Origin of the sequence: Roseateles sp., from assembly GCF_047654785.1 — a bacterium.
In the GTDB taxonomy this organism is placed as follows: domain Bacteria; phylum Pseudomonadota; class Gammaproteobacteria; order Burkholderiales; family Burkholderiaceae_C; genus Pelomonas.
This window is the reverse complement of the sequence record NZ_JASGKQ010000003.1, coordinates 336,497-564,615: the sequence shown is the minus strand read 5'-3', so window position 1 is coordinate 564,615 and position 228,119 is coordinate 336,497. Positions and strand designations below refer to the sequence as shown.

Here is a 228,119-nt window from a genome sequence, read left to right as displayed (position 1 = left end):
CTGCTGCGCATCGAAACCGCCGTGGCCCGCCGCGCGGCGGCGCTGTGGACGCCCGGCGCCGACGCGCCCGGCCTGGCGGTCGAGACCAGCGGCGACCCGGCCGCGCTGCGCGACTGGGTCGCCCGCGTGCTCGGCTGGCGCGACCTGGACCTGCGGCGCTGGCCTGCGGCGTGACTTCCGCACTTCACTTCGCGCCGGCAACGCCCATCATGGCGGCATGGACATCGCACACACCACCCGCCTCACCGCCGCCGCCAGCAACGCCGCCGAAGCCCAGCCCGGCAGCGTGGCCGGCGCGGCCAGCCTGATGGTGCTCAGAAAGGCCATGGACGGCCAGGCCAGCAACGCCGCCGCGCTGCTGGGCGCGCTGCCGCAGCCGCCCGCGCTGGCCGCCGAGGGCAGCCTGGGGCGCAACGTCAACACCTTCGCCTGACGCGGGCGCCCCCAGGGCAGCAGGCCGACGGCCTGGCGGCACCCGGCCGCCGCCCTCCCGCCCACCGCGATCGCCGGGCCTCGCCCGCAGGCGCCGCGGCGCCGTCGCGCCCGGTCGGCACGGGCGATTGACATTGAAGTTAACTTCAAACTTATGCTTTGCGGCGATGTCACTCCCTCCGCAAGGCAAAGCATGAAAAGTACCTCCCCGGCCCCCGTCCTCGGCGCATGCCTGCTGGCCGCGGCCACGCTCGCGCAGGCGGGCGAAACCACCGTCATCCAGATCGGCGGCCACGACGTACCCGTGGTGAAAGGCGGCCTGTACGACCGCTTCCGCTCCAACCCTCCGCTGTCCGCCATCGCCGCCGAGGCGCCGGACGTGGATCTGGGCTGGTTCAAGGGGATCGCCAAGGAAAAGGTCGATATCGGCTTCGAAAGCCATTCGCCGAACTTCTATTACCGGAACAGCCGGGTGACGGCCGTCTTCACCGCCGACCTCGCGCGGCTGCGGGAGCTGATGCCGCCCCAGGTGCTGGAGCAGGTGCAGCCGCTGCAAGTGTGGCCAGGCAGGGGCGTTGTGGCCCTGACCGCCTATTCCTACCACTACTGCGACAACGACAGCTACAACGAGATCGGCCTGTCCGTCGTCACCAGCAAGCCGGGTTCGCCGAACTGGGGGCCTTTCTCTCTGCTCAGCCAATCCCTCTCCGATGACTTCTGGGGCTATGTGCTCAAGCTGCCCGTCGATACCGAACTGGCGCGGGTGCGCGGCGTGGTCGGCTACAACCTGCCCAAGTGGCTGACGCGCATCGGCTACCGCGAGGACGGGAACCACGTCGTCGTCGACATCTTCGACAGCGACACCGGGAAGCTGGACGTGACGATGGAGGCGCAGAAGCTCGACGTCTCCTCCAGCAAGGAAAGCCTGGTGACGAACAGCTTCACCAACCTGGGCCACCAGGGGCAACTGCAAACCGGCTACACCACCGCCCGCCAGTTGCGCCATGCCAGCACGTCCAGCGCGGATGCCGTGAAGCTGACGCTGACGGACGGCAGCCTCTCGCGCTTCATCGCATCGTTGGAGTTGGGGAAGATGGTCAAGTACGAGTACGTGCCCGACTTCCAGGCGGCGCTGTACGCGCCCAAGCCGCTCCAGCCGGCCGTCGCCAAATGACCGGGAGAAGCCACATGAACGAAGACAGCACCCGCACCATGGCCGACCTGCTGGGCCGGCAGCGCAGCGCATTCCTCCACGACGGCCCGCCGGGCCTGCCATTGCGCCAGGCCCGGCTCGCCCGGCTGCGTGCCGCCGTACTCGCGCACCGCGAAGCGCTCAAGGATGCGGTCAGCGCCGATTTCGGCAACCGCTCGCGCCATGAGACCGATCTCATGGAGTTGGCCGGTGTCATCCAGGCCATCGATTACCTCTCCAGCCGCTTGCGCCGCTTCATGAAGCGCGAGCGCCGCCACGTGCATTTCATCTACCGCTCCGCTCGCGCATACGTGGAATACCAGCCCCTGGGCGTCGTGGGCGTGATGTCGCCGTGGAACTATCCCCTCTCCCTCACGCTGGTGCCGCTGGCCACCGCGCTGGCCGCGGGCAACCGCGCGATGCTCAAGCCGTCGGAGCTGACCCCGCGCACCAGCGAGGCGATGCGGCGCATGCTGGCCGAGGCCTTCCCCGAGGAGGAAGTGGCCGTGGTGCTGGGCGGCCCCGAGGTGGGCGCCGCGTTCAGCGCGCTGCCGTTCGACCACCTGCTGTTCACGGGCAGCACGCAGGTGGGCCGCAAGGTGATGCGGGCCGCCAGCGACAACCTGGTGCCCGTGACCCTGGAGCTGGGCGGCAAGAGCCCCGCCATCGTGGCGCGAGGCCACGTCAACGACCGCACCGTGCGGAACCTGGTGTACGGCAAGCTGTCCAACGCTGGCCAGACCTGCGTGGCGCCGGACTACGCCCTGGTGCACGAGGACGACCTGGACGCCTTCATCGACCAGTACACCGCCACGGTGCGGCGCTTCTACCCGGACGGCCCCGCCAGCCGCGACTACACGACCATCGTCAGCGACCGCCACTACGACCGGCTGCGCGGGCTCGTCGATGACGCGCGCCGCAGCGGCGCCCGCGTGATCGAGGTGGGAGAACAGCCCGCCCACGTGGCCGGGCACGAGCGCACCCTGGTGCCGACGCTCGTCGTCAACGCGGGCGACGAAGCCCCCCTCATGCAGGAGGAAATCTTCGGCCCCGTCCTGCCGGTGCGCACCTACCGCACCATCGACGAGGCCATCGCCTATGTGAACGCGCGGCCCCGCCCGCTCGCGCTCTACTATTTCGGCGCCGAGGACAGCGACTGCGCCCGGCTGCTGGAGCGCACCACGTCGGGCAACGTGGGCATCAACAACACCCTGATGCACGTGGCGCAGGACGACCTGCCCTTTGGCGGCGTCGGCCCCAGCGGCATGGGCGCCTACCACGGTATCGAGGGTTTCCGCGCGATGAGCCATGCCAAGGGCGTCTTCGTGCAGGGGCGCTGGAACCTGCCCGGCCTGCTGCATGCGCCTTTCGGCAAGCTCGCCGACCTGGCGGTCTCGCTCACACTGGGAAAAACCAGGGCGCCGTCGCCTTTAATCAAGCGCTGATCCGGCCCTCCTGCCGGATCAGCTCCAAACCCTCCCGGTAGGTGGTCACATCGAACCTAGGGAAGCGGCGCTTGAACTTCGTGGAATCGAAAAGGTTGTCCTGCTCGTAGCGGGGCAGCAGTTCCCTGATCTCGCGCACCTGCTTCGAGACAAGCCCGGCAGCAGCCAGCGTCCACTTGCCAACGACTGAATAGGAAGGCTCCCGCCCGAACACCTCGCTGGCCATCGTGACGAATTCCCTGTACGTCAGCCGGTCATCGCAGCACGGCAGATGCCAGGTCTGGCCGAACGCATCGGGCGCATTGCCCAGCGCCGCCAGCGCACGGCTCGCGTCGGGCGTCCAGATCAGCGTGCGCCGCGTGTCATCACGCACCGGCACGCGCGGCTTCTCTCTGGCCTGGAGTTTCTCGATGACCAACGCGTTGGTGAAGCTCTGCGTCTTGCCCGGGCCATAGAACTCGGGCGCCCGGCCGACGAGCACCGGGATCTCCCCGCGCGCCATCTCTTCGAGCACCATGGACGCCATGGCCGCGCGCACCCTGCCCTTGCGGCCGACCGGCTCGAAGGGCGTTTCCTCCGTCTGCAGCCGCGCATCCTGCGGATACATGTAGGTGTTGTCGAAATACGCGAAGCTCGCGCCCGCCGCGCGGCAGGCGTCCAGGGCGTTTTTCAGCATCGTGGGGAACTGCGCTTCCCACAGTTCCGTGTCCGGCGGCAGGCCGGCGGTGAAATAGACGACGCTGCTGCCCTTGACCGCCTCCAGGGTCTGCCCCGCCTCGAGCAGATTGGCAGGCACCAGGCTGTCGGTGTCATTGACCTTGCGCGGATTGCGGCTCACCAGCCGCACCTCGTCCGTATAGCTGCGCCGCAGCTCCCGCGCCAGTTCCATCGCGATCTGGCCGTTGGCTCCCAAGATCGTCTGCATTGCGTCCGCCTTCGTGAAGTTACCCCCGAAAGATTAACTTTGAAGTAACCTTCAAGGTCAAGCCCACCGCCCCCCACCCGGAACCCCTCGCTCATGAAAATCGGCGAACTCGCGGAACGCACCGGCCTGGCACCGTCGCGCATCCGCTTCTACGAACGCATCGGCCTGCTCAAGGCGGTCGCGCGCCAGGACAACGGCTACCGCAGCTACCCCGACGACGCGGTGCTGGCGCTCAAGCTGATCGCGACCGGCCAGCGCGCCGGCTTCAGCCTGGACGAACTGCGCACGCTGCTGCCCGGCGACCTCGCCCAGTGGGACCACGGCAGCCTGCTCGACACGCTGCGCCGCAAGGTGCGGGACATCGAGGCGCTGCAGGCGCAGCTCGCGCAGAGCAAGGCCCAACTGGCCGGGCTGATGGCGCAGATCGAAGCCCGGCCGCAGGACATGGACTGCGCCGCCAACGCCCGGCGCGTGCTGTCGGGCATGCAGCTGGCGGAGCCCGGCGACGCCCCACCCCCCAAGGCGGGCCGGCGCCGCTAGCAAGGCGGGGCCGCCCGGGCGCTCAGCGCGCCGCCCGCCAGCGCAGCGCCTCGACCACCAGAGACAGCGCCGGCGCGATCTGCCTGCGGTTCGCGTAGTACAGGTGATAGCCGGGGAAGGTCGGCCACCAGTCGTCCAGCACCGGCACCAGCCGGCCGGCGTCAAGATGCGGCTGCAGGATGTCCAGCGGCACGAAGGTGAAGCCCAGGCCGTCCAGCGCCGCCTGCAGCATCAGGAAGGTGTTGTTGAACGTCGCCTGGCCGCCGACGCGCACATGGACCGCCTGCCCCTGCTTCTCGAAGTCCCAGGCATACAGGCCGCCCTGCGTGGGCAGCCTCAGGTTGATGCACCGGTGCGCCGTGAGGTCGTGGGGCGTCCGGGGCGGCGTCCGGCCCGCCAGGTAGCCGGGCGCCGCCGCGACGGCCATGCGCAGGTCGGGCGCGATGCGCACGGCGACCATGTCCTTGTCCACGCGGTCGCCCAGGCGCACGCCGGCATCGAAGCGGTGCGCCGCGATGTCGGTGAACGCATAGTCCACGCTGAACTCGACCTGGACGTCCGGGTAGGCCGCCAGCAGCGGCAGCAGCCGGGGCCACAGCACGGTGGAGATGGCATGGTCGTGCGCGGTGATGCGCACCATGCCGGCCGGCTTGTCGCGCAGCGCGCTGAGCGACCCCAGTTCCTGCTCGATCTCGTCGAGCCGGGGCGCCACCGCGTCCAGCAGCCGGGCCCCGGCCTCCGTGGTCGACACGCTGCGAGTGGTGCGCGCCAGCAGCCGCACCCCGAGCCGGGCCTCCAGGGCCAGCATCGCATGGCTCAGCGCCGAGCGCGACAGCCCCAGTTGCGCCGCGGCGCGGGTGAAGCTGCGCTCGCGGGCCACGGCCACGAAGGCCTGCAGGTCGTTGAGGTTGTCTTTCGCCATTGGTGACCATCCTTCACCACCGTATGCCGATATTGTGTACTTCCCCACCAATGCAGCGCACCCTACAGTGCCCCGGCGCCCTCCGCGGGCGGACTCAGCCCAGGACATCCATGAACCCCCTCCTCAAACTCGCCCCCTGCGCGATGGCCCTGAACGCCACCCTGGCGCCCGCCGCCGAGCCCCAGGCCGGCGGGGCCGCCGGCGCCCAGCAGATCACGCGCGCCGGAGAACAGCCCTCGGCGCCCGGCCCCGCCGGGTTCTTCACCGGCCGCGTGCGCATCGACCCGGTCTGGCCCGCCGACGCCCACATCAACGCCTCCGGCGGCCTGGTCACCTTCGAGCCCGGCGCGCGCTCCGCCTGGCACACGCACCCGGCAGGGCAGCGCCTGGTGGTGACGGCCGGCGTGGGGCTGACCCAGGAATGGGGCAGGCCGGTGCAAGTCCTCCGGCCCGGCGACGTGGTCTGGTGCCCGCCCGGCGTCAAGCACTGGCATGGCGCCGCGCCCGGCACCGCGATGACGCACCTGGCCGTGACCGGCACGGTGGACGGCAAGAACGTCGACTGGCTGGAGAAAGTCACCGATGAGCAATACCACGCGCGTTGAGCCCCTCGGCGCCGCCACGCTCGCGCTGGCGCTGGGGATGGGCGCCGCGCTGCCCCCGCCCGCCCACGCCCAGGAGACCCCGCCGATGCCCCCCGCCCCCAGCAGCGCGCCCCGCGCGTCCGACACCCTCACCGCCCGCCAGCAGGCCCTCGTGCCCATCGCCGCCCTCGCCGCCGCCGGCGACCTGGCCAGGCTCCCCGCCGCGCTGGACCGCGGGCTGGATGCCGGCATGACCGTCAGCGACGCCCGCGAGGTCCTGGTGCAGCTCTATGCCTACGCCGGCTTCCCGCGCAGCCTCAACGCGCTGGGCGAACTGATGCAGGTGCTGGCCGCGCGCCGGCAGCGCGGCCTCCAGGACGCGCCCGGCCGCGCGCCGGCAGCGCGGCCTCCAGGACGCGCCCGGCCGCGAACCCAGCCGCGCCGCGCCGCAGGGCGAGGCGCTGCTGGCCGCCGGCACGGCCAACCAGGCCCGGCTCGCCGGCGGGCCGGTCGAGGGGCCGCTGTTCGACTTCGCGCCCGCCGCGAACGAGTACCTGCGCACCCACCTGTTCGGCGACATCTTCGAGCGGGACAACCTCGACTGGCAGAGCCGCGAGCTGGCCACCCTGGGCATGCTGGCGGCGCTGCCCGGCGCCGAGCCGAAATTGCAGGCGCACATGAGGATGGGCATGAACGCGGGCCTGACGGCCGGCCAGCTGCACCAGCTCCCGGCCCTGCTGGCCGGCCAGGTGGACGCGGGCGCCGCCGGCCGCGCGCGCGACGCGCTGGCGCGGCACCTGGCCACGCAGGCGCGATAGCGCCGCGGCGGCCCGGCCAACGAAAAGCCGCCCCTGCGTGGACAGGGGCGGCTGCGGATTGGTGCCCGAGGCCGGAATCGAACCGGCACGCCTTGCGGCGAGGGATTTTCTTGCCACTTCGGCTTTCGCCGCCGCTGCGGCCCGCGCCGCGCGTTCGTGGTCTGGAGCACGCCTTCACCATGGCCTTGCGGCCGGCAGGTGCCCGCCGTCTGCTCTCTACACCTTCCCGGGCCGTCGCTCGGGCTTGGCTCGGCGTTGGCTCGGGTGCCGGGGCACCCAGGGCGTTCGCCGACTTTGACGGGCGTCACTTCGGGCGTTTCCCCCCGAAGGCTCAAATTGTTCAAGTCCCTTGTGTCTACCTGTTTCACCACTCGGGCGTGGCGCGCCCGGCATGCCGGGCTGCGGGCGGATTATCCAGCGGCGCGGCGCAGCAGGCGCCGCGCATGCCGAGCCGCCACCCATTCCTCGTTCGTGGGCTCGACGCCCACCCGCACGCGGCTGGCCGCCGAGGAGATCAGCGGGGCGTCCGCGGCGTTGGCGTCCGCGTCGAGGTCCACGCCCAGGAAGCCCAGGTCGCGGCAGACGCGCTCGCGCACGAAGGCGTTGTGCTCGCCGACGCCGGCGGTGAACACCAACAGGTCCAGCCCGCCCAGCACGGCCGCCAGCGCGCCGATCTCGCGCACGATGCGGCGCACGTACAGCGCCAGCGCCAGGCGCGCGCGCTCGCCGGCCTCGCCCGCGTCGGCCTCGTGCCGCACGATCACGCGCGGCTCGGACGAGAGGCCGGAGACGCCCAGCAGCCCGGAGCGGTGGTAGAGGAGGTCGGCCACCTCCGCCAGCGACAGCTTCTCGATCTCCATCAGGTAGAGCAGCGCGCCGGGGTCGAGCGCGCCGGTGCGCGTGCCCATCATCAGGCCGTCCAGCGCGGAGAAGCCCATCGTCGTCGCCACGCTTTCGAGGCCGCGCATCGCGCACAGGCTGGCGCCGCTGCCCAGGTGGGCGACGAGGGTGCGCCCCCGCGCCGCGTCGCCGTGGCGCTCGGCCAGCGCGGTCGCCATGAACTCGTAGGACAGGCCGTGGAAGCCGTAGCGCCGCAGGCCGCGCCGCCAGGCGTCGTAGGGCAGCGGCAGCAGTTGCTCGACCGGATCGGCCGTGTGGTGGAAGCCGGTGTCGAAGCAGGCGACCTGCGGCAGCTCCGGGTGTTCCGCCAGCAGGATCTCCATGGCCTCCAGCGCGAAGGGCTGGTGCAGCGGCGCCAGCGGGATGTAGCGCTTCAGGTCGGCGAGCACCTGCGCGTCGACGCGCGCCGGCTCGAAGTACTGGCTGCCGCCGTGCACCACCCGGTGCGCGACGGCGCCCAGCGGCCGCCCGCCCAGGCGCCGGGCCACGCTCGCCCGGATCTGCGCGAGCGCGCTGCGGTAGGGGTGGGCGGCGTCGAGCGGGATGCCGTGCGGCGCCACGCCGGTCTCGCCGAAGTCGGGCGCCGGCCCGCCGATGCCCTGGACCTTGCCGTTCCACAGCGGCGTGCGCGGCAGCGGCTCGGCGGCGGCGTCGAACACCGCGAACTTGATGCTGGACGAGCCGCAGTTCAGCACGAGGACGAGGCACTCGCCGGCAGGGTGGTGGGAGGTGTGGTTCATGGGGCCTTTCCAAACGCTCAGGCCATCCGGCCGATGGCGGTGCGGAAGCGCCGCAGCGACAGCGCGAACAGCACGGTGCCGATCAGCGCCAGCGCGGCGAACTGCGGCCACACCACGTCCAGCCCGGCGCCGCGGAACAGGATGGCCTGGCCCAGCTGCACGAAGTGCGTGGTGGGCGCCGCCAGCATGAGGTCCTGCACCGGCCCGGGCATGCTCTCGCGCGGCGTGCTGCCGCCGGAAAGCATCTGCAGCGGCATGATGGTCAGCATCATCAGCATGCCGAACTGCGGCATGTTGCGCGCCAGCGTCGCCAGGAAGATGCCCATCGACGTGGTGGCGAACAGGCACAGCGCCGCGCCCGCGAAGAACAGCGGCAGCGAGCCGGCCACCGGCACCCGCAGCGCGCCCTGCACGACGAAGGTGATCGACAGCCAGGCCGCCAGCAGCACCACGGCGCCCATGGACCAGACCTTGGCCAGCATGATCTCCGCCGGCGTGACCGGCATGACCAGCAGGTGCTCGAGGGTGCCGTGCTCCCGCTCGCGGATCAGCGCGGCGCCGGTCAGGATGATGGACAGCATGGTGATGTGGTTGATGACTTGCACCAGGCTGCCGAACCAGGCCGGCTGCAGCGCCGGGTTGAAGCGCGCGCGCAGCGCCAGGTCCACCGGCGGCACGGCGCTGGCGCGGTGGCGCTGCGCGAACTCGCCGATCTCGCCGGCCACGATCTGCTGCAGGTAGCCGCTGCCGACGAAGGCCTGGCTCATGCGCGTGGCGTCCACGTTGAGCTGGATCTGCGGCGCGCGGCCGGCCAGCACGTCGCGCTGGAAGTGGCGCGGGATGACCATGACGAAGGTGTAGCGGCCCGCGTCCATGCCGGGGTCCATCTGCGGCCAGTCGATCAGCTGCGGCGCGCTGAACTGCGGCGGGTACAGCGCCGAGGCGATGCGCTGCGACAGCGGCGAGCGGTCCTCGTCGACGATGGCGATGGGCGCGTTGTGCAGGGTCTCGGGCATGGCCGTGGCGGCCGTGTACACGCCCAGCGTGAACACGTAGGCGATCAGCACCAGCATCATCGGGTCGCGCCACAGGCTCCAGAGTTCCTTGACGCCCAGGCGCCAGGTGTTGGCGATGAAACGGCGCACCGGTCAGCGCTCCTGTTTGCGCAGCAGCGCGATCGCGGCGCCGAGGATGAGCGGGACCGCGGCCAGCATGGGCAGCAGCGACGGCGCCAGGTCGCCGAACCGCAGCGCCTTGTTGAACACGCCGCGGCTGATGTCGATCATGTGCGTGGCCGGGTAGATCTCGCCCAGCAGCCGCGCGCCGCCCTGCAGCGAGGAGACCGGGTCGGTCACCCCGGAGAACTGCACGGCCGGCAGCATCGTGCCGATCATCGCGAAGAACATCGCCGCGATCTGGCTCTTGGTGACGCTGGACGCGAGCAGCCCGAGGCCGGTGGCGCAGAAGCTGAAGACCAGCGCGGCCAGCGCCAGCGTCGCGAAGCTGCCCTTGACCGGCACGCCGAAGACGGTTACCGCCAGCAGCGTCATCAGCCCGAAGTTCAGCAGCGCGAGCGCCACGTAGGGCAGTTGCTTGCCGAGCAGGAACTCGGTGCGCGTGACCGGCGTGACGTAGAGGTTGATGATGGCGCCGGTCTCCTTCTCGCGCACGACGGCCAGCGCCGTCAGCATCGCCGGCAGCATCAGCAGCAGCATGGGCACGACGGCGGGCACCATCGCCGGCAGACTCTTGACGTCGGGGTTGTAGCGGAAGCGCGTCTCGATGCCGGCCGGCCCGGCCAGCGGCGCGGCGCCGCGCGCGGCGGCCTGCTCGGCCAGCCAGTGCTGGTGGATGCCCTGCACATAGCCCTTGACGGTCTCGGCGCGCTGCGGCATCGAGCCGTCGATCCACGCGCCGATGGCCACTTCGCGGCCGCGCATCAGGTCGCGGCCGAAGCCGGGCGGGATCTCCAGCGCCAGGTTCAGCTCGCCGCGGGTCATGCGCCGGTCCAGGTCGGCGTCGTCGGCGATCGGCGGGCGCTCCACGAAATAGCGCGAGCCGGCCAGGCTCAGCGCGTAGCTCTCGCTCAGCGTGGACCGGTCGCGGTCGAGCACCGCGTACCGCAGGTCGTTGACGTCCATGCTGATGCCGAAGCCCATGACGAACATCAGCAGCGCCGAGCCGGCCAGCGCCAGCGTCGCGCGCACCGGGTCGCGCTGCAGCTCCAGCGCCTCGCGCCACAGGTAGGCGAGCAGGCGCTGCAGGCTGAAGCGGCCGGGCCGGGCGCGGGCCTGGGCCCCGGCCCCGGCCGCCGCGGGGCTGCGCGGCGCCTCGGCCGGCGGCGCGCCGCCGCCGGCCTCCACCAGGTAGCCGATGAAGGCTTCCTCCAGCGTCCGCGCGCCGCGCTTGTCGACCAGCTTCGCGGGCGTGTCGCTGTCGAGCACCCGGCCGGCATGCATCATCGACATGCGGTCGCAGCGCTCGGCCTCGTTCATGAAGTGGGTGGAGATGAAGATGGTCACCCGGTCGCGGCGCGACAGCGCCACCAGCAGCCGCCAGAAGGCGTCGCGGGCGACCGGGTCCACGCCCGAGGTCGGCTCGTCCAGGATCAGCAGCTCGGGCCGGTGCACCATCGCCACGGCCAGCGACAGGCGCTGGCGCATGCCCAGCGGCATGCGGCCGGGCAGCATGTCCTGCACCTCGGCCAGGCCGAAGCGCTGGACCATCTCGGCCACGCGCGCGGGGATCTCGCCTTCGGGCACCTGGAACAGGCGCGCGTGCAGCACCAGGTTCTGCCGCACCGTCAGCTCGGCGTACAGCGAGAAGGCCTGCGACATGTAGCCGACGCGGCGGCGCGTGGCGATGTCCTTGGCATTGACCTCGTGGCCGAACAGCCAGGCCCGGCCCTCGCTGGCTTCGAGCAGGCCGGTGAGCATCTTCATCGTCGTGCTCTTGCCGCAGCCGTTGGAGCCGAGGAAGCCGAAGATCTCGCCGCGCCGGATGCGGAAGGACACCTGGTCCACCGCGACGAAATCGCCGAAGCGCATCGTCAGGCCCTGCGCCTCGATGGCGATGTCGTCCTCCGGCGCCTGCAGCGGCGGGATCGCCACCGCCGCGTGGCCGCGCTTCTTCGCCTCGGGCAGCAGCGCGATGAAGGCCGCCTCCAGCGAGCCGGCGCCGGTGCGCGCGAGCAGCTCCTGCGGCGTGCCGGTGGCGAGCACCTGGCCGTCGTCCATGGCGACCAGCCCGTCGAAGCGCTGGGCCTCGTCCATGTAGGCGGTGGCGACGATCACGCTCATGCCCGGCCGGCCCTGGCGGATGCGCGCGATCAGGTCCCAGAACTGCGCGCGCGCCAGCGGGTCCACGCCGGTCGTCGGCTCGTCCAGGATCAGCAGGTCGGGGTCGTGGATCAGCGCGCAGCACAGACCCAGCTTCTGCTTCATGCCGCCGGAGAGCTTGCCGGCGGGGCGGGCCAGGAAGGCGCGCAGCCCCGTGGCCTCGGTGAGCTCGTCGATGCGGCGCCGCCGCTCGGCCGCGTCGTGGCCGAACAGGCGCGCGAAGAACTGCAGGTTCTCCTCGACGGACAGCGTCGGGTACAGGTTCTTGCCCAGGCCCTGCGGCATGTAGGCGATGCGCGGGCAGACCGCGTCACGGTGGCGCCGGCCGGCCATGTCGCCGCCCAGCACCTGCACGCGCCCCTCCTGCACCGCGCGCGCGCCCGCCACCAGCGACAGCAGGCTGGACTTGCCCACGCCGTCCGGCCCGATCAGGCCGACCATGCGGCCCGCCGGGATCTCGAGCGTGATGCCGGCCAGCGCCTGCACCTTGCCGTAGCGCAGCCGCACCTGCTCCAGGCGCACGACGGCCGGCGCCGTCATCGGCGCGCCTTCAAGGCCAGCCGGGCCGGCCAGGGCCGCGCCGGGTCCAGCCGCACCCAGGCCTCGCCCGGCAGGCCGGTCTTGACGTACTGCAGGTGCTCGCGCAGCAGCCCGCGGTCGATCTGCGCGCGCACACGGAACATCAGCTTCTGGCGCTCGCTGGCGGTCTCCACCGTCTTGGGCGTGAACTGCGCGGCGCTGGCGATGAACGAGACCCTGGCCGGGATCACGAAGTCCGGCGCGGCGTCCAGCACGATGCGCACCTCCGAGCCCAGCGCCAGCCGGCCGGCCGCCTCGGTGGGCAGGAAGAAGGTCATGTAGACGTCCGACACGTCGATCAGATTCATCACCCGGCCGCCCGCGCCCAGCACCTCGCCGGGCTGGGCGACGCGGAACTGCACGCGGCCGTCGCGCGGCGCCTTGAGCTGGCTGTCGTCGATCTCGGCCTGGACACGCTGCAGCGTCGCATCGACCGCCTCGACCTGCGACTGCACGCTGACCACCTGCGCCCGCGCCGCCGCGATGGCGGCGTCCGCCGAGGCGGCCTGCGCCTGCGCCGCGGCGACGGCGGCCTCGGCGCTCTCGGTGCGGGCGCGGTCGTCGTCCAGCGTCTGCGTGGAGGTGGCCCCTTCCTTCACCAGCATCTCGGAGCGCGCCTGCCGGCGCCGCGCCGCGTTCAGCTCGGCCTCGGCCCGGCGCACCTGGGCCAGCAGTGCCGCCTTGTCGCTCTGGCGCATCGCCACCTGCGCCTGCGCGGTGGCCACCGCATGGACCGCCTGCTGGCGCTGCGCCCGGCCCTCGCGGAGCTGCGCCTCCAGCGTCTGCACCTGCATGGTGGCCAGCACCTGCCCGGCCTTGACGAAGGCGCCCTCCTCGACCCGGATCTCGCCGACGCGGCCGGCCAGCCGGGTGGCGATATCCACCTCGGTGGCCTCGATGCGGCCGTTGCCGGCGAGGAAGGCGCCGTCGTCCGCGTCGGCGTGGAAGCGCTGCCAGGCAAGGCCGCCCGCCACGGCCAGCGCGGCGGCGACGAGGGTGGGAACCAGCTTGTTCTTCAGGGGGAGGGCCATGGCGGTCAGCGGGAAGGAGGAACGGGGGATCGGGGCCGCGGCGGCGCGGCGGGCCGGCCGGGCGTCATGGCGCCGCCTGCCGGTAGTGGTGCGCCAGCAGCAGCGCCAGCGCGCACGAGGCGATGCGCGCCTGCCGGCTGTCGGCGCGGCTGGTCAGGATCACCGGCACCCGCGCGCCCATGACGATGCCGGCGCTGGCGGCCTGGCCGAGGTAGATGAGCTGCTTGGCCAGCATGTTGCCGCTCTCCAGGTCCGGGACGAGCAGGATGTCGGCCTGCCCGGCGACGGGCGAGACGATGCCCTTGGTGCGCGCCGCCGCGAGGGAGATCGCGTTGTCGAAGGCCAGCGGGCCGTCCAGCCGGCCGCCGGTGATCTGGCCGCGGTCGGCCATCTTGCACAGCGCCGCAGCGTCCAGCGTCGCGGGCATCGCCGGGTTGACGGTCTCCACCGCCGCCAGGATGGCGACCTTGGGTTCGGGCACGCCGATGACCTGGGCCAGCTCGATCGCGTTGCGCACGATGTCGGCCTTCTGCGCCAGGTCCGGCGCGAGGTTGATCGCCGCGTCGGTGACGATGACGGGCCGCGGGTAGCCGGGCGCCTGCAGCACGAAGCAATGGCTGATGCGGCGCTTGGTGCGCAGCCGGCTGGCCGGCGCGAGCACGGCCGACATCAGCTCGTCCGTGTGCAGGCTGCCCTTCATCAGCGCCTCGACCTCGCCCTGGCCGGCCAGCGCGACGGCCCGGTCGGCCGCCGCGTGGCTGTGCGCGGCGTCGATGACCTCGATGCCGGCCAGGTCCAGCCCGCATTGCGCGGCCACCGCGTCGAGCTTGGCGCGGGGCGCCACCAGCACCGGCTCGATCAGCCCGGCCCGGCGCGCGTCCAGCGCGGCCGACAGGCTGGCCTCGTCGCAGGGGTGGACCACCGCGACCCGGATGGGTGCCAGCGCGCCGGCCCGGGCCATCAGGCGCCGCCGGTCGCCGTCGGGGCCGATGTGGATGCCGGGCTCCGGCAGCGCATCGGCGCCGGGCACGTCGGCGGGCGCCACCTCGACCTCGCCGTCAATGACCGTCTCGCCCGCCTCGTTGACGCAGCTGCAGCGCAGCAGCAGGCTGCCCTCGGCGGCGCGGCGCTCGGCGACGGCCACCGTCACCCGCAGCCGGTCCCCGGCGCGGACCGGCGCCGGAAAGCGCAGGCGCTGGCCACGGCAGGCCAGCGCGACGCCGGGCAGGCAGTCGCCGATGGCGGCGGCGACCAGCCCGCCCACCCAGGCGCCGGCCCCGGCGAAGGCGCGGCCGGCGATGCCGGCGTCCACGGACGCGCCGCTCCCCGCCAGCGCGGCGAACAGCTGCAGGTTCTCGGGCGTCAGCAAGCGCTCGACGCTCTCCTGCTCGCCCACCGAGATGTCGTCGAAGCTGCGGCCCGGCGGGCGCGGCGCGGGGCTCGGGGAAGGGTCGGTCGTCGTCATGGGGGGTTCCGGAGGGAGGGTGGCGGGAGGGGCGGGCCCGGGCATCGTCGGCGGCCGCGTCGAAGCGGGCCCACATCTCGTCCAGGCGGCCGGCCTCCGTGGGCGGCAGCGCCTCGCCGAGGCCGACCATCGCAGCGATCACCCGCGGCGCACCGCGCAGCTCGTCCGCGGGCCCCTGCCCGAGCAACTGTGGCAGGGCTGTCGGCATGCAGCAACGCGCGCTGCCACGCATCGGCGGCATGCCCGGCCGTCGCGGCCGCGAGGCCGGACGGGCTCCCCATCCAGCGGCGCCAGCCCGGCACGGCGGCCCCGTCGACGGCCGAAGCGGGAGGGACGGCCGGGGCAGGAGGGTTCGGGCTCATCGTCGGACGGGCTTGCGGCACGCGTTAATACTAAATTGATTTTAAATTTAGCCTCAAAGAGAATGCAAGCCAGGAAACCTGCCCTGGAGAGAGTGACACGATGAACAGGTCCCCCCGCGGGCTGCGCGCGGACGGTGAAGCCACCCGCACCCGGATCCTGGAAGCCGCGGGTGAGCTGTTCGCCGGCACCGGCTACGCCGAAACCACCAACAAGGCCATCGCCGCCCGGGCCGGGGTGGACCTGGCGTCCATCAACTACCACTTCGGCAACCGCGGCGGCCTGTACCAGGCCGTGCTGGCCGAGGCGCACCGCCGGCTGGTGGACGTCGACGACCTGCGGCAGGTCGCCGACAGCGGGCTGCCGCCGACGGCTAAGCTGCGCCTGCTGATCGAGCAGCTGGTGGCGCGCGCGACGCAGGAGCCGCAGTCCTGGCATTTGCGCATGCTGGCCCGCGAGGTGCTGGCGCCGACCTCGCACCTGCAGACGCTCATCCAAGACGAGGCGCAGCCGAAGATGGCGATCGCCAAGCGCGTGCTGGGCGAGATCACGGCCATTGCCGAGGACGACCCGGCGCTGACCCGCTGCCTGCTCAGCGTGGCCGCCCCCGGCCTGATGCTGATGGTCGGCGGGCGCAACTTCCCCGGCCCCGCGCAGGAAGTCTTCCGGATGTCTCCGCAGACCATCGTGGACCACCTGTACCACTTCGCGCTGGGCGGGCTGGCGGCCATCGGCCGCGAACACGCCAGGCAGGCCGAAGCCATCCCGGCGGCCACGCCGGGATGCGCATGATGAACAAAAGGGGAATGGCGCCGGAACGAGAGAAGGGGCTTCCGCCCCTTGCTGCTTCCCTCGCGCGGCAGGCCCCAGAACGGGGCCTGCGTGTCGAATCACTGGAGCGGGTAACGAGGCTCGAACTCGTGACCTCGACCTTGGCAAGGTCGCGCTCTACCAACTGAGCTACACCCGCGCATTTCGCCCCGCCTTGCGGCTGGGCATCGGTGCGACCGATTTTCTGGAGCGGGTAACGAGGCTCGAACTCGTGACCTCAACCTTGGCAAGGTTGCGCTCTACCAACTGAGCTACACCCGCATGAATGCGTTTTTGGAGGCGCGATCCGGAGTCGAACCGGACTGACCGGATTTGCAATCCGGGGCATAACCGCTTTGCTATCGCGCCGCCGTAAACCCAAATCAAGGCCGTTGGTGCGGCCTTGATGCAAAAGGGAAGCCGGGGCTTCCCTTTTCTGGAACATCTGGAGCGGGATAAGAGGCTCGAACTCTCGACCTATACCTTGGCAAGGTATCGCTCTACCAACTGAGCTAATCCCGCTTTGTTTCGCCATCCCGTTGCCGGTCTAGCGAAGCTGGCATTGTAATCCAACTTTTGGCCGGCTGGCAAGCCGGCCGCGCACTCAATGCGGCACGGCCGTGCTCGCGGCCGCGCCCTCGTCCGGCTTGGCCGGCGCGACGGCCACGTCCTCGTCGGGCAGCGGCGTTGGCACGGCCTCCAGCGCCACCTCCAGCACGCGCTCGATCCAGCGCACCGGCACGATCTCCAGCTGGTTCTTCACGTTCTCGGGGATGTCCTGCAGGTCCTTGACGTTCTCCTCCGGGATCATCACGGTCTTGATGCCGCCGCGGTGGGCCGCGAGCAGCTTCTCCTTCAGGCCGCCGATGGCGGTGACCTCGCCGCGCAGCGTGATCTCGCCGGTCATCGCCACGTCGGCGCGCACCGGGATGCCGGTCAGCGCGGACACGAAGGCCGTGGTCATCGCCGCGCCGGCGCTGGGGCCGTCCTTGGGCGTCGCGCCATCGGGCACGTGGACGTGCACGTCGCGCTTCTCGAACACCTCGTCCTTGATGCCCAGGCGGCGGGCACGCGAGCGCACGACGGTGCGCGCGGCCTCGACGGACTCCTTCATCACGTCGCCCAGCGAGCCGGTGCGGATGATGTTGCCCTTGCCCGGCATCGCGGTCGCCTCGATGGTCAGCAGGTCGCCGCCCACCTCGGTCCATGCGAGGCCGACGACCTGGCCGACCTGGTTCTTCTTCTCGGCGCGGCCGAAGTCGTACTTGCGCACGCCGAGGAAGTCGTGGAGGTTGTCTTCCGTGACGACGACCTTGCCCTCATAGGCCTTGAGCTGGATGCCCTTGACGACCTTGCGGCAAATCTTGGACATCTCGCGTTCCAGCGAGCGCACGCCGGCTTCCCGCGTGTAGTAGCGGATCACGCCGCGGATCGCGGACTCGGTGACTTCCAGCTCCTCGTCCAGCACGCCGTTGTTCTTGCGCTGCTTGGGCAGCAGGTAGGTCTGCGCGATGTTGACCTTCTCGTCCTCGGTGTAGCCCGACAGGCGGATGACCTCCATCCGGTCCAGCAGCGCCGGCGGGATGTTCATCGAGTTGGACGTGGCGACGAACATCACGTCGGAGAGGTCGAAATCGACCTCGACGTAATGGTCACCGAAAGTGTGGTTCTGCTCGGGGTCGAGCACCTCCAGCAGCGCCGAGGACGGGTCGCCGCGGAAGTCCATGCCCAGCTTGTCGATCTCGTCGAGCAGGAACAGCGGGTTGCGCGTGCCGACCTTGGTCAGCGACTGCAGCACCTTGCCCGGCATGGAGCCGATGTAGGTGCGGCGGTGGCCACGGATCTCGGCCTCGTCGCGCACGCCGCCCAGCGCCATGCGGATGAACTTGCGGCCGGTGGCGCGCGCCACGCTCTGGCCCAGCGAGGTCTTGCCGACGCCCGGCGGGCCGACCAGGCACAGGATGGGCGCCTTGACCTTGTCCACGCGCTGCTGCACCGCGAGGTATTCGAGGATGCGGTCCTTGACCTTCTCCAGGCCGTAGTGGTCTTCGTTGAGCACGTCCTCGGCGTTCTTCAGGTCGTGCTTGATCTTGGTCTTCTTGCTCCAGGGCAGGTTGACCAGGGTGTCGATGTAGTTGCGCACCACGGTCGCCTCGGCGGACATCGGCGACATCAGCTTGAGCTTCTTCAGCTCGGCATCGGCCTTCTTGCGCGCCTCCTTGGGCATCTTGGCGGCGAGGATCTTCTTTTCCAGCTCCTCCATGTCGGCGCCGTCCTCGCCGTCGCCGAGTTCCTTCTGGATGGCCTTGACCTGCTCGTTCAGGTAGTACTCGCGCTGGCTCTTCTCCATCTGGCGCTTGACGCGGCCGCGGATGCGCTTTTCCACCTGCAGGATGTCGACCTCGTGCTCCAGCAGGGCGAGCAGCTTCTCCAGGCGCTTGGCGACGTCGGCCAGGTCCAGCACGGCCTGCTTGGCGTCGAGCTTGAGCGGCAGGTGGGCGGCGATGGTGTCGCCCAGGCGACCCGGGTCGTCGATGCCGCCGATGGAGGTCAGGATTTCGGGCGGGATCTTCTTGTTGAGCTTGACGTACTGGTCGAACTGCTGCGTCACCGCGCGGCGCAGCGCCTCGACCTCGGGCGCATGCTCGGCCTCGGGCGGGATGGGCGTGACTTCGGCGACGAAGTGCTCGCCGGGCTCGGTGATGGACTGCGTGGTGGCGCGCTGCAGGCCCTCGACGAGCACCTTCACGGTGCCGTCGGGCAGCTTCAGCATCTGCAGGATGCTGGAGACGCAGCCGACCTCGAACATGTCCTCGGCCTTGGGCTCGTCCTTGCCGGCGGCCTTCTGCGCGACCAACATGATCTGGCGGCCGGCTTCCATCGCGGCTTCCAGCGCCTTGATGGACTTGGGGCGCCCGACGAACAGCGGGATGACCATGTGCGGGAACACGACCACGTCACGCAGCGGCAGCAGCGGCAGCGTGATCGGGTCGGCGGGAAGGATGGGATGTCCGGACATGAAGACCTCTCTTTCTCAGGCCGATGTGCGGCCTGAGGGTGCGAATGCAAGGTGAGCCGGAAACGCCGTCAAGCGCTGGCCTTGGCCTGCTCGCGGTAAACCAGCAAGGGGCGCGCCGACGCGTCCTCGATGTTGTGCTCGTCCAGCACGACCTTCTCCACGCCGTCGAGCGTGGGCAGGTCGAACATGGTGTCGATCAGCGACTGCTCCATGATGGAGCGCAGGCCGCGCGCGCCGGTCTTGCGCGCCAGCGCCTTGCGGGCGATGGCCGCGAGCGCCGGCTTGCGGATCTCCAGCTCGACACCGTCCATCTCGAACAGCTGCTGGTACTGCTTGACGAGCGCGTTCTTGGGTTCGGTGAGGATCTGGATCAGCGCGTCCTCGGTCAGCTCGCCCAGCGTGGCAACGACCGGCAGGCGGCCCACCAGCTCGGGGATCAGGCCGAACTTGATGATGTCCTCGGGCTCGACCTCGCGGAACAGCTCGCCGACGCGCTTCTCACTCTTGCTCTTCACGGTCGCACCGAAGCCGATGCCGGACTTCTCGCTGCGGTTCTGGATGACCTTCTCCAGCCCGTCGAAGGCGCCGCCGCAGATGAACAGGATGTTGGTCGTGTCGATCTGCAGGAAGTCCTGGTTCGGGTGCTTGCGGCCGCCCTGCGGGGGCACGCTGGCCATCGTGCCTTCGACGAGCTTCAGCAGCGCCTGCTGCACGCCTTCGCCGGACACGTCGCGCGTGATGGACGGGTTGTCGGCCTTGCGGCTGATCTTGTCGATCTCGTCGATGTAGACGATGCCGCGCTGCGCCCGCTCGACGTCGTAATTGCAGTTCTGAAGCAGCTTCTGGATGATGTTCTCGACGTCCTCGCCGACGTAGCCGGCCTCGGTCAGCGTCGTCGCGTCGGCGATCACGAAGGGCACGTTCAGCAGCCGCGCCAGCGTCTGCGCCAGCAGCGTCTTGCCGGAGCCGGTCGGGCCGATCAGCAGGATGTTGCTCTTGGACAGCTCGACCGAGTCCTTGGTCGCCGCCATGTGGCGCAGGCGCTTGTAGTGGTTGTAGACGGCGACCGACAGCGTGCGCTTGGCGACGTCCTGGCCGATCACGTACTGGTCCAGGCTGGACTTGATTTCGCTGGGCGTGGGCAGGTCGGACTTGGCCGAGCGCGCGGCCGGCGCCGGCGCCGGCACCTCGTCACGGACGATGTCGTTGCACAGCTCGATGCACTCGTCGCAGATGAACACCGACGGGCCCGCGATCAGCTTCTTGACCTCGTGTTGACTCTTGCCGCAGAACGAGCAGTACAGAACTTTTTCGCTGGAGGTGCCTTTTTTGTCGGCCATGGAACTGCTCGGGAAGAAGGGGCGGAATGCCTCGGATGATGATAGTTCAGCGACCGGCTCAGGGCCGGTGCTCCAGCACCTGGTCGATCAGGCCGTAGCCCTGGGCCTCGGCGGCGGACATGAAGTAGTCGCGCTCGGTGTCCGACTGGATTTTCTCCAGCGTCTGGCCGGTGCGCTCGGCCAGGATGCGGTTCAAGGCCTCGCGCGTCCGCAGGATTTCACGCGCATGGATTTCGATGTCCGTCGCCTGGCCCTGCGCGCCGCCCAGCGGCTGGTGGATCATGACCTTGGCGTTGGGCAGCGAGAAGCGCTTGCCCTTGGCGCCGGCCGCCAGCAGGAAGGCGCCCATGCTGGCCGCCATGCCCATGCACAGCGTCGAGACCTCGGGCTTGATGAACTGCATGGTGTCGTAGATGGACATGCCGGCCGAGACGCTGCCGCCGGGGCTGTTGATGTAGAGCGAGATCTCCTTGTCGGGGTTCTCGCTTTCCAGGAACAGCAGCTGCGCGACGACGAGGTTGGCCACCGCGTCGTTGACGGGGCCGACCAGGAAGATGATGCGCTCGCGCAGCAGGCGCGAGTAGATGTCGTAGGCGCGCTCGCCGCGCCCCGACTGTTCGATGACCATGGGCACCATGCCCAGGTTGCTGGTTTCAAGCGCGCTCATTCAGATCCTTGGAAATCAATACGTCCGGTTGTGGGGGCGGATTATGGCCACGCAAGTAAAAAAGCGCCGGCCTCGCGGCGCGGCGCCTTCGTCAGGCCAAGGGCGCTCAGTTGCCGGCGGCGGCCATCAGCTCGTCGAACGGCAGGGCCTTGTCGGTCACCTTGGCGGTGGCCAGCACGAAGTCCGTGACGTTGTTCTCGACGACGACGGCCTCCACCCCGGCCATGCGCTCGCGGTCGCTCAGGTACCAGCGCATCACTTCGGCGGGCTTCTCGTAGCTCTGCGACAGCTCCTCGATGTGCGCCTGCAGCTGGGCCGGCTTGGCCTGCAGGTTGTTGGCGCGCACCAGCTCGGCGACGACCAGGCCCAGGCGCACGCGGCGCTCGGCCTGGGGCTTGAAGATGTCGGTGGGGATCTCGGCCTTGTCGGCATCCTTGACGCCGCGCTTCTTCAGGTCCTCGCGGGCGGCGGCGACCATGCGCTCGGCCTCGCCCTGCACCAGCGCGTTGGGCACGTCCAGCTCGGACACCGAGACCAGCGCGTCCATCACGGCGCCCTTGTTGCGGGCCAGCACGCGGAACTTCACCTCGCGCTCGAGGTTCTTCTTGATGTCGGCGCGCAGCGCCTCGACCGTCGCGTCCTTGATGCCCAGCGACTTGGCGAAGGCCTCGTTCACTTCGGGCAGGTGCTGGGCCTCGATCTTCTTGACGGTGACCAGGAAGTCGGCCTCCTTGCCGGCCACGTCCTTGCCGTGGTAGTCCTCCGGGAACTGCAGCGGGAAGGTCTTGCTCTCGCCGGCCTTCATGCCGCGCACGGCAGCGTCGAACTGCTCCAGCATCTGGCCTTCGCCGATCAGGAACTGGAAGCCCTCGGCCTTGCCGCCCTGGAAGGGCTCGCCGTCGATCTTGCCTTCGAAGTCGATGGTGACGCGGTCACCGGCCTGGGCCACGTCGGCGGCGGCGCGCTGCGCGAAGCTGCGGCGCTGCTTGCGCAGGATCTCGACGGTCTTGTCGATGGCTTCCTCGGTCACGTCGCTGGCGACGCGCTCGACTTCCGCCGCGGCCAGGTCGCCGATCTTGACCTCGGGGTAGACCTCGAAGGTCGCGTCGAAGGCCATCTGGCCCTCGGGGGCCTCGTTCTTCTGCTCGATGCGGGGCATGCCGGCGACGCGCAGCTGGGCTTCGTTGGCGGCGTCGTTGAAGGCCTGGCCGAGCTTGTCGTTGACGACCTCGTACTGCACCGAGTAGCCGTAGCGCTGCGCGACGACGTTCATCGGCACCTTGCCGGGGCGGAAGCCGTCGGCCTTGACGGTGCGGGCCAGCTTCTTCAGGCGGGCTTCGACTTCGCTGTTGATGTCAGCGGCCGCCACGTGCAGGGTGATGCGGCGTTCCAGCTTTTCGAGGGTTTCGACGGTGACGGCCATGATGGACTCGGGAACAGTTGAAGGACAGGGTGGTGCGCGGGGCCGGACTCGAACCGGCACGCCCGTGAAGGCGTCAGGACCTAAACCTGGTGCGTCTACCAATTTCGCCACCCGCGCGATTCTGGGTTGGGCTGCCGCTGGAGCAGCCCCGTAGGCGATTCAGGCGATTCGGCAAACCGGCGATTGTAGCGACCCCGCGCGCCCGGCCCGCCGCCCCGGGACGCGGGGCGGCAAAACCCTGGGGCCGGGGGCCGGGCCCAGGCTCAGGCCGGTTCGCCGGCCTCGGTGTCCCGGAAGCGGCTGGACAGGCGGCTGGGCGCCTCGGGCCGCTGCACGCGGAAGACGATGGAGTACATCGCCGGCAGCGCCAGCAGCGTCAGCGCGGTGGCGACGATCAGCCCGCCCATGATGGCCACGGCCATCGGCCCCCAGAACACGCTGCGCGACAGCGGGATCATGGCCAGCACGGCGGCCGCGGCCGTCAGCACGATGGGCCGGAAGCGCCGCACCGCGGACTCGACGACGGCCGACCAGTCCGGCACGCCGCGCGCGCGGTCCTGCTCGATCTGGTCGATCAGGATGACGGAGTTACGGATGATCATGCCGAACAGCGCGATGACGCCCAGCAGCGCCACGAAGCCGAACGGCCGGTCCAGCACCAGCAGCGCGAACGCCACGCCGGCGATGCCGAAGAAGCCGGTCAGGAAGGCCAGCGCCGCGCGCACGAAGCTGTGCAGCTGCAGCATCAGCAGCGTCAGCATGATGAACAGCGCGATGGGCACGCCCGCGCCGATGGAGCCCGTGCCCTTGTTGCTCTCCTCCACCGCGCCGGCGATCTCGATGCTGTAGCCGGTGGGCATGCGCTTCTGCAGCTCGTCCAGCCGCGGCCACACCTCCTTGGTGACGGTGGCGCCCTGCAGGCCCTCGGCCACGTCGCCCTGCACGGTGACGGCGTACAGCCTCCCCTCGCGCCACATGACGCCCGGCTCCCAGCCGAACTCGACCTGGGCGATCTGCGTCAGCGGGATCGCGCGGCCGGTGCTGGTGGGCAGGTAGGCGTTGCCGATGTCGGTGATGACGGCGCGCTCCTGCTGCGGCTGGCGCAGCACGATGTCGATGAGCTTGTCGGCCTCGCGGTACTGGCCGATGACGGTGCCCGACAGCAGCGTCCGCGCGGCCTGCGCCAGGCTCTGGCTGGAGACGCCCAGCGCCCGCGCCTTGTCCTGGTCGACCTTCAGGCGCAGCGTCTTGACGTTCTCGTTCCAGTTGTCGTTGACGCCGCGCATGTTGGGGCTGGCGCGCAGGATGTCCTTGGCCTTGTCGGCCCAGTCGCGCACCACCTGCGGGTCCGGCCCGGCGACGCGGAACTGCACCGGGTAGGGCACCGGCGGGCCGTTGGGCAGCAGCTTCACGCGGCCGCGCGCCTCGGGGAACTCCTCGGCCAGCACGGCCGGCAGCCGCGTGCGCAACGCCTCGCGGGCGGCCAGGTCCTTGGGCACCAGGATGGACTGGGTGACGTTGGCCTGCGGGAAGATCTGGTCCAGTGGCAGGTAGAAGCGCGGCACGCCGGAGCCGATCCAGGTCGTCACGGTGCCGATGCCGGGCTCCTTGAGCATGCGCGCCTCGAAGCGCCTGGCCAGCGCCTCGGTCTCCTGGATGGTCGCGCCTTCGGGCAGCCACAGGTCCACCAGCACCTCGGGGCGGCTGGAGTCGGGGAAGAACTGCTGCTGCACGCGGCCCATGCCCGCCAGGCCCAGCAGGAACACCGCCAGCGTGATGGCGACGGTCTTCCAGCGGTTCTCCACGCACCAGCGCACGACGCCGCGGAAGCGGTTGTAGAACGGCGTGTCGAACTGCTCGTGCACCTCGCCCTCGGTGGGCCGGGCCTTCAGCAGCAGCGCGCCCAGGTAGGGCACGAAGTAGACCGACACGCCCCACGAGATCACCAGCGACGCCGCCGTGACGGCGAAGATCGCGAACGTGTACTCGCCCACGGTGGACTTGGCCAGGCCGATGGGCAGGAAACCCACCGCCGTGATCAGCGTGCCGGTCAGCATGGGCATGGCCGTCACGTCGTAGGCGTAGGTGGCGGCGTGCATCTTGTCGTAGCCCTCTTCGAGCTTGCGCACCATCATCTCGACGGCAATGATCGCGTCGTCCACCAGCAGGCCCAGCGCGATGATGAGCGCCCCGAGCGAGATCTTGTGCAGGCCCACGCCCCAATAGAGCATGGTCACGAAGGTGATGGCCAGCACCAGCGGGATGGTGATGGCCACCACCAGGCCCGGCCAGACGTCGATCCGCAGCGGCCGGGTGTGCAGGCCCAGCGAGATGAAGCTGACCGCCAGCACGATGACCACGGCCTCGATCAGCACCTTGACGAACTCGCCGACCGACGTGGACACCGCCCTGGGCTGGTCCTGCACCTGCTCCAGGTGGATGCCGGCGGGCAGGTCGCGCTCGATGGCCTTCAGCGCCGCGCCCAGCGCCTTGCCCATGGCGATGATGTCGCCACCCTTGGCCATCGAGACGCCCAGCGCCAGCACCTCCTTGCCCTGGTGGCGCACCATCGTGGCCGGCGGGTCGACATAGCCGCGCGTGATCGTGGCGATGTCGCCCAGGCGGAACTGGCTGCCCTGCCCCGTGGCCGGGTTGATCGCGCGGATGGGCACCTCGGCCAGCGCCTGCGCCGACGTGAACTGCCCCTGCACGCGCACCTGGAAGCTGGCGCTGCCGGCGTTCAGCAGGCCGGCGCCCTCGACGGCGTTCTGCGCGCCGATCTGGTTGATGACCTGGGTGAAGTCCAGGCCCAGTTGGGCCAGGCGCTTCTGCGAGATCTCGATGTAGAGCTTCTCGGGCTGCACGCCGAAGACCTCCACCTTGGCCACGTCCTTGACCCGCAGCAGCGCCTGGCGCACGCGGTCGGCGTGCTCGCGCAGCTCCTCGCGGCTGAAGCCGTCGGCGGACAGCGCGTAGATCGAGCCGTAGACGTCGCCGAACTCGTCATTGAACACCGGCCCCAGCACGCCCTGCGGCAGCGTGGGGCGCATGTCGTTGATCTTCTTGCGCGTCTGGTACCAGAGGTCGGACACCTCGCCGGGCGGCGTGTTGTCCTTGACCTGGAAGATGGTCAGCGACTCGCCCGGCTTGGTGTACGAGCGGATCTTGTCCGCGTGGTTCACCTCCTGCAGCGTCTTCTCGATCTTGTCGGTGACCTGGTCGGCCATCTGCTGCGCCGTGGCGCCGGGCCAGAAGGCCTGGACGACCATCGCGCGGAAGGTGAACGGCGGGTCTTCGTCCTGGCCGAGCTGGAAGTAGGCGGCGAAGCCCATCAGCATCAGCACCACCATCAGGTAGCGCGTCAGCGCCGGGTGCTCCAGCGCCCAGCGCGAGACGTTGAAGCCGCCGACCGGGGGCTGCGGGTGCATCGGGGAGCTCATCGCTGCGCCCCCGTTCAGCGAGAAGCGGCGGGCGCCGCGGGGGTGGCCGGCGCCGCCGTGCGCGGCGGCACGTAGCGCTTCACCTTCTGCCCGGGGTTGAGCACATGCACGCCTGCGGTGACCACCTCCTGGCCCGGCGCCAGCCCGCCGGCGATGACCACCTCGTTGCCGTCCGCACCCGCCACCTGCACGGCGGCCGGCCTGACGGTCATGGACGCCCCGTCCAGCAGCCACACCGAGGTCTTGCCGCCCTGCTGCAGCACCGCCGACAGCGGCAGCTTGATCACGTCGGCCCGCTGCGGCAGGTCCAGCACGACGGTGGCGGACTGGCCCAGCCCCACGTCCAGCCGGCCGGCGTCGGCCTTGACGAGGAAGGTGCGCGTGACCGGGTCGGCCGCGGCGGCCACCTCGCGCAGCGTCAGCGGCCAGGTCTTGTCGCCGCCCCAGAGCCGCACCTTCAGCGCGCCCGGCCGGCCGGCCGCCGCGCGCACGCGGGCGGCCTGGTCCTCAGGCACCGAGAACACGATGTCGCGCGGGCCGTCCAGCGCCAGCGTCACCACCGGCGTGCCGGCGGCCAGCACCTGGCCGGGCTCGGCATGGACGCCCGTGATGACGCCCGCGCCGTCGGCCACCAGCTGCGCATAGCCGGCCTGGTTGCCCTGCGCGTCGGCCTGCGCCTTGGCCTGGTCCAGCTGCGCCTGCGCGGCCTTGAAGGCCGACTCGCGGCGCTCCAGCTCGGCCGCGCTGATGAAGCCCTGGCGCTGCAGGTCCACGAAGCGCTTGTAGTCGGCGCCCAGCTGGTCGCGGTTGGTGCGCGCGGCGGCCACGCCGGCCGCGGCGGCGGCCTCGGCCAGCTTCAGGTCCTGGCCGTCGATGCGGGCCAGCACCTGGCCACGCCGGACCGTGTCGCCCAGGTTCACCGCGCGGCTCTGCAGCTTGCCGCCGACGCGCAACGCCAGCCGCGACTCCACCCGCGCCTTCACCTCGGCCGCATACTCATGGCTCGCGCTCGCGGCGCCGGTGCGCACGACCTGGGTGCGCACCGCGCGCTCCGGCTCGGGGGCGGCGGCCTGCTTGCCGCAGCCCGACAGCAGGGCGGAAAGCAGGACCGCCGGCAGCAGGGGCGGCGCGAGACGCAGAAGATGGGGCATGCAGACCTCGGCAGGAGTGGACGGGCCGGCTCCTGATATTTAATGACCGGCGGGTCAATAATGTATGCAGCCGCAGTGACTGCTGTCAAACCTCATCCCCACACCGGCTCCCCGGGAACCCCAGCTTGAGCGTCGACCACTACGAAAACTTCCCCGTCGCCTCCTGGCTGTGCCCACCGGCGCTGCGGCCGGCGGTGGTGGCGCTGTACCACTTCGCCCGCACGGCGGACGACCTCGCCGACGAGGGCGACGCCACGCCCGCCGAACGCGCGCAGGCGCTGCGCGACTACCGCGCCGACCTGGCCGCCGTCAGCGCCGGCCGGGCGCCGTCGCCGCGCTGGGCGCGGGTCTTCACGCCGCTGGCGCGCGAGCTGCACCGCCTGCAGCCGGCGCTGCTGCACGACCTGCTCGACGCCTTCGAGCAGGACCTGGCCCCGCCGCGCTACCGCGACCGCGCCCAGTTGCTGGACTACTGCCGCCGCTCGGCCAACCCGGTGGGCCGGCTGCTGCTGGGCCTGTACGGCGTGGCCGACGCCGCGTCGCTGCGGCGCTCGGACGCGATCTGCTCCGCGCTGCAGCTCATCAACTTCTGGCAGGACTTCAGCCGCGACGGGCCGAACGGCCGGCTCTACGTGCCGCAGGCCGACCTGGACCGCCACGGCGTGCCCGCCGAGGACGTGCTGGCCTGCCGCGACGGCCCCGCCGCCCGCGCGCTGGTGGCCGACCTGTGCGCCTGGGCCCGCACGCTGATGCGCGACGGCGCGCCGCTGGCGCTGCACCTGCGGGGCCGCGCCGGCTGGGAGCTGCGCTTCGTCGTGCAGGGCGGCCTGCTCATCCTCGACAAGATCGCCGCCGGCGGCCACGACAGCCTGCGCCGGCGCCCGGCCGTGGGCGCGCGGGACTTCCCCCGCCTGCTGTGGCGCGCGTTGACAATGCGGGCCGCACCATGAGCCCCGAGCACTACGTCCAGCAGAAGGCCGCCGCGAGCGGCTCCAGCTTCTACTACGCCTTCCTGTTCCTGCCGCCGCCCCGGCGCGCCGCGATCACGGCCTTCTACGCCTTCTGCCGCGAGGTGGACGACGTGGTGGACGAGACCCAGGACGCCGGCGTCGCCGCCACCAAGCTCGCCTGGTGGCGCAAGGAAGCCGCCAGCGCCTTCGCCGGCCAGCCCACGCACCCGGCCATGAAGGCGCTGATGCCGCACGCCGCCGCCTACGACATCCGGCTGGAGCACCTGAACGCCGTCATCGAGGGCTGCGAGATGGACCTGCAGCAGACGCGCTACCTGGACTTCCCCGGCCTGGCGCGCTACTGCCACCTGGTGGCCGGCGTGGTGGGCGAGGTGGCCAGCGGCATCTTCGGCCGCACGCAGCCGCAGACCGTCGGCTACGCGCACAAGCTGGGCCTGGCGATGCAGCTGACCAACATCGTCCGCGACGTCGGCGACGACGCCCGGCGCGGCCGCATCTACCTGCCGGTGAACGAGCTGCAGCAGTTCGGCGTCAAGGCCAACGAGATCCTGCTGCGCAGCAAGCCCTGGGGCTACTCGGAGCGCTTCACCGCGCTGATGCGCTTCCAGGCCGAGCGCGCGCACCGGCTCTACGACGAGGCGCTGGCGCTGCTGCCCGCGGCCGACCGCGCCGCGCAGAAGCCGGGGCTGATGATGGCCAACATCTACCGCGCGCTGCTGGTCGAGATCGAGCGCGAGGACTTCCAGGTGCTGCACCAGCGCATCGCACTGACGCCGGTGCGCAAGCTCTGGATCGCGATGAAAACCAACTGGCGCGGACGTTGAAGGCAGCGATCGTAGGCGGCGGCTGGGCCGGCATCGCGGCGGCCGTCGCGCTGGCCGATGCGGGCCATGACATCACCGTCTTCGAGATGGCGCCGCAACTCGGCGGCCGGGCGCGCAGCGTCGCCGGCCAGGATGCCACCCGGCCCTACGACAACGGCCAGCACATCCTCATCGGCGCCTACCGCGACAGCCTGGCGCTGATGCGCCGCCTGGGCGTGGACCCGGACGCCGCGCTGATGCGCCTGCCGCTGGCCCTGCCCTACCCCGGCGAGCCGGGGCTGCGGCTGCCGCCCGGCGCGCCGCTGGCGAGCTTCACGCGCGGCGTGCTGGCGCAGCGCGGCTGGCCGCTGGGCGCCCGGCTGGGCCTGCTGGCGGCGGCGGCCGGCTGGCTGGCGCGCGGCTTCCGCTGCGACGCGGCGCACAGCGTCGCCGCGCTGTGCGCCGGGCTGCCGCCGGCCGTCAGGCGCGACCTGGTCGAGCCGCTGTGCGTCGCCGCGCTGAACACGCCGGCGCGCGACGCCAGCGCCCAGGTCTTCCTGCGCGTGCTGCGCGACGCCCTGTTCAGCGGCGCCGGCAGCGCCGACCTGCTGCTGCCGCGCCGGCCGCTGTCCGAGTTGCTCGCCACGCCGGCCGCGGCCTGGCTGGGCGGGCGGCTGCGGCTGGGCGCGCGCGTGCAGCGCCTCGAACCCGGCTGGCGCGTCGATGGCGAGGCCTTCGACGCCGTCGTGCTGGCCTGCACCAGCGTCGAGGCCGCGCGGCTGACGGCCGGGATCGCGCCCGGCTGGTCGGCCACGGCCGCCGCGCTGCGCTTCGAGCCCATCGTCACCGTCTACCTGCACAGCCCCGGCAGCACGCTGCCCGCGCCGATGCTGGCGCTGCGCGACGGGCCGGACGCGCCGGCGCAGTTCGTGTTCGACCACGGCCAGTTGGGCGGTACGCCGGGCCGCTTCGCCTTCGTCGTCAGCGGCGCGGCGCCGTGGGTGGCCCGCGGCGGCTGCGCCGAGGCGGTGCGGGCGCAGGCGCTGCGCGAGCTGCGCTGGGCGACGCCGCCGGTGGTGGCGCGCATGCTGACCGAGAAGCGCGCCACCTTCGCCTGCACGCCCGGCCTGGCCCGGCCGCCGGCCTGCATCGCGCCGGGCCTGTGGGCCGCGGGCGACTACGTCGCCGGCCCCTACCCGGCCACGCTGGAAGGCGCGGTGCGCGCGGGGCTGGCCGCCGCTCAGGGCGTGGGCACGGCGGCGAAGGGCGCCGCCAGCGGCTCGCCGACGAACACGCCCTGACCCGGCCACGCGACGCTGTGCCAGTAGGCCTCCAGCGCGCTGACGCCCTGCGCGTAGGCCTGGATCAGCGCCTGCGGATGCGGAAACTTCTGCAGGTGGTTGCAGGGCTCGCTGACGGTGCCGTAGCTGGCCGTCGCGCCGGCCTCGATCCAGTCCAGGACGGTCATCTGGCCCTCGCCCGCCGGCTTGTCCAGCAGGCCGCCGAACGAGGTCAGGTGATCGGCCAGCGCGCCCGGCAGCCACTCGCCGCCCAGCGGCGCCGGCACGCGCGCCAGGCCGGTCTGGTAGACCAGCGTGCGGCGCAGCGGCGGCAGCGCCTCGCTCTTCACGCGCACCACCTCCAGGCCCGCCGCGCCCGGCACCGGGCCGGCCGGCGGGAACAGCCGCTCGCGCACATTGCGGCTGGTGTCCGGCGTGGCGGCCAGGTAGGCCATGGCCGGCTCGGCGGGGCCGGCGGCCAGCGTGTGGTCGGACGCGATGCCGCGCTCGATCATGGCCATCGCCGCCGGCAGCGAGCGCGCCGCCAGCTGCATCGCCGGCCGCAGGCCCAGCACCACCCACGGCCGCGCGCCGAAATAGCTCACGTAGGGGCTGGCGCGCGTGGCCGCGCAGCTGTGCGCGCAGAGCTCGGGCTGCAGCCCGATGGCCAGCGCCGAGGTCAGCGAGTTGCAGGCCACCGCATAGGGCTGCACCCAGGCCAGCGCCAGGCCGTTGACGTGCTCCGGCATCTGGCTGCGCAGCGCCTCGTCCAGCGCCTGGAACTCCTCGCGCGACAGGCTGGCGCTCTGCGGCAGCTGCACGCGCACGACCTGCCCGGCCGGGATGCCGCGCCGCCGCGCGTAGTACTCGCCGACCGCCACCGAGTACGGGTCGGCCGTGTTGATGACCACGCCCAGCTCCTGCGCCGTGATGCGGCCGTACAGCCTGGGCATGCGGCTCCAGTGCGGCGGGTCCACGGGGTCCGAGGCCCAGGCGCACGTGGCCCCGGCCAGCGCCAGCAGCGCGCCTGCTTGCCACTTGCTGAACTTTGCTTTCGCCATACAAAACACCGGCAATCTCCCCCACAATGTGGCGCCATGAAACCCAAAGCGGCGCAAACCCCGGCGATCCAGGTGCTGGAGCGCATGTTCGCGCTGCTCGACGTGCTGGCCAGCCACCAGGACCCGGTGTCGCTGAAGGCACTGTCCGAGGCCACCGGCCTGCACCCCTCGACGGCGCACCGGATTCTCAATGACCTGACTCTGGGCCGCTTCGTCGACCGGCCCGAAGCCGGCAGTTATCGACTCGGCATGCGCATGCTGGAGCTGGGCAACCTCGTGAAGGCGCGGCTGGACGTGCGCGACGCCGCGCTGCCGGCGATGCGCGACCTGCACAAGTTCACCCACCAGCCGGTCAACCTGTCGGTGCGCCAGGGCGACGAGATCGTCTACATCGAGCGCACCTACTCCGAGCGCTCGGGCATGCAGGTCGTGCGCGCCGTGGGCGGCCGCGCGCCGCTGCACCTCACGTCGGTGGGCAAGCTGTTCCTGGCCGGCGACGACAGCTCGCGCGTGCGCGCCTACGCGACGCGCACCGGCCTGTCCGGCCACACGCGCAACAGCCTCACCGACGTCGCCGCGCTGGAGCGCGAGCTGGCCATGGTGCGCCAGCGCGGCATCGCGCGCGACGACGAGGAGCTGGAGCTGGGCGTGCGCTGCATGGCCGCCGGCATCTACGACGACCAGGCCAAGCTGGTGGCCGGCCTGTCCATCTCCGCCCCGGCCGACCGGCTGGAGGAAAGCTGGGTCGTGCGGCTGAAAGAGACCGCGGCACAGATCTCGGCGGCGCTGGGCTACCGGGGCTGAAGCAGGCGCCTCGCCCAGGCCGGCCCGCAGTCCAAAAATAAAAACGGCGCCATGGCGCCGTTCTGCTTTGATGCGCGGGACGCGCGGGCTCAGAGCTTGGTGGACACCGTGGCCGCGTCGCCCGGCTGCCTCGCCAGCCACTTGCGCATGCGCTCGGCATCGGCGATCCGCGACGCCTTGCCGCTGGAATCCAGGAACACCATGATCAGCTTGCGGCCGGCCATGCTGGCCTGCATGACCAGGCACTTGCCGGCCTCGTTGATGAAGCCGGTCTTCTGCAGGCCGATGTCCCACAGCGGGTTGGCGAGCAGGCCGTTGGTGGAGCGGAACTGCACCAGGCGCTTGCCCAGCGCGACGCGCGCCTCGCGCGAGGTGGACAGGTCGCGCAGCAGCGGCACCTGGCTGGTCACGTTGACGAGCTTGGCCAGGTCGGCGGCGCTGCTCTGGTTGCGGCTGGACAGGCCGGTGGGCTCGACGTAGTGCGTGTCCGTCATGCCCAGGCTGGCGGCGCGGGCGTTCATTGCGGCGACGAAGGCCGTCAGGCCGCCCGGGTAGTGCCGGCCGAGCGCGTGGGCGGCGCGGTTCTCGCTGGACATCAGCGCCAGGTGCAGCATCTCGCCGCGCGTCAGCGTGGTGCCGATGGCCAGGCGCGAGCCGGTGTTCTTCTCGGTGTCCTTGTCTTCCTCGGTCACCGTCAGCTTCTCGTCCAGCGACAGCCCGGCCTCGACGACGACCAGCGCCGTCATCAGCTTGGTGATGGACGCGATGGGCAGCACGGCCTGCGGGTTCTTGGAGAACAGCACTTCGTGGGTGTCCTGGTCCAGCACGTAGGCGACGCTGGACTTCAGCGACAGCGGATCCTCCACCGCATGCAGGCCGGCGACCTGGCCGAACGTCGGCGCGGCCCGGACCACCGGGGCCGCGACGGCCGCCCGGCGCAGCGCGACGGACTTGACCTTGCGCACCTGCTTGACGCCGGCCTTGGCCTTGCGGACCTGGGTGGCGCTGGATTTGGCTTTGGATTTGGTGGGAGCGGCGGCGTGGGCGGTTCCCACGAAGGCCAACAGGCTCAGGCTCAACAGGGCGGCGGCAAAAGTCTTCAACGGAGTCCCCAACAACAGGCCGGCAGTGTAATGGCCGCCCAAAACACCGGCAAGATCAGCAACTTAAGCGAATGTCCTCAAGTGAACTCTTGCTGGGTTCGGCCGGGCCGCCAGAGCTTGCGATTGTGCCGCCGGCACCGGCCGCCCGGCGCGGGAACAACGGGGTTTTCCGCGCCAGACTTCTCGCCCGGGCGCCCGTTCAGCACGGCGGCGCCGGGCTCGGCGGGCCGGGTGGCCGCCGGATGACTAGCCCTGCGCCGCCACCCGCTCCGCCTTGCTCTGCAGCTTGTTCAGCGCGCCGAGGTAGGCCTTCGCGGACGCCACCACGATGTCCGGGTCGGCGCCGACGCCGTTGACCACGCGGCCGGCGTGCTGCAGCCGCACCGTCACCTCGCCCTGCGACTCGGTGCTGCCGCCGGTGATCGCGTTGACCGAGTACAGCAGCATTTCCGCGCCGGACTGCACGACGGATTCGATGGCCTGCAGCGTCGCGTCCACCGGGCCGTTGCCGTCGCTCTCGGCGCGGTGCTCCTGCGCACCCACGGCGAAGACGACGGCCGCGTGCGGGCGCTCGCCGGTCTCGCTGCGCTGCGCCAGCGACAGCAGCCGGTAGTGCTCCTGTTCGGCGGTGACGGATTCGTCCATCACGAGGGCGATGATGTCCTCGTCGAAGATCTCGTTCTTGCGGTCGGCCAGGTCCTTGAAGCGCACGAAGGCCGCGTTGACCTCGGCCTCGCTGTCCAGCGCGATGCCCAGCTCCTGCAGCCGCTGCTTGAAGGCGTTGCGGCCCGAGAGCTTGCCCAGCACGATCTTGTTGGCGGCCCAGCCCACGTCCTCGGCGCGCATGATCTCGTAGGTGTCGCGCGCCTTCAGCACGCCGTCCTGGTGGATGCCGCTGGCATGCGCGAAGGCGTTGGCGCCGACGACCGCCTTGTTCGGCTGCACGACGAAGCCGGTGGTCTGCGACACCAGCTTGGAGGCCGGCACGATCTGCGAGGCGTCGATGCCGACCTGCAGCCCGAAGTGGTCGCGCCGCGTCTTGACGGCCATGACGACCTCTTCGAGCGAACAGTTGCCCGCCCGCTCGCCCAGGCCGTTGATCGTGCACTCGATCTGGCGCGCGCCGCCGATCTTGACGCCGGCCAGCGAGTTGGCGACGGCCATGCCGAGGTCGTTGTGGCAGTGGACGCTCCAGATGGCCTGGTCCGAGTTGGGCACCTTCTCGCGCAGGCGGCGCAGGAAGTCGCCGTACAGCTCGGGGATGGCGTAGCCGACGGTGTCGGGGATGTTGATGGTGCCGGCGCCCTCGTGGATGACGGCCTCGCAGACGCGGGCGAGGAAGTCGATGTCGGAGCGGTAGCCGTCCTCGGCGGAGAACTCGATGTCGCCGCACAGGTTGCGGCCGAAGCGCACCGCGAGCCGGGCCTGCTCCAGCACCTGCTCGCGGCTCATGCGCAGCTTCTTCTCCATGTGGAGCTCGCTGGTGGCGATGAAGGTGTGGATGCGCGCCCTGGACGCGGGCGCCAGGGCCTCGGCGGCGCGCGCGATGTCGCGGTCATTGGCGCGCGCCAGCGAGCAGACCACGCTGTCCTTGACCGCCGCCGCGATGGCCTTGACGGCCTCGAAGTCGCCGTTGCTGGACGCCGCGAAGCCGGCCTCGATGACGTCCACGCGCATGCGCTCCAGCTGGCGGGCGATGCGCAGCTTCTCTTCGCGCGTCATGGACGCGCCGGGGCTCTGCTCGCCGTCGCGCAGCGTCGTGTCGAAGATGATGAGTTGATCGCTCATGAGGCTTGTTCCTGCTGTTGGGGCAGCGCGAATGCGGCGCTGCGGCGCAGGCCGGAGAGGATGGCCTGCATGGACGCACGCACGATGCTGCCATCGATGCCGACGCCGTAGCGCGTCTCGTCGCCGACGCGCAACTCCAGATAGGCCACCGCGCGCGCGTCCGCGCCGCTGCCGATGGCGTGCTCGTGGTAGTCCAGCACGCGCACCGGCGTGCCGGCGCGCACGCCCAGCGCGTTGACGAAGGCGTCGATCGGGCCGTTGCCCTCGCCCTGCACGCGGCCCATCCAGCCGTTCAGCATCACCTCGGCCGACAGCTGCATCGCGCCGCCGGACTCGCTCATCTGCGGCTGCAGCACCGAGGTGCCGGCGTCGCCGATGGCGTACTCGCGCTCGAAGATCGCGTAGAGGTCGGCCGCGCTCAGCTCCTTGCCCATGTCGTCCATGACCGCCTGCACGACCTGGCTGAACTCGATCTGCAGCCGGCGCGGCAGCTCGAGCCCGTATTCGGTCTCGAGCAGGTAGGCGATGCCGCCCTTGCCGGACTGGCTGTTGACGCGGATCACGGCGTCGTAGCTGCGGCCCAGGTCCTTGGGATCGATAGGCAGATAGGGCATGTCCCAAATCTCACCGTCCTGGCGGGCGGCGAAGGCCTTCTTGATCGCGTCCTGGTGCGAGCCGGAGAAGGAGGTGTAGACCAGGTCGCCGACGTAGGGGTGGCGCGGGTGGACCGGGATCTGCGTGCAATGCTCGACGCAGCGGCGCACCTCGTCGATGTCGGAGAAGTCCAGCTGCGGGTCCACGCCCTGGGTGTAGAGGTTGAGCGCGATGTTGACGAGGTCCACGTTGCCGGTGCGCTCGCCGTTGCCAAACAAGCAGCCCTCCACGCGGTCGGCGCCGGCCATCAGCGCCAGCTCGCCGGCCGCCGTGCCGGTGCCGCGGTCGTTGTGCGGGTGGACCGACAGCACGATGCAGTCCCGCCGTTCGAGATGGCGGTGCATCCACTCGATCATGTCCGCGAAGATGTTGGGCGTGCTGTGTTCGACGGTGGACGGCAGGTTGACGATGCACTTGCGCTCGGGCGTGGGCGCCCACACGGCGGTCACCGCATCGACCACGCGCTTGCTGAACGCCAGCTCGGTGCCGGAGAACATCTCGGGCGAGTACTCGAAGCGCCAGTCCGTGCCGGGCCGCGCGGCGGCCAGTTCCTTGATCTGGCGGGCGTGCGACGCGGCCAGCTCGACGATGCCGTCCTCGTCCTGCCCCAGCACGACGCGGCGCATGATGGGCGCCACCGCGTTGTAGACGTGGACGATGACGCGCCTGGCGCCGTCGAGGGCCTCGAAGGTGCGCTCGATCAGGTGCGAACGCGCCTGCGTCAGCACCTGGATGCTCACGTCGTCCGGGATGTGGCCGCCGTCGATCAGCAGGCGCACGAAGTCGAACTCGGTCTGCGACGCCGACGGAAAGCCGACCTCGATCTCCTTGAAGCCGATCTTCACCAGCTGCTGGAACATGCGCAGCTTGCGCGCGATGTCCATCGGCTCGATCAGCGCCTGGTTGCCGTCGCGCAGATCGGTGCTCAGCCAGATCGGCGCGCGGGTCAGCACGGCGTCGGGCCAGCTGCGGTCCGGCAATGCGATCGGGGCGAAGGGGCGGTACTTGAGCTGCGGTTGCTTCAACATGGTTTCCATCCGGGGGTGGGGTGGCGCAACCGGCAGCCTTGGAAAACACGAACGGCCCGCTGCGGTTGCATACGGGCCGTTGGGGTCAGATGGGCGAAGGCGTGGCTGACTAGCGAACCCGTGGTTCCTCTAGGGCTAGTAGCAGCAGGCCGGTCGCGCGAATCATGGGAGCGGAATCTAGCACGAAAGGCCGGGGGTCACTGGTGCAGGCCGCGCTCGTCGGGCTCGTCGGTGCTCGTCGAGATCACGCTGGCCGGCCGGCCCTTGGCCTTGCGCCAGGCGTAGATGACGTAGCCCGACAGCCCGTAGGCGCAGAAGGCGCCGAAGAGCACGCGCGACGGGTCGAGCGCCGCCAGGCCGATGCCGAGCATGATCAGCACCAGCACGATGAAGGGCACGGAGCGCCGCCGGTCGAAGACTTTGAAGCTGTAGAACGGCGCGTTCGTCACCATCGAAAGCCCGGCGAACAGCGTCAGCGCATAGGCCGCCCAGGGGATCCAGCTGTCGGGTTGGATGCCGGTGTACTCGGCGCGGTCCACCACCGCCCAGATCAGGCCGATGACCAGCGCCGCGGCGGCCGGGCTGGGCAGGCCCTGGAAGAAGCGCTTGTCCACCACGCCGATGTTGACGTTGAAACGCGCCAGCCGCAGCGCCGCGCCGGCGATGTAGACGAAGGCCGGGATCCAGCCCGGCTTGCCCATGTCCTTGAGCGCCCACATGTAGACGATCAGCGCCGGCGCGGCGCCGAAGGCCACCATGTCGGACAGGCTGTCCATCTGCTCGCCGAAGGCGGACTGGGTGTGGGTCATGCGCGCGACGCGGCCGTCCAGGCTGTCCAGGATGGCCGCGGCGAAGATGGCCACGCAGGCGGCCTCGAAGCGGCCGTTCATCGCCATGACGATGGCGTAGAACGCGCTGAACAGCGCGCACAGCGTGATCGCGTTGGGCAGCGCGTAGATGCCCTTGCGGCGGGGGCGCACGGCGAGGCTGGGCTCGTCGTCGTCGAGGGGGTCAGGGGTCATAGCCCGTCAGGATAGCCGACGCATTCCGGCCGGCGCGCGCGCCGCGGCGGTGCGCGCCGGCCAGCAAAAAGGCCGGCGCCTCGCGGCACCGGCCCCGTCCATCGCGTTGCCGCGCGGGATCAGTTCTTGGCCTTGTCCACCAGCTTGTTGGCCTTGATCCACGGCATCATCTCGCGCAGCTTCTCGCCGACCTGCTCGATCGGGTGCTCGGCGGTCAGGCGGCGGCGGCTGATCAGCGTCGGCGCGCCGGCCTTGTTCTCGAGGATGAAGCTCTTCGCGTACTCGCCGGTCTGGATGTCCTTCAGGCACTGGCGCATCGCGTTCTTCGTGTCCTCGGTGACGACGCGCGGGCCGGTCACGTACTCGCCGTACTCGGCGTTGTTCGAGATCGAGTAGTTCATGTTGCCGATGCCGCCCTCGTAGATCAGGTCGACGATGAGCTTGAGCTCGTGCAGGCACTCGAAGTAGGCCATCTCGGGCGCGTAGCCGGCTTCCACCAGCGTCTCAAAGCCGGCCTTGATCAGTTCGACGGTGCCGCCGCACAGCACGGCCTGTTCGCCGAACAGGTCGGTCTCGGTTTCCTCGCGGAAACTGGTCTGGATGATGCCGGCCTTGCCGCCGCCGTTGGCCGCGGCGTAGGACAGCGCCAGGTCGCGCGCCTTGCCGGTCTTGTCCTGGTAAACGGCGATCAGGTGGGGCACGCCCCCGCCCTGGCGGTAGGTGTTGCGCACCGTGTGGCCGGGGGCCTTGGGGGCGACCATCCAGACGTCCAGGTCCGCGCGCGGCTGCACCTGGCCGTAGTGGACGTTGAAGCCGTGCGCGAAGGCCAGCGACGCGCCTTGCTTGATGTGGGGCTCGACTTCGTTCTTGTAGACCTCGGCGATCTGCTCGTCGGGCAGCAGGATCATCACCACGTCGGCGGCCTTCACGGCGTCGGCGATCTCGGCGACCTTCAGGCCCGCGCCCTCGGCCTTGGCCCAGGACGCGCCGCTCTTGCGCAGCGCGACGGTGACCTTGCAGCCGCTGTCGTTCAGGTTCTGCGCGTGGGCATGGCCTTGTGAGCCGTAGCCGATGATGGCGACGTTCTTGCCCTTGATGAGGCTGAGGTCGGCGTCTTTGTCGTAGTACACGTTCATGGTTCGCTCCAGGGAAAGATTCGGTCAGGTATTGGGTTAGACGCGCAGGATGCGCTCGCCGCGGCCGATGCCGCTGGCGCCGGTTCGGACGGTTTCTAGGATGGACGCGCGGTCGATCGCGTCGATGAAGGCGTCGAGCTTGCCCGCGTCGCCGGTCAGCTCGATGGTGTAGGTCTTCTCGGTCACGTCGATGACGCGGCCTCGGAAGATGTCGGCGGTGCGCTTGATCTCCTCGCGCTCCTTGCCGACGGCGCGCACCTTGATGAGCATCAGTTCGCGCTCGGTGTAGTGGCCCTCGGTCAGGTCCACGACCTTGACGACTTCGATCAGGCGGTTGAGGTGCTTGGTGATCTGCTCGATGACCTCGTCGGACCCGGTGGTCACGATGGTCATGCGCGACAGCGAGGCGTCCTCGGTCGGCGCGACGGTCAGGCTCTCGATGTTGTAGCCACGGGCCGAGAACAGCGCGACGACGCGCGACAGCGCGCCCGGCTCGTTCTCGATGAGCAAAGCAATGATGTGTTTCATGAGGGGATCGTCCTTCGCGCTCTTCAGTGGCCGGGGCGGTAACCCCGGTACCTTGGCGGCGGGTTCGAGTCGTTGAAGGGGTTGCCAGGGGTCGGCTGCGCGCGCCATCCGCCGCCGGCCCCGGGGCACGCGGTAACGCGCCCCGAAGCCCGCGGCTTCAGCCGCTCACAGGTCTTCCGAGCCCAGCAGCATTTCCGAGATGCCCTTGCCCGCCTTGACCATCGGCCAGACGTTCTCGGTCGGATCGGTGCGGATGTCGAGGAAGACGGTGCGGTCCTTCAGGCGCATCGCCTCCTTCAGCGCGCCTTCCACGTCCGCCGGCTTCTCGACCAGCAGGCCGACGTGGCCGTAGGCCTCGGCCAGCTTGACGAAGTTGGGCAGCGCGTCCATGTAGCTGTGCGAGTAGCGGCCCTCGTAGTCGAGTTGCTGCCACTGGCGCACCATGCCGAGGTAGCGGTTGTTCAGCGAGACGATCTTGACCGGGGTCTTGTACTGGAAGCAGGTGGACAGCTCCTGGATGCACATCTGGATGCTGCCCTCGCCGGTGATGCAGAACACGTCCGACTCGGGCCTCGCGAGCTTGATGCCCATCGCATACGGCAGGCCCACGCCCATCGTGCCCAGGCCGCCGGAGTTGATCCAGCGGCGCGGCTCGTCGAAGCGGTAGTACTGCGCCGCCCACATCTGGTGCTGGCCCACGTCCGACGTGATGTAGGTGTCGCGGTCGCGCGTGAGCTTCCACAGCGTGTCCACCACCATCTGCGGCTTGATGACCTCGTCGGACGCCTTGTAGGCCAGGCAGTCGCGGCGGCGCCAGTCCTTGATCTGGTTCCACCAGGCGTTGAGCGCGTCGGCGTCGGGGCGGTTCTGGGCGTCCCGGATCTGCACGATCAGCTCCTGCAGCACGTCCTTCACGTCGCCGACGATGGGGATGTCCACCCGCACCCGCTTGGAGATCGACGAGGGGTCGATGTCCACGTGGATGATCTTGCGCTCCACCGAGCCGAAGTGCTTGGGGTTGCCGATCACGCGGTCGTCGAAACGCGCGCCCACGGCCAGCAGCACGTCGCAGTGCTGCATCGTCATGTTGGCCTCGTAGGTGCCGTGCATGCCCAGCATGCCGAGGAAGCGCGGGTCGGTGCCGGGCATCGCGCCCAGGCCCATCAGCGTGTTCGTGCACGGGAAGCCGACCAGGTCCACCAGCTCGCGCAGCTCCGCCGTCGCCTCGCCGAGGATGACGCCGCCGCCCGTGTAGATGTAGGGCCGCTTGGCCTGCAGCAGCAGCTGCACGGCCTTGCGGATCTGGCCGCTGTGGCCCTTCTTGACCGGGTTGTAGGAGCGCATCTCGATGCGCTCGGGGTAGTGGAACGGCGCGCAGGCCAGCGACACGTCCTTGGGGATGTCCACCACCACCGGGCCGGGCCGGCCGGTGCGGGCGATGTGGAAGGCCTTCTTGATCGTCACCGCCAGGTCGCGCACGTCCTTGACGAGGAAGTTGTGCTTGACGATGGGACGGGTGATGCCCACCGTGTCGCACTCCTGGAACGCGTCCAGCCCGATGGCCGGCGTCGGCACCTGGCCCGTGATGATGACCATCGGGATCGAGTCCATGTAGGCCGTGGCGATGCCGGTGATGGCATTCGTCACGCCCGGGCCCGAGGTCACCAGCGCCACGCCGACCTCGCCCGTCGCGCGGGCGAAGCCGTCGGCGGCATGGACGGCGGCCTGCTCGTGGCGCACCAGCACATGCTGGATGCTGTCCTGCTTGTAGAGCGCGTCGTAGATGTAGAGCACCGCGCCGCCGGGGTAGCCCCAGAGGTGGCGCACCCCTTCGGCCTGCAGGCAGCGAACGAGGATCTCGGAGCCGTTGGGCTCCGCCGGTGTTTCGGAGGGGGGGGTTTGCGGCTGCGCCGTTGCGGCGCGCTTGATATCCGCGGCAGACATGTCCATTTCGAACCTCTGTGAATTTCTCTGACGAAAAACCATTGGTGCCCCTCTTCTCGCCCTCATGAGGCGGATTCGGAGCCTGCGCGGTCAACAGGTGGGCGCCCCAGTCGGGCGGCCACCGGAGAGACCATTGACTCTTTGTGCGAACCCGCATTATGCCGGGCAAAAGCCGGCCAGCCTTCGTATGAGACGAATGCCATAATCCGCGCCGCCCGCCCGGACCGCTTCCCGCCTTGGCCACCGACAAAGAACTCGACGACTTCCTGCGCACCGTGGACCGCCGCGCCTTCAAGCGCACGGCCTACCTGGTCCGAGACGACGATGCCGCGCTGGACATCGTGCAGGACGCCATGATCAAGCTGGCCGAGAACTACTTCGACCGCCCCGCCGCGGAGCTGCCGCTGCTGTTCCAGCGCATCCTGTCCAACGCGACGATGGACCATTTCCGTCGCCAGAAGACCCGCAACGCGGTCATGACCAACCTGTCCGACTTCGACGGCGGCGATGGCGACGGCGACTTCGACCTGCTGGAGATCCTGGAAACCCGCGACGGCGCGCTGGGCGCGCTGAGCGCCGCCGACGAGGTCAGCCGGGCGCAAATCCTGCAACGGATCGAAACCGAGGTGGCGCAGCTACCGGCCCGTCAACGGGAAGCCTTCCTGCTGCGTTACTGGGAGGAACTGGATGTCGCCGAGACTGCCTCCGTGATGGGCTGCTCCGAAGGCAGCGTGAAGACGCACTGCTCGCGGGCCACCCATGCACTGGCCAAGGCGCTCAAGGCCAAGGGGATCACGTTATGAAATCGTCACAATTTTCCGCCCCTGCCTCCGAGCTGGAAACCCGCTTCGGCCAGCGCGTGGCCGCCGGCCTGACCGAACGCGGCGCCGCGCTGCCGCACGACGTGGCGGAGCGCCTGCGCTTCGCGCGCGAGCAGGCGCTCGCGCGCGCCGCCCAGGCCCGCGCGAGCGCCGCGAGCCCGGCCCGCCCGGCCGCGGCCCACGTCGGCGGCGCGACGCTGGCGCTGAACGGCGGCTCCGGCAACCCGGTGGACCCTGGCAAGCGGGGTGGCCGCGGCGGCCTGTGGGCCATGCTGGTGTCCGCGCTGCCGCTGTTGCTGCTGGCGGCCGGCCTGCTGCTGGTGCAGCGCGGCCAGGCCAACGAGCAGATCGCCGCCGCCGCCGAGGTTGACACCGCGCTCCTCAGCGACGCGCTGCCGCCCGCCGCGTTCACCGATCCGGGCTTCGCGGAATTCCTGCGCGACGCGGAAGAATGACCGGATGCGCATGACCCGAGCGGCGCCGCTGCCCGTCCTGTTGTCCCGCCTTTCGATGGCCCTGCTGCTCGGCGCGGCGGGGTTTTCTGCGTTGGCGCAGGCCCCCGACGCCCCGGCCGCGCCGCCGCCTGCCGCCAGCGCCGCCAGCCTCCCCCAAACGACGACGCCGCGCGCCGGCCGGCTCCGGCCGCTGGCCAAGCCGGTGGCGCCCGCGGCGCTCAGCGTGCCGCCGGCCACCTGGGACGGCCTGACGCCCAAGCAGCAGGCGCTGCTTGCGCCGCTGCAGCGCGACTGGGCCGGCATCGCCGACGAACAGCGCAGCAAATGGCTCAGCGCCACGCCGACGCTGGCCACCATGTCGGGCGAGGAAATCAAGCGCGTGCACGACCGCATGCGCGACTGGAGCCAGCTCGACCCGGCCGCCCGCCTGAACGCCCGCATCGGCTTCCAGGTCGCCCGGCAGCTGACCGCCGAGCAGCGCCAGGCCCGCTGGGAGGCCTACCAGGCGCTGCCGGAGCAGGAGCGCCGGGCGCTGGCCGACAAGGCCCTGGCGCGCCGCCGGGCGCAGGCCGCCGCGCCCGCGCGCCCGGCCAGGGCGCTGATCGCTCCGCCCCCGTCCAGCCACCGGCCCGCGCCGGCCCGGCTCGCGGCGCCCAGGCTGGTGACCGGCAGCCTCATGCAGGCCCGGCCCGGCGCCACCACGGTGCTCATCACCCGCGACATCGCCCTGCCCCGCCACCAGGCGGCCGGCCAGCCCCGGATGGTGGCCGATCCCCGGCTGATCGACCCGCACACGCTGCTGCCGCTGACGCAGACGCCGCCCGCGTCCGCCCCGCACCGATGACCGCGCCGGCCCCCGACACCGGCGCCGTGCCGCCGGGCCTGGCGCGCCGCTTCGCCGCCTTCCTGTACGAAGGCGTGCTGCTGTTCGGCGTCGTCTTCTTCGCCGGCTTCCTGTACTCGGTGCTGACCCGCCAGCAGCACGCGCTGCAGGGCCGCGCCGGGCTGGGCGTGTTCCTGTTCGTCGTGCTGGGGCTGTACTTCGTCGGCTTCTGGACCCGCTCCGGCCAGACGCTGGCGATGAAGACCTGGCACCTGCGCGTCGTCGACGCCGCCGGCCGCCCGCTGGGCCGGGGCCGTGCGCTGCTGCGCTACCTGTTCGGCTGGCTGTGGTTCCTGCCCGCGCTGCTCAGCGTCTGGGCGCTGGGCCTGCACGGCGGCGGCGCCATCGCCGGCGCGCTGGTCGCCGGCATCGCCGGCTACCTGCTGATCGCCCGGCTGCACCCGCAGCGCCAGTTCCTGCACGACCTGATCTGCGGCACGCGCATCGTCACCCAGCTTCCCGTCCGCCGCCCATGAGCAACCCGCACAAAGGCCGCACCGGCCTGGACCGCATCCTGCACGCCGCCGGCTACTCCTGGGCCGGGCTCAAGGCCGCCTACACCGGCGAGAGCGCCTTCCGGCAGGAGACCTGGCTGGCGCTGGTCGCCGTGCCGCTGGCCTGCTGGCTGGGGCGGGACTGGGTGCAGGTCGCGCTGCTGCTGGGCTCGCTGCTGATCGTGCTGATCGTCGAACTGCTGAACTCGGCCATCGAGGCGGCCGTCGACCGCGTGTCCTTCGAGCTGCACGAGCTCTCCAAGCGCGCCAAGGACATCGCCAGCGCCGCCGTGCTGCTGTCGCTGCTGCTGGCCGGCGGCGTGTGGGCGGCCGCCGCCTGGCAGCACCTGCGCTAGTTAGCTCAGACCGCCGCCTCGTCGGTCTCGCCGGTACGGATGCGGACGACCTGCTCCACGGGCGTCACGAAGATCTTGCCGTCGCCGATCTTGCCGGTCTTGGCGGCCTTCAGGATGGCGTCGATGCAGCGCTCCACGTCCTCGTCCTTGACGACCACCTCGACCTTCACCTTGGGCAGGAAGTCCACCACGTACTCCGCGCCGCGGTACAGCTCGGTGTGGCCCTTCTGGCGGCCGAAGCCCTTGACCTCGGTGACCGTCAGGCCGGCCGCGCCCACCTCGGCCAGCGACTCGCGCACCTCGTCGAGCTTGAAGGGTTTGATGATGGCGGTGATCTGCTTCATGGCGGGCTCCTGATGACGGGAAAAGTTTAAGCGCGGAATTTCGAGGTGATCGGGTAGCGCCAGTCGCGCCCGAAGCCGCGGTGCGTGATGCGGATGCCCACCGGCGCCTGGCGGCGCTTGTACTCGTTGATCTTGATGAGCCGCGTCACGCGCTCCACGTCCTCGGGCTTGAAGCCGGCCGCGACGATCTCGGCGATGGACTGGTCCTGCTCCATGTAGCGCGCCAGGATCGCGTCCAGCACCTCGTAGGGCGGCAGGCTGTCCTCGTCCTTCTGGTCGGGGCGCAGCTCGGCCGAGGGCGGGCGGGTGATGATGCGCTCGGGGATGATTTCCCGCCCCTGCGCGTTGCGCCAGCGCGCGAGGCGGAAGACCAGCGTCTTGGCCACGTCCTTGATGACGGCGAAGCCGCCGGCCATGTCGCCGTAGAGCGTGCAGTAGCCGGTCGCCATCTCGCTCTTGTTGCCCGTCGTCAGCACGATGCTGCCGAACTTGTTGGACAGCGCCATCAGCAGCGTGCCGCGGATGCGCGCCTGGATGTTCTCCTCGGTCGCGTCCGGCGCCAGGCCCCGGAACTCCTCGGCCAGCGTCGCGTTGAAGGCGTCGAACATCGGCACGATGGAGTGCTCGTCGTAGCGCACGCCGAGGCGGGCGGCCATGTCGCGCGCGTCAATCCACGAGATGTCGGCCGTGTAGGGCGAGGGCATCATCACCGCGCGCACCTTGTCGGCGCCCAGCGCGTCCACCGCGATCGCCAGCACCAGCGCCGAGTCGATGCCGCCCGACAGGCCCAGGAGGGCGCCGGGGAAGCCGTTCTTGCCGAGGTAGTCGCGCACGCCGGTCACCAGCGCCTGCCAGACCTGGGCCTCCATCGCCGGCTCCGGCGCGACCGCGCCGTGCAGCCGGCCGGCCGCGTCCAGCGCGACGACGAGCTGCGACTCCTCGAACATCGCCGCGCGGGCGGCCAGCGCGCCGTCGGCCTGCACGGCGAAGGAGGCGCCGTCGAACACCATCTCGTCCTGCCCGCCCACCAGGTGCGCGTAGACCAGCGGCAGCCCGACGGCCCGCGCGCGCTCGGCCATGCGCGCCTCGCGCTCCGCGACCTTGCCGACGTGGAAGGGCGAGGCGTTGAGGACGCACAGCAGCTCGGCGCCCGCAGCCTGGGCGGTGGCGGCCGGCGCGTCGAACCAGGCGTCCTCGCAGATCAGCAGGCCGACGCGCGTGCCCTTCACGTCCACGACGACGGCCGCTTCGCCGGGGGCGAAATAGCGCCGCTCGTCGAACACCTGGTAGTTCGGCAGTTCGCGCTTCGCGTAGGTGGCCAGCACCCGCCCGCCCGCCAGCACCGAGGCCGCGTTCAGGCAGGGCGGCAGCGACCAGCTGCGCTCGCGCACGGCGCCCTGCTCGCGCGCCAGCGGGTGGCCGACGACGGCGTGCAGGCCCGGCAGCCCGGCGAGTTCGGCGGCGATGCGGCGCAGCTGCTCGTCGCAGGCGGCGAGGAAGGCCGGGCGCAGCAGCAGGTCCTCGGGCGGATAGCCGCACAGCGCCAGCTCGGGCGTGACGAGCAGATCGACCCCGGCCGCATGCGCCGCGCGCGCCTGGGCCATGATGCGGTCCGCATTGCCCGGCAGGTCGCCCACGACGACGTTGATCTGGGCCAGGGCGATCTTCAGGGGCGAGGGCATGGGTAGCAGCAGTTCAGACAACGAGACCGGCATTGTCGTCCGCGTGGACGACTCGCCCGACGCGCTGCCCGAGGGCCCGTGGGATGCGCTGCTCGCCGCCCAGGCGCGGCCGACGCCCTTCATGCGCCGGGCCTATCTGCATGCGCTGCACGCCAGCGGCAGCGCGACGGCGGCCACCGGCTGGCGGCCGCGGTTCGTGTCGCTGTGGCGCGGCGATGCGCTGGTCGCCGCCTGCCCGGCCTGGCTGAAGTCGCACAGCTACGGCGAATACGTGTTCGACTGGGCCTGGGCCGACGCCTACCAGCGCCACGGCCTGGCCTACTACCCCAAGCTGCTGGTCGCCGTGCCCTTCACGCCGGTGCCGGGCAGCCGGCTGCTGGCCGTGGACGACGCGGCGCGCGGGCGGCTCGCGCAGGCGCTGCTTGCGCTGGCGCGGGACGCCGGCGCGTCGTCGCTGCACGTGCTGTTCGGCGACGAGGCCGACCAGGCCGCGCTCGCCGCCGCCGGCTGCATGGCGCGCCACGGCGTGCAGTTCCACTGGACGGCGGCCGGTGACGCCGACTTCGCCGCCTTCCTCGCCCGGCTGCAGCGCGACAAGCGCAAGAAGATCCAGCAGGAGCAGCGCCGCGTGCGCGAGGCCGGCGTCGCGTTCGAGGCCCGCGAGGGCGCGGCCATCACCGGCGAGGACTGGGATTTCTTCTACCGCTGCTACCAGCAGACCTACCGCGAGCACCACAGCCGGCCCTACCTGACGCGCGATTTCTTCGCCCGCATGGCCGGCGACATGCCCGGGCACTGGCTGATGTTCACGGCCCGCCGCGAAGGCCGGCGCGTCGCCGCGTCGCTGGTCGCGCTCGACCCCGCGCGCCGCGCCGCCTTCGGCCGCTACTGGGGCGCGGCCGAGCCCATCCCCTGCCTGCACTTCGATGCCTGCTACTACCAGCCGCTGGCCTGGTGCATCGCCCACGGCTACCAGCGTTTCGAGGGCGGCGCGCAGGGCGAGCACAAGATCGCGCGCGGGCTGCTGCCCACGCCGACGGCGTCCAGCCACTGGCTGGCGCACCCGGCCTTCGCCGCGGCCGTCGACGACTTCCTGGCCCGCGAGGGCGCGGCGATGGACAGCTACCTGAGCGAACTGAACGAGCACGCGCCGTTCAAACTCAAAATGGGGTCAGAGTCAATTAAATAAATCGACTCTGACCCCATTTTCAGAAGCACCGACGCTCCGCCGGGCGGCCGTCCTTGCCCCGAATAGCGGCCGCGGCCGCCGCCTTTTCGGCGGCTTCGCGGGCTCAAGCCTCCGCAGAATCGGTCGAGTGAAGTCCCTGCCTGCCCTCCTCCTCTGCCTGGCCGTCGTGCTGGCGCCGCTCGCGCCGGCCCGGGCCGCCCGCATCAAGGAAGTCGCCGCCGTCGCGGGCGTGCGCTCCAACCCGCTGACCGGCTACGGCCTGGTCGTGGGCCTGGACGGCACCGGCGACCAGACCACGCAGGCGCCGTTCACCGGCCAGAGCCTGACGGCGATGCTGCAGCAGTTCGGCGTCATCCTGCCCCCGGGCGTGACCATGCAGCCGCGCAACATCGCCGCCGTCATGGTGACGGCCTCGCTGCCGCCGTTCGCGCAGCCCGGCCAGCCGCTGGACATCAATGTCTCCTCCATCGGCAACGCCAAGAGCCTGCGCGGCGGCACGCTGATCGCCACGCCGCTGCGCGGCACCGACGGGCAGATCTACGCCCTCGCCCAGGGCAACCTGGTGGTGGGCGGCGCGGGCGCGGCGGCCGGCGGCTCCAAGGTGCAGATCAACCACCTCAGCGCCGGCCGCATCCCCGCCGGGGCCCTGGTGGAGCGCGCCGTGCCCACGCCGCTGGCGGCGGGCGAGTTCCTCCAGTTCGACCTGAACAGCAGCGACTTCGCCACCGCCCGCGCCGTCGCGCAGGCCATCAACAAGGCCAAGGGCGCCGGCATCGCGCAAGCGCTGGACGGCCGCGTCGTGCGCGTGAAGGCGCCGGCCACGCCGGACGAGCGCGTCGCCTTCCTGGCCGACGTCGAGAACCTGGCGCTGGACCTGGCCGCGCCGGCCGCGCGCGTGGTCATCAACGCGCGCACCGGCTCCATCGTCATGAACCAGGCGGTCACGCTGTCGGCCTGCGCCGTGGCGCACGGCAGCCTGTCGGTCACCATCAGCGCCACACCGGTGATCAGCCAGCCCAACGCGCTGTCCAACGGCCAGACCGTGGTGGCCGAGAAGGCCGACATCGCCATCCGCCAGGAGCCCGGCAGCCTGATCCAGATGGCCGCGGGCGCGCGGCTGGCGGACGTCGTGAAGGCGCTGAACTCGCTGGGCGCCACGCCCCAGGACCTGCTCGCCATCCTGCAGGCGATGAAGAGCGCGGGCGCGCTGAACGCCGAGCTGGAGGTGATCTGATGGCCAGCTTCCAGTCGATCGCCGGCCAGGGCCTGGGCAGCAGCGGCCTCGACGGGCTGAACGGCCTGAAGGCCGCCGCCGCACGCGACCCCAAGGCCAGCATCCGCGAGACCGCCCGGCAGTTCGAGGCGCTCTTCATGCAGGAGGTGATGAAGAGCATGCGCGCGTCCACGCTGTCCAGCGGCATGCTGGACAACAGCGCCACCCAGCTCGGCACCGAGATGCTGGACACGCAGTTCGCCGGCAAGATGAGCGGCCTGCCGGGCGGCCTGTCCGAGGCCATCCAGAAGCAGCTGGCGCGCCAGATGGGCGCGCAGGACCTGACGCCCGAGAACGTCAGGAAGGCCAGCCAGACCACGCTGGCGCAGGCGCTGCCGGCGCTGGCCACCAAGGGCATCCCGAGCCACGTGCAGGGCTTCATCCAGCAGCACGACGCGGCGGCCAAGGCGGCGTCGGCGGCGTCGGGCATCCCGGCCAGCTTCATGGTCGCGCAGGCCGCGCACGAGAGCGGCTGGGGCCGGCGCGAGATCGTCGGCGCCGACGGCAGCAAGAGCCACAACGTGTTCGGCATCAAGGCCACGCCGGGCTGGACGGGCAAAACCGTGGACGTGCGCACCACCGAGGTCATCAACGGCCAGGCCGTCAAGGTGACGGCCAAGTTCCGCGCCTACGGCAGCTACGACGAGGCCTTCCGGGACTACGCCCGCCTGATCAGCGGCAACGCCCGCTACGCCAAGGTCGTGGCCCAGGCCCAGGACGGCAACGCCGCCGGCTTCGCGCGCGGCCTGCAGCAGGCCGGCTACGCCACCGACCCGGCCTACGCCACCAAGCTGGCCGCCGTCATCGCCACCACCCAGCGCGTGCAGCGCACGCTGGCCTGAAGGAGCGCCGCGCCATGCCCAGCCTGCTCACCCTCGGCGCCCGCGCGATGTTCGCCAACCAGGCGGCGCTGCAGACCGTCGGCAACAACATCGCCAACGCCAACACGCCGGGCTACTCGCGCCAGGCGGTGGTGCTCACCACGTCGCCCGGCCAGTACACCGGCGCGGGCTTCTTCGGCCGCGGCGTGGACGTGCAGACCGTCGAGCGCGCGCACGACCAGTTCCTCACCCGCCAGGCCGCCACCACCAAGTCCACCGCCGCCGGCGACGCCACCCGCGCCGAACTGCTGACCCGGCTGGGCAAGGTGATGCCGCTGGGCAGCGAGGGCCTGGGCTACGCCGCCAGCCAGTTCCTCAACGCCATGCAGGACGTGGCCAGCCGCCCCGCCGACCCGTCGGCGCGCCAGGTGGTGCTCAGCCGCGCCAACGACCTCGCCGCGCGCTTCCGCGACGCCGGCGGCCAGGTCGAGGCCATGCAGTCCGGCATCACCGGCGACCTGCGCAACGGCGTGCAGCGCGTCAACGACCTGGCCGCGCAGATCGCCGGCATCAACGACCAGGTGGCCGCCAACCGCGGCAGCGGCCACGCGCCCAACGACCTGCTCGACCAGCGCGACCAGCTCATCTCCCAGCTCAGCGAGTTCGTCTCCGTCACCACCGTGCCCGCGGACGACGGCAGCCTGGGCGTCTTCATCGGCGGCGGCCAGCGCCTGGTGCTGGGCAACACGGCCACCACGCTGCAGGTCACCAGCGACCCCTACGACCCCACGCGCGCCGCGCTGACCATGCGCGAGGGCGACCTGCGGCGGCCGATGGACGAGTCCATCCTGACCGGCGGCACCCTCGCCGCGCTGCTGGGCGTGCAGAACCGCGACCTGGTGGACGCGCGCAACATGCTGGGCCAGCTCGCCGCCGCCATCGGCACCCTGGTCAACGAGCAGAACGCGCTCGGGCTGGACCTCTCCAGCCCGCCAGGCCTGGGCGGCGACATCTTCAAGGTGGCGCAGCCGCGCGTGCTGCCGGCCACCGCCAACCCCAGCGCCGCGCTGCCGCAGGTCGCCATCGCCGACGCCAGCCAGCTGCAGGCCAGCAGCTACCTGCTCAAGGTCACCGCCGCCGGCTACGAGATCACGCAGCTGCCCGACGGCCAGCCCCTGCCCTTCGCCGACGGCGACGTGGTGGACGGCATGCGCATCAGCTTCCCCGGCAGCCCCGCGCCGCAGGACGGCGACAGCTTCATCGTCGAGCCCGTCGGCGCCGCCGCCAACGGCATGAAGGTGCTGCTCGAATCCCCCAACGGCATCGCCGCCGCCTCGCCGATGACGGCCACCACCGGCGTCGCCAACACCGGCACGCTGGAGGTGCAGCGCGTCTACGCCGTCAACGGCAACTTCGCCGCCGGCACCGCCGCGCAGCTGCCGCTGACCCTGACCTTCGGCGCCGCCAACGCGGACGGCAGCGTCAACTACAGCCTGTCCAACGGCGGCAGCGGCGTCTGGCGCGCCAGCCAGCCGATCGGCAACGACCTGCCGCCGGGCACCGACCTCGGCTTCCAGCTCCACACCAGCGGCGTGCCGCGCCCCGGCGACACCGTCACGCTCGACCCCACCACCTACACCGACACCAACAACGGCAACGCCAAGGCCTTCCTGGACCTGCAGACCCGTGCCTTCATCGGCCGCCAGCAGCAGCGCAACACCGACGGCTCGCTGAAGGTGGACGGCGCCGGCAACCCGGTGATGAAGCCCGGCGCCACCGTCACCGACGCCTACGCCGCCCACCTCAGCGACATCGGCGCGCGCACCCAGAGCGCCAGCTACCTCAGCAGCATCTCGGCCGGCGTGGCCGACGAGGCCGAGCAGGCCCGCTCCAGCATCGCTGGCGTCAACCTCGACGAGGAGGCCGCGCGGCTGATGCAGTTCCAGCAGGGCTACCAGGCCGCCGCCCGCGTGCTGCAGACCGCCCAGTCGCTGTTCGACGAGCTGCTGCACCTGGCCGGATGAAGCCCCCTCGCCCGGCCCGCGTCCGGCGCCATGACCCGAGGACGTCCCCATGAGAGTCTCCACCGCCAACCTCTACGAAGCCTCCATCAGCAACCTGCAGCGCCGCCAGACCGCGCTGCAGACCCACCAGCAGCAGCTCACCTCGGGCAAGCGCGTGCTCAACGCCAGCGACGACCCCACCGGCGCGGCGCGCGCCGAGCGCGCGCTGGCCACCATCGGCCGCGTCGACGCCAACCAGCGCTCGCTGGAGGCCAGCCGCAACAGCATGGCGCTGGCCGAGTCCGCGCTCGGCGATGCCGGCGAGCTGCTGCAGCAGGCCCGCGAGACCATGGTGGCCGCCGGCAACGCCAGCTACACCGACGCCGAGCGCACCGCCCTCGCGCAGAAGCTCCAGGGCCTGCGCGGCCAGCTGCTGGCCATCGCCAACCGCACCGACGGCGCGGGCGGCTACGTGTTCGGCGGCCAGGGCTCGGCCAACCCGCCCTTCCTGGACCGCAGCACCGGCGTCGCCTACGTCGGCGTGCCCGGCCAGCTCCAGAGCGGCAACCTGGAGGACTTCCCGCTCACCATGGACGGCCGCGACGCCTGGGAAAGCGCGGCCAGCGGCAACGGCTTCTTCGTCACCGGCGCCGCCGGCAACAGCCTCGTGCCCGGCCAGGCCGCCAAGGGCTGGATCGACAGCGGCTCCGTCACCGATCCGTCCCGGCTCACCGGCCTGGCCTACGGCATCGCCATCGGCGGCAGCGCGCCGTCGCAGACCTACACCATCAGCCCGCCGCCCAGCGACGGCTCGCCCGCCACCGGCAGCTTCACGCCCGGCAAGGCGCTGCAGTTCGACGGCATGAGCATGACCATCTCCGGCGCCCCGGCGGACGGCGACAACTTCTCCATCGCCCCGTCCACCCGCTCGCTGAAGACCTTCGACGTGCTGGACCGCGCCATCGGCGACCTGCTCGCGCCCAACCGCGGCAGCGCCCAGATCACGCAGGACAACAACGACGCGCTGCGCGACCTCGACGCCGTCATGGGCGCGATGAAGAACGCGCGCAGCCAGGCCGGCGAGGCGCTGAACCAGCTCGACGGCAGCGAGACCCGCATGTCCGCCCTCAAGCTCTACTCCCAGCAGGAGCAGAGCGCCGCCACCGACCTGGACATGACCCAGGCCATCTCCGAATTCAGCAACCAGCAGGCCGGCTACGACGCCGCGCTGAAGACCTACGCGATGGTGCAGCGCATGTCGCTGTTCCAGTACCTCTCCGGCTGATCCGCGGCCGGCGGCGCGACGCGGCGCGGGCCGGCGTGAAGCCGTCACGATTTGACGCCCGGGCGGCCGGGCGGGCATGGCAGACTGCCGCCTCCACCGCCCGCCCCGTTCCATGTCCGACCCCACCCCCGCCGCCCTCGGCCGCGCCCTGCTCCCCGGCGTCGCGCTCGGCTACGCCCCGGTCATCGACCGCCAGCGCGCCGTCGCCGCGACGCGGCTCACGCTGGTGCCGCTGCGCGCCGACGCCCTGCCCGACCACGCCGAGCTGCTCGCCGCGCTGGCCGCCACCTTCCCCGACGGCGGCGCCGTCCTCAGCCCGCAGGGCGAGGCGCTGCTGGCCGCCGTGCTCGCGCAGCCGCCGGCCCAGCCCGCCACCCTGGAGGTGCCCGCCTTCATCGCCGCCGACCCCGCCCACGCCGCCGCGCTCGCCGCGCTGCAGGGCGCCGGCCACCGCGGCCTGCTCAAGGGCCTGCCCGGCGCGCCGCTGCCCGCCGAGGTCGCCGCCGTCTTCGGCCAGGTCATCGTGGAGCCCGGCCAGGCCGCGCCGGCCGGCAGTGCGCCGGTGTGCGCCGGGCTGCTCGGCGCTGACGCCATCGAGGCCGCCTTCCAGGCCGGCGCCACCGCCGTCATCGGCTGGCCCATGGACGGCCCCTACGAACCCGCGCCCGGCGGCGCGCGCGCCGAGATCGCCGCCGACCTGCAGGTCATCGTCGAGCTGATGGCCCGCGTGGACGAGGGCGAGGACGTCGAGCGCCTGGAGCAGACCCTCAAGCGCGACCCCAGCCTGGCCTTCAAGCTGCTGCGCTACATGAACTCCGCCGCCTTCGGCCTGCCGGTCGAGGTGTCCAGCTTCCGCCACGCCATCATGCTGCTGGGCTACGGGCGCCTGAAGCGCTGGCTGGCGCTGCTGCTGACCACCGCCAGCAGCGACCACAGCATGCGCCCCATCATGTACGGCGCGCTGCGCCGCGGCCTGCTGATGGAAGAACTCGCCGCCGGCATGGGCGAGCGCGAGCTGCGCGACGAGATGTTCATCTGCGGCCTGTTCTCGCTGCTGGACCACATGCTCAAGGCCCCGTTCGACCGGCTGCTGCAGAGCATCCCCGTGCCCGAGCGGGTGCGCCAGGTGCTGGTGGACGGCGCCGGCCCCTACCAGCCCTACCTGGCGCTGGTGCGCGCCATCGAGGCCGGCAACGTGTTCGACTACCGCGAGCGCGCCGACGCGCTGCTGCTCGGTGCCGGCGAGGTCAACGCCTGCGTGCTGCGGGCGCTGCACAAGGCCGCCCAGCTCGAATGAACTGATGTTCGGCTCGACCGCCTCTCCGGCCGCGCTGCTGGACCTGCTCGGCGACCCGGTGCTGACGCTGCGGCCCGACCTCACCGCGCTGCGCGCCAACCCGGCCGCGCGCGACTGGCTGGGCGCCGACGCCGCCGAGGGCTGGCGGCTGCTGCGCCAGGCCGCCGGCAGCCGGCTGGACACCTGGCTGCGCCAGGCCGGCCACGCCATCGACACCCACCGCCCGCCGCCGCCCGCGCCGCCGCTGAAGCTCGCCGACGGCCGGCGCGCCACGCTGCACCTGCTGCGCGAACGCCCGGGCTGGCTGCTGCACGCGCGCCTGAGCCCGGCCGCCGAGACGGCCGACGCGGCCGGGCCCGACGCACCGCCGCTGCACGAATGGCTGGCGCTGTCGCCGCTGCCCGCGCTGCTGGCCGACGCCGCCGACGGCACGCTGCTGTGCCGCAACGCCGCGTTCGACGCGCTGTGCGCCGCGCCGCCGCGCCGCCTCGCCGACCTGCCCGAGCGGCTGCAGGCACTGCTCGGCTGGCAGCAGGGCGCGCCCCTGCCCGCGCTCGCCGCCCAGCAGCCGCAGGACGCCCCCCTCGTCACCGAGGCCGAGTTCGCCGGCCCGCAGGGCCGCCCCCGCTGGCTGCAGGCGCGGCTGCGCCTGTGGCGCCAGCCCGGCGGCACGCGGCTGCTGGCGGTGCTCGACGACCAGACCGCGCCGCACGAGCGCGACCTCGCCCACCAGCAGCTCGACGCGCTGATGGACACCGCCGCCATCGGCCTGGCCACCTTCCAGCCCGAGGCCGGCTGGCAGACCGCGCACCGCCGCGGCTCGCCGTTCAAGGCCGGCAGCCGGCAGCCCGTGGGCTCGCTGCAGGGCATCAACCGCGACATCGTCGAGCCCGCCTCCGTCCCCGAGTTCGAGCGCCTGCAGCGCGCGCTCAAGACCGGCGACGCCGCCGAGGTGCGCTACGCCGTGCGCCACCCCGAGCTGGGCCGCCGCTGGCTGCTCACGCGCGTGGCGCCGGGCGTGCTGGCCGGCGGGCAGCGCTCGACCTCGGTCGTCACGCTGGACGTGACCGCCCAGGCCCAGGCCGAGAACGCGCTGCAGCTGCGCGCCGAGAGCGAGCGCACGGTGCTGGACTCGGTGCTGGTCGGCATCGTCACCGTCGGGCCGCACGGCATCGAGTGGATGAACCGCTCGGCCCGCCGCATGTTCGGCTGCGAGCTGGCCGACGTGCAGGGCCGGCCCATGGGCGTGCTGGCGCCGGACGACGCCGGCCACCCCTTCCATGCCGCGCCCGGCGCCGACGTGTTCGAGTGCCGGCTGCGCGGCCGCGACGGGCGCGAGTTCTGGGTCATCGGCAACGCGGTGCAGACGCCGCGCGAGGACGGCGCCGGCCCCGCCAGCTGGCAGCTCACCTACGCGCTGCTGGACATCGACCGCCGCCGCCAGGCCGAGGCGCAACGCCGCGTCGCGCAGGCCTCGCTGGCCCGCATCATCGAGGCCGCGCCGCTGGCGATCAGCCTGCACGACGCGGCGACGCTGAACATCGAACGGCTCAACCAGGCCGCCGTCGCGCTGGCCGGCCGCCCCGAGGCGGCGCTGCTGGGCCACGGCCCGGCCGCGCTGTTCGGCGACGCGCAGGCCGAGCGCGCGCGCGCCGACATGCGCGAGGCGCGCGAGTCGCTGGCCGTGGTGCAGCGCGAATACCACCTGGGCGGCGCGGACGCCGGCACCCGCATCTGGGACGCCCGCTTCCTGCACCTGGCCGGCGGCGGCGGCACGCCCGAGCAGGTGCTGGTGGTGGCCAGCGACGTGACCGAGCAGCGCGCCGCCGAGGAGGCGCGGCTGCAGGCCGCCATCGCGCAGCGCGAGCTGCTGGTGCGCGAGGTGCACCACCGCATCAAGAACAACCTGCAGGGCGTCGCCGGCCTGCTGCAGCAGATCGCCGCGCGCCGCCCCGAGGTGGCGCCGGTGCTGAAGGACGCCGTGGGCCAGGTGCAGGCCATCGCGCAGGTCTACGGCCTGCAGGTCGGCGCCGCCGGGCCGCTGCAGCTCAAGCGCGTGTTCGACGCCATCGTCGGCGCGGTGCAGCGCACCCAGGGCCGCGTCATCACGACGGCCGCCGAGGGCGGCGCGCTGATGGACGACTGGTGCCTGCCCGAGGCCGAGGCCATCCCCATCGCGCTCAGCCTGAACCAGCTGCTGGGCAACGCGCTGCGCCACTCCAACGAGGCGCAGGTGCGCTGCCAGCTCATCTGCGACGCGGCCGGCGTCGTCGTCGAGATCGTCAACCCCGGCCGGCTGCCGGACGGCTTCGTGCTGCAGAGCGTGAAGAGCGGCGTGTCGGGCCTGGGCCTGGTGCGCGCGCTGCTGCCGCGGCGCAGCGCCATCCTCAGCCTGGAGCAGCAGGGCGGCGACGTCGTCTGCCGGCTGGAGCTGCTGCCGCCCAGCGTGGTTCACAATCCGCCCACGAAACCGAGTTCCTGAGGGGCACGTGAGCAAGGGCAAGATCCTGGTGGTCGACGATGACCGGTTGGTGCTGGCGACGCTGAGCTACGGGCTGACGCAGGCCGGCTTCGAGGTCATCGACGCCGACAACGGCGACGACGCCATCCTGCTCGCCCGCGAGCACCGGCCCGAGCTGGCGCTGCTGGACATCCGCATGGAAGGCCTGACCGGCTTCGACGTCGCCGCCTACCTGCGCGAATACCTGCAGACGCCGTTCATGTTCCTGTCCGCCTTCGCCGACGAGGCGACGGTCGCCAAGGTCAAGGAGCTGGGCGCGGTGGCCTACCTGGTCAAGCCGCTGGACATCTCGCAGATCGTGCCAGCCGTGGAGGCCGCATTCGCGCGCGCCACCCCGCCGGCCGCAATGCCCGCGCCGCCGCCGGCCGGCCCGGCCGCCGCCCCGCTGGACCCGACCGCGCTGGCCGTCGGCGTGCTGATGCACCGCTTCTCGCTGCCGCGCGACGAGGCGCTGGCGCGGCTGTCGGCCCTGGCCGCCGCCGACGGCCACGGCCTGCCCGAACAGGCGCGGCGCATCGTCGACGCGGTGGAGCTGCTGGCCCGGCCGGGGCGGAACTGACCTGCCAAAGCCTGCGGGTCGAGCACCGTGCCTCGCCCAAGTTAGCCAGGCCTTCCTGCTGATCCGTGATGCCCGTGACGTTGCCGTTGGCGTCGTAGCCGTATTGGTCCTGCATGACCCCGGCGTCCCGGTTCACCAGCGGCAGGCCGCGCGTGTTCTGCGTCAGGCTGTGCGCGATGCCTTTGGCGAGTTGGTAGCCAGCCACCGCGCCGTTGGGATCGTCGCCCGCATGATCAAGACCGTGCTGGCCGAGGCGGGCGCGCGGTGACGGCGCTGCAACCCCTGGCACCCGAGGCCATCACGCTGCGCATCGCCACCGTGCGCGGGCAGCGGGTCATCGTGGACGCCGACCTGGCCGCGCTCTACGGCGTGCAGACCAAGCGCTTCAACGAGGCCGTCAAGCGCAACCTGGCCAAGTTCCCGGCCGACTTCATGTTCACGCTCACGGCCGAAGAGTTCGGGGCTTTGAGGTCGCAATTTGCGACCTCAAACGACCAGGCCCCCACCTCGCCCGGCCGCGGCGGCCGGCGCTATGCGCCGCGCGTTTTCACCGAGCATGGCGCGCTGATGGCCGCCACCATCCTCAACAGCCCGCGCGCGGTGGAGGTGTCGATCTACGTCGTGCGCGCCTTCGTGCGCCTGCGCGAACTCGCCACCTCGCACGGCGAGCTGGCCAAGCGGCTCGACGAACTCGAAGCCAAGACCGAGGCGCTGGCGATCAACCACGATACCTTCAGCCGCAACACCCGCGCGCAACTCAAGCAGGTCTTCGAGGCGCTGCGCCAGCTCATGGCGCCGCCCGATCCGCCCAAGCGGTCTATCGGGTTCATCGAGCCTGAGGACAAGAGCGCAAGCAAGAATGCCTCGCGGGCTCGCGCCAAGGGTTGACGACCAGGGCGCCTACACGACGCTGCACGAGTGCGTCACCTGGCAACTTGAACAGGTTGTCGCGGCGCGGAGACACCTGTTCGAGGGGACGCTTGTCGGTTGGCGTGGCAGCCTGGCCCTTTCATTCAGGGTGACGCATCGAAGGGAATGCTGTGGCAACAGCAGCGTCATCCAGCCTCGCCAAGACTGCATCAACTTCGCCGATGCCAACTGTCGGCGGCACATCAATCGCGTAGCAACCAGCTGCATCAAGCCCCACCGAGTTGCAGCCCAACTCGCGCAACTTGGCCAACACCTCTTCAATCTGGTTCGGCTGCTTCAACCTCAGCAGCCAGACCGTCGTGTGATCCGACCTACTGACATGCCGCCATGACTCGACCTCACTTTTGCCGTCGATCTTCGCCTCGATCACATCGCCTACCGACAAGTCTTTGACGAACAGAGGCGCAGCCAACGTCTCGTAGCCAGACACCACCTTGCGGAAGGGCAAGGACTCCAGCGCCACGGGCGGCCAGTCGTCCTCTACGTCCAATCGGAACTTGAGAGACACCGTTCCAGAAGCAGCGTCATTCATGGAGGTGCCTCTCCTTATGGCAGTCGGGGCAAACGACCACCGGAGTGCTGTGCTGCCCGCCTCCGTCTTTGATCGCGGGATCGTGGTGGACCTGAGCTTGATTGCTGGGCGTTGGCACGCCCTTCTCACTCTTGATGCTCTCGACCGCTTTACCGCAGTCGGTGCACTTCATTTGGCCACCGTTGGCGGCAGCATTTTCAGCTTTGGCTGCCGCCTTCTGGCCTTTGGTGAAGTCGCCAACCCGCTTGCCTGATGCGGTCTTCTCTACCCCCTTGGCAGCAACGGAGAACCCCACCGCACCCTGTCGTACTTTTGCAGTGAAGTCCCTGTGCATTCAAGGACTTGCAGCCGCTCAGGCCCGACATCCCCGCCAGTGTAATTGCTGAGACCCCCTGATGCGGGTTTTGGCCGATACGCGCACGAACAGGGGCGCCTGCGGCGCCCCTGTTTCTTCCTGTCTTTAGCCGCTAAAGAATGGTGGCAGGCCTGGGCGGTGATCGCGTCAAGGCTGCGCGTCAGCGCACCAGGCCATGGCCTGGCTTGGCCTTGACGTGCTCCAACAACATATGCTGTCGGTTGCGGGGCATGACGACTCTGGCGGCTTGCCCCGCATCCAGACCATGCGGCGATGGCCACGCGCTCGGTGGGGCAAGTGAGACGGGGCGGCCATGCCGCCCCTGCCGCGATCAACGCGGCGAGATACCGGCCTGCGCCAATGCCCGGCGCACCTGCTCGCTGGCCTGGATCATCTGGTAAGCCTGCTCGTCATCTTCGTGTCACCGACCGCCGTATAGGAGCCAGTGCGTGATCGGCATGTAGGAGCCAGCGGCTGACCGGCATATTGGAGCCAGCGCGTGATCGGCGTCATGGAGCCAGTGCCGGATCGGCATATAGGAGCCAGTCGGCACTGGGTTGACGGGTGTCTCGAACACCGCGACGCCATCTCTACCCTTCGGGCCATTTGCCCGGAGGGCCAGGGATGGCGCGCAGGAGATTCGAGATGCATCACTATCGACAGGCCCTGCTGCGCATGCGGCAAGGCGACTCCGACCGCGACATCGCTGCGGCCCGCGTCATGGGCCGGCCCAAGGCGGCGCAGTGGCGCAGCTTGGCCACCGAGCGCGGTTGGCTGGACACCGCCCAGCCCCTGCCCGACGATGAGACCATCGCCGCGGCATTAGGCTGCCCGCGCAAGGCCAGCAGCACCATCTCCACGCTGGAGCCACATCGCGGCGCCATCGCGTCCTGGCTCGAGCAAGGCGTCTCGGGCACCGCCATCCACGGCGCACTCAAGCGCCAGCACGGCTTCACCGGCAGCTATTCGGCCGTGCGCCGCCTGGTGGCCGATGTTCGCCGCCAGTTGCCGCCTGAGACCACCTGCCGACTGGACTTCGAGCCCGGCGAGGCTGCCCAAGTGGACTTTGGCGCCGGCCCCACGCTCATCCACCCCGACGGCCAGCCCCGGCGCACCTGGGCCTTCGTGATGACGCTGGCCAGCAGCCGCCACCAGTACGTCGAGTTCGTCTGGGACCAGACCGTGGCCACCTGGCTGGGTTGCCACCGCCGCGCCTTCGAGTGGTTCGCCGGCGTGCCCCAGCGCGTCATCATCGACAACGCCAAGTGCGCCATCACCCGCGCCTGCGCCCAGGACCCCACCGTGCAGCGCGCCTACGCCGAATGTGCCGAAGGCTACGGCTTCAAGATCGACCCCTGCCCACCGCACGATCCGCAGAAGAAGGGCATCGTCGAGTCCGGCGTGAAGTACCTCAAGGGCAACTTCCTGCCGCTGCGCACCTTCCGCGACCTGGCCGACCTCAACGCGCAGGCCCGTGCCTGGGTGCTTGAGGAGGCAGGCAGGCGCTGCCACGGCACCACCCGGCGCACTCCGCTGAGCTTGTTCGCGCTGGAGGCACCGCTGCTGCAGGCGTTGCCCACCCCTGCGCCCGACCTGGGCACCTGGCACCGCGTGAGCGTGCACCGCGACTGCCATGTGCAGTTCGAGCGAGTGCTGTACTCCGCACCGTTCACGCTGGTGGGCAAGACCTTGTGGCTGCGCGCCACCGATGCGGCGGTCGCGCTGTTCGAAGACTACCGCCACGTCGCCACCCATCCGCGAGGACTCAAGCCCGGCCAGCGCGTGAGCGTGCGCGGGCACCTGCCGCCCGAGGCGCAGGCCTTCTTCGGTCGCGACCGGGCGTGGTGCGTCACCCAGGCCGAGCACATCGGCGCATCCTGCGCCGCCTTGATCGAGAACCTGCTCAGCGACCGCGTTCTGGAGCGGCTGCGCGCCGCGCAAGGCGTGCTGGCCCTGCTCAAGCCCTACGGCGCCGCCCGGCTGGAGGCGGCCTGCGCACGGGCCATGGCGCATGGCTCGCCCCACTACCGCACCGTCAAGACCATCCTGGCGAGCGGCGCCGACCAGCGCGCCGACGTGCCTGCGGCCACGCCGGCGCAGTACGGCCGCACCCGCTTCACCCGGCCTGCCACCGAGCTGTTCGCCGACCTCATCGCCCACCCGCAGCAAGAGCTGCTGCACTGACCCCGAAGGAGAAGACCCATGAACCCCGCCCCCGAACTCGCCCCGCAGTTGAAGCAGCTGCGCCTGTCCGGCATCTTTGACTCCCTGGAGGCGCGCAACCGCCAGGCCATCGAGGCCAAGCTGGCCTACACCGACTTCCTGGCCCTGCTCATCAGCGATGAGGTCGCGCGGCGCGAGCAGAAGAAGTTCAGCACGCGGCTGCGCCGCGCGCAGTTCCGCACCACCAAGACACTGGAGCAGTTCGACTTCGAGCGGCTGCCGCAGCTCAACCGCGCGCTCGTGCACGACCTGGCCACTGGACGCTACCTGCAGGAGAAGGCCCCCGTGCTCATCGTGGGGCCCTGCGGCACCGGCAAGAGCCACCTGGCCCAGGCGCTGGGCCACTGCGCGGTGCGCCAGGGCGTGGACGTGGTCTTCACCACCTGCGCCAGCCTGACGCAGAGCCTGAACGCGGCCAGGGCGACCGGCAGCTATGAACGCAAGCTGGCGACCTTGGCCCGTGTGCCGCTGCTCATCATTGACGACTTCGGCCTGAAGCCGCTGCGTGCGCCGGCCGATGAGGACCTGCACGACCTGATCGCCGAGCGCTACGAGCAGGCCGCCACCATCGTGACCAGCAACCTGGACTTCACCGAGTGGGACCAGGCTTTCCCAGCCAACCGGCTGCTGGCCAGCGCCAGCCTCGACCGGCTGCGCCACAACGCCTACTGCCTGGTGCTGGACGGGCAGTCGTACCGCGCGCCCAAACAGATCGCGGCGGCCACCAAACCGGCACCGCAAAAGCCCTCAAAATCCACCCTGGCCTAACCCCTCGGGACCCCCGTTTTACCCACCTGTTGCTGGCTCCAATACGGCGGACATCGGTGGCTCCATTACGGCGGTCGGTGACACTTCGGCCAGGCTGGCTGAACCGCGCAGGCCCAAGAAGATCGCCACCAACCGCCTGGAGCGGCGGCTGCTGGAGATCGAGAAGCTGGGCCCCAAAGCCAAGCGTCAGATCACGCAGCTACTCGATTCCTTCATCGAGGGCGAGAAGCTCAAGCAGCGCATGAGCGCCGCTCGCAAGTCAGAGGCTTGAGTAAACCCCAGACGAACAAAGGGCCGCTTTCAGCGGCCCTTTGTTTTCTCAGCAGCAAGATTATTGCGGCAAGAACTCAACGTCTATACGGTCGGCTTTCACCGTGACCATCTTTCCATCAAGGTACCCAAATTCCGTTTGAAGCACTTCGTCTTCAAAGACCAGGCCGCCTGCCTCAAAATACCTGCCATTGAGCTTTCCTTGAACCAGGTAGGCAAAGCCCTTTCCTGTTTCAACAAAGGCTGGGGCTGCATCATCAGGTGACTCCATTACCTCATAGTCATCCAGCATGACCAGCTCCAGTTGCACGGAATAGCTCTTGCCTTCCTCGATGGGATAAGGGCAAACGCTTGCAAAGCAGTTCAGCCTAACGCCATTGATCTGGAGAGCCACCTCCTCTTCAATGTCGTCATTCAGCTTGATAACTTGTGCTTGGTAAATCATGGTGCAGGTGTGATGGTTCTGATCGAAGGATCACCATTCAGCATCTTCCAGAAGCTCTTTCCGCTTTGGGTATGAATGGTTGTAATGGCACCGTCAGCATTCGTCCCAACAAAACCGAACTTGGCATCACCTCTGCTCGTGTTCCCCATGAACTGAGCGTATCCAGTTCGCGTCTCACCCTTGTACAGATAGTTAACCTTGGTCCCGTTCTGCATGATGTCTCGACCTACTTGCAAGTAGTCATCTGCACTACGGGCTCCAAACTCGGCCCCATGCTTTTCAAAGTGGCCAAGCAGCTTGGCTTCAGAGGCAAAACCCTTTGCCGCATCGGCAGCCTTGTTGGCAGTCGATGCGGCTGCCCGGACAGCCCCGACGCCACCAGGAACACCGGGTATCGCTACAGCCGCCGCATCCACGACCACACCGATGGCGTTGCCGATGCTGGGGCTTTCGACGAACTGCCCAATGCTCAGCGCGAGGCTGGCAACATCCCAGGCAGTTTCGATGGCCCGGCCGTCGGGGTCTTTGAACTTGTACGGGTTGTTCGCCCCGTACACGTAGCGGTTGAAGCTGCTGCCCGACTGCCGATCCGTGACGATCGGATCGACGCTGAGGAAGCGACCAGGCAACGGATCGAAGTACCGCTGCTGCATGTACACGAGGTCCGTCTCGGCGTCCTGCACGTGGCCGGTGAAGCCGATGACGCTTGTGTTGGCACTGGGTTTGGTCCCGGCGGCCACATAGCCGTAGGGCTCGAAGCGGCTGCGGTTGATCACCGTGCCCGATGCGTTGCTGTGCGCCACCGGGCTGCCCAGCGCGTCCGTGTGCACGTACTGCGTACCGCTGGCGCTGTTCACCTCGGCGATCTGCTTGCCCGCCAGGTAGATGTAGGCCGTGGTGCTGCTCGGGCGCGGCCCGCCTGTGCTGGTGGCCCACAGCAGCTGCCCCGCCTGGCTGTACACCTGCACGCGCGTGGAGCCGTCGCTGCTGGCGACCTTGAACCGCCGGCCGTGCCCGTCGTAGGCGTAGCTGCCGCCCAGGCTGCTCCAGTTCAGGCGGTTGCCGATGTCGAAGCCAAAGCTCTGGGCGCCCTTGGCCGTCAGGTTGCCGCGCGCGTCGTAGCCGTAGCTGGCCGTCGCGCCGTTGGTGGTGACGCTGGCGAGCTGGTTGTTCGTGTTGAAGTTGAAACTGCTGGCCCGTGCCCCGACCGTGGCGGCGCGCAGGTTGTCCACGGCGTCATAGGCATAGGTGGCATTGCCCCACACGTTGGGCGCGTTGGCGCTGGCCAGCCGGTCCAGTTCGTCGTAGCCCATCGTGCGGCTGAAGACCCCTTCCTGCTGGTCCGTGATCCCCGTGACGTTGCCGTTGGCGTCGTAGCTGTATTGGTCCTGGAGGACGCCTGCGTCTTTGTTCACCAGCGGCAGCCCGCGCGTGTTCTGCGTCAGGCTGTGCGCGATGCCGTTGGCGAGTTGGTAGCCAGCCACCGCGCCGTTGGGATGGTGGCTGACGGCGCTGGCGTATCCGCTCACGCTTTGCGCTTCGCCGAGCGCGTTGGGGCTGTAGCTCACCGTGCTGCCGTTCGGGTAGGTCAGCGTGCTGAGGTGGCCTGCGGCGTTGTAGCCCCAGCTGATGTTGTAGTTCTGGCCGGCGTAGGCCAGCGTCTCGGTGGCGGGCTTGCGCAGCGCGTTGTAGCCGTAGCTCCAGGCGCTGCCGGCGCTGGCGACGCTCTCCAGCAGTCCGTCCGGGGTGTAGCTGCGCGTGACGCCGGGGCTGGCGTCGCCGTAGCTCACGCTGGTGAGCCGGTTGAGGGGGTCGTAGCCGTAGCTGATCTTGGCCGTTTCGGCCACGCTGGCGTCGTCGCAGGCGCCCGTATCGGGCAGGTTCTGCCCGGGGGCCTTCCAGGCCACGTTGCCGGCTGCGTCGTAGGCCTGCACCGTCGCGCCCACTTCCGGCTCTATCGTCTTGCACAGCAGCTGGCCCGCGTCGTACACGTAGCGCCGCGTCACGCTGCTGCTGTAGCCGCCATGGCTGCCGCTGCGCGTGATGGCCGTGGGCTTGCCGAAGCCGTCCCGGCTGATGGCCACGGCCACGCCGGCCGGGGCGGCGATGCTGGCCAACTGGGCCTGGGACGGATCGTCCAGCGCCCAGAAGCCTTGGGTGGTGACCTTGCCGCGCGGGTTGGTGGTCTGGGTCTGGAAGCCTGTCAGGTAGTTCGTCGTGGTCGTCAGCACGCCCAGTTCGCTGTCGGCCTGCACTTGCGTGGCCCGGCCCAGTGCGTCGTAGCTCGTGCGCGTGCCGGGCGAGGTCGCGGTCACGCTGGCGATGTCGCGCTGGGGGTAGCTGACGAAGGTGGGGCGGCCGTCGGGGTCGTATTGCCTGACGGTGACTTTGCGGGTGTTGGCTTCGTTGCCCGCGTCGTAGGTGCGGGTCATCACCGCGCGCCACAGGGCGTCGTAGTAGGTGACGGTTTTCGCGGCACCCTGGGTGACGGTCTGGCGCCAGTGGCCGGCGGGCAGGCCGTATTCGCTGGCCCCCACGGGCTCGAAGACCAGGCTGCTGCCCGTGAAGCCCGTCGGCGGCGTGATGCTGGCCAGCCGCCCCATGGCGTCGTAGCCGTAGCCGGTGGTGAAACCTGCCGCGTCGGTGAAGCTGGTGATGAGGCCCAGGTTGTTGACGGCTGCGCTCTCTGATGCGCCGGTGGGGTAGCTCACGGTCTGCGGGATGCCCCGCATCCAGTTGCCCAGATACACCGTGTGCCCGGCGCCGTCGGATTCGCTGGCGACCGTGCCGTCGGCGTGGTAGCTGCGCAGGGATTTCAGGACGCCGAACTCGCTGTGGCTGGTCCTCTGGGCCAGGGCGTTGAAGCCGTTGGATTGCATGACCCAGCCGTCAGCGCTCACGCTTTGCACTTGGCCCAGCACCCACAGGGTCGGCTGGTCGTGGTAATCGGTGGCTTCGGTGCGGCTGCCAGTGGGGCCGCTGCGCGTCGCGATGATGGGACGGGCGGCGGCGTCGAACTGATTGACGGTGTAAGTGAAGCTAACGCCTTGCTGGACGGTAGTGACGCTGTCCACCGGCGCCAGCAATGCGGAAAACCAATCACCGCGGTCGGCCGTGAAGCCGATGCCGAATTGCGTCGGGAATGCCTGGCCGGGTGCCAAGCGGTAGGAGCGCGTGACGCGCTTCAACGGTACCACGCCATTCCACCCGAACTGCTCTTCCAGCAGCAGCCCTTCATCCACATGCCAAGTGTTGCCAAAGCACTTGCGATTCACGACGCCGCCGGGGTGGGTCACCGTGCTCAGGCGATAGCTGCTCTTGCCTCCACACGTGCCGCCATTCCACGGGTCCGAATAGGTGAAGCTCCACTGCAGGCTTGCAAGCCCGGGGCCCGTGATGGTCTTGGTGCTCAAGGCCAGGTTCACGGAGGCTGGCAGATAGTCGTAGCGTCCGATGCCGCTGACGATCTGGCAGGTCGAGCCGACGGCATTCTTGAACAGGGCCACATAGCTGGTACTGAACGTGCCCACCGCCCCACTGGGATGGATGATGGAGCCAGAAAACGATTGGGGGCCAAGAGGCGGCGTGGTGCCGTCATCACAGCTGTCGACCTCTCGACTGACAGAGATGTCGGGCGGATACAGCGACGAGATGTTCAGCGTCCACGATCTGCCATCGGGCAGTCCCACGGACGTGAGGGTGGGGCCGGAGTAGCTGTAGGTGATCGAGCGAGTGCCATCGCTTGCCAACACGGCGCGGCCGCCGGAATTGGTGACGGTGACGACCCGTCCATCACTGGATTCGATCCGCCGCAGCAACTTGGGATCGCTGGGGTCATAGGTGTACCGGACCCAGTTGCCAAACCGGTCCGTGACCTTGCTGGCATAAAGATAGACGTCTTGCCGCAAGAGGGTGGCGCGGCCCGCCTTCATGGTGTCTGCGTCACGCACGGCATACCAGTCGAAGTCATAACGAACCCCGGCAGGAGAGATGGCATAGAAGCCCTCACCGGTGCTGTTCTGGACGGTGCTCAGGCAACCGATCTGCCACTGGCCTTTGGTGACGAGCGGATAAGGTCCGCCGCTGGACGGCGCGCTGGCGTAGGCGGGATCCCTCCGCAACACCTCCTGAGTGCCCTCGCCAGGGACTTCGATGTGGGTGCCTTGCCAGAAGGTGTAGTTAAAAACCTCGATGTTGGCGCCAAGGCCGGCCAGGTACTCGTTCTCAGGCATCCAGAAATTCGAGCAACGCGCCAGCGTGTTGCCCGCGCCTCGCCAACCACGGGCCTTGGCGAAGGTGCCGCCAATGCGCGGCACCTTCCAAGTCCAGTCCCCAAGCGGGTAGTTGTATCCACCCGCACTGGTGTGCTTGCCAGGGCTCACGCCCCGGATCAGCGCAACCGGCAATTCATTGTTGCCTTTGAGTGCCAAGTCGGTTTGCTCGAAATACAGCGAGCCATCGAAGAGATTGACCTTGTCACCCATCAGGTCATCACCGTAGGGCGTGATGGCCTTTTGCGCCATGGGCATCTGGCCTTGCAGGTACTGCATGTCGATGGCGCCAATCACCCGTAGCGGCAGCAGCATGCAGGCCACCGCGAGCAGGCGGGCGGCGAGTCCGTCGTCTCGCTTCACCTCCCCCCGCTTCGAACGCGCATTGGCTCGCCCAACGCTCATGTGGACGGCGACGGCTGCAACCCAACCAGCAAGCTCAGCAATGCGCGTGCCCATCTGGCACATCCGGCGATGCATCATGGTCCCCCCCCCCGCTTATTGGCGTGACGCCACGTATTTGTCGATGCGTGATCATGCCTCCTGCAAACGGGAACTGGCCTCTAGCGCATCCCATTACACACAAGTTGAAGTAGATTCCGCAACCTATTGAATTGATTGAGATTGTGGGAGACGAGTGGGCTGGGCTGCAGAGGAATTCAGGACGCTGGATCTGGGCGATGGGAGATTGGACGCACGAGCTGTGCTGCTGGCCGAGCGCCTGGCCGGCAAGCCCACGGAGAGCATTCCGAACGCTTGCAGCGGCTGGGCCGAGACGCAAGGGGCCTACCGGTTTCTGTCCAACGCCAAGACTGACTGGCAGGCGCTGCTCAAACCGCACTGGACGTGCAGCGAAGAGCGCATGCGCGCGCATCCCGTGGTGCTGAACATCCAGGACACCACGGAACTGGACTTCAACGGCCGCGCCACAGCGGGGCTGGGCCCGTTGAGCTATGAAGCGCAGCGCGGGATGTACCTGCACCCGACCTACGCGGTGAGCCCGACGCGCGAGCCGCTGGGCGTGCTCGATGCGTGGATGTGGGCGCGCGAGGCGAAAGGCAAAGACGGCAAACGTGGCGGGATCGTGGAGAGCACGCGCTGGATCGAAGGCTACGAACGCGTGGCCGAACGGGCGTTGGCGCTGCCGCAGGTGCGCCAGGTGTACGTGGCCGACCGGGAGGCCGACATCCTTGCCCTGCTGCGCCGGGCCCAGGAACTGCAGCATGCGGCCGACTACCTGATTCGCTGCCGGCACAACCGGGTCCTGCCCAACGATGGCAAGCTGTGGGAGCAAGTGGCGCAAGCGCCGGTGCTGGGCAAAGTGGCCTTCGAGTTGCCGGGCGGACGCGGCACAGTAGCCCGGCCGGTCACGCAGAGCCTGCGGGCGCAGGTCGTCGAACTGTCCGATGGCAAAGTAGGCACCTTGCACGTGACCTGCCTGCTGGCGCAGGAGATCGACCCGCCGGCCGGCGTCAAGCCCGTGGTCTGGCGGCTGCTGAGCAATCGGCCGGCGCACACGCTGGAGCAGGCGGTCGAACTGATCGACTGGTACCGCGCACGCTGGGAGATCGAGCTGTTCTTCCTGATCCTGAAGGAAGGCTGCCGCGTGGAGGCGCTGCAGTTGAGCCATGTCGATCGCATTGAGGTGGCGCTGGCGTTGTACATGGTCGTGGCCTGGCGCATCAACCGGCTGATGCGGCTGGGCCGCAGCTTGCCAGAGCTGCCGGCCGATCTGCTGTTCGAGGTCGAAGAATGGCAGGCGGCCTTCGTGCTGAACAAGAAGAAGCCACCCAAGAGTGCCCCGCCACTGAACACCGTGGTGCGCCTGATCGCCCAACTCGGCGGCTTCCTCGGGCGCAAGGGCGACGGCCAGCCCGGTGCCAAGACGCTGTGGCTGGGCTTGCGCGACATCACCGTATTCGTTCAAGGCTTGCGCTTCGCTCGGATGGCGCTATGAGATGTGTGTAATGGGATGCCTCTAGCGCCTGGGCATGGTAGAGAGCCTGAACCCATCGCGGGCATGTATGCCGACGGGACCTACGGCACGCGGGGCTGCCTGGAGGCCATCACCGAACGACAAGCGACGGCAGTGATACCGCCATGCCAGCGCATTCGATGCCGGTGTACCGCACGACCAGACTGCCATCTCGCGGATGCACCTGCTCGCCGCATTCCGTCATCGGCGTGACCGCACGGGAGCGCTCGACGAACTTGGCGCAATCCTGGTCGGGCATCAACGCCGACTGCCCCTGCACGCCCTCCGCACCCATTGCAATCAGCAGCATCGACAGCGCCTGGCGCCCTTCGACCCGTCGTTCTCAGGTTTGCACCGGCCATCAGGCCGCATCGCACAGACGCAGTCGTCACCGTTTGCATGGTTTTTGTCCTCCCTGAGCGGCTGCATTTGAAGCCCTTCCCTTCCCATTGCCTACTGGCAACCTTGCCAGGATGGGTATTCCCTAAAGCAATGACCAAGGAAAACTCACAAGCAAACCTGCACTCCGCCATCCGCCGAAAATTCCGCGCGGTTCAGCCCAGCGTGAAGTAGAACCGCGCGCCCTCGCCCACCGCCGCGTCGGCCCAGATCTCGCCGCCGTGCCGGCGCACGATGCGCCGCACCAGCGCCAGGCCGACGCCGGTGCCCTGGAAGTCGCTGGCGCTGTGCAGGCGCTGGAACACGCCGAACAGGCGCTCGGCGAAGCGCATGTCGAAGCCGGCGCCGTTGTCCGACACGACGAACACCCGGCGCCCGCCCTGCTCGACGGTGCCGAAGCGGATCTCCGCGCGGGCCACCTTGGCGCTGTATTTCCACGCATTGCCCAGCAGGTTCTCCAGCACCATGCGCAGCAGCGTCGGGTCGCCGCGCACCGTCAGCCCGGACTCCAGGTGCAGCGCCAGCTCGCGCTGCGGCGCGCCGCGGCGCAGCTCCTCCATCACGAAGCCGGCCAGCTGCGACAGGTCCACCGGCTGGCTGGCCAGCGGCCGCGTCGACAGCTGGCTCAGCGACAGCAGCGCGTCGATCATGCTGTTCATGCGCGCCGCGGCGCTCATCACGCGGTCCAGGTGGTCGTTGCCGACCCGGTCCAGCCGGGCGCCGTAGTCTTCCTTCAGGATGCGCGCGAAGCCCTCGACGACGCGCAGCGGCGCACGCAGGTCGTGCGACACGGTGTAGCTGAAGGACTCGTGCTCAGCGGCCAGGTCGGGCGGCGCCGGGGCCGGGCCGGCGGCCGCGGCGCCATCGTCGCGGTGCGCGGTGCCCAGGTAGCCGGCGAAGTCCCCGTGCGCGTCCAGCCGGGGCAGGCCGCGCAGCCGCCAGCGCGCGTCGCTGCCGGGCACGGCCAGCGGCAGGTCGGCGAACGGCTGGCGGGCCGCCAGGCGCTGGCCCAGTTCGCCCTCGGCGTCCAGGCGCTCCCAGGGCGCGGGCGCGGCGGGCGCGCCGGACGGCGCCTGCCAGTGCACCACGCGGTGCGCCGCATCGGTGGCCCACTGCCAGTCGCGCTGCAGCTGCGCCTGCAGCAGCAACTGCTGGCGGGCCTCGAGCAGCGGCCCGGCCAGGCGCTGGCGGGTCAGCCGCACGCCCGCTTGCCAGCCCAGCGCGGCGGCGGCAAGCACCGCCAACGCGGTCAGCCAGGCCGTCAGCACCAGCAGCGCGGGCGCCGGCCCGGCGCCCCAGGCCCACGCGAGGGCCGCCAGCGCCAGCAGCGCCACGCCGGCCAGGCCCGCCGCCGGCAGCCGCCACCGGCGGCGGCGCGAGGACGCGCTGTCGTCGCTGAGGCTGTTCATGCGCGGCATTGTAGGCAGCGCCCCCCGCACGGCCGGGCCGGCGCCGCGCCCCCCGTGGATCGGGCACCGGGGCCGGAATGTGTGCGTTCCTCCGCGTTTGCCCTCCGACCCAGCCGGTACATTTGCGGCAGCACGCCCCGCCCCGCCACCATGACCGCCCCTTCCGCCGCCGCCCACCTGGATCCCGAGGCGATCCGCCGCCTTCGTGAACTCGACCCGGACGGCCGCAACCAGCTGATGGCGCGCGTCGTCGCGGCCTTTTCCCACTCGCTGGACCGGCTGCTGCCCGACCTGGCGCGCGCCCGCCAGCCCGGCGCGCCGGACCTGACCGTCATCCGCCACGTCAGCCACACGCTGAAGTCCTCGTCCGCGAGCGTCGGCGGCGCGGTGCTGGCGGCGCGCTGCAACACCATCGAGACCATGGCCCGCGAGGGCCGCACCGAGGGCCTGGACGCGCAGCTGGACGCCATGCTCCAGGACATCGAGCAAGTGCGCGTGGCGCTGGCCGCGCTGCTGTGACCGCGCCCATGCAGCCCGCCGGCCACGACCTGGACGACCTGCCCGCGCGCCCGCGCGTGCTGCTGGTCGACGACGACGAGGTCAACCTGCTGCTGACCGCGGTGGCGCTGCGCGAGCGCGGCTTCGACGTCACCGAGTCCCCGAGCGGCAGCGACGCGCTGGCCCAGCTCGCGGTGCGCGCGCCCGACGTGGTGGTACTGGACGCGCTGATGCCGGAGCTGGACGGCTTCGAGACCTGCTCGCTGCTGCGCTCGGCGCCGGGGTTCGAGTCGCTGCCGGTGCTGATGCTCACCGGGCTGGACGACGAGGCCTCCATCAACCGCGCCTACCAGGCCGGCGCGACGGACTTCTTCGTCAAGTCGCCGCAATGGAGCCTGCTGGCCGGGCGGCTGCGCTACCTGCTGCGCAGTTCGCGCACGCGGCTGGAGCTGGAGCGCAGCAAGGCCAAGCTGGCGCGCGCGCAGGACCTGGCCCGCATGGGCAGCTTCGAGTGGCGGCGCGGCGTGGCCGGCAGCTTCTCGATCTCCGCCGAGGGCCTGCGCGTGTTCGGCCGCGGCCCGCAGGACCGGCTCGACTTCCTCGGCGTGCTGCGCATGGTGCCCGGCGAGGAGCGCCACGCCTTCCTGCGCCTGCTGTGCGACGTGGTCGCCCACACCTCCGTCCTCATCACCGACCTGCCGCTGACGCTGCCCGACGGCCGCCAGCGCGTGGTCCACATCGAGGCCGAGCCCGAGTTCAACGAGCACGGCGGCACCAGCGGCTACACCGGCATCCTGCAGGACGTGACCGACCGCCGCCAGGCCGAGGACCGCATCCGCCAGCTGGCCCATTTCGACGCGCTGACCGGCCTGCCGAACCGCCGCCAGCTGATCTGGCGCGTGGAGCGCGCGATCGAGAGCGCGCGCCGCGGCGGCCACGAGGTGGGGCTGCTGCTGATCGACCTGGACCGCTTCAAGGTCATCAACGACACGCTGGGCCACGCGGCCGGCGACGAGCTGCTGATCGAGGTCGGCCGGCGCCTGCGCAGCTGCGTGCGGCATTCCGACCAGGTGATGGAGGGCGTGCTCGAGGGCCTGGGCGGCCGCAGCCACCGCGGCCTGGAGGCCGTGGGGCGGCTGGGCGGCGACGAGTTCGTCGCGCTGCTGCCTGAGGTGGCCGGCGAGCGCGACGCCGAGCGCGTCGCGCAGCGCGTGCTGGACGCGCTGCGCGATCCCATCTTCGTCGGCGGGCAGGAATGCTTCGTCACGGCCAGCGTCGGCATCGCGCTGTACCCGCGCGACGGCCAGACCATGGCCGACCTGCTGCGCAATTCCGACGTGGCGATGTACGCCGTCAAGAGCCAGGGCCGCAACGCCTCGGCCGTGTACTCGCCGATGCTGGCCGGCCACGGCAAGCAGAAGCTGGAGCTGGAGAGCGCGCTGCACAAGGCGCTGGAGCGCAACGAGATCGTGCTGCACTACCAGCCCAAGATCGACGTGCGCGCCGCCCGCATGGTGGGCGCCGAGGCGCTGATGCGCTGGCAGCGCGGCAACGTGCTGGTGCCACCGGCCGACTTCATCCCGCTGGCCGAGGAGACCGGCCTGATCGTGCCGCTGTCCGAATGGGCGCTGAAGGAGGCGGCCCGCCAGGCCAAGCTGTGGCAGCTGCAGTTCGGCTTCGCCGACGCCATCGCGGTGAACCTGCCCAGCCGGCTGTTCGAGCGCACCGACCTGGTCGAGCACATCCACCAGTGCGTCAGCGCCTACGGCGTGCCCCACCGCTCGATCCAGCTCGAGATCACCGAGAACAACCTGATGAAGGACCTGCAGAACGTCATCCCGGCGCTGCACCGGCTCAACGAGGTGGGCGTCGAGATCTCCATCGACGACTTCGGCACCGGCTACTCGTCGCTGGCCTACCTGACGACGCTGCCGATCTCCGAGGTCAAGGTGGACCGCACCTTCGTGCGCGACCTGGGCATCACGCCGCAGAGCTCGGCCGTGGTCACCGCCATCATCGCGCTGGCGCGCGCGCTGGGCCTGCGCGTCATCGCCGAGGGCGTGGAGACACTGCGCCAGATGGAGGTGCTGCACCGCCTGGGCTGCTCGCTGATGCAGGGCTTTTTGTTCAGCAAGGCGCTGCCGCCCGACGAGCTGGAGTGCTGGCTCGCCCAGACCGTGCTGCCGCGCAAGGCGCCGTGGATCACGCCGGCCGACGGCGCCGAGCGGGCCGCCTGCGGAAACGGCTGACCATGCGCACGACGCTCCCGCCCGCCCAGCTGGCCAAGGCCGCGCTGCAGCGCCTGGCGCAGGCCCGCCTGGAGCCCACGCCCGAGAACTACGCGCGCGCCTATGCGATCGAGGCCGGCGGCGAACCGGCGGCGGCCGCGGGCGCGGCGGTGCCGGAGCGGGTGCAGCAGGTCGTGGCGCGCCTGATCAGCCTGGCGCTGCCGTCCGGCGCCGCGCGGCAGGACCTGCAGGCCGCGCTGCGCGAACAGCGCTGGGACGAGCTGCTGCGCCAGGCCGACCGGCTGCTGGACACGGCCGGCCCGGGCGCGCAGGCCGAGGCGCTGGCGCAGGTCGTCGAGCGCCTGGTGCGCGGCCTGGAGCGCGGCGGCCGGCACTGGACGCTGGCGCGCCGCAAGGACGGCATCCAGCGCGCGCTCGAACTCGGCCGCAACGACAGCGCCAAGCTGGTCAAGCGCCTGGGCCAGCTCATCGCCAGCTGGGACAAGGACGTCGAAGGCAGCGAGGTCGAAACCGGCGAGGACGGCGGCACGCCCAGCCAGCTGTTCACCGACAGCGCCTTCGCCGACACCGGCTTCCGCGAGGGCAGCCAGTTCGCCGACCTGGGCCGCGCCGCGCCGCCCGATGCCGCGCCGGCGCCCGGCCCCGTGCCGGAGCTGGTGCCCGACCTCGCGCCCTGGCACGCGCTCAGCGGCGAACTCAACGCCACCGTGCGCCATGCGCTGCGCTCGCCGCAGTCCGAGGCCACGCCGGCCGACGCGCTGATCCGCGAGCTGGACGCCGCCCAGGCCGAACTGCAGGCCCAGGGCGCCAGCCCGCAGCGCGCCACGCAGATGGCCGCGCTGTGCCAGCGCGCCCGCCACCTGCTGGACCACCGCCGCCACCTGTTCGACGAACTCGGCGGCCTGTGCCGCGAGCTCAGCGGCAGCCTGGTGGACCTGGCCGAGGACGACTCCTGGGCGCACGGCCAGGCCGAGGCGATGCAGCAGACGCTGGCGCAGGGCCTGTCCGGCCGCGGCGTGCGCACCGCCTCCGAGCTGCTGGCCGGCACCCGCGCGCGCCAGCGCGCGCTGCGCGACGAACGCTCCCGCGCGCGCGACTCGCTGAAGGGCCTGATCCAGCGCATGCTGGCCGAGCTGGGCGAGCTGGGCCAGCACACCGACCGCTTCCAGAACAACGTCGGCCGCTACGCCGACGCCATCGAGCAGGCCGATTCGCTGGAAACCCTGGCCGGCACCGTGCGCGAGATGGTCGAGGAAAGCCGCAGCGTGCAGGGCCTGGTGACGCAGACGCAGGCGCGCCTGACGCTGGAGCACGACCGCGCCACGGCGCTGACGCAGCGCGTCGACGAGCTGGAGGGCGAGCTGCGCCGCCTCTCCAACGAGGTCCACACCGACCAGCTCACGCAGGTGGCCAACCGCCGCGGCCTCATCCAGGCCTTCGGCGTCGAGCAGGCGCGCACCGGGCGCGACACCACGCGCATCGCGCTGGCGCTGCTGGACATCGACAACTTCAAGAAGCTCAACGACAGCCTGGGCCACCAGGCCGGCGACATCGCGCTGAAGTCGCTGGCCGAGCGCGCGCAGGCCTCGCTGCGCCCCGGCGACCTGGTGGCGCGCTACGGCGGCGAGGAGTTCGTGCTGATGCTGCCCGACACGCCGCTGGACGAGGCGCAGGCGGTGCTGGTGCGGCTGCAGCGCGCGCTGTCGGCCGCGCTCTTCAAGCACGAGGGCAAGGACGTGTTCGTGACCTTCTCGGCCGGCGTCACGCTCTACCGCCCCGGCGAGACGCTGGAAGCCGCGCTGGACCGCGCCGACGTGGCGCTGTACGAGGCCAAGCACACCGGCAAGAACCGGGCCTGCATCGCCGAATGAAGCGGGGCGCGGCGCTGGCCTTGACCCTGGCCGCCGGCATCGCCGGCGCGCGGACGCCGGTGCCGCTGTGCGTGACCGACTTCCCGCCTTACGTCAGCCCGGCGCTGCCGGACGGCGGGCAGCTCACGGCGCTGGCCCGGCGGGCCTTCGCGGCCGGCGGCCTGGGCGTGCGGCAGCTGGACGTGCCCTGGGTGCGCGCCTACGCCATGGCCGGGCGCGGCGAATGCCTGCTGCTGGCGGTGTGGCGCAACGAGGAGCGCGACGCGCAGTTCCGGTACTCGCTGCCGGTGGCGCAGATGGAGCTGGGCTTGTTCGTGCGGGCGGACCGCCAGGCGCCGCTGCCGCACGGTGCAACCGTGGCCTACCAGCGCGGCTCCTACCTGCCGCCGGCCATGGCCGGCGGCCGCTACCGGCTGCACGCGCTGATCAACGCCCGGCCCGGCCTGGAGCTGCTGCAGCTCGGCCGCGTCGAGGCCGTGTTCTCGGAGCGGGCGAGCTTCGAGCACCAGCTGGCCCAGCGGCCGGGCGGCGCCTGGGTGCGCTGGCAGGCGCCGCCGCTGGAGGTGAAGCCGACCTTCATGGCGCTCAGCAAGGCGCACCCGCAGGCGCAGGCCTGGCTGGCGCTGCTGGACGAGGAAATCCGCCAGTCCGGGGAACTCAGAAACTGAACGCCAGCCGCAGCCCGCCCCAGTGCCGGCCGTTGACGGTGATGGGCGCGGCGGCCTCCTTCAGCAGCACGAAGCGGCCGCCGCCCATGTCGCGCCGGTAGGTCTGCAGCAGGAAGGGCCGCTCGTTGCGCGCCGAGGCCAGGCCGGTGCGGTCGTCGAAGATGCGGCGGTAGCGGCTGTGGGCGGTGTTCCACGCCAGGTCGCCCGGGCGCTGCGGCTGGCAGTACTTGCGGTTGTGCGTCGCGATGTAGCCGTTGCGGTCGGCCGCGATGCAGAACACCACCTTGTCGCTGAAGCCCAGCACCTGCTCCTGCACGGCCGGGAACAGCTGGTCGGTGAGCGCGCAGAAACGCGTGGTGTGCTGCGGCGGCTGGGTGCCGTCGATGGGCCGGTAGTGCGCGTCGAACAGGTCGGCCTCGCCGATCCGGCCGCCGCGCAGCGCGTCCTCCAGCAGCGCGCCGATATCGGCCGCGGCCTGCTGCGCGGCGCGGATGAAGGGCATGTCGTCGACCTCCACGCCGCTCCCGGCGATCTGCTCGACCAGTTCCTCCGCCATGCGCAGGAAGCGGTCGCTGCCGTCGAACGCGACCTTCAGCCCCTGCGAGGCCTGCGACACCTCGCGCTCCAGCTCCTGCGCGCGCTCGTTGAGCAGGCCCATCTGCTGGCCGCTCTCGGCGGCGGACGCGGCGATGCGCTGCACGTCCTGCTCCACCTCGCGGAAGGCGGCGTGGATCTGGCTGGGCCGGGCGGCGTCCTCGGCCAGCTCGGCGCTGAAGCGGTCGATGCGCTGCTGCAGGCTGGCGATGGCGCCGACGATGGCCTTGGACGAGGCCTCCACCTGCCCGGCCAGCGCCTTCACGGCCTCGGCGACGACGGCGAAGCCGCGCCCGGCCTCGCCGGCGTGCTTGGCCTCGACGGCGGCGTTGAAGGCGACGAGCCGGGTCTGCAGCGAAATCCGCGTGATCTCGGCGGCCGCGTCGCTGACCTGGGCCAGCGTGGCCGCCATGCCGCCGACCTCGCCGCCGACCCCGCCCAAAGCGCCACGGGCGCGCTGCACCGCGGCGGCGCTCTGCGCGGTGGCCGCGGCGATGGCCGCCTGGGCCTGGCCGATCTGGTCGAGCTGCCGCGCCAGCGCCTGCATGGCCTGGCCCTGCGCCTGCACGATGCGCTGGGTGTCCTCGAGCGCGCCGCGCACCTCGGCGGCGTCCTTGCCGACCGTGGAGATGGCGCGCGCGAGGCGCTTGACGACGTTCAGCGCGGCGTTGTCTTCACGCTGCTGCTCGACCTGGGGCGTGGCGGCGCGGCTGGGGGTGAGCCATCGGAACATCGATCTTCCTCACATTCAGTGGATACCGCGGGCCGGAAGCGGAAGCTGCGGGCCGAGCGCCGGGCCGCTCCCAAGCCGGCCCGCAGGCGATGTGCGAGCGGGGTACGCCCCGCGAGCATCGCCATCCCCTCGGGGGATCGACCAGGCTTTGCCCGCGTTCAGCGCGGCAAACCTGGGCGAGGGGCCTCTCACCACTCCCTCAGCTTAACCCGCAGCCTGGCGATGGACTGGCTGTGCAGCTGGCTCACGCGCGACTCCGTGACCTTGAGCACGGCCGCGATCTCCTTCAGGTTCATGTCGTGCTCGTAGTACATGCTCATCACGTACTGTTCGCGCTCGGGCAGGTTCTTGATGGCGTCCACCAGCGCCTCGCGCATGCGGTGGTCCTGCAGCTGCGCCATCGGGTTGGCGCCCTCGTCGGCGACGTGGCGGTCGAGGTAGTCGGCGTCGCCGTCGTCGCCGCTCATGTCCTCCAGGTAGACGAGCTGGGTGCCGCGCACCTTGGACAGCGTGTCCTGGTAGTCGGCCAGCGACAGGCCCATCTCGGCGGCGATCTCGGCCTCGCTGGGCGCGCGGCCCAGGCGCTGCTCGACCTTGTGGACCGCCGCCTCGATCTCGCGCTGCTGGCGGCGCGTGCCGCGGCTCATCCAGTCGCCGCCGCGCAGCTCGTCGAGCATCGCGCCGCGGATGCGCTGGGTGGCGAAGGTCTCGAACTGCACGCCCTGCCCGGCGTCGAAGCGCGACAGCGCGTCGGTCAGGCCGATCAGGCCGACCTGGATCAGGTCGTCCACCTCCACGTTGGCCGGCAGCTTGGCGATCATCTGGTGCGCCAGGCGCCGCACCAGCGGGCTGTACTGCTTGATCAACGTGTTGTTGTCGAGGCGGCCTTTGGGCGTGTACATGGTCGGCGGGCGGGGATCGGATTCAGTGGGCGGCGGCGAAGGGAGAGGGCCGCGCGCGCGCCGGGCGCAGCGGGGTCGCATGGCCGCCGGCGGCGCCCACGGCGGCACCGGGCGGCGCGGCCAGCAGCAGCTCGCGGGCGAGGTGGCGCAGCTCGGGCGTGAGCGCCGCTTGCTGGGAGGCGCGCGGGTCCAGGCAGGCCCAGTCGCGCAGCACGGCGCCGAGGAAGCCGTCGGCGCAGCTGTGCAGCTGCTGGGCGATGCGGGTGGCCAGGCGCAGTTGGGGGTGGCAGGCCATCAGCAGACTGTAGACGAGCAACCCGGCGCGCTGCGTGAGCCATTTCATGCCGGCGTAGGCTTCCGTCACGCTCAGCGGGTCGGCGTCGGCCAGCAGCAGCGGGCGCACCTCGCGCAGCGCGACGATGCGGGCCAGCTCGGGCGCGGGCGCGTGCAGCAGGATGACGTCGGCCTCGGGCGCGGCCTCGGCCACGGCGTCCAGGAAGGCGGCTGCCGAGCCGTGCGCATTGGTGTGGCGCAGCGCCAGCCCGCGCGCGGCGAGGTAGGACACCCGGGACGACAGGCGCTCGATGCAGTCGGCCATGTCCACCCGCGCCAGCTCCGACGGCGGCGGCGCATGCTCGCCGGCATCCACCACCAGGGTCTTCAGGTCCAGCTCGCTGAACGCGGCGCACAGGCCTTCCAGCAGCGCGCCGGCATCGGCCACGCGCGGGTTGCTGACCACCGGCACGAAGCGGGTCTTGGACGCAGAAAAAAGGCGGCGCAGGCCCTGGGCTTGGTCTTGCATCGCGCCGCGCCTCAGTGGACGGCCCGCAGCCCGGCGTCGGCCAGCGGCGCACCGGCGAAGATGAGGTTGACGTCGGCGCTGTCCATGCGCCAGGCGCCGGCGGCGGGGCTCTTCAGCGCGCGCTGCACCAGCGCGGCGCCGGGCAGGCGGTGCCAGTCCTCCGGCACGCGCTGGCCGTTGGCCACGCCCAGCACCTTGAGCTTGTGGCGGATCAGCGTGTCCAGCGCCGGGGCGAGCTTGACGGCCTCGTCGATCTTGCTGAGCACCACGCCCTCGCAGGCCGCGGCTTTCCAGGCGTTGACGACGTCCTCGATGGTCTCGCCCTGCTGCGCCGCGTTGACGACCAGCAGCTTGCGGATGCGCGGGTGGGCCAGCATCTCCAGCAGCTCCTGCGTGCGGCTGTCGCGCTGGGCCATGCCGGCGGTGTCGATGAGGATGAGCTTCTTGTTCGCGAGCAGGTCCAGCAGGTCGTCCAGCGACGCGCGGTCGTGCGCGGTGTGCACCGGCACGCCGAGGATGCGGCCGTAGGCGCGCAGCTGCTCGTGGGCGCCGATGCGGTAGGCGTCCAGCGTGATCAGGCCGAGCTGGCCGGCGCCGTACTTGGTGGCGAAGTGGGCGGCCAGCTTGGCGGTGGTGGTGGTCTTGCCGACGCCGGTGGAGCCGATCAGCGCGAACACGCCGCCACGGTCCTCCAGGGCGGGGGCGCCCTCGTCGGTCTGCAGGTTGCGCGACAGCACGTGCGCGGCCCAGGCGGTTTCGTCGGCCGGGTCGCCGGCGGCGGCGGCGCGGAAGTCGGACGGGCAGCTCTCGGCCAGCTTGCGCACCAGCGCGGGCGAGAAGCCCAGCTCCAGCAGCTTCTGCGTCAGCCGCGCCTGCACGGGCTGGCGCTGCAGCTTCTCCATGAAGGCCAGCGACGAGAAGCGCTCCTCGATCAGGCCGCGCATCTGGCGCAGCTCGGCCGCCATGTCCATCTGGCTGCGCTGGGCCGGCGTGGGCTGGCCGGGCAGCGGCAGCGCCGGCTGCGGCTCGGCGGCGGTGGCGATGTCGCCCAGCTGCGGCACGGCGCGGCGCGGCGCGGGCGCGGCGAGGTCGGCGGCGCTGGGGATGCGGATCTCGTCGCGCAGCACCGGCGGCGCGCGGCGGCTGGGCGGGGCCGGCGCGGCGGCGCGGCGCGGCGCCAGCGCGGCCATGGCCTCGGCGGCGCGGCGCTCGCGCTGGGCGCGGGCGGGGTCCGGCGTGGCGGCGGGCGGCGGGCGCAGCGGCAGGCTGGGCACCGCCGGGTCCGGCTGGCCGGCGAGCTCGGCCTGGCGGCGGCGCAGCATGCGCTCGCGCACGTAGTCCTGGAAGTTCAGCGTGCTCATCGCCAGCTGCTCGACGTCGCCACCCACCTCGGGTGCGCCGAAGCCGGGCTCCTGGCGCTGCGCGCGCTCGGCGAAGCTGGCGCGCGCCTGCGGTTGCGGCTGCGCGGCCGGGCGCGCGGCGACGGCCGTCGCGCTGGCGGCCAGGCGCTCGATCTGGCCCATGCCCTCCGGCGCCATGGCCAGCACCTCGACGCCTTCCGGCGCCGTCCTGTTGGACAGCACCACCGCGTCGGGCCCGAAGGCCTGCTTGACGAGGGCCATCGCCTCGCGCGAGGTGCGGGCCGTGAATTTGCGAACGTTCATCGTCATGCTGTGCCTCCGATGATGGAGCCGATGCGGATGGTGTGGGTTTCAGGGATCTCGCTGTGGCCCAGCACCTTCAGGCGCGGCGCGGCGCGGCGCAGCAGCCGGGCCATGGGGGCGCGGATCGGGTCGGGCACCAGCAGCGCGGCGGGCAGGCCGCGGTCTTCCTGCTTCTGGGCGGTGTCGGCGGCGCTGCGGGCCAGCGTGTCGGCCACGCCGGGGTCCAGCGCGGCGCCGTGCGGGGAGTTCAGGGCCTGGGTGACGAGGCGCTCCAGCTCGGGCTCCAGCGCGATCACGTCCAGCTCCTTCGTGGAGCCGTAGATCTGCTGCACGATGGCCGGCGCGATGTGCATGCGGATGCGGCGCGCCAGCTCCTGCGGGTCGGTCACGGTGGCGGCGTTCTCGGCCAGGCACTCGACGATGGAGCGCATGTCGCGCACGTGCACGCCCTCCTCCAGCAGCAGCTGGAGCACGCGTTGCAGGGTGGCGATGCTGACCATTTTGGGAATCACGTCTTCGATGAGTTGGGGGGCCTGCTTGGTGAGGTGTTCCACCAGCGCCTGGGTCTCCATGCGGCCCAGCAGGCGGGCTGCATGGACTTGCATCAAGTGTGAGAGGTGGGTGGCCACGACGGTCGAGCAATCAACGACCGTAAACCCGCTCATTTGGGCCATCTCCTTGTGCCGCTCCTCGATCCACACGGCCGGCAGGCCGAAGGCGGGGTCGGTGGTCGCGGTGCCGATGAGCTTCTGCGTCGCGTGGCCGGGGTTGATGGCCAGCCACATGCCGGGGAAGGCCTCGGCCTCGCCGACGACCGCGCCGCGCAGCGACAGGCGGTACTGGCTGGGGCGCAGCTCCAGGTTGTCGCGGATGTGCACCGGCGGCGGCAGGAAGCCGACCTCCTGCGCGAACTTGCGCCGCACGCCCTTGATGCGGGACAGCAGGTCGCCCTCCTTGCCCTTGTCCACCAGCGTGATGAGGCGGTAGCCCACCTCCAGGCCCAGCGTGTCCACGGGAACCAGGTCCTCCCAGCTCGCCTCGCCGCCGCTTTCGGCGGGCGGCGCGGCGGGCTGGACGGCCTCGCCGCCCCGCGCGGCCTGCTGCTCCTTGCTGCGCAGCCACCAGGCCAGGTAGCCCAGGCCGCTGGCGATCAGCAGGAAGACGACGTGCGGCATGCCCGGGATCAGCCCCAGCGCGCCGATGACGCCGGCCGTGATGGCCAGGCTCTTGGCCGAGCCGAACACCTGGCGGCCGATCTGGCTGCCGATGTCCTTGTCGGTGCCCACGCGCGACACCACCATCGCCGCCGCCACCGAGATCAGCAGTGCCGGGATCTGCGCGACCAGCGCGTCGCCGACGGCCAGCAGGATGTAGCTGTCGGCCGCCTGGCCGGCGGACAGGCCGTGCTGGGCCACGCCGATGACGAAGCCGCCGACGATGTTGATGACCAGGATCAGCATGCCGGCGACGGCGTCGCCGCGCACGAACTTGCTGGCGCCGTCCATGGAGCCGAAGAAGTCGGCCTCGTCGCCCAGCTCGGCGCGGCGGCGCTTGGCCTCGGCCTCGTTGATGAGGCCGGCGTTCAGGTCCGCGTCCACGGCCATCTGCTTGCCGGGCATCGCGTCCAGCGTGAAGCGCGCGCCGACCTCGGCGATGCGCTCCGCGCCCTTGGTGACGACGATGAAGTTGATGACGACGAGGATGGCGAACACGATCAGGCCGACCGCGAAGTTGCCGCCGATCAGGAAGTGGCCGAAGGCCTCGATCACCTTGCCCGCCGCGCCGGTGCCGGTGTGGCCCTCCAGCAGCACGACGCGGGTGGACGCGACGTTCAGCGACAGCCGCATCAGCGTGGTCAGCAGCAGCACGGTCGGGAAGGCCGCGAAGTCCAGCGGCTTGACCATGTTGGCCGCCACCATGGTCACCATCACCGCCATCGCGATGTTGAAGGTGAACAGCAGGTCCAGCGCGAAGGGCGGCAGCGGCAGCACCATCATCGCCAGCACCAGCAGCACCGCGATGGGCGCGCCCAGCGCGCCGATGACGCCGGCGCGCGGGCCGAGCAGGCTCTGCAGTTTCTGGATCAGCGGTGTCATGTCAATGGCTCCGGGTGGCCGGGTGGCGGCCGCTGGACGAGGCCCGTGACCTGGGTGCGGCGAAGCCGGTGGGGGATGGGCTCATTCAGTCCTCGTCGGGCGCCCAGCCTGGCTGGTTGTGCGGATCGAGCTCGGGCGGCACGTGCGGGTGCGGCAGGTCCGGCGGCGCGACGTCGCGCGACCGCATCGCGGCGCGCAGCTGGTACACATAGGCCAGCACCTGGGCGACGGCGCCGAACAGCGCGGCGGGGATCTCGCGGTCCAGCTCGGCGTGCGCGTACAGCGCGCGCGCCAGCACCGGCTGCTGCAGCACCGGCACCTTGGCGTCCTTGGCCAGGTCGCGGATCCTCAGCGCCAGCAGGTCGGCGCCCTTGGCCACCACCTTGGGCGCGGCCATCCTGCCCTCGTCGTACTTCAGCGCGACGGCGTAGTGGGTGGGGTTCATCACCACCAGGTCGGCCTGCGGCACCGCGGCCAGCATGCGGCGCCGGGCCATCTCGCGCATCCTGGCGCGCATCCTGGCCTTGACCTCCATGTTGCCCTCGACTTCCTTGAGCTCCTGCTTGACCTCTTCGCGCGTCATGCGCATGCGGCGCAGCCACAGCTGGCGCTGCAGCGGCACGTCGACAGCGGCGAACAGCGCCAGCGCGATGGCCAGCAGCGCCAGGCCGCCCATCAGCTGCTGGCCGGCGTAGGCCAGCGCGGACGGCAGCGGCACGGACATGATGCCCACGTAGGTCGCCAGCCGGTCCTTCAGCACCAGCCCGCCGACGACGCCCAGCACCAGCGCCAGCAGCACGGCCTTCAGCGCCGCGCCCAGGCCCTGGCCCGAGAACAGGCGCTTGAGGCCGGGCAGCGGGTTCAGGTGGGTGAACTTGGGCTGCAGCGGCTTGGTCGTCCAGTTCCAGCCGCCGCTGGCGAGGTTGCTGGCGATGCCCACCAGCATCAGCAGCACGGCGATGGGGCCGGCCACCAGCGCGAAGGCGATCGTCATGTCCGCCAGGCGCTCGCCCATGAAGCCGGGCCGGGCCAGCAGGCTGGCGTCGAACTGCAGCGCCGAGGCCAGCGTCTGGCGCAGCTTCTCGACGATGCGCGGACCGGCCGCAGTCAGCACCGCGCCGCCGCTCACCATCAGCGCGAAATGCGGCAGGTCCCGCGAGCGCGGCAGTTGGCCCTCGGCCCGCGATCTGGCGATCTTCTTGGGCGAGGCGGGTAAGTTGCGGTCCTGTGCGTCCTGGTCGGCCATGGCGGTTCTTCAGCGCTGGCCAGGATTGTTCGCGGCCGCCGCCCCGGACTTGAGCGGGAAAAGCGGGGGACTGACCGTGCTGTTCACGGCCTGAACCAGGCCGCCGGAAAAGCAGAAAGCCGGCGCGAGGCCGGCTTCCGGGAGCATGTGGCGGCGGGCGTTCAGAAGCCCAGGCTGGCCAGCAGGTCGTCCACCTCGCCCTGGTTGGTCACCACGTCGGTGCGGCCTTCGGAGTTCACGACCGGGCCCTGCAGGATGTTCGGGTCCACCTTCTCGCGCTGCTCGGGCGGCACGACCTGCACCAGCAGCTTGACGAGGCTGTCCTCCAGGTCGTTGGCCAGCGTGACGACCTTGGCGACCACCTGGCCGGTCAGGTCGTGGAAGTCCTGCGCCAGCATGATGTCGGTCAGGTGGCCGTCGATGCTCGCGGTGCGGGCCTCGACGTCCTTGACGAAGTTCATCACCGCGCCGCTGGCGACGGCGCGCACCGGGTCGGCGACGATGGCGGCGGCCAGCTCCTGGGTGGCCTGGCTGATGCCGGCGTGCTCGGCCTTGGCCTGGTCCACCGAGTTCAGCACCTTCTCGGCGGCCGCGGCGGTCTTGGTGGCGATGTAGCTCAGGCGGCTGCGCGCATCGGGCAGGCCGTCCGTGGCCACCTGCAGCTTGGGCATGACGCCCAGGCGCTGCATGGTGTCGTGCAACGTGCGGGTGATGGTGCCGAGCTGCTGGAACACCTCGGGTGAGACGAGCAGCGGCTCTTGCGCCTTGCCCAGTTGGTCCAACTGATCCAACGACATGACAGTCCCCTCCTTGTTGGCCGTCAAGCCGCGGCGGCCAGTTTCTGCATGATCTTCAGGACCTTCTCTTCCAGCGTCGCCTTCGTGAACGGCTTGACGATGTAGCCCGCCGCGCCGGACTGGGCGGCCAGCACGATGTCCTCCTTACGCGCCTCGGCGGTGACCATCAGCACCGGCAGGTGCTTGAGGTTGGGGTCTTCCTTGATGGCCTTGAGCAGCTCGAAGCCCGTCATGTTGGGCATGTTGATGTCGCTGACGACGAAATCGAACTTGGCGCCCTTGAGCATGCTCAGCGCCTCGACGCCGTCCTCGGCCTCTTCGCAGTTGTTGTAGCCGATCTCCTTCAGCAGCCCGCGCACGATGCGGCGCATGGTGGAGAAGTCGTCAACGACCAGGAATTTCATGTCAGCGCTCATGGCGATCCTCTCTCTCGGGGGCGGGATTCAGGGGGTGGCCCGCAGTCTAGTGTTCAGGGGTGCGGGGCGAAGGCACGGCCAGCGGCGCGTGCGGCATTTTTCCGCTCTGCGGCATTTGCGTGGACTCGATCTCGCCGATGGGCGCGTCGGGATCGGTGTCCTCGGGCAGGTTCTTCAGCACCGCGTCCTCGGCGTCGCGGTTCATCACGATGATGCTGATGCGCCGGTTCAGCGCGCCGTTGGGGTCCGCGGCGTCCAGCAGCTTGCTGGCCGCCAGGCCCTGCACGCGCAGCATGCGGGCCTCCTGCAGGCCGCCGGCCACCAGCTCGCGCCGCGAGGCATTGGCGCGGTCGGCGGACAGCTCCCAGTTGCTGTAGCCCTTGTCGCCCGCCGAGAAGGGCTGGGCATCGGTGTGGCCTTCCACGGTCAGGCGGTTGGGCACCTCGGTGAGCACGCTGCCCAGCTCCTGCAGCAGCTCGCGCATATAGGGTTTCACGATGGCGCTGCCGCTGTCGAACATCGGCCGGTTGCCCTCGTCGACGATCTGGATGCGCAGGCCCTCGCGGGTCATGTCCAGGCGGATCTGGCCGCCCAAAGCGGCGAGCTTGGGGTTGTCGGCCAGCACCTGCTCGACCTTGGCCTTGAGCTGCTCCAGCCGCGAGCGCTCCGCCTTGCGCTGCTCTTCCTTCAGCGCGCGCAGCGTGTAGCGGGTGCGGCGGGCGCTGCTCTCGCCTTCCTTGACCTGGCCGGTCTCGCGGGTCAGGTCCTTGCCGCCGCCGCGCACGACGCTGGACGAATCGCCCGAGCCCGAGCCGCCGGCCATGCCGATCTTCAGCGGCGACTGGAAGAACTCGGCGATGCCCTTCTTGTCGCCCTCGGTCGTGGAGCCGAGCAGCCACATCAGCAGGAAGAAGGCCATCATGGCCGTGACGAAGTCCGCATACGCGATCTTCCACGCGCCGCCATGCGCCGCGTGGCCGCCCTTCTTCACCTTCTTGATGATGATGGGCTGAAGTTTTTTGGCGTCTCCCGCCATTCAGCTTCCCCCCAGGGAGGCACCGCCAGTCGCCTGGCCAAGCCAGTTCGACGGCGGCTGCGCGAGGGGCGCCGCCAGCGGCGCTGGCAGGCGGGTCAAGGCGAGGCGGATCATTTCTTCTTCACGTGGCCTTCCAGCTCGCTGAAGCTGGGGCGGTCGCCGGAGAACAAGACCTTGCGGCCGAACTCGATGGCCACCTGGGGCGCGTAGCCCTGCATGCTGGCCAGCAGCGTCGTCTTGATGCACTGGAATTCCTTGCCGGCGTCTTCCACCTTCTGCTCCAGCAGGCCGGCCAGCGGCTCGGCGAAGCCGTAGGCCAGCAGGATGCCCAGGAAGGTGCCGACCAGCGCCGAGCCGATCATGCCGCCCAGCACCGCCGGCGGCTGGCCGACCGAGCCCATGGTGTTCACCACGCCCAGCACGGCCGCGACGATGCCGAATGCCGGCAGGCCGCCGGCCAGGCGCTGCAGCGCGGCGACGGCGGCGTGCTCCTCCTGGTGGTGGGTCTCGATCTCGCTGTCCATCAGCGACTCGATCTCGTGCGCGTTCAGGTTGCCCGACACCATCATGCGCAGGTAGTCGGTGATGAATTCGGTGACGTGGTGGTCATTGCCCACCGTCGGGTATTTCTGGAACAGCGGGCTGCTGTGCGGGTCCTCGACGTCCTTCTCGATCGACATCAGGCCCTCCTTGCGGGCCTTCTGCAGGATGTCGTACATCAGCGCCAGCAGCTCCATGTAGCGCGCCTTGCTGTACTTGCTGCCCTTGAAGCACAGGCCCAGCCCTCGGCCCGTGGCCTTGACCACCTTCATCTGGTTGTTGGCCAGGAAGGCGCCGATCGCGGCGCCGAAGATGGTGATCATTTCCCACGGCAGCGCATGCAGGATCACGCTGATGTTCCCGCCGTGGGCGATGAACACGCCGAAGATACAGGCCATGGAGACGGCCCAGCCGATGATGACGAACATGCGCTGAAGGGGTGGAGGTGTTCGGGCCCCGTCGGCCCGAAGCCGGGAGGGCTGAAGAAAGTATGCCGCCCCGGCCCCGCGGGGATGCGTTCAATTGGCAGGCTTTGACGGCGCTTTCCGCCCAGGCCGGTAAAGCCACACGGACTGGCCGCTCGGCAGTTGCCAGCTCGCCACCGGCGCCGCGCCGGGCACGGCGAAATCCAGGCTGGCCAGCCAGGCGCCGGGCGCCAGCTCCGCGCAGGCCTTGGCCCACAGGCGCGGCATGGATTCGGGCCGCTGGAACACGTAGACCAGCGCGAACGGCGCCCAGTCGTCGGCCCACAGGTCGCCCCGGCGCACGAGGGCGCCGCGCCCCCGCCAGCGGGCCAGCAGCGCCAGCGGCCGGCTCCACTCCACGCCCTCCACGCGGGCCTGCGGGTAGGCGCGCAGCAGCTCGCGCAGGCCATCGCCCGCGCCGCAGCCGGCGTCCAGCACGCGCGCGCCGGGCGGCAGCGGCGCCTGGCCGGGCAGCCCGGCCAGCGCGCCGCGCGGCGTCGGGAACACGGGCGCCTCGCTCCAGCTGCGCCGCGGGTAGAGCCACCACAGCAGCGCCAGCGGCAGCAGCCACATCGGCGGCGGCGCACCACCCTGCCAGCCCAGCGCCAGCGCCGACAGCGGGAAGCCCAGCGCCGCGATCAGCCGGCGCCAGCGCGCGCGGTACAGCAGCGCCAGCGCGGCGCCCAGCAGCGCGCCGCCGACGACGGCCGCCTCCCGCCCCCAGCCCAGCAACGCCGCATGGCCCAGCCAGGCCGCCAGCCAGACCAGCAGCGCCGACAGCGGCCAGGCCGTGACGAGGCGCTTCAGCACGGGCGGGGGTGGGCGGCGCACGGCGCAGCGGCCTCGGCCTCGCAGCCCGTGTCGTCCAGCAGCCGCGCGATGCGCGGCGCTTCATTGCGGGCGATGGTGACGAGGGTGATGGGGCCAGAGTTCATGGGTGACATTGTGGGCAGTCGATCAGTCCCAAATTGGGACTAAACTGACACGATGCGAGTGATTGCCGTGTCCACGCTGCGCACATTCTGGGAGCGGCATCCCGACGCCGAACAAGCGCTGAAGGCCTGGCACGAGGAAGCGACGCATGCCGCCTGGGCACAGCCTGCCGACATCAGGGCCCAATACCGCAGCGCCAGCGTGCTGAAGAACCGCCGCGTGGTCTTCAACATCAAGGGCAATGACTACCGACTGATCGTGGCCATCGCCTACCGGCTGCAAATCGTCTACGTGAAGTTCGTCGGCACGCACCAGGACTATGACGCCGTCGATGCGCTCACCGTCGATATGGACTGAACCCCTTGGAGGCCCCCATGAACATCCGTCCCATCCATACCGCCGCAGACCACCAGGCCGCGCTGCGGGAAATTTCCGCGCTGATGGCTGCGGAACACGACCCCGAGTCCGGCACGCCGGAGGGGGACAGGCTGGACATCCTGGCCACGCTGGTGCAAGCCTACGAGGCCAGGCACATGCCCATCGAACCGCCCGACCCCGTCGAGGCGATCAAGTTCCGCATGGAGCAGAGCGGCCTGTCCGTCAAGGACCTGGAGCCCCTCATCGGCAAGAGCAACCGCGTCTACGAAGTGCTGAACCGCAAGCGCCCCCTGACCCTGCCCATGATCCGCCGACTGCACCACAGCCTGGGCATCCCGGCGGAAATCCTGATCGCGGAAACCATGACCGGATAGCCCCACGCGGGCTCCCGGCGGCCGCCAGGCTCAGTGCATCTGGATGGAACCCTGCGCCCTGCCCTTGCCCGCCCGCGCCGGCGGGTTGCACAGGCCGCAGATGAAGTGGCGCGCCATCTCGTGCGGGTGGGTGACGAACTGGCCGCTGCACCTGGAGCACTTGGTCAGCGTCAGCATGCCGTTGTCGACGAACTTGACCAGGCGCCAGGCGCGCGTGACCGACAGCATCGCCTCCAGGCCCTGGCTGGTGGCTTGCTCCTGGTAGAGCTGGTAGGCCTTGATGACGGTGTCGATCTCGTCCATCTCGGCGGCCTTGTTCAGGTACTCGTGGATGTTCAGGAACAGGCTGGCGTGGATGTTGGGCTGCCAGGTCATGAACCAGTCCGTCGAGAACGGCAGTTGGCCCTTGGACGGCGACTTGCCCGCCACCTCCTTGTACAGCCGCAGCAGGCGCTCATAGGACAGATCGGTCTCCGACTCCAGCACCTGCAGCCGGGCGCCGAGGTGGATGAGCTGCACGGCCCGTTCGATCTGCTTGGCTTCGGTGAGGATGCTCTTGACGCGCATGGTGTTTTCTCGATTCTCGGTGGACGGTGTGTCGGACTGCGGGACGGCGCCGGGCCGCTCCCAAGCCGGCCCGCAGCGGACGTCGGAGCGGGGTCGGCCCCGCGACGGTCCGCACCCCCTCGGGGGGTGGCCCGGCGTACCCGCCGGGCCGGGGGCCGACAGCCCTAGGCGTGCTCGTGGCGGCCGGCCATCAGGATGGAGGCATGCAGGCGGGACACGCTCTCGTTCGTGCCGGGCTTGCTGTGGTTGGTCAGCAGGCCCCACACCAGGTCGTCGCTCATGCGGAAGGCACACAGCAGCGTGTTGCCGGCGGCGATCTTCATGACCTGCGCCGGGCTCAGCGTGCCGATCAGCGTGGCCGTGTCCTCGCTGATGCCCAGCCGGTACAGCGCCTGCTCGCGGTCGGCGCGGATCAGGCTCTGCGCCAGCATCAGGTAGGACAGGTTGGCTTCGCGGATCTCGGTGAGGATTTGCTCGGTGTTCATGTTCGGCTCCTTGCTGTGCATGTCGGTGCAGCGTGGAACGAATTCTGAAGAGTCGAGATGGGGCGCAACATCGGGCCAATTCCGCGCGGAGCGTCAGGGTTGCCGACGGGGCTTGTCAGGCAAATTCCTACAGCCTTGCTGCACGAGCGGGGCGCTTTGCCGGGAAGCGCCTGCACACCCTCGGCTGGCTACCGCATTTCCTGGACGACACTGCCGCCCGAGTTCAGGATCAGCGCGACCTTCCGCCGCCTCATCCGCGGATTCACGCCGCCCCGGACTGGCCATCATGTCTCCCGCGAGGATCCATCCCAGGCCCCCTGACAACACAGCCGCTCGCAGCACCGTACACCAGCGCCCGAACCGCCAGATCGCGGCCATGCGCCGGCCCCATGCGTCAACCCACATGCAAATCAACGTCGCCGAGTACCTGTTCGAATCGGCCCGGCGCTGGCCGAACCGGCTCGCGCTGGAAGACGAGCGCCGCGCCATCAGCTTTGCCCAGCTGGTGGTGGCTGCGGACCGTTTGGCACGCCTGCTGGCTGACCGCGGCGTCTCGCCAGGGGATCCCATCGCCGTGTTGGTGCCGAAATCGGCCGAAGCCGTCGTCGCCATCGTGGCGTCGGTATTTGCCGGCGGCGTCTATATCCCGCTGGATGGCGCATCGCCGGCCGAACGGCTACGCACGATTGTCGGCCAGATTGGCGATACCGTGCTGATCTGCACCGAAACCACCTACGTATTGGCGCGAGATATTTCCGGCAGCGAAGAATCCGTCATTTGCATTGCGTCCGACATCGAACCGGATTGCACGATCCAGGTCGTCGACCAGGCCATTGCCGCGGCCAGGCACCGGCTCGCCGACAGAATCGATCTCGATCCCTGCTATGTGATCTTCACATCTGGCTCGACCGGCATTCCGAAAGGCGTGACGATTTCACACCGGAGTGTCATCGACTATATCGAATGGGCGCGCCAATCATACCCGGTGGACGACACGAGCAGAATTGCGAGCCAAGCGCCTTTTTATTTCGACAACTCCACGCTCGACCTCTATCTGTCATTCGCTACCGGCGCGTCGCTGCACATCCCGCCGGACGGGTTGTATGCATTTCCAAAGCTGATCCTCGACTATCTCAGCGCCAAGGCCATCACGACCATCTTCTGGGTACCGTCGGTGCTGGTCGCTGTCGCCAATTCAGGCCTCCTGGATAAATTTCCTCCCACCTCCGTCAAGCATGTGCTGTTCGCCGGCGAGCAAATGCCTGTCGCGCAAATCAATGCCTGGGTCAAGGCACTGCCGGGAGCGTTGTTCTCCAACCTCTATGGCCCCACCGAGATCACGGTGGACTGCACGGCGTTCACATTCCACGAACCCTATGCCGGCGACATCCTTCCGATCGGGCATGCCTGCAAGAATACTGACGTCATCCTCCTCGACGAGCACGACCAGGCCTGCGCCGCCGGTCAGATAGGCGAACTCTGCGTGCGAGGCAGCTCTCTCGCCCTCGGTTATTGGAATGATCCGGAGCGGTCCAGCACCGTATTCGTGCAAAACCCGCTGCAGAAGCGATTTCGCGACCTGATCTATCGCACCGGCGATCTGGTTCGCCGCGATGAAACCGGCTGCATCACCTTCCTCGGCCGCAAGGACTCGCAGATCAAGCACAATGGCCACCGCATCGAGCTCGGCGAGATCGAAGCTGCGGCCCTGAAACTCGCGCAAGTGGCCCAGGCATGCATCCTCTACCCGGCATCCCTTCGTCAAATCGTGCTGTTCGCCGTACTCAAGGTCGACGCCAGCTCGGACATCGTCCAAATGCGCCGCGAACTGGGCCAACGCATTCCGAAATACATGATGCCCACCATCATCCGCATCGTTGAAGAGCTTCCGCTGAGTGCGAACGGAAAGATCGACCGCCTCAAGCTCGCAGCGTCGCTCAACTGATCATTTTCCGGGACTCTCATGACAGCCACTGAAGCGCAACTCCTCGCCATGCTGCGGAGCAGACATCCCGAGTACGACTACGAATCGTCGATGGATTTCATCGGTGACGGCCTGCTCGATTCATTCGATATCGTGATGCTCACGTCAGACCTGGAAGCCGACTTCGGCATCACGATTCCGGGCGAGATGATTCTTCCGGAGAATTTTGCGACCATCGCCGCGATGTCGGCGCTGGTTGGCGCCTTGTCGAAAGCAGGTTGAACATGAAGGCCAGCTTCACCGGCGTGTCCATCGCAGCCTGCATCGGCGTGGTTCCACGCCAGATCTCATACTTCGATGATGAAATCGAGAATTATTCGCACGACAAGGCCAGCAGCATCAAGCTCAAGGAACTGATGGGCTATGGCGAACATCGCGTCGCCCCCGCGGGCGTGACGACGGCGGATCTCGCACAGACCGGATTCTCCCACCTCATCGAACGCGGCACGCTCAAGACGGATGAAATCGATGCCGTCTATTTCGTATCGCAGACGCCTGACTACGTCATCCCTCCGACCAGCGCCGCACTGCATGGCCGGCTCGGCTTGCAAGCCGGTGCATATTGCGCCGACATCAATGAAGGATGCAACGGTTTTATCAAGGGCCTGTTTGAAGCCTGTGCATTCCTGAGCGCCACGGATGCCCATTGCGCGGTCATCCTCGCAGGGGACGTGCTCAGCCAGCGGGTGTCCAGCCGCGACCGGAATTCCTACCCCCTCATCGGCGATGCGGCCACCGTCACGGTATTGCGAAAGGACGCGGCGGCTTCACCGATCAATATCGAGATCCGCCATGACGGCGCCGGCTTTGACAAGCTCATCATCCCGGCAGGCGGCGCGCGCCGCCCCAGCTGCGCGGCAACGTCGCAGATGGAAATGGATGGCGAGGGCAACTGGCGCAGCCAGGAGCAGTTGCGGATGAACGGGCGCGATGTTTTCGCGTTTACCCAGACGGTGGTGCCACAGTTCCTGGATGCCTTCATCCGGGACCGTGGCACGACCTTCTCGGACTATCAACGGCTGTATTTCCACCAAGCCAATGCATTCATCATCGACCGGCTGAGGAAGAAGTTCGGCGTCAATGAAACTGCGATGCCGGACCGGGTGGTGAGAAGGTACGGCAATTCATCATCGGCCACCATTCCGATGCTGATCGCCAGCGAGCCCGACACGAGTTCTTCCTTGCATTGCCTGTTGTCCGGATTTGGTGTCGGCTTGAGTTGGGGCGCTGCCGACATTGTGCTCAAGCCCTGCATTTCCATGGGAGTTATAGAGCAATGACCGATAAATTGATTGAAATATTGGCAGAGACGCTGGAAGCCGATGCGTCGCAGCTGCCTGCAGACCTTGATTTCCACACCCATCCCCGTTGGGACTCCCTGGCCGCGTTGACGTTGATGACCGCAGTCGAGGACGAATATGGCGTCGTGTTGTCGGACCAGCATCTCCGGTCGGCCGCCAGCATCTCCGCCCTGGCGGTGCTGATTCGATCGCTGAAGTCGGCATAGCGCAGAGCCATGCAGCGTGCCACGTTGGTCATCGGTGCCGCGTCCGAAATCGGCGCGGCCATCTGCGCCGTCCTGGCGCAGCGGGGCGACGCCATCGTGGCGGCCAGCAGGCATCCGGATCTGTTCGGCCGGGGTCTGCTGCCGCAGTCGACGGGCCGCTACGACGTCCATTGCGATGTCGCCGACGTGGAATCCGTCAAGGCGCTTTTCGAGGCCTGCCGGCCCGTTGGCCTGGCCAACCTCGTCTATGTGGCCGGCCATCACCAGGTGGCGCCGCTGTCAGTGCTCAGCGACGGCCATTTGGCTCGCCATCTGGACGTCAATGTCCAGGGCGTGTTCGACGCATGCCGGTTCTTCTCGAGCGCCAAGTACTCGCATGCGCAAGCGCCGCGGTCGGTGACGCTGGTCGCCAGCATTGCCCATCGGCTCGGTGAAGCCGGGCTCAGTGCCTACGCGGCATCCAAGGCCGCGATGGTCGCCGCCGGGCGGTCAATGGCGGTGGAATTCGCGCGCAAGGGCATCCGGGTCAACACCGTGTCGCCCGGCTGGATCGAGGGCCGCAAGGCGGATCAGGTCAGGCGCGCCCTGGCGCCCGAAGAGTTCGCGCGGATCGCGGCTCAATATCCGCTGGGCCTCGGCCAGGCCCAGGACGTGGCCGATGCCGTGGACTTCCTGAGCAGCGGCAAGGCGCGGTGGATCACGGGCATCGACCTGGTGGTCGACGGCGGCCGGACGTGCCGATGACGCCGAAGCCGGCGCAGCCGCATCGCGATGACGGGCACGGCGCGCAGGCCATCGATCCGGCGCTGTTCGCGCAGGGCTGCGTCGGGGCCGATCCGAACTTCTTTGCCGCACTGGGCCTGACGGCGGCGCGACTGCAACCCGTCGCCACGGCACTTCTTGCCGAGCCCATGTCGGACTGCTTCGGCCCGCACCTCGTCCTCGACAACGCGAAGCTGGCCGGCTTCCTGTGCGCCTACCGCTTTCCAGAAATGTTTTCGCGCCAGGCAACGACCCTCAAGATGCTGCTGCCGTACTGCGACGCCGATTGGGCCGCCATCAAGCAGCGCCTGCGCGACCTGCAGCGGTCCAAGGCGGACATCCGGACGCCGGACAGCCTGTACCTGGCCAAACTGTTCGTCGCACCTCACGCGCGGGGCCGCGGTTGCGGCGACCGCTTGATGCGGCTGCTTCATTCGGTGGCGCTGCAGAGCCCGGGGGTGAAGGCCATCGCCCTGCACGTCCGGCGTGACAACCCCGCCGCCCGACGCCTGTACGAGCGGCATGAATTCGCCGTCGTGGGCGAGCCTGCGCACGACTATCTTGCAATGGAGAGGAGCCTGTGATGCCTGCGAACCCCGCTCTGCCCTTGGTCATCCTCGGCGCGGGAGGCCTGGCCCGCGAGTTGTTGGGCTGGATGGCACGGCTGCCGGGCCATGCGATGCCGACCGCGCTGGTCCAGACCGCCCCGCCTGCAACCGACGAGTGCCTGGGATTGCCCGTGCTCACCCTCGATGCGGTGCAGGGCCCGGCTCGATTCATCGTTGGGGTGGGCTCGCCGCGGGTCAAGCGGGAACTCGTCCAGGCGGCGCTGGAACGCGGCTGGGTCGCCGAGACCTATGTCGATCCCTCGGCGCTCATCGGCCTGAACGTGTCGATCGGCCGCGGCGCGGTGATCTGCCCGTTCTGCACGGTCTCCACGAACGCCTCCATTGGCGAGTTCGCCACGCTGAACTGCCGATCGGGGGTGGGGCATGAATCCGTGGTCGGCAGCTACTCGACGCTGCTGGGCTCGAACAACGTGAACGGCAACGTCGAGGTGGGCAGCGACGTGACGCTAGGGTGCGCCAGCTCCATCCATCCCGGCCGGCGCATCGGCCATGGCGCCACGGTCGGCATCGGTGCCGTCGTGATCTCGAACGTCCGCGCCCAAACTTCCGTTTTCGGTGTTCCTGCCAAGCGCCTGGCTGCCACCAGATGACATCTGTTCGGCGGCCGGCCGGCTGTGAAGCCTGGGCCGCCGTTCAAGCCGTTCCGTGCAGTTGCAAGGGAAACCTGCGGCAGATCGCGTGACCGGGGGCAATGCAGCGCCCACAGAATCGACTTCCACCCGACCCGCAGGAAGTGCCCCGCGATGAGCATCCGCATCCCCGTCTACCGCCCCGACCTGTCCGGCAACGAGCAGGCCTATGTGATGGACTGCCTGCAGTCCTCCTGGATCTCGTCCAAGGGCCGCTACATCCCCGAGTTCGAGACGCGGTTCGCCGAGCGCATCGGCGTGTCGCACACCACCTCGGTCTGCAACGGCACGGTCGCGCTGCACCTGGCGCTCGTCGCGCTCGGCATCGGCCCGGGCGACGAGGTGATCGTGCCGACGCTGACCTACGTCGCCTCGGCCAACGCCGTGGCCTACACCGGCGCCACGCCGGTGTTCGCCGATTCGACGGCGGACACCTGGCAGATCGACCCGCAGGACGTCGCGCGCCGCATCACGCCGCGCACCAAGGCCATCATGGCCGTCCACCTGTACGGCCACCCCTGCGACATGGACGCGCTGCAGGCGCTGTGCCGCCAGCACCGCATCTTCCTGATCGAGGACTGCGCGGAAGCCTTCGGCACCACCTACCACGGCCGCCACGTCGGCAGCTTCGGCGACGTCAGCACCTTCAGCTTCTTCGGCAACAAGACCATCACCACGGGCGAAGGCGGCATGGTCGTGACCAACGACCGCACCATCATCGAGCGCGCCCGGCACTTCAAGGGCCAGGGGCTGGCCGCGCACCGGGAGTACTGGCATGACGTGGTCGGCTTCAACTACCGCATGACCAACCTGTGCGCCGCGCTCGGCCTGGCGCAGCTGGAGCGCGCCGAGCAGTTCATCGCCCGCAAGCGCGAACTCGCGCAGCGCTACCGCCAGGCGCTGCGGGGCGTGCCGCTGCAGTTCCAGCAGGATGCGCCGGACGTCGGCAACAGCCACTGGATGGTGACCGTCCTCGTGGAGGACGCCGCCGACCGCGATCCGCTGCGCCGCCACCTGGCGCGGGCCGGCGTCGAGACCCGGCCGGCCTTCAGCCCGGTGCACACCATGCCGATGTATGCCGCGCGCTACCAGCGGCACCCGGTGGCGGAGGACATCGCCTGGCGCGGCCTCAACCTGCCCAGCTACCCGGCCATCACCGACGCGGAGCTGCAGGAGATCTGCGACCTGCTGCGCGGCTACCACGCCGGCGCCGTCCAACCCCTGCAAGCCTGAGGGCACATCATGAAAAAAATGGCGGTGGCCCTGCTGGGCGACTACTTCACCAGCTGGATGGGCGGCGCCAACCTCCTCGGCAGCGTGCTCGACGCGCTGCTGCGCGCGGCGCCGGCGCAGAACGCCTCGGTCCACCTGCTGATGCGCCACACCAACCTGCCGACGTCGGTGCAGGACGGCGTCACCGACTTCCTGCCGCTGCGCCGCGAGCAGCTCAACGCCGGCGGCCCGCTGAAGTGTCTGCTCGACGCCGCGCCGCAGCTCGAGCACGTGCTGTTCTACCGCGACCTGCCCGCCACCGCGCAGGTGCTGGGCCTCGACGTCATCGGCCCGACCGGCGAGAACCTGGGCGCGGACTTCCCGCTGCCCTGGGCCGCCTACATCCCGGACTTCCAGCACCAGCACCTGCCGCACTTCTTCACGCAGCGCGAGCGCTTCGGCCGCGACCAGCAGTTCCGCGCGCTGGTGGAGAACAGCTGGGGCGTGTTCGTCAACTCCGGCGCCGTCTTGGCCGACATCCAGCGCTTCTACGGCGCTGCGGCGAACCGGCAGCGCCTGTACCGCTTCCCGCAGATCTTTTCCGACGTCGCGGCCGGGTGGCAGGACGGCCAGGCCACCCGCGACCGGCTGGGCATCACCACGCCCTACGTCATCAGCTGCAGCCAGCGCTGGCTGCACAAGCAGCACGAGCTCATCATCACCGCCTTCGCCGAACACCTGCAGGCGCATCCCGCCAGCCCGCTGCGGCTGGTGTTCACCGGCGAGCGGGGCGACTACCGCAAGGCCGACTACGCCCAGCAGATCGAACGGCTCATCGACCACTTCCAGCTGCGCGGCCGCATCCACGACCTCGGCCTCATCGACCGCCACGATCAGCTGCAGCTGATCGCCGGCGCCCAGGCGCTGGTGCAGGCCAGCCTGTTCGAGGGCGGGCCGGGCGCCAGCGGCGTGCTCGAGGCCGCACTGCTCGGCGTGCCGGTGCTGTCGTCGGACATCGAGGTCAACCGGGAGCTGACCTTCGGCGCGCTGCAGTTCTTCGACCGGCACCGCGCCAGCTCGCTGGCCGCCCTGCTCGCCACGCTGCCGCTCACCGCGGTGGAGCGGGACCCGCCCTACGAAGCCGACCACATCGACCACCTCCACGCGGGCGGCGGCCTGCAGCTGCTGGCCAGCCTGCGCAGCCTGGCCGCCGCCGGGAGGCGGCCGGCATGAAGGTGTTCTACCTCGACCCCGGCCTGAGCGGCGGCAAGGGCCACAACCACGCGATGGTCCACGAGTTCGACGAGGCGCTGGCCGTGGAGCGGGGGCTGGAGCTGCACCACGTGCTGCACCTCGGCGCCCAGCCGCAGCGGCTGCCGCGGCTGCGCGGGCGGCTCCATCCGGTGATCCGCGTCGACGGCTACAGCCGCGTCGACCATGCATTCGCGGACGACCCCGCCCGGCTCGACGCCGTGCTCGACGCGCTGGCCGCCGACATGTCCGGCGCCGGCATCGAGGCGGCGGACGCCATCCTGATGCCCACCGCCTACCCGCTGCACCTGTACGCGCTGGCCCGGCGCGTGCGGCTCAAGCCCGGCTGCCGGGTCGTGGTCGGGCTGCTGCTGCCCTGCTCGTTCTGGGCGCAGGACGCGCGGGCCGAGGCTGCGCTCACGCGATGGCTGGCCGACGGCATCGCGCAGCTGTCGGCGGCGGGGCAGCTCTTCGCCTACTCCGAGACGGGCAGCTACCGCTTTGGCGACCAGCTCGTGCCCACCGCCACGCTGCTGCCGCCCGTGGCGGCGACGAACGCGGCGCTGATCCGGGAGCTGTCGCAGGCGCCGCGCACGCCGGGCGCCGAAGCGCCGGTGCTGGGCTACTTCGGCTCCCCCTTCACGACCAAGGGCTTCGCGCTGATGCTCGACGCCATCCAGCAGCTGGCCACGGCCGGCATCACGCCCGCGACGCGGCTGCACATCTACCTGCCGCCGGGGCGCGAAGACCACTGCGCGCGGATCAACGCCGCCGCCGACTGGGTACACGCCGAAAGCGCCGACACGGACAACGCCACCTACCTGCGCCAGATGGCGCAGGTCGACGCGGTCTGGGCCTTCTACGACCCGGCCGAGTACGGCACCAAGATGAGCGGCATCATTCCCGAGGCGCTGAGCCTGGGCAAACCGGTGCTGCTGTCCGAAGGCTGCATGGCGCTGCAGGACTTCCTGGACCACCACGCCCCCGCGTCCTACCTGCTGGCCCCCTACGGGCAGCAGGCCCTCATCGATGCGCTGCAGATGCCGGCCGCACCGTGGCGGCAGGCCGCCCGCACCGCCCAGGCCCATGCGCCGCTGATGCAGCAGATGAAGTCCATGGACCGCTACCTGCGCGTCTGCGGCATCGCCGGCGATTGACGCCACCCGCCGCCGCAACCGACAGAATCTGCCCACCCCCATGACGCGGACCACCCCGCCCCGACGATGACGAAACGCGCCCTGATCACCGGCATCACCGGACAAGACGGCAGCTACCTGGCCGAGTTCCTGCTCGAACAGGGCTACGAGGTGCACGGCATCAAGCGTCGCGCATCGCTGTTCAACACGCAGCGGGTGGACCACATCTACGAAGACCCGCACGTGGAGCACCAGCGTTTCGCGCTGCACTACGGCGACCTGAGCGACAGCTCCAACCTGACGCGCATCCTGGCCCAGGTGAAGCCCGACGAGGTCTACAACCTCGGCGCACAGAGCCACGTCGCGGTGAGCTTCGAGTCGCCCGAGTACACGGCCGACGTGAACGCGCTGGGCACGCTGCGGCTGCTGGAGGCCATCCGCTTCCTGGGGCTGGAGAAGACGACCCGCTTCTACCAGGCCTCCACCTCCGAGCTGTACGGCCTGGTGCGGGAGACGCCGCAGACGGAAACCACGCCCTTCCACCCGCGCAGCCCCTACGCGGTGGCCAAGCTCTACGCCTACTGGATCACGGTGAACTACCGCGAGGCCTACGGCATGTACGCCTGCAACGGCATCCTCTTCAACCACGAGAGCCCGCGCCGCGGCGAAACCTTCGTCACGCGCAAGATCACGCGCGGGCTCGCCAACATCGCGCAGGGGCTGGAGCGCTGCCTCTACATGGGCAACCTCGACAGCCTGCGCGACTGGGGCCACGCCCGCGACTACGTGCGCATGCAATGGCTGATGCTGCAACAGCAGCAGCCGCAGGACTACGTGATCGCCACCGGCGTGCAGCACTCGGTGCGGGAGTTCATCCAGTGGAGCGCCGCCGAGCTGGGCGTGACGCTGCGCTTCGAGGGCCGCGGGGCGGACGAACGCGGCTTCGTCGCCGCCGTCACGGGCGACAAGGCGCCCGGCATGAAGGTGGGCGATTGCGTGGTCGCGGTCGACCCGGGCTACTTCCGCCCGGCGGAGGTGGACAGCCTGCTCGGCGACGCCAGCAAGGCCCGCCGGCAACTGGGCTGGACGCCCGAGATCGGCGTGCGCCAGATGTGTGCGGAGATGATCGCCACCGACCTCGAAGCCGCACGGCGCACCGCGCTGCTGCGCGCGCACGGGCATGCGGTCGCACTGAACCACGGCTGACCATGGCGCTGCACCTGCTGGACGCGCCCGTCTACGTCGCCGGCCACCGCGGCATGGTGGGGTCGGCCGTGATGCGCCGGCTGCAGGCGCTGGGCTGCCGCGAGCTCGTCACGGCCACGCATGCCGAGCTGGATCTGACCGACCAGGCCGCCGTCCGTGCCTTCTTCGCGCGCCACCGCATCGGCCACGTCGTGCTGGCCGCCGCCCGCGTCGGCGGCATCCACGCCAACGCCACCTACCCGGCCGACTTCATCTACGACAACCTGATGATCACGTGCAACCTCGTGCATGCGGCCCACCAGGCCGGCGTGCAGCGGCTGCTCTTCCTCGGATCCAGCTGCATCTACCCGCGCCTGGCGCCGCAGCCCCTGCGCGAGGAGGCGCTGCTCACCAGCCCGCTCGAAGCCACCAACGAGCCCTACGCCATCGCCAAGATCGCCGGCATCAAGCTGTGCGAAAGCTACAACCGCCAACACGGGCGCGACTACCGCAGCCTGATGCCCACCAACCTGTACGGCCCGGGCGACAACTTCCACCCGGAGAACTCGCACGTCATCCCGGCGCTGCTGCGGCGCTTCCACCAGGCCGTGCAGGCCAGGGCACCGGAAGTCGTCATCTGGGGCAGCGGCACGCCGCGCCGCGAGTTCCTGCACGTGGACGACCTGGCCGCCGCCTGCGTGCACGTGATGCAGTTGCCGCACGAGGCCTGGGCGGCGCACATGCAGCCCCAGTTCGGCCACGTCAACGTCGGCACCGGGGAGGACTGCAGCATCGCCGAACTGGCCCAGTCCATCGCCCGCATCACCGGCTATGCCGGCCGCCTGGCCTGGGATGCCGGCCGGCCCGACGGCACGCCGCGCAAGCTGCTGGACGTGTCACGCCTGGCCGGGCTGGGCTGGCGCGCGCAGATCCCGCTGGAAGACGGGCTGCGCGAAACCTACCGCTGGTTCACGGCTCACGCCGCCTGAAGCGCCTCGGGCGGCAGCCCGGCCTGGTGGCGTGTCCACATGCGCTCGTACAGCGCCTCCAGGTCGCGCGCGAAGCGCGGGCCGTCGAACAGCGGCGCCTCGTCGCGCGCCCGCAGGACGCGCTCGCGCAGCGACGCGCGGCGCGCGGGGTCGGCGGCCAGCGCGCTGGCCAGTTCGACGAAGTCCGGCACCGTGTCGCACACCAGCTCCGGCAGGCCCGCGGCACGCAGCAGGCTTTCGCTGACGCGGCTGGGGAAGCTGTGCCCGCGAACGGCCACCACCGGCACGCCGGACCACAGCGCATCGCTGGTCGTGGTGTGGCCGTTGTAGGGCCAGGTGTCCAGCGCCAGGTCGGCCGCGCCGAGGCGGCGCAGGTGGTCGGGCAGCGCGGCGCGCGGCATCACGACCAGCCGCTGCGGCGCCACGTCGCGCGCCTGCATCTCGCGGCGCAGCTCGGCGTCGGAGGCGTCGCCGCCGGTCAGCTGCCACAGCACGGCCTGCGGCACGCGGCGCATGACCGCCATCCACGCATCGAACACGGCCGGGTTGAGCTTGCCGACCTGGTTGGCGCTGAGCAGCACCAGCGCGTCCTCGGGCAGGCCCAGCTCGCGGCGCGGCGGCGGCGCGGCGCGGCTGCGCAGGCCGTCGTTGGGCTGGTAGCTGTGCGGCATCTGCGCGATCTTCTCGGTGTACCAGGGCGCGTCGGCCAGCGGCGTGACGACGGGGTCGCCGATGACGTAGTCGGCCTCGTCCATGCCGCAGGTGCCGGCGAAGCCCAGCCAGGCCACCTGCAGCGGTGCCGGCCGGTAGGCCAGCACCGGCGTGCGGCTGCCGGCCGTGTGGCCCTTCAGGTCCACCAGGATGTCCACCTCCAGCGCCCGGATGCGCCGCGCCATGTCGGGCAGGCTCAGCCGGCCCATCTCCTCGAAGCGCTCGCCCGCGCGCACCAGGCGCTGGCGCAGCTCGGAGCCGTCGGCGTCACCGTGGGACAGCAGGCTGACCTCGAAGCGCCCGCGGTCATGGCTTTCGAGCACCTGGGTGATCAGCGACGCGGTGGCGTGGCCATGGAAGTCGTTGGACAAATAGGCCACGTGCAGGCGCCGGCCCGCGGCCCGCGGCGCGGCGGACGGCAGCGGCTCGATGCCGCGGCACAGGTTCTGCGACGCGAACCGGGACACGGCCAGCAGCTGCGCCGAGGTGTGCGGCAGCAGCAGCGCGGCGAAGGGCGGCACGTAGCAGCTGGGCCGGCTGGCGCCGGCCAGCGCCGCGAAGAAGGCGCGGCTGCGCGTCTCGAAACCCTCCCAGCGGCAGGCCAGCTGCTCCATGTCGTTCATGTAGGCCAGCGCGCCGACGTGCTGCGGGTACAGCATGCACACGGTACGGAAGCACTCGGCCGCTTCCGCATGCATCTTCAGCGCGTAGAACGAGAAGCCCAGCTCCATGTGGGCGTCGGCGTCGTCCAGCTGCAGCGCGATGGCCCGCATCAGCGGCGCCACCGCCTCCTGCGGCCGGCCAAGCTTGTTGAGGGCCGTGCCCATCAGGCGCAGCAGCCGCGGCCGGGCGTCGCGCAGCGCGGGCGCGAGCCGCTCGGCCAGCGCCACGGCCTGGGCCGGATCGTGGGCGGCCAGTGCCGCGTCGACGGCGTCCTCGCAGGCCTCCTGGGCCAGGCCGTCGTTGCCGCCGGCATGCGTGAACGCCTGCTCCGCGGCGCGCAGCCAGTCCTGCGTGCGGTCGGCGCCGCGGCAGGCCCGGGCCAGCGTCTGCCACAGCACGGCGTCGCGCGGGCGCAGCCGCAGCACCTGCTTGAGCGGCGGGATGGCGTCGTGCCACTGCTGCTTGAGCAGCAGGGGGCGGGCGCGCTGGAGCAGTTTCAGGGCGGTCTGGTCGGCACTGGGCATGGCGGTGGCGGGCGCGGGTGCGCGATCGGCAGCGGTGCGTCGGACTGTAGGGCGCGCGTTCCCGGCCCATCGCCCGAATTGACCGGCGCCCGCACGGGACTTCCCGCGCCGCCCGCCCCATCGCCGGAACAGGCCGGTGCCCGCCCTTTTATTCAATAAATCACGCTCTTGACAAAACGCCCTCAAGAAGTGCCGGCCAGCGTCCGATAGCACAAGCAACGGGTCTGGCAACGGATTCGTGATCGACCCCCCAGCACCCAACCGTCTGAAAAGGAAGGCGCACCATGCCCCAGATCATCAACACCAATCTCCAGTCGCTGAACGCCCAACGCAACGCCTCGACCTCGCAGTCCTCGCTGGCCGTGTCGATGCAGCGCCTGTCCTCCGGCCTGCGCGTGAACTCCGCCAAGGATGACGCCGCCGGCCTGGCCATCTCCGAGCGGCTGAACGCCCAGGTGCGCGGCTCCAACGTCGCCATCCGCAACGCCAACGACGGCATCTCGCTGGCCCAGACCGCCGACGGCGCGCTGTCCAAGGTGACCGATTCGCTGCAGCGCATGCGTGAGCTCGCCGTCCAGGCCCGCAATGCCTCCAACACCGACGCCGACAAGGACTCGCTGAACAAGGAGTTCGGCGAACTGGCCAAGGAAATCAACCGCGTCATCGGCGGCACCACCTTCAACGGCAAGGCCATCCTGGCCGGCGACTCCGGCACCCAGACCTTCCAGGTCGGCGCCAACACCACCGCCAACGACCGCATCGACATCGCCACCACCAACATGTCGACCGATTCGTCCATCGCCCTCGTCACCACCGGCGCCAGCTCCTCCATCGGCGGCGCCGTCAACGGCACCGGCATCGACGCCGTCATCAACGGCATCGACGCCGCCCTGAACACCGTCAACGACCAGCGCGCCGTGCTCGGCGCCTCGCAGAACCGCTTCGACGCCGTCATCTCCAACCTGCAGGTCGCCGTCGAGAACCAGAGCGCCGCCAAGAGCCGCATCACCGATGCCGACTTCGCCTCCGAGACCGCCAACCTCAGCCGCGCCCAGATCCTGCAGCAGGCCGGCACCGCGATGATCGCCCAGGCCAACCAGCTGCCTTCGCAGGTGCTGTCGCTGCTGCGCTGATCCACCGCGCGCCGAACCGCACCGGGGCGCCCTGAAGCGCCCCGAACGCTCCGCAGCCTCCTGCGGGGCGTTTTCCATCGCGGAGCGTGAAGAATTCCCTCAAGCCGGGGCCGGGCCGGGACGATAAGCCTCTCAACGGGTTCGCGAAGCCATCGGGAACCACGTAGACCCAGACGCAGATCGTCAACGAAAGGAACCCGTCATGCCTCAAATCATCAACACCAACCTCCAGTCGCTGAACGCGCAGCGCAACACCTCGGCCTCGCAGTCCTCGCTGTCCGTGTCGATGCAGCGCCTGTCCTCCGGCCTGCGCGTGAACTCCGCCAAGGACGACGCCGCCGGCCTGGCCATCGCCGAGCGCATGAACGCCCAGGTGCGCGGCTCCAACGTCGCCATCCGCAACGCCAACGACGGCATCTCGCTGGCCCAGACCGCCGACGGCGCGCTGTCCAAGGTGACCGACTCGCTGCAGCGCATGCGTGAACTCGCCGTCCAGGCCCGCAACGCCACCAACACCGATGCCGACAAGGACTCGCTGAACAAGGAGTTCGGCGAACTGGCCAAGGAAATCAACCGCGTCATCGGCGGCACCACCTTCAACGGCAAGGCCATCCTGGCCGGCGACTCCGGCACCCAGACCTTCCAGGTCGGCGCCAACACCACCGCCAACGACCGCATCGACATCGCCACCACCAACATGTCGACCGACTCGTCCATCGCGCTCGTCACCACCGGCGCCAGCTCCTCGATCGGCGGCGCCGTCAACGGCACCGGCATCGACGCCGTCATCAACGGCATCGACGCCGCCCTGAACACCGTCAACGACCAGCGCGCCGTGCTCGGCGCCTCGCAGAACCGCTTCGATGCCGTGATCTCCAACCTGCAGGTCGCCGTCGAGAACCAGAGCGCCGCCAAGAGCCGCATCACCGATGCCGACTTCGCCTCCGAGACCGCCAACCTCAGCCGCGCCCAGATCCTGCAGCAGGCCGGCACCGCGATGATCGCCCAGGCCAACCAGCTGCCCCAGCAGGTGCTGTCGCTGCTGCGCGGCTGATCCCGGCGCCACCGCCCCCGTCCGCGCCGCGCCGCAGCCCTTCCGGGCCCGCGGCGCGGCGTTTTGTTTGGGCGTGGTTTCCCCGCTTGATCGGGCTTTAGGCGCCCGAGGCCCCTCGCAGAATTCGCTCCATACAGAGTCTGGCATCCCGCAACGCCGGCTCGCCGACCTGGCCCTCTAGGAGTGAGTGATGCCGCAGACCATCAACACCAATCTTCAGTCGCTGAACGCCCAGCGCAACCTGAACGCCTCGCAGTCCTCGCTGTCCGTGGCGATGCAGCGCCTGTCCTCCGGCCTGCGCGTGAACTCCGCCAAGGACGACGCCGCCGGCCTGGCCATCGCCGACCGCATGAACACCCAGGTGCGCGGCTCCAACGTCGCCATCCGCAACGCCAACGACGGCATCTCGCTGGCCCAGGTGGCCGACGGCGCGCTGTCCAAGGTGACCGACTCGCTGCAGCGCATGCGTGAGCTGGCCGTCCAGGCCCGCAACGCCACCAACACCGATGCCGACCGCGAGTCCCTGGACCAGGAATTCGGCGAACTGGCCAAGGAAATCCAGCGCGTGCTCTCGGGCACCACCTTCAACGGCAAGGCCATCCTGGCCGACGCGGCCGGCACGCAGACCTTCCAGGTCGGCGCCAACACCACCACCAACGATCGCATCGACATCGGCACGGCCAACATGGCGGCGGAGACCTCGATCACCGTCGTCTCCGGCACCAACAACACCGGCCTGGGCCGCGCCACCATCGGCAGCGCGGCGCTGGGCACCGCGATCGACCTGGTGATCGGCAACATCGACTCGGCCATCACCACCATCAGCGGCCAGCGCGCCGTGCTGGGCGCGGCGCAGAACCGCTTCGACGCCGTGATCTCCAACCTGCAGGTCGCCGTCGAGAACCAGAGCGCCGCGCGCAGCCGCATCATGGACGCCGACTTCGCGGCCGAGACCGCCGCCCTCAGCCGCGCCCAGATCCTGCAGCAGGCCGGCACCGCGATGGTCGCCCAGGCCAACCAGTTGCCGCAGCAGGTGCTGTCGCTGCTGCGGGGCGGTTGAGCCGGCTTCCGGCTTTTTGCCGGCGGCGGCGCCAAAAATTTCACACGCGGGGCCTAAAGTTCCCCGCCGCCCGGCCGATGTCCTGAGGGACTACCGGCCTTTTTACATTCGTCCGCCATGGCAACCATCTCATCAACCGGCATTGGCAGCGGCATCGACGTCGATTCGCTGATCAGCAAACTGATGTCGTTGCAGCAGCAGCCCATCAAGGACATCTCGAAAAAGAGCAGTGGCCTGGAGACCCAGTTGTCGGTCTACGGGCAGCTCAAGGGATCGCTGTCCACGCTGCGCGACGCGGCCGCCAAGCTGACGAATCCCGCCACCTGGAACAGCGTGAAGGCCACCTCGGCCGACGCCTCGGCCGTCAGCGTCGCCGCCTCCGGCACGCCGGCCGCCGGCAGCCTGAGCGTCGAGGTGGAGCGGCTGGCCTCGGCGCAGTCCATCGCCATGGGCACCAGCGCGGCCAGCGCCAACGCCACCCTCGGCTCGGGCACGCTGACCCTCCAGCTCGGCACCTGGGCCTACGACAGCGGCAACAACCCCACCGGCTTCTCCGCCAAGGCCGGCAGCGCGGCGGTCAGCATCGACATCGCCGCCAGCGACAAGCTCACCGACATCCGCGACAAGCTCAATGCCGCCAACGCCGGCGTGACCGCCTCCATCGTCCAGGACGCCAGCGGCGCGCGCCTGGCCATCACGTCCAAGAGCACCGGCGAGAGCAACGGCTTCAGCATCCAGGTCCAGCCCGACGGCAACGACACCGGCGGCCTGGCCCAGCTGGCCTACGACAGCGCCAGCCTGCCCAGCGGCATGGCGCTGTCGCTGCGCGCGGTGAACGCCCGCGCGATGGTCAACGGCCTGCCCATCAGCTCCGAGACCAACGCGCTGAACAACACCATCGACGGGCTCAACATCCTGCTGCTCAAGGTCACGCCGCCGGTGAGCCTGAGCATCGCGTCGGACACCGACGCCATCCGCAAGGCCATCAGCGACTTCACGAGCGCCTACAACGCCATCAACACGCTGGTGCGCACGCAGACCAAGTACGACGACGCCAGCAAGACGGCCGGCGCGCTGCAGGGCGACTCCACCGCCAACTCGCTGGCCTCGCAGCTGCGCAGCATCGTCGGCGGCGCGACCACGCTGGGCGGCAGCCTCAACCGGCTGGCCGACCTGGGCCTGGACCCGGGCAAGGACGGCAACCTCGGCGCCGCCGGCGCCAAGCTCGACAACGCGCTGAACGGCAAGATGGACGAGCTCAAGGCCTTCTTCATGGGCGTGGACAGCGCCAGCGGCGCCAACAGCGGCTTCGCCACCAAGCTGCGCGGCTTCGTGGACGGCGTGCTCGGCACCGACGGCAGCCTCTCCAACCGCAGCAAGGGCCTGCAGACCCAGATCGACCGCAACACCAAGCGCATCGACGAGCTGAGCAGCCGCAACGACTCCATGGAGAAGCGGCTGCGCGCCCAGTACTCCGCGCTCGACCTGACGATGAGCAAGTACAACGGCCTGAACACCTACCTGACGCAGCAGCTGTCGATGCTGAACAACCAGAGCAGCTGACGCCCGCGCGCCCAACGCACCCGCCAGCGGCGGCTCCCGACCCGGGGGCCGCCGTTTTCCATTGGGCGCCGGCAATTCGGCAGGTGGCGACCCGCCAATTCGACGCTTCAAGCGCTCAAGTCCCCGCCGCAGGCGCCGAAAACACAGGCAACACGACGCCACACCTGCACCCCCATGTACGGCACCACCTCCTCCCCCTTCGCAGCCCGCGGCGGCAGCGCCAACCTCTACGCCAAGGTCGGCCTGGAGACCGACGTGCTGGCGGCCAACCCGCACCGCCTGGTCTCGCTGCTGTTCGACGGCGCCAACGACGCGATGGGCCAGGCCATCCAGGCCATCCGCAACCGCGACGTCGAGCTCAAGACCCGCCAGCTGCAGCGCGCCGTGCGCATCTTCGACGAGGGCCTGCGCGCCGCGCTGGACCCCGCCGGCGGCCAGGTGGCGGCCGACCTGCGCGACCTCTACGCCTACATCTGCACGCGGCTGACCCAGGCCAACCTGCGCAGCGACGCCGCCGCCATCGAGGAATGCCGCCGCCTGCTCGCCCCCATCCAGGACGCCTGGCAGGGCATCGCCGGCTCCCCGGCCGCCGCCCCCGTCGCCGCGCAACGCGCCGCCTGACTCCCGGAGCACGCCATGAACACCCAGCTGATCAACTACTACGAAGCCATCGAACGCGCCAGCGCCGACATGCTGTCGGCCGCCCGCACCGGCAACTGGGATGAAGTCGTCAAGCTCGAAGGCGCCTGCGTGCTGCTGATCTCGCAGCTCAAGGCGGCCGCGCACGAGCGCTCGCTGGCCCCGGGCGAATCCAAGCTGAAGACGCGCCTCATGCAGCGCATCCTGCTGAACGACGCCGAGATCCGCCACCTCGCCGAGCCCTGGCTGGAAGACCTGGACCACCTGCTCCACGGCCAGCACCGCACCGTGCACTGAGCGCCGCCGCGGCCCGCGGCTACCATCCCCGCATGACCGCCCCAGAAGCCGCTCCCGAGGAATTCCGCGTCGCCGCCAGCGCCGAAATCGCCGCCTACCTGCAACAGCTGCAGCGCGAGAACGCGACCGTGCTGCTCAACGGCCCGCCCGGCCACAGCCTGACCTGCCGCATCGCCGCGCTGGACGCCGCGGCCGACGTGCTGGGGCTGGAACTGGGCCTCGACCCCGAGGGCGTCAGCCAGGCGCTGGTGGCCGGCGGCGAGATCACCGCCGTGGCCTACCTCGGCACCATCAAGCTGCAGTTCGAACTGGACGGCGCCGTGCTCGTCAGCGGCGAACAGGGCGCCGTGCTGCGCAGCCCGCTGCCGCAGCGGCTGTACCGCTTCCAGCGCCGCCAGGCCTTCCGCGTGCAGCCGGCCGGCAGCCTCTACCCGCGCGTCGCGCTGCCCGGCAGCGGCGGCCAGCCGGCCCGCGCGCTGCGCGTGCTGGACATCAGCATCGGCGGACTGGCCCTGGCGCTGCCGCCCGACGCCGAGCCGCTGCTGGCCCGGCTCCCGATCGGCCAGGCCACCCCCGGCCTGGTGCTGGAGCTGGACCGCATGACTTCGCTGGGCATCGCGCTGCTGCCGCACCACGCCAGCCCCGTCGCGGGCGACGCCGACGGCCTGCTGCAACTGGGCTGCGCCTTCGTCGACCTGGACGCCGCGGCCAGCCGCGCGCTGCAGATCTACGTGGACCAGACGCAGAAGCGCCGCCGGCTGCTGAAGCTCGATACATGAGCGCCGCGCCGGGCCGTCCCAAGCAAGCTCGCGCCCCCTCGGGGGGACAGGCCGCAGGCCGGAGGGGGCGCCAGTGAACCGCACCTGCGGCTTCACGCTGCTGGAGGCCGCCATCACGCTGGCGGTGATCGGCATCCTGCTGGCCGCCGCCGTGCCCAACTACAGCGACTACCTGGCCCGCCAGAAGTTGCGCCACGCGGCCGAGCTGCTGGAGCAGGACCTGCGCCGCGCCCGCACGCTGAGCATCGGTGACGGCCGCAACGTGCACGTCAGCTTCCACAGCGGCCCGCAGTGGTGCTGGGGTCTGAGTCGCCAGGCCGCCTGCGACTGCGCCACCGGCCAGCCGCGCTGCGAGCTCGGCGGCGTGTCGTCGCAGGACCACCCCCAGCTGCTGCTGCAGGCCGGCCAGGGCGTCACCTTCGAAGCCGGCAAGGGCAACGCCCTGGGCTGGACGCGCATCGGCCTGTCCAACACCCGCCACCAGCAGCTGCACGTGGACCTGAACCCGTTGGGCCGGCCGCAGATCTGCGGCAGCGACGCGCGGAAATCCGGCGGCTGCTGAACACCCCAGGCTTGGGGAGGCGGCCGGCGGCACGGCTCTGCAGAATTCCTCGCACCGCAGCCGCAACCCGAGGAGACGACCATGATCAAAGGCCCCGTGTGGAACGAGCAGGACCTGGCGCGACACAACGTCTTTCCCACCGTCCTCGCCATTGGCGACTCCTGGTTCTGGTACCTCAAGGGCAACCTGCCGCTCACGCTGCATCCCATCCTGAACCAGCGGCGCCAGCACATCATGCTGGTGCGCGGCGCCAACGGCGCCGAAGCCTCCGACTTCGTCACCGAGCCGATCTGGTCGCAGATGGCATGGGACCTGGACCGGACCCGGGGCTACGGGAACACCATCCAGGCCGTGTTCCTGTCCGGCGGCGGCAACGACCTCGCCGGACCGGACGACTTCGTGCCGCTGCTGCAGCCCGACTGCTCGTCAGCCACCCAGGCCCGGCAGTGTTTCCAGCCGGGCGAGCCGGCGGCGTTGTTCAGCAAGGTGACCACGGCCCTCGCGCGCGTCATCACCCTGGTTCAGCAGAAGATCCCCGGCACGCCGGTCTTCGTCCATGGCTACGACTACGCCAATCCCAATGGCCGGGGATTCCTGGGCCTGGGCCAGTGGCTGAAAGTGCCGATGGACCTCTGCGGGGTACCGGTGGCGCTGCACCAGGAGGTCGTCAACCACTGCATCGACGGCTATTGGCAGGAACTGCTGGCGCTGCGGGCCAGGTTTCCCGGCGTGCTGCACCTGGTGGACCTGCGCGGCACGCTGAAGCCGGCGGACTGGGCCAATGAGCTGCATCCCCGGCCCGCAGGCTTCAAGCGGCTGGCGCAACGCTGGCAGCCCGTCCTGCAGCAGGCCGGCATTGCCTGACCGGCTCAGACCTGCATGTTCATGATCTCGGAGTAGGCCGACACGAGCCGGTTGCGCACCTGCAGCGTCGCCTGGAAGCCGATCTGCGACTTCTGCATGGCGACCATGGTCTCCTCCAGGCTCACGGTCGGGTTGTCCAGCTGCAGCTCCCGCTGCAGCCGCGCCGTCTCCTGCTGCTGGGCGCTGACGCTCTTGAGCGCCTGCGCCATCGCGTCGCCGAAGCTGGCCCCGCCGGCGGCGGCCGGCTTGGCCGCCAGCGGCGTGCCGTTGACCGCCAGCCCCGCGCGGGCGGCGGCCTGGGCGAAGTCGAAGGGGCGCAGCTTCATGTCCATGGGGCCGCACTGTGGCAGCGGGCGGCGCCGGCAAAGCGCGGAGATGCACGGGCGCGGCCGGCTACTTCGGCGCTTTCCCGAGGGGGCCGGCACGAATAATTTGCGCCATCGCCGCACGTCCGGCCCCCGCTGCGCCTCCGCCTCCCGCCTCCGCCCGCTCCCATGGACAACGCCCTGACCGCTCCCGCCGCCGCTGCCCCGGCCCTGGTCGCCCCGGTGCCCGCCGCCGAACCCGGCTTCGTGCAGCGCCTGGGCGGCCTGCCGCTGCGCAGCAAGCTGTCGATGGGCGCCGGCCTGCTGGCGCTGGCCGGCGCGGTGCTGGCCGTCACGCTGTGGTCGGCCCAGGGCGACTACCGGCCGCTGTTCACCGGCCTGTCGGACAAGGACGGCGGCGCCGTCATCGCCCAGCTGTCGGCCCTGCAGGTGCCCTACAGGCACGAGGCCGGCGGCACCCTGCTCGTGCCGGCCGGCCAGGTCTACGAGCTGCGCATGAAGCTCGCCGCCCAGGGCCTGCCCAAGGGCGGCAACGGCAACGCGGTGGGCTTCGAGCTGATGGACAAGTCCTCCATCGGCCAGACGCAGTTCAACGAGCGGCTGAACTTCCAGCGCGCGCTGGAGGGCGAGCTGACGCGCACCATCACCGCGATGTCCGACGTGGCCGACGCGCGCGTGCACCTGGCCATCCCGCAGCAGAACGGCTTCTTCCGCGAGCAGCAGAAGCCCAGCGCCAGCGTCATGCTGACGCTGCGCGGCGGCCGCATGCTGGACCGCGCGCAGATCGCCGGCATCGTGCACCTGGTGTCGTCCAGCGTGCCGGAGCTGGCGCCCAAGGCCGTCAGCGTGCTGGACCAGACCGGCGCGCTGATCTCGCAGACCGGCGCCGACGCCGCCACCGGCCTGGACGGCCAGCAGCTGCAGTACAAGCAGCAGGTCGAGGCCGGCCTGAACAAGCGCATCTTCGAGCTGCTGGAGCCCGTCGTCGGCCGCGACAACCTGCGCTCCACCGTCACCGCCGACGTGGACTTCTCGCAGACCGAGGCCACCGCCGAGGAGTACCGCCCCAACCAGGGCCCGAACGCGCAGGCCACGGTGCGCTCCAGCCTGAACAACGAGTCCAGCACCGCCGGCAACCCGCTGCCCACCGGCGTGCCGGGCGCGGCCACCAACCAGCCGCCCGTGCCGGCCACCGCGCCGATCAACGGCGCCAGCGCGCCGCTGCAGGCCGCCCAGGGCGGCGCCGCGGGCGTCAACAGCCGCCGCGAGCAGTTCACCAACTACGAGGTCGACAAGACCGTGCGCGTCACGCGCGGCGCGGTCGGCAGCATCAAGCGGCTGAACGCCGCCATCGTCGTCAACCACCGCCCGGTGACCGACGCCAAGGGCAAGACCGCCCTCCAGCCCGTGCCGGCCGAGGAGGTGGAGCGCCTGACCGAGCTGGTCAAGGAGGCGATGGGCTTCAGCGCCGAGCGCGGCGACTCCGTCAAGGTCGTCAGCGCGCCCTTCGTGCAGGACAAGTCCGAGCCCGCCGACCTGCCGCTGTGGCAGCAGCCCTGGCTGGGCGAGCTGCTGCGCACCGCCGCGATGCCGTTCGCCTTCGTCGCCATCGCGCTGATCGCCGTGTTCGGCCTGATCCGCCCGGCCATCAAGGCCGCCGCGCCGCCCAAGCCGGAGGAAAAGCCGGACACGGTGGACGAGATCGTCGACGACGCCGAGCTGCTGCCCGCCACCGACGGCATGCCCAAGCTGGAAGCGCCGCTGCACAACGACAAGCTGGACCGGGCCCGCGCGATGGCGCGCGACAACCCCGTCGCCGTCGCCAACATCGTGCGCGACTGGATGGCGGGCCAGCCCACCTGACACGAGAGCCGACATGGACGACAAGGGCACCGAGAGCGCCGCCATCCTGCTGATGTCGCTGGGCGAGGAAGAGGCCAGCGAGGTCTTCAAGCACCTGGCGCCCAAGGAAGTGCAGGCGCTGGGCGAGACCATCGCCAAGCTCAAGGTGATCAAGCGCGCGCAGGTCGAGGAGGTGCTGGACAAGTTCGACGCGGTGGCCGACACGCAGAGCACGCTGGTCACCGACACCGACGAGTACGTGCGCGCCGTGCTGCGCAAGGCGCTGGGCGAGGACAAGGCCAACCTGCTGCTGGACCGCATCCTGCAGGGCAGCGACGTGTCCTCGATCGAGAGCCTGAAGTGGATGGACCCCTCCAGCGTGGCCGAGCTGCTGCGCAACGAGCACCCGCAGATCATCGCCGCCATCCTGTCGCACCTGGACTTCGACCAGACCAGCTCGGTGCTGAAGCTGTTCAGCGAGCGCGGCCGCAACGAGGTGCTGATCCGCATCGCCACGCTGGACGGCATCCAGCCGCAGGCGCTGAAGGACCTCAACGAGGTCATGAGCCAGCTGCTGGCCGGCGGCGAGCGCATGAAGAAGAGCTCCCTCGGCGGCGCCAAGACGGCGGCCGAGATCATCAACATGATGGGCTCCAGCGTCGAGGCCTCGGCGCTGGACTACATCCGCGAGGCCGACTCCGACCTCGCACAGCGCATCATGGACAACATGTTCACCTTCGACGACGTGAACAAGATCGACGACAAGGGCATCCAGGCCATCCTCAAGGAAGTGCAGAGCGAGAGCCTCATCGTCGCGCTCAAGGGCTCCAGCCCGGAGCTGCGCGAGAAGGTGTTCCGCAACATGTCCACCCGCGCCGCCGAGACGCTGCGCGAGGACCTGGAAAGCCGCGGCCCGGTGCGGGTGTCGGAGGTGGAGGCCGAGCAGAAGGAAATGCTCAAGGTCGTGCGCCGCCTCGTCGACGAGGGCCAGATCGTGCTGGCCGGCGGCGGCGACGACCAGTTCGTCTAGGCATGAGGCCCCTCGTCCAGCGGGCACGTTGGCCGGTCTTGCGGACCGCGCAGCGAGAAGCGCCACGGAGCAATTGAAATGGTCAACCGACAGCCTCCCCGGCAGGTGCCGCCGCCCGAGCGCCGCGAAGGCGAGCGGCGCAGCAACTACGCCCGCTTCATCCCCGGCGAGGAGCTGCAGGGCGCCCGCGCCTGGAACCTGGACAACCTCGGCGGCGCCGCGCCGCCGCCCACCTACACCACCAGCCGGCCGCCGCCGCCCGCGGCCGCGCCGGCGGAGCCACCTTCGCCCCCGCCCGAGCCCGAACCCGACCTGCACGAGCAGCTGCACGCCGCGCGCCAGGGCGGCTACCAGGACGGCTACCGCGACGGCATGGCCGCGCTGGAGGCCTTCAAGCACAGCTTCGCGCAGCAGATCAGCGCCCAGGTCGGCACGCTGGTACAGGGCTTCGACGCCGAGCTGCGCGGGCTGGAGGGCGAGATGGCCGCGTCCCTCGCGCGCATCGCCGTCGAGCTGGCCCGCCAGGTGGTGCGCAGCGAACTGGCTCAGCGGCCCGAGCTCGTCGCCCGCGTGGCGCACGACGCCGTCGAGGCGCTGCAGCTCTCCGCCCGCCACGTGCGCGTGCGCGTCCACCCCGACGACCACCCGCTGGTGCTGGCCGGCGCCGGCAGCGAGCTGCAGGCCCGCGAGGCCCAGCTCGTGCCCGACGCCACGGTCGCCCGCGGCGGCGTGCAGGTGGAGGCCGACATCGCCAGCGTCGACGCCAGCATCGCCACGCGCTGGCAGCAGGCCGCCGCCGCCATCGGCCAGGCCGCCATCTGGGAAGACCGGCGCGGCGCGGAGGGCGGCGGTGACTGAGCGCCAGCAGCGCTGGCGGCGCTACCTGTCCGACCTGGAGACCCTGGCCGCGCTGCCCGCGCCGCTGGAGTCCCAGGGCAAGCTGGTGCGCGTGGCCGGCCTGGTGCTGGAGGCCACCGGCATCCGCGTGCCGCTGGGCTCGGTGTGCCGCATCCAGATGCCCAGCAGCGGCCACGCGCCGCGCCGCGGCATGGCGCCGGTGAACGCCGAGGTCGTCGGCTTCTCGGGCGACCGCGCCTACCTGATGCCCACCGACGAGGTGCAAGGCCTGTCCAGCGGCGCCACCGTCACGCCGCGCCAGCTGCCGCAGGCCGCGCCGCAGCTGGGCCAGCCGTTGCACCCGTGGCGCCGCAACGAGGACCGCAGCCTGCACCTGCCCATGGGCGACGGGCTGCTGGGCCGCGTGGTGGACCCGCACGGCCACCCGCTGGACCGCGGCGGCCCGCTGGGCGCCGTGGACAACGAGCCCATGGTGCGCCGCGCCATCAACGCGATGGACCGCGACCCCGTGCGCACCCCGCTGGACACCGGCGTGCGCGCGATCAACGCGCTGCTGACCGTCGGCCGCGGCCAGCGCCTGGGGCTGTTCGCCGGCACCGGCGTCGGCAAGTCCGTGCTGCTGGGCATGATGGCGCGCTACACGCAGGCCGACGTCATCGTCGTCGGCCTGATCGGCGAGCGCGGCCGCGAGGTCAAGGAATTCATCGAGGACATCCTCGGCGAAGCGGGCCTGAAGCGCAGCGTCGTCGTCGCCGCGCCGGCCGACGCGCCGCCGCTGATGCGCATGCAGGGCGCCCACTACGCGACCGCCATCGCCGAGCACTTCCGCGACCAGGGCCGCCACGTGCTGCTGCTGATGGACTCGCTGACCCGCTACGCGATGGCGCAGCGCGAGATCGCGCTGGCCATCGGCGAGCCGCCGGCCACCAAGGGCTACCCGCCGAGCTGCTTCGCCAAGCTGCCGCAGCTGGTGGAGCGCAGCGGCAACGGCCTGCCCGGCGAGGGCTCGATCACCGCCTTCTACACCGTGCTGACCGAGGGCGACGACCCGCAGGACCCGATCGCCGACTCGGCGCGCGGCATCCTGGACGGGCACATCGTGCTGTCGCGCGAACTGGCCGAGTCCGGCCACTACCCGGCCATCGACGTCGAGCGCAGCATCTCGCGGGTGATGACCAGTGTTGCGCCGCAAAACCAGGTCGATTCCGCGCGCCGCTTCCGCCAGCTTCTGGCGAAATACAACAAGGCCCGCGACCTGATCCAGCTCGGCGCCTACGCCCCGGGCGCCGACCCCGAGCTGGACCTGGCCGTGCGCCTGCACGCCGACATGACGCGGCTGCTGCAGCAGGACATGCACAGCCCGGCACTTCTTCACGCCAGCGTCAGCCAGCTGCAGGCCGTGGTCCAGGGCGCCTGACTACGCTCGGCCACTGGCCGCCACCGTCCGCCGGAGTTGTTGAATGCTTACATCTGCCCCAGACACGCTGACCCTGCTGCTGCAACGCGCCGAGGACGAGCGCGACGCCGCCGCGCAGCTGCTGCACGGCGCCCGCGCGCAGGCCGACGCCGCGCGCACCCAGCACGGCCAGCTCACCGGCTACCGCCAGGACTACCAGCAGCGCTGGACGCAGACCTTCACCCAGACCGCAACCATGGACATCGTCGGCTGCTATCGCAGCTTCGGCCAGCGGCTGGACCAGGCCATCGACGCCCAGGGCCGCGCGGCCGACCACGCCGACCAGCGCCAGGCGCGCGCCCGCGACGCGCTGCGCGAGGCCGAGCTGCGCGTGACGGCGCTGCGCCAGCTCATCCAGCGCCGCCAGGCCGAGGCCGACAAGATCACCCAGCGCCGCGAGCAGCGCGCCAGCGACGAGTTCGCCGCCCGCGCCCACCTGCGCCGCACGGCCCACGCCTGACCCCGCCCACCGCCATGCTCCGCAGCGCCCCGACCGTCGCCCCCAAGCCGCCCGTCCCGTCCCCCGCGCCGCCGCCGCCCGCGGCCGGCGGCGGCGCCGACGGCCCCAGCTTCGCCCAGTTCCTGACCCCGCCCGCCGCGCCGCCCGCGCCCCCCCGCGCGCCCCAGGCCGCCACGCCCGCAGCGCCCGCAGCGCAGTCCCCCGACAGCGCCGCCGGCCTCGCCCGCCGCCACGCGCAGCAGGCCCGGCCCGCGACCCCGCAGCGCGCGCCGGAGGCCCATCCCCGGCCCGGCACCCCGTCCGACGCCAGGGCGCCCGCCGCCGACGCGCCGGAAGCCGGCGCCACGGCCGACGCCGCCACCACCGCCACTGCCACCACCACCGGGGACGACGAGGACCGCGCCGAGACGCCCGAGCTGAAGGAATTCACGCAGCTCATCGGCCTGGCCCCGGCCGACCCCGCCGCGGCCGACGCGCGCCGCAGCGCCCTGCCCGCCGGCCGCAGCGCCGCCGAGGCCGGCGATGACGCCGCCGCGCCGGGCACCGCCGCCACGGGCACCCCCGGCGCATCCGCCAGGGCCCAGGCCGGCGCCGCCCTGCCCCGCCCCGAGGCCAAGGACGCGCTGGCCGACGCGGCCGCCGAGCGGGCCCAGGCCACCGAGCCGCAACCGGCCGCCGCCGCCCCGGCGCCCACGGCGCCGGCCAACTTCGCCACCGTGCTGGCCCAGGCGCCGCCGCCCGCCGGCCCGGCCCCGGGCAGCGCCGCCGCCGCGCCGGCCCAGGCCACGCTGCATGCGCCGCTGCACGGCAACGGCTTCGCGCCGGAGCTGGGCGCCCGCGTCAGCCTGATGGCGGTGGGCGGCGTCCAGCAGGCCGAGCTGCAGCTCAACCCGGCCGACATGGGGCCGGTGTCGGTGCAGATCGTCGTCGACGGCGGGCAGGCGCAGGTGTCCTTCCATGCCGCGCAGGCCGAGACCCGCGAGGCGCTGGCGCAGAGCCTGCCCGACCTCGCCGCCGCGCTGCAGGGCCAGGGCCTGACGCTGTCCGGCGGCGGCGTGTTCCAGCAGGCGCCGCGCGACGCGGACCACCCGCCAGGCACGGCCGCCGGCCCGCATGCGGGCGGCACCGGCGGCGAGCCCGCAGAGACCGCGGGCACCGCCCCGGCCGCGCCGCCGCGCCGCGCCGTCGGCCTGCTCGACGCGTTCGCCTGAAGCAGGACGCGGGAAGCGGGAATAGCCCCGTCCGGCCGCGCCTAATCGAGGCTTGACGCGCAAGCCCGACGCCAATAATCCAGCGCAACAGGTGCCCACCGCGTGGGCGTGACGTTCAAGGAGTTCCCATGGCCAATGCGCCGGCTGCCGAACAGGCCGCGCCCAAGGGGGGCGGCGGCAAGAAGCTCATCATCATCCTGGCCGCCGTGCTGGTGCTGGTGCTGGCCGGCGGCGCCGCGGCCTTGATGCTGCTGAAGAAGCCCGCCGACGAGGACGAGGACGGCGAGGTCGCCCAGACCCACGCGCCCAAGCCCAAGGCCAAGCCCAAGAACACCCAGCCGCCCACCTTCGTGCCGCTGGACCCGTTCACGGTCAACCTGGCCGACAAGGACGTGGACCGCTTCGCGCAGGTCGGCGTCACGCTGGAGGTCGACGACCCGCAGTTCGCCGAGCAGCTCAAGGCCTACATGCCGGCGGTGCGCTCCAACGTGCTGATGGTGCTGTCGCACAAGACCGCCGTCGAGCTGCTGACCCGCGAGGGCAAGGAGAAGCTGGCGCGCGACATCATGCGCGAGGCCGTGCGACCCATGGGCATCGAGCTGGACGACGAGGACGAGGACCTCCCCGCCGACGACGCCGCGCCCCGCAAGAAGAAAAAGAAGCGCCGGGCGGCCGTCGAGAGCCCGATCACGCAGGTGCTGTTCTCCAACTTCATCGTCCAGTGACGGCGGACCCGCCATGAACCAGCAGATCCTTTCCCAGGACGAGGTCGATGCGCTGCTGCAGGGCATCACCGGCGAGAGCCAGAAGCTCGAGGCCGAGGAGGAGCAGGTCGGCGGCATCCGCGAGTACAACCTCGCCAGCCAGGAACGCATCGTCCGTGGGCGCATGCCCACGATGGAGATCATCAACGAGCGGTTCGCGCGCAACATCCGCGTCGGGCTGTTCAACTTCATCCGCAAGAGCCCCGAGGTCGCCATCGGCGGCATCAAGGTGCAGAAATACAGCGCCTTCCTGCGCGAGATCGTCGTCCCGACCAACTTCAACATCGTCTCGGTCAAGCCGCTGCGCGGCAGCGGGCTGATCGTCTGCGACCCGACGCTGGTGTTCGCCGTCATCGACTCGCTGTTCGGCGGCATCGGCAAGTTCCACACCCGCATCGAGGGCCGCGACTTCTCGCCCACCGAGCAGCGCGTCATCACGCGCGTCGTCGAGGTCATCACGACCGAGTACGCCAAGGCCTGGAAGGGCATCTACCCGCTGGAGCTGGAATACCAGCGCTCGGAGATGCAGCCGCAGTTCGCCAACATCGCCACGCCCAGCGAGATCGTCGTGTCCACGTCGTTCACGCTGGAGATCGGCGAGACCAGCGGCACCATCTACTTCTGCATCCCGTACTCGACGCTGGAGCCCATCCGCGACGTGCTGTACTCCACGACGGTCGGCGACTCCGCCGAGCCCGACCGCCGCTGGATCAACCTGATGAAGACGCAGATCCAGGCCGCCGAGGTGGAGCTGGTGGCCGAGCTGGGCACCGCGCCCGCGACGGTGGAGCAGCTGCTGGCCTTCAAGCCGGGCGACTTCATCGAGCTGGACCTGGCGCCGCTGATCCAGACCAAGGTGGACGGCGTGCCGGTCTTCGAATGCCACTACGGCACCTCCAACGGCAAGTACGCCCTCAAGATCGACAAGATGCTGACCGGCTCTCAAGAGAGCTGGCTGGGAGCCAAACATGAGTCCTGATTCACCCAGCCAAGACGAACAAGACGCGATGGCGGCCGAATGGGCCGCGGCGCTGGCCGAGGCCGCGCCCGCGCCGGCCGCCGCCACCGAAGTGCTGGCCGAGCCGGAGCAGGTGTCCACGCCCAGCTTCGCGAACTTCACGCCGACGCCCGGCGCCGGCCCCGGCAACGACATCAACATGATCCTGGACATCCCCGTCCAGCTGACCGTCGAACTGGGCCGCACGCGCATCCCGATCAAGAACATCCTGCAGCTCGCGCAGGGCTCGGTCGTGGAGCTGGACGCGCTGGCCGGCGAGCCCATGGACGTGCTGGTCAACGGCTACCTGATCGCCCAGGGCGAGGTGGTGGTGGTGAACGACAAGTTCGGCATCCGGCTGACCGACATCGTCACGCCGTCGGAGCGGATGCGGCGGCTGTCCAAGGCGGCCTGACCCCCCGCCCCCCCTACCGGCTTCGCCGTGCCAAGGAGAGCGCCGCACCCGTGGCGGCGGCGGTCGGTGTGGCGTTCGGTGGACAAGGGGCGGATTGCCGCGCCAATTGGGGGGTTCGGAGGACCGGGTCCGTCTGCAGAATGCCGACGCATGAATGCTTCCGGCCTGCTCCCCTTCCTCTGGTTCCTCGCCATCGTCGCGCTGATCCCGGTCGCGCTGTGGCTGCTCAAGCGCACGCCGATGGGCGGGGCGGCCGCGAGCGGCGTGCTGCGCGTGGTGGCGCAGCTGCCCACCGGGACCCAGCAGCGCCTGCTCGTCGTCGAGGTGGGCCAGGGCGACGACCGCCGCTGGCTGGTGCTGGGCGCCACCGCGCAGAGCATCACGACGCTGCACGTGATGCCGCCGCAGGCCGAGCCGGTCGCGGCGCCCGCCTTTGCGAAGCTGCTCAACAAGGAGCGCGGCAATGCCTGAGCTGGCGCCCCCCGCCCCGCAGGGCATGCTGAAAACCGTGCTGGCGCTCGGGTTGCTGGCCGCGGCCGGCGGCGCGCTGGCGCAGGGCGCGGCGGCGGCGACGCCGGCCACGCTGCCGCTGCTGGTCGGCCAGGGCGCGGGCGGCGGCAGCTACTCGGTGCCCATCCAGACGCTGCTGTTCTTCACCGCTCTAGGCTTCCTGCCGGCCGTGCTGCTGATGATGACGGCGTTCACCCGCATCGCCATCGTGCTCAGCCTGATGCGCCAGGCGCTGGGCACGCAGGCCGCGCCGCCCAACCAAGTCATCATCGGCCTGTCGCTGTTCCTGACCTTCTTTGTCATGAGCCCGACGCTGGACAAGGTCTACGCCGACGCCTGGCAGCCCTACAACGCCGGCACGCTGTCCTTCGACGAGGCCCTCAAGCGCGCCGAGGTGCCGATGCGCGGCTTCATGCTCAAGCAGACGCGCCAGGCCGACGTGGCGCTGTTCTCGCGCCTGGCCCGGCTGGACGCCGGCGTCAAGCCCGAGGACGTGCCCTTCAAGGTGCTGGTGCCGGCCTTCGTGACCAGCGAGCTGAAGAGCGCGTTCCAGATCGCCTTTCTCGTCTTCATCCCCTTCCTCGTGATCGACATGATCGTGGCCAGCGTGCTGATGAGCCTGGGCATGATGATGCTGTCGCCGGTGCTGGTGGCCCTGCCCTTCAAGCTGATGCTGTTCGTGCTGGCGGACGGCTGGAACCTGCTGCTCGGCTCGCTGGCCGCCTCTTTCGTCACCTGACCGCCGCCTCGACATGGATGCCCAACAAGTCTTCACCTTCGGCCAGCAGGGCCTCTACGTGCTGATGCTGGTGGCCGCGCCGGTGCTGCTGGTCGTGCTGCTGGTCGGCGTGGTCATCAGCGTGATCCAGGCGGCCACGCAGATCAACGAGGCCACGCTGTCCTTCGTGCCCAAGGTCATCGCCGCAGTGCTGACGCTGCTGGTCGCGGGGCCGTGGATGGTGACGACGCTGGTGGAGTACATCCAGCGGACGCTGCAGTCGATTCCGTCGATGGTGGGGTGAGGGGGCATGGCGGGCGCTGGTGCTGCTTTTGCGACGAGCCTTTGCAACGCGGTGCACCGTGCCGGGAATCCGCCCCGGCGGGCGGGCAACTTTTCTCTGTCGCGCCAGAGAAAAGTCACCAAAAGAGAGGCGCCAACCGCACACGAACACCTTGGCGCAAGCGCCGGTGCGCGAAAACAAGCGCTCGACGCGCGCCCCGAGGCGACCCGCTGCGCTCTCGCCGCTGTCCCTGTGACGAACCCCATCCCGCCACCATCGGCCCGGCCAACGCCGGCTGCACGCCGAACTCACGAGTCGACATGCAAGCGTCGCTCGGGCGACGCGTCGGCGCGGCTGGCGCCTTCCCTGGTGAGCCCGGCGTGCAGCCGGCGTTGACCGGCGTGAAGGTCCGCGCTGTGATGCTCATCACAGGGACAGCGGCGAGAGCGCAGCGGGTCGCTTCTTGCCTGGATCAGAGCGCGTGTTGTCGCGGCGGCTCATGGCGGGCTTCCACTCGCGTGCGGTTCAGCGCCTCTTCTTTGGTGACTTTCTTCTGGCGCCGACAGAAGAAAGTTACCCCGCCGCCGGGCGGGACTCCCGGCACCTTGCCCGCGACCCGACGCACCGGCAAGCCACCCGCCCACGGACGCTGACGCGAACACGAACGCCCCCGCCCCACCCCATGTTCTCCGTCACCGAAGCCCAACTCCTCGCCTGGCTGAACCCGCTGCTGTGGCCCTTCATCCGCACGCTGGCGCTGTTCGCCGGCATGCCCACCTTCAGCCAGCGCAACGTGCCGCTGCGGCTGCGCATCGGCCTGTCGCTGTTCATCGCGGTCGCCGCCCAGCCCTCGCTGCCGGACATCCCGCCCACGCCGCTGGACTCGCTGCCGCTGCTGACGCTGCTGGTCGCGCAGCAGCTGCTGATCGGCCTGGCCATGGGCTTCGCGGTGCGCATCGTGTTCGCGGCGCTGGAGTTCGCCGGCGAGGTCATCGGCCTGCAGATGGGCCTGAACTTCGCCGGCTTCTTCGACCCCGGCACCGGCGCCCAGGGCACCGCCAGCGCGCGCTTCTTCGGCAGCATGGTGGCCTTCCTTTTCATCGCCATCAACGGCCACCTGCTGCTCATCAACGCGCTGGTGCAGAGCTTCCACGCCTTCCCGGTCGGCGGCGAGCCCTTCGCCTTCCTGCGCGCGGCGCAGCCGCAGCGGTGGGGCGCGGAGATCTTCCAGATCGGCCTGTGGATCGCGCTGCCGCTGGTGACGATGCTGCTGTTCGTCAACCTCGTGCTCGGCGTGATCTCGCGCGTGGCGCCGCAGATCAGCGTGTTCTCGGTGGGCTTCCCGCTGACGGTCAGCGTCGGCCTGATCGGCATGGTGGCGACGCTGCCGCTGATGCAGACGCCGTTCACCGTCGCGCTGGAGCGGCTGCTCGCCGCGTTCAGCTAGCTGGCCACCAGGCCGTTGCGGATCGCGTACACCGTCAGCTCGGAGTTGTTCGCCAGGCCCAGCTTCTCCAGCACGCGGGCGCGGTAGACGCTGACGGTCTTGGGGCTGAGCATCAGCTCCTCGGCGATGTCCGACAGCCGCTTGCCCGACGCGATCATCACCAGCGTCTGCAGCTCGCGGTCCGACAGCTTCTGGTGCGCCTGCTCGGTGACCGGCGCGGTCAGGCTCTCGACCAGCATCTGCGCGATCTCGGGCGTCACGTACTTGCGGCCCTGGGCCACCGTGCGCACCGCCTGCACCAGCGTGGCCGGGTCGCCGCCCTTGTTGACGTAGCCGTAGGCGCCGGCCTTCAGCGCGCGGATGGCGTACTGGTCCTCCGGGTACATCGACACGATCAGCGTGCGCACCGGCGCGCCCTCGTCCTTCAGCACGTGCAGCACGTCCAGGCCGCTGCGGCCGGGCATGTTGATGTCCAGCACCAGCACGTCGCAAGGCGGCTGCCCGCCCAGCGTGTGGCCCAGGCGGTGGAGCAGGCCGCGCAGCTCGGTGTAGTCGCCCGCCTCGCCGACGACCTCGATGTCGTCGGCGTCGGCCAGCGTGTCGCGGATGCCGCGGCGGATCAGGCCGTGGTCGTCGCAAAGAATCACCCGGATCATGCTTGGCCCCAGATCGAAGTGCCGGCGTCGTCGCCGAAGTCCACGGCGTCGTCCAGCGCGCCGGCGGCGTCGGCCGCCAGCGGCACGGTCAGGATGAGGCTGGTGCCCCGGCCGGGCGCGCTGGAGAGGTCCACCCAGCCGCCCACGGTGGCCGCGCGCTCGTGCAGGCCGCGGATGCCGAACGAGCGCTCCTTGGCCAGCTCGCCCGGCGCGATGCCGCGGCCGTTGTCGCGGATCTCCAGCGTCAGCACGCCGGAATCCAGGCTCAGCTCGATGCCGACCCGGGTGGCCTGCGCATGCTTGGACACGTTGGTCAGCGCCTCCTGCGCGGTGCGGTAGGCCACCAGCGGCACGCCGGGCGGCAGCGCCAGCCGCTCGTCGCCGACGCGCAGCCCGGCCTCGATGCCGGTGCGGCGCTCGAAGCGCGCCGCCATCCACTGCAACGCCGCCACCAGGCCCTGCTCCAGGATGGCCGGGCGCAGGTTGTGCATGATGCGCTGGCTGGCCTCGATGGCGGAGCTGACCGTCTCCAGCGCCGCGGCCACGCGCTGGCGCACCTCGGGCTCCTGCGCGTGGCGGTCGATCCAGGCGAGGTCGAACTTCAGCGCCGTCAGCGAGCCGCCCACGTCGTCGTGGATCTCGCGGGCGATGGCCGCGCGCTCCAGCTCCACGCTGGTCTGCAGGTGGCCGGCCAGGTCGTGCAGCCGCTGCTTGGAGCGCACCAGCTCCTGGTCCGCCGCCCTGCGCGCGCGATCCGTCTCGGCGGCCTCGACCGCGTGCAGCAGCGCCGGCGCCAGGCGCGCGAGGTTGTTCTTCAGCAGGTAGTCGCTGGCGCCGTTGCGCATCGCGGCCACGGCCATGTCCTCGCCGATCTCGCCCGAGACGAGGATGAAGGGCGTCGGCGACCGGCGCGCCTGCAGCGCCTCCAGCACCTGCAGGCCGGAGTAGCCGGGCAGGTTGTAGTCGGAGATGATCGCGTCCCACGGCTGGTCCAGCGCCGCCAGCACCGCCGGCAGCGCGTCCAGCCGCTGCGCCTGCACCCGCAGCCCCGCCCGGCCGAGCTGGACCAGGATGAGCTGGTGGTCGAGCTCGGAGTCCTCGACATGCAGCACGCGCAGGCACCGCGCCGCAGGCTCCACACCAGAAATCGTCATGGGGGCGCAGTATGCCGCGCCGCCCGCGCGATCCCCGCCCGCCACAGCGCCGCGCGCAACGCCGGCCAGAGCGGTAATACGGCTCGTTCTCCGCACATCTCGTCGTCCACGGCGGGGCGAAATCGGGTGAACATGCCGTCACTGATGGGCCCCGGCGTCCCGGGCCCCCGGACAAGAAGCCGCATCCCCTCGCGGAGCCACGATGCAGACAGACCCCTCCACCCCCGCCGGCCTCGATGGCAGCGCCGCCGCGCTGCCCCTGCTGGCGGCCGCGGAACTGCAGGATCACCTGATGACGGTGACCCACGACCTCGACCGCCTGCAGCGCCTGCTCGACGACGCCGGCGAGGCCCTGTCCACGCATTTCTACAGCGCCTCCGGCCACGCGATGGCGCTGCTCCGCGGCAGCGACGGCGGCCCCGCCGCCGACGGGCTCCAGCAGATCATGCAAGACATCGCCGGCGCCATCACCGCGCTGCAGTTCCAGGACATGGCCACCCAGCTGATCGCCCACACCAGCCAGCGGCTGCGCAACTGCTCGGACCAGCTGGCCCGCGACACCTTCGGCGCGGACGACGAGGACGGCGCCGCCATCGTCGAGATCGCGCCGCTGCGGCCCAACCCCGTCACGCAGGACGAGATGGACGCCGGCTCCATCGAGCTCTTCTGAATCCCCCCGGTCCACACAGCCCCCAGGCAACTCACGTTCTCTCGGAGAAAACACAAATGCACTCAATCCTCGCCGTCGACGACTCCGCCTCGATGCGCCAGATGGTGGCCTTCACGCTCAAGAACGCCGGCTTCAACGTGGTGGAAGCGGTGGACGGGCAGGACGCCTGGGAGAAGTCCGGCCAGCGCGATTTCGACCTCGTGCTGACCGACCAGAACATGCCGCGCATGGACGGCATCAGCCTGACCAAGAAGCTGCGCGAGAACCCCAAGTTCAAGGGCACGCCCATCCTGATCCTGACCACCGAGTCCAGCGACGCGATGAAGCAGGCCGGCCGCGCCGCGGGCGCCACCGGCTGGCTGGTCAAGCCTTTCGACCCGGCCAAGCTGATCGAAGTGATCGGCAAGGTCATCCGCTGAAGCACGCCCCAGAGGAAGCAACGACGATGGGTGACATGACCACCGAAGGCGCCAGCATCAGTGCCGGCATCGACCTCAGCCAGTTCTACCAGGTCTTCTTCGAGGAGGCCGGCGAGAACCTCGACAACATGGAGCAGCTGCTGCTGAACGTGAACGTCGAGGCCGCCGACGACGAGGAGCTGAACGCCATCTTCCGCTGCGCCCACTCGATCAAGGGCGGCGCGGCGACATTCGGCTTCAGCGACGTGGCCGAGCTGACCCACCAGATGGAGACGCTGCTGGACAAGCTGCGCCGCCACGAGCTGCAGCCCAACGCGGCGATGGTGGACGTGCTGCTGCAGTCCGGCGACGCGCTGCGCGCGCAGCTCGGCCGCCACCAGGGCTCCGGCGCCGACCCGTTCGACACGACCGACCTGCTGGTCAGCATCAAGAGCTTCGTGGAAGGCGGCGGCGCCCCGGCGGCCCCGGCCCCGGCCCCGGCGCCCGCGCCCGCCCCGGTCGCCGCAGCCCCCGCACCGGCACCCGCCGCCGCGCCTGCGGCCGCCGGCAAGCCCGGCGCGCGGCTGCTGGAGTTGCAGGTGGGCCCGCTGACCGACCTGAGCCTGGCCGACAACCTCGTCGAGCTGTTCAAGGAGATCACCGACCTCGGCACCATCGAGCCGCTGGACGCCGGCCAGAGCTCGGACGGCATGCGCCGCTTCAAGGTGCTGACCAGTTCCACCGACAACGACCTGCTGGACCTGTTCACCTTCCACGTCGCGCGCGAGCAGGTCAAGCTGATCCCGCTCGGCCCGGGCTTCGGCTTCTACGACGGCGCGCCCGGCGCGCCGCCGGCGGAGGCCCCGTCCACCGACCCGGGCTACGGCTTCTTCGACGACGCGCCCGGCGTGCCCGCCGGCACGGCGGCCGAGGCCGCGCCGTCGGCGGCGCCCGCGCCCGCCGCCATCGTGCCGGCGGCCCGCCCGGCCACGCCGGCCCGCAGCGACGCCAAGCCCGCCGCCGGCGGCCTGGACCAGACCACGCTGCGCGTGTCCATCGAGAAGGTGGACCAGCTGATCAACCTCGTCGGCGAGCTCGTCATCACGCAGGCCATGCTGGCGCAGAACAGCCGCGAGCTGGACCCGGCGCTGTACCAGCAGCTCACCTCGGGCCTGGCCGACCTGGAGCGCAACACGCGCGACCTGCAGGAATCGGTCATGTCGATCCGCATGATCCCGATGTCCACCGTCTTCAACCGCTTCCCGCGCATGCTGCGCGACCTGGCGGCCAAGCTGGGCAAGAAGGTCGAGCTGGTCACGCAGGGCGAGGCGACCGAGCTGGACAAGAGCCTGGTCGAGAAGATCACCGACCCGCTGACCCACCTGGTGCGCAACAGCTGCGACCACGGCATCGAGATGCCCGCCGACCGGCTGGCGCGCGGCAAGTCCGAGCAGGGCACGATCACCCTCGTCGCCTCGCACCAGGGCGGCAGCATCGTCATCGAGGTGCGCGACGACGGCCGCGGCCTGAACCGCGACAAGCTCATCAAGAAGGCGCGCGAGAAGGGCATCGACGCGCCGGACACGATGACCGACGCCGAGTGCTGGAACCTGATCTTCGCGCCCGGCTTCTCCACCGCCGAGCAGGTGACGGACGTGTCCGGCCGCGGCGTCGGCATGGACGTCGTGAAGAAGAACATCACGTCGCTGGGCGGCACGGTCGAGATCGACTCGGCCGAGGGCTACGGCATGAAGGTGTCCGTGCGCCTGCCGCTGACGCTGGCCATCATGGACGGCATGAGCGTCGGCGTCGGCGACGAGTGCTACATCCTGCCGCTGTCCAGCGTCGTCGAGTCCTTCCAGGTGCAGGCCGACACGATCAAGACCGTGGCCGGCTCGGGCCGCGTCGTCGAGGTGCGCGACGAGTACATGCCCGTCATCGAACTGGAGAAGGTCTTCGACGTGCCGCGCTTCGACTTCGAGCACGTCAGCTCCATCATGGTCGTCGTCGAGGCCGAGGGCGGCCGCGTCGCGCTGCTGGTGGACGAGTTGCTGGGCCAGCAGCAGGTCGTCGTCAAGAACCTGGAGGCCAACTACCGCAAGGTCAACGACGTGTCCGGCGCCACCATCATGGGCGACGGCCGCGTGGCCCTGATCCTGGACGTCGGCAGCCTCGTGCGCCGCTCGCGCCACTAACCCACACAGCACAAGGAGAGGCCCCGCATGGAAGCCAGCAACGTCCCCGCCCTGCGCCCGCAAGGCGCCGTCACCACCACCGCCAAGGCCCACGCCCCCAAGAGCGGCGAGTACCTGACCTTCCGCCTCGGCTCGGAGGAGTACGGCATCGACATCCTGAAGGTGCAGGAGATCCGTTCCTACGAAGCCCCCACGCGCATCGCCAACGCGCCGGACTTCATCAAGGGCGTGGTGAACCTGCGCGGCGTCATCGTCCCGATCGTGGACCTGCGCCTGAAGCTGGGCTGCCCCAGCGTCGAGTACAACGGCTTCACGGTGGTCATCGTGCTGAACGTGAAGAACCGCGTGGTCGGCGCGGTCGTCGACTCCGTGTCCGACGTGCTGGAGCTCAGCCGCGACGCCATCCGCCCCGCGCCCGAGATGAACGCCGCGTCGGTGGACACCAGCTTCATCACCGGCATCGGCGCCGTCGGCGAGCGCATGCTGATCTTGATGGACATCGAGGGCCTGATGAGCAGCGCCGACATGGGCCTGATGGACGCCGCCATCGCGGCTTGACCCGGTGCTCCCGTCCAGGGAGCACCTTGGCGCACTGAAGCACGACGGGCGGCCCCACAGGCCGCCCGTTTTTTTGCGCGTCTCGCGGGCCGTGACGTCGGGTGGGGCGCAGGAGGGCGGGGAGCCCTGATGCTCCGTGTCCCCCGGCCCGCTTGCGCGGGCCTCCTCCTTTACCTGCGCATCAGGGCTCCCCGCCCTCCTGCTCAGCGTTGCGCTCGGTGGTCGCCGCGAAAAACCAGCGGTGGAGAAGCCGGGACGCGGGGGTGGGCAATTGCGCAGGTAAAGGAGGAGGGCCGGCTTGCCGGCCCGGGGGACACGGAGCAATTGCCCACCCCCGTGTCCCGGCGCCCAGCCCAGCCTATCCCCGGCTGAGCACCTACGGACGAACCCCGCCCGTCCCGTCAGGCCCGCTCAGCCACCCAGCCCGCCACGCTCTGCAGCGCGGCCGGCACGCCGGCGGGCTGCGTGCCGCCGGCCATCGCCATGTCGGGCTTGCCGCCGCCCTTGCCGCCGACCTGCTGCGCGACGAAGTTGACCAGCTCGCCGGCCTTGACGCGGCCCACGCTGTCGGCCGTCACGCCGGCGGCGATCTGCACCTTGTCGCCGTCCACCGCCGCCAGCACGATGGCGGCCGTCTTGAGCTTGTCCTTGAGCTTGTCCATGGTCTCGCGCAGCGTCTTGGCGTCGGCGCCTTCGAGCTTCGCGGCCAGCACCTTCAGGCCCTTCACGTCCACGGCCTGGGCCAGCAGCTCGTCGCCCTGGGCGGAGGCGAGCTTGCTCTTCGCGGCGGCCAGCTCCTTCTCCAGCTGACGCACCTGGTCCAGCACCGCATGCAGGCGCGCGCCCAGCTCGTGCGGCGAGGTCTTGAGCGTCAGGGCCGCGCCCTGCACCGTCGTTTCGAGCGATTGCAGATAGGCCAGCGCGTTGTCGCCGGTGACGGCCTCGACGCGGCGGATGCCGGCCGCCACGCCGCTCTCGGCCACGATCTTGAACAGGCCGATGTCGCCGGTCGCCTTCACGTGCGTGCCGCCGCACAGTTCCTTGGACGAGCCGATGGACAGCACCCGCACCGTGTCGCCGTACTTCTCGCCGAACAGCATCATCGCGCCGGACTTCTGCGCGTCGTCCAGCGCCATCACCTCGGCCTTGGCGCCGGCGTTGGCCAGGATCTCGGCGTTGACGAGGGCCTCGACCTCGCGGATTTCCTCGGCCGTCATCGGCGCGTTGTGCGCGAAGTCGAAGCGGGTGCGCTCGGCGTTGACCAGCGAGCCCTTCTGCTGCACGTGCGCGCCCAGCACCTCGCGCAGCGCCTTGTGCATCAAGTGCGTGGCGCTGTGGTTGCGCACGGTCCTGGCGCGGCGCTCGGCGTCCACGCGGGCGGTGAACGCGTCGCCGGCCTTGACGCTGCCTTCCAGCACGCGGCCGTGGTGGCCGAACACGTCGGCCTGGATCTTGACCGTGTCGTCCACGGCGACGCGGGTCGTGCCGCTGCGCAGCTCGCCGGCATCGCCGGCCTGGCCGCCGCTCTCGGCGTAGAAAGGCGTGTGGTCGAGCACGATCACGGCGTCGTCGCCGGCTTGCGCCTCGGCGACCTGCACGCCATCGACGTAGACGGCCGTGACCCGGCTGGTCTCGCAGACGAGGTGCTCATAGCCGTGGAAGCCCGTCGGCACGCCGCTGTAGGCCAGGCCCTGCGCCATCTTGAACTTGCCGGCCGCGCGGGCGCGGGCCTTCTGCTCGTCCAGCAGCGCGTGGAAGCGGGCCTCGTCCACCGCGACGCCGCGCTCTCGGCAGACGTCGGCGGTCAGGTCCACCGGGAAGCCGTAGGTGTCGTGCAGCTTGAAGGCGGTGTCGCCGTCCACGTCGCCGCCCTTGGCGAGCGCGGCTTCCAGGATCTCCATGCCGGTGGCGATGGTCTGGAAGAAGCGCTCCTCCTCCTGCTTCAGCACCTCGGTGACGCGCTTCTCGGACTGGCGCAGCTCGGGGTAGGCGTCGCCCATCTCGGCGGCTAGCGCGGCGACGAGCTTGTGGAAGAAGGGCGTGCGCGCGCCGAGCTTGTAGCCGTGGCGGATCGCGCGGCGCGCGATGCGGCGCAGCACGTAGCCGCGGCCGGCGTTGCCGGGGATGACGCCATCGACCACCGTGAACGAACAGGCGCGGATGTGGTCGGCGATGACCTTCAGGCTCGGGCTGGCCGGGTCGCAGTCGCCGCCGCCGGCGGCGTCCACCGCCGACTTGGCGGCGGCGAGCAGGTTCACGAAGGTGTCGATCTCGTAGTTGGAATGCACGTGCTGCAGCACCGCCGCCAGCCGCTCCAGGCCCATGCCGGTGTCCACGCTGGGCTTGGGCAGCGGGTGCATCACGCCGTCTTCCGTGCGGTTGAACTGCATGAAGACGTTGTTCCAGATCTCGATGTAGCGGTCGCCGTCCTCATCGGGCGACCCCGGCGGGCCGCCGGCGACCTCGGGGCCGTGGTCGTAGAAGATCTCGGTGCAGGGGCCGCAGGGGCCGGTGTCGCCCATCATCCAGAAGTTGTCGGACATGTAGCGCGCGCCCTTGTTGTCGCCGATGCGCACGATGCGCTCGGCGGGCACGCCGACCGTCTTGTTCCAGATGTCGTAGGCCTCGTCGTCCTCTTCGTAGACGGTGACCCAGAGCTTCTCGGCCGGCAGCTTGAAGTGGACGGTCAGCAGCTCCCACGCATACGAGATCGCGTCCTTCTTGAAATAGTCGCCGAAGCTGAAGTTGCCCAGCATCTCGAAGAAGGTGTGGTGGCGCGCCGTGTAGCCGACGTTGTCCAGGTCGTTGTGCTTGCCGCCGGCGCGGATGCACTTCTGGCTGGTCGTCGCGCGCGTGTAGGGGCGCTTGTCGAAGCCCAGGAACACATCCTTGAACTGGTTCATGCCCGCGTTGGTGAACAGCAGCGTCGGATCGTCCCCCGGCACGACGGGGCTGGAGGCGACGATCTGGTGGCCTTTCGACTCGAAGAACTTCAGAAAGGTCTGGCGGATCTCGGCGGCTTTCATTCCGTGGGGCTTCCTGGGAGAGGGGCTGACGAACGGGTCAGGGGCAAAGAGGGGCGATTGTAGAGAGGGGGCTTTGCGGGCCGCGGGTAGAGTGGCGCCCCAACCCTGCTGGAGACCCCTCGATGGACGCGAATTCCCCCCTCGCCGTGCTGGACGACGCCGGCCTGCTGCGCACCCAGGCGCTGATCAACGGCGAATGGGTCGGCGGCCCGGCCAGCTTCGCGGTGACCGACCCCGCCACCGGCCGCGAGCTGGCGCAGGTGCCCAACCTCGGCCGCGCCGAGGCCGGCGAAGCCATCGCCGCCGCGCAGAACGCGCTCGCCGCCTGGCGCGCCAAGCCCGCCAAGGAGCGCGCCGCCGTGCTGCTGCGCTGGCAACAGCTGCTGGTCAAGCACGCCGACGACCTGGCGCGCCTGATGACGGCCGAGCAGGGCAAGCCGCTGGCCGAGGCGCGCGGCGAGGTGGTCTACGGCGCCAGCTTCCTGGACTGGTTCGCCGAGGAAGGCAAGCGCGTCTACGGCGAAACCATCCCGACCACCGACCCCGGCAAGCGCTACCTCGTCGTCAAGCAGGCCATCGGCGTCTGCGCGGCGATCACGCCGTGGAACTTCCCGCTGGCGATGATCACGCGCAAGGTGGCCCCGGCGCTGGCGGCCGGCTGCACCGTCATCATCAAGCCCGCCGAGGCCACGCCGCTGACGGCGCTGGCCGTGGCCGAGCTGGCCCAGCGCGCCGGCATGCCGGCGGGCGTGCTGAACGTGCTGACGGCCGACGCGCAGCAGTCCGTCGAGATCGGCAAGCTGCTGTGCGAGAGCGACGTGGTGCGGCACCTGTCCTTCACCGGCTCCACCGAGGTCGGCCGCATCCTGATGGCGCAGTGCGCGCCGACCGTCAAGAAGCTCAGCCTGGAGCTGGGCGGCAACGCGCCCTTCATCGTCTTCGACGACGCCGACCTGGACGCGGCCGTGGACGGCGCCATCGCCAGCAAGTACCGCAACGCCGGCCAGACCTGCGTCTGCGCCAACCGCATCTACGTGCAGGCCGGCGTGTACGACGCCTTCCTGGAGAAGTTCGCCGCCAAGGTCGCCGCGCTGAAGACGGGCAACGGCTTCGAGGGCGGCGTCAGCGTCGGCCCGCTGATCGACGACGCCGCGCTGCAGAAGGTCGAGACCCACGTGGCCGACGCCATCGCGCTCGGCGCCCGGCTGCTGGCCGGCGGCCAGCGCATCGCGGCCGGCGGCGGCCACTTCTTCGAGCCCACGCTGCTGGCCGACGCAACGCCGCAGATGCTGTGCTCGCGCGAGGAAACCTTCGGCCCGGTGGCGCCGGTGTTCAGGTTCCAGACCGAGGACGACGCCATCCGCCTGGCCAACGCCACCGAGTTCGGCCTGGCCAGCTACTTCTACAGCCGCGACATCGGCCGCATCTTCCGCGTCGGCGAGGCGCTGGAGTACGGCATGGTGGGCATCAACACCGGGCTGATCTCCACGGCCGAGGTGCCGTTCGGCGGCGTCAAGCAGTCCGGCCTGGGCCGCGAAGGCGGCCGCCAGGGCATCGAGGACTACGTGGAGGTGAAGTACCTGTGCCTGGGCGGCATCCTGGGCTGAGCCGGCGCCCGGCGCCACGGGGTGAGCGCATGGATCATGTTCTATCGCGGCGATTGGGGCGCCTCGCTCAATGAGCGAGCGCCTCCAGTTCCCCGATCACCTCGCCAGCTTAAAAGCCATCGTGTAGTCGCGCTGTGTTCGCTTGACCCCTGTATCCATCGCACATCCCCTTTCTTGGAGGCAAATGTGTCAACGCAGATCAGGACGGGTCACGACCAAGTGAAAGGGGCCTCTTTCGAGGCCCCTTCGACAGGCGGAGCAGCAGGCACCGCTCCGGTTTGGCTTGGACTCAGAACTCGTAGCGTGCCGTGACCTGCATGGCCCAGGCGGACTCGCCTTTGCTGTTCTTGGTGACGAAGTCGAACGGGGTGCCGACGGCGTAGATGGGCTTGCCGGTCGCCGGGTCGGTGCCGGCGTAGTTCACGAACGCGCGACGGTTGCCGCCGTTGCTCGTGAAAGTGATTTCATCCACGCGGCCCCAGCGCCTGTTCACCAGGTTGCCGAAGTTCAGGATGTCCAGGCTGATCACGCCCTTGTTGCCGGCGAAGAACCCGGGCACCTCCTGGCTCAGACGCAGGTCGATGCTGTTGGTGAACTTCGAGCGCGAGGAGTTGCGCGGCACGACGCTGCCCTTGTACTTCCTCAGGCCAGGATCACCGTCCACGATGCTCCAGAACATCGCCTCCGCATCGGCGGACGAGTTGGCCACCGTGTTGGCGGCGCCCTGCATGCGGAACAGCACTTCGCCCGAACCCGGAGCCTTAGGAACGTACAACAGGTCGTTGCCGGCAATGCCGTCACCGTTGAAGTCGCTGCCGAAGGTCCAGCTGTAGGGCTTGCCGTCGCGGCCCTCGTAGAAGGCACCGAAGGTGGTCTTGTACTTGCCGAAGAAGGCCTTGCTGAAGTTGACGCCAGCGCTGACCCGGTCACGGATCAGATAGGCCGAATCAGCCGCCACGTCCTCGTTCGGGTTGTAGATGGCGCGACCCCGGAAGTTCGAATGCGCCGTCGACGAGGTCAGCGGACTGACTTCCGTGGCCGAGGTCCGGGTATAGGCGAAGTTCCAGCCCAGGGCGGGAGAGAACTGCTGCGACAGCGACAAGGTCACGGTGTTGCCAGAACCCTTGGTGGTACGCGCCACCGAGGTGATGTGGCTGACCGGCTCGGTCACGTAGGCCCGGTTGGCGTTCGCCTGGACCAGCGAGCCGCAGCCCGAGGTCACGCTCGTGCTGCCGGCGATCCAGCAATTCGGGCTCAGGCCGGCGGCGTTCCAGAAGAGGTCGCGGCCGTCCGGCGCCTTGCCGGTGGGCGCACCCAGATTCAGGGACTTGTAGTAGATGCCGTCCTTGGTCTTGGTGTGCAGCCAGTCGACGCCGAAGGTCAGGCCGTACCAGGGCAGTTCGGTGTCAAAGGCCAGGTTGGCCTTCCAGACCGAGGGTTGCCTCACGTCGGGGTCGATGAAGTCGACCTTCGCCGTCGGGGGCGAGCCCGCCACATTGGGCTGGGCATTCGGATCCGACGAATACTTCAGCGAGGTCGGGCAAGCCGAACCGCCGGTGCCGGAGCAGGAGAAGTTCCCGAGCGCCATGCCGGTGCCCTGGAAGGGGTTGGTCAGCCAGACGTTCATGGCCGCCCCCTGGAACAGGCCCACGCCACCGCGCAGCTGCGAATTCTTCTTCTCGAACAGGTTCAGCTTGTAGTTGAAGCCGACGCGCGGCTGCACCAGCTTGGTCCCCTTCAACACATTGGTGTTGTTGACGCCGAAGACGCTGCTGGCTGCAGGGTTGGCGAGCGGGCTGTCCGGCGTGTCGATGCGGTCGATGCGGATGCCGCCGGTCAGGTTCAGCGCGCTGTTGACCTTCCAGGTGTCCTGCAGGAAGACGCCCAGCGTGTTCAGCGTCCAGTCGGCCGCGCCGTCAGCCAGGGTTTTTCCGGCCAACGGCAGCGTCAGCGTGTAGGTGGTTGGCGTGCCGGCCAGCCACATGGCCACCGGATCGTCACCCCGGTATTCATAGACGCCCTTGGTGTTCTGCACGAAGGCGTTGAAGATGTCGTTCTTCTCGTAGTCGAGGCCGAACTTGATTTCGTGGTCACCCAGGAAATAGGTGCCGGCAAAGTAGCCGTTCAGCGTCTTCGTCGCCAGGTTGTTGAAGTGCCGGCTGACTTCCGTGCCGAAGATCAACGTGCGGTTGGTGCTCGCGTTGCCGATCGGCGAGGGCGTCGTCCAGACCAGGCTGACTTGCGGCATGTCGCTGTTGTTCTTCGGAGCCGACTTGTAGTCGCGTGACGAGATCTTCAGCTCGGTGCTGAAGTTCTCGGTCCAGTCCGAGAACAGCTGGCCGACCACGGTCTCCAGGGTCTTGTTCTGGCTGTAGAAACGCGAAGACATCGACAGTGTCGAGTTGTTGAAGGTCGTGAACTGCGGCTCCGACTCTTCCGACTTGGCATAGCGGATGTTGAAGCGATGCGCTTCGCTGATGTTCCAGTCCAGCTTCAGCAGCGTGTCCTTGGCCGACAGGAAGACGTTCGAGGGCACGTCGATGCCGCCGATGTCGATGCCATAGGTCTTCGCCGCAGCCTGGGCTGCGTTGATCTGCTCCATCGTGATGCCGACATTGGTCTGCGCACTGCCCATGGGACCGAAATTGGGCGCGGTGAGACTGCTCTTCATTTCTTCGTAGCTGGCGAAGAAGAAAAGCTTGTCCTTGATGATGGGACCACCCAGGGTGAAGCCCTTGGTGTCTTCCTTGGAAGCCGGCGGCGCCGAGTACAGGCCGGTGCTGCGGCTGTACCGGTCACCCGCCATATTGGCGTCACGGTAGACGTAGTAGACGCTGCCCTTGAACTCGTTGGTGCCGGACTTGGTGATAGCGTTGATGTTGGCGCCGGTGTAGCCCTTCTGGGTCGTGTCGTAGTTGGACAGGTTGATCTGCACCGCCTCGATCGCGTCGATGGAAATCGGCTGCTTGCGCATCGGCAGGTTGTTGGACTCCAGGCCGAAGGTGTCGTTGATCGACACGCCGTCGATGGTGATCGAATTGAAGCGCGAGTTCTGGCCGGCGGCCGAGATCTCGCCACGCTCCTTGTCGGTCTGGCTCAGGCGCGGGTCCAGGCGCGCATAGTCCTGCAGGCTGCGCTGGATGGAGGCAAAGGACTCCAGCTCCTGGCGGCCCAGTTGCGTGCCCGAGCCCATGTTCGCGTCGTTGAACTTGCTGTTCCCCGTGGCCGTGCCCTGCACGACGACCGCGGACAGCTGGTTGGCGCCCAGCGTCAGGTCGACGTTGGTGCTTTCGGCCAGTTGCAGGTAGACGTCGTCGCGCACGTTGCGGTCCGAGTCCTTGTTCACGGTCACCGTGTACGGGCCGCCCACGCGCAGGCCGCGCGCGTTGTAGCGGCCTTCCGCGTCCGTCACCTGCGTGGTGGACGAACCGGACTGGCGGTGCAGGATGGTCACCGTGGCGCCGGCCACCGGCTTGCCATCGGCGGCCACCACCCGACCGCCGATGGCCGCCGTCGTGTTCTGCGCCATCACGGGCGCGGCGGCCACGATGGCCACGGCGGCGCACAGCGCCGATAGCGGGAATCCCGACCCAAACCTGTTGCTCATCCCAATCACTCCTGTTGTGCGCGCGGCGTCACGCGCGGCTGATGTCGAAAATCGTCACGAGAAACGGCATGTCGCGCGTCTCGCGGTTGCGGCGCCGGTGCAAGAAAAACACGTGCCAGCAACGGTGGGCGGAATTGTCATGACTTTCCGTGACAGAACTTTACGGGTAAGTCAGAAGTGGCCCGTTTCATACAGCCCGCCCCCGCCTTGCGCACCATGGCGGTGCATTCCGGCGCGCCGCCCGCCACCCCGCCGGGCCGGCCGCAGGCCGCATCCACACGGGGAAAACCGGTCCTTCGCCGGCCGTTTGACGCACCAATCCGGCCACGGCCCGGCGGGCGCGGGCACCTGGCGGCAGGGGGCAGGGTTGTCGCTCAGCCGCTACAACCTCCCACCGCCCGGCCACTTTTAAGATCGCCGCTTCCTTCAAGCGGACCCCGCCATGGCCCTACCCACTTCCTTCCGCCTCGGTTTGCCCGGCCTCGCCATCGCCGCCCTGCTGGCCGGCTGCGCCACGCCGCCGCCCCGCACCACCGAGCTGACGCTGCTGTCCATCAACGACTTCCACGGCAACATCCAGTCGGCGCGGCCGACGCCGCTGATGCCGCGCCTGCCCGACCCCGCCACCGGCGACGTCAGGCCGCAGCCGGCCGGCGGCGCGGCCTACCTGGCCAGCGCGATGGCGGCCCTGAAGGCCAAGCACCCCGAGGCCGTGGTCGTGGCCGGCGGCGACCTGATCGGCGCGTCGCCGCTGATCTCCGGCCTGCTGCGCGACGAGCCGTCGCTGGACGCGATGTCGACGCTGGGCATCTCGTCCAGCGCGCTGGGCAACCACGAGCTGGACGCCGGCCTGCCCGAGCTGCTGCGCAAGGCGCGCGGCGACTGCGGCCCGACCGACTGCGCCTGGCCCGGCTTCAAGGGCGCCGGCTTCCCCTACCTGGGCGCCAATGTGCTGGACGCGGCCACGGGCCGGCCGCTGCTGCCCACCCACGTCATGCGGCAGGCCGCCGGCTTCAAGGTGGCGATCGCCGGCGTGGCGACCCGGGAGACGCCGGCCGTCATCGTCGCCCGGGCGATCCAGGGCATCCGCTTCGCGGACGAGGCCGACACGCTGAACGCGCTGGTGCCGCAGCTCAAGGCCGAGGGCGCGCAGGTGCTCGTGGCCGTGATGCACGAAGGCGGCGTGCAAGGCCCGGGCGGCCAGGCCAACGACCCGACCTACGCCTGCCCCACGCTGACCGGCCGCGTGCTGGACATCGCCCGGCGGCTGGATCCGGCCTACGCCATCATCATCGGCGGCCACACCCACCAGGCCTACACCTGCAAGATCGACGGCCGCCTCGTCGTGCAGGCGGGCAGCTACGGCGGCTGGATCACCGAGAGCCGGCTGACGCTCGATGCCGCCGGCAAGGTGCTGGATGCCCAGGCCGTCAACCACCCGGTGCTGCAGTCCGCCTATGCGCCCAACCCGGCGCTGGCCGACCTGGTGGCCCGCGCCGCGGCGCTGACCGAGGCCGCGCGCCTGAAGCCCGTGGCCACGCTGCCGCACGGCGCGCTGCGCAGCGCCAGGGAGCCGCACGGCGACTCGGCGCTGGGCAACCTGATCGCCGACAGCCAGCTCGCCTTCGCCCGCAAGCAGGGGCCGGCGGACCTGGCCTTCATGAACCCCGGCGGCATCCGCGCCGACCTGGTCGTGGAGCCCGGCAAGCCCACGACGATGAGCGACCTGATCGCCATCCAGCCCTTCGGCAACGACCTCGTCGCGCTGACGCTCACCGGCCAGCAGCTGTACGACGTGCTGCTGCGCCAGCTGCCCAAGGGCAAGGCCAGCCCGCGCCTGCTGCAGCCCTCGTCCACGCTGCGCTACCACTGGCGCACCGGCGCCGATGGCCAGCCGCAGCTGGGCGAGATCCTGGTCGGCGGCCAGCCGCTGAACCGCACGAAGGACTACCGCGTGGTCGTCAACAACTTCCTGTCGGAAGGCGGCGACGAGCAGGTCGGCTTCAAGCACGGCCGCGACCGCGCCGTGCTGGGCACCGACATCGACGCGCTGGTGGACCTGCTGCGCGCCAACCCGCGGGCCGTCGAAAGCGCGACGCCGGGGCGCATCACGCGGGAGTGATGGCCGCAGCGGGCGCGTCCAGGAGGCGCGCCTTCGCATAGACTCCCGGCTTTCCCGGCGGGCGTCGTATAACGGCCATTACCTTGGCTTCCCAAGCCAATGACGAGGGTTCGACTCCCTTCGCCCGCTCCAGGATCAAGTCATCCACCGCCGCCGAAGCGGCATGCGCGTTGATGAGGTAAGGTATTTTCCTTACCATGCCGGCATTGCCACCAGGAATGCCGCCATGCCCGAAATCCACGAAGTCGCGACGCTGACCTCCAAGGGCCAGATCACGCTGCCCAGATCCATCCGGCAAGTGCTGGGCGTGGACACCGGCGGCAAGGTGGCGTTCGACCTGCGCGGCGGTGAGGTGGTCGTGACTCGCGCCGATGCCGAGCATGAAGACCCCGCCATTGCGTCGTTCCTGGACCTACTGGCCCGCGACATCGAAGCGGGCCGGAACATCTGCGGGCTGCCCGAGGAACTGGCTCGCACGATGCTGGAGCATGCCGGCCACAAGGTCGTCCTGGGCGATGACTTCGATGAGGACGTGGAACTCTGATGCAGCGGCATGGCTGGGCACTGCTGTTCCACGACAACCTGATCGGGCAGTTGACGAAGCTGCGCGCGGCCGTGCTGCGCGCGCAGGAGAACGACCCGGAAGGCTTCGCGTCCAACGCCAACGTCAGGTTCTTCCGGGCTTTGGTGCAGTTGATGCTGGACGTGGTGCCGGGCGACCCAGCGCGCGACGAGTACCGGCAGGGCAACACCCTGGGGCCGGCCTATCGCCACTGGCGCAGGGCCAAGCTCGGACGGCGATACCGGCTGTTCTTCCGGTACGACTCGAAAGCGAAGGTCATCGTGTACGCCTGGGTCAACGACGAGCAGACCTTGCGATCGGCAGGCAGCAAGTCCGACCCGTATGCGGTGTTCGAGAAGATGCTCGGCCGGGGCAACCCACCCGACGATTGGGCGGCGCTGGTGAAGGCGAGCAAGACGGACTGGCAGCGGGCGATGGATCAATAGCAGCGCACTGAAGACCACCTGGACGAATTCGTCCAGCGGGGCGTCGCTTTTCTCCACGCGCATCCGCAGCAGCGCACCCTCCCAGCTGTTCAGCAGGAACGGCGCGAGCATGGCCGCAGGCAGGCGGTTGCGGATGGCCCCGCTGGCCTGCGCCTGCGCGATGCAGTCCTCGAACAGGCCGCTCCACGCACGGAAATGCACCGCGAGCCGCTCACGCATGGCCGCGCTCCGGTCGCCCACTTCGAGGCTGAGGTCGCCCAGCATGCAGCCCCGGGCGGTAGCCGGCCTTGCCCGGCGGCGGGCCGGCGCGCCGCTACAGTCGCGCGCATGACGCCCCCCTCGCCGCCCCCGCGCCCGCCCGCCCTCCTCGCCGTCGCCTGGCGGCAGCTGCTGCGGGACTGGCGGGCCGGCGAGCTGCGGCTGCTGATGCTGGCCGTGGCGCTGGCGGTGGCGGCGCTGTGCGCCGTCGCCTTCCTGTCGGACCGGCTGGACCAGGGCCTGCGCCGGGACGCCGCGCAGCTGCTGGGCGGCGACGCCGTCGTCGCCAGCGACCAGCCGACGCCGCAGGCCATCGTCGACCTCGCCGCCGCGCTGCGGCTCACCACCGTGCGCAGCGCCGCGTTCCCGAGCATGGCGCGCGCCGACGAGGCGCAGGGTGGCGAGAGCCGGCTGGTGGCCGTGAAGGCGGTCGGCGCGGGCTATCCGCTGCGCGGGCGCATCGCGCTGCGCGAGGCCCTGCCCGGCCGCCAGGGCGCGCCGGCGCCCGGCGAGGTGTGGGCTGACCCGGCCGTGGCCGACGGCCTGGGCCTGAAGCTGGGCGACGCGCTGCTGCTGGGCGACAGCCGCCTGCGGCTGGCCGCGCTGATCCGGACCGAGCCCGACCGCGGTGCCGGCTTCATGAATTTCGCGCCGCGCGTGATGCTGGCCGAGGCCGACCTCGCCGCCACCCACCTGGTGCAGCCCGCCAGCCGCATCACCTACCGCCTGGCCGTGGTGCCCGGCCCCGGCGCGGCGCCGGACGCGGTGCGCCGCTTCGTCGCCCGCGCGGAGCAGCTGGTCAAGGACGGCCAGTTGCGCGGCGTGCGGCTGGAGTCGCTGGAGTCCGGCCGCCCGGAGATGCGCCAGACGCTGGACCGCGCCGCGCGCTTCCTGCGCCTGGTGGCGATGCTGTCGGCGCTGCTGGCCGCGGTGGCCGTGGCGCTGGCCGCGCGCGACTTCGCGGCGCGGCACCTGGACGCCTGCGCGATGCTGCGCGTGCTCGGCCAGCCGCAGCGGCGCATCGCCTGGGCGCATGCGCTGGAGTTCCTGATCGCCGGGCTGGCCGCGAGCCTGGGCGGCGTGCTGGCCGGCCTGGCGCTGCACCAGGTGTTCGTGTCGCTGCTGGCCGGCCTCATCGAGGTGGCGCTGCCGGCGCCCGGCCTGTGGCCGGCGCTGCTGGGGCTGGGGCTGGGGCTGTCGCTGCTGATGGGCTTCGGCCTGCCGCCGGTGCTGCAGCTGGCCGCCGTGCCGCCGCTGCGCGTCATCCGCCGCGACCTGGGCGCGCCCAAGGCCGGCTCGCTGCTGGTGCTGGGCGCGGGCGTCGCGGGGCTGGCGGCCATCCTGGTCGTGCTGGCGGGGGACGCGACGCTGGGCGCCATCGCTGCGGGCGGCTTCGCCGCCGCGGTGCTGGTGTTCGCGGGGCTGGCCTGGGGGGCGGTGACGCTGCTGCGCCGCGTCGTGCCGGTCAACGTCGGCGGGGCCGGCGTGCCGCGCTGGCTGCTGCTGGCCACGCGCCAGGTGGCGGCGCGGCCGGGCTTCGCGGTGATGCAGGTGGCGGCGCTGGCCGTCGGGCTGCTGGCGCTGGCGCTGCTGGTGCTGCTGCGCACCGACCTGATCGACAGCTGGCGCCGCGCCACGCCGGCCGCGGCGCCGGACCGCTTCGTCATCAACATCCAGCCCGACCAGGGCGAGGCCTTCCGCCAGGCGCTGGCGGGCGCCGGCATCGCCCGGTACGACTGGTACCCGATGATCCGCGGCCGGCTGACCGCGATCGGCGGCGAGCCGGTGCAGGCCCGCCGCTTCGCCGAGGACCGCGCGCAGCGCCTGGCCGAGCGCGAGTTCAACCTCAGCCACACCGCCGAGCTGCCGGCGCACAACCAGCTCGTCGCCGGCCGCTGGGGCGCGGCCGCGCCCGGCGAGCTGGGCCTGAGCGTGGAGGACGGCCTGGCGCAGACGCTGGGCCTGAAGCTGGGCGACACGCTGGCCTTCGACATCGCCGGCCAGCCGGTGCAGGGCCGCATCACCAGCCTGCGCAAGGTGGACTGGTCGTCGATGCGGGTGAACTTCTTCGTGCTGTTCGAGGCCGCCGAGTTGCCCGAGCTGCCGGCCACGCAGATCGCCGCCTACCGCATGCCGGCCGGCTCCCGGCTGGACCGCGACCTGGCGCGGCAGTTCCCCAACCTGACGGTCATCGACGTGTCGGCCCAGCTCAACCAGGTGCAGGGCGTGCTGGACCAGGTGATCCAGGCGGTGCAGTTCCTGTTCGGCTTCACGCTGGCCACCGGCCTGGTCGTGCTGCTGGCCGCGGTGGGCAGCACGCGCGAGGCGCGCACGCGCGAGTTCGCGCTGATGCGGGCGCTGGGCGCGCCGTCGTCGCTGCTGGCGCAGGTGCAGCGCGCCGAGCTGCTGGGCGTGGGCGCGCTGGCCGGCTTCCTGGCCGGCGCCGTGGCGGTGGCGCTGGCGGCACTGCTGGCGCGCTTCGTGTTCGAGTTCGACTGGCAGCTCAAGCCCTGGGTGCCGCTGGCCGGCGCCGCCTGCGGCGCGCTGCTGGCCTGGGGCGCGGGCTGGTGGAGCCTGCGCGGCGTGCTGCAGCGGCCGGTGGTGCAGACGCTGCGGGAAGCGCAGGCTGAATGAGCGCCGCGCCGGGCCGCCCCAAGCAAGCTCGCTCCCCCTCGGGGGGACAGGCCGCAGGCCGAAGGGGGGCTCGATGACTCCAGCGGCGGCGATGCTCCGCATCGGGCGCTACCTGGCGCTGTCGGCGGGCATCACCGCCGTGTACGCCCTGCTCGGCAGGCTGAGCCTGCTGATGGCGCTGCCGCCCCACCAGATCGCGCCGATCTACCCGGCCGCCGGCTGGGCCCTGGCGGTGCTGCTGGTGCTGGGCCTGCGCTACCTGCCGGCGGTGGCGCTGGGCGCGTGCATCGTGCAGGCCACGTCGGCGGCCGATCCGGGCGCCGGCCCGCTGGCGATGACGCTGGGCATCGGCGCCGGCGCGGCGGCGCAGGCGGCCGTCGGCGCGCTGCTGATCCGGCGCTGGTGCGGCCGGCCGGCGCTGCTGGCGTCGCCGCGCGAGATCGGCGCCTACCTGCTGGCCTCAGCGCTGGCCGGCTTCGTCAGCCCGAGCTGCGCGACCCTGCTGCTGAACGGCGCGGGCGCCATCGCGCCCGGGCAGGCGGGCAGCGTGTGGATGATCTGGTGGACCGGCGACCTGATGGGCGTGCTGATCGCCACGCCCATCACGCTGGCACTGATCGGCCAGCCGCGCGCGGCCTGGGCCACGCGGCGCTTCAGCGTCGGCCTGCCCATGCTGCTGACGACGCTGCTGGTCGGCCTGGGCGTGGCGGCGACGATGGAGTGGGACCGCCAGCGCCTGTGCACCGACTTCACCCGCGACGCCACCGCCGCCGCGCAGGACCTGAGCAGCCGGCTGCGCGAATCGCTGCTGGCGCTGGAGGGTGCGCACGGCCTGGTGAAGGTCAAGCCGCTGCCGACGCGCCGGGAGTTCGCGCGCGCCACCAGCGGCTTCCTCGGCGAGGACAGCCCGCTGATCGCGCTGGGCCTGGCGCTGCGCGTGCCGCGCGCCGAGCAGGCGCACTTCGACGCCGCGGCGATGGCCGGCGACTTCCCCGCCGGCTACCACGCCCGCGACCGCACGCGCAGCGACGACCTGGGCGTGCCGCCGGACGAGGACCTGCTGGCCATCCGGCTGGTCGAGCCGCTGTCCCGCAACGCCGGGGCGCTGGGCACCAATGTGCGCAGCATCGCCGGCGCGCGCGCGGCGGTGGAGCAGGCCGCCGCGCTGGGCCGGCCGGTCGCGTCGGCCGGCTTCCCGCTGTCGCAGGACCGCAGCGGCCCGCCGGGCGTGGTGATCTACCAGCCGCTGTACCGGCAGGCCGGCCCGGACGGGCGGCAGCTCGAGGGCGTCGTCTTCGCCACGCTGCGGCCGGACCTGCTGCTGTCGCGCCTGGCCGCCGGCTGGCCCGCGCACCTGGGCGCCTGCCTGGTGGACCTGGAACCCGGCGCCGCGTTCCCGCGCCTGGGCGGCCCGCGCGGCTGCGAGGCGGTGACGCGCGGCGCCGACGCGGCGCTGCCGCTGGTGAAGATGCCGCTGGCCTTCGCCGGCCGGCAGTGGGAGGTGCGCATCCACGACCTGCCCGGCCCGCCGCCCGCGCCCGGGCGCAGCTGGGCCTTCGCGCTGGTCGGCCTGCTGACCACGGCCACCGTGGGCACGCTGCTGCTGCTCCTGTCGGGCCGCACCCAGCACGTCGAGGCGCTGGTGGGCGAGCGCACGGCGGCACTGGAGCGCGAGATCGCCCACCGCGCGCTCGGCGAGCAGGCGCTGAGCCAGAGCGAGCAGCGCTTCCGCAACATCTTCGACACCGCGCCCATCGGCATCGTCTTCACCGACGTGCATGGCGGCATCCAGGAGGTGAACCCGTACTTCTGCGCGATGGTCGGCTGTGGCGCCGATGCGCTGCTGGGCCGGCGCACGCTGGACCTCACCCACCCCGACGAGCACCAGGAGGACCTGCGCCAGGGCCGCCGGCTGCTGCGCGGCGAGATCCCGTACTCGCTGCGCCGCACCCGCTACCTGCGCGCCGACGGCAGCGCCGTGCATGCGCGCGCCCTCGTCAGCCTGCTGCGCGGCAGCGACGACCGGCCCGACCGGCTGGTGGGCGTCGTCGAGGACATCACCGACCAGTTGCGCATCGAGGAGCTGGACCGCGCCCGCCAGGCCGCCGAGGCCGCCAGCCAGGCCAAGAACGAGTTCCTGTCGCGCATGAGCCACGAGCTGCGCACGCCGATGAACGCCATCCTCGGCTTCACGCAGCTGATGCAGATGGACGCGGCCGAGCCGCTGGCGCCGGCCCAGCGCGGCCGCGCCGAGCAGATCGCGCAGGCGGGCTGGCACCTGCTGGAGATGATCAACGACACGCTGGACCTGTCGCGCATCGAGTCCGGCTCGCTGCGGCTGGAGCCCGCCGCGCTGGCGCTGCCGCCGCTGCTGGCGCGCGCGCTGGCCCTCGTGCAGCAGGGCGCGGCGGAGCGCGGCCTGGCCGTGGCGCAGCGGCTGGACCCGGACGCGCTGCAACTGCTGGGCGATGCGACCCGCGTCACCCAGATCCTCACCAACCTGCTCAGCAATGCCGTCAAGTACAACCGTGCCGGCGGCAGCATCGCCATCGAGGCCACCCGCCCCGAGCCCGGCTGGGTGGAGGTGGCCGTGCGCGACACCGGCCTGGGCCTGAGCGACGAGCAGCGCGCCGCCCTCTTCCAGCCCTTCAACCGGCTGGGCCGCGAGCGCAGCGGGCTGCCGGGCGCCGGCATCGGCCTGGTCATCAGCCGCCGCCTGGCCGAGATGATGGGCGGCAGCCTGCGCGCCGAGGCCGCCGACGCGGGCGCCTGCTTCGTGCTGCGCCTGCCGGCGGCGGACGCCGCCGCGCCGCCGGCCGCCCTCCCGGCGTCCGGCGCCCCCGTCCTGCCCCGGCCCGCCGCGCACCGGCAGGTGCTGTACGTGGAAGACAACCCGCTGAACGCCGAGGTCATGCGCGGCATCCTGGCGCAGCGCCCCGGGCTGGCGCTGGAGGTGGTGCCCACCGTCGCGGACGGCCTGCGGGCGCTGGCCGGGCGCCTGCCGGCGCTGCTGCTGCTGGACTGGCACCTGCCCGACGGCCTGGGCCTGGACCTGCTGCAGCGCCTGCCCGAGCTGCGCGGCCCGGACGGCGGGCTGCCGCCGGTCATCGTCGTCTCCGCCAACGCCCAGCCCGAGCAGATCGCTGCGGCGCACGCGGCCGGCGCCCGGCATTACCTGACCAAGCCGCTGGACGTGCGTGAACTGCTGGCCCTGATCGACGAATTGTTGGCAGCGCCCGCCGAGGCACGGCGGGCAGAATGACGGCCCATCCACCGTCCCCCCGGAACCCCACCCCGATGAGCTCCACCGACCTCGTTCCCGCCCCCGGCGCCCAGGCCGTGCAGGCCGCCGCCCGCACGGAGGGCCAGCAGTTCCTGACCTTCCGCATCGGCGAGGAGGAGTACGGCCTGGACATCCTGCGCGTGCAGGAGATCCGCTCCTACGAGGCGCCCACCCGGGTGGCCAACGCCCCCGCCTTCGTGAAGGGCGTCGTGAACCTGCGCGGCGTCATCGTGCCCATCCTGGACCTGCGCATCCGCCTGGGCCAGGCCGGCGAGTACAACGCCTTCACGGTCGTCGTCGTGCTGAACGTGGCCGGCCGGGTGGTCGGCATCGTCGTCGACTCGGTCTCCGACGTGCTGGAGCTGGGCGGCGACGAGATCAAGCCCCGCCCCGAGGTGCCGGCCGCGATGGACGCCCGCTTCATCACCGGCCTGGGCAAGCTCGGCGAGCGCATGCTGATCCTGCTGGACATCGAGGCCATGATCAAAAGCCCCGATTTCGGCCTGGTCGATTGAAGAAGTCAGCGGCTGCCCACCGCTCCGGCCGCAGGAATACTGCATTCCAGCCGGCATCGGGGCCGCCTTAGCACTCGATGGGGTGGAGTGCTAATATCCCGTCCACCGCTGCAGTTCGTGGCGGTTCAGCAAGGATCAAGACGATGTCCGCTTCTTCCGCCATTGCCGTCCGCGACCCCTGGGCCCTGGTGCCCTCGCTGGGCAATCTGGATGCCTACATCTCCGCCGTCAACCGCCTGCCGCTGCTGACGGCCGAGGAGGAATCCTCCGCCGCGCGCAGCCTGCGCGACAAGGGCGACCTGGAGGCCGCCGGCCGCCTGGTGCTGTCGCACCTGCGCCTGGTGGTGTCCATCTCGCGCCAGTACGTGGGCTACGGCCTGCCGCAGGGCGACCTGATCCAGGAAGGCAACGTCGGCCTGATGAAGGCCGTCAAGCGCTTCGACCCCGACCAGGGCGTGCGCCTGGTGAGCTACGCGATGCACTGGATCAAGGCCGAGATCCACGAGTACATCCTGAAGAACTGGCGCATGGTCAAGGTCGCGACGACCAAGGCGCAGCGCAAGCTGTTCTTCAACCTGCGCTCGATGAAGCACCAGCTCAAGGCCGGCCAGGGCGACGACGCCACGCACCGCAACTCGCTGACCGAGGCCGAGGTGGCCCACGTGGCCAGCACGCTGAACGTCAAGCGCGAGGAAGTGCTGGAGATGGAGACGCGCCTGTCCGGCGGCGACGTGGCGCTGGAGCCGCAGACCGACGACGACGGCGAGGCCTTCGCGCCCATCGCCTACCTGGCCGACGACAGCCAGGAGCCCACGCGCGTCATCGAGGCCCGCTCGCGCGACGACCTGGCCGGCAACGGCATCGCCCGCGCGCTGGACGTGCTGGACCCGCGCAGCCGCCGCATCGTCGAGGAGCGCTGGCTGAAGGTGAACGACGACGCGTCGGGCGGCATGACGCTGCACGAACTGGCCGCCGAGTACGGCGTGTCGGCCGAGCGCATCCGCCAGATCGAGGTCGCGGCGATGAAGAAAATGAAAAAGGCCCTGACCGAAGCCGTCTGATCGGCTCGGCATCAACACAAAGCCCCGGCATGCCGGGGCTTTGTTCATCCAGCGGCACCCATGGAGCCGGCTCCGCCGGTCCATCGGGTGCGCCCCCTTGAGGGGGCCGGCGCAGCCGGTAGGGAGTGGGCTATTTCCCGGCCAGCAGCAGCCGGATGTCGTGCGCCAGCGCCTGCGCGCCCGAGCCGTAGCGCGCGTAGACGCGCACGCGGCCCTCGGTGTCGAAGATGAAGCTGGCGGCCGTGTGGTCCATCGTGTAGCTCTCGGGCGTCTTGCCCGGCACCTTGGCGAAGAAGACCTTGAACTCCTTGGCGGCGGCCTGGGTCTGCGCCTCGCTGCCGCGCAGCGCGACGAAGCTGGGGTCGAAGCTGGCGAGGTAGGCCTTCAGCAGCTCCGCCGTGTCGCGCGCCGGGTCCACGGTGACGAAGAGGCCCTGCACCTTGTCGCCGTCGGCGCCCAGGCTGCGCTTGACCTCGGCGACCTCGGCCATGGTCGTCGGGCAGACGTCCGGGCACTGCGTGTAGCCGAAGAAGACCACCAGCACCTTGCCCTTGAAGTCGGCCAGCGAGCGGGCGCGGCCGTCCTGGTCGGTGAGGTTCAGCGTGCGCGCATAGTCCGCGCCGGTCAGGTCGACGCCCTGGAAGGCCTGCGGGTCGGGGCCGGCCTTCTGGCAGCCGGCGAGGGCCAGCGCGGCCAGCGCGGCGAGGGCGAGACGGCGTGTGCTCATGGGAGGTAGTGGTCGATCAACAGCGCCGCGAACAGCAGCGACAGGTACCAGATGGAGAACCAGAAGGTGCGCCGCGCGAGCGGCTCGGAGTAGGCCCGCCACAGCCGCCAGGCATAGCCGCAGAAGCCCAGGCCCAGTACGACGGCGGCGGCCAGGTAGAACCAGCCGCTCATGCCGGTCAGGAAGGGCAGCAGCGTGGCCGCGAACAGCACCCAGGTGTAGAGCAGGATCTGCAGCCGCGTGTAGTCGTTGCCGTGCGTGACGGGCAGCATGGGCAGGCCGGCGCGGGCGTAGTCCTCGGCGCGGTACAGCGCCAGCGCCCAGAAGTGCGGCGGCGTCCACAGGAAGATGATCAGGCACAGCAGCCAGGGCTCCGGGCCCAGCTCGCCGCGCAGCGCCGCCCAGCCCAGCACCGGCGGCATCGCGCCGGACGCGCCGCCGATGACGATGTTCTGCGGCGTCATCGGCTTCAGGATGACGGTGTAGACGACCGCGTAGCCGACGAAGGTGGCGAAGGTCAGCCACATGGTCAGCACGTTGACGCCGTAGCCCAGCAGCGCCATGCCGGCCGCGCACAGCAGCGCGGAGAAGGCCAGCGTCTGCGGGCGGCTCAGCTCGCCCTTGGCGGTGGCGCGCCAGGCGGTGCGCTTCATGCGCGCGTCGATGCCGTCTTCGATCAGGCAGTTGAACGCCGCCGCCGCGCCGGCCACCAGCCAGATGCCGGCGACGGCGGCGAGCATGGTCAGCGCCTGCGCCGCCGTCGGCAGCCCCGGCACGGCCAGCGCCATGCCGATGGCGGCGCAGAAGACGATGAGTTGGACGACGCGCGGCTTGGTCAGCTGGTAGAACTGCTGCCAGCGCGGGCTGTGCGCGAGGGCACGGGCGGTGGACGTGGAAGCCATGGTCAGGAGGGGGTGGCGCGCAGCGTGCGCGCGAACAGGGTGGTGAGCAGGCCCAGCAGCGCGGCGGCGCCGGCCGTGTGCGCCAGCGCGGCCGCGATCGGCCAGTCCAGCACGACGTTGGACAGGCCCGAGGCCAGCTGCCAGCCGGCGGCCGCCAGCAGCCCGCGCGACCACGGCGGCGCATGGCGGCGCAGCGCCCAGGCCAGCGCCAGCAGCGCCGCGAAGACGACGGCCGCGCCGAGGCGGTGGGCCATGTGGATGGCGGCCAGCGCCTCGAAGCCCAGCCAGCCGCCGTCGGCGCGCTGGCCCAGCTCGCGCCAGAGCCGGAAGCCCTGGCCGAAGTCCATCGCCGGCCACCACTGGCCGCCGTGGCAGGTGGGGAACTCGTCGCAGGCCAGCACCGCGTAGTTGGTGCTGACCCAGCCGCCCAGCGCCACCTGCACCAGCGTGAGCAGCAGCACGGCGGCGACGGCGCGGCGCAGCCCCGGCGGCACGGCCAGCGCGCGCGGCCGGCAGGCCTCGGCCTGCCAGGCCAGCAGCATCAGCAGCCCCAGGCCGAACAGCAGGTGCAGCGTGACGATGGCGGGGAAGAGCTTCATCGTCACCGTCAGCGCGCCGAACGCGCCCTGCACGCAGACCCAGGCGAAGGTCAGCGTCGCCAGCCAGGGCGACGGGGCCGCCTCGCCCGCGTGCGGCGCCTGGCGCCCGAGCCGCCAGGCCAGCACCGTCATCACGAGGATGAGCAGGCCCACGCCGCTGGCGAGGTAGCGGTGGATCATTTCGATCCACGCCTTGCCGTGCGTGACCGGGCCGCTGGGCAGCGCCGCCTGCGCGGCTTCGATGTGGTGGCGCGCGCCCACCGGGCTCGCCGCGCTGTAGCAGCCGGGCCAGTCGGGGCAGCCCAGACCGGAGTCGGTCAGCCGCGTGAAGGCGCCGAAGACGATCAGGTCGAAGGTGAGGAACAGCGTCAGCACCGCCAGCGCGCGCAGCCGGCCGGCCGGCGTGCCGGCGCGCGAGCGCTGGCGCCACCACAGCAGCGGGCCGAGCGCCACCGCCGCGCCGATCGCGGCGACCTGGCCGAGGGGCAGCAGTTGCTCCATCACCGGCCCGCGTTGTCCCAGCCGGCGCTGGCCTTCAGCAGCTTGTCCAGGTCGCCCTTGAGCTTTTTGGGGTCGGGGTCGCCCGGCGCGCGCAGCATCCAGCGGCCCAGCGGGTCGATGACGTAGAAGTGCTCGGCCAGCGGCTTGCCGTCGGCGGGCCGCAGCCAGGCGGCCAGGCGCGCCTGCGGCACGCGCAGGATGGTGACTTCCGCGCCCTTCTGGCCGAGCGCGGCCAGCAGCTCGGGGCGCGGCATCGCGTCGTCGGGGATCAGCCAGAGCTTGTCGACGCGGTCGCGCTCCTTGCCCAGCATCTCGCGCAGCTGGCGCTGCACGTAGAACCGGCGCTCGCAGGCGGCATCGCAGGCGCCGGGCTGCACCAGCGCGAGCAGCCACTGGCCGTGCAGCGACGCCGCCGCGACCGGGCGGCCCTGCAGGTCGGTCAGCGGCAGGTCGGCCGGCAGCTCGACGGTGGGGACGATGAGCTCGCCATAGGCCGAGCCCCTGGGCTTGACCACGTAGAAGGTGAAATAGGACGCGACCACCGGCGCGGCGCAGATGGCCAGCAGCAGCAGCATCTTCCAGCGGCCGGCGCGCTGGCGCGTGGCGGCCGTCGGGTCGGGCAGGCTGTGGACGGCGAAGCTCAGCGGCTCAGGCGCGGGCTGGGCGGCGCAGTCGCGGGCGGACGAGTTGGAACCAGACATAGAGGATCAGGATCAGCGCGCAGAGCGCGAACCATTGGAAGGCGTAGCCGTAGTGCTTGTGGAGGCCGAGGTCCGGTGCCGGCCAGTGGCGCAGCAGGCCGTCGTCGGCGGCGCCGGTCTGCACGATCGTCAGCGGCAGCAGCGCCAGGCCGGTTTCGGCGCCGAAGGCCGCTGGGTCGAGATTCTGCCGGATCGGCCCGGTCGCCCCGGCGCCCAGCTCGTAAAGCCGCGACGGCGCCGCCGCCAGGCGGCCGGGCACCTCGACCTCGCCCGACGGCATGGCCAGCGCCGGCAGGCGCCGCGGGTCGACGGGGTCGCGCGGCGCCCAGCCGCGCTGCACCAGGATGGCGTCCCCACGGCCGCCGAGCTGCAGCGGCGTGACGACGTAGAAGCCGGCGCGGCCGTCCATGGGCCGGTTGTCCAGCCAGACGGTGTGCGCAGCCAGCCAGCGGCCGCGCAGCGCGACGCGGCGGTTCAGCCCGCGGGCGTCCAGCACGTCGGCGTTGCCGAGCGGCGGCCTGGCGGTCTCGGCGTCGAGGGCGGCCTGCAGGGCGAGCTTCTGCGCCGCGCGGTCCAGCTGCCACAGGCCCAGGCGCGCGGTCAGCGCCGCGCCCAGCAGCGCCGCCAGCAGCACCAGCCAGCCGCGCCGGCTCAGCATGGCCCGGCCCCGGACGGATAATCCCGCGCCATGAAATTCGTGTTCCTGATCGCCTTCATCGGCATCCTCGGCGCGCTGGCGGCGGCCGGCTTCTTCATGCTGCGCACCGGGAACAGGGCACGCGACGGCCGCCGCAGCCCGAACATGGCGCGCGCGCTGGCGGTGCGCGTGGCGGTGTCGGTGGCGCTGTTCCTCGTCATCCTGCTGTGCTGGTGGATGGGCTGGATCCAGCCGACCGGCGTGCCCATGAGCCGCTGACCGGCCCCGCCGCATGAAAAAAGCGCCGCTGGCGCGGCGCTTGGTTCCCGGGCGCAGACGGCGCCGCTCACATCCAGTAGACGACGACGTACAGGCCCAGCCAGACGACGTCGACGAAGTGCCAGTACCAGGCCGCGCCTTCGAAGCCGAAGTGGCGCTCGGGCGTGAAGTGGCCCTTCATCAGCCGCAGCGTGATGAACAGCAGCATCAGCATGCCGACGAACACGTGGAAGCCGTGGAAGCCGGTCAGCATGAAGAAGGTGGAGCCGAACACGCCGGAGCTGAGCTTGAGGTTCAGGTCCTTGTAGGCGTGGGCGTACTCGAAGCCCTGGACGAACAGGAAGACCACCCCCAGCAGCACCGTCATCCACATGAAGGCGATGGTCTTGCCGCGCTTGCCGGCGATCAGCGCATGGTGGGCGATGGTCAGCGTGACGCCCGAGGTCAGCAGCAGCGCCGTGTTGATGGTGGGCAGCGGCCAGGGACCGATGGTCGTGAAGGGTTCGACGGTGCCGGCCGGCGAGGCGGTGGCGCCGGCCGCGACACTGGGCCAGACGGCCTTGAAGTCGGGCCACAGCAGCGCGTTCTCCAGGCTGCCCAGCGCCGGCACGGAATGCACGCGGGCCCAGTACAGCGCGCCGAAGAAGGCGGCGAAGAACATCACCTCCGAGAAGATGAACCAGGCCATGCTCCAGCGGTAGGAGACGTCGATGCGCTCGCCGTATAGCCCGCCCTCGCTCTCGCGGATGGCGTCGCCGAACCACTGCTTGAGCACGAAGGCCCAGAACAGCAGCCCGAACGCGAGCGAGTAGGCGCCCCAGCCGTGGCCGTTGATCCACTGGCCCGCGCCCAGGATGACGAAGAACAGCCCAAAGGCCGCCATCGCCGGGTGCCGGGACGGCCCGGGCACGAAGTAGTACGGGGCCTGGCCCGGGGTCGTCGCTGCCGACATGTCGTTCTCCTGGTTCTTCACTCGTTCTGAACTTCTTGCGCCGGGCCTCAGGCCGCGGCCACGCCGCTGCTGATGACCCAGCGGACCACCAGCACCAGCACCAACACGAACAGGGCCGCGCCCAGCAGGCCCGCGATCACCACGTGCACCGGGTTGAGCCGGGCCATGTCGTTCTCATGGTCCTTGCCCCGGCGCACGCCGAAAAAACTCCAGGCCACGGCCGAGAGGGTCTGGCCCAGCGACGCCTTGCGACGCACCGCGTCCTTCAGGTCCTGGCCCGGTGCGGTCACAGCGCGGCTCCCGCGTTCCGGGGCGCCGCGCCGACCTTGACGCCGCCCTTGCCCGCCACCTCGAAGAAGGTGTAGGACAGCGTGATGGTCTTCACGTCCCGGGGCAGCTTGGGGTCGATGACGAACACGACCGGCCACTGCTTGCTCTCGCCCGGCTGCAACGTGTACTCGTTGAAGCAGAAGCATTCGAGCTTGTTGAAATGCGCCGAAGCCTGCATGGGCGCGTAGCTCGGGATCGCCTGCGCGGCCATGGTGCGGTCCTGCTTGTTGCGGAACTCGTACATGACCTGGCTCAGCTCGCCCGGATGCACCGTCATGTGCCGCACCGCCGGCTTGAAGTCCCACGGGCCGCGCGCGTTGGTGTCGAACTCCACCGTGATCTCGCGGCTGTAGTCGACCTGGCCGTTGCCGTTGGCCAGGCCCTTGTCCGCCAGGATGCCCTGGCGCTCCGACAGCGACAGCACATTGATGCCCAGCGCCTCGCAGATCGCCTTGTACAGCGGCACCAGCGCATAGCCGAAGCCGAACATCAGCGCGACGATGAGCGCCAGCTTCACGAGGAGCTGGCGGTTGTCGCGGTGCAGCGCGGCGAGCAGGCGCATGGGGCGGCGTCGGTGGCGGCGGGTGGGGTCAGTGCGCGAACAGCGTCATCTTGGCGATGAAGCCGACGCCGAAGGCGAGCGCGACCGTGAACAGGATCAGGCCCAGCCGACGGTTGCTCTTGCGCTGTTCCGGTGTCATCCCGCCCTCCTCAGCCGACGATGCGGGTGGCCGAGGCGTCCAGCTTCGGCGGGTTCTCGAAGGTGTGGAAGGGCGCCGGCGACGGCACTTCCCACTCCAGGCCCTCGGCCGCTTCCCACGGCTTCTGCGGGGCCTTGGCGCCCTTGCCGCGCATCATCGGCACGACGACGAACAGGAAGAAGTACACCTGCATCAGCCCGAAGCCGAACGCGCCGATGGACGCGATCATGTTGAAGTCGGTGAACTGCATCGGGTAGTCGGCGTAGCGGCGGGGCATGCCGGCCAGGCCCAGGAAGTGCATCGGGAAGAAGGTGATGTTGAAGGTGATCAGCGAGCCCCAGAAGTGGATCTTGCCGCGCGTCTCCGAGAACATCACGCCGGTCCACTTCGGGCCCCAGTAGTAGACGCCGGCGAACAGCGCGTACAGCGAGCCGGCCACCAGCACGTAGTGGAAGTGGGCGACGACGTAGTAGGTGTCCTGGATCTGGATGTCGATGGGGGCCATCGCGCAGATCAGGCCGGTGAAGCCGCCCATCGTGAACACGAAGATGAAGCCCACGGCCCACAGCATCGGCACCTCGAAGGTCATCGAGCCGCGCCACATCGTCGCCAGCCAGTTGAAGATCTTCACGCCCGTGGGCACGGCGATCAGCATGGTCGCGTACATGAAGAACAGCTGGCCCGTCACCGGCATGCCGGTGGCGAACATGTGGTGGGCCCAGACGATGAAGGACAGGATGGCGATGGAGGCCGTCGCGTACACCATGGAGGCGTAGCCGAACAGGCGCTTGCGGGCGAAGGCCGGCACGATCTGGCTGACGATGCCGAACGCCGGCAGGATCATGATGTAGACCTCGGGGTGGCCGAAGAACCAGAAGATGTGCTGGTACATCACCGGGTCGCCGCCGCCCGCGGGGTTGAAGAAGGCGGTGCCGAAGTGGCGGTCGGTCAGCGTCATCGTGATCGCGCCGGCCAGCACCGGCATCACGGCGATCAGCAGGTAGGCGGTGATCAGCCAGGTCCAGCAGAACATCGGCATCTTCATCAGCGTCATGCCTGGCGCGCGCATGTTCAGGATGGTGACGATGATGTTGATCGAGCCCATGATGGACGAGGCGCCCAGGATGTGCATCGCGAAGATGCCGGCGTCCATCGACGGGCCCATCTGCAGCGTCAGCGGCGCGTACAGCGTCCAGCCGGCGGCGGGCGCGCCGCCGGGCATGAAGAACGAGGCGACCAGCATGATGGCCGCCGGGATCATCAGCCAGAAGCTGAAGTTGTTCATCCGCGCGAAGGCCATGTCGCTGGCGCCGATCTGCAGCGGGATCATCCAGTTCGCGAAGCCCACGAAGGCCGGCATGATGGCGCCGAACACCATGATCAGGCCGTGCATGGTCGTGAACTGGTTGAACAGTTCGGGGTTGAAGAACTGCAGGCCCGGCTGGAACAGCTCGGCACGGATGCACAGCGCCAGCACGCCGCCGATCATCAGCATCGTGAACGCGAACAGCAGGTACAGCGTGCCGATGTCCTTGTGGTTGGTGGCGAACACCCAGCGGCGCCAGCCGGCGGGGGCATGGTGGTCGTGGTGGTCGTCGTGGGCGTGGTGACCGTCATGGCCGCCATGAACGCCGTGGGGGGGGAGCACTGCACTCATGTGATTTCCTCGGTATCGGCGTTCGGGATTACTTGCGGGCGGCCAGCACTTCGGCCGGCTGCACCGTCTGGCCGGTCTTGTTGGACCAGCTGTTCTTCGTGTACGTGATGACGGCCGCGATCTCGGTGTCGCTGAGCTGCTTCCAAGACGGCATGCCCTTGTCCATCTTGCCGTTCAGCACCATGGCGATCTGCTGCATGTGATCCTCGGCCAGCACGATGGGCGAGTGGTCCAGCGGCTTGATCGGGCCGGCGCCGCTGCCGTCGGGCTTGTGGCAGACCGCGCAGTTGGCGGCGTAGACCTTCTCGCCGCGGGCGATCAGCGCCGCCTGCTCCCAGACCTTGGTCGGGTCGTCGGCCTTGGCGGCCATCTTCTTCTTCTCGCCGTCCACCCACTTGGTGTAGTCCTCGGCGGACACCACCTTCACGTGGATGGGCATGTAGGCGTGCTCCTTGCCGCACAGCTCGGCGCACTGGCCGTAGTAGTCGCCGATCTTCTCGGCCTTGAACCAGGTGTCGCGCACGAAGCCGGGGATGGCGTCCTGCTTGACGCCGAAGGCCGGCACCATCCAGGCGTGGATGACGTCGTTGGCGGTCGTGATGATGCGGACCTTCTTGTCCACCGGCACCACCAGCGGGTTGTCCACCTTCAGCAGGTAGTTGTCGACCGGCGCGGGCTTGCCGGAGTCGGACGCGGCGCGCTGGTCGGCGTCCAGCGTGGCCAGGAAGCCGATGCCCTCGCCCTCGCCCTTCAGGTAGTCGTAGCCCCACTTCCACTGGTAGCCGGTGGCCTTGATGGTCACGTCGGCGTTGGTGGTGTCCTTCATCGCCACGACGACCTTGGTGGCCGGCAGCGCCATGCCGATGACGATCAGCAGCGGCACCACGGTCCAGGCGATCTCCACGGCCACGCTCTCGTGGAAGTTGGCCGACACCGCGCCCTTGGACTTGCGGTGCTTGAAGATGGAATAGAACATCACCCCGAACACCGCCACGAAGATGACGAGGCAGACGACCAGCATGAAGTTGTGCAGCCACATCTGCTCGGCCGCGATGCGCGTGACCGGCTCGTGCAGGTTGATCTGATTGACGCCCGGGCCGCCCTTGAGGTCGTTCACCGCGAGGGCCGAGCCCGCTGCCAGGGCCGCCGTCGCCGCCACGGCGGCCCGCAGGGCCCGTCCGCGTGAGGCGCTATGCACTCGTGCGTTCATCATCGTCATGGTTGTCGTCGCTTGGTTCTTGGAGGAGCAGGCTGGCGATCCGCCGGACCAGCCGGAAATAGCCGGGATCGGAGCTGCGCCGTGGATGGGCCGGGGTTTTGGCCCTTGACCCTCTTCGCGGCGGGGGATTTTAGCCCAGCGCCACCCGGGCGCCGCCCCCGGCGCCCCCGGGTATCACCTAGCAAACCCGCCGTTTCAGCCCCTTGACCGCCCCTGGCGCAGCGACGCGCGCAGATCGTCCACCGGCACATGCGTCTCCGGCGCGACAGCCCGCCGCGGCGCGGCCTTGAACGCATGGCCGAAGACGAGCTCCACCGTCAGCGCCAGCCGGCCGTCGGCGCCGCGCAGCGTCTCCAGCGCCGCCACCAGCCGCCGCCGCCAGCCGCGCCCGCGCAGGCCGGCGAAGCGGCCGGGCGCCAGGTTGCCGCCCAGCGCGCGCAGGTCGGCCAGCAGGCTCTCCGGGCTGGCCCAGGTCAGCCGCAGGCGCTCCTGGTCCATGACCGGATCGGCGAAGCCGGCGCGCAGCACCAGGTCGCCGACGTCGTGCATGTCCCACCAGTCCGGCGCCGGCCGCCCCCAGCCCTCGCGGGCGTGGAGGGCGCGCAGTTCGACGAAGCTGTCCGGCCCCAGGCACGAGAACATGACGAAGCCGCCCACCGCGAGGCTGGCCTGCCACTGCGCCAGCAGGCCCGGCAGGTCGGCGCTGGCATGCAGCGCCATGTTGGACCACAGCAGCTCCACTGCCGGCCGGGCCGGCAGCGCCGGCAGCTGGCCGGCGCCGGCGCCGCGCAGCCGGCGCCACCAGGTCTGCGCCCGCTCGCCGGCCGCGCGGGCGGCCAGCACCGGGTCGGCCTCATGCCACAGCATCTCCGCGCCCGGGTAGGCCAGCCGCAGCAGCTCGGCGCTGGCGCCCAGTGCGGGCGACGCATCCAGCACGCGGGCCGGCTGCAGCTTGATCAGCGGCAGCCGCGCCGCCATGCGGCGGGCCACCTCGGCATGCAGCCAGGGCGCCTGCCCGGCGCGGGCCAGGCGGCGCGCCTGGTGGCGCAGCGCGGCGGCATCCAGGTCCTGGGGCCGCGGCCCCTTGTTTGAGGTGGGGGGCGGGGCCGGCTCGCTCATGGGCCGGTCAGTATATTGAGGCCATGTCCCGGCAGCCGCCCACCGCACCCCGGCCTGCGCTGATCGGCAAGGTGCTGATGCGCTGCGCCGGCCAGTGCGCGGTCTGCCGGGCCTGGAGCGACCGCACCGTCTGCGCCGGCTGCCTGGACCTGTACGCCCGCCCGCAGCCGCGCTGCTGGACCTGCGCCGCGAAGCTGCCGCCCGGCCTGACCGGCCACGCCCGCCCGCAGTGCGGCCGCTGCCTGGCGGACCCGCCGCCGCTGGACCGCGCCGTCGCCGCCGTGGACTACCGCTTCCCCTGGGACGGCCTGCTGCAGCAGTTCAAGTACCGCCAGGCGCTGGACCTGCGCGAAAGCCTGCTGGAGCGGCTGGCCTCGGCGCTCGACGCGGCCGGCGCGCCGGAGCCGGACTGGCTGCTCGCGGTGCCGCTGTCCGCCGAGCGGCTGCGCGAGCGCGGCTACAACCAGTCGCACGAGCTGGCCCGGGCGCTGGCGCGGCGCCGCGGCCTGCGCTGCGACCCCGGCCTGCTGCTGCGCGTGCGCCACAACGCCCCGCAGGCCGGGCTCAAGCTGGACGCCCGCGCGGCCAATGTGCGCGGCGTGTTCGCGGTCGAGCCGCTGCGCGCGGCGCAGCTGCGCGGCACCCGCGTCGCGCTGCTGGACGACGTGATGACCAGCGGCACCACGCTGTTCGAGCTGGCGCGGGTGCTGCTGGACGCGGGCGTGATGAGCGTGCAGGCCTGGGTCATTGCGCGGACGCCGGCTGACTGAGCCCCTCGGCCAGGCCCGCACCGCTGGACGCGGGCGGCCCTGGCCGGTCCCCCGAGGGGACGGCGATGCTCGCGGGGCCTGCCCCGCTCGCACATCGCCCGGCGGGCCGGCTTGGGGCGGCCCGGCGCCCGGCCCGCGATGCGCCGCGCGGATACTTCGGCCCCATGTTCAACATCGTCCTGGTCCACCCCGAGATCCCACCCAACACGGGCAATGTGATCCGGCTCGCCGCCAACACCGGATGCGCGCTGCACCTGATCGAGCCGCTCGGCTTCTCGATGGAGGACAAGCTGCTGCAGCGCGCCGGGCTGGACTACCACGAGCACGCCCGCGTGCGGCGCCATGCCGGCTGGGCCGACTTCCTGGCCGCCGAGGCGCCCGACCCGGCCCGGATGTTCGCGTTCACCACGCGCGGCAGCCGGCCGTTCGGCGACGTCGCCTGGCGGCCGGGCGACTGGCTGGTGTTCGGCAGCGAGACCGCCGGCCTGCCGCCCGCGCTGCGCGAGGGCTTCCCGGCCGCGCAACGCGTGCGGCTGCCGATGCGCGCGGGCCAGCGCAGCCTGAACCTCAGCAACAGCGTGGCCGTGGCCGTCTTCGAGGCCTGGCGGCAGAACGGCTACGCCGAAGGCGGCTGAGCTACTCGGCCCGGGCGTCGCGCGCCATCAGCCGCTCGACCGCCTCGCCGGCCCGCAGCCGGCCCTCCAGCAGCGCGACCATGGCCTCGGTGATCGGCATCTCCACGCCCGCCGCGCGCGCGCGCGCCAGCACGGTGGGCGCGCTGTAGACGCCCTCGGCCACGTGGCCCAGCGCGGCGAGGATCTGCGGCAGCGCCAGCCCCTGCGCCAGCATCAGGCCGACGCGGCGGTTGCGCGACAGGTCGCCCGTCGCCGTCAGCACCAGGTCGCCCAGGCCGGACAGGCCCATGAAGGTCTCCGGCCGCGCGCCCAGCGCCGTGCCCAGCCGCAGCATCTCGGCCAGGCCCCGGGTGATGAGCGCCGCGCGCGCGTTCAGGCCCGGCGCGTCGGGCGCGGACGCGCTGAGGCCGTCGCACACGCCCACCGCGATGGCCATCACGTTCTTGACCGCGCCGCCCACCTCCACGCCCACCGGGTCGTTGGCGGTGTAGACGCGCAGCCGCTCGCCGTGGAAGGCCTGCACCGCGTCCCGCGCCAGCGCGGCGTCCTCGCTGGCCGCCACCAGCGCGGTCGGGCGGCCGGCGGCCACCTCCTGCGCGAAGCTCGGGCCGGACAGCACGCCCACCGCCATGGCCGGCTGCAGCTCGCGCGCGATCTCGTGGCCCAGCCGCCCGGTGCCGGCCTCGAAGCCCTTGCACAGCCACAGCACGCGCTGCGTGGCGGGCAGTGCCGCCAGCGTCTCGCGCAGGCCGGACATGGGCGTGGCGACGATGGTGAGCCCGCCGGCCGCGTGGGCGACGGCGCCGCCCCGGTCGGCGGTGAGCGCCAGCGGCGCGGGCAGCGGGCTGTCGGGCAGGTAGGCCGCGTTGCGCCGGCTGGCGCGCATCTGCGCGACGGCGGCGGCGTCGCGCGCCCACAGGCACACCTCATGCCCGGCGTTGGCGGCCTGGATGGCCAGCGCGGTGCCCCAGGCGCCGGCCCCCAGCACGCTGATCTTCATCGTCGTCATGCGCGCAAGTGTCCCCCATGAAAAACGCCCCGCTCAGGCGGGGCGTCTTCGCGGCGGCGGGGCAGCCTCAGTTGAGCGACTGGCCGCCCTGGGCGGCGCGCTGCGCCTGCTGGGCCTCGAACATGGCCTGGAAGTTCACTTCCGTCAGCAGCACCGGCGGGAAGCCGGCGCGGGTGCAGACGTCGGAGACGATCGCGCGCAGGTAGGGGTAGACCATCTGCGGGCAGACGATGCCCAGGATGCCGTCGAGCTGCTCCTGCGGCACGTGGCGGATCTCGAAGATGCCGGCCTGCTTGGCCTCCACCAGGAACAGCGTCTTGTCGCCGACCTTGGTGTTGACCGTGGCGGTGACGCAGACCTCGAAGATGCCGTCGGTGACGGCCTCGGCCGACAGCGTCAGGTTGATGTCGACCTGCGGCTGCGACTGCTCCAGCAGGATGTGCGGCGCGTTGGGCTGTTCCAGCGACAGGTCCTTCAGGTACATGCGCTGGATCTGGAACACGGGCGTGCCTTCGGCGGCAGCGGATTCGATTTCGTCGGCCATGGGCTTCTTTCGAGGGGAGCGTCAAACAAAAGCCCGCAGGCGGCGCTGCGGGCGGTGTGCGGATTATGGGCGAGGCCTCGCGGCCGGCCGGCCGGGCTTGCCCGCAGGCCCGGCCTCACCCCCCCTGGAGCAGGGGCAGCAATTCGCCGCGCTGGTCCAGCGCGATCAGGTCGTCGCAGCCGCCGACGTGGGTGTCGCCGATGAAGATCTGCGGCACCGTGCGGCGGCCGGTCTTCTGGACCATCGCGTCGCGCTCGGCGGGGTTCAGGTCCACGCGGACCTCCTCCAGCTGCTCCACGCCGCGCTGCTTCAGCAACGCCTTGGCGCGGATGCAGTACGGGCAGACCTGGGTGGTGTACATCTTCACGGGGGTCATCGCGGTTCTCCTTGGCAGCGGGAAGGGCGGCCGCCTCAGGCGGACTTTTCCACCGGCAGGTTGGCCTCCTGCCAGGCCTTGAGGCCGCCTGCCAGCACCTGGGCCTTCTCGTAGCCCAGCTTGCGCAGCATGCCCGCGGCGCGGCTGGCGCGCGCGCCGGTCGGGCACACCACCACCAGCGGCAGGGCCTTGTTGCTGGGCAGGGACTTGTGGCCCTCCAACTGGCCGAACGGCACGTTGCGCGCGCCGACCGGGCGGCCCTTGGCGAATTCCTCGGGCTCGCTGACGTCGATCAGCACGCCCTTCTCGCGGTTGATGAGCTGCACCGCTTCGGCGCTGCTGACGGACGCGCCGCGGCCGCCGGCCTGCAGCAGCGGCCACAGCAGCATGCCGCCGGAGAGCAGCGCGGCGGCGACCAGGAACCAGTTTTCGATCAGGAAGTTCAAACGTTCACCGTCAAGGCTTGCGGACAAGCCGGCGATTATCGGCGAGGGTCGTCACATGAGCTTGAACGTCGCCACCGCCTGCTGCAGGTTCACGGCCTGCTGCTCCAGGCTGCTGGCCGCCGCTGCGGCCTGCTCCACGAGCGCGGCGTTCTGCTGGGTCATCTGGTCCAGCTGCATGACCGACTGGTTGACCTGGCCGATGCCCTGGCTCTGCTCGACCGACGCGGCGGTGATCTCGCTGATGATGTCGGAGACGCGCTGCACGCTGGCGACGATCTCGGTCATGGTGGCGCCGGCGTCCTGCACCAGGCGCGAGCCGGAGGCCACGCGGTCGACGCTGGCGCCGATCAGGCCCTTGATCTCGCGCGCCGCGTCGGCGCTGCGGCCGGCCAGCGAGCGCACCTCGCCGGCCACCACCGCGAAGCCGCGGCCCTGCTCGCCCGCACGTGCCGCCTCGACGGCGGCGTTCAGCGCCAGGATGTTGGTCTGGAAGGCGATGCCGTCGATGACACCGATGATGTCGGCGATCTTCTGCGAGCTGGCGTTGATCTCGTCCATCGTCGCGACCACCTGGCCGACCACCTCGCCGCCCTTGCGCGCCACGGCGGCGGCCGAGCCGGCCAGCTGGTTGGCCTGGGCCGCGGCGTCGGCGCTCTGGCGCACGGTGTCGGTCAGCCCCTGCATGTTGCCGGCGGTCTGCTCCAGCGAGCCGGCCTGCTTCTCGGTGCGCTCGGACAGGTCCTGGTTGCCGGCGGCGATCTCGCGCGAGGCGACGGTCATGGAGTCGGTGCCGGTGCGCACGTTGGCGACGATGGCCGACAGGCCGCGCGACATGTCGCGCACCGCCGCCAGCAGGCTCTGCTCGGCGCCGGGCGCGACCCGGATGTCCTGAGACAGGTCGCCGTCGGCCATCTGGCGCATCACGTCGCGGGCGTACTCGGGCTCGCCGCCGAGCTGGCGCCACACGCCGCCGATGATCAGGAAGGAGCCGCCGCCCAGGCACAGCACCACCACCACGCCGCTGATGACGATGGCCCAGAGGCTGGACGAAACGCCGGCCTGCGCCCGCTCCAGCCCGGCGTCGAAGCCCTGCGCGGCCTCGGCGCGGGCGGCCTTCAGTTCGCCCTCCAGCGCCTGCAGCGCGGCCTGCATCTTCGTGACCGCAGCGGCCTGGTCGCCCTGCCGCTTGCCCAGGAAGAGTTCAGCCGTCTCGACGGACGCGGCGTAGTAGGTCTCGAAGTCCTTCTTCAGCCGTGCGCCGGTGTCGGCCTTGCCGGCGATCGCCTCGATGCCGGCGATGAGCTTGCGCAGGCCGGCCGCGCGCTCGTTGGCTTCGTCCAGGCGCTTCCACTCGCCCTCGGCGACGGCGCTCTGGATCGTGGCGCCCAGCGCTTCGAGCTGGGTGGAGAACTGGGTGGTGGTGTCCACGAAGGGGTAGTCCACCTGGCCCACGGCGCGGATCGCGTCGGAGGTCCGCGAAGAAAAGAACAGCACGGCGGCGATGCCGACGGCAAAGATCGCCGCCGCCAGCGCCGGCAGCAGCCAGATCCGGGTCTTCACATTCATTCGCTGTCTCCTGGGCAACAAAAACGCGCCGCGGCTGCGGCGCGCTTCATCATGGACCGCCGGCCGCCTTTCAATCCACGGTCAGCACCGCCTTGACGCTGCCATCCACGGCAGATTTCTCGATATAGCCGATGGCGTCGGGATTGGCGGCGACGAACTTCTTCACCTCCGCCGAGCTGGCCAGCTCCTTGGGCGGCGTGCCCTTGCCCGAGAACACCAGGCGCGACCACGCGGCCTTGACCTGGGCCGACTGCTTGCCGGTGACCTTGGCGTAGAACTGCTCGCGGATGGCGGCCGACTCGGCCTGGTCCACCGGCGTCGCCGCGCCGCCGCCGGGCAGCGTGCGGGTCTTGCCCAGGAAGACGCCGGCGACCTGGTCGGCCGTCAGCGTGGCGGCCGCGTTCTTCGGGTTGACGATGACGGCCACCTGGGCCTGCGCGGCGCCGGCGGCGCACAGGAGCGCGGCGGCGGCGAGGGTGCGGATGCTGCTCATGGCGTTCGGTCTCCTGGGCTCAGAACACGGTGTCGACGGCCACGCTCAGCACGTTCACCGAGCTGTTGGCGAAGCCGGGCTTGGCCTGCGTGAAGAAGCCGTTGCCGTTCAGGCGGATGCGCTCGAACTGGCCCTTGAGCGCGAAGTTGCGGTAGAAGTCCCAGCGGGCGCCGACGGCCAGGGTCTTCTGCCCCAGGTGCTGGCCGGCCAGCGCGCCGTCCACCAGCGCCCTGAGCTGGGCCAGGCCGGGCGTCAGCGGCTGGACGGTGTTGTTGACGTTGCTGTCCACGGTGCGCACCTGCGAGACGGTGGCATACGGCGTCCAGGTGCCGAAGCGGCGGCCGGCGGTCAGGTACCAGCCGTCGGTGTCGGCGATGTAGCTCTCGGTGCGGCGCTGGGTGTACTCGGCGTTGAGCAGCCAGTCGCCCTCGTCCCAGGTCAGGCCCAGGCCGCTGAAGCTGGCCTTGCGGCTGTTGGCGTCGAGCTGGTCGCCGACGCTGGCGAAAGGCGTCGCGCGCAGCGTCGCCACCAGCGTGTTCAGCGGGGTGGAATGGACGGTGATCCGGCCCGCCACATGGCCCACGCGCAGGCTCAGGCCGTTGTCCAGCTCCAGCGTGGCATTGAAACCCACCATCTTCTTCATCTCGACCTCGACGCGGCCGACGGTGTCCTTGGACTGCCCGCCGAACAGCTGGGCGGTGACCGTGCCCAGGCCCGTGCCGGCCTGCCAGGTCGCGTCGGCGCCGTCGAAATGGCTCACCGGCACCTGGCCGTAGACGTCGGGCGCCGGGCGCAGCGTGGTGTTGGCGAAGCCGACCGCGCGGAAGTCCGACACCGCGAAGAACGGCAGGCCCATGCGGCCCAGGCGCAGCGACAGCGCGGGCGTCAGCTGCGCCTTGGCGAAGGCCCACTCCACGCCGGGCGTGTAGTCGCCGTCGCCGGTCTGGCGCGTCAGCACCTGCGCGGTGGCCGAGAACACCGGGCTGAACTTCGCGCCCAGTTGCACGCCGAGCTTGCTGTCCACCTCGCCGCTGACCTGCTTCGTGGCGCCGCGCCGCTGGCCGGTGATGACGAATTGGGCGTCGTCCGTGTCGGTCTTGACCAGGCCCAGCGTCGCGAAGCCCGACAGCGAGAACATGCCCGGCTCCTCGGCGGCCTGGGCGCTGCCGCCGAACATGCAGACCATCAGCGCGGACAGCGCGCATTGGCGGGGGGACAGTTTCATGGGGGCTCCAGCAAGAGATTCGACGAGCCGGCCGCGGGCACCGCAGCCGGACGAAAAAATCTTAGGGCGCGGCCTCCGCGCCGGCGCACCTCGCCGAATGGCGAACGCGCAGTCATTCACGGTCGAACCCGACTCCCGCGCCGGGCCCGCGGCGCTCCCTACAATTTCGAACCGTTTTTGCAACACCACTGGCCATGCACAAGCTCGTCCTCATCCGCCACGGCGAATCGACCTGGAACCTGGAAAACCGCTTCACCGGCTGGACCGACGTGGACCTGACACCCACCGGCGTCGCGCAGGCCCAGCAGGCCGGCCGGCTGCTGAAGGAGGCCGGCTACGACTTCGACCTCGCCTACACCTCCGTGCTCAAGCGCGCCGTCTGGACGCTGTGGCACTGCCTGGACCAGATGGACCGCACCTGGCTGCCGGTGCGCCACGACTGGCGCCTCAACGAGCGCCACTACGGCGCGCTGCAGGGCCTGAACAAGGCCGACATGGCCAAGCAGTACGGCGACGAGCAGGTGCTGATCTGGCGCCGCAGCTACGACACGCCGCCGCCCGCGTTGGAAGTCGGCGACCCGCGCAGCGAGCGCGGCGACCGCCGCTACGCCGGGCTGAAGGACGGCGACGTGCCGCTGACCGAATGCCTGAAGGACACCGTCGCCCGCGTGCTGCCGTTCTGGAACGACACCGTCGCGCCGGCCATCCGGTCCGGCCAGCGCGTCGTCATCGCCGCGCACGGCAACAGCATCCGCGCGCTGGTGAAGTACCTGGACGGCATCGCCGACGACGCCATCGTCGGCGTCAACATCCCCAACGGCATCCCGCTGGTCTACGAGCTGGACGCCGACCTCAAGCCCATCAAGAGCCACTACCTCGGCGACCCCGAAGCCGCCGCCCGGGCCGCCGCGGCCGTCGCCAACCAAGGCAAGGCTTGATCCCGCGCCGCTTCGCCGCCAACCTCGACTGGCTGTACGCGCAGCGGCCCTACCTCGACCGCGCCGACGCGGCGCGCGCCGACGGCTTCCAGGCCGTCGAGCTGCAGCAGCCGCACCTGCACGACACCGCCGCACTCGCGGTGCGGCTGGCCGGCCTGGACGTCGCGCTCATCAACGCGCCGGCCGGCGACTGGGCGGCCGGCGAACGCGGCTTCGCCGCCCTGCCCGGCCGCGAGGCCGAGTTCCGCGACGCGACGCTGCGCGGCCTGGACCTCGCCGCGCGGCTGGGCGCGCCGCGCCTGCACCTGCTGTCCGGCTGCACCGACGACGGCCCCGCCGCGCGCGCCACCTGGCTCGCCAACCTCGGCTGGGCCGCCGCGCAGGCCGGCGACACGGTCACGCTGACCGTCGAGCCCATCAACCGGCGCGACATGCCGGGCTATTTCCTGCACCACCAGGCCCAGGCGCTGGCGCTGCTGGCCCAGCTCGGCACGCCGCGCGTGCAGTTGCAGCTGGACCTCTACCACTGCCGCATCGAGGAAGGCGAGTCGCTGACCCACCTCGGGCGCGCGCTCGACCTCGGCCTGCTCGGCCATGTGCAGGTGGCCGGCGTGGCCGGCCGGCACGAGCCCGAGGCCGGCGAATTCGGCGCCGAGTTCGCGCTGCTCGACTCCAGCGGCTGGCCCGGCCGCATCGGCCTGGAATACCGGCCGCGCGGCGACACCTCGGCCGGGCTGGGCTGGCTCAGAGCCGCGCGCTGATCTCGGCCCGCAGCGCCTCGCCCAGCGCGCGGCGGTCCAGGCCCTCGGCCGGCAGCGCGGGCAGCAGCTGCACGTCCACGCCCAGGCCGCGCGCCGCCGCGATGCGCCACAGGCTCTGCGCCAGCGTCATCTCGCCGATGAAGCGCGCCGCCGGGCTGAAGCGCGCGCCGGGCTCGTGCCAGCGCAGCACGGCGGGCAGCGTCGCCGCGCCGGTGGCGACGGCGGCCTGCAGCAGGTTGGCGTGGAAGGGCAGCAGCTCGGGGCCGGCGCCGGTCGTGCCTTCCGGGAAGACGGCCACGCAGTCGCCGGCCGCCAGCGCCTCGGCCGTCTGGTGCACCACGCGCAGCGCGTCGCGCTTGCTGGCGCGCTCGATGAACAGCGTGCCCGCGCCGCTGACCAGCGCGCCCACCACGGGCCAGTGCTTCACGTCCGCCTTGGACACGAAGCGCGCCTGCGGCAGCACCGCGTGCACGGCGGCGATGTCCAGCCAGGAGACGTGGTTGGCCACCAGCAGTTGGCCGGCCGGGCGGGGGGCGCCGCCCGAGGCCGTCAGCGTGATGCCGAGGATGCGCAGCGTCTTGCGCGACCACCACTGGATGTGCGCGTGCCGCTGCGCCGGCGCCAGGCGCCCGAACTTCGTGCGCACGATCCACAGGCCGTGCAGCACATGCGGCGCCAGGCGCGCCAGGCGCGCGGCCGCGACCAGGCGCCTCATGCCTCGTAGGCGAGGTGGCCCGCCACCAGCGTGCAGCGCACGCGGGCGGGCAGTTCGAAGCCGCTGCGCGAGAACTCGAACGGCGTGTGCTTGCCCTGGCTGGCCAGCGCCTCGGGCGCGACGGCCCAGCTCGCGTCGGCGTCGAACACGCAGACGTCCGCCACGCCGCCCTCCACCAGCCGGCCCGCGCTGGCCGCGAGCGAGCCCAGCGCGCTGCCCAGCACGCCCACCGGCCCGGCGGTGACGGCGGCCAGCGCGCGCGGCAGCGGCAGCTGCGCATCGCGCGCCCAGCGCAGCGCCAGGCTCAGCAGCAGCTCCAGCCCGGTCGCGCCGGGCGTGGCCTCGGCGAAGGGCACGTTCTTCTCGTCGGCCGTGACGGGCATGTGGTCGGACACCAGCGCGTCCAGCGTGCCGTCGGCCAGCGCGGCGCGCAGCGCGTCGCGGTCGCGGCCCTGGCGCAGCGGCGGCGTCAGGCGCATGGCCGGGTCGAAGTAGCCGATGTCCACGTCGCTCAGGTGCAGCGAGTTGATGGACACGTCGGCCGTGACGGGCAGGCCCTCGCGCTTGGCGGCGCGCACCAGCGCCACCCCGGCCGCGCTGGAGAGGCGGCAGACGTGGACGCGCGCCCCGGTGGCGCGCACCAGCTCGAACAACGTGTGCAGCGCCACCGTCTCGGCGCTGACCGGCACGCCGGACAGGCCCAGCCGCGTCGCCACCGCGCCGCTGGCGGCCACGCCGCCGGAGAGCCAGGCGTCCTGCGGGCGCAGCCAGACGGTGTAGCCGTAGGTGGCCGCGTACTGCAGCGCGCGGCTGAGCACCAGCGTGTCCTTGACCGGCACCTCGGCCTGCGAGAAGCCGATGCAGCCGGCCTCGGTCAGCTCGGCCATCTCGGTCAGCGCGCCGCCGGCCAGCTGGCGCGTCAGCGCGCCGAGCGGGAACAGCCGGCAGCGGCTGAGCTTGCGGGCGCGGAACTTGAGCATCTCGACCAGGCCGGGCTCGTCGAGCACCGGGTCGGTGTCGGGCGGGCAGACCAGGCTGGTCACGCCGCCGGCCGCGGCCGCCGCGAGTTCGCTCTCCAGCAGGCCCTCGTGCTCGTGGCCGGGCTCGCGCAGCCGCGCGCACAGGTCCACGAGGCCGGGCGCGACGACCAGGCCGGTGGCGTCCACCATGCGGTCGGCGTGGAAGTCGCCCACATCGCCCAGATGCACGATGCGGCCGTTGGCGATGGCGAGGTCGCCGACACGGTCCAGGCCCGATGCGGGATCGATGAGGCGGCCGTTCTTGATCAGAATTTTCACTTGCAGCACTCCCGTGCAGAACCGGTCGAGGCGCGCGCAGCGCCGCCACCCATCGAGTGACTCCCGCCGATCCGGCTTGGCCGGTCGGCCGGGAGTGCCCCCTTGAGGGGGTGGCGCGAAGCGCCGCGGGGGTGGGCCATCCTCATGCTTCGTTCCCCGCCAGGATGGCCATCACCGCCATGCGCACCGCGATGCCGAACGTCACCTGCGGCAGGATCACGCTGCGCTCGCCGTCCGCCACCTCGGACGCGATCTCCACGCCGCGGTTGATGGGGCCGGGGTGCATGACGATGGCGTCGGGCTTGGCCAGCGCGAGCTTGTCCGGCGTCAGGCCGAAGTGCTTGAAGAACTCGCCGCTGCTGGGCAGCATGCCGCCGTTCATGCGCTCGTTCTGCAGGCGCAGCATGATGACGACGTCGGCGTCCCTCACGCCCTCGGCCATGTCGTGGCAGACGCGCACGCCCATGTCGCGCAGGTCGCCGGGCACCAGGGTCTTGGGGCCGACGGCGCGGATCTCGGGCACGCCGAGGATGTTCAGCGCATGGATGTCGGAGCGCGCCACGCGCGAGTGCACGATGTCGCCGACGATGGCCACCGTCAGCTGGCGGAAGTCCTGCTTGAAGTGCCGGATCGTGTACATGTCCAGCAACCCCTGCGTCGGATGGGCGTGCCGGCCGTCGCCCGCGTTCACCACGTGGACGTGCGGCGCGCAGTGCTGCGCGATCAGGTGCGGCGCGCCGCTCTCACTGTGGCGCACGACGAACATGTCGGCATGCATCGCGCTCAGGTTGGCCACCGTGTCCAGCAGCGTCTCGCCCTTGGCGGTGGAGCTGCGCGCGATGTCGAGGTTGATGACGTCGGCGGACAGGCGCTTGGCGGCGATCTCGAAGGTGGTGCGGGTGCGCGTGCTGTTCTCGAAGAACAGGTTGAACACCGACTTGCCGCGCAGCAGCGGCACCTTCTTCACGTCGCGGTCGTTGACCGACAAAAAGCTGCCGGCCGTGTCCAGGATCTGCTCGATGACCGCGCGCGGCAGGCCTTCGACGGAGAGCAGGTGGATGAGCTCGCCGTGCTTGTTGAGCTGGGGGTTGCGTTTGCTGAGCATCACAGGGCTCCCGCCGGGCCGCCAAGACAGGCCGGGGACGAAGTGGACGTGGCGGCCATCACTTGACCTCGAAGCTGAAGCGGCCGTCCGCGGCGCGCGCCAGGCACAGGTTGCGGCCGGCGTCCAGCGCCACGCGCGCGGCCGAGAACGCCGGCTCGATGGGCAGCTGGCGCCCGCCGCGGTCCACCAGCACGGCCAGCTGCACGAGCGCCGGGCGGCCGAAGTCGAACAGCTCGTTGAGGACGGCGCGCGTCGTGCGGCCGGTGTAGAGCACGTCGTCGACGAGCACGATGTCGCGGCCGTCCACGTCGAAGGGCAGCGTCGTGTGGTCGGCCTTGGCGAGCCCGCGCGAGCCGAAGTCGTCGCGGTGCAGCGCGCTGGAGATGGTGCCGGCCGCGACGCCGAGGTCCGCCGCCAGCCGCTCCGCCAGCCAGGCGCCGCCGCTCCAGATGCCCACCAGGGCGGTGTCCGGCGTCAGCAGGCGCTGCACGCCGCGTCGCAGTTCGAGGTACAGGGCCTCGGCATCGAGCAGCAGGTCACTCATGGATGTTCCCGGAAAAACTGTTCAAGGATCAGCGCGGCGGCGGCGGCGTCCACGTCGCGGGCGCCCTGGGCCTCGGCCTCCACGCTGGTGTAGCGCTCGTCCACCTCGAAGACCGGCAGGTGGTAGCGGCCCGAGAGCCGCCGGCCGAAGCCCTGCGCCCGGGCCGTCATCTCGTGCGGCGCGCCGTCGGGGTGGCGCGGCACGCCGATCACCAGCGCGTCGGGCCGCCAGGCGTCGATCAGGGCGGCGATGGCGTCGAAGTCGCCGCCGCGGATCGTGCCGCGCGGCTCGGCCGCGCCCAGCAGCCGCGTGCCGCTGGCCACGCCGATGCGGCGCAGGCCGAAGTCGAAGGCGAGAAAGGACTGGAGGCGGGCGGGGTCGGCGGCGGCCACGTGCGGCCTCATGCGTGGCCGGCGTCCGCGCTCAGCATGCGCGGATCGATGCCCAGCAGGCCCAGCGCGCGCTCGTAGCGCTGCGCCACCGGCGTGTCGAAGATGATCTCGGGCGCCGCGTCCACGGTCAGCCAGCCGTTGCGGCCGATCTCTTCCTCCAGCTGGCCGGCGGCCCAGCCGCTGTAGCCCAGCGTGACCAGCAGCTTGCGCGGGCCGGCGCCGTTGGACAGCGCCTCCAGCACGTCGCGGCTGGTGGTCATCTCCAGGCCGCCGGGCACGGCCAGCGTGGCGTTGTAGTGGCCGCCCTCGGCGTCCAGCGGCTCGTGCAGCACGAAGCCGCGGTCGGTCTGCACCGGGCCGCCGTAGAACACCGGCGAGGCGGCCAGCGCATCGGCCGGCGGGCTCAGCTCCACCTTCTCGAACAGCGTGCCCAGCGTCAGCGACATGGGCTTGTTGACCACCAGGCCCAGCGCGCCGTTGTCGTTGTGCTCGCACAGGTACACGACCGTGCCCGCGAAGGCCTCGTCGGCCATGCCCGGCATGGCGATGAGGAACTGGTTGGTCAGGACGATCCGGTCGGCGGGCATGGGCGCATTTTATTCCGCAGCCATGGACCCGCCGGCCGGGTCAGCCGGCGGCGGCCTGCGCGTACTGGCGCACCAGGCCCAGCACCTGCTCCTCGTCGTAGGGCTTGCCGAGGTAGTGGTCCACGCCGAGCCGGGCGGCGTAGTCGCGGTGCTTCTGGGCGATGCGCGACGTGATCATGATGACCGGCAGCCGCGCCAGCCGCGCGTCGGCGCGCATGTTGCGCACCAGGTCGAAGCCGTCCATGCGCGGCATCTCGATGTCGGACAGCACCACCGCCGGCAGCTCGTCGCCGGTCAGCCGCTCCATCGCGTCCAGGCCGTCCTTGGCCAGCGCCACGCGGTAGCCCACGCGCTCCAGCAGCCGCTGGGTCACGCGGCGCACCGTCAGCGAGTCGTCCACCACCAGCACCAGCGGGGCCTGCGCGGCGTCCGCGCCGGCCGGCGCCGCCTCGGCCGGCCCCTGCGCCCCGGCCAGCGCCTGGGCGGCCGCCATGCGGGCCCGGGCGTCGGCGCCATACCAGTCGGCCAGCGCGACGACGTTGTAGATCAGCGCCACCTCGCCCGAGGCCAGCAGGCTGATGCCCGCCAGGCCCGGCACGCGGTTGAGCTGCGCGCCGAGGTTCTTGACGACCACTTCCTGGTTGCCGACCACCTCGTCCACGTGCAGCGCCAGCGCCGCCTGGGCGCTGCGCACCAGCACGACCGGCGCATGGCGGCCGTTCACGTGGCCGCGCCCGGCCTGGCCGAGCAGGCCGCCCAGCCAGTAGAACGGCAGCTCGGCGCCGCCGTGCTGCAGCCGGCCGCTGGCATAGGCCGCCTCGACCGCCTCCACCGGCACGCGCTGCACCGAGGCCATCAGCGCCGCCGGCACGGCGACGACCTGCTCGCCGCTCTTGAGCAGCACGATCTGCGTCAGCGCCGTCGTCAGCGGCAGGCGCAGCAGGAAGCTGGTGCCCTGCCCGGCCGTCGACGCGATCTCGATGCTGCCGCCCAGCGTGCCGACCTCGGCGCGCACCACGTCCATGCCCACGCCGCGGCCGCTGAGCTCGGTGACCCGGCTGGCCGTCGAGAAGCCGGGCGCGAACACCAGGCGCTTGAGCTGCGCCTCGTCGGGCTCGGCGTCAGGCGCGATCAGACCCAACTGCAGGCCGCGCTCGCGGATGCGGGCCAGGTCCAGGCCGGCGCCGTCGTCGGCGAAGTCCAGCAGCACCTCGTTGCCCTGCTGGCTGACGGCGATGCGCAGCGTGCCCACCGCGTCCTTGCCAGCGGCCGCGCGCGCCTCGGGCACCTCGATGCCATGCGCGACGCTGTTGCGCAGCAGGTGCTCGAAGGCGCCTGCGGTGCGCTCCAGCACCGAGCGGTCCAGCTCGGTCTGGCCGCCGGCGATCTCCAGCCGCACCTGCTTGCCCGCGTCGCGCGCCGCCTGGCGCACCACGCGGTGCATGCGCTCGCCGATGGAATCGAACTCCACCAGCCGGGTGCGCAGCAGGTCGTCCTGCAGTTCACGGGTCAGCCGCGACTGCGCGGCCAGCTCGTCCTCGCCGGCCTGCACGCTGCGCGTCAGCGCGCGCTGCAGCGTGGCCACGTCGCCGACCGACTCGGCCAGCATGCGCGTCAGCTCCTGGAAGCGGGTGTAGCGGTCGAACTCCAGCGGGTCGAACTCGCGGCCGCCCTGCTGCGCCAGCTCCTGCTGGGTGTGCATCTGCGCCTCGGCCTGCAGCTCCAGTTCGCGCAGCTGGGTGCGCAAACGCTCCAGGTTGTCGTCCAAGTCCAGCAGGCCGCCCTTCATCTGCGCCAGCTCGGACTCCATGCGCGCGCGCCGGATGCTGACCTCGCCGGCCTGCGTGGCCATGCGCTCCAGCAGGCTGCCGCGCACCCGCACCTGGGCCTGGCCGAGCGCCAGGTTCTCGCTGCCGGCGGCCACCTCGGCGGCCCCGGCGAAGCGGCGCCAGTCGATCTCGCGGACGGCGCCGGGCGCCGCGGCCTCGTCCGGGGCCGGCGCGGGCAGGTCGAGCGACGGCGACGGCGACGGCGACGGCGACGGTGCCGGTACCGGCTCGGGCTGCGGCTCCGGCGGCGGCTCGGCCACGGCGGCCGGCGGCGGTTCCGGGGCCGGCGCCGGGGCGAGCACCGGCGCAGGCACGGGCGGCGGCGGCGCCAGGCTGCGGCCCAGCGCGTCGAAGGCCTGCTCCAGCGCGTCGCCGTCGTGCTGCAGCGCCTGCACCTGGGCCGCGTCGGCGCCGCCGGACTGCAGCAGCGCCTCGATGGCGGACTCCAGCCGGTGCGCCTGCTCGCCCAGGCGCATCGCGCCGGCCAGGCGGGCGCCGCCCTTGAAGGTGTGCAGCGCGCGCATGCAGGCGCCGGAGCGGCCGAGGTCGGCCGGCTCGGCCAGCCAGTCGCGCAGCCCGGCGTGCAGGTCCTGCAGCAGGTCGCGGCCTTCCTCCTCGAAGATCGGGAAGAGCTCGGGCTCGATCGCGTCCTGCGGGCCCGGATCGGGGTCCGCCGGCTCGTCGGCGGACGCGTCCAGCGGGGCGGCGGCCGTCATCGGCGCTTCCTCGGGCTGGTAGGCGTGCAGCCGGGCCAGGACGTCGGGGTCGTTGGGCTTCAGGAAGCCGGCGGCGAACTGGTGCAGCAGCCGGCGGATGTCGTCGGCGGCGCGGATGAACAGCTCGGCATCGGCCTCCTGGAAGCGCACCGCGCGCGCGGCGCGGCCCAGCGCATGCTCCAGCTCGCGGGCCAGGCCGGCCAGGTCGTCGTAGCCGACCGTGCCGGCGTTGCCGGCCAGCGCATGGGCCTGCACCTCGCAGGACGGCGGCACCGCGGGCTGGGCCGCCAGCCCGGCGGCCCATTCGGCCAGCGCGATGGACAGCTTGCGCGACAGCTCGTCGGCCTCGTTCAGGAAGATGTTGAACAGCGCGATGCTGATGCGCAGCGGGCCGATGTGCTTGAAGCCTTCGTCCGGGTCGGCCGACACAAGCTCGGGCTCCGGCTCGGGCCCGGCGGGCGATGCCGGCGGGTCGGCCAGGTCCAGCTCCAGCCGGAAGTCGGCCGGCGTCTCGGCGAGCGGCAGCAGCTCGGTGGCGGCGTGGTAGGGCATCAGCTCCGTCGCGGCGTGATGCGGCATCGCCTCGCCGGGCGCCCCGCCGGGTTCCGGCGCGGCGGCGAAGGCGTCCGGCTGGACCAGCGGGACTTCCGTGTCGGCGAAGTCGGGCAGCGGCTCGACGTCCAGGCCGGCCAGGTCCGGCAGCGCGTCGTCCGGCGGCGCGGCGGCTTCGACGACCTCGACCATCTCCAGGCCGTCCAGCGCGTCCGGCGCCAGCGCGTCGGCATCGGCCGGCGCGGCGGGCTGCCACTGCCCGTGCAGGCGCAGCGCGTCGGCGGCCTGGCGCACGGGGGCGGAAGTGCAGCCGCCCGGGGCGCCGGCGGCGATCTGCTCGCGCCAGCGGGCGAAGTGGTCCAGCGCCTCGGCGGTGAGGCCCTGCAGCGCGGCGTCGGCCTGCGGGCCGGGCTCGGCCAGCCGGGCGTTGTAGAGCTGCTCGCAGGCCCAGGCGGCTTCGCCGAAGTCGTTCAGGCCCACCATGCGGGCGCTGCCCTTGAGGGTGTGGAAGGCGCGGCGCACGATGGTGAGCTCGCCGTGGTCGGCCGGGGCCTCGCGCAGCGCGTCGAGCGCGGCGCGGGCGTTGCCGATGACCTCGCCGGCCTCGTCCAGGAAGATCTCGCGCATCTCCGGGTCGTCGGCGACGCTGGGGCCGCCGTCCGCCGCCGGGGCGGGCGCGGCGAGCTCGGGCAGGCTGAGGTCGGGCAGGTCCAGCGTCGCGAGGTCCAGGTGCAGCGGCTGCAGCCGCTGCGTGGCGTCGTGGGGCGGCTCGGCCTCGGGTTCCGGGTCGAGGTGGAAGCCGCTGGCCTCGAAGTCGGGCAACTCGACGGCGCCTTCGCGGCGGCCCATGACGGCGTCCAGCCGGCCGCTGGCCTCGTCGAAGCGGAACATGCGCTTGGCCAGCGCCGGCTGCACGCTGAGCATGTCGATCAGGAAGCCGAGCGCGCCGAGGTTGTTGGCCAGGCGCTCGAAGACGTCGCGCGCGCCGGGGCGCTCGAAGTCGATCTCGGTGCTGGCCAGGCCGTCCACCTCGTCGCGCATGCGCAGCGTGGCGTGGGCGGCCTGGTCCAGCCCCAGCACGCCGAGCACGCCGCGCATGGCCTGCAGCTGGCCCGGCACCGGGATCAGCAGCTCGCGCTGCGTCGGGCTGCGGAAGTACTCGTCGCACTGCCTCTCGATCTCGGACAGGCTGGCGCGCAGCTCGTGCACGACGCTGCCCAGGGTCTGGCGGTCGGAGACGCGGCGGTACAGGTCCTCCATCCAGCCTTCCAGCGGCTCGGCCGGCTGGCCGTGGGCCACGGCCTCGACGCGGCCCGCCAGGCGGCGCACGCGGTCGGCCTGCTCGGGCTGGTCGAAGGCGGCGTCTTCCAGCGCGGCCTCGACGTACAGCAGGCTGGTGGCGACCTCCATCGCCAGGGCCGGCGGCGGCGCCGCGCGCGAGCGCAGCGTGGCGACGACGGCGCGCTGCAGCGTCTGCCCCAGCACCTCGCCGCTGGGGAACAGCCGGGCCAGCGATTCGGCCAGCGCCGCGAACTGCTCCTCCAGGCCGGCGAGCCGGTGCTCGTCGCCCTCGGCGGCGCTGGACCAGCTCTCCTTGGCCGCGAGCACGCGGCGCCGGGCCTGCGCGACCCAGGCGGGGTCGATGCGGCCCAGGCTGGCGTCCTCGTAGTCGCCGGCCTCGTCCTCGGTCAGGCGCCAGGCCTCGTGCACCGCCGCCAGGCGCGGGCCGGCGCCCTGGGCGATGCGGCATTGCGCGCAGAAGAACAGCAGGTCCTGCGCGAGGCGCTCGGACACCTCGGCCCGGCCCAGCACGCGCAGCTCGTGCAGCAGCCGGGAGCCCAGGCGCTTGGTGTAGGCGTCGCTGCCGAGCAGCTTCAGCGCCTGGCCCTCGAACACGGCGGCGGCGAGCTGCCACAGCGTGCGGCCCTGGCCGGCCGGCAACGCGGCGGCGAGGCTGGCGCACAGGCCGGACAGCGTGGCCGCGTGGGCCGGGCCGGGCTCGCGCATCTGGCGCAGCAGCGCGGCCTCGAACGGCGCGCGCACGGACTCGGGCGGGCGGGCCGGCACGCCGGGCTCCAGCGGCACGGTGCGCCAGGACCAGTCGTGCTGCCACAGGTCGGCCGGGTGGATGCGCGCGGCGCCGTTGAGCTGCTGCAGCTCGCGGTAGCCGGGGTAGAGGGCCAGCGTCGAGGTCTTGCCGCCGGCCAGCAGCCGGGCGATGTAGGCGAGCAGCGCGAAGTCGGCGCGCTCGATGGTGTCGACGGCGGCGGCCTCGACGGCCTGCGGATGGCGGGCCAGGTGCTCCACGGCCGCCTCGGCGGCGCGCAGCACCGCGGCGCCGGCCGGCAGCCCGACCAGCGACAGCACGCCGCCGACCTGGTGCAGCTGGGCCGCGGCCTGCAGCAGCGGCGCGCTGGCCTGGACGTCGCCGCCGGGGTGGCCGGCGGCGGGGTCCGCGCCGTCGCGCACGAGGCGGCGCAGGGTCTTGTGTACCGACTCCAGCGACCGGCGCAACTCCTCCTGCACCCAGGCGAGGGGGCTGAGGTCGGCCGGGAGGTCGGTGTCTCGCAGGGCGCTGTCCATGCGTGGCTCTCTTGCTCTGTGCGGACCGGGGTCAGGCGACCTTGAAGCGCGACACGGAGGTGCGCAGCGCCTCGGCGGATCGGGACAGCTCATGCACCATCTGCGCGGTGGAGCGCGTGCCCTCGGATGTCTGCTCGGTCACCGCGAAGATGTGCTGGATGTTGGACGCCACCTCGTTGGCGGACTCGGCCTCCTGCCGGGACTGCGTGGAGATGCGCACGATGAGCTCGTCGAGCTGGCGCGACACGCTGTCGATGGCCTCCAGCGCGCGGCCGGCCGCGTCGGACAGCTGCGTGCCCTCCACCACGCCGCGCGTCGAGCGCTCCATCGCGGCCACGGCGTCGTGGGTGTCGGTCTGGATGGTCTTGACCAGCGCGGCGATGCGGCGCGTCGCGTCGCCGGAGCGCTCGGCCAGCCGCTGCACCTCTTCCGCCACCACCGAGAAGCCGCGCCCCGCCTCGCCCGCGGACGCCGCCTGGATGGCCGCGTTCAGCGCCAGCACGTTGGTCTGCTCCGTGATGTCCGAGATCAGCTCGGTGATCTCGCCGATTTCCTGCGACGACTCGCCCAGCCGCTTGATGCGCTTGGAGGTCTCCTGGATGGAGTCGCGGATCGCGTTCATGCCGGCGATGTTGTTCTGCATCGCGTTCAGGCCCTGCTCCGCGGCCTGGCGGCTCTGGCGCGCCACCTCGGCGGTGGTCTGCGCCTGCGCGGACACCTGGGTGATGCGGCCCGCCATGCCCAGCACGGCCTCGCCGGTGGCGCGGATCTCGTGCAGCTGCTCCTTGGACGCGGCCAGCAGGTCGGTGGACGTCTGGTACACGGCGCCGGTGGTGTCCGTCACGCGGGCGGCCGTGGCCTGCACCTGGCCGACCAGGCTGCGCAGCTCCTCGACCGTGTAGTTCACCGAGTCGGCGATCGCGCCGGTGATGTCTTCGGTCACCGTGGCCTGCTGCGTCAGGTCGCCCTCGGCGACGGTGGACAGCTCGTTCATCAGCCGCAGGATGGCGGCCTGGTTGGCGTCGTTGACGCGCTTGGCCTCCTGCTCCTGCGCCTCGGCCTCGCGCCGCTGGGCCTCGGCGAGCGCCGCGCGCTCGGACTGGTCGGCCACGAACAGCCGCAGGAAGCCCACCGCGCCGCCCACCAGCGCCATCAGCGACAGCACCAGCAGCGCGATGCCCCAGCCCGCGCCGCCGGAGCGCTCCAGCTCGGCGGCGGTCTGCTCCAGGCCTTTGCGCAGCGGTTCGGAGTCGTTCAGGATCGCCGTCTGCGCCTCGCGCGCCGACACCAGGCCCTGCAGGTTGTCCAGGATGGCCTTGGCCTGCGAGCGGGTCTGCTCGTACTGCGTGAGCAGCGCCTGCAGGCGTTCCTTGAGCTGCGGGTCGCGGGCGGCGTTCAGGCGCAGCTCGGGGCTGCCGTGGATCAGGGCCTCGGTGATGAGCTTGAAGGAGTTCAGGTCCTTGCCCAGCAGGAACACCGCCTCGGGGCTCACGCCGTCCTGCGTCAGGAACTCGTTGGCGCTCTTGCCGATGCGCTGGGTCAGCATCACGAGCTGGCCGACCGCGGACACCTCGCCCGCCGACGCGCCGGTCTGCAGCGCCTGGGACGACACGGCCTCGGCGCTCTCCAGCAGGTCGCTGGACTGGCGGTTGATGGCGCGCAGCGCCGTGCCCACCTGCGTCAGGATCTTCTCCTGCGACTGCACGATCTTGCCGTTGCGGCCGGCGCGCTCGACCAGCGGCATCAGGCCGTCCAGCGTCGGCTGCACGGCGGCCGGGGCCATGGCCAGGTCGCCCTCGCCAGTGCGCAGGCTGTGGACCACGCCGGCCAGCGTGCCGACCGATTCGCGCAGCTCCGCGAACGCCGCCGGCTGGCCCACCAGCGCGGCCGACACGGACTTGGCCATGCGCTGCGAATGCATCAGCGCCTGGCCGGTCGCGCGCACCTGCGCGGCGCTGCGGCTGGAGCTGTTCAGCACCATGAACACGGCCACCGCCGTGCCCAGCAGGCCCAGCGCCACGAGGCCGGTCAGCACGCGCTGGCGATGCCGGCCGAGCAACCCGGCCAGCCCGCCTGCGCCGGTGGCGGCGGGCGGCGGCAGCTGCGTCGGGTCGGCGGCCTGCGTGGTCGGCGCGAAGCCGGCATCGCCGGGCGGGAACTCGCTGCTCGGGCCCGGCTCGGTCGGCACGGCGGCCGAGATGATGGAGGACTCCTCGGCATGCGCGAACCCGTCATGCCCGAAGGCGGAGGCCGGGGCCGGGGCCGGGGCGGACAGCTCGCCGGCGCCGGTGAGGGCCGCGGCGCGGGTCGCGTCGAAGCCGCCCGCGCGCGAGTCGATGGTCGTGTCCGCGCCCTCGGCCGCCAGCGGCAGCTCGTCGGCATCGGACTTTCCCCTGATCTTGTCCAGCAGGCTCATCTCACCCTCGTCCTTCAGTGTTGGCGGCGCCCGCCCCGCGCGGGCCGGCGGACGCTTGCGTGCGCGTTACGCGACGATGTGCAGGAAATCCTCCTGCCTCGTCAGCGCCTCGAGATTGATTTCCTGCCAGTGGCGGCCGGCCTCGTCGCACCGCAGCGCCCCGGCGAAGCGCGGCAGCGGGCCGGCGGGCTGCTCGGGCGCCAGCGGCAGTTGTTCGTCGCTGCGCAGGCCGGCCAGCCGGTCCACGAGCAGCGCGCAGTTCAGGTTCAGCTCGCTGCCCATCGCCACCAGGCGCGCCTGCGCCGCCACGGCACGCTGCGGCGCCGGCTCGCGCAGGCCGAGGTAGACGGCCAGGTCCACCACCGTGAACAGCCCGCCGCGCAGGTTGGCCACGCCGGCCAGCCAGGGCTTGGCGTAGGGCACGGGCTGGATGGGGACCGGCGCGAAGATCTCGCTGGCCTGCTTCAGCGAGAACAGCAGGCCCACGCCGGCGCATTCGACGGCCAGCCAGCTGGCGATCAGCGTGGTCTCGGGCGAGGCCTGCATGCGCTCGGCCAGGCGCTGCTGCAGTTCGCGGAGGGCGGCCTTGTTGCTCACGGCCGGCTCACGCTTGGGCTTGGCTGAGCGCGCGGATCTTGGCCAGCAGCTCGTCGGCCTTGACGGGCTTGACGACGTAGTCGCTCGCCCCCTGGCGCATGCCCCAGACCTTGTCGGTCTCCTGGCCCTTGCTGGTGCACATGATGACCGGCACGCCGACGAAGCGCTCGTCGCGCGTGATCGTGCGGGTCAGCTGGAAGCCGTTCTGCCCGGGCATGACGACGTCCATCAGGATCAGGTCGGGCCGCGCCTCGGCCAGGCGCTTCATCGCCTCCTCGCCGTTCTCGGCGGTGCGCACGCTGTAGCCGCGCTTGGTCAGCATCTCGGACAGCGCGTGCAGCTCGGTCTTGGAGTCGTCGACCAGCAGGATGTTGCGGATGCTCATGGCGTTGCCTCCTGGATGAGGACCGGCCGCGGCCGGTGCTGCAGCACGGCCTGGAGCAACTGGTCCTTGGTGAACGGCTTGGTCAGGTAGTCCTGCGAGCCCACCATGCGGCCGCGGGCCTTGTCGAACAGGCCGTCCTTGGACGACAGCATGATCACCGGTACGCCCGAGAACTCCGGGTTGCGCTTGATGATGGCGCAGGTCTGGTAGCCGTCCAGGCGCGGCATCAGGATGTCGCAGAAGACGAGGTCGGGATGGAAGTCGCCGAGCTTGGCCAGCGCGTCGAAGCCGTCCTCGGCGAGCGCCACCTCGTGGCCGCCCTGCTTCAGGAAGATCTCCGCGCTGCGCCGGATGGTGTTGCTGTCGTCGATGACCAGGATGCGGGACGGACCCGCGCCGGAAACTTGCTCGTTCAAACCTCGTCTCCTCGGAACGTCGTCAGCGTGGGCCGGGCCTGCAGCGCAGCCGAGTCAGATGCGCACCATCTCGAAATCTTCCTTGCGGGCGCCGCAGTCGGGGCAGACCCAGTTCATGTCCACGTCGGCCCACTTCGTGCCGGGCGCGATGCCGTGGTCGGGATCGCCGGCCTCCTCGTCGTATATCCATCCGCAGATCAGGCACATCCAGGTACTGGGTTCGCTCACGATGCTCTAGGGTTTGCTCACTACAATCGATTCATTCTAGCCAGGGCCCACCGGCGCCACGCCGAGGGCAAGCGCCCGTGCAGGCCCTCGGAAGCGCGCTTTTAGCGGCAGACTCCACGCTTTGCGGCAGCTCTTCGGCCGCGCCCGCCACGACCCCCATGAGCCCCACACCCCACTCCACCGACCCCGAGGTCGACCCCACCCACGACGAACAGGAAAGCCCGCCGCCGGCCTGCGTGCTGAGCTTCAACGCCAGCGACGCCTCCGGCGCCGGCGGCCTGGCCGGCGACGTGGCCACCATCGCCGCGATGGGCGCGCACTGCCTGCCGGTGGTGACCGCCGTGGTGCTGCGCGACACCGCCGAGGTGTTCGAGCACGAGAGCCTGGACCCCGACACCGTCGCCGAGCAGGCCCGCCACATCCTGGAGGACGTGCCCATCACGGCCTGGAAGGTCGGCTTCCTCGGCAACGCCGAGGCCGTGGCCGCCGTGGCCGAGGTGCTGAGCGACTACCCGGACGTGCCGCTGGTCACCTACCTGCCCTCGGTCGCCTGGCTGGAGGAGGACGAGCAGCAGAGCTACCTGGACGCGCTGCGCGAACTGGTGCTGCCGCAGACCGCCGTGCTGGTGGGCAACCACAAGACGCTGACCGACTTCCTGCTGCCCGACTGGGACAGCGAGCGCACGCCGTCCGCCCGCGAGCTGGCCGTGGCCGCCGCGCAGGCCGGCGCCCAGCATGTGCTGGTGACCGGCATGCAGTTGCCCAACCAATACGTCGACAACGTGCTGGCCAACGCGCAGGGCCCGATCACCGGCGAGAAATTCGAGCGCTTCGAGACCGCCTTCGTCGGCGCGGGCGACACGCTGGCCGCCGCGCTGGCCGCGCTGCTGTCGGTGGGCGCGGAGCTGCACTCGGCCGTCAGCGAGGCGCTGTCCTTCCTGGACCAGTCGCTGGACGCGGGCTTCCGCCCCGGCATGGGCAACGTGGTGCCCGACCGCTTCTTCTGGGCCCTGCCCCCGGCCGACGAGGAGGAGGACGGCGGCGAGCCGGCGTTCGAGGACGCCGCGCCCGAGCCGCCGCCCAAGACCCCGCGGCGCATCCACTGACCTCCCGACCCCATCCCATGGCCAGCAACACCGAGCTCTTCGAGCGCGCCGCCCGCGTCATCCCCGGCGGCGTCAACTCCCCCGTGCGCGCCTTCCGCGCCGTCGGCGGCACGCCGCGCTTCATCGCCCGCGGCGAAGGCGCTCACATCATCGACGCCGAGGGCCGGCGCTACATCGACTACATCGGCTCCTGGGGCCCGATGATCCTCGGCCACGGCCACCCGGCCGTGCTGGAGGCGGTGCGGCAGGCCGCCGCCGAGGGCTTCTCGTTCGGCGCGCCGACCGAGCGCGAGATCGAGCTGGCCGAGGAAATCCTGAAGCTCGTGCCCAGCATGGACCAGGTACGCCTGGTCAGCTCCGGCACCGAGGCGACGATGAGCGCCATCCGCCTGGCGCGCGGCGCCACCGGCCGGGCCAAGTTCATCAAGTTCGAGGGCTGCTACCACGGCCACACGGACGCGCTGCTGGTCAAGGCCGGCTCGGGCCTGGCCACCTTCGGCCACCCGACCAGCGCGGGCGTCACGCCCGGCGCGGCCGCGGACACGGTGGTCCTGGAATACAACAACGTCGCGCAGCTCGAGGCCGCGTTCGCGCAGCACGGGCAGGAGCTGGCCTGCGCCATCGTCGAGCCCATCGCCGGCAACATGAACTTCGTGCGCGCGTCCGTGCCGTTCATGGCGGCGCTGCGCCGGCTGTGCACGCAGCACGGCGCGCTGCTGGTGCTGGACGAGGTGATGACGGGCTTCCGCGTCGGCCTCGGTTCCGCGCAGGCGCACTACGCGGCGCTGATCCCCGGCTTCGCGCCCGACATCTCGGTGTTCGGCAAGGTCATCGGCGGCGGCATGCCGCTGGCGGCCTTCGGCGCGAAGCGCGCGGTCATGCAGCACCTGGCGCCGCTGGGCGGCGTCTACCAGGCCGGCACGCTGTCCGGCAACCCGGTCGCCACGGCCTGCGGGCTGGCGACGCTGCGCGAGATCCAGAAGCCCGGCTTCTTCGACGCGCTGTCGGCCAGGACGCGCCAGCTCGTCGAGGGCCTGAAGGCCGTCGCCGCCGAGAACGGCGTGCCCTTCAGCGCCGACTGCGAGGGCGGCATGTTCGGCTTCTTCCTGCTGCCGGAGCTGCCGCAGAACTACACGGCCGTCATGACGACGGACAAGGAGCGCTTCAACCGCTTCTTCCACGCGATGCTGGACGCGGGCGTCTACCTCGCGCCGGCGCTGTACGAGGCCGGCTTCGTGTCGGCGGCGCACACCGGCGCCGACATCGACGCCACGCTGGCCGCCGCGCGCGCCGCCCTGCTCTGAAGGCCGCGCCATGCACATCCACATCCTCGGCATCTGCGGCACCTTCATGGGCGGGCTGGCCGCGCTCGCGCGCGAGGCCGGCCACCGCGTGACCGGCTGCGACGCCAACGTCTACCCGCCGATGAGCACCCAGCTCGAGGCGCTGGGCATCGAGCTGATCGCCGGCTTCGGCGCCGAACAGCTCGACCTGCGGCCCGACGTCTTCGTCATCGGCAACATCGTCACCCGCGGCGAGCGCTTCCCGCTGATGGAGGCCATCCTCGACGCCGGCCTGCCCTACGTCTCCGGCCCGCAATGGCTGGCCGAGCACGTGCTGCAGGGCCGCCACGTGCTGGCCGTGGCCGGCACGCACGGCAAGACGACGACGACCTCGATGCTCGCGTGGATCCTGGAGCACGCGGGGCTGAAGCCCGGCTTCCTGGTCGGCGGCGTGCCGCAGAACTTCGGCGTCTCCGCGCGGCTGGGCGAGGGCCCGGGCGCCGCCGCCGGGCCGTCCCAAGGCGCGAGAGCCCCCTCGGGGGGCAGCGCAGTGCCCGCAGGGCCGGGCGTGGGGGCCTCGAGTCCTTTCGTCATCGAGGCCGACGAGTACGACACCGCCTTCTTCGACAAGCGCAGCAAGTTCGTCCATTACCGGCCGCGCACCGCGATCCTGAACAACCTCGAACACGACCACGCCGACATCTTCCCGGACCTGGCCGCCATCGAGACGCAGTTCCACCACCTCGTGCGCACCGTGCCGGCGAGCGGCCGGCTGGTCGTCAACGCGCGCGAGGAGGCGCTGCAGCGCGTCATCGCGCGCGGCTGCTGGAGCGAGGTGCTGCGCTTCGGCGCCCGCAAGGAAGAGGCCGGCATGCTGCGCGCACGCGGCGAGCCGCAGGCCTTCGACGTGCTGCGCGGCGGCCTGAAGGTGGCCCGCGTCGAATGGGGCCTGATCGGCGAGCACAACCAGCTCAACGCGCTGGCGGCCATCGCGGCGGCCGAGCACGTCGGCGTGCCGCCCGAGCAGGCGGCCGCGGCGCTGGCCGGGTTCCGCAACGTGCGGCGGCGCATGGAGCTGCGCGGCGAGGTGGGCGGCATCAAGGTCTACGACGACTTCGCCCACCACCCGACGGCCATCCGCACCACCATCGACGGCCTGCGCCGCCGCATCGCGTCGGCCGAGCGCATCCTGGCGGTCTTCGAGCCGCGCTCCAACACGATGAAGCTGGGCACGATGAAGGCGCAGCTGCCCTGGGCGCTGGAGGAGGCGGACCTGGCCTTCTGCAACCAGCAGGGGCTGGACTGGGATGCCAAGGAGGCGCTGGCGCCGATGGGCGCGCAGGCCGTGGTCGGCGCGGGCGTCGACGAGCTGGTGGCCGCCGTCGTCAAGGCCGCCCGGCCGGGCGACCACCTGCTGTGCATGAGCAACGGCGGTTTTGGCGGCATCCACGACAAGCTGTTGCAAGGCTTGGCCGCCCGGGCCTGATGGCCCGAAGGCCACCACCGCCCCTCAGGCCTCGCGCTCCAGCCGCGCCGCGGCCGCGGCCAGCAGCTGCTTGAAGCGGTCCACCAGCTCGCTCTGCGGCTCGCGCATGTGCCAGGCGCACATCTCGTCCAGCGGCAGGCCGGCGTCGTCCTGCGCGAGGATGCGCACATGCCCCTCGCGCGCCGCCACGCGGGCGACACTGCCGGGCAGGTAGCCCACCAGCGGCATGCGCCGCATCAGGCTGATGGTCACCATCAGGTCGTCGGTCTGGAACAGGTTGGTCGGCAGCGCCAGGTCCTTGCTGCGGAACTTGGCGTCCTGCAGCGCGCGCATGCGCGTGCCCGGCAGCGGCCAGATCCACGACTGCTGCGCCAGCAGCTCCCAGTCCAGCTGGCGGCTGGCCGCCAGCGGGTGGCAGCCGCTGATGACGAGCAGCTCGCGCTGGCGCATCAGCGGCATGCGCTCCAGGTCGCCCGGCGCGTCGGGCCCCTGCACGCGCGCGATGAGCAGGTCCAGCCGGCCCTGGCGCAGGTCGTCGAACATGTCCTTCAGCGCATGCGTGCGCACGCTGATGGCCACGCCGGGCGACTCGGCCTTCAGCGCCGCCACCGCATCGGGCAGCAGGTCGGCCAGCGCCGCGTTGGTGGCGCCGATCAGCAGCTCGCCGCTGACGCCGCGCGCCAGCGAGGCCACGTCCTCGCCGCCGCGGCGCAGGTCCGCCTGCAGCTTGCGCGCCAGCACCAGCAGCCGCTCGCACAGCGCCGTCGCCCGGATGCGACGCCCGCGGCGCAGGAACAGGGTTTGTCCCAGGCCGCTCTCCAGCTCGCTCAGCGCCTTGCTGACGGCGGGCTGCGTCACATGCAGCGCCTCGGCCGCCGCGCTGACGCTGCCCTCGTTCGCCAGGGCCAGCAACACGCGCAGCTGGCGCAGGGTCAGGCGCTGCATGACGAAGTCCTCGGCCTGCTTGGGTGCCGAGCCTTGCGCCTGTGATGAATCCTGCATAACCATCGGAAAACTCTAGCAAAGAAGGTTTCATGCCAGCCCGGGCCTGCGGGGCTAGCGTGATCGCATGGATGCACGCCTCATGCCACCGCCGCTGTCCGCCTTGCCCGGCGCCCGGCGCCCCGCCGCCTTCGCCGCCTGCCTGGCCGGCTGCCTGCTGCTGGCCGGCGCGGCCGCGCGCGCGGCGTCGCCCGAATGGGAATCGCCGCCCGTCAGCCACAAGGACGTGCAGCCCTATTTCAACGCCCGCGACCTCTACGCCCGCGTGCTGCCGCCGCCGCCCGCGCCGGACTCCGCGACCGACCGCGACGACCTCGCCGCGCTGCAGGCGCGCCAGCAGGCCACGGCCGAGCGGCGCGAGCAGGCGGCGGCCGACGCCAAGTGGCTGTACGACCGCTTCGCGCCGGTGCTGGGCCTGCAGGCGCTGCGCCGCGACAGCCTGCCCGCGCTGGTGCAGCTGCTGAACCGCTCGGTGCGGCAGGTCAGCGGCCCGGCGTTCGCGGCCAAGGCCGCCTACCCGCGCGCCCGCCCCTACCAGCGCATGGCGGACCTCCACGTCTGCGGCAAGCCCGACACCGACGGCACGCGCCGGACCTCCTACCCCTCCGGCCACGCCGCCTACGGCTGGACGGTGGCGCTGGTGCTGGCCCGCGTGGCGCCCGAGCACGCGCCGGCGCTGCTGGCCCGCGCCGCGCGGTACGCCGACAGCCGGCTGGTCTGCGGCATGCACTTCCCCTCCGACATCGAGGCCGGCCGCCAGATGGCCACCGCCGTGGTCGCGCAGCTGGACGGCCTGGCCGAGTTCCAGCACGACGTCGAACGCGCCCGCGCCGAACTCGCGCCGCTGCTGGCCGCGCCGCCCCTTTCGCCCCCTCCCACTCCCAGGAACCCCCAGTGACGCCCCGACTGCACCTCCTCGCCCTGGCCAGCCTCGCGCTGCTGTCCCCCGCCCACGCCCAGACCGCCGACGCCAGCGCCCGGCTCGAGCGCGTCGAAGTGACCGGCTCGATGATCAAGCGCACGGACAGCGAGACCACCGCGCCCGTGACCATCCTGAAGCGCGAGGACATCCTGCGGGCCGGCGCCACCACGCTGGACGAACTGCTGCGCATGGACCCGTCCGTCGGCGCGGGCGGGCTGGACGACATCGGCACCGGCAACGGCTTCGCGGCCGGCACGGCCTCGATCTCGATGCGCGGCATGGGCTCGGCCGCGACGCTGGTGCTGATCAACGGCCGCCGCATCGCGCCGGCCGGCGTGGTGGACCCGAACAGCGGCCAGTCCACCGTGTTCAACGTCAACGCGATCCCGATGTCGGCCATCGAGCGCGTGGAGATCCTGAAGTCCGGCGCGTCCTCGCTGTACGGCTCGGACGCGCTGGCCGGCGTCGTCAACGTCATCCTGCGCCACGACTACCGCGGCGCACTCGTCGAGCTGAACGCCAAGCAGCGCTTCGACGGCCTGTTCAAGAGCCAGACCGCCAACGCGATGGTGGGCTTCGGCGACATGGCGCAGAACGGCTACAACCTGATGCTGGGCGCCGAGCTCTTCATCCGCGACGGCGTCGGCATCGCCGAGGCGCCCGACCTGGTGCGCAGCGAGCTGCTGACCGAGCTGTACGACCGCCTGGTGCCCAGCTCCACCTCGTCCTACCCGGGCAACCTGTACACCTACAACAACGGCAAGTCGGGGAGCTTCCGCGGCATGCTGTCGTCCAGCTGCGCGACGCAGGGGCCGTACTCGTCCACCGTCGCCACGCCGCGCTGCCTGTGGGACTCGTCGCGGTATGCGCAGTACACCGGCGACCAGAAGCGCGGCTCGGTGTTCGCGCGCGGCAGCCTGGACCTGGGCGGCGGCACGACGCTGAACGCCGAGCTGATGGCCTCGCGCGTGAAGAACGACTACGAGGACTCGCCCACCAGCCGCTCAGAGTCGCTGAGCACCTGGGGCGACTCGCAGGGCCGCACCGTCCAGTTCATGGGCCTGGCGCTGCCGGCCAACCACCCGGACAACCCGACCCGCCTGGCCTCCAGCGCCAACCCGGTGCTGCTGCCGAACAGCAGCGGCAGCACCACCCGCTACACCAAGCCCACCGTGATGGGCCTGCGCTACCGCTTCGCCGACCTGCCCTACGACTACCACACCCAGGCCGACAACGTGCGCCTGGTCGTCAGCGGCAGCACCCGCTGGGCCGACTGGGACATCGACGGCGGCCTGCTCCACCACTACCAGAAGAACACCAAGCAGCTCACCGGCCGCCTCAGCCTGTCGGGCCTGAACCAGGTGCTGGCCGACGGCAGCTACCGCTTCGGCGGCGTCAACAGCCCCGAGGTGCTGGCCCGGATGTCGCCCGACCTGAACGACTGGGGCAAGGCGACGACCAGCTCGGCCGACCTGCGCGGCTCGCGCGAGCTGTGGGCCCTGGGCGGCGGCACCGCGATGCTGGGCCTGGGCGCCGAGCTGCGGCACGAGAACTTCGAGGTCGCCGCCGACCCGCGCACCGCGGCCGGCGACATCATCGGCCGCGGCCTCGGCGAGGCCGGCGGCTCGCGCAACGTGGCCGCCGCCTACGCCGAGCTGCAGCTGCCCTTCGTCAAGGGCCTGGAGACCCAGGCCGCGCTGCGCGCCGAGCACTACACCGACTTCGGCGACGCGCTGACCGCCAAGCTCGGCGCCAAGTACAAGCTGTCCGACTGGGCCGCCGTGCGCGGCACCTGGGCCAACGGCTTCCGCGCGCCGTCGCTGTCGCAGATCAGCAGCTCGTCGGTGTTCTCGTTCAGCTCCGGCTACCGCGACCCGCGGCTGTGCCCCGTCGTCAACACCAACAACGACAGCTGCTCGCTGAGCCTGTCCACCGTGTCGCTGGCCAACCCCGGGCTGAAGCCCGAGAAGTCGGACTCCTACACGCTGGGCCTGCTGCTGTCGCCGCGCGGCGGCATGGACCTGGTGCTGGACGCCTGGTACATCGAGCGCCGCGGCGAGGTGGACCGCCTGAGCGCCCAGGAGATCCTCAACCGCGAGGACCAGTTCCCCGGCATGGTCATGCGGCTGCCGCCGGCCGACGGCGAGACGCTGGGCCAGGTCTACCAGGTGCGCCGCCCCTACCTGAACCTGGCCCGCTCCAGCACCGGCGGCCTGGACTACGAGCTCAGCCAGCGCTTCAAGCTCGCCGCCTACGGCAGGCTCAAGCTGAGCCTGAAGGGCACGCGCACGCTCTCGTACAAGACGCAGTACGAGCAGGGCCAGCCCGTCGTCGAGACGCTGGGCTTCTACAAGGTGCCGCGCACCCGGCTGCAGCTCAGCGCCGACTGGTCGCTGGACGCCTGGTCCGTGCGCCTCAGCGGCAACCACCAGAGCGGCTTCCAGAGCTTCGATGCCGGCGGCAGCTGCGACGACACGCTCACCGACGCCGGCTTCGGCGACCTGTGCCGCATCAAGCCCTGGCGCACCGCCGACCTGTCGGTCAGCTACAAGGGCTTCAAGGGCGTGCGCATCGGCGCCACGCTGCGCAACATCGCCAACTCGCGCCCGCCGTTCGACCCGAACGAGGACGAAGTGGGCGTCACCAGCGGCGTCGCCAACGCCTACGGCCGCTACCTGTCCGTCAACGTCTCCTATGAGTTCTGAGCCCCGGCCCGACCGCCGCGCGCTGCTGCTGCGCGGCGCGCTGGCCGCGCTGCTGCCCTGGCAGGCCGCGGCCGCGGACCCCGTGCGGCCCGGCCCGCAGCTCCGGGCCGACGGCATCCCGCCCTTCGAGCCCCACGCGCTGGCCGACGACGACGAGCCGGCGGGCCTGCGTTTCCTCGACTGGCACCCGCTGCGCGCCGAGATGCTGGTGCTGCGCCGCCACGGCGACAGCCGGCAGCTGCACCGCGTCGCCGCCCCGGGCGCCGCGCCGGAGCCGCTGACCCGGGGCCGCGACGCCGTCAGCGACGCCCGCTGGGAGCCCGAGGCCGGGCGCTACCTCGTCTTCAGCCGGGACCAGGACGGCGACGAGGCGTTCCGCCTGTTCCGGCTCGCGCCGGACGGCGGCGAGCCGCAGCCGCTGACGCCGGCCGGCGCGCGCGTCAGCGAGTTCGAGTTCCTGCCGCACGGCGGCGGACTGGTCTGCCTGCAGGAGCAGCTCAACCGCGAAGGCGGCGCGGCCGCGGCCTCGCACAGCAGCCTGTGGTGGCTGGACCCGCAGCAGCCCGGCACGCGCCGCCGGCTCGCCGAGGTGAGCGGCGCGCGCTACACCGACCTGCGCGTCAGCCCCGGCGGCCGCATCGTCGCCACGCAGACGCGCGGCGCGCGCACCCAGGCCCTGGCCTTCGCGCTGGACGGCAGCGCCCCGGTACCGCTGGGCAGCGCCGGCCGCACGGGCGAGGCGGACGACGAGGCCGCGCCCCAGGCCGCGGCCGCCGCCACAGCCCCCGCCTCGGCGGCCCCGGCCCCGCGGCCCGACCTGCTGTGGCGCCGCCAGGCCACGCAGGGCGACTTCCGCCACCTCGTCCGCGTGGACGCCGCCACCGGCCGGCGCACCGCGCTGCTGACCGACCAGCGCGCCGACCTGGAAGCGCTGGCCGCCCCGGGCGACGGCCGGCCGCTGGCCCTGGTCTACAACGTCGACGGCATCTCCGAACTCGCGCTGCTGGCGCCGGACGGCCCGGCCACGCCGCGCCGCATCGCCACCGGGCTGCCGAACGGCGTGCTGAGCCGCCCGCGCTGGCACCCGCGGCTGCCGCTGCTGGGCTTCGACCACGTGTCCGCCGACAGCCCGGGCCGGCTGTTCGCGTGGTCGCTGCAGGACGAACGGCTCGTGCCGTGGAGCGCCGCCGAGGCCGGCACGCCGCTGCAGGCCGGCGTGCTGCGCTGGACCGGCTTCGACGGCCTGCCGCTGAGCGGCCTGCACCTGGCGCCGCCCGCGCGCTTCACCGGGCCGCGGCCGGTGTACATCCACATCCACGGCGGCCCCGCGTCGCAGGCCCGGCCCGGCCACGTCAGCGGCGTGCTGCGGGCGCTGGTGGAGCAGCTGGGCCTGCACGTCATCGAGCCCAATGTGCGCGGCTCGGACGGCTTCGGCAAACGCTTCCTGAAGCTGGACAACGGCCGCCTGCGCGAGGACTCGGTGCGCGACATCGGCACGCTGCTGGACCTGGTGGCCGGCCGGCCCGACATGGACGCCTCGCGCGTGATCGTCGCGGGCGGCAGCTACGGCGGCTACATGTCGCTGGCGGTGGCCACCCAGGAATCCGCGCGCATCCTGGGCAGCATCTGCCGCGTCGGCATCGCCAACTTCGTCAGCTTCCTGGAGCACACCGAGCTGTACCGGCGCGACAACCGGCGCGCCGAGTACGGCGACGAGCGCGACCCGGCGATGCGCGAGTTCCTGCAGCGCATCTCGCCGCTGACGCATGCCGCCGCGGTACGCAAGCCGCTGTTCGTCGTCCACGGCCGCAACGACCCGCGCGTGCCCTACGGCGAGGCCGAGGCCATGGTGCGCGCGGTGCGCGCACAGGGCACGCCGGTGTGGTTCCTGACCGCCGAGGACGAGGGCCACAGCTTCGGCAAGGCCGGCAACCGCCGCTACCTGACCCAGGCCACGCTGGAGTTCGTCACGCGGCTGCTGGCGGGCAGGCCGCTGCGGTAGCCGCGACGCCGCCGGAAACGCAGAAGGCCCCGCGGCTCGCGCCACGGGGCCTTCCTTCTTGCCGGTGAGACAGTCAGGCCGCCGGCGTCGCGTTGCGCAGCCGGATGTGCAGCTCGCGCAGCTGCTTCTCGTCCACCAGCGACGGCGCGCCGGTCAGCAGGCACTGGGCGCGCTGGGTCTTGGGGAAGGCGATCACGTCGCGGATGGACTCGGCCTTGGTCATCATCGTGACGATGCGGTCCAGGCCGAAGGCCAGGCCGCCGTGCGGCGGCGCGCCGTATTGCAGCGCGTCCAGCAGGAAGCCGAACTTGATGCGCTGGTCTTCTTCGCTGATGTTCAGCGCCGCGAAGACCTTGGCCTGCACGTCGGCGCGGTGGATGCGCACCGAGCCGCCGCCCAGTTCCCAGCCGTTCAGCACCATGTCGTAGGCCTTGGCGATGCAGGCGCCGGGGTCGCTGGCCATCAGGTCCTCGTGGCCGTCCTTGGGCGCCGTGAAGGGGTGGTGCACGGCCGCCCAGCGGCCGCTCTCCTCGTCGTGCTCGAACATCGGGAAGTCCACGACCCACAGCGGCGCCCAGCGGTCCTCGAACAGGCCATTGGCCTTGCCGAAGTCGCTGTGGCCGATCTTCAGGCGCAGCGCGCCGATGGCGTCGTTGACGACCTTGGCCTTGTCGGCGCCGAAGAAGATCAGGTCGCCGTCCTGCGCGCCGGTGCGCTTGAGGATCTCGGCGACGGCCTCGTCGTGCAGGTTCTTGACGATGGGGGACTGCAGGCCAGACCTGAGATCAGGGCCCTTGGCGACCTCGTTGACCTTGATCCAGGCCAGGCCCTTGGCGCCGTAGATCTTGACGAACTCGGTGTAGGCGTCGATCTCGCCGCGGCTCAGCGCCGCGCCGCCCGGCACGCGCAGCGCGACGACGCGGCCGCCCGGCGTCGTGGCCGGGCCGCTGAAGACCTTGAAGTCCACCGTCGTCATCGCGTCGGTCAGCTCGGTGAATTCGAGCTTGACGCGCAGGTCCGGCTTGTCGGAGCCGAAGCGGCGCATGGCCTCGGCGTATTTCATGACCGGGTAGTCGCCCAGCTCGACGTTCAGCGCCCGGCGGAACACGTGGCGGATCATGCCCTCGAACATCGAGCGGATTTCCTCTTCCGTCAGGAACGAGGTCTCGATGTCGATCTGCGTGAACTCGGGCTGGCGGTCGGCGCGCAGGTCCTCGTCGCGGAAGCACTTGGTGATCTGGTAGTAGCGGTCGAAGCCCGCGACCATCAGCAGCTGCTTGAACAGCTGCGGCGACTGCGGCAGCGCGAAGAAATGGCCGTCATGCACGCGGCTGGGCACGAGGTAGTCGCGCGCGCCCTCGGGCGTGCTCTTGGTGAGCATGGGCGTCTCGATGTCGATGAAGCCGTGCTCGTCCAGGAACTTGCGCACTTCCATCGCGACGCGGTAGCGCAGCATCAGGTTGTTCTGCATGTAGGGGCGGCGCAGGTCCAGCACGCGGTGCGTGAGGCGGGTCGTCTCGGACAGGTTGTCCTCGTCGATCTGGAACGGCACGGGCACCGACGGGTTCAGGACCTCGAGCTCGTGGCACAGCACCTCGACCTTGCCGCTGGCGACGTTGGCGTTGTGCTTGTCGCCCGGGCGGGCGCGCACCCGGCCGACGACCTTCAGGCAGTACTCGCTGCGCACGCTCTCGGCCACCTTGAACATCTCGGGGCGGTCGGGGTCGCAGACGACCTGCACGAGGCCTTCGCGGTCGCGCAGTTCGATGAAGATGACGCCGCCGTGGTCGCGGCTGCGGTGGGCCCAGCCCATCAGGGTGACGGTCTGGTCCAGCAGCTGTTCGCTGACTTGGCCGGCATAGCAGGTACGCATGGGTTGTTCTCCGGATTCTTTGCAGGGGATGTCTGGGGGGCGCTGTCGGGCGCGTCGGCCCTCAGGATTGGGTGCCTGCCAGGGCGCCCAACCCGTTCAATTTCGGCCCGGCTGATCGCGTGGCGCGTCGGCGGCGCCCGACGGCGCGCAGGGCTGGGGCGGCGGCGCCACCGTGCCCATCGAGATGATGTACTTGAGCGCCTCGTCCACCGTCATCCGCAGCGGCTTGAGGTCGGCCGTCGGCACGATGAGGAAGAAGCCCGACGTGGGGTTGGGCGTGGTGGGCACGTAGACGCTGGTGTGCTCGCCGTCCAGCTGGCAGGCCACTTCGCCGCTGGGCGTGCCGGTGACGAAGGCGATGGTCCAGGCTCCGGCGCGCGGGTACTGCACCAGCACGGCCTCGCGGAAGGCGTTGCCGCTGCTGGAGAACAGCGTGTCCGACACCTGCTTGACCGAGCTGTAGATGCTCTTGACGATGGGGATGTTGGACATCAGCCGGTCCCACTGCGTCAGCAGCCACTGGCCGAAGATGTTGGCCACGGCCATGCCGGTGGCCAGCAGGCCGCCGGCCAGGATCAGCAGGCCCAGGCCCGGCACGTGCTGCAGCCCCAGGATGGCCTCGCGCAGCGAGGCGGGCATCACCAGCGCCAGCGCGGTCAGCAGCGAGCCGAAGACGCCGTTGACGACGCCCAGCAGCTGCGTGAGCACCCAGACGGTGATGGCCAGCGGCAGCCAGACCAGCAGGCCGGCGACCAGGTATCGGCGAAGCGAGGCGCCCACGTCGGCCGGCTTCAATGGCAGGCGCAGGAGCCGCCGCAGGACGCGGCGGGCGCGGCGCTGGCCTCGGCCTTGGGCGCCTCGGCGGCTGCCGGGGCCGCCGCGGCGGCGGCGGGTGCGGCGGCGCCCTTGAAGTCGGTGGCATACCAGCCCGAGCCCTTGAGCTGGAAGCCGGCGGCGGTGACCTGCTTGGCGAAGTGCTCCGCCCCGCAGGCCGGGCAGGTGGTCAGCGGCGCGTCGGAGAGCTTTTGCAGCACGTCCTTGGCGTGGCCACAGGCGCTGCAGCGGTAGGCGTAGATCGGCATGGCGGGTCTTCGGGGGACGAAAAGCCCGCGATTTTATGCGATCAGCCGTGCCTGGGCAGATGGTGGCTGACGTGCTCGTGGCGGTTGGCCAGCCATTGCGGCGCGAGCGAGCCGGCGAGCATGCCGGCGAGCGCCGCGAGCAGGCCGGCGAGCTGGCCGGGGAAGAACTCGCCCCAGGTCGTGACCTGCGGGAAGAACAGCACCCACACGGCGACGCCGGCCGCGATCGCGCACACGGCGCCCTGCGTCGTCGCGCGCTCCCAGTACAGGCCGAACACCAGCGGCACGAAGGCGGCCACCAGCGTCACCTGGTAGGCCGCGCTGACGAGCTCGTAGATGGGCGTGCCCTGCAGCGCGATCGCGTAGGCCAGCACCGCGAAGGCGAACACGACCAGCGTGACGCGCATCGCCACGAGCTGCTGGCGGTCGCTCATGCCCGGGCGCAGCTGCTTGAGGATGTTCTCGACGAAGCTGGTCGTCGGCGCCAGCAGCGTGGCCGACGAGGTGCTCTTGATGGCCGACAGCAGCGCGCCGAAGAACAGGATCTGCATCAGCAGCGGCATGTGGCCCATGATGAAAGTGGGCAGCACGCGCTGGTAGTCGTTCTGCGCCAGGTCCAGCGCCCGGTCGCCCATGACGACGACGGCCGCCAGCACGATGAACATCGGCACGAAGGCGAAGGCGATGTAGCCGAAGCCGCCGATCACCGCGCCGCGCTGCGCGGTCCGGGCGTCCTTGGCGGACATGACGCGCTGGAACACGTCCTGCTGCGGGATGGAGCCCAGCATCATGGTCAGCGCCGCGCCGATGAACATGGCGATGTCGGTGAACGTGGGCGCGGGCAGGAAGCGACCCAGCTCCTTCTGCCGCGCCAGGTCCAGCACCACGCCCGCGCCGCCGGCCAGGTCGGCCGAGAACACCGCGATGGCCGACAGGCCGAGCACCAGCACGATCATCTGGATGAAGTCCGTCCAGGCCACGGCCAGGAAGCCGCCGACGACGACGTACACCAGCACCGCCAGCAGGCCCACGACCATGCCCGTCTCGGCGCTCATCGCGCCGTTCGTCAGGATGTTGAACACCAGGCCCAGCGCGGTGACCTGCGCGGCCACCCAGCCCAGGTAGCTCAGGATGATGGCCAGCGAGCAGACCACCTCCACGCCCTTGCCGAAGCGCTGGCGGTAGAAGTCGCCGATGGTCAGCAGGTTCCTGCGGTACAGCCGGGCGGCGAAGAAGGCGCCCACCAGCACCAGGCACAGACCGGCGCCGAACGGGTCCTCGATGATCGCGCCCAGCCCGCCCTGCACGAACTTGGCCGGGATGCCCATCACCGTCTCGGCGCCGAACCAGGTGGCGAAGGTCGTCGTGATGACCATGACCAGCGGCAGGCTGCGCCCGGCGACGGCGAAGTCCGACGTGTTCTTGACCCGCGTGCCGGCCCAGACGCCGATGCCCAGCGTGCCGAGCAGGTAGAGCACGACGAAAACGATCAGCGTGGTGTTCATGGACGGGGCCGGAAAAAAAGTGGCGCGGATTATGGCGGCGCGGCCCGCACCGGCTACGGGCCGACGCCCAGGAAGCGTGCGGCCACCCAGGCCAGCGCGACGCCCAGCGCGAAGCCCGCGGCGCCCCACAGCAGCCCCGACAGCAGCCGGTTGGTGTGGCGCAGCTCGCGCACCAGCGCGCGCAGCTCGGCGTCGCCGCCGCGGCGGGCCTGCGCCTTCAGCGCGTCGTGCAGCAGGCGCGGCAGCGCGGGGAGCAGCTGGGCGAAGCGCGGCGCCTCCTTCTGCAGCTGCTTGTTGAACGCCGGCCAGCCGACCTGCTCGTGCATCCAGCGCTCCAGGAAGGGCTTGGCCGTGGCCCACAGGTCCAGCTCGGGGTCGAGCTGGCGGCCCAGGCCCTCGACGTTCAGCAGCGTCTTCTGCAGCAGCACCAGCTGCGGCTGGATCTCGACGTTGAAGCGGCGCGAGGTCTGGAACAGCCGCATCAGCACCTGGCCGAGCGAGATGTCCTTCAGCGGCCGGTCGAAATGCGGCTCGCAGACGGCGCGCACGGCGCTCTCCAGCACGTCGACGCGCGTCTCGGGCGGCACCCAGCCGGAGGCGATGTGGAGCTCGGCGACGCGCTTGTAGTCGCGCTGGAAGAAGGCGATGAAGTTCTGCGCGAGGTAGTCCTTGTCCACCTCGGTGAGCGTGCCGATGATGCCGAAGTCCAGCGCCACGTAGCGGCCGAAGGTGGCCGGCTCCAGGCTGACCTGGATGTTGCCGGGGTGCATGTCGGCGTGGAAGAAGCCGTCGCGGAACACCTGGGTGAAGAAGATGGTCACGCCGTCGCGCGCCAGCTTCTTGATGTCCACGCCGGCCTGTTCCAGCATCGTGCGCTGCGAGATCGGCACGCCCTTCATGCGCTCCATGACGATGACCTCGGAGCTGCACAGCGCCCAGTGCATCTCGGGCACCATGACCAGGCCCAAGCCGTCCATGTTGCGGCGCAGCTGCGCGGCGTTGGCCGCCTCGCGGACGAGGTCCAGCTCGTCGTGCAGGTACATGTCGAACTCGGCCACCACCTCGCGCGGCTTCAGCCGCCGGCCGTCCGCCGAAAAGCGCTCGACCCACGCGGCCATGCGGCGCATCAGCGCCAGGTCGTCGTCGATGACGTCCAGCATGCCGGGCCGCAGCACCTTGACGGCGACCTCGCGGCCGTCCTTCAGCACCGCGAAATGCACCTGCGCGATGCTGGCGCTGGCCACCGGCTCGGCATCGAAGCTGGCGAACAGCGCCTCCAGCGGCTGGCCGAACGCGCGCTCCACCATCGCCCGCGACAGCGCCGCCGGGAACGGCGGCACGCGGTCCTGCAGCCTGGCGAGCTCCTGCGCCACGTCGGCGGGCAGCAGGTCGCGCCGCGTCGACAGCACCTGGCCGAACTTGACGAAGATGGGCCCCAGCCGCTCCAGCGCCAGCCGCAGCCGCACGCCGCGCGGCTCCTGCCAGCGACGGCCGAGCCGCGTCAGGCGGCGCAGCAGCTGGAAGCGCCGGCGCTGCAGCCCCGACAGCGCCAGGTCATCGAGGCCGAAGCGCCAGACCGTCCAGAGGATGACCAGCAGCCGCGCGACAAACCTCATGCCGCGCCGCCGGCGGTGGGCGCCACGCGCGCCGCCAGGCCGGACAGCGTCCGCCGCAGCGCACGCCCGAACTGCGCCAGCTGGCGCGCCGCCAGCGGGCCGACCACGCCGGCCAGGTCGTCCTCGATGTCCCAGCGCAGGTTGTCCAGCAGCCAGCGCATCTCGCCGGCGAAGGCGGCGTCGCCCTGCACGCTGACGGCGGGCAGGCCGCCGCCCAGCGCGCCGAGCGCCAGCCGGGCGGGGTTGGCCGCGTCGATCTCGATGCGCAGCCCGCCCGCGCCGCCCGGCGCCGCGTCCAGGCGCTCGAACAGGCCGGCCGGCGTGACGCCGAGCACCAGGTCCGGCGCCGCCGGCAGCAGCGCCGGCCACCCGGCCAGGTGCACGACCAAGCTGCGGCCGGCCAGCGGCTGCAGCCGCTGCGCGGCGACGGGCTCCCGGGACACGACATGGTTGATCAGCAGCACGAGGCGGTCCTGGAGGGCCGGCATCAGCAGCGGAGACAGGGAAGGCAGGGGCCAGGGCGCGGGCATGGCCAAGATTGTAGGCAGGGACCAGGAACAGGGGACGGCGCTCGGCCGGCTGTCAAAATTGTTGGTGGACAATCCCGGGTCGCCCTTATTCCCAGACCCGAGTCCGCCAGGGCCACGCCAACAACCAACACGATGTTCGAGGACCGCAGCTACAAGAGAACGTTCTACAGCGCACCGCAATCGGTCGAATCGCTGATCGCCGCCCTCCTGGAGCCGGGCATCATCGTGCTGACCTTCCTGCTCGTGAACGGCCATTTCGGCGAGCCGGCCCTGCGCCCCGCGATGACGCTGTGCCTGCTGGTGTTCGCGCTGACCTTCCCGGGTCGCAACCGTTTCGGCGACCATCCGGCCAGCGCGCTGGTGGATGTGCTGTCGTCGTGGCTGGTGCTGCTGGGCATCCTGCTGCTGTGCGGCTACGCGACCGACAGCCTGCACTACTTCGAGAACGAGGTGCTGATCTGGTGGGCGGTCATCACGCCGGTCGCCCAGATGGTGGCGATCACGGCCGGGCGGCGCATCCAGCGCTGGCGCGCCCGCAACCCGGAGGCCCGCCGCGCCGCCGTCGTCGTCGGCGCCGGCCCGCTGGGCTACAAGGTGGCGCGCGCGCTGCGCGACACGCAGGGCGTGATCTGCCTGGGCTACTTCGACGACCGCACCCCCGAGCGCCTGCACCCGGAGGCCGGCACCGAGCTGCTCGGCACGCTGCACCAACTGAGCGACTACGTGCGCGACAAGGGCGTCAAGGAGGTCTACATCACGCTGCCGCTGGGCTCGCAGCCGCGCATCGTCGAGCTGCTGGAGCAGGTGCAGGGCACGACGGCCTCGCTGTTCTACGTGCCCGACGTGTTCGGCATCAGCATCATCCAGGGCCGGCTCCAGGACCTCAGCGGCGTGCCCGTCGTCGGCATCTGCGAGACGCCGTTCACCGGCACCAACCAGTTGGTCAAGCGCGTCAGCGACATCGTGATGTCCTCCGTCATCCTGGTGCTGATCTCGCCCATCCTGCTGGCGCTGGCGATCGGCGTGAAGCTGAGCTCGCCCGGCCCGGTCATCTTCAAGCAGCGCCGCAACGGCCTGGACGGCGAGGAGATCATCGTCTACAAGTTCCGCTCGATGCGCACGCAGGACAACGGCGCCGTGGTCAAGCAGGCCACCAAGGGCGACCCGCGCATCACGCCGTTCGGCGCCTTCATCCGCAAGACCTCGCTGGACGAGCTGCCGCAGTTCATCAACGTGCTACAGGGCCGCATGAGCATCGTCGGCCCGCGCCCGCACGCGGTGGCGCACAACGAGGAATACCGCAAGCTCATCAAGGCCTACATGGTGCGCCACAAGGTCAAGCCGGGCATCACCGGCTGGGCCCAGGTGAACGGCCTGCGGGGCGAGACGGACACCATCGACAAGATGGTGGCCCGTGTCGAATACGATCTGGAATACCTGCGCAACTGGTCACTCGCCCTCGATCTGCAGATCATCCTGCGCACCGTGCGGCTGGTGGTGTTCGACCGTCATGCCTACTGAATCCCTTCTGCGTTCCAGCCCGCTGCGGCTGGCAGTTCTCGCGGCGAGCGCCGCACTGGCGCCCGCCGCCCACGGACAGACGGACGATGCGTCGCCGTTCTACGTGGGCGGGTCGCTGGGCGCCTCCCACGTGTCCAACGTCTACCGCCAGGCCGACGCCACCAACAGCGACACCGTCACCAGCATCGGCCTGCTGGCCGGCGTCGACAAGCGCCTGGGCCGCCAGCGGCTGACGCTGGACGGCTCGCTGCACGACAACCGCTACGCGACCAACAGCGACCTGAACAACCGCTCCCACAGCATCCGCGGCGCGCTGAACTGGGAGACCGTCGGCAACCTGTCCGGCGTGCTGAGCGCGCGCTCGGACCGCTCGCTGGCCGACTTCAACATCGGCTCCGGCGTGGATCCCATCCGGCAGAAGAACATCGAGAGCGTCGAGGAATACCAGGCCATCGCCCGCCTGGGCGTGGCCACCCGGTACACGCTGGAAGGCGGCTGGACGCACCGCCAGCGCAGCTTCACGGCCGTCCAGTACGACCGCTTCACCTACCGGCAGGACACCGCGTCGCTGGGCGTGTACGCCACGCCGGCCGGCAACGTCAGGCTGGGCCTGGTGGCCCGCCACACCAAGGGCAACAACCCGCGCTACCCGGTCGGCATCGCATTCGACCCGAACACGCTGCAGCCCATCATCGACCCCGCCACGCAGTACCCGGTGCTCATCAACGAGCAGAACGACTACACGCGCGACGACATCGACTTCACGACGCGCTGGAGCACCGGCGGCAGCAGCACGCTGAACACCCGCATCAGCCGCAGCCGCACGAAGAACAGCCTGGCCCAGCTGGGCGACTTCAGCGGCACCACCGGCGCCATCGGCTGGAGCTGGCGGCCCACGGGCAAGCTGCAGCTCGATGCGCAGTACGCCCGCGACACCGGCCAGGAAACCATGGTCCGCACCGCCGACCTGAACCGCGTCTACACCAGCTGGCAGCTGGGCGCCAGCTACGCGCTGACCAGCAAGGTCAGCGCCAGCGCCCGGGTCAGCAGCAACCGCGCGCGGCGCACCCGCGACAGCGGCATCGTCGACCCCTACGCGCTGGACGACACGACGCTCTACAACATCGGCGTGCGCTGGGCCATCTCGCGCGGTTTCAGCCTGGGTTGCCAGTACGACCGCGCCAGCCGCGACAGCAGCGTGCCGCAGTACGTCTACAACGCCAGCAGCTACGGCTGCACCGGCCAGGCCCTCTTCTTCTGATCCGATGCCCACCATCCTGCTGACCGGCGCCACCGGCTACATCGCCTCGCACACCTGGCTGGCCCTGCAACGGGCCGGCTACCGGGTCGTCGGCCTCGACAACTTCGCCAACAGCTCGCCCGTGGTGCTGGAGCGCCTGGCCGAGCTGGCGACGGCGCCCATCGAGTTCGAACGCGCGGACGTCTGCGACGGCGCCGCGCTGGACCGCGTCTTCGGCCAGCACCGCCCGGCCGCCGTCGTGCATTTCGCGGCCCACAAGGCGGTAGGCGAATCGGTCAGCCAGCCGCTGGCCTACTACCGCAACAACCTCGGCGGGCTGGTCAGCACCTGCGAGGCCATGCAGCGCCACGGCTGCTCGCGCATGGTCTTCAGCTCCAGCGCGACGGTCTACGGCGCACCGGAGCAGCTGCCGCTGCGCGAGGACGCGCCCACCTCGGCGACCAACCCCTATGGCGCCACCAAGCTGATGGGCGAGCAGATCCTGCGCGACGTCGGCGTGGCCGACCCGGCCTGGCAGACCGCCTGCCTGCGCTACTTCAACCCGGTGGGCGCCCACGAGAGCGGCCGCATCGGCGAAGACCCGCGCGGCACGCCCAACAACCTGATGCCCTACGTCGCCCAGGTCGCCGTGGGCCGGCGCGCCCGGCTGTCCGTGTTCGGCAACGACTACCCCACGCCGGACGGCACCGGCGTGCGCGACTACATCCACGTCACCGACCTGGCCGAAGGCCATGTCGCCGCGCTGCGCCGGCTGCTGGAGCAGCCCGGCTCGCTGACCGTCAACCTCGGCACCGGCCGCGGCTACAGCGTGCTGGACCTGGTGCGCGCCTACGAGGCGGCCAGCGGCCGCAGCGTGCCCTTCGAGATCGTCCCGCGCCGTGCGGGCGACGTCGCCGCCTGCTGGGCCGACCCGGCACTGGCCCGCGAGTTGCTTGGCTGGGAGGCCCGGCTCGACCTCGCGCGCATGTGCGAGGACAGCTGGCGCTGGCAGCACGCCAATCCCCACGGTTTCAGTCAATGACCCGCATGACCTCCACCCACCCCCCCGTTCTCCCCGTCATCATGGCTGGCGGCTCCGGCACACGGCTGTGGCCGCTGTCGCGGGCCGGCTACCCGAAGCAGTTCCTCGTGCTGTCCGGCAACGAGAGCCTGTTCCAGCTGGCCGCCCGCCGCCTGGCCGCGCTCGCCTCTCCCGAATTCGACCTCGCCGGCCCCTGCATCGTCGGCAACGACGAGCACCGCTTCCTGGTCCTCGACCAGTTGCGCGAAACCGGGCTGGCGCCCAGCAGCGTGCTGCTGGAGCCGCTGGGCCGCAACACCGCCCCGGCGCTGACGCTGGCCGCGCTCGCCGCGCTCGAAGGCGGCAGCGACCCGGTGCTGGTCGTCACGCCGGCCGACCAGACCGTCACCGACGGCCCCGCCTTCACGGCGGCGCTGCAGCAGGCCGTCCGCATCGCCGCCGGCGGCGCCATCACCATCCTGGGCATCACGCCCGACCGGCCCGAAACCGGCTACGGCTACATCCGCACCGCGCCCGAGGCCGGCGGCGGCCTGGCGGTGGCCCAGTTCGTCGAGAAGCCGGACCTGGACACCGCCCGGCGCTACCTGGCCGAGGGCGGCTACTACTGGAACAGCGGCATGTTCGTGCTGCGCGCCAGCGTCTGGATGGATGCGCTGCAGCGCTTCCGCCCCGACATCGCCGAGGCGACCCGCGCCGCCTGGGCCGCGCGCAAGGCCGACGGCCAGTTCGTGCGGCCGGGCAAGGCCGAGTTCGCCGCCGTGCCCAGCGAGTCCGTGGACTACGCGGTCATGGAGCGCTGCGCCGGCGGCGAGCTGCCGCTACGCATGGTCGCACTGGACGCCGGCTGGAACGACCTGGGCGCCTGGGAGGCCGTGTGGCAGGTCGCGGACAAGGACGAGGCCGGCAACGCCGCCGTCGGCGACGCGCTGATCGCCGACAGCCAGAACACGCTGGTGCATGCCACCAGCCGGCTGGTGGGCGTCGTCGGGCTGAAGGACGTGGTGGTGGTCGAGACGGCCGACGCGGTGCTGGTGAGCGACCGAGCCCGCAGCCAGGAGGTCAAGCAGATCGTCAACCGCCTGGGCGCCGAACAGCGCGGCGAGCATGCGCTGCACCGCAAGGTACACCGCCCCTGGGGCTGGTACGACAGCATCGACAACGGCCCCCGCCACCAGGTCAAGCGCATCATGGTCAAGCCCGGCGCGTCCCTGAGCCTGCAGATGCACCACCATCGCGCGGAGCACTGGATCGTCGTCAGCGGCACGGCCGAGATCGTCAACGGCGACAAGACCATCCTGCTGACCGAGAACCAGAGCACCTACATCCCGCTGGGCCAGACCCACCGCCTGGCCAACCCGGGCAAGGTGCCGCTGGAAATCATCGAGGTGCAGTCCGGCTCCTACCTGGGCGAGGACGACATCGTCCGTTTCGAAGACACCTACGGCAGAACCTGAAATCATGACCATTCTCGTCACCGGCGGCGCCGGCTTCATCGGCAGCAATTTCGTGCTGGACTGGCTGCGGCAGTCCGACGAACCCGTCGTCAACCTCGACGCCCTGACCTACGCCGGCAACCCGGAAAACCTGGCCGCGCTGGACGGCGACGCCCGCCACGTCTTCGTCAAGGGCGACATCTGCGACCGAGCCCTCGTCGACCAGCTGCTGGCCACGCACCAGCCGCGCGCCATCGTGCATTTCGCGGCCGAGAGCCACGTGGACCGCTCCATCCACGGCCCGGGCGCCTTCATGAAGACCAACGTCGACGGCAGCTTCACGTTGCTGGAGGCGGCCCGCGCCTACTGGGGCGCCCTCGACGGCGAGGCCAAGGCCGGCTTCCGCTTCCACCATGTGTCGACCGACGAGGTGTACGGCTCGCTCCAACCCGGCGACCCGCCGTTCGCCGAAACCCACCCCTACGAACCCAACAGCCCCTACTCGGCCAGCAAGGCCGCCAGCGACCACCTGGTGCGCGCCTGGCACCACACCTACGGCCTGCCGGTCGTCACCACCAACTGCTCCAACAACTACGGGCCCTATCACTTCCCCGAGAAGCTGATCCCGCTGATGATCGTCAACGCGCTGGCGGGCAAGCCCCTGCCCGTCTACGGCGACGGGCAGCAGATCCGCGACTGGCTCTACGTCACCGACCACTGCAGCGGCATCCGCGCCGTGCTGGCCGGCGGCCGGCTGGGCGAGACCTACAACATCGGCGGCTGGAACGAGAAGGCCAACATCGACATCGTCAAGACGGTCTGCGCGCTGCTCGACGAGCTGAAGCCCTCGGCCGACGGCCCCTACGAGCGCCTCATCACCTACGTGAAGGACCGCCCCGGCCACGACCGCCGCTACGCCATCGACGCGCGCAAGATCGAGCGCGAACTCGGCTGGCGGCCCGCCGAGACCTTCGAGACCGGCATCCGCAAGACGGTGCAGTGGTACCTCGACCACCCCGAATGGATCGCCCGCGTGCAGAGCGGCGCCTACCGCGACTGGGTCGCCAAACAGTACGGCTGAACCCGCGATGAAAATTCTTCTGCTCGGCAAAGGCGGCCAGGTCGGCTGGGAACTGCAACGCTCGCTGGCCGTGGCCGGCGAGGTCGTGGCGCTGGACTTCGACGACGGCGGCGACTTCACCCAGCCCGACCGGCTGCTGGCCCGCGTGCAGGCGCTGGCACCCCAGGTCATCGTCAATGCCGCCGCCCACACCGCCGTGGACAAGGCCGAAAGCGAGCCCGACCTGGCTCGCCAGATCAACGCCACCACCCCGGCGCTGCTGGCCATCGAGGCCAAACGGCTGAATGCGCTGCTGGTCCACTACTCGACCGACTACGTCTTCGACGGCAGCGGCGGCCAGCCCCGCGACGAGGAGGCCCCGATCGCCCCGCTGAGCGTCTACGGCCGCACCAAGGCCGAGGGCGAGGACGCGATCCGCGCCAGCGGCTGCCAGCACCTGATCCTGCGCACCAGCTGGGTCTACGCGGCCCGCGGCGGCAACTTCGCCAAGACCATGCTGCGCCTGGCGGCGGAGCGCGACCAGCTCAAGGTCATCGCCGACCAGGTCGGCGCCCCCACCGGCGCGGACCTGCTGGCCGACCTGACCCCCCACATGCTGCGCGCCGCCCGCGCCAACCCCGCGTTGACCGGCACCTACCACGCCGTCGCCGGCGGCGAGACGAGCTGGCACGAGTACGCCCGCTTCGTCATCGAAACCGCCCGCGCGCGCGGCCAGTCCATCAAGGTCGCGCCGGACCAGATCCTGCCCATCCCGACCCGCGACTACCCGACGCCCGCCGCGCGTCCGCTGAACTCCCGCCTGTCCACGGCCAAGCTGCAGCAGCGCTTCGGCCTGCGCCTGCCGCACTGGCAGCAGGGCGTGGAGCGCATGCTGGCCGAGATCCTATGAGCCCCTCGCCCGGCCCCCGAGGGGGACGGCCGGCGAGTGGCCCGGCGCTCGGCTCGCCATCCAGGGCGGCGAGCGGCGCGATCCTTTGAACTGAGGGAACTTCGATGACGAAAAACCGCAAGGGCATCATCCTCGCCGGCGGCTCCGGCACGCGGCTGCATCCGGCCACGCTGGCCATCAGCAAACAGCTGCTGCCGGTCTACGACAAGCCCATGATCTATTACCCGCTGAGCACGCTGATGCTCGCGGGCATCCGCGACATCCTGATCATCAGCACCCCGCAGGACACGCCGCGCTTCGAGGCGCTGCTGGGCGACGGCGCGCGCTGGGGCCTGAACATCGGCTACTGCGTGCAGCCCAGCCCGGACGGCCTCGCGCAGGCCTTCATCCTCGGCCGCGACTTCGTCGGCGGCGCGCCCAGCGCGCTGGTGCTGGGCGACAACATCTTCTACGGCCACGACTTCAACGGCCTGCTGCACAGCGCCACGCAGCGCACCAGCGGCGCCAGCGTGTTCGCCTACCACGTCCAAGACCCCGAGCGCTACGGCGTCGTCGAGTTCGACGCCGCCCAGCGCGCGCTGTCCATCGAGGAGAAGCCCCGGGCGCCCAAGAGCCACTACGCCGTCACCGGCCTGTACTTCTACGACGAGCAGGTCTGCGACATCGCCGCCGGCATCGCCCCCAGCGCGCGCGGCGAACTGGAGATCACCGACGTCAACGCGCAATACCTGCGGCAGGGCCAGCTCAGCGTCGAGATCATGGGCCGCGGCTACGCCTGGCTGGACACCGGCACGCACGACAGCCTGATGGAAGCCGGCCAGTTCATCGCCACGCTGGAAAAGCGCCAGGGCCTGAAAGTGGCCTGCCCGGAGGAAATCGCGTTCCGCGCCGGCTGGATCGACGCCGCCCAGCTCGAAACCCTGGCCCGGCCGCTGGCCAAGAACGGCTACGGCCAATACCTGCAGAAGCTGCTGACCGAGAAGGCGTTCTGACCCATGCTGCTCCAGTTGACGCCCACCGCGCTGCCGGAAGTCCTCATCGTCGAACCCAAGGTCTTCGGCGACGCGCGCGGTTTCTTCACCGAAAGCTGGAACGAGGCCCGCTTCAACGAGGCCCTGGGCCAGGACATCCATTTCGTGCAGGACAACCACTCCCGCTCCACGCGCGGCGTGCTGCGCGGCCTGCACTACCAGCTCGACCCGCATCCGCAGGGCAAGCTGGTGCGCTGCGTCGCCGGCGCGGTGTTCGACGTGGCGGTGGACATGCGCGCGTCCAGCCCCCGCTTCGGCCAATGGGCGGGGGTGGAGCTGAGCGCCGGGAACCACCGCCAGCTGTGGATCCCGCCGGGCTTCGCGCACGGCTTCGTCGTGCTCAGCGAGACGGCCGACTTCCTGTACAAGACCAGCGGGCGCTACGCGCCGGAGTGCGAAGGCTCGGTGCGCTGGGACGACCCCCGCATCGGCATCGCCTGGCCGCTGGACGGCCTCGCGCCGCAGCTGTCGGCCAAGGACCTGGCGGCGCCGCTGCTGCAGGACGCCAAGACCTTCGCCTGAGCGGCAGGCGGGCGGACGGCGCAGACGCGCGCGCCCCGGGCAGCCGCCGTCAGGCGCGCGCGTCGCCCCAGCGCAGCGGCGTGACCTCGTCGCCCACGTAGCTGGTGTGCCCGCTGCGGTCCACGCAGTACTGCGGCGAGATGATCATCTCGCGCACCGCCATGCCTTCGCCGATGCGCGTGTGCTCGATGAGCACCGAGCGCTCCACCACCGCCCCGGCGCGCAGGTGCGAGCCATGGCCGATCCACGTCGGCCCCACCACGCGGACACCCGGCTCGATGCGCACATTGGCGCCGATGTAGACCGGCCCCTCGATGTGGACCTTGTCCCAGTCCACCGAGGTGTTCAGCCCCGTCCAGACCTGCGGCCGCACCTCGCGCCCGGGCACCTGCATCTGCGCCACCTCGCCGGCCAGCACCCGCTGCGTCACCGCCCAGTAGTCCGTCAGCCGGCCGATGTCGATCCAGTTGAACGGGCGGTTCTGCGCATAGAACGGCAGGCCCTTCTCCACCAGCAGCGGGAACAGCTGGCTGCCGATGTCGAACTCCCGGCCCGGCGGGATCAGGTCCAGCACCTCCGGCTCGAAGATGTAGATGCCGGTCGAGGCCAGCGTGCTGAGCGCGTCCTCCGGCTTGGGCTTTTCCTGGAAGGACGTGACGCGCCCGTCGGCGTCGGCCACGACGATGCCGTAGTTCTTCGTGTCCTCGCGCGGCACGTCCAGCGTCACGACGCTGGCGATCGCGCCCTTGGCCTTGTGCTCCGCGAGCGCCGCGGTGATGTCCATGTCGATGATGGCGTCGCCGCACAGCACCAGGAAAGTCTCGTCGAAGAAGCCGCCGAAATCCTGGATCTTGCGCATGCCGCCGGCGGAGCCGACCGGCTTGCACACCACCTCGCCCTGCTCGCGGACCCCCTCATAGGAATAGCCCAGTTCCACGCCCCAGCGCTGGCCATTGCCGAAGTAGTTCTCGATCTTCCAGTGCAGGAAGGCCACGTTGACCATGATCTGCTTCACGCCGTGCAGCGCGAGGTGCTCGACCAGGTACTCCATCACCGGCTTGCCGAGGATGGGCACCATGGGCTTGGGCGTGAACTTGGTCAGCGGGCGCACCCGCGTTCCCTGGCCCGCCGCCAGGATCATTGCTTTTGCCATCTGTCGTACTTCCTTGGTGGAATCCGTCGTCTCTAGCGACCAGCAAGAATCACACCGGCCGGCGCGGGCGACCGCCGGAGCCTCGGCCGGTCGAGGCCCTCCAGGCCCGTCGCCATCGCGGGCGCCCGCCCCTGATCAGACCTTGTAATAGTCCCGGTACCAGGCCACGAAGCGCCCAATGCCTTCCGGCACCGGCATCGCCGGCCGGAACCCGGTCCACGCGGCAAGCTCCTCCACGTCGGCATGGGTGGCCGGCACGTCGCCATCCTGCAGCGGCATGAAGTTCTTCACCGCCTCCTTGCCGACGGCCTGCTCGATGGCCTCGATGAAGCTCATCAGCTCGATGGGCGCGTGGTTGCCGATGTTGAAGACGCGGTACGGCGCGCTGGAGCGGGCCGGATCGGCCTGCACCGGGTCGTAGGCGGGGTCGGGCGTCGCGGTGCGGTCCAGCACCCGGACGACGCCCTCGGCGATGTCGTCGACGTAGGTGAAGTCGCGAATCATCTTGCCGTGGTTGAACACGTTGATCGGCCGGCCTTCGATGATCGCCTTCGTGAACAGGAACAGCGCCATGTCGGGGCGCCCCCAGGGCCCATAGACCGTGAAGAAGCGCAGGCCCGTCGTCGCCAGCCCGAACAGGTGCGAGTAGGTGTGGGCCATCAGCTCGTTGGCCTTCTTCGTGGCCGCGTAGAGGCTGATGGGGTGGTCGACGCTGTGATGCTCCGAGAACGGCATCTGCGTGTTGCCGCCATAGACGCTGGAGCTGGACGCGTAGGCCAGGTGCTGCACGCCGTTGTGACGGCAGCCTTCCAGGATGTTGGTGAAGCCGACGACATTGCTGTCGATGTAGGCGTGCGGGTTCTCGATGGAGTAGCGCACGCCAGCCTGCGCGGCCAAATGCACGACGCGGTCGAAGCGCTGCTCGGCGAACAGCCTGGCCATGCCGTCGCGGTCGGCCACGTCCAGCTTCACGAAGCTGAAACCGGGCTTGCCCTGGAGCCGCGCCAGGCGGTCGTGCTTGAGCTGTGGCGAGTAGTAGTCATTCAGGTTGTCCAAACCCACGACCTGGTCGCCGCGCGCCAGAAGGATCTGGCTGACATGCATGCCGATAAAGCCGGCGGCGCCGGTGACAAGAACCTTCACGCTGAATTCCCTATGCAACCCCAAAACGAGTCGCGCATTCTCCTACATACGTGATGGACTCAACGGTTGGCGCCCCTGGCCTGAGGGCATCGCGAGTAATCGAGAAATCGACACGGAGCGTGTCTCGATGTAACCAGAACAGCGGCTGTGATCGCGTTCACGCAAGCATTCTGTTACCCCCCAATTGCGGGGGGACAAGCGCCTACATTGGGCGTCCAGGGCATTCCGCTCCCAACGCCGCCGCCGCCCCCAATGGCGCACATCGCAGTTCTCCGTGCCCCATCAGCCATGCTTCCTCTTCCCCTCATCACTCGCCCGCTGCTCAACGCGCTCACAGCCGCAGTCACAGCCATTTCCATAACCGCCTGCGGTGGCGGATCGGCTGACGCCCCCTCTCAAGCGGCGCTCAGCACGCCGGTATCGGCCAGCACGAACGCCTACGCCACGACCGCATTGAGTGAAGCAGCCCAAGGCACCGCCCCTGCTTCCGAACTGGTCGGCAGCACCGTTGCGGACGATCCAACTGCCCCCGCTGCTCCCGCCCCCGAGGAAGAGCCTCACCGGGTCATTCAAGCCGCAGCAGCGTTGCCTGAAGGCTCTGAAACTGTGCTGATTCTGCGTGCCCATGCAGACTTGGCTGCCAACGTAGGGGCCATGATCTCCTTGCGCGTCGATGGCGTTGTCACAAGCACCATAGAAGTTCGAGCCCCCCAACCGACCGACTACCGGTTGGCCGCGCCCAGACTCAGGCCCGGCAGCAAGGTGGACATCGTCTACACCAATGACGGCACCGCCAACGGAGGCGACCGCAACCTCTATGTCCAACAGATCAGTACGGCCGACACGGCGGTGCTGATGACCGACTCCATCGTCAGCCTCGACAGGGGCAGCGGCGACGCTGCATTCGATGGTCAGAACGTAGTCGCCGGCACCACCAAGGTCTACAGCAACGGCGCGCTACGCCTGACCTGGCCCTCGCCCGGCCTCACGAACCGGCTGACCGTGCGTGCAAGTGCCAACAGCGCCGGAGACAAAGGCGCCATGATGACCGCACGCGTGGATGGCATCGTGGTCGGAACGGCTGAGGTGTCGTCCGCCGAGCCCACCGACTATGTGTTCGCAACGAAGCCGATTCCAGTCGGCACTTTGGTGGACATCGCCTTTGAGAACGCTGGCAGCGTGAACGGCAAGGTCCGCGGCCTGCGTCTGCACTACCTGATGTCTGGCACCACGGTGCTCCAACCCAGCGCCGGTGGCATGTCATTCGACGCCGGTAATGGCCTGGCGGCGTTCGACGGCATCAACATGCAACAGACCACGCAGAACTTGATCACCGCCAACGGTGCGCTGCGGGGTCGATGGCCAGCAGCCAACATGACCGACAAATTGACCGTGCGCGCCAGCGCCCGCTTGGCGAACAACATTGGCCCGATCGTTCAAGTACGCGTAGACGACGTGGTCATCGGCACGGTGGAACTGCGCTCCACCACTCCGACGGACATCAGCTTGCCCACGCTCCCGATCAAGCCAGATCAGCGAGTCGAGGTCATCTACACCAACGGCACCACGAATCGTGAGCTGCAACTGGCCTACGCCATGTCAGGCAAGACCGTCCTGCTGGCCACCAACAACACGCTGAGCGCCGCTTGGCCGCAACCGAACCTCACCGACACGCTCATCGTGCGCGCGCGCGGCGACCTCGCCGAGGGCACCGGCCCCATCATGCAAGTGTTTGTCGATGGCGTGATGGTTGGCGCCACCGAAGTCAAGTCGACTGGATTCGCTGACTATGGATTTGCCGTACCAGCCATGCGAGGCGGCCGCAAATTCGACATCGCATTTGTCAACGACGCTGTGATCAAAGGCATTGATCGCAACCTGTATGTCGCCTACGCCACCACAAACAACACGGTCTGGACGCCCTCCACCACCGGCAACCGCTTTGACCGTGGCAGCGGCGCCAACGCATTCGATGGCGTCGATGTCGTCGCCCCGAGCGGCACGCTGTATTCAAACGGCGCGCTCCGGGCGACGTGGCCCGAGCCCAACATCACCAGCACTGTCAGGGTGCGCGCCAGCGCCGTGCCTGCCGGGGGTATCGGTGCGTTGATGATCCTGTGGGTCGATGGCGTTGCGGTCAGCGCAGCCAATGTCACCGGCACCACGCCTACCGACTTCATCATGCCCAGCACCGCACTGAAGCCAGGCAGCAAAGTCGTCGCCGCCTTCTCGAATCCAGGCAGCATCGAAGGCACAGAGCGCAAGCTCAACGTGCACTACCTGATCGCCGACTCCACCTTCCTCACCCCTTCGTCTTCCGGCGCCAGCTACTCTGCCGGCATCCTGTCCGGCACTTGGCCGACTGCCAACCTGACCGATACGGTAACGGTGCGCGCGTCCGCGACCATGGCTGCAGGGATCGGCGCGATGATGCAGTTGCGTGTCGACGGTGTGATCGTTGGCAATGTAGAGGTGCGCAGCACGACGCCCACAAACTACACCTTCTCCGTCCCGCGGCTCATGGCAGGTAGCCGCATCGACCTGCTGTATACCAACGACGCCACGGTGAACGGCGTGGACCGCAACCTGTTTGTGCAGTACATCCGCACCAGCGGCGCCACCCTGGTCCCGTTTGCCAGCAATGTCGTGTTCGATGCCGGCAGCGACGAAGCCGCCCTTGATGGGGCGGACACCAGCACCAGCAGCGGTGCCATGTACACCAATGGCGCACTGCGCTTCACTGTGCCGGCGGAACCGGTCTTATCGACAGCCGCCCAGAACGCCGCATCGCGGCTGCTTCAGCAGGCGAGCTTCGGCCCGACCATTGCAGACGTGGAACGGGTAGCCGAGATTGGCCAGTCTGCCTGGATCAACGAGCAGTTGGCCCTGCCCTTCACGCCGGACATGGTGGCCGCCGTTCAGGCTCACTATGACCGGGGAGATGCGTATCGTCCCGGAGGCAGCGCATACACGTCCAACTGGGTCGGGCAGCGTTTCTGGGCCTCTGCGGCCAGCAGTCCAGACCAACTCCGCCGCCGCATGGGATTCGCCCTGCATCAAATCCTGATGGTCTCGCAAGCAGACTCGAATCTTGAGCGCCATGCCCGGGCCTACGCCCAATACATGGACACGCTCAATCGCCATGCCCTGGGCAACTACCGCACCCTGCTAGAGCAGGTAGCCCTCAGTCCAGCGATGGGCATCTACCTATCGCACATGCGCAACCGCCCCGAACATGCCGTATCGGGCCGCATGCCCGACGAAAACTTTGCCCGCGAGTTGATGCAGCTGTTCACCATCGGCCTGTACGAGCTGAACATTGACGGCAGCCTCAAGCTCAATGGCAGCGGCCAACCCGTCGAAACGTACACCAACGACGACGTGATGGCGCTGTCAAAGGTGTTCACGGGCTGGAGTTGGGCATATCCGGACGCGCAACTCACTGAGCAGGTGTTCCGCTTTGGCAACCCCGACATCAGCGTCGCTGGCGACCAACGGATTGACATCCTTCCGATGAAGGCCTACCCGAACCAGCACTCGCCCAGCGAGAAGCGCTTGTTCCGCGGCAAACCGAACGCGACCGTGATTCCGGCCGGCAGCAGCGCCCAGACCAGCCTGAAGCTGGCGCTGGATGCCCTGTTCAACCATCCAAACGTCGGCCCCTTCATCAGCCGCCAGCTAATCCAGCACCTCGTGAGCAGCCACCCCAGCAACGCCTATGTAGCTCGAGTGGCCGCCGTGTTCAACAACAACGGCAAGGGCATGCGGGGGGATCTAGGCGCCGTCGCCCGCGCCATCCTGCTGGACAGCGAGGCCGTCACGCCCCCTTCCAACAGCGTTGGCAAGTTGCGCGAGCCCGTATTGCGCGTGGCGCACTGGATGCGCAGCTTGCAGGCCAGATCGGTGAGCGGCCAATATGCAATCGACGGCGACATCCTCGCGCTGGGCCAGCGTCCATTGCATGCCTCCTCCGTGTTCGGCTACTTCCGCCCGGGCTATGTGCCCCCCAACACGATGCTTGCAGCAGACGGCATCGCCGCGCCAGAAATGCAGATCGTCAATGAAGCCACCACGGCTCAGTGGATCAATCAAGCTGAGCGCATGGCCAGTACCGGCCTCGGCTGGGTCGGCACGCAAAGCGATGTAGTCGCCCAGTTGCATCCCCTGTCAGATCTGGTGGCATCGGGCCAACTGGCGTCCGTCGTCGAGCGCCTCAACCTGCTGTTTTATGCCGGCCGCATGAGCGGCACACTCAAGCAAGATCTGATGGATGCCATGATCAGTGTGAGCGGTGCCGATGCGTCCAGCCATATGAACCGTGCTCGCGTCGCCGTATTCCTGGCGCTGGCCTCACCCGAATACCTGGTGCAACGATGAACCGATCGATCCATACCGGCGCCTCGCGCCGCAGCTTTCTTCGGGCCGTGAGTGGCTTGGCGGCCAGTACAGCCATCCCGCAGCATGGCTTGCCTCTGGTCACCAGCCTCGCCGGCATGGCAGCGCTGGCCAGCCAAAGCAGCCACGCGGCCACGACGTCCGGCTACAAAGCGTTGGTGTGCCTCTACATGAACGGCGGCAGTGACAGCCACAACTGGGTCATCCCCACCGACGCCTCGGGCTACGCCGAGTACGCCCGCGCTCGCGGCGAGTTGGCATGGGCCGCAGACCGCCTGCAAGGCATCACGGTCGCAGGACAAGCCAGCGGCCGCAACTTCGGCATGCCGGCAGAGTTGGCCCCCCTGCGCAGTTGGTACGAAGCCGGCCAAGTCGCCATCCTGGCCAATGTGGGCCCGCTGGTCCGGCCGATCACGAAAGCCGAGTACAGCGCGGGCATCAACGTTCCTGCCAAGCTGTTTTCGCACAACGACCAGTCCTCCACATGGCAAAGCCTGGCGCCGGAAGGCGCGCCCTCGGGCTGGGGCGGACGCATGGGTGACATCCTCATGTCGGCCAACGCCCAACCCGTGTTCACGGCCGTATCGGCCAGTGGAAACGCCGTGTTCCTGTCGGGCAGCAGCGTCAGCCAGTATCAGGTGGATCAGGAAGGCCCCGTCTCGGCCAACGGCATGACCAGCGCCAGCGTGTTCGGATCAAGCGCCGCAGGCAAGGCCCTGCGACAAGCCTATGCCGCCACCGGCAGCGACCGCCTACAGGCCGAGTACGCCCGCGTGATGCAGCGAGGCCTGAGCGCCAATGCCACCCTCCAGGCCGCCCTGTCCAGGGTGAACGTTCCGGCCATTCCCAGCACCGCCATCGCCCAGATCAACGCGACCCATACCACGCTGGACAGGCTCAGCCTGGCTCGCCAGTTGCGCATGGTGCTGCAGATCATCGCGGCCAACCAAGCCTTGGGCATGCGACGCCAAGTGTTCATGGTTCAAATGGGTGGTTTCGACACCCACGCCAACCAAATGCGCGACCAGCCCATCCAAATGGCCCAGGTCGCGCAATCGATCAACTACTTCATGTCGGCGCTGAACGGCCTGGGTCTGCAGAACAATGTGACGCTATTCACCGCCTCGGATTTCGGCCGCACCCTGCTAAGCAACGGCGATGGCAGCGATCACGGCTGGGGTAGCCATCATTTTGTGGCGGGCGGCGCCGTTCGTGGCGGAGCGATGTACGGACAGTTTCCAACCACTACTCTCGGCACCTCTCATGACATCGGTTCCGGAAGGCTGCTGCCTACAATGGCCGTGAGTCAGATGGCCGGGAGCATGGCTGCATGGATGGGGTTAAATACCTCCGAACAGATGCAGGTGCTGCCCTCTCTGGCGAATTTCTCCGGACAGCCCGCATTCATGCGGATATGACGGGCGGGACGGCGCAAGCACTCGCATTATGTGCCCGACGTCACAATGCTTGCGGCCCGAGAGCCAAAAGAGCGCGCGTTTGTATCAAAGGTACTGCTTGTGATATCTCCCCCCCTTTTGTCTCACCCATCACGTCGCGCCTGGCTTGTTCGTTCGGGGATTGTGTTTCTCGCAGGCCTCGGCACTACCTTGCAGACGCAGGCCAGGTCCGAGGCCCAGGTTCGCATGCGTCGCATCATCGACGACATGCAACACCCGCACGATTTTCCGTTGCACGGCATCGAGGCCAAGGGGGGCTGGCATGTCGGCCCCTTCGTCGTCATGGGTGCCGAACCTTACGGACGAGCCCTACCCAAATGGTGGCGTGAGGGCACCCGCTTCGACGAATGGCACTCCGTGGCCGGCTGGTTCACCGTCTACCTCGACGCACGCGGCAGCCCGGCGACCAATACCGGCGTCGAGATCAACGGCCTGGAGCTCTGGGTGCTGCGGAGAAGCACTCGTCGCTGGGGCTCGCTCAGGGCCCAACGATACCCCGCCTGGCAGGGCGCCTATCGCCCCAACGCCGTAGATTCTTTACGCAAAAGTGGCGGCCGAAAACGGGCAGACGACGACGGATTCATCGCCATTCCCACTGCGGGTTCCATGGTGCATGGCGGCGCCAAACAAGTCGAATTGCCGTGGACGCCCGACGGAGCAGACATGCTTGCACTGCTGGTATCCATCCGACACCGGCTCGTTGCCATCGATCCACAGCTTCCCGACGACCGTTCGATGGCGCGCATGGGCGTGATCGCTGGCGCCGACTACTACCCCTGGGTTGGGGCCGGCCTGGCCGACCTGCAGGCCAAGTACAACCCCGGTGCCGGATCGGGCCGACTCATCCAGTCCGGCCCCGACTGGAACTACTCCACGGTACTGCTGCGCCTGCCCGGCCTGACGGCCGAAGAACTACTGCAACTGCCACCGCCAAAATTTGTTTACTAATTAGTCCGCCCTGAAAAACTCCGTTCTCAGCCACAGACGGGCCGGCATATGCACCATGAACTGCAGCGCGTCATGGACTTCGCGTCAGTTGTGTGTGTCATGCCATGCTCTTAGCGCCGCGGCAGCCACTGTTCCAGCATCACCTGGTATTCGTTCAGCACCTGCGGCCAAGTGAACCGTTGCTGAAACTGAACCCGGCTGGCCGCACGCATCGTCTCGACGCGCTCGGGCGCCGCGAGCAGCGTGGTAATCGTGTCGGCGAATTGCCCCGCATCACCGAAGAATGCCGCCCCCTCACCCGCCACCCAGCGGTTGAACTGGTTGTCATGCGCGATCACGGCGTTACCCGCACCGAGCGCCTCCACCAGGGATGGATTGGTGCCACCGACCTGGTGCCCATGCACATAGGCCAGGCTGTGCGCGCGCAGTGCCTGAACCACGCTCTTGTCGTAAATGGCGCCCAGGAACACCACCTCCGTGCCTGCGGCGGCCTTGACCGCCCGGTGATAGGCGTGGCTTTCCTCGTACTTGCCCAGCACAGCGAGCTTCACACCGCGGGCCTTGGCACTGAATCCGCTGACCACTTCCAGAATGGAGTTCTCCGGCTCGGCACGCGCGATCACGGTCAGGTAACGCCTCGGTTCCAGCCCCAGTGCACGCACCGGCTCCTCTGGGGCCGCATCCACCTGGGCCGCGCCGTAGGGAATCATCGTGATCTTGCCGGCCTTCACCCGCGTCTGCAGGTGCCGCGCAATGCCGGGATGGTCGGCCACCAGATGGTTGCCAAGCCAGCAGCCCATCCAGTCGTTCATCCAGAACCAGGTCTTGGCCACACTGCCCCACTTGGCACGGGCCCACTCGATGCCGTCCATGTTGATCACGTTGGGCACACCCTTGAACCGCAACAGCGCACAGAAGACCGCCGTGTTGTAGCCCAGGGTCAGGCACAGGTCGCCGAAGCGCGACGCATGGCGGGTGGCCTGCCAGTCGAAGGCGATCGTGCCCTTGGGGCCGTCCAGCGCGACGGGAATGTTCACGCGCTCCACGCCCTCCCAGCGATCCTCGTAAATCGGCCCGCTGCCATCCACCTGGCAGTACACCACCACCCGCCAGCCCTGCTGCACCAGGTGCAACGCCAGGTACTCGGCAAAGGTCTCGAAGCCGCCATGGGCAGCCGGCACACCACGGGTGCCCAGGATTCGCAAGGTCTTGCGTTCGGTCATCTACATCAACTCCGCACGCCGAGATCGGCGTAAAGATCCAGCATGGCCGCCCGGTAGCGGTCCTTGGTGAATTCGGTTTCAACCATGGAGCGGCCTGCACGGCCCGCCTCGGCAAGCTCCGTCACCGACATCCGCGCGGTGCGCGACAGCAAAGCAGCCAACGCCTGTGCATCGCCAGGCTCGAAGGTCCAGCCCGTGACGCCGTCGCGCACCAGTTCCGGGATGCCCCCGATGGCCGCGCCGATCACCGGCGTGCCGAAACCAAAGCTCTCCAGCACGCTCATCGGCGCGTTCTCGTACCACTGTGACGGCAGCACAACCACGCGGGCCTGCCGGATCAGCGCATGCAGCGCCGCACCGGATTGGAAACCCAGGAACTCGATGCGCGCCCCGGCGGCATCGCCCAATTGGGCGACGAGCGCCCGCAGCGCCTCTTCCTCGGGGCCGGTGCCGGCGATCTTCAGCATCACACCCGCAGCCGCAGCCGCGCGGATCAGCGTGTCCACGCCCTTCTCCAGCGCCAGGCGGCCGAAGTACAGGAAATAGTCGCCGGGCTCGTACTGTGGCACCTGCGTCGAAGCATCGACATAGTTCGGGATGTAGACCACCTTGTCGGCCGGAAAGCCCCATTCGACGATCTTCTGACCGAAAAAGCGGCTCGGCACCACCAGCCGGTCGATGTGCTTCTGATAGGTGCCCAGCGCCCGGTGCAGCCCGCTTTCGGCGGCGACGATCGCGCTCGCGGCCAGCGAGTCGCGGATACATCGGTGTTTGACCACGTTGATCACCGAACCCGTACGGCAGCGCTCGCACACCCCGTCGCGGTTGAGCATCTTGTAGGCCGGGCAGGCCACCTTCAGGTCGTGGGCGGTCATCACCACGGGCACGCCCGCATTCTTCAGCACCGGCAGGATGGCGGGCGAATGGTGGTGGTAGATGCAGTGCAGATGCGCCACGTCGGCCGGGAAATCGCGCAGCAACGCGCGCAGTTTGCGCTGCGCCTCAAAGGAGTAGATCACCTTCGATGCCATCACCAGCTTGTCCAGCGTCGAGTAGGCGTTGCCGAACTCCAGTTCGTCGATGAAGTAGCGTGACCATGGCGTGGGCTGGTTCTTCGGATGCTGCATCGCGAAGAAGCCGTTGTCCCAGCCTTGTTCACCCATCAGCGCCGCATGCTCCAGGTACACGGCATCCGAGCCGCCGCGGCGGTAGTGGTAAGTGTTGATGTTCAGCAGTCGGGGCATCGTGACCTCAGTCGGGTGCCAGCATGAAGCTCGCGTACTTCGCCGCGATGTCACGCCAGTCGCAACCGGCAGCAGCACCGCGCATGGCCTGCTCCAGCGCAGCTTGATCCTGCTTGGCGGAAAGCACGGCACGCGCCAGGCCCTCGGCCATCTGCGGCCCCGGCTCCACCCAGACGCCGGCGCCCGTAGGCACCTGCTCGGGAAAATCGCCCACCCGCGAGGCCAGCACTGGTTTCTCGAACGCGATGGCCAGCTTCAGCACCCCGCTGGTCGAGCCCTCGTGATAAGGCATCGCCACCAGGTCACAGGCGCAGAAGTAGTTCTCCACCTCCTCGAACGGGATGCGCTCGTTGCGCAGAAGCACGTTGGGCAACCGGCCGGCGCGCTCCACCAGGGCGGCCAACTCGGCCGGGTGATGGCGTGCATCGAAACGCCCGGCGACGACGAACACCACGTCGCTGCGGTCCTGCATCTGCTCGGCCGCCTGCAGGAACTCCACCAGCCCCTTGCGCGGTTCCAGATGGCCGAAGAACAGCACCACGTAGGCCGACTCGTCTCCGGTCCAGCCGATACGCCGACGCGCATCCGCCTTGTCCGGCGACGCAAGGCGGAACAGGTCATACGCGCCGTGCGGCACAACCAGCATAGGACGCTGCACGCCCATGCGCGCCAGCGCCGCGCGCGCCGCCTCCGAGTGGACCACCAGCCGGTCGAAGCGCCGATAGAACCAACTGAATTCAGTCGCGCTCCAAGCGCGCGGATAGTGCGGCAGCACGTCATGCACCGTCAGCACGCAGCGAATCCCCAGCCAACGGAACAGCGTGACCAACAGACCTTCGAGCAGCGGCACTTTCAACTGAGCCTGGAACAGCAGCACCCGCGGCCGTCCGGCCACGATGGCCACGAAGAAGCGCAACACATCCAGCGGATACCACCTGGAGCGGCGGAAAAACCGGCGGACCGGAACCCCGAGCGCGTCGAAGGTTTTCGGCAGGGAAATACCGGTGATGACCTCCGTGGGGATCGTCTTGTTCAGCTCCCTGGCCAACGATAGGCTGTAATCGGTCAGGCCCGAATCACCAGTAAAACAAGCCACTGCAATCGTTCTCACATTAGGCCCCATGCAACTTCTCATGTGCACGACTGCGCCCCAACGCCATGAAAGGTCGCTCAATGAACCTATACCCAAGCATCGCCGCGATGAGAGAAAGTGGAAGCACCGCCCCTAGCAGCAGCAGGTAATTTTCAGCATCGCCACCACGGAGATACCCTTGACGAATGAGTAACCAGCCCACAATGTCCAACACGAAGACATGAAGCAGATAAAGGGAATAAGAAGATTCACCAACCTTCCGCAACCAACCCATCGAAAGAATTCTGCCGATGAATTCCTGAATAGGGCGAACAGCCCCCCCCCGCGAGCGGGGCCAGCAAGTCCCAAAGAAAGCAGCAAACCAAATCAACAATGATAGCCCTGCGGCCCGAACGTCAGGATCAACAAAAAGAGCAGAAGCAAGTACAAATGGTATCGAAAGCAGCATCAGCATCGTGTTTTTGCGGACAACTTTTCCATCACCACCAACCGCCAACAAGCGTGAACAAGCCCACCCCGCATAAAAATATCCCCAGCTATTGATAATCGCCGCATTCGTCAATCCAGGCAGGTAAGCCTCCCCCGCGATCTGAAGCACCGCAAAGGCTACGGCGATAGCGAGCGCCCCCCACCACCGTCTTGTCAACACAAGATAGATAGCTGGGGCAACCAAATAGAACTGCCATTCAAGCGAAAGACTCCACGCAGGCGCCAAGAGTGCCTGCGATGCGTGGGGCAACAGGTTCTCAGGCACCAACCCGTGAAGTAACGGCACGTGTGCCGCCAGGTGCGCCCAATAATCAGCATTCACCGCCTCCGCCCGCTGGCTGAATGCGGCCAAGTCGGATGCTGACCGCCATGGTTGATCCATCAATGCTTCATGGCGAAAACTACCAAGCAGCACCGCCAATCCAAGCGCAAAAAAATAAATCGGGAAAATTCTTGCAGCACGCGATCGGACATATATACCATACCCGACATGTTTCCGACGCAACATCTCAAAAACAACGAAACCACTCAACGTTATAAAAACATTGACTGGGACGCTAGTCAGCAACACCAACTTCATCCAAGAAGGCGCGTTAACCCCAAGATGGAAACCGAGAAAATTTCCAACATGACCAAACACGACCCAACTAGCCATTAGCGCCCGCAAACCCTCCAAGCCATCATATCTCTTCGGTTCAACAGAAAAAACCATCAAAACAGCCAAATCAGGAGAAATTTTATGAAACCAATAAAGGCCCGATAACAATACACAAATTATCAGCCAGCGCTGTCACCGCCTCGCCGCACCGGCACGCCCGCGTATCGACGTTAACGTCCCTGTTCCTAGGCATCGCCGCCGGAGCATTTCTGTATAACCCACAGTGAACCAAAAGATAAACTGCATTGCGCTCCCACCCAACACAGACATCTGGTAGGGGAGCATCAAAACCATTGACAAGGAGGCCGCTGCACAAAATGTCGCAGCCGCACGATCAAGCCCTGGCTCCAGACCACCGTTCGCCAACTTCCAGCTTATCCAGAAAGTGCGGACACCAATGCTCGCGAACAGCACAAAGCAAATAATCCCTCCGTCCCAGAGCAGTCTAGACATAGCGTGAGCATCAAGCCCCAACCCATACTGACGGACCGCCGACCCCATCCCAATGGTAAAACTCCCCTCAATTGAAGATCCGACACCATGTCCAATGAGGGCACCAAATATGCTACCGAGCTGCACGTTCATCTGATACCAATGAACAATAGTTCCAACGCGCCCCCTATGATCTGGCGTCACCATAAAGTTAGGGTCGAATGAATACCCAAAATCATGCCCAGCGTCGCCACTCGCCCAGTACTTTATATAATAAGTGACTGCAATCACCGAGAAAGCAATTCCTCCCGCCACCACAGCGGTAAAGGCGAATTTTGGATTCCTCCTGAGATCGGTCAAAAACGCAACAACAAACAATACCGGTATCAGAACCAAAGTTACTTTTGTTTCGGCAAGAAGTATGGGGACCAGCAAGCAGGCAACAATTCCAACGACAACAGGCGTACTCATCAGTCGATCACGGCGCAACGCGGTAACAAACACCATAACCATGACTAGAAAGGAGGCCATCTCACCGGTGTATCCACCTGTCAGAACGTTCCCCCCGAAAGTTCCCACAACCGCTTCATCCGCCCGCCCAATCGCGCCTGCTTGAGCGACTCTCCAGGGGCCAACCACTAGCGACTGATAGAGGCCAAATGGCACCTGCAACAACGCGATGCCGACAAGTATTTTGAATAGCAACTGGCCCGTTTCAGGCTTCAGCCCTCCCCAGATCAGCAAGGCAGCAACCCCGATATAAGGCACATAGCCGCGCACACCAACCATCGCCTGCGCAAACGAAATTTGGTTGACGACGCTGGAGAAACCCAACGTCAGCAGGTACACCACCACCAGCGGCATGAGCGAGCCCAGTGGTTCATTTGCAGCCCTGCCGCCCGCAATCCGGGCCACCACCGTGATCAGCATGCTGCCCACGATGAGGGAACTGAGCCAGTTAGCCTGCCCGAACGACGCGAAAAATTCCAGGACACCGGTGACGACAAGCGCGACGAGAGTCGCCAAGACGATGTGCAGGCGGGGGCTGACAATCACCGCCACGCCGATGAGCAGAGCCGACAGCATGGCGATGGGCAGGATCGCGCCCAGGGCCGCCGCGAGCCCGCCAACAACAGCCAATACGATCGCAACGGCCAGGATGCCAACCGTTGCACCCGACCACCGATTGCCAGTTGACATCCTGCGCACCATGCCCATTGCCGCCATGTCAGCCTTTCAGCATATCTGACGAACCGAGCGCCGCTTCACGCAGCACGCGTGCCTTTTCTCGCAACGTGTCGCTGATGCTGGCACGCTGCTGCTGGATGCGGCTGAAAGCCTGCTGCATGCTGGCCAGCGTCAAATCCTTGGTCTCGACCAGGTAGTCGATGGAGCCGAACAAGTCTTCGTTCAGACCGCGCGCCTTGCGGCTGTAGCCGATGGACAGCGTGGGCACGGCCTGCGAGAAAGCGGCCACGGTGGCATGAGTGCGCGCGGCCACCAGGGAATCCAGCCCAGCGATCACGCCCTTGAGTTCGCAGGCATTCAGGCCGGGAGGGAGCACGTAACAGCGGTCGGGGCGATTCAGGCGCTCGGCCAACTGACGCAGGTAGGTCAGATCACTGTTGGTGGGCATTTCCGCCTGGTCGACGTGATAGATCAGGCAGACCTTGCGACCCTGGTCGTCGATGAGCCAGCGCAGGAAGTCGAGCACGGTGTCTTCGAGCGAACGGCCGCCGCCCTGGGAGCTAAATAGCTTACGGATTAGCGGACTGACGTTGAAGCCGACGGCACCGCGGCAGCGCTCCATATCCACCCCCAGTTCGGTACGTGGCTGAACCGAGGCGAGCCGGTAAGCCGGATCGCCCACCACCTTGACCGGTAGGCCGTAGTCCTTGGCCAGTGAAGCCGCGGATGTGGTCTCGCGGACGGTGATGCCCTTGTAGCCACGCAGGTGCGAGCGCATGGCGGATACGACGTTGCCGTTCGCCTCGAACGGCCCCACCGAGGCAGCCCACAGGTAGGTGGGCTTGCCCAACGCACGGGCACGGTCGATCAAGCGCGACCACATGTAGAGCGAGTGGATGCCGTAGTCCAGCGAGATGATGTCGCCCCCGATCATCAGCACAGCGTCGGCGCTCGCCAGATCGGCCTCGACGGCGGCGCTGTAGCGTGGCACAGGTGGCTGCACGCCGGCCATACCGGGCAGGCGCTGCATCAACGAGCACCACCACTTGAGGCTTGACGGCATTGTCGGAGCGGTGACGAAGCGCACGCCGTAGGCCGCATGGTCGGGCCACTGGGCGATGTCGGCAGCAGCATCCACCGACGGCACGAGGAACTGCGTGTCCGGGCCCTCGGTGGTGCGCAGGATGTCGATGGTGCCTCGCACCAGGGCCTCGCAGCCGCGATTGCCGAAACTGGTTTGACCGGCGAGATAGAAAACCATGAACTATCGACTCCTAGAAGCAATTGACTGAAGGTTGACTGGCAACGTCAGGAAGCAGAGCAAGCCATTCAGACCAGCTTCAGCTTCCTGGCCACCCGCCGCGCCAGCTCTCGCGGCCGGGCCAGCAGCGGCAGCTTGTAGATCCATTCCATGGCACGGACGTAGCGCCTCGTCCTGGCCGTGAAGACCGACAGATCGGCGCTGCGGCGTGCCTCGGCGAACGCGCCGTGGGTGGCCTCGCCGAGGCAGCGTCTCAGCCGCACGATCGTGCGGCGGTAGAAGGACACCTGAGCCAGGCTGACGAAACCCCGCCTGGGCGGGGTCCACTGCCCCCGCCTGGCGGCGTCTGCCTGGCGAACGGCAAGGCCATCACGGCGATGCCTGAAGTTCCCTTCCTGCGAACGCACGATGTCGGCTAACGGCAGATCGTCGAGTTGGATCGCGCCGTCTACCGCACCTTGTCGCAACAACTGCTCCAGCACGGGATGGCGGTTGACCAGCACATTGGTGCCCTTGGGATCGCCCAAGTAGCGCGGCAGCCAAGCATCGCCCAGGCAGATGTCTGCGGCCTCGCCGAAAATGTCGTCGCAATGGTCGCAGGCCCGGAGCTGAAACATCGCCTGGCCCCAATTGTGGCCGTACAGCTCCCGCGTGCGCCTGATGACCGGCTCGGTGCTGCCGTGGCGCCATGCTGCGAAGCGGTAGTCGTCCGAACGGGATGTGCCCTCCTTGACCCGGAAATCGACGCGAGCCAGCTCGTTGGGTGCGATACCGCATTGCCAGGCCAGCAGTTGGGCAAATGCCTTGGTCTTCATGTGGCCACAGACGAGGGCCACGAAGAAGTTGAACTGCGCAGCCAACTGCGGGTCATCCAACGTCAGCAGACGCATGGCCTTGACGTAGCAGGGCACGCCCACGAACGCATAGCGCCTGCCGTTGCCCTTGAGCCCAGCCACCACCTGGGAGAAGTCGCAGTTGTAGTACTGAGACTTGCGCTTGGCCTGCAACTCCGCCGTCGTGTGGGACACGGCGTACTCGAAGAGTTCTGCGCCGTCGCCGGTGCCGACATGCACCACGCCGTCGATGGCACCTGTTTCGAGCAGGCGCGTCAACACCCAGGTCGTCAGGCCACCCGAGCTGCTGCGCATGACAGTCGCCTCATCGCGCACCTGTCCTGCTGCCAGGCTCAGGTAGCGCCCGACCTCATCGGCCTGGTGCGGCGCTCCAGCATGCACGATGCGGGCGATCTCCGTCTCGTCAAGCGCCGTGGGCGAAAAGGGGCAGGCACGCGCGGCACGCTGCAGGTCGTCTGTCCCGGCCTGCGCAATCACGGGCAGGCGCCGAAATGCTTCATCCTCAACAAACCGGATGCGCCCTTCGCTCGCCACGGCGCAAGCACCACAGCCGACACAGAAGCCGCCGTCAATCACTGGCACGATGCCACCGTCAGTTGCAAGAGCCGACGTTGCGTGAGTGGCTTCAGCACTCATCATCGCCATGCTTGCCACCCGACCTTGCCAGCAGGCCTGCCTGCGCCCCCTGGGCGCCCATAGCTGGAACTCACCACACGAACACCTTCAACGGGAGAAGTTTGTTGATCATCGAACGCTCGTCACGGGCAAACGGCCGCAACACAGCGCAGACGGCGAGGCAGGCCGCACCGGAAGCGATCAGCACAACCAACAGCGCAACGGCCCCACCACCGGCCATGCCTGAGAGCCCCACGGCGCGAAAAGTCGCAGCCGTCAGCACGATTGCAAGAGCAAACTTCATCAGGCTCAGCAGCGGCAGGCGGAACGTCGTCCCCGAGGCCTTCAGGTAGCCGATCATCACGGCCCCCCAGGACAATTCAGATACGACCAACCCACCACACAGCGCCCAGATGCCGAAGCCCGGATAGCCCGCCAAGCCAAGCCCGATTCCGACGACGGACACCAAGGTCGCTACCAACCCGCCGGAGCCGATCTCCATCGTAAAACCCAGCAGTGCGATCACCGCACGGGTCGACTGGATGAACAGCAGCAGCACGAAGAAGTACAGGTAGCCTAAGCCGTCGGTCATGCGCCCGCCCGACAGCAGTGCCAGTAGCGGCTCACCGGCCACCAGCAGCGCAGCCGTGATCGGCGCCAGCATCAGCACATTGATCTTGATGACCGTGCCCGCCAGTTCGACCAGTTCCACTGTGGAGCGGCCATTGGACCGAGCCGAGATGAACAGCGGGCGGACCCAGCCGATGAGCAGGTAGCTCGGCAAATACTTCTGGACCGTGGCCGACAGCGCCGAAGCGAAGCCGAAAGCGGCGATGGCCTGCGCGCCGAGCAGGCGGCTGACCAGCAGCTTGATCATCTCCGTGCCGGTCATGAGGTAAATGACCTGCGAGAAGTAGGTAGGAATCGAGAACTTCAACTGCCGCGCCATGGCCGGCAGATGCAATGTCTGGGCCACAGGCTCACGCGCCCGCTTTGCACCATAGTGCAGCAACAAGCCACTGGAAACGGCGGCGCCAAGCGCAGAGGTAGCCACTTCGATGCTCAGCCACAGCTCCAATAGCACCTCATGGCGGCCTGCACCGCCAAGCACCAGCAAGCCGAGCAACTTGCTGCCGTTCCTGAGCAACGCCGACACCTGCGCGCGCCCCTGCTGAAGCAGGGACTCGAATTCCACGTCGATAAAGCGCGCGATGCCTTCGAAACACAAGAGCCAGGCAAACAGGCGCATGACCGTGGCCGTATAGGCGGGACCTGCAAGCTCGGCCAGCGCCGGGGCGGCAATGAAGATGGCCGCACCGCATAGCACCAGGGTAGCAACGCGGTAGGCCGTAAGCCTGTGAACCAAAGCGCGCAGACCGACCCCGCCGCCAGCGGGCCTCAGTTCGGGCAGGTACCGGAATGCGACCGCGTACGCCCCGGGGCTTGCCGCAAGTTGCAGGATCTCGAATGCCGCGAACAGCGTGATGTAGACGCCATAGTGGTCGCGGCTGAGGGAGCGGACCAGCAGCAAAAGTGTTGCGACACCGATCAGCACCGAAAAGACCTTGCCGATCGCGAAATGGCTCAGGCTCTTCTTTGCAACGGCAGTCGTGCTGGGCACAGCCTTCGTCATCGACCGGCTCACGGAGGATTGCCGAAGGCCCGGGCGCGATTGGCACCGGTAACGTTCGTCGCCAGGGCTTCGATGAATTGCCGTTGAACGCCATAGGCATGTTCGGCGTCTGCATCGATGGTCGAAACCCGCACCAGCATGCCATCCGGAATGATGCCGCGCGTGCTATACGCCAACTGCGCCAGTTTTTGCTCCGTGCCGCTCAGCGCGACACGCTCACCGACCACCATCCAATAGGTGATGGGCTCGATTCGATTACCCAGTTGGGCCACCAGCAACCTGGTGCGCACTTGATGCGTACCTACAGAAGCCGTCGATAGGCGGTCACTGTGCACCTGAAAGCCCTGCGCCGGATAGCAGACGTCCGGCCTATGGGCTCGCGTACCGTCCGACTGGTCCCCACCATAAGCCACCGACAACATCACGCGATCACCATTCGAATTCACGTATGTCCGGCTCAAGGTCTGATTATATATCTTGTTCAGCACCGCCTGCTGGTCAGGAGAAACCAATTGCGCCGGCCCCCTGGTGTCCTCTGACCAATCGGCAAAGGTACGCGGAAACAATTGCGCCAGATCCAACTTCGGGCGCATGTCTGCCAGATGCTGAGTCGGACGCCAGGCGTATGCAAACAGAGCCGCCGACATCGCCAACACCACCACCAGTACAGATTTCCATCGAGCGACGCTCATCC

203 protein-coding genes, 6 tRNA genes and 2 pseudogenes (2 of these 211 running past the window's edge) are annotated in these 228,119 nt (G+C 70.3%); 106 read left to right on the top strand and 105 right to left on the bottom strand.

Features of this window, described 5'->3' with window-relative positions; all coding sequences use genetic code 11:
• The 4 genes from murI to QM788_RS11700 all read left to right on the top strand — a co-directional run.
• On the top strand, positions 1-174 hold the final stretch of the coding sequence (murI, locus tag QM788_RS11715) for a glutamate racemase (protein ID WP_415661657.1). 624 nt of this gene lie to the left of the window's left edge; the window shows 174 of its 798 coding nt (coding positions 625-798); the start codon falls outside the window, past its left edge; it ends in the stop codon at positions 172-174.
• 43 nt (positions 175-217) lie between these two features.
• Positions 218-433, top strand: a complete 216-nt coding sequence (locus tag QM788_RS11710; protein WP_415661656.1) for a putative motility protein — start codon at positions 218-220, stop codon at positions 431-433.
• 192 nt (positions 434-625) lie between these two features.
• Positions 626-1,606 (top strand): acetoacetate decarboxylase (ADC), encoded by a 981-nt coding sequence (locus QM788_RS11705; protein WP_415661655.1) that lies wholly within the window; start codon positions 626-628, stop codon positions 1,604-1,606.
• Positions 1,607-1,620: 14 nt separating this feature from the next.
• Positions 1,621-3,069, top strand: coding sequence for a coniferyl aldehyde dehydrogenase (locus QM788_RS11700; RefSeq protein WP_415661654.1), 1,449 nt, complete (start codon positions 1,621-1,623; stop codon positions 3,067-3,069).
• Here the strand turns inward: QM788_RS11700 and QM788_RS11695 are convergent.
• Entirely contained in the window at positions 3,059-3,994 is a 936-nt protein-coding gene (locus QM788_RS11695; protein WP_415661653.1) for an SDR family oxidoreductase, read from the bottom strand. The two genes, QM788_RS11700 and QM788_RS11695, sit on opposite strands and share 11 nt — an antisense overlap.
• A gap of 93 nt (positions 3,995-4,087) precedes the next feature.
• Here QM788_RS11695 and QM788_RS11690 point away from each other — a divergent pair, with 93 nt between their 5' ends.
• Positions 4,088-4,534: a MerR family transcriptional regulator gene (locus QM788_RS11690; RefSeq protein ID WP_415661652.1), complete on the top strand. Its 447-nt coding sequence runs from the start codon at positions 4,088-4,090 to the stop codon at positions 4,532-4,534.
• 22 nt (positions 4,535-4,556) lie between these two features.
• Here the strand turns inward: QM788_RS11690 and QM788_RS11685 are convergent, their stop codons facing one another.
• Positions 4,557-5,456 (bottom strand): LysR family transcriptional regulator, encoded by a 900-nt coding sequence (locus QM788_RS11685; protein ID WP_415661651.1) that lies wholly within the window; start codon positions 5,454-5,456, stop codon positions 4,557-4,559.
• 110 nt (positions 5,457-5,566) lie between these two features.
• On the opposite strand from QM788_RS11685, the gene QM788_RS11680 reads away from it, so the two are divergent.
• From QM788_RS11680 to QM788_RS11670, 3 genes and pseudogenes are all read left to right on the top strand, one after another.
• Positions 5,567-6,061, top strand: coding sequence for a cupin domain-containing protein (locus QM788_RS11680; protein ID WP_415661650.1), 495 nt, complete (start codon positions 5,567-5,569; stop codon positions 6,059-6,061).
• Positions 6,039-6,311 (top strand): annotated as a pseudogene (locus QM788_RS11675) (carboxymuconolactone decarboxylase); the annotation flags it as partial. The gene QM788_RS11680 and the pseudogene QM788_RS11675, both read left to right, overlap by 23 nt.
• Positions 6,312-6,501: 190 nt before the next feature.
• Positions 6,502-6,858, top strand: a complete 357-nt coding sequence (locus QM788_RS11670) for a carboxymuconolactone decarboxylase family protein (RefSeq protein WP_415662980.1) — start codon at positions 6,502-6,504, stop codon at positions 6,856-6,858.
• Between the two features lie 410 nt (positions 6,859-7,268).
• On the opposite strand, the gene QM788_RS11665 is transcribed toward QM788_RS11670, so the two are convergent.
• The 5 genes from QM788_RS11665 to QM788_RS11645 all read right to left on the bottom strand — a co-directional run bounded on the left by QM788_RS11665 (position 7,269) and on the right by QM788_RS11645 (position 14,911).
• Positions 7,269-8,498, bottom strand: a complete 1,230-nt coding sequence (locus QM788_RS11665) for an acetate/propionate family kinase (protein ID WP_415661649.1) — start codon at positions 8,496-8,498, stop codon at positions 7,269-7,271.
• Between the two features lie 17 nt (positions 8,499-8,515).
• Positions 8,516-9,643, bottom strand: a complete 1,128-nt coding sequence (locus QM788_RS11660; protein WP_415661648.1) for an ABC transporter permease — start codon at positions 9,641-9,643, stop codon at positions 8,516-8,518.
• A 3-nt stretch (positions 9,644-9,646) separates the two neighbouring features.
• Positions 9,647-12,376 (bottom strand): ribosome-associated ATPase/putative transporter RbbA, encoded by a 2,730-nt coding sequence (rbbA, locus tag QM788_RS11655; protein ID WP_415661647.1) that lies wholly within the window; start codon positions 12,374-12,376, stop codon positions 9,647-9,649.
• Positions 12,373-13,446, bottom strand: a complete 1,074-nt coding sequence (locus QM788_RS11650) for an HlyD family secretion protein (protein WP_415661646.1) — start codon at positions 13,444-13,446, stop codon at positions 12,373-12,375. The genes rbbA and QM788_RS11650 overlap by 4 nt, the downstream gene beginning before the upstream one ends.
• Before the next feature lie 64 nt (positions 13,447-13,510).
• The gene (locus tag QM788_RS11645; protein ID WP_415661645.1) at positions 13,511-14,911 is read right to left on the bottom strand and encodes a bifunctional enoyl-CoA hydratase/phosphate acetyltransferase; all 1,401 of its coding nucleotides are present in this window, start codon (positions 14,909-14,911) and stop codon (positions 13,511-13,513) included.
• A gap of 462 nt (positions 14,912-15,373) precedes the next feature.
• On the opposite strand from QM788_RS11645, the gene QM788_RS11640 reads away from it, so the two are divergent.
• On the top strand, positions 15,374-16,063 hold the full coding sequence (locus QM788_RS11640; protein WP_415661644.1) for a TetR/AcrR family transcriptional regulator: 690 nt from the start codon (positions 15,374-15,376) through the stop codon (positions 16,061-16,063).
• Positions 16,064-16,165: 102 nt separating this feature from the next.
• On the opposite strand, the gene QM788_RS11635 is transcribed toward QM788_RS11640, so the two are convergent.
• The 11 genes from QM788_RS11635 to QM788_RS11585 all read right to left on the bottom strand — a co-directional run bounded on the left by QM788_RS11635 (position 16,166) and on the right by QM788_RS11585 (position 27,121).
• A tRNA-Gly gene (locus QM788_RS11635) sits at positions 16,166-16,241 on the bottom strand.
• A gap of 46 nt (positions 16,242-16,287) precedes the next feature.
• Positions 16,288-16,363 (bottom strand) — tRNA-Gly (locus QM788_RS11630).
• A gap of 13 nt (positions 16,364-16,376) precedes the next feature.
• Positions 16,377-16,450: transfer RNA gene (locus tag QM788_RS11625), tRNA-Cys, on the bottom strand.
• Between the two features lie 77 nt (positions 16,451-16,527).
• Positions 16,528-16,603 (bottom strand) — tRNA-Gly (locus QM788_RS11620).
• An 82-nt stretch (positions 16,604-16,685) separates the two neighbouring features.
• Positions 16,686-19,100 (bottom strand): endopeptidase La, encoded by a 2,415-nt coding sequence (gene lon, locus QM788_RS11615; protein ID WP_415661643.1) that lies wholly within the window; start codon positions 19,098-19,100, stop codon positions 16,686-16,688.
• 68 nt (positions 19,101-19,168) lie between these two features.
• Entirely contained in the window at positions 19,169-20,440 is a 1,272-nt protein-coding gene (gene clpX / locus QM788_RS11610) for an ATP-dependent Clp protease ATP-binding subunit ClpX (RefSeq protein ID WP_415661642.1), read from the bottom strand.
• 58 nt (positions 20,441-20,498) lie between these two features.
• Entirely contained in the window at positions 20,499-21,107 is a 609-nt protein-coding gene (gene clpP, locus QM788_RS11605) for an ATP-dependent Clp endopeptidase proteolytic subunit ClpP (protein WP_415661641.1), read from the bottom strand.
• A gap of 106 nt (positions 21,108-21,213) precedes the next feature.
• The gene (gene tig / locus QM788_RS11600) at positions 21,214-22,530 is read right to left on the bottom strand and encodes a trigger factor (protein ID WP_415661640.1); all 1,317 of its coding nucleotides are present in this window, start codon (positions 22,528-22,530) and stop codon (positions 21,214-21,216) included.
• A gap of 30 nt (positions 22,531-22,560) precedes the next feature.
• Positions 22,561-22,647: transfer RNA gene (locus tag QM788_RS11595), tRNA-Leu, on the bottom strand.
• A gap of 146 nt (positions 22,648-22,793) precedes the next feature.
• Positions 22,794-25,958 (bottom strand): efflux RND transporter permease subunit, encoded by a 3,165-nt coding sequence (locus QM788_RS11590; protein WP_415661639.1) that lies wholly within the window; start codon positions 25,956-25,958, stop codon positions 22,794-22,796.
• Between the two features lie 26 nt (positions 25,959-25,984).
• Positions 25,985-27,121, bottom strand: a complete 1,137-nt coding sequence (locus tag QM788_RS11585) for an efflux RND transporter periplasmic adaptor subunit (protein WP_415661638.1) — start codon at positions 27,119-27,121, stop codon at positions 25,985-25,987.
• Between the two features lie 125 nt (positions 27,122-27,246).
• On the opposite strand from QM788_RS11585, the gene hpnC reads away from it, so the two are divergent.
• From hpnC to hpnE, 3 genes are read left to right on the top strand one after another with little or no spacing between them, the layout of a single operon-like run.
• Complete coding sequence (gene hpnC, locus QM788_RS11580) at positions 27,247-28,071, top strand: squalene synthase HpnC (protein ID WP_415661637.1); 825 nt, start codon at positions 27,247-27,249, stop codon at positions 28,069-28,071.
• Positions 28,068-28,916 (top strand): presqualene diphosphate synthase HpnD, encoded by an 849-nt coding sequence (hpnD, locus tag QM788_RS11575; RefSeq protein WP_415661636.1) that lies wholly within the window; start codon positions 28,068-28,070, stop codon positions 28,914-28,916. Before hpnC ends, hpnD begins: the two co-directional genes overlap by 4 nt.
• Positions 28,913-30,196, top strand: coding sequence for a hydroxysqualene dehydroxylase HpnE (hpnE, locus tag QM788_RS11570; protein WP_415661635.1), 1,284 nt, complete (start codon positions 28,913-28,915; stop codon positions 30,194-30,196). Before hpnD ends, hpnE begins: the two co-directional genes overlap by 4 nt.
• On the opposite strand, the gene QM788_RS11565 is transcribed toward hpnE, so the two are convergent.
• Positions 30,136-31,236, bottom strand: coding sequence for a TIGR03790 family protein (locus tag QM788_RS11565; RefSeq protein ID WP_415661634.1), 1,101 nt, complete (start codon positions 31,234-31,236; stop codon positions 30,136-30,138). The genes hpnE and QM788_RS11565 overlap by 61 nt on opposite strands.
• A 36-nt stretch (positions 31,237-31,272) precedes the next feature.
• Between QM788_RS11565 and QM788_RS11560 the strand changes: the two genes are divergently transcribed.
• The gene (locus QM788_RS11560; RefSeq protein WP_415661633.1) at positions 31,273-32,040 is read left to right on the top strand and encodes an IclR family transcriptional regulator; all 768 of its coding nucleotides are present in this window, start codon (positions 31,273-31,275) and stop codon (positions 32,038-32,040) included.
• An 89-nt stretch (positions 32,041-32,129) separates the two neighbouring features.
• On the opposite strand, the gene pbpG is transcribed toward QM788_RS11560, so the two are convergent.
• The 7 genes from pbpG to QM788_RS11525 all read right to left on the bottom strand — a co-directional run bounded on the left by pbpG (position 32,130) and on the right by QM788_RS11525 (position 41,249).
• On the bottom strand, positions 32,130-33,104 hold the full coding sequence (pbpG, locus tag QM788_RS11555; RefSeq protein ID WP_415662979.1) for a D-alanyl-D-alanine endopeptidase: 975 nt from the start codon (positions 33,102-33,104) through the stop codon (positions 32,130-32,132).
• A 285-nt stretch (positions 33,105-33,389) separates the two neighbouring features.
• Positions 33,390-34,931: a 2-isopropylmalate synthase gene (locus QM788_RS11550; protein WP_415661632.1), complete on the bottom strand. Its 1,542-nt coding sequence runs from the start codon at positions 34,929-34,931 to the stop codon at positions 33,390-33,392.
• Positions 34,928-36,613, bottom strand: coding sequence for a 2-isopropylmalate synthase (leuA, locus tag QM788_RS11545; protein WP_415661631.1), 1,686 nt, complete (start codon positions 36,611-36,613; stop codon positions 34,928-34,930). The genes QM788_RS11550 and leuA overlap by 4 nt, the downstream gene beginning before the upstream one ends.
• 197 nt (positions 36,614-36,810) lie before the next feature.
• On the bottom strand, positions 36,811-37,635 hold the full coding sequence (gene pssA / locus QM788_RS11540; protein WP_415661630.1) for a CDP-diacylglycerol--serine O-phosphatidyltransferase: 825 nt from the start codon (positions 37,633-37,635) through the stop codon (positions 36,811-36,813).
• A gap of 119 nt (positions 37,636-37,754) precedes the next feature.
• Complete coding sequence (ilvC, locus tag QM788_RS11535) at positions 37,755-38,771, bottom strand: ketol-acid reductoisomerase (protein ID WP_415661629.1); 1,017 nt, start codon at positions 38,769-38,771, stop codon at positions 37,755-37,757.
• A 36-nt stretch (positions 38,772-38,807) separates the two neighbouring features.
• Positions 38,808-39,299: an acetolactate synthase small subunit gene (gene ilvN / locus QM788_RS11530; RefSeq protein ID WP_415661628.1), complete on the bottom strand. Its 492-nt coding sequence runs from the start codon at positions 39,297-39,299 to the stop codon at positions 38,808-38,810.
• A gap of 165 nt (positions 39,300-39,464) precedes the next feature.
• On the bottom strand, positions 39,465-41,249 hold the full coding sequence (locus tag QM788_RS11525; RefSeq protein ID WP_415661627.1) for an acetolactate synthase 3 catalytic subunit: 1,785 nt from the start codon (positions 41,247-41,249) through the stop codon (positions 39,465-39,467).
• A gap of 230 nt (positions 41,250-41,479) precedes the next feature.
• Between QM788_RS11525 and QM788_RS11520 the strand changes: the two genes are divergently transcribed.
• The 5 genes from QM788_RS11520 to QM788_RS11500 are packed head-to-tail and all read left to right on the top strand — an operon-like array spanning position 41,480 to position 44,252.
• Positions 41,480-42,046 carry an RNA polymerase sigma factor gene (locus QM788_RS11520; protein ID WP_415661626.1) on the top strand — a complete coding sequence of 189 codons (567 nt, stop codon included), beginning with the start codon at positions 41,480-41,482 and terminating at the stop codon, positions 42,044-42,046.
• Complete coding sequence (locus QM788_RS11515; RefSeq protein WP_415661625.1) at positions 42,043-42,519, top strand: DUF3619 family protein; 477 nt, start codon at positions 42,043-42,045, stop codon at positions 42,517-42,519. The genes QM788_RS11520 and QM788_RS11515 overlap by 4 nt, the downstream gene beginning before the upstream one ends.
• Before the next feature lie 55 nt (positions 42,520-42,574).
• A complete protein-coding gene (locus tag QM788_RS11510) occupies positions 42,575-43,363 on the top strand; it encodes a DUF3106 domain-containing protein (RefSeq protein ID WP_415661624.1) in 789 nt (262 codons plus the stop codon).
• A complete protein-coding gene (locus QM788_RS11505) occupies positions 43,360-43,878 on the top strand; it encodes an RDD family protein (RefSeq protein ID WP_415661623.1) in 519 nt (172 codons plus the stop codon). The genes QM788_RS11510 and QM788_RS11505 overlap by 4 nt, the downstream gene beginning before the upstream one ends.
• Positions 43,875-44,252 carry a diacylglycerol kinase gene (locus tag QM788_RS11500; protein ID WP_415661622.1) on the top strand — a complete coding sequence of 126 codons (378 nt, stop codon included), beginning with the start codon at positions 43,875-43,877 and terminating at the stop codon, positions 44,250-44,252. Before QM788_RS11505 ends, QM788_RS11500 begins: the two co-directional genes overlap by 4 nt.
• Before the next feature lie 5 nt (positions 44,253-44,257).
• Here the strand turns inward: QM788_RS11500 and QM788_RS11495 are convergent, their stop codons facing one another.
• Both QM788_RS11495 and QM788_RS11490 read right to left on the bottom strand, forming a co-directional pair.
• Positions 44,258-44,596: a P-II family nitrogen regulator gene (locus tag QM788_RS11495; protein WP_415661621.1), complete on the bottom strand. Its 339-nt coding sequence runs from the start codon at positions 44,594-44,596 to the stop codon at positions 44,258-44,260.
• Positions 44,597-44,622: 26 nt separating this feature from the next.
• Positions 44,623-46,278 (bottom strand): NAD+ synthase, encoded by a 1,656-nt coding sequence (locus tag QM788_RS11490; protein WP_415661620.1) that lies wholly within the window; start codon positions 46,276-46,278, stop codon positions 44,623-44,625.
• Between QM788_RS11490 and QM788_RS11485 the strand changes: the two genes are divergently transcribed.
• The 10 genes from QM788_RS11485 to QM788_RS11440 all read left to right on the top strand — a co-directional run bounded on the left by QM788_RS11485 (position 46,277) and on the right by QM788_RS11440 (position 58,114).
• Positions 46,277-47,467, top strand: coding sequence for a GNAT family N-acetyltransferase (locus QM788_RS11485; protein WP_415661619.1), 1,191 nt, complete (start codon positions 46,277-46,279; stop codon positions 47,465-47,467). The two genes, QM788_RS11490 and QM788_RS11485, sit on opposite strands and share 2 nt — an antisense overlap.
• A 127-nt stretch (positions 47,468-47,594) precedes the next feature.
• On the top strand, positions 47,595-48,701 hold the full coding sequence (locus tag QM788_RS11480; protein WP_415661618.1) for a flagellar basal body P-ring protein FlgI: 1,107 nt from the start codon (positions 47,595-47,597) through the stop codon (positions 48,699-48,701).
• Entirely contained in the window at positions 48,701-49,582 is an 882-nt protein-coding gene (flgJ, locus tag QM788_RS11475; RefSeq protein WP_415661617.1) for a flagellar assembly peptidoglycan hydrolase FlgJ, read from the top strand. The genes QM788_RS11480 and flgJ overlap by 1 nt, the downstream gene beginning before the upstream one ends.
• Positions 49,583-49,596: 14 nt before the next feature.
• Entirely contained in the window at positions 49,597-51,585 is a 1,989-nt protein-coding gene (gene flgK / locus QM788_RS11470) for a flagellar hook-associated protein FlgK (RefSeq protein WP_415661616.1), read from the top strand.
• A gap of 49 nt (positions 51,586-51,634) precedes the next feature.
• The gene (gene flgL, locus QM788_RS11465) at positions 51,635-52,849 is read left to right on the top strand and encodes a flagellar hook-associated protein FlgL (protein ID WP_415661615.1); all 1,215 of its coding nucleotides are present in this window, start codon (positions 51,635-51,637) and stop codon (positions 52,847-52,849) included.
• A gap of 112 nt (positions 52,850-52,961) precedes the next feature.
• A complete protein-coding gene (locus QM788_RS11460) occupies positions 52,962-54,146 on the top strand; it encodes an EAL and HDOD domain-containing protein (RefSeq protein WP_415661614.1) in 1,185 nt (394 codons plus the stop codon).
• A gap of 4 nt (positions 54,147-54,150) precedes the next feature.
• Complete coding sequence (locus tag QM788_RS11455) at positions 54,151-56,628, top strand: sensor histidine kinase (RefSeq protein WP_415661613.1); 2,478 nt, start codon at positions 54,151-54,153, stop codon at positions 56,626-56,628.
• Positions 56,629-56,635: 7 nt separating this feature from the next.
• On the top strand, positions 56,636-57,226 hold the full coding sequence (locus tag QM788_RS11450) for a response regulator (protein WP_415661612.1): 591 nt from the start codon (positions 56,636-56,638) through the stop codon (positions 57,224-57,226).
• A gap of 103 nt (positions 57,227-57,329) precedes the next feature.
• Positions 57,330-57,494 carry a hypothetical protein gene (locus QM788_RS11445; protein ID WP_415661611.1) on the top strand — a complete coding sequence of 55 codons (165 nt, stop codon included), beginning with the start codon at positions 57,330-57,332 and terminating at the stop codon, positions 57,492-57,494.
• The gene (locus QM788_RS11440) at positions 57,491-58,114 is read left to right on the top strand and encodes an ORF6N domain-containing protein (RefSeq protein ID WP_415661610.1); all 624 of its coding nucleotides are present in this window, start codon (positions 57,491-57,493) and stop codon (positions 58,112-58,114) included. The genes QM788_RS11445 and QM788_RS11440 overlap by 4 nt, the downstream gene beginning before the upstream one ends.
• 121 nt (positions 58,115-58,235) lie before the next feature.
• On the opposite strand, the gene QM788_RS11435 is transcribed toward QM788_RS11440, so the two are convergent.
• Complete coding sequence (locus QM788_RS11435; protein ID WP_415661609.1) at positions 58,236-58,688, bottom strand: DUF4265 domain-containing protein; 453 nt, start codon at positions 58,686-58,688, stop codon at positions 58,236-58,238.
• Positions 58,681-59,022 carry a hypothetical protein gene (locus QM788_RS11430; RefSeq protein ID WP_415661608.1) on the bottom strand — a complete coding sequence of 114 codons (342 nt, stop codon included), beginning with the start codon at positions 59,020-59,022 and terminating at the stop codon, positions 58,681-58,683. The genes QM788_RS11435 and QM788_RS11430 overlap by 8 nt, the downstream gene beginning before the upstream one ends.
• Positions 59,023-59,688: 666 nt before the next feature.
• On the opposite strand from QM788_RS11430, the gene istA reads away from it, so the two are divergent.
• Complete coding sequence (gene istA, locus QM788_RS11425; RefSeq protein WP_415660291.1) at positions 59,689-61,227, top strand: IS21 family transposase; 1,539 nt, start codon at positions 59,689-59,691, stop codon at positions 61,225-61,227.
• Between the two features lie 18 nt (positions 61,228-61,245).
• Positions 61,246-62,034: an IS21-like element helper ATPase IstB gene (gene istB / locus QM788_RS11420; RefSeq protein ID WP_415659531.1), complete on the top strand. Its 789-nt coding sequence runs from the start codon at positions 61,246-61,248 to the stop codon at positions 62,032-62,034.
• Between the two features lie 331 nt (positions 62,035-62,365).
• Here the strand turns inward: istB and QM788_RS11415 are convergent, their stop codons facing one another.
• Together QM788_RS11415 and QM788_RS11410 are read right to left on the bottom strand one after the other, a co-directional pair.
• Complete coding sequence (locus QM788_RS11415) at positions 62,366-62,749, bottom strand: hypothetical protein (protein ID WP_415661607.1); 384 nt, start codon at positions 62,747-62,749, stop codon at positions 62,366-62,368.
• Complete coding sequence (locus QM788_RS11410) at positions 62,746-67,479, bottom strand: RHS repeat domain-containing protein (RefSeq protein ID WP_415661606.1); 4,734 nt, start codon at positions 67,477-67,479, stop codon at positions 62,746-62,748. The genes QM788_RS11415 and QM788_RS11410 overlap by 4 nt, the downstream gene beginning before the upstream one ends.
• Positions 67,480-67,657: 178 nt before the next feature.
• Here QM788_RS11410 and QM788_RS11405 point away from each other — a divergent pair, with 178 nt between their 5' ends.
• A complete protein-coding gene (locus QM788_RS11405) occupies positions 67,658-68,977 on the top strand; it encodes an IS4 family transposase (RefSeq protein ID WP_415661605.1) in 1,320 nt (439 codons plus the stop codon).
• Positions 68,978-69,086: 109 nt separating this feature from the next.
• Here QM788_RS11405 and QM788_RS11400 read toward each other — a convergent pair whose 3' ends face one another.
• Positions 69,087-69,305 (bottom strand): hypothetical protein, encoded by a 219-nt coding sequence (locus tag QM788_RS11400; protein ID WP_415661604.1) that lies wholly within the window; start codon positions 69,303-69,305, stop codon positions 69,087-69,089.
• Between the two features lie 244 nt (positions 69,306-69,549).
• Positions 69,550-70,803: a sensor histidine kinase gene (locus QM788_RS11395; protein ID WP_415661603.1), complete on the bottom strand. Its 1,254-nt coding sequence runs from the start codon at positions 70,801-70,803 to the stop codon at positions 69,550-69,552.
• A gap of 150 nt (positions 70,804-70,953) precedes the next feature.
• On the opposite strand from QM788_RS11395, the gene QM788_RS11390 reads away from it, so the two are divergent.
• The 4 genes from QM788_RS11390 to QM788_RS11375 are packed head-to-tail and all read left to right on the top strand — an operon-like array spanning position 70,954 to position 76,089.
• Complete coding sequence (locus QM788_RS11390) at positions 70,954-71,322, top strand: Hpt domain-containing protein (RefSeq protein ID WP_415661602.1); 369 nt, start codon at positions 70,954-70,956, stop codon at positions 71,320-71,322.
• Between the two features lie 8 nt (positions 71,323-71,330).
• Complete coding sequence (locus tag QM788_RS11385) at positions 71,331-73,550, top strand: putative bifunctional diguanylate cyclase/phosphodiesterase (protein WP_415661601.1); 2,220 nt, start codon at positions 71,331-71,333, stop codon at positions 73,548-73,550.
• A gap of 2 nt (positions 73,551-73,552) precedes the next feature.
• A complete protein-coding gene (locus tag QM788_RS11380) occupies positions 73,553-75,421 on the top strand; it encodes a diguanylate cyclase domain-containing protein (protein WP_415661600.1) in 1,869 nt (622 codons plus the stop codon).
• Complete coding sequence (locus tag QM788_RS11375) at positions 75,418-76,089, top strand: substrate-binding periplasmic protein (protein WP_415661599.1); 672 nt, start codon at positions 75,418-75,420, stop codon at positions 76,087-76,089. The genes QM788_RS11380 and QM788_RS11375 overlap by 4 nt, the downstream gene beginning before the upstream one ends.
• On the opposite strand, the gene QM788_RS11370 is transcribed toward QM788_RS11375, so the two are convergent.
• From QM788_RS11370 to QM788_RS11315, 12 genes are all read right to left on the bottom strand, one after another.
• Positions 76,079-77,416 carry a methyl-accepting chemotaxis protein gene (locus QM788_RS11370; RefSeq protein WP_415661598.1) on the bottom strand — a complete coding sequence of 446 codons (1,338 nt, stop codon included), beginning with the start codon at positions 77,414-77,416 and terminating at the stop codon, positions 76,079-76,081. The two genes, QM788_RS11375 and QM788_RS11370, sit on opposite strands and share 11 nt — an antisense overlap.
• 188 nt (positions 77,417-77,604) lie before the next feature.
• The gene (locus QM788_RS11365; protein WP_415661597.1) at positions 77,605-78,318 is read right to left on the bottom strand and encodes an RNA polymerase sigma factor FliA; all 714 of its coding nucleotides are present in this window, start codon (positions 78,316-78,318) and stop codon (positions 77,605-77,607) included.
• A gap of 22 nt (positions 78,319-78,340) precedes the next feature.
• Positions 78,341-79,120 carry a MinD/ParA family ATP-binding protein gene (locus QM788_RS11360; RefSeq protein WP_415661596.1) on the bottom strand — a complete coding sequence of 260 codons (780 nt, stop codon included), beginning with the start codon at positions 79,118-79,120 and terminating at the stop codon, positions 78,341-78,343.
• Between the two features lie 11 nt (positions 79,121-79,131).
• Positions 79,132-80,784 carry a flagellar biosynthesis protein FlhF gene (flhF, locus tag QM788_RS11355; RefSeq protein ID WP_415661595.1) on the bottom strand — a complete coding sequence of 551 codons (1,653 nt, stop codon included), beginning with the start codon at positions 80,782-80,784 and terminating at the stop codon, positions 79,132-79,134.
• 2 nt (positions 80,785-80,786) lie between these two features.
• A complete protein-coding gene (flhA, locus tag QM788_RS11350) occupies positions 80,787-82,880 on the bottom strand; it encodes a flagellar biosynthesis protein FlhA (protein WP_415661594.1) in 2,094 nt (697 codons plus the stop codon).
• A gap of 85 nt (positions 82,881-82,965) precedes the next feature.
• Complete coding sequence (gene flhB / locus QM788_RS11345; RefSeq protein ID WP_415661593.1) at positions 82,966-84,126, bottom strand: flagellar biosynthesis protein FlhB; 1,161 nt, start codon at positions 84,124-84,126, stop codon at positions 82,966-82,968.
• A gap of 161 nt (positions 84,127-84,287) precedes the next feature.
• The gene (locus QM788_RS11340) at positions 84,288-84,923 is read right to left on the bottom strand and encodes a protein phosphatase CheZ (protein ID WP_415661592.1); all 636 of its coding nucleotides are present in this window, start codon (positions 84,921-84,923) and stop codon (positions 84,288-84,290) included.
• A gap of 23 nt (positions 84,924-84,946) precedes the next feature.
• Positions 84,947-85,339: a chemotaxis response regulator CheY gene (gene cheY / locus QM788_RS11335; RefSeq protein WP_233371843.1), complete on the bottom strand. Its 393-nt coding sequence runs from the start codon at positions 85,337-85,339 to the stop codon at positions 84,947-84,949.
• Between the two features lie 46 nt (positions 85,340-85,385).
• Positions 85,386-86,375 carry a flagellar motor protein MotB gene (motB, locus tag QM788_RS11330; protein WP_415661591.1) on the bottom strand — a complete coding sequence of 330 codons (990 nt, stop codon included), beginning with the start codon at positions 86,373-86,375 and terminating at the stop codon, positions 85,386-85,388.
• A 110-nt stretch (positions 86,376-86,485) separates the two neighbouring features.
• Positions 86,486-87,343 carry a flagellar motor stator protein MotA gene (motA, locus tag QM788_RS11325; protein ID WP_415661590.1) on the bottom strand — a complete coding sequence of 286 codons (858 nt, stop codon included), beginning with the start codon at positions 87,341-87,343 and terminating at the stop codon, positions 86,486-86,488.
• Positions 87,344-87,433: 90 nt separating this feature from the next.
• Entirely contained in the window at positions 87,434-88,189 is a 756-nt protein-coding gene (locus QM788_RS11320; RefSeq protein WP_415661589.1) for a class I SAM-dependent methyltransferase, read from the bottom strand.
• The gene (locus tag QM788_RS11315; protein ID WP_415661588.1) at positions 88,183-88,314 is read right to left on the bottom strand and encodes a hypothetical protein; all 132 of its coding nucleotides are present in this window, start codon (positions 88,312-88,314) and stop codon (positions 88,183-88,185) included. The genes QM788_RS11320 and QM788_RS11315 overlap by 7 nt, the downstream gene beginning before the upstream one ends.
• A gap of 52 nt (positions 88,315-88,366) precedes the next feature.
• On the opposite strand from QM788_RS11315, the gene QM788_RS11310 reads away from it, so the two are divergent.
• Both QM788_RS11310 and QM788_RS11305 read left to right on the top strand, forming a co-directional pair.
• Positions 88,367-88,669: a type II toxin-antitoxin system HigB family toxin gene (locus QM788_RS11310; RefSeq protein WP_415661587.1), complete on the top strand. Its 303-nt coding sequence runs from the start codon at positions 88,367-88,369 to the stop codon at positions 88,667-88,669.
• Positions 88,670-88,686: 17 nt separating this feature from the next.
• Entirely contained in the window at positions 88,687-89,064 is a 378-nt protein-coding gene (locus tag QM788_RS11305) for a helix-turn-helix domain-containing protein (protein WP_415661586.1), read from the top strand.
• Between the two features lie 30 nt (positions 89,065-89,094).
• On the opposite strand, the gene flhC is transcribed toward QM788_RS11305, so the two are convergent.
• Positions 89,095-89,631 carry a flagellar transcriptional regulator FlhC gene (flhC, locus tag QM788_RS11300; protein ID WP_415661585.1) on the bottom strand — a complete coding sequence of 179 codons (537 nt, stop codon included), beginning with the start codon at positions 89,629-89,631 and terminating at the stop codon, positions 89,095-89,097.
• A 164-nt stretch (positions 89,632-89,795) separates the two neighbouring features.
• A complete protein-coding gene (gene flhD, locus QM788_RS11295; RefSeq protein ID WP_415661584.1) occupies positions 89,796-90,116 on the bottom strand; it encodes a flagellar transcriptional regulator FlhD in 321 nt (106 codons plus the stop codon).
• 403 nt (positions 90,117-90,519) lie between these two features.
• On the opposite strand from flhD, the gene QM788_RS11290 reads away from it, so the two are divergent.
• The 12 genes from QM788_RS11290 (at position 90,520) to fcl (ending at position 101,400) form a co-directional block, all read left to right on the top strand.
• On the top strand, positions 90,520-92,061 hold the full coding sequence (locus tag QM788_RS11290) for an amino acid adenylation domain-containing protein (protein WP_415661583.1): 1,542 nt from the start codon (positions 90,520-90,522) through the stop codon (positions 92,059-92,061).
• 18 nt (positions 92,062-92,079) lie between these two features.
• Complete coding sequence (locus QM788_RS11285; RefSeq protein ID WP_415661582.1) at positions 92,080-92,322, top strand: acyl carrier protein; 243 nt, start codon at positions 92,080-92,082, stop codon at positions 92,320-92,322.
• 2 nt (positions 92,323-92,324) lie between these two features.
• On the top strand, positions 92,325-93,380 hold the full coding sequence (locus QM788_RS11280) for a 3-oxoacyl-[acyl-carrier-protein] synthase III C-terminal domain-containing protein (protein ID WP_415661581.1): 1,056 nt from the start codon (positions 92,325-92,327) through the stop codon (positions 93,378-93,380).
• Positions 93,377-93,607 carry an acyl carrier protein gene (locus QM788_RS11275; protein ID WP_415661580.1) on the top strand — a complete coding sequence of 77 codons (231 nt, stop codon included), beginning with the start codon at positions 93,377-93,379 and terminating at the stop codon, positions 93,605-93,607. Before QM788_RS11280 ends, QM788_RS11275 begins: the two co-directional genes overlap by 4 nt.
• A 9-nt stretch (positions 93,608-93,616) precedes the next feature.
• Complete coding sequence (locus tag QM788_RS11270) at positions 93,617-94,351, top strand: SDR family NAD(P)-dependent oxidoreductase (protein WP_415661579.1); 735 nt, start codon at positions 93,617-93,619, stop codon at positions 94,349-94,351.
• The gene (locus QM788_RS11265; RefSeq protein WP_415661578.1) at positions 94,348-94,953 is read left to right on the top strand and encodes a GNAT family N-acetyltransferase; all 606 of its coding nucleotides are present in this window, start codon (positions 94,348-94,350) and stop codon (positions 94,951-94,953) included. Before QM788_RS11270 ends, QM788_RS11265 begins: the two co-directional genes overlap by 4 nt.
• Positions 94,953-95,588: a hypothetical protein gene (locus QM788_RS11260; protein WP_415661577.1), complete on the top strand. Its 636-nt coding sequence runs from the start codon at positions 94,953-94,955 to the stop codon at positions 95,586-95,588. The genes QM788_RS11265 and QM788_RS11260 overlap by 1 nt, the downstream gene beginning before the upstream one ends.
• Positions 95,589-95,741: 153 nt before the next feature.
• Positions 95,742-96,860, top strand: a complete 1,119-nt coding sequence (locus QM788_RS11255; protein ID WP_415661576.1) for a DegT/DnrJ/EryC1/StrS family aminotransferase — start codon at positions 95,742-95,744, stop codon at positions 96,858-96,860.
• Between the two features lie 9 nt (positions 96,861-96,869).
• A complete protein-coding gene (locus QM788_RS11250; protein WP_415661575.1) occupies positions 96,870-98,072 on the top strand; it encodes a glycosyltransferase in 1,203 nt (400 codons plus the stop codon).
• The gene (locus QM788_RS11245) at positions 98,069-99,247 is read left to right on the top strand and encodes a hypothetical protein (protein ID WP_415661574.1); all 1,179 of its coding nucleotides are present in this window, start codon (positions 98,069-98,071) and stop codon (positions 99,245-99,247) included. Before QM788_RS11250 ends, QM788_RS11245 begins: the two co-directional genes overlap by 4 nt.
• Before the next feature lie 66 nt (positions 99,248-99,313).
• A complete protein-coding gene (gene gmd, locus QM788_RS11240) occupies positions 99,314-100,432 on the top strand; it encodes a GDP-mannose 4,6-dehydratase (RefSeq protein ID WP_415661573.1) in 1,119 nt (372 codons plus the stop codon).
• A gap of 2 nt (positions 100,433-100,434) precedes the next feature.
• Positions 100,435-101,400 (top strand): GDP-L-fucose synthase, encoded by a 966-nt coding sequence (gene fcl / locus QM788_RS11235; protein WP_415661572.1) that lies wholly within the window; start codon positions 100,435-100,437, stop codon positions 101,398-101,400.
• Here the strand turns inward: fcl and QM788_RS11230 are convergent.
• On the bottom strand, positions 101,388-103,298 hold the full coding sequence (locus QM788_RS11230; RefSeq protein WP_415661571.1) for a UDP-N-acetylglucosamine-peptide N-acetylglucosaminyltransferase: 1,911 nt from the start codon (positions 103,296-103,298) through the stop codon (positions 101,388-101,390). The two genes, fcl and QM788_RS11230, sit on opposite strands and share 13 nt — an antisense overlap.
• Positions 103,299-103,582: 284 nt before the next feature.
• Between QM788_RS11230 and QM788_RS11225 the strand changes: the two genes are divergently transcribed.
• The 9 genes from QM788_RS11225 to QM788_RS11185 all read left to right on the top strand — a co-directional run bounded on the left by QM788_RS11225 (position 103,583) and on the right by QM788_RS11185 (position 111,249).
• A complete protein-coding gene (locus tag QM788_RS11225) occupies positions 103,583-104,431 on the top strand; it encodes a flagellin domain-containing protein (RefSeq protein ID WP_415661570.1) in 849 nt (282 codons plus the stop codon).
• A 202-nt stretch (positions 104,432-104,633) separates the two neighbouring features.
• Positions 104,634-105,485 (top strand): flagellin domain-containing protein, encoded by an 852-nt coding sequence (locus tag QM788_RS11220; RefSeq protein ID WP_415661569.1) that lies wholly within the window; start codon positions 104,634-104,636, stop codon positions 105,483-105,485.
• Positions 105,486-105,675: 190 nt separating this feature from the next.
• On the top strand, positions 105,676-106,545 hold the full coding sequence (locus QM788_RS11215; protein ID WP_415661568.1) for a flagellin: 870 nt from the start codon (positions 105,676-105,678) through the stop codon (positions 106,543-106,545).
• Between the two features lie 117 nt (positions 106,546-106,662).
• Positions 106,663-108,108 (top strand): flagellar filament capping protein FliD, encoded by a 1,446-nt coding sequence (fliD, locus tag QM788_RS11210; protein WP_415661567.1) that lies wholly within the window; start codon positions 106,663-106,665, stop codon positions 108,106-108,108.
• Positions 108,109-108,282: 174 nt separating this feature from the next.
• The gene (fliS, locus tag QM788_RS11205; RefSeq protein WP_415661566.1) at positions 108,283-108,729 is read left to right on the top strand and encodes a flagellar export chaperone FliS; all 447 of its coding nucleotides are present in this window, start codon (positions 108,283-108,285) and stop codon (positions 108,727-108,729) included.
• A gap of 15 nt (positions 108,730-108,744) precedes the next feature.
• Positions 108,745-109,044 (top strand): flagellar protein FliT, encoded by a 300-nt coding sequence (locus tag QM788_RS11200; protein WP_415661565.1) that lies wholly within the window; start codon positions 108,745-108,747, stop codon positions 109,042-109,044.
• Between the two features lie 32 nt (positions 109,045-109,076).
• Positions 109,077-109,823, top strand: coding sequence for a flagellar brake protein (locus tag QM788_RS11195; protein WP_415661564.1), 747 nt, complete (start codon positions 109,077-109,079; stop codon positions 109,821-109,823).
• A gap of 73 nt (positions 109,824-109,896) precedes the next feature.
• Positions 109,897-110,385, top strand: a complete 489-nt coding sequence (locus QM788_RS11190; RefSeq protein ID WP_415661563.1) for a Tfp pilus assembly protein FimT/FimU — start codon at positions 109,897-109,899, stop codon at positions 110,383-110,385.
• An 81-nt stretch (positions 110,386-110,466) separates the two neighbouring features.
• On the top strand, positions 110,467-111,249 hold the full coding sequence (locus QM788_RS11185; RefSeq protein WP_415661562.1) for an SGNH/GDSL hydrolase family protein: 783 nt from the start codon (positions 110,467-110,469) through the stop codon (positions 111,247-111,249).
• Between the two features lie 5 nt (positions 111,250-111,254).
• Here the strand turns inward: QM788_RS11185 and fliE are convergent, their stop codons facing one another.
• Positions 111,255-111,581 (bottom strand): flagellar hook-basal body complex protein FliE, encoded by a 327-nt coding sequence (gene fliE / locus QM788_RS11180; protein WP_415661561.1) that lies wholly within the window; start codon positions 111,579-111,581, stop codon positions 111,255-111,257.
• 162 nt (positions 111,582-111,743) lie between these two features.
• Here fliE and fliF point away from each other — a divergent pair, with 162 nt between their 5' ends.
• From fliF to fliR, 13 genes are all read left to right on the top strand, one after another.
• Positions 111,744-113,438 (top strand): flagellar basal-body MS-ring/collar protein FliF, encoded by a 1,695-nt coding sequence (gene fliF, locus QM788_RS11175; protein WP_415661560.1) that lies wholly within the window; start codon positions 111,744-111,746, stop codon positions 113,436-113,438.
• 13 nt (positions 113,439-113,451) lie between these two features.
• Positions 113,452-114,447 carry a flagellar motor switch protein FliG gene (gene fliG / locus QM788_RS11170; protein WP_415661559.1) on the top strand — a complete coding sequence of 332 codons (996 nt, stop codon included), beginning with the start codon at positions 113,452-113,454 and terminating at the stop codon, positions 114,445-114,447.
• Between the two features lie 78 nt (positions 114,448-114,525).
• Positions 114,526-115,305: a FliH/SctL family protein gene (locus QM788_RS11165; protein WP_415661558.1), complete on the top strand. Its 780-nt coding sequence runs from the start codon at positions 114,526-114,528 to the stop codon at positions 115,303-115,305.
• On the top strand, positions 115,298-116,722 hold the full coding sequence (gene fliI / locus QM788_RS11160) for a flagellar protein export ATPase FliI (protein ID WP_415661557.1): 1,425 nt from the start codon (positions 115,298-115,300) through the stop codon (positions 116,720-116,722). The genes QM788_RS11165 and fliI overlap by 8 nt, the downstream gene beginning before the upstream one ends.
• A gap of 43 nt (positions 116,723-116,765) precedes the next feature.
• Positions 116,766-117,221, top strand: coding sequence for a flagellar export protein FliJ (gene fliJ, locus QM788_RS11155; protein WP_415661556.1), 456 nt, complete (start codon positions 116,766-116,768; stop codon positions 117,219-117,221).
• Positions 117,222-117,235: 14 nt separating this feature from the next.
• The gene (locus QM788_RS11150) at positions 117,236-118,432 is read left to right on the top strand and encodes a flagellar hook-length control protein FliK (RefSeq protein ID WP_415661555.1); all 1,197 of its coding nucleotides are present in this window, start codon (positions 117,236-117,238) and stop codon (positions 118,430-118,432) included.
• A gap of 128 nt (positions 118,433-118,560) precedes the next feature.
• Positions 118,561-119,157, top strand: coding sequence for a flagellar basal body-associated protein FliL (fliL, locus tag QM788_RS11145; protein ID WP_415661554.1), 597 nt, complete (start codon positions 118,561-118,563; stop codon positions 119,155-119,157).
• Positions 119,158-119,170: 13 nt separating this feature from the next.
• Positions 119,171-120,175, top strand: a complete 1,005-nt coding sequence (gene fliM / locus QM788_RS11140; protein WP_415661553.1) for a flagellar motor switch protein FliM — start codon at positions 119,171-119,173, stop codon at positions 120,173-120,175.
• Positions 120,165-120,608 carry a flagellar motor switch protein FliN gene (gene fliN / locus QM788_RS11135; RefSeq protein ID WP_415661552.1) on the top strand — a complete coding sequence of 148 codons (444 nt, stop codon included), beginning with the start codon at positions 120,165-120,167 and terminating at the stop codon, positions 120,606-120,608. The genes fliM and fliN overlap by 11 nt, the downstream gene beginning before the upstream one ends.
• 150 nt (positions 120,609-120,758) lie before the next feature.
• Positions 120,759-121,079: a FliO/MopB family protein gene (locus tag QM788_RS11130; protein ID WP_415661551.1), complete on the top strand. Its 321-nt coding sequence runs from the start codon at positions 120,759-120,761 to the stop codon at positions 121,077-121,079.
• A gap of 25 nt (positions 121,080-121,104) precedes the next feature.
• Positions 121,105-121,857, top strand: a complete 753-nt coding sequence (gene fliP, locus QM788_RS11125; RefSeq protein WP_415661550.1) for a flagellar type III secretion system pore protein FliP — start codon at positions 121,105-121,107, stop codon at positions 121,855-121,857.
• Positions 121,858-121,870: 13 nt separating this feature from the next.
• Positions 121,871-122,140, top strand: a complete 270-nt coding sequence (gene fliQ, locus QM788_RS11120) for a flagellar biosynthesis protein FliQ (RefSeq protein WP_415661549.1) — start codon at positions 121,871-121,873, stop codon at positions 122,138-122,140.
• Between the two features lie 661 nt (positions 122,141-122,801).
• On the top strand, positions 122,802-123,566 hold the full coding sequence (gene fliR, locus QM788_RS11115; RefSeq protein ID WP_415661548.1) for a flagellar biosynthetic protein FliR: 765 nt from the start codon (positions 122,802-122,804) through the stop codon (positions 123,564-123,566).
• Here the strand turns inward: fliR and QM788_RS11110 are convergent.
• Positions 123,563-124,222: a response regulator gene (locus QM788_RS11110; protein WP_415661547.1), complete on the bottom strand. Its 660-nt coding sequence runs from the start codon at positions 124,220-124,222 to the stop codon at positions 123,563-123,565. The genes fliR and QM788_RS11110 overlap by 4 nt on opposite strands.
• Positions 124,219-125,376, bottom strand: a complete 1,158-nt coding sequence (locus tag QM788_RS11105) for a response regulator (RefSeq protein ID WP_415661546.1) — start codon at positions 125,374-125,376, stop codon at positions 124,219-124,221. Before QM788_RS11105 ends, QM788_RS11110 begins: the two co-directional genes overlap by 4 nt.
• A gap of 202 nt (positions 125,377-125,578) precedes the next feature.
• Between QM788_RS11105 and QM788_RS11100 the strand changes: the two genes are divergently transcribed.
• From QM788_RS11100 to QM788_RS11085, 4 genes are read left to right on the top strand one after another with little or no spacing between them, the layout of a single operon-like run.
• Positions 125,579-126,046 (top strand): hypothetical protein, encoded by a 468-nt coding sequence (locus tag QM788_RS11100; protein WP_415661545.1) that lies wholly within the window; start codon positions 125,579-125,581, stop codon positions 126,044-126,046.
• Positions 126,047-126,102: 56 nt separating this feature from the next.
• Entirely contained in the window at positions 126,103-126,465 is a 363-nt protein-coding gene (locus tag QM788_RS11095) for a response regulator (protein WP_415661544.1), read from the top strand.
• Positions 126,466-126,491: 26 nt separating this feature from the next.
• Positions 126,492-128,639, top strand: a complete 2,148-nt coding sequence (locus tag QM788_RS11090) for a chemotaxis protein CheA (protein WP_415661543.1) — start codon at positions 126,492-126,494, stop codon at positions 128,637-128,639.
• A gap of 27 nt (positions 128,640-128,666) precedes the next feature.
• Complete coding sequence (locus QM788_RS11085) at positions 128,667-129,197, top strand: chemotaxis protein CheW (RefSeq protein ID WP_415661542.1); 531 nt, start codon at positions 128,667-128,669, stop codon at positions 129,195-129,197.
• Between the two features lie 401 nt (positions 129,198-129,598).
• Here the strand turns inward: QM788_RS11085 and alaS are convergent, their stop codons facing one another.
• Positions 129,599-132,223 carry an alanine--tRNA ligase gene (gene alaS, locus QM788_RS11080; protein ID WP_415661541.1) on the bottom strand — a complete coding sequence of 875 codons (2,625 nt, stop codon included), beginning with the start codon at positions 132,221-132,223 and terminating at the stop codon, positions 129,599-129,601.
• A gap of 122 nt (positions 132,224-132,345) precedes the next feature.
• Between alaS and QM788_RS11075 the strand changes: the two genes are divergently transcribed.
• Positions 132,346-133,830, top strand: coding sequence for an NAD-dependent succinate-semialdehyde dehydrogenase (locus QM788_RS11075; RefSeq protein WP_415661540.1), 1,485 nt, complete (start codon positions 132,346-132,348; stop codon positions 133,828-133,830).
• A gap of 289 nt (positions 133,831-134,119) precedes the next feature.
• On the opposite strand, the gene QM788_RS11070 is transcribed toward QM788_RS11075, so the two are convergent.
• On the bottom strand, positions 134,120-137,437 hold the full coding sequence (locus tag QM788_RS11070; RefSeq protein WP_415661539.1) for a TonB-dependent receptor: 3,318 nt from the start codon (positions 137,435-137,437) through the stop codon (positions 134,120-134,122).
• 442 nt (positions 137,438-137,879) lie between these two features.
• Between QM788_RS11070 and QM788_RS11065 the strand changes: the two genes are divergently transcribed.
• The 4 genes from QM788_RS11065 (at position 137,880) to QM788_RS11050 (ending at position 140,567) form a co-directional block, all read left to right on the top strand.
• Complete coding sequence (locus QM788_RS11065; RefSeq protein WP_415661538.1) at positions 137,880-139,559, top strand: bifunctional metallophosphatase/5'-nucleotidase; 1,680 nt, start codon at positions 137,880-137,882, stop codon at positions 139,557-139,559.
• Positions 139,560-139,616: 57 nt separating this feature from the next.
• A tRNA-Gly gene (locus tag QM788_RS11060) sits at positions 139,617-139,691 on the top strand.
• Positions 139,692-139,785: 94 nt separating this feature from the next.
• A complete protein-coding gene (locus tag QM788_RS11055; protein ID WP_415661537.1) occupies positions 139,786-140,103 on the top strand; it encodes a type II toxin-antitoxin system PrlF family antitoxin in 318 nt (105 codons plus the stop codon).
• Complete coding sequence (locus tag QM788_RS11050; protein WP_415661536.1) at positions 140,103-140,567, top strand: type II toxin-antitoxin system YhaV family toxin; 465 nt, start codon at positions 140,103-140,105, stop codon at positions 140,565-140,567. The genes QM788_RS11055 and QM788_RS11050 overlap by 1 nt, the downstream gene beginning before the upstream one ends.
• Positions 140,568-140,642: 75 nt before the next feature.
• Here the strand turns inward: QM788_RS11050 and QM788_RS11045 are convergent.
• Positions 140,643-140,831 (bottom strand): annotated as a pseudogene (locus QM788_RS11045) (TetR family transcriptional regulator C-terminal domain-containing protein); the annotation flags it as partial.
• Positions 140,832-140,894: 63 nt separating this feature from the next.
• Between QM788_RS11045 and QM788_RS11040 the strand changes: the two are divergent.
• The 4 genes from QM788_RS11040 (at position 140,895) to rpoH (ending at position 148,318) form a co-directional block, all read left to right on the top strand.
• On the top strand, positions 140,895-143,459 hold the full coding sequence (locus QM788_RS11040; RefSeq protein ID WP_415661535.1) for an ABC transporter permease: 2,565 nt from the start codon (positions 140,895-140,897) through the stop codon (positions 143,457-143,459).
• 91 nt (positions 143,460-143,550) lie between these two features.
• Complete coding sequence (locus QM788_RS11035; RefSeq protein WP_415661534.1) at positions 143,551-146,721, top strand: CHASE domain-containing protein; 3,171 nt, start codon at positions 143,551-143,553, stop codon at positions 146,719-146,721.
• A gap of 35 nt (positions 146,722-146,756) precedes the next feature.
• Entirely contained in the window at positions 146,757-147,257 is a 501-nt protein-coding gene (locus QM788_RS11030; RefSeq protein WP_415661533.1) for a chemotaxis protein CheW, read from the top strand.
• A 143-nt stretch (positions 147,258-147,400) separates the two neighbouring features.
• The gene (gene rpoH, locus QM788_RS11025) at positions 147,401-148,318 is read left to right on the top strand and encodes an RNA polymerase sigma factor RpoH (RefSeq protein WP_415661532.1); all 918 of its coding nucleotides are present in this window, start codon (positions 147,401-147,403) and stop codon (positions 148,316-148,318) included.
• 130 nt (positions 148,319-148,448) lie between these two features.
• On the opposite strand, the gene QM788_RS11020 is transcribed toward rpoH, so the two are convergent.
• Genes QM788_RS11020 through QM788_RS11000 form a run of 5 tightly spaced genes read right to left on the bottom strand, consistent with a single transcriptional unit; the run spans position 148,449 to position 152,406 of the window.
• On the bottom strand, positions 148,449-149,045 hold the full coding sequence (locus QM788_RS11020; protein ID WP_415661531.1) for an SCO family protein: 597 nt from the start codon (positions 149,043-149,045) through the stop codon (positions 148,449-148,451).
• On the bottom strand, positions 149,042-149,947 hold the full coding sequence (gene cyoE, locus QM788_RS11015; protein ID WP_415661530.1) for a heme o synthase: 906 nt from the start codon (positions 149,945-149,947) through the stop codon (positions 149,042-149,044). The genes QM788_RS11020 and cyoE overlap by 4 nt, the downstream gene beginning before the upstream one ends.
• 2 nt (positions 149,948-149,949) lie before the next feature.
• Complete coding sequence (locus tag QM788_RS11010) at positions 149,950-151,047, bottom strand: COX15/CtaA family protein (RefSeq protein ID WP_415661529.1); 1,098 nt, start codon at positions 151,045-151,047, stop codon at positions 149,950-149,952.
• On the bottom strand, positions 151,047-151,748 hold the full coding sequence (locus QM788_RS11005) for an SCO family protein (protein ID WP_415661528.1): 702 nt from the start codon (positions 151,746-151,748) through the stop codon (positions 151,047-151,049). The genes QM788_RS11010 and QM788_RS11005 overlap by 1 nt, the downstream gene beginning before the upstream one ends.
• Positions 151,696-152,406, bottom strand: a complete 711-nt coding sequence (locus QM788_RS11000) for an SURF1 family protein (protein ID WP_415661527.1) — start codon at positions 152,404-152,406, stop codon at positions 151,696-151,698. Before QM788_RS11000 ends, QM788_RS11005 begins: the two co-directional genes overlap by 53 nt.
• A gap of 30 nt (positions 152,407-152,436) precedes the next feature.
• Between QM788_RS11000 and QM788_RS10995 the strand changes: the two genes are divergently transcribed.
• Entirely contained in the window at positions 152,437-152,664 is a 228-nt protein-coding gene (locus QM788_RS10995) for a DUF2909 domain-containing protein (RefSeq protein ID WP_415661526.1), read from the top strand.
• A 67-nt stretch (positions 152,665-152,731) separates the two neighbouring features.
• On the opposite strand, the gene QM788_RS10990 is transcribed toward QM788_RS10995, so the two are convergent.
• The 7 genes from QM788_RS10990 to QM788_RS10960 all read right to left on the bottom strand — a co-directional run bounded on the left by QM788_RS10990 (position 152,732) and on the right by QM788_RS10960 (position 158,642).
• A complete protein-coding gene (locus QM788_RS10990) occupies positions 152,732-153,616 on the bottom strand; it encodes a cytochrome c oxidase subunit 3 (RefSeq protein WP_415661525.1) in 885 nt (294 codons plus the stop codon).
• A 47-nt stretch (positions 153,617-153,663) separates the two neighbouring features.
• On the bottom strand, positions 153,664-153,906 hold the full coding sequence (locus tag QM788_RS10985; protein WP_415661524.1) for a DUF2970 domain-containing protein: 243 nt from the start codon (positions 153,904-153,906) through the stop codon (positions 153,664-153,666).
• Positions 153,903-154,508: a cytochrome c oxidase assembly protein gene (locus QM788_RS10980; protein WP_415661523.1), complete on the bottom strand. Its 606-nt coding sequence runs from the start codon at positions 154,506-154,508 to the stop codon at positions 153,903-153,905. Before QM788_RS10980 ends, QM788_RS10985 begins: the two co-directional genes overlap by 4 nt.
• A gap of 28 nt (positions 154,509-154,536) precedes the next feature.
• Entirely contained in the window at positions 154,537-154,647 is a 111-nt protein-coding gene (locus tag QM788_RS10975; RefSeq protein ID WP_415661522.1) for a cytochrome oxidase small assembly protein, read from the bottom strand.
• 10 nt (positions 154,648-154,657) lie between these two features.
• Positions 154,658-156,304 (bottom strand): cytochrome c oxidase subunit I, encoded by a 1,647-nt coding sequence (ctaD, locus tag QM788_RS10970; protein ID WP_415661521.1) that lies wholly within the window; start codon positions 156,302-156,304, stop codon positions 154,658-154,660.
• Between the two features lie 28 nt (positions 156,305-156,332).
• Positions 156,333-157,514, bottom strand: a complete 1,182-nt coding sequence (gene coxB, locus QM788_RS10965; RefSeq protein WP_415662978.1) for a cytochrome c oxidase subunit II — start codon at positions 157,512-157,514, stop codon at positions 156,333-156,335.
• A 204-nt stretch (positions 157,515-157,718) separates the two neighbouring features.
• The gene (locus tag QM788_RS10960) at positions 157,719-158,642 is read right to left on the bottom strand and encodes a biotin synthase (protein WP_415661520.1); all 924 of its coding nucleotides are present in this window, start codon (positions 158,640-158,642) and stop codon (positions 157,719-157,721) included.
• Positions 158,643-158,665: 23 nt separating this feature from the next.
• Between QM788_RS10960 and QM788_RS10955 the strand changes: the two genes are divergently transcribed.
• Together QM788_RS10955 and QM788_RS10950 are read left to right on the top strand one after the other, a co-directional pair.
• Positions 158,666-159,412 (top strand): ComF family protein, encoded by a 747-nt coding sequence (locus QM788_RS10955; RefSeq protein WP_415661519.1) that lies wholly within the window; start codon positions 158,666-158,668, stop codon positions 159,410-159,412.
• Positions 159,413-159,576: 164 nt separating this feature from the next.
• Entirely contained in the window at positions 159,577-160,047 is a 471-nt protein-coding gene (locus tag QM788_RS10950) for a tRNA (cytidine(34)-2'-O)-methyltransferase (protein WP_415661518.1), read from the top strand.
• Between the two features lies 1 nt (position 160,048).
• Here QM788_RS10950 and QM788_RS10945 read toward each other — a convergent pair whose 3' ends face one another.
• The 7 genes from QM788_RS10945 to QM788_RS10915 all read right to left on the bottom strand — a co-directional run bounded on the left by QM788_RS10945 (position 160,049) and on the right by QM788_RS10915 (position 165,706).
• On the bottom strand, positions 160,049-161,047 hold the full coding sequence (locus QM788_RS10945) for an NAD(P)H-dependent glycerol-3-phosphate dehydrogenase (RefSeq protein WP_415662977.1): 999 nt from the start codon (positions 161,045-161,047) through the stop codon (positions 160,049-160,051).
• 76 nt (positions 161,048-161,123) lie between these two features.
• Complete coding sequence (gene secB, locus QM788_RS10940) at positions 161,124-161,600, bottom strand: protein-export chaperone SecB (protein ID WP_415661517.1); 477 nt, start codon at positions 161,598-161,600, stop codon at positions 161,124-161,126.
• 115 nt (positions 161,601-161,715) lie between these two features.
• Complete coding sequence (gene grxC, locus QM788_RS10935) at positions 161,716-161,976, bottom strand: glutaredoxin 3 (RefSeq protein WP_415661516.1); 261 nt, start codon at positions 161,974-161,976, stop codon at positions 161,716-161,718.
• Between the two features lie 35 nt (positions 161,977-162,011).
• On the bottom strand, positions 162,012-162,422 hold the full coding sequence (locus QM788_RS10930) for a rhodanese-like domain-containing protein (RefSeq protein WP_415662976.1): 411 nt from the start codon (positions 162,420-162,422) through the stop codon (positions 162,012-162,014).
• A 51-nt stretch (positions 162,423-162,473) separates the two neighbouring features.
• Positions 162,474-163,988 carry a methyl-accepting chemotaxis protein gene (locus QM788_RS10925; RefSeq protein ID WP_415661515.1) on the bottom strand — a complete coding sequence of 505 codons (1,515 nt, stop codon included), beginning with the start codon at positions 163,986-163,988 and terminating at the stop codon, positions 162,474-162,476.
• Positions 163,989-164,058: 70 nt separating this feature from the next.
• A complete protein-coding gene (locus QM788_RS10920; RefSeq protein WP_415661514.1) occupies positions 164,059-164,481 on the bottom strand; it encodes a hypothetical protein in 423 nt (140 codons plus the stop codon).
• 19 nt (positions 164,482-164,500) lie between these two features.
• Complete coding sequence (locus tag QM788_RS10915) at positions 164,501-165,706, bottom strand: hypothetical protein (RefSeq protein ID WP_415661513.1); 1,206 nt, start codon at positions 165,704-165,706, stop codon at positions 164,501-164,503.
• 194 nt (positions 165,707-165,900) lie between these two features.
• On the opposite strand from QM788_RS10915, the gene gpmA reads away from it, so the two are divergent.
• Both gpmA and QM788_RS10905 read left to right on the top strand, forming a co-directional pair.
• Entirely contained in the window at positions 165,901-166,644 is a 744-nt protein-coding gene (gpmA, locus tag QM788_RS10910; RefSeq protein ID WP_415661512.1) for a 2,3-diphosphoglycerate-dependent phosphoglycerate mutase, read from the top strand.
• Positions 166,641-167,405, top strand: coding sequence for a hydroxypyruvate isomerase family protein (locus QM788_RS10905; RefSeq protein ID WP_415661511.1), 765 nt, complete (start codon positions 166,641-166,643; stop codon positions 167,403-167,405). Before gpmA ends, QM788_RS10905 begins: the two co-directional genes overlap by 4 nt.
• Here the strand turns inward: QM788_RS10905 and QM788_RS10900 are convergent.
• The 12 genes from QM788_RS10900 to QM788_RS10845 form a co-directional block, all read right to left on the bottom strand.
• On the bottom strand, positions 167,389-168,120 hold the full coding sequence (locus QM788_RS10900) for a lysophospholipid acyltransferase family protein (RefSeq protein WP_415661510.1): 732 nt from the start codon (positions 168,118-168,120) through the stop codon (positions 167,389-167,391). The genes QM788_RS10905 and QM788_RS10900 overlap by 17 nt on opposite strands.
• Positions 168,117-169,418 (bottom strand): dihydroorotase, encoded by a 1,302-nt coding sequence (locus tag QM788_RS10895; protein WP_415661509.1) that lies wholly within the window; start codon positions 169,416-169,418, stop codon positions 168,117-168,119. Before QM788_RS10895 ends, QM788_RS10900 begins: the two co-directional genes overlap by 4 nt.
• 142 nt (positions 169,419-169,560) lie before the next feature.
• On the bottom strand, positions 169,561-170,523 hold the full coding sequence (locus QM788_RS10890; protein WP_415661508.1) for an aspartate carbamoyltransferase catalytic subunit: 963 nt from the start codon (positions 170,521-170,523) through the stop codon (positions 169,561-169,563).
• Positions 170,524-170,581: 58 nt separating this feature from the next.
• On the bottom strand, positions 170,582-171,067 hold the full coding sequence (pyrR, locus tag QM788_RS10885) for a bifunctional pyr operon transcriptional regulator/uracil phosphoribosyltransferase PyrR (RefSeq protein ID WP_415661507.1): 486 nt from the start codon (positions 171,065-171,067) through the stop codon (positions 170,582-170,584).
• Positions 171,064-171,471: a Holliday junction resolvase RuvX gene (gene ruvX, locus QM788_RS10880; RefSeq protein WP_415661506.1), complete on the bottom strand. Its 408-nt coding sequence runs from the start codon at positions 171,469-171,471 to the stop codon at positions 171,064-171,066. The genes pyrR and ruvX overlap by 4 nt, the downstream gene beginning before the upstream one ends.
• Complete coding sequence (locus tag QM788_RS10875) at positions 171,468-172,046, bottom strand: YqgE/AlgH family protein (protein WP_415661505.1); 579 nt, start codon at positions 172,044-172,046, stop codon at positions 171,468-171,470. Before QM788_RS10875 ends, ruvX begins: the two co-directional genes overlap by 4 nt.
• A 40-nt stretch (positions 172,047-172,086) precedes the next feature.
• Positions 172,087-177,726: an Hpt domain-containing protein gene (locus QM788_RS10870; RefSeq protein ID WP_415661504.1), complete on the bottom strand. Its 5,640-nt coding sequence runs from the start codon at positions 177,724-177,726 to the stop codon at positions 172,087-172,089.
• A 31-nt stretch (positions 177,727-177,757) separates the two neighbouring features.
• The gene (locus QM788_RS10865; protein ID WP_415661503.1) at positions 177,758-180,142 is read right to left on the bottom strand and encodes a methyl-accepting chemotaxis protein; all 2,385 of its coding nucleotides are present in this window, start codon (positions 180,140-180,142) and stop codon (positions 177,758-177,760) included.
• Positions 180,143-180,208: 66 nt separating this feature from the next.
• Positions 180,209-180,739, bottom strand: coding sequence for a chemotaxis protein CheW (locus QM788_RS10860; protein ID WP_415661502.1), 531 nt, complete (start codon positions 180,737-180,739; stop codon positions 180,209-180,211).
• A gap of 7 nt (positions 180,740-180,746) precedes the next feature.
• Complete coding sequence (locus QM788_RS10855) at positions 180,747-181,124, bottom strand: response regulator transcription factor (protein WP_415661501.1); 378 nt, start codon at positions 181,122-181,124, stop codon at positions 180,747-180,749.
• Positions 181,121-181,540, bottom strand: coding sequence for a response regulator (locus tag QM788_RS10850; RefSeq protein WP_415661500.1), 420 nt, complete (start codon positions 181,538-181,540; stop codon positions 181,121-181,123). Before QM788_RS10850 ends, QM788_RS10855 begins: the two co-directional genes overlap by 4 nt.
• 54 nt (positions 181,541-181,594) lie before the next feature.
• A complete protein-coding gene (locus QM788_RS10845) occupies positions 181,595-181,747 on the bottom strand; it encodes a rubredoxin (protein WP_268166436.1) in 153 nt (50 codons plus the stop codon).
• A 179-nt stretch (positions 181,748-181,926) separates the two neighbouring features.
• Here QM788_RS10845 and thiD point away from each other — a divergent pair, with 179 nt between their 5' ends.
• The 3 genes from thiD to mpl are packed head-to-tail and all read left to right on the top strand — an operon-like array spanning position 181,927 to position 185,643.
• Positions 181,927-182,874, top strand: a complete 948-nt coding sequence (gene thiD / locus QM788_RS10840) for a bifunctional hydroxymethylpyrimidine kinase/phosphomethylpyrimidine kinase (RefSeq protein ID WP_415661499.1) — start codon at positions 181,927-181,929, stop codon at positions 182,872-182,874.
• Between the two features lie 17 nt (positions 182,875-182,891).
• Complete coding sequence (hemL, locus tag QM788_RS10835) at positions 182,892-184,178, top strand: glutamate-1-semialdehyde 2,1-aminomutase (protein WP_415661498.1); 1,287 nt, start codon at positions 182,892-182,894, stop codon at positions 184,176-184,178.
• A 10-nt stretch (positions 184,179-184,188) separates the two neighbouring features.
• Positions 184,189-185,643 (top strand): UDP-N-acetylmuramate:L-alanyl-gamma-D-glutamyl-meso-diaminopimelate ligase, encoded by a 1,455-nt coding sequence (gene mpl, locus QM788_RS10830; RefSeq protein ID WP_415661497.1) that lies wholly within the window; start codon positions 184,189-184,191, stop codon positions 185,641-185,643.
• 24 nt (positions 185,644-185,667) lie between these two features.
• On the opposite strand, the gene QM788_RS10825 is transcribed toward mpl, so the two are convergent.
• Entirely contained in the window at positions 185,668-186,651 is a 984-nt protein-coding gene (locus tag QM788_RS10825) for a LysR family transcriptional regulator (RefSeq protein ID WP_415661496.1), read from the bottom strand.
• A 61-nt stretch (positions 186,652-186,712) separates the two neighbouring features.
• Between QM788_RS10825 and QM788_RS10820 the strand changes: the two genes are divergently transcribed.
• From QM788_RS10820 to QM788_RS10810, 3 genes are read left to right on the top strand one after another with little or no spacing between them, the layout of a single operon-like run.
• A complete protein-coding gene (locus QM788_RS10820) occupies positions 186,713-187,543 on the top strand; it encodes an acid phosphatase (RefSeq protein ID WP_415661495.1) in 831 nt (276 codons plus the stop codon).
• A complete protein-coding gene (locus tag QM788_RS10815; protein WP_415661494.1) occupies positions 187,540-190,272 on the top strand; it encodes a TonB-dependent receptor in 2,733 nt (910 codons plus the stop codon). The genes QM788_RS10820 and QM788_RS10815 overlap by 4 nt, the downstream gene beginning before the upstream one ends.
• On the top strand, positions 190,262-192,274 hold the full coding sequence (locus QM788_RS10810; RefSeq protein ID WP_415661493.1) for a S9 family peptidase: 2,013 nt from the start codon (positions 190,262-190,264) through the stop codon (positions 192,272-192,274). The genes QM788_RS10815 and QM788_RS10810 overlap by 11 nt, the downstream gene beginning before the upstream one ends.
• Before the next feature lie 73 nt (positions 192,275-192,347).
• Here the strand turns inward: QM788_RS10810 and aspS are convergent, their stop codons facing one another.
• The 6 genes from aspS to QM788_RS10780 all read right to left on the bottom strand — a co-directional run bounded on the left by aspS (position 192,348) and on the right by QM788_RS10780 (position 198,880).
• On the bottom strand, positions 192,348-194,147 hold the full coding sequence (aspS, locus tag QM788_RS10805) for an aspartate--tRNA ligase (RefSeq protein ID WP_415661492.1): 1,800 nt from the start codon (positions 194,145-194,147) through the stop codon (positions 192,348-192,350).
• A gap of 96 nt (positions 194,148-194,243) precedes the next feature.
• On the bottom strand, positions 194,244-194,927 hold the full coding sequence (locus tag QM788_RS10800; protein ID WP_415661491.1) for a DUF502 domain-containing protein: 684 nt from the start codon (positions 194,925-194,927) through the stop codon (positions 194,244-194,246).
• 11 nt (positions 194,928-194,938) lie between these two features.
• Positions 194,939-195,229 carry an FmdB family zinc ribbon protein gene (locus QM788_RS10795; protein WP_415661490.1) on the bottom strand — a complete coding sequence of 97 codons (291 nt, stop codon included), beginning with the start codon at positions 195,227-195,229 and terminating at the stop codon, positions 194,939-194,941.
• 41 nt (positions 195,230-195,270) lie between these two features.
• Complete coding sequence (locus tag QM788_RS10790) at positions 195,271-196,734, bottom strand: sodium:solute symporter family protein (protein ID WP_415661489.1); 1,464 nt, start codon at positions 196,732-196,734, stop codon at positions 195,271-195,273.
• Positions 196,735-196,787: 53 nt separating this feature from the next.
• Complete coding sequence (ubiB, locus tag QM788_RS10785; RefSeq protein ID WP_415661488.1) at positions 196,788-198,350, bottom strand: ubiquinone biosynthesis regulatory protein kinase UbiB; 1,563 nt, start codon at positions 198,348-198,350, stop codon at positions 196,788-196,790.
• The gene (locus tag QM788_RS10780) at positions 198,347-198,880 is read right to left on the bottom strand and encodes a hypothetical protein (RefSeq protein WP_415661487.1); all 534 of its coding nucleotides are present in this window, start codon (positions 198,878-198,880) and stop codon (positions 198,347-198,349) included. The genes ubiB and QM788_RS10780 overlap by 4 nt, the downstream gene beginning before the upstream one ends.
• A gap of 132 nt (positions 198,881-199,012) precedes the next feature.
• Between QM788_RS10780 and QM788_RS10775 the strand changes: the two genes are divergently transcribed.
• The 8 genes from QM788_RS10775 (at position 199,013) to rfbC (ending at position 207,639) form a co-directional block, all read left to right on the top strand.
• The gene (locus QM788_RS10775; protein ID WP_415661486.1) at positions 199,013-200,401 is read left to right on the top strand and encodes an undecaprenyl-phosphate glucose phosphotransferase; all 1,389 of its coding nucleotides are present in this window, start codon (positions 199,013-199,015) and stop codon (positions 200,399-200,401) included.
• Positions 200,391-201,662, top strand: a complete 1,272-nt coding sequence (locus tag QM788_RS10770) for a hypothetical protein (RefSeq protein ID WP_415661485.1) — start codon at positions 200,391-200,393, stop codon at positions 201,660-201,662. The genes QM788_RS10775 and QM788_RS10770 overlap by 11 nt, the downstream gene beginning before the upstream one ends.
• A gap of 4 nt (positions 201,663-201,666) precedes the next feature.
• On the top strand, positions 201,667-202,683 hold the full coding sequence (gene galE / locus QM788_RS10765; RefSeq protein ID WP_415661484.1) for a UDP-glucose 4-epimerase GalE: 1,017 nt from the start codon (positions 201,667-201,669) through the stop codon (positions 202,681-202,683).
• A 5-nt stretch (positions 202,684-202,688) separates the two neighbouring features.
• A complete protein-coding gene (locus QM788_RS10760; RefSeq protein WP_415661483.1) occupies positions 202,689-204,137 on the top strand; it encodes a mannose-1-phosphate guanylyltransferase/mannose-6-phosphate isomerase in 1,449 nt (482 codons plus the stop codon).
• A gap of 4 nt (positions 204,138-204,141) precedes the next feature.
• The gene (gene rfbB, locus QM788_RS10755) at positions 204,142-205,197 is read left to right on the top strand and encodes a dTDP-glucose 4,6-dehydratase (protein WP_415661482.1); all 1,056 of its coding nucleotides are present in this window, start codon (positions 204,142-204,144) and stop codon (positions 205,195-205,197) included.
• 7 nt (positions 205,198-205,204) lie between these two features.
• Positions 205,205-206,086 (top strand): dTDP-4-dehydrorhamnose reductase, encoded by an 882-nt coding sequence (gene rfbD, locus QM788_RS10750; RefSeq protein ID WP_415661481.1) that lies wholly within the window; start codon positions 205,205-205,207, stop codon positions 206,084-206,086.
• Positions 206,087-206,190: 104 nt separating this feature from the next.
• Positions 206,191-207,078, top strand: a complete 888-nt coding sequence (gene rfbA / locus QM788_RS10745) for a glucose-1-phosphate thymidylyltransferase RfbA (RefSeq protein WP_415661480.1) — start codon at positions 206,191-206,193, stop codon at positions 207,076-207,078.
• Positions 207,079-207,081: 3 nt separating this feature from the next.
• Positions 207,082-207,639 carry a dTDP-4-dehydrorhamnose 3,5-epimerase gene (gene rfbC / locus QM788_RS10740; RefSeq protein ID WP_415661479.1) on the top strand — a complete coding sequence of 186 codons (558 nt, stop codon included), beginning with the start codon at positions 207,082-207,084 and terminating at the stop codon, positions 207,637-207,639.
• Positions 207,640-207,688: 49 nt separating this feature from the next.
• Here the strand turns inward: rfbC and QM788_RS10735 are convergent, their stop codons facing one another.
• Positions 207,689-208,792 (bottom strand): sugar phosphate nucleotidyltransferase, encoded by a 1,104-nt coding sequence (locus tag QM788_RS10735; protein ID WP_415661478.1) that lies wholly within the window; start codon positions 208,790-208,792, stop codon positions 207,689-207,691.
• A 135-nt stretch (positions 208,793-208,927) separates the two neighbouring features.
• Positions 208,928-209,935, bottom strand: coding sequence for an NAD-dependent epimerase (locus QM788_RS10730; RefSeq protein ID WP_415661477.1), 1,008 nt, complete (start codon positions 209,933-209,935; stop codon positions 208,928-208,930).
• A 288-nt stretch (positions 209,936-210,223) separates the two neighbouring features.
• Between QM788_RS10730 and QM788_RS10725 the strand changes: the two genes are divergently transcribed.
• The 3 genes from QM788_RS10725 to QM788_RS10715 all read left to right on the top strand — a co-directional run bounded on the left by QM788_RS10725 (position 210,224) and on the right by QM788_RS10715 (position 216,735).
• The gene (locus tag QM788_RS10725; protein ID WP_415661476.1) at positions 210,224-214,312 is read left to right on the top strand and encodes a DUF1800 family protein; all 4,089 of its coding nucleotides are present in this window, start codon (positions 210,224-210,226) and stop codon (positions 214,310-214,312) included.
• Positions 214,309-215,748: a DUF1501 domain-containing protein gene (locus QM788_RS10720; RefSeq protein ID WP_415661475.1), complete on the top strand. Its 1,440-nt coding sequence runs from the start codon at positions 214,309-214,311 to the stop codon at positions 215,746-215,748. Before QM788_RS10725 ends, QM788_RS10720 begins: the two co-directional genes overlap by 4 nt.
• A gap of 225 nt (positions 215,749-215,973) precedes the next feature.
• Positions 215,974-216,735: a hypothetical protein gene (locus QM788_RS10715; protein WP_415661474.1), complete on the top strand. Its 762-nt coding sequence runs from the start codon at positions 215,974-215,976 to the stop codon at positions 216,733-216,735.
• A gap of 110 nt (positions 216,736-216,845) precedes the next feature.
• Here the strand turns inward: QM788_RS10715 and QM788_RS10710 are convergent, their stop codons facing one another.
• The 10 genes from QM788_RS10710 to xrtB all read right to left on the bottom strand — a co-directional run.
• Positions 216,846-217,958, bottom strand: a complete 1,113-nt coding sequence (locus tag QM788_RS10710; RefSeq protein WP_415661473.1) for a DUF1972 domain-containing protein — start codon at positions 217,956-217,958, stop codon at positions 216,846-216,848.
• 5 nt (positions 217,959-217,963) lie between these two features.
• Entirely contained in the window at positions 217,964-219,202 is a 1,239-nt protein-coding gene (locus QM788_RS10705; RefSeq protein ID WP_415661472.1) for a glycosyltransferase, read from the bottom strand.
• Between the two features lie 7 nt (positions 219,203-219,209).
• Positions 219,210-220,325: a glycosyltransferase gene (locus QM788_RS10700; protein WP_415662975.1), complete on the bottom strand. Its 1,116-nt coding sequence runs from the start codon at positions 220,323-220,325 to the stop codon at positions 219,210-219,212.
• Positions 220,315-221,550: an acyltransferase family protein gene (locus tag QM788_RS10695; protein ID WP_415661471.1), complete on the bottom strand. Its 1,236-nt coding sequence runs from the start codon at positions 221,548-221,550 to the stop codon at positions 220,315-220,317. Before QM788_RS10695 ends, QM788_RS10700 begins: the two co-directional genes overlap by 11 nt.
• Positions 221,551-221,574: 24 nt before the next feature.
• Positions 221,575-223,101 (bottom strand): hypothetical protein, encoded by a 1,527-nt coding sequence (locus QM788_RS10690; RefSeq protein ID WP_415661470.1) that lies wholly within the window; start codon positions 223,099-223,101, stop codon positions 221,575-221,577.
• Between the two features lies 1 nt (position 223,102).
• Positions 223,103-224,323 carry a polysaccharide pyruvyl transferase family protein gene (locus QM788_RS10685; protein WP_415661469.1) on the bottom strand — a complete coding sequence of 407 codons (1,221 nt, stop codon included), beginning with the start codon at positions 224,321-224,323 and terminating at the stop codon, positions 223,103-223,105.
• Positions 224,324-224,391: 68 nt separating this feature from the next.
• Positions 224,392-225,813, bottom strand: a complete 1,422-nt coding sequence (locus tag QM788_RS10680) for a Coenzyme F420 hydrogenase/dehydrogenase, beta subunit C-terminal domain (protein ID WP_415661468.1) — start codon at positions 225,811-225,813, stop codon at positions 224,392-224,394.
• Positions 225,814-225,883: 70 nt separating this feature from the next.
• Positions 225,884-227,425 (bottom strand): lipopolysaccharide biosynthesis protein, encoded by a 1,542-nt coding sequence (locus QM788_RS10675; protein ID WP_415661467.1) that lies wholly within the window; start codon positions 227,423-227,425, stop codon positions 225,884-225,886.
• Between the two features lie 8 nt (positions 227,426-227,433).
• Positions 227,434-228,117 carry an exosortase-associated protein EpsI, B-type gene (gene epsI, locus QM788_RS10670; protein WP_415661466.1) on the bottom strand — a complete coding sequence of 228 codons (684 nt, stop codon included), beginning with the start codon at positions 228,115-228,117 and terminating at the stop codon, positions 227,434-227,436.
• Positions 228,114-228,119, bottom strand: partial view of an exosortase B gene (gene xrtB, locus QM788_RS10665; protein ID WP_415661465.1) — the final stretch only. Its footprint extends 912 nt past the window's final position; the window shows 6 of its 918 coding nt (coding positions 913-918); its start codon lies beyond the right edge, outside the window; the stop codon is at positions 228,114-228,116. Before xrtB ends, epsI begins: the two co-directional genes overlap by 4 nt.

Coding starts and splice junctions, on each gene's coding strand:
- flhD (WP_415661584.1), bottom strand. CDS start 90,116: ATGAACACCGAGCAAATCCTCACCGAGATCCGCGAAGCCAACCTGTCC.
- QM788_RS10990 (WP_415661525.1), bottom strand. CDS start 153,616: ATGTCGGCAGCGACGACCCCGGGCCAGGCCCCGTACTACTTCGTGCCC.
- QM788_RS11645 (WP_415661645.1), bottom strand. CDS start 14,911: ATGACGACGACCGACCCTTCCCCGAGCCCCGCGCCGCGCCCGCCGGGC.
- QM788_RS11585 (WP_415661638.1), bottom strand. CDS start 27,121: ATGCCCCATCTTCTGCGTCTCGCGCCGCCCCTGCTGCCGGCGGTCCTG.
- flhC (WP_415661585.1), bottom strand. CDS start 89,631: ATGCGCGTCAAGAGCATCCTCACCGAAGCCAAGCAGATCGAACGGGCC.
- QM788_RS11515 (WP_415661625.1), top strand. CDS start 42,043: ATGAAATCGTCACAATTTTCCGCCCCTGCCTCCGAGCTGGAAACCCGC.
- QM788_RS11230 (WP_415661571.1), bottom strand. CDS start 103,298: ATGCCCAGTGCCGACCAGACCGCCCTGAAACTGCTCCAGCGCGCCCGC.
- QM788_RS10925 (WP_415661515.1), bottom strand. CDS start 163,988: ATGAATGTGAAGACCCGGATCTGGCTGCTGCCGGCGCTGGCGGCGGCG.
- QM788_RS11375 (WP_415661599.1), top strand. CDS start 75,418: ATGAAGCGGGGCGCGGCGCTGGCCTTGACCCTGGCCGCCGGCATCGCC.
- QM788_RS11710 (WP_415661656.1), top strand. CDS start 218: ATGGACATCGCACACACCACCCGCCTCACCGCCGCCGCCAGCAACGCC.
- QM788_RS10975 (WP_415661522.1), bottom strand. CDS start 154,647: ATGACACCGGAACAGCGCAAGAGCAACCGTCGGCTGGGCCTGATCCTG.
- lon (WP_415661643.1), bottom strand. CDS start 19,100: ATGTCCGGACATCCCATCCTTCCCGCCGACCCGATCACGCTGCCGCTG.
- fliN (WP_415661552.1), top strand. CDS start 120,165: ATGAGTCCTGATTCACCCAGCCAAGACGAACAAGACGCGATGGCGGCC.
- QM788_RS11280 (WP_415661581.1), top strand. CDS start 92,325: ATGAAGGCCAGCTTCACCGGCGTGTCCATCGCAGCCTGCATCGGCGTG.
- QM788_RS10915 (WP_415661513.1), bottom strand. CDS start 165,706: ATGAAACTGTCCCCCCGCCAATGCGCGCTGTCCGCGCTGATGGTCTGC.
- grxC (WP_415661516.1), bottom strand. CDS start 161,976: ATGACCCCCGTGAAGATGTACACCACCCAGGTCTGCCCGTACTGCATC.
- fliL (WP_415661554.1), top strand. CDS start 118,561: ATGGCCAATGCGCCGGCTGCCGAACAGGCCGCGCCCAAGGGGGGCGGC.
- QM788_RS11525 (WP_415661627.1), bottom strand. CDS start 41,249: ATGGACATGTCTGCCGCGGATATCAAGCGCGCCGCAACGGCGCAGCCG.
- rbbA (WP_415661647.1), bottom strand. CDS start 12,376: ATGACGGCGCCGGCCGTCGTGCGCCTGGAGCAGGTGCGGCTGCGCTAC.
- istB (WP_415659531.1), top strand. CDS start 61,246: ATGAACCCCGCCCCCGAACTCGCCCCGCAGTTGAAGCAGCTGCGCCTG.
- QM788_RS11685 (WP_415661651.1), bottom strand. CDS start 5,456: ATGGCGAAAGACAACCTCAACGACCTGCAGGCCTTCGTGGCCGTGGCC.
- fliM (WP_415661553.1), top strand. CDS start 119,171: ATGAACCAGCAGATCCTTTCCCAGGACGAGGTCGATGCGCTGCTGCAG.
- QM788_RS10715 (WP_415661474.1), top strand. CDS start 215,974: ATGCGTCGCATCATCGACGACATGCAACACCCGCACGATTTTCCGTTG.
- QM788_RS11095 (WP_415661544.1), top strand. CDS start 126,103: ATGCACTCAATCCTCGCCGTCGACGACTCCGCCTCGATGCGCCAGATG.
- QM788_RS10945 (WP_415662977.1), bottom strand. CDS start 161,047: ATGAAGATCAGCGTGCTGGGGGCCGGCGCCTGGGGCACCGCGCTGGCC.
- flgJ (WP_415661617.1), top strand. CDS start 48,701: ATGGCCAGCTTCCAGTCGATCGCCGGCCAGGGCCTGGGCAGCAGCGGC.
- rfbB (WP_415661482.1), top strand. CDS start 204,142: ATGACCATTCTCGTCACCGGCGGCGCCGGCTTCATCGGCAGCAATTTC.
- QM788_RS11090 (WP_415661543.1), top strand. CDS start 126,492: ATGGGTGACATGACCACCGAAGGCGCCAGCATCAGTGCCGGCATCGAC.
- QM788_RS11510 (WP_415661624.1), top strand. CDS start 42,575: ATGGCCCTGCTGCTCGGCGCGGCGGGGTTTTCTGCGTTGGCGCAGGCC.
- ilvN (WP_415661628.1), bottom strand. CDS start 39,299: ATGAAACACATCATTGCTTTGCTCATCGAGAACGAGCCGGGCGCGCTG.
- QM788_RS10900 (WP_415661510.1), bottom strand. CDS start 168,120: ATGAGGCGCCTGGTCGCGGCCGCGCGCCTGGCGCGCCTGGCGCCGCAT.
- QM788_RS11270 (WP_415661579.1), top strand. CDS start 93,617: ATGCAGCGTGCCACGTTGGTCATCGGTGCCGCGTCCGAAATCGGCGCG.
- QM788_RS11285 (WP_415661582.1), top strand. CDS start 92,080: ATGACAGCCACTGAAGCGCAACTCCTCGCCATGCTGCGGAGCAGACAT.
- QM788_RS10720 (WP_415661475.1), top strand. CDS start 214,309: ATGAACCGATCGATCCATACCGGCGCCTCGCGCCGCAGCTTTCTTCGG.
- QM788_RS11310 (WP_415661587.1), top strand. CDS start 88,367: ATGCGAGTGATTGCCGTGTCCACGCTGCGCACATTCTGGGAGCGGCAT.
- QM788_RS11315 (WP_415661588.1), bottom strand. CDS start 88,314: ATGAACTCTGGCCCCATCACCCTCGTCACCATCGCCCGCAATGAAGCG.
- QM788_RS10960 (WP_415661520.1), bottom strand. CDS start 158,642: ATGAGCGAGCCGGCCCCGCCCCCCACCTCAAACAAGGGGCCGCGGCCC.
- fliJ (WP_415661556.1), top strand. CDS start 116,766: ATGCTTACATCTGCCCCAGACACGCTGACCCTGCTGCTGCAACGCGCC.
- QM788_RS10700 (WP_415662975.1), bottom strand. CDS start 220,325: ATGGGGCCTAATGTGAGAACGATTGCAGTGGCTTGTTTTACTGGTGAT.
- tig (WP_415661640.1), bottom strand. CDS start 22,530: ATGGCCGTCACCGTCGAAACCCTCGAAAAGCTGGAACGCCGCATCACC.
- gpmA (WP_415661512.1), top strand. CDS start 165,901: ATGCACAAGCTCGTCCTCATCCGCCACGGCGAATCGACCTGGAACCTG.
- QM788_RS10790 (WP_415661489.1), bottom strand. CDS start 196,734: ATGAACACCACGCTGATCGTTTTCGTCGTGCTCTACCTGCTCGGCACG.
- QM788_RS11455 (WP_415661613.1), top strand. CDS start 54,151: ATGTTCGGCTCGACCGCCTCTCCGGCCGCGCTGCTGGACCTGCTCGGC.
- QM788_RS11075 (WP_415661540.1), top strand. CDS start 132,346: ATGGACGCGAATTCCCCCCTCGCCGTGCTGGACGACGCCGGCCTGCTG.
- fliS (WP_415661566.1), top strand. CDS start 108,283: ATGTACGGCACCACCTCCTCCCCCTTCGCAGCCCGCGGCGGCAGCGCC.
- QM788_RS11550 (WP_415661632.1), bottom strand. CDS start 34,931: ATGAGCGATCAACTCATCATCTTCGACACGACGCTGCGCGACGGCGAG.
- QM788_RS11220 (WP_415661569.1), top strand. CDS start 104,634: ATGCCTCAAATCATCAACACCAACCTCCAGTCGCTGAACGCGCAGCGC.
- fliD (WP_415661567.1), top strand. CDS start 106,663: ATGGCAACCATCTCATCAACCGGCATTGGCAGCGGCATCGACGTCGAT.
- motB (WP_415661591.1), bottom strand. CDS start 86,375: ATGGCGGGAGACGCCAAAAAACTTCAGCCCATCATCATCAAGAAGGTG.
- QM788_RS10870 (WP_415661504.1), bottom strand. CDS start 177,726: ATGGACAGCGCCCTGCGAGACACCGACCTCCCGGCCGACCTCAGCCCC.
- cyoE (WP_415661530.1), bottom strand. CDS start 149,947: ATGGCTTCCACGTCCACCGCCCGTGCCCTCGCGCACAGCCCGCGCTGG.
- fliQ (WP_415661549.1), top strand. CDS start 121,871: ATGGATGCCCAACAAGTCTTCACCTTCGGCCAGCAGGGCCTCTACGTG.
- QM788_RS11035 (WP_415661534.1), top strand. CDS start 143,551: ATGCTCCGCATCGGGCGCTACCTGGCGCTGTCGGCGGGCATCACCGCC.
- QM788_RS11110 (WP_415661547.1), bottom strand. CDS start 124,222: ATGATCCGGGTGATTCTTTGCGACGACCACGGCCTGATCCGCCGCGGC.
- QM788_RS11030 (WP_415661533.1), top strand. CDS start 146,757: ATGAGCTCCACCGACCTCGTTCCCGCCCCCGGCGCCCAGGCCGTGCAG.
- ruvX (WP_415661506.1), bottom strand. CDS start 171,471: ATGAGGCCGCACGTGGCCGCCGCCGACCCCGCCCGCCTCCAGTCCTTT.
- QM788_RS11005 (WP_415661528.1), bottom strand. CDS start 151,748: ATGTCTGGTTCCAACTCGTCCGCCCGCGACTGCGCCGCCCAGCCCGCG.
- QM788_RS11100 (WP_415661545.1), top strand. CDS start 125,579: ATGCAGACAGACCCCTCCACCCCCGCCGGCCTCGATGGCAGCGCCGCC.
- QM788_RS10760 (WP_415661483.1), top strand. CDS start 202,689: ATGACCTCCACCCACCCCCCCGTTCTCCCCGTCATCATGGCTGGCGGC.
- QM788_RS11705 (WP_415661655.1), top strand. CDS start 626: ATGAAAAGTACCTCCCCGGCCCCCGTCCTCGGCGCATGCCTGCTGGCC.
- rfbA (WP_415661480.1), top strand. CDS start 206,191: ATGACGAAAAACCGCAAGGGCATCATCCTCGCCGGCGGCTCCGGCACG.
- QM788_RS11435 (WP_415661609.1), bottom strand. CDS start 58,688: ATGAATGACGCTGCTTCTGGAACGGTGTCTCTCAAGTTCCGATTGGAC.
- QM788_RS11195 (WP_415661564.1), top strand. CDS start 109,077: ATGACCGCCCCAGAAGCCGCTCCCGAGGAATTCCGCGTCGCCGCCAGC.
- flhA (WP_415661594.1), bottom strand. CDS start 82,880: ATGACACCGCTGATCCAGAAACTGCAGAGCCTGCTCGGCCCGCGCGCC.
- QM788_RS10685 (WP_415661469.1), bottom strand. CDS start 224,323: ATGGTTTTCTATCTCGCCGGTCAAACCAGTTTCGGCAATCGCGGCTGC.
- QM788_RS10690 (WP_415661470.1), bottom strand. CDS start 223,101: ATGGCGGCAATGGGCATGGTGCGCAGGATGTCAACTGGCAATCGGTGG.
- aspS (WP_415661492.1), bottom strand. CDS start 194,147: ATGCGTACCTGCTATGCCGGCCAAGTCAGCGAACAGCTGCTGGACCAG.
- rfbD (WP_415661481.1), top strand. CDS start 205,205: ATGAAAATTCTTCTGCTCGGCAAAGGCGGCCAGGTCGGCTGGGAACTG.
- flgL (WP_415661615.1), top strand. CDS start 51,635: ATGAGAGTCTCCACCGCCAACCTCTACGAAGCCTCCATCAGCAACCTG.
- QM788_RS11020 (WP_415661531.1), bottom strand. CDS start 149,045: ATGAGCACACGCCGTCTCGCCCTCGCCGCGCTGGCCGCGCTGGCCCTC.
- secB (WP_415661517.1), bottom strand. CDS start 161,600: ATGGCCGACGAAATCGAATCCGCTGCCGCCGAAGGCACGCCCGTGTTC.
- QM788_RS10770 (WP_415661485.1), top strand. CDS start 200,391: ATGCCTACTGAATCCCTTCTGCGTTCCAGCCCGCTGCGGCTGGCAGTT.
- flhB (WP_415661593.1), bottom strand. CDS start 84,126: ATGGCCGACCAGGACGCACAGGACCGCAACTTACCCGCCTCGCCCAAG.
- QM788_RS11380 (WP_415661600.1), top strand. CDS start 73,553: ATGCGCACGACGCTCCCGCCCGCCCAGCTGGCCAAGGCCGCGCTGCAG.
- QM788_RS11695 (WP_415661653.1), bottom strand. CDS start 3,994: ATGCAGACGATCTTGGGAGCCAACGGCCAGATCGCGATGGAACTGGCG.
- QM788_RS11390 (WP_415661602.1), top strand. CDS start 70,954: ATGACCGCCCCTTCCGCCGCCGCCCACCTGGATCCCGAGGCGATCCGC.
- rfbC (WP_415661479.1), top strand. CDS start 207,082: ATGCTGCTCCAGTTGACGCCCACCGCGCTGCCGGAAGTCCTCATCGTC.
- leuA (WP_415661631.1), bottom strand. CDS start 36,613: ATGTTGAAGCAACCGCAGCTCAAGTACCGCCCCTTCGCCCCGATCGCA.
- QM788_RS10845 (WP_268166436.1), bottom strand. CDS start 181,747: ATGTGCCTGATCTGCGGATGGATATACGACGAGGAGGCCGGCGATCCC.
- QM788_RS11260 (WP_415661577.1), top strand. CDS start 94,953: ATGCCTGCGAACCCCGCTCTGCCCTTGGTCATCCTCGGCGCGGGAGGC.
- QM788_RS10780 (WP_415661487.1), bottom strand. CDS start 198,880: ATGCCCGCGCCCTGGCCCCTGCCTTCCCTGTCTCCGCTGCTGATGCCG.
- QM788_RS10950 (WP_415661518.1), top strand. CDS start 159,577: ATGTTCAACATCGTCCTGGTCCACCCCGAGATCCCACCCAACACGGGC.
- QM788_RS11560 (WP_415661633.1), top strand. CDS start 31,273: ATGAAACCCAAAGCGGCGCAAACCCCGGCGATCCAGGTGCTGGAGCGC.
- QM788_RS11415 (WP_415661607.1), bottom strand. CDS start 62,749: ATGATTTACCAAGCACAAGTTATCAAGCTGAATGACGACATTGAAGAG.
- QM788_RS11105 (WP_415661546.1), bottom strand. CDS start 125,376: ATGACGATTTCTGGTGTGGAGCCTGCGGCGCGGTGCCTGCGCGTGCTG.
- QM788_RS10890 (WP_415661508.1), bottom strand. CDS start 170,523: ATGCTCAGCAAACGCAACCCCCAGCTCAACAAGCACGGCGAGCTCATC.
- QM788_RS11650 (WP_415661646.1), bottom strand. CDS start 13,446: ATGGCCCTCCCCCTGAAGAACAAGCTGGTTCCCACCCTCGTCGCCGCC.
- QM788_RS11275 (WP_415661580.1), top strand. CDS start 93,377: ATGACCGATAAATTGATTGAAATATTGGCAGAGACGCTGGAAGCCGAT.
- QM788_RS11085 (WP_415661542.1), top strand. CDS start 128,667: ATGGAAGCCAGCAACGTCCCCGCCCTGCGCCCGCAAGGCGCCGTCACC.
- hemL (WP_415661498.1), top strand. CDS start 182,892: ATGGCCAGCAACACCGAGCTCTTCGAGCGCGCCGCCCGCGTCATCCCC.
- QM788_RS10675 (WP_415661467.1), bottom strand. CDS start 227,425: ATGACGAAGGCTGTGCCCAGCACGACTGCCGTTGCAAAGAAGAGCCTG.
- QM788_RS11065 (WP_415661538.1), top strand. CDS start 137,880: ATGGCCCTACCCACTTCCTTCCGCCTCGGTTTGCCCGGCCTCGCCATC.
- QM788_RS11365 (WP_415661597.1), bottom strand. CDS start 78,318: ATGTACACGCCCAAAGGCCGCCTCGACAACAACACGTTGATCAAGCAG.
- QM788_RS10995 (WP_415661526.1), top strand. CDS start 152,437: ATGAAATTCGTGTTCCTGATCGCCTTCATCGGCATCCTCGGCGCGCTG.
- QM788_RS10875 (WP_415661505.1), bottom strand. CDS start 172,046: ATGCCCGCCGACCGGATCGTCCTGACCAACCAGTTCCTCATCGCCATG.
- QM788_RS10795 (WP_415661490.1), bottom strand. CDS start 195,229: ATGCCGATCTACGCCTACCGCTGCAGCGCCTGTGGCCACGCCAAGGAC.
- QM788_RS11150 (WP_415661555.1), top strand. CDS start 117,236: ATGCTCCGCAGCGCCCCGACCGTCGCCCCCAAGCCGCCCGTCCCGTCC.
- fliG (WP_415661559.1), top strand. CDS start 113,452: ATGGACGACAAGGGCACCGAGAGCGCCGCCATCCTGCTGATGTCGCTG.
- coxB (WP_415662978.1), bottom strand. CDS start 157,514: ATGAACGCACGAGTGCATAGCGCCTCACGCGGACGGGCCCTGCGGGCC.
- epsI (WP_415661466.1), bottom strand. CDS start 228,117: ATGAGCGTCGCTCGATGGAAATCTGTACTGGTGGTGGTGTTGGCGATG.
- pyrR (WP_415661507.1), bottom strand. CDS start 171,067: ATGAGTGACCTGCTGCTCGATGCCGAGGCCCTGTACCTCGAACTGCGA.
- QM788_RS11225 (WP_415661570.1), top strand. CDS start 103,583: ATGCCCCAGATCATCAACACCAATCTCCAGTCGCTGAACGCCCAACGC.
- alaS (WP_415661541.1), bottom strand. CDS start 132,223: ATGAAAGCCGCCGAGATCCGCCAGACCTTTCTGAAGTTCTTCGAGTCG.
- QM788_RS11185 (WP_415661562.1), top strand. CDS start 110,467: ATGATCAAAGGCCCCGTGTGGAACGAGCAGGACCTGGCGCGACACAAC.
- clpX (WP_415661642.1), bottom strand. CDS start 20,440: ATGGCCGACAAAAAAGGCACCTCCAGCGAAAAAGTTCTGTACTGCTCG.
- QM788_RS11370 (WP_415661598.1), bottom strand. CDS start 77,416: ATGTTCCGATGGCTCACCCCCAGCCGCGCCGCCACGCCCCAGGTCGAG.
- QM788_RS10980 (WP_415661523.1), bottom strand. CDS start 154,508: ATGCGCCTGCTCGCCGCGCTGCACCGCGACAACCGCCAGCTCCTCGTG.
- QM788_RS11665 (WP_415661649.1), bottom strand. CDS start 8,498: ATGAACCACACCTCCCACCACCCTGCCGGCGAGTGCCTCGTCCTCGTG.
- QM788_RS11130 (WP_415661551.1), top strand. CDS start 120,759: ATGAATGCTTCCGGCCTGCTCCCCTTCCTCTGGTTCCTCGCCATCGTC.
- QM788_RS10725 (WP_415661476.1), top strand. CDS start 210,224: ATGCTTCCTCTTCCCCTCATCACTCGCCCGCTGCTCAACGCGCTCACA.
- QM788_RS11690 (WP_415661652.1), top strand. CDS start 4,088: ATGAAAATCGGCGAACTCGCGGAACGCACCGGCCTGGCACCGTCGCGC.
- QM788_RS11070 (WP_415661539.1), bottom strand. CDS start 137,437: ATGAGCAACAGGTTTGGGTCGGGATTCCCGCTATCGGCGCTGTGCGCC.
- QM788_RS10920 (WP_415661514.1), bottom strand. CDS start 164,481: ATGAGCAGCATCCGCACCCTCGCCGCCGCCGCGCTCCTGTGCGCCGCC.
- QM788_RS10680 (WP_415661468.1), bottom strand. CDS start 225,813: ATGAGTGCTGAAGCCACTCACGCAACGTCGGCTCTTGCAACTGACGGT.
- QM788_RS10855 (WP_415661501.1), bottom strand. CDS start 181,124: ATGAGCATCCGCAACATCCTGCTGGTCGACGACTCCAAGACCGAGCTG.
- QM788_RS10955 (WP_415661519.1), top strand. CDS start 158,666: ATGTCCCGGCAGCCGCCCACCGCACCCCGGCCTGCGCTGATCGGCAAG.
- ilvC (WP_415661629.1), bottom strand. CDS start 38,771: ATGAACGTGTACTACGACAAAGACGCCGACCTCAGCCTCATCAAGGGC.
- QM788_RS11680 (WP_415661650.1), top strand. CDS start 5,567: ATGAACCCCCTCCTCAAACTCGCCCCCTGCGCGATGGCCCTGAACGCC.
- QM788_RS11010 (WP_415661529.1), bottom strand. CDS start 151,047: ATGGAGCAACTGCTGCCCCTCGGCCAGGTCGCCGCGATCGGCGCGGCG.
- QM788_RS11200 (WP_415661565.1), top strand. CDS start 108,745: ATGAACACCCAGCTGATCAACTACTACGAAGCCATCGAACGCGCCAGC.
- QM788_RS11255 (WP_415661576.1), top strand. CDS start 95,742: ATGAGCATCCGCATCCCCGTCTACCGCCCCGACCTGTCCGGCAACGAG.
- QM788_RS11500 (WP_415661622.1), top strand. CDS start 43,875: ATGAGCAACCCGCACAAAGGCCGCACCGGCCTGGACCGCATCCTGCAC.
- fliF (WP_415661560.1), top strand. CDS start 111,744: ATGGACAACGCCCTGACCGCTCCCGCCGCCGCTGCCCCGGCCCTGGTC.
- clpP (WP_415661641.1), bottom strand. CDS start 21,107: ATGAGCGCGCTTGAAACCAGCAACCTGGGCATGGTGCCCATGGTCATC.
- ubiB (WP_415661488.1), bottom strand. CDS start 198,350: ATGAGGTTTGTCGCGCGGCTGCTGGTCATCCTCTGGACGGTCTGGCGC.
- hpnD (WP_415661636.1), top strand. CDS start 28,068: ATGAGCCCCGAGCACTACGTCCAGCAGAAGGCCGCCGCGAGCGGCTCC.
- QM788_RS11400 (WP_415661604.1), bottom strand. CDS start 69,305: ATGCTGCTGATTGCAATGGGTGCGGAGGGCGTGCAGGGGCAGTCGGCG.
- QM788_RS11000 (WP_415661527.1), bottom strand. CDS start 152,406: ATGCTGAGCCGGCGCGGCTGGCTGGTGCTGCTGGCGGCGCTGCTGGGC.
- QM788_RS11360 (WP_415661596.1), bottom strand. CDS start 79,120: ATGCAAGACCAAGCCCAGGGCCTGCGCCGCCTTTTTTCTGCGTCCAAG.
- QM788_RS11490 (WP_415661620.1), bottom strand. CDS start 46,278: ATGCCCTCGCCCCTGAAGATCGCCCTGGCCCAGATCAACGTCGTCGTG.
- flhF (WP_415661595.1), bottom strand. CDS start 80,784: ATGAACGTTCGCAAATTCACGGCCCGCACCTCGCGCGAGGCGATGGCC.
- fliR (WP_415661548.1), top strand. CDS start 122,802: ATGTTCTCCGTCACCGAAGCCCAACTCCTCGCCTGGCTGAACCCGCTG.
- ctaD (WP_415661521.1), bottom strand. CDS start 156,304: ATGAGTGCAGTGCTCCCCCCCCACGGCGTTCATGGCGGCCATGACGGT.
- QM788_RS11385 (WP_415661601.1), top strand. CDS start 71,331: ATGCAGCCCGCCGGCCACGACCTGGACGACCTGCCCGCGCGCCCGCGC.
- istA (WP_415660291.1), top strand. CDS start 59,689: ATGCATCACTATCGACAGGCCCTGCTGCGCATGCGGCAAGGCGACTCC.
- gmd (WP_415661573.1), top strand. CDS start 99,314: ATGACGAAACGCGCCCTGATCACCGGCATCACCGGACAAGACGGCAGC.
- QM788_RS10710 (WP_415661473.1), bottom strand. CDS start 217,958: ATGACCGAACGCAAGACCTTGCGAATCCTGGGCACCCGTGGTGTGCCG.
- QM788_RS11460 (WP_415661614.1), top strand. CDS start 52,962: ATGTCCGACCCCACCCCCGCCGCCCTCGGCCGCGCCCTGCTCCCCGGC.
- fliE (WP_415661561.1), bottom strand. CDS start 111,581: ATGGACATGAAGCTGCGCCCCTTCGACTTCGCCCAGGCCGCCGCCCGC.
- QM788_RS10820 (WP_415661495.1), top strand. CDS start 186,713: ATGGATGCACGCCTCATGCCACCGCCGCTGTCCGCCTTGCCCGGCGCC.
- QM788_RS11290 (WP_415661583.1), top strand. CDS start 90,520: ATGCAAATCAACGTCGCCGAGTACCTGTTCGAATCGGCCCGGCGCTGG.
- QM788_RS11265 (WP_415661578.1), top strand. CDS start 94,348: ATGACGCCGAAGCCGGCGCAGCCGCATCGCGATGACGGGCACGGCGCG.
- QM788_RS11565 (WP_415661634.1), bottom strand. CDS start 31,236: ATGGCGAAAGCAAAGTTCAGCAAGTGGCAAGCAGGCGCGCTGCTGGCG.
- QM788_RS11430 (WP_415661608.1), bottom strand. CDS start 59,022: ATGCACAGGGACTTCACTGCAAAAGTACGACAGGGTGCGGTGGGGTTC.
- QM788_RS11040 (WP_415661535.1), top strand. CDS start 140,895: ATGACGCCCCCCTCGCCGCCCCCGCGCCCGCCCGCCCTCCTCGCCGTC.
- QM788_RS11055 (WP_415661537.1), top strand. CDS start 139,786: ATGCCCGAAATCCACGAAGTCGCGACGCTGACCTCCAAGGGCCAGATC.
- QM788_RS11050 (WP_415661536.1), top strand. CDS start 140,103: ATGCAGCGGCATGGCTGGGCACTGCTGTTCCACGACAACCTGATCGGG.
- QM788_RS11395 (WP_415661603.1), bottom strand. CDS start 70,803: ATGAACAGCCTCAGCGACGACAGCGCGTCCTCGCGCCGCCGCCGGTGG.
- QM788_RS11640 (WP_415661644.1), top strand. CDS start 15,374: ATGAACAGGTCCCCCCGCGGGCTGCGCGCGGACGGTGAAGCCACCCGC.
- QM788_RS11340 (WP_415661592.1), bottom strand. CDS start 84,923: ATGTCGTTGGATCAGTTGGACCAACTGGGCAAGGCGCAAGAGCCGCTG.
- fliP (WP_415661550.1), top strand. CDS start 121,105: ATGCTGAAAACCGTGCTGGCGCTCGGGTTGCTGGCCGCGGCCGGCGGC.
- QM788_RS11485 (WP_415661619.1), top strand. CDS start 46,277: ATGGGTAGCAGCAGTTCAGACAACGAGACCGGCATTGTCGTCCGCGTG.
- motA (WP_415661590.1), bottom strand. CDS start 87,343: ATGTTCGTCATCATCGGCTGGGCCGTCTCCATGGCCTGTATCTTCGGC.
- thiD (WP_415661499.1), top strand. CDS start 181,927: ATGAGCCCCACACCCCACTCCACCGACCCCGAGGTCGACCCCACCCAC.
- QM788_RS10810 (WP_415661493.1), top strand. CDS start 190,262: ATGAGTTCTGAGCCCCGGCCCGACCGCCGCGCGCTGCTGCTGCGCGGC.
- rpoH (WP_415661532.1), top strand. CDS start 147,401: ATGTCCGCTTCTTCCGCCATTGCCGTCCGCGACCCCTGGGCCCTGGTG.
- QM788_RS10705 (WP_415661472.1), bottom strand. CDS start 219,202: ATGCCCCGACTGCTGAACATCAACACTTACCACTACCGCCGCGGCGGC.
- QM788_RS11590 (WP_415661639.1), bottom strand. CDS start 25,958: ATGCACCCGCAGCCCCCGGTCGGCGGCTTCAACGTCTCGCGCTGGGCG.
- pssA (WP_415661630.1), bottom strand. CDS start 37,635: ATGACCCCTGACCCCCTCGACGACGACGAGCCCAGCCTCGCCGTGCGC.
- QM788_RS11495 (WP_415661621.1), bottom strand. CDS start 44,596: ATGAAGCAGATCACCGCCATCATCAAACCCTTCAAGCTCGACGAGGTG.
- QM788_RS10735 (WP_415661478.1), bottom strand. CDS start 208,792: ATGGCAAAAGCAATGATCCTGGCGGCGGGCCAGGGAACGCGGGTGCGC.
- QM788_RS10825 (WP_415661496.1), bottom strand. CDS start 186,651: ATGGTTATGCAGGATTCATCACAGGCGCAAGGCTCGGCACCCAAGCAG.
- QM788_RS10865 (WP_415661503.1), bottom strand. CDS start 180,142: ATGAGCCTGCTGGACAAGATCAGGGGAAAGTCCGATGCCGACGAGCTG.
- QM788_RS10775 (WP_415661486.1), top strand. CDS start 199,013: ATGTTCGAGGACCGCAGCTACAAGAGAACGTTCTACAGCGCACCGCAA.
- QM788_RS11245 (WP_415661574.1), top strand. CDS start 98,069: ATGAAGGTGTTCTACCTCGACCCCGGCCTGAGCGGCGGCAAGGGCCAC.
- QM788_RS11165 (WP_415661558.1), top strand. CDS start 114,526: ATGGTCAACCGACAGCCTCCCCGGCAGGTGCCGCCGCCCGAGCGCCGC.
- fcl (WP_415661572.1), top strand. CDS start 100,435: ATGGCGCTGCACCTGCTGGACGCGCCCGTCTACGTCGCCGGCCACCGC.
- flgK (WP_415661616.1), top strand. CDS start 49,597: ATGCCCAGCCTGCTCACCCTCGGCGCCCGCGCGATGTTCGCCAACCAG.
- QM788_RS11505 (WP_415661623.1), top strand. CDS start 43,360: ATGACCGCGCCGGCCCCCGACACCGGCGCCGTGCCGCCGGGCCTGGCG.
- QM788_RS11410 (WP_415661606.1), bottom strand. CDS start 67,479: ATGGGCACGCGCATTGCTGAGCTTGCTGGTTGGGTTGCAGCCGTCGCC.
- galE (WP_415661484.1), top strand. CDS start 201,667: ATGCCCACCATCCTGCTGACCGGCGCCACCGGCTACATCGCCTCGCAC.
- mpl (WP_415661497.1), top strand. CDS start 184,189: ATGCACATCCACATCCTCGGCATCTGCGGCACCTTCATGGGCGGGCTG.
- cheY (WP_233371843.1), bottom strand. CDS start 85,339: ATGAGCGCTGACATGAAATTCCTGGTCGTTGACGACTTCTCCACCATG.
- QM788_RS11700 (WP_415661654.1), top strand. CDS start 1,621: ATGAACGAAGACAGCACCCGCACCATGGCCGACCTGCTGGGCCGGCAG.
- QM788_RS11250 (WP_415661575.1), top strand. CDS start 96,870: ATGAAAAAAATGGCGGTGGCCCTGCTGGGCGACTACTTCACCAGCTGG.
- QM788_RS11305 (WP_415661586.1), top strand. CDS start 88,687: ATGAACATCCGTCCCATCCATACCGCCGCAGACCACCAGGCCGCGCTG.
- QM788_RS11215 (WP_415661568.1), top strand. CDS start 105,676: ATGCCGCAGACCATCAACACCAATCTTCAGTCGCTGAACGCCCAGCGC.